Origin of the sequence: Photobacterium frigidiphilum, assembly GCF_003025615.1 — a bacterium.
Lineage (GTDB): Bacteria > Pseudomonadota > Gammaproteobacteria > Enterobacterales > Vibrionaceae > Photobacterium > Photobacterium frigidiphilum.
The window spans coordinates 1-230,686 of the sequence record NZ_PYMJ01000007.1; the positions used below are offsets into that span (position 1 = coordinate 1).

General features: G+C 40.6%; 195 protein-coding genes, 5 tRNA genes, 2 pseudogenes and 2 riboswitches. Of the genes and pseudogenes, 99 read left to right on the forward strand and 103 right to left on the reverse strand.

Going from position 1 to position 230,686, the window contains the following annotated elements:
* Window positions 1-215: 215 nt before the first annotated feature.
* From C9J12_RS08745 to C9J12_RS08770, 6 genes are all read right to left on the reverse strand, one after another.
* The gene (locus C9J12_RS08745) at window positions 216-926 is read right to left on the reverse strand and encodes a hypothetical protein (RefSeq protein WP_107242353.1); all 711 of its coding nucleotides are present in this window, start codon (window positions 924-926) and stop codon (window positions 216-218) included.
* 205 nt (window positions 927-1,131) lie between these two features.
* Window positions 1,132-2,283, reverse strand: coding sequence for a VirK/YbjX family protein (locus C9J12_RS08750; RefSeq protein ID WP_107242354.1), 1,152 nt, complete (start codon window positions 2,281-2,283; stop codon window positions 1,132-1,134).
* Between the two features lie 314 nt (window positions 2,284-2,597).
* The gene (locus C9J12_RS08755) at window positions 2,598-4,181 is read right to left on the reverse strand and encodes a methyl-accepting chemotaxis protein (RefSeq protein ID WP_107242355.1); all 1,584 of its coding nucleotides are present in this window, start codon (window positions 4,179-4,181) and stop codon (window positions 2,598-2,600) included.
* Between the two features lie 334 nt (window positions 4,182-4,515).
* On the reverse strand, window positions 4,516-6,666 hold the full coding sequence (gene glgB / locus C9J12_RS08760) for a 1,4-alpha-glucan branching protein GlgB (RefSeq protein ID WP_107242356.1): 2,151 nt from the start codon (window positions 6,664-6,666) through the stop codon (window positions 4,516-4,518).
* Window positions 6,667-6,719: 53 nt separating this feature from the next.
* Window positions 6,720-8,903, reverse strand: a complete 2,184-nt coding sequence (malQ, locus tag C9J12_RS08765) for a 4-alpha-glucanotransferase (RefSeq protein ID WP_107242357.1) — start codon at window positions 8,901-8,903, stop codon at window positions 6,720-6,722.
* Between the two features lie 180 nt (window positions 8,904-9,083).
* Entirely contained in the window at window positions 9,084-11,546 is a 2,463-nt protein-coding gene (locus C9J12_RS08770) for a glycogen/starch/alpha-glucan phosphorylase (RefSeq protein WP_107242358.1), read from the reverse strand.
* A gap of 478 nt (window positions 11,547-12,024) precedes the next feature.
* Between C9J12_RS08770 and malT the strand changes: the two genes are divergently transcribed.
* From malT to C9J12_RS08795, 5 genes are all read left to right on the forward strand, one after another.
* Complete coding sequence (malT, locus tag C9J12_RS08775) at window positions 12,025-14,733, forward strand: HTH-type transcriptional regulator MalT (RefSeq protein WP_107242359.1); 2,709 nt, start codon at window positions 12,025-12,027, stop codon at window positions 14,731-14,733.
* Between the two features lie 87 nt (window positions 14,734-14,820).
* A complete protein-coding gene (locus C9J12_RS08780; protein ID WP_107242360.1) occupies window positions 14,821-15,507 on the forward strand; it encodes a DUF4336 domain-containing protein in 687 nt (228 codons plus the stop codon).
* Between the two features lie 201 nt (window positions 15,508-15,708).
* Window positions 15,709-16,356 carry an outer membrane beta-barrel protein gene (locus C9J12_RS08785; RefSeq protein ID WP_107242361.1) on the forward strand — a complete coding sequence of 216 codons (648 nt, stop codon included), beginning with the start codon at window positions 15,709-15,711 and terminating at the stop codon, window positions 16,354-16,356.
* Between the two features lie 201 nt (window positions 16,357-16,557).
* A complete protein-coding gene (locus C9J12_RS08790; protein WP_107242362.1) occupies window positions 16,558-16,830 on the forward strand; it encodes a D-fructose-6-phosphate amidotransferase in 273 nt (90 codons plus the stop codon).
* Between the two features lie 60 nt (window positions 16,831-16,890).
* Entirely contained in the window at window positions 16,891-17,664 is a 774-nt protein-coding gene (locus tag C9J12_RS08795; RefSeq protein ID WP_146150079.1) for an alpha/beta fold hydrolase, read from the forward strand.
* 28 nt (window positions 17,665-17,692) lie between these two features.
* On the opposite strand, the gene C9J12_RS08800 is transcribed toward C9J12_RS08795, so the two are convergent.
* From C9J12_RS08800 to C9J12_RS08810, 3 genes are all read right to left on the reverse strand, one after another.
* Window positions 17,693-19,429 (reverse strand): M16 family metallopeptidase, encoded by a 1,737-nt coding sequence (locus tag C9J12_RS08800; protein WP_107242364.1) that lies wholly within the window; start codon window positions 19,427-19,429, stop codon window positions 17,693-17,695.
* A gap of 13 nt (window positions 19,430-19,442) precedes the next feature.
* Window positions 19,443-20,756, reverse strand: a complete 1,314-nt coding sequence (locus C9J12_RS08805; protein WP_107242365.1) for a M16 family metallopeptidase — start codon at window positions 20,754-20,756, stop codon at window positions 19,443-19,445.
* A 184-nt stretch (window positions 20,757-20,940) separates the two neighbouring features.
* On the reverse strand, window positions 20,941-21,819 hold the full coding sequence (locus C9J12_RS08810; protein ID WP_107242366.1) for a LysR family transcriptional regulator: 879 nt from the start codon (window positions 21,817-21,819) through the stop codon (window positions 20,941-20,943).
* A 99-nt stretch (window positions 21,820-21,918) separates the two neighbouring features.
* On the opposite strand from C9J12_RS08810, the gene C9J12_RS08815 reads away from it, so the two are divergent.
* The 4 genes from C9J12_RS08815 (at window position 21,919) to C9J12_RS08830 (ending at window position 26,384) form a co-directional block, all read left to right on the forward strand.
* Window positions 21,919-22,986 (forward strand): HlyD family secretion protein, encoded by a 1,068-nt coding sequence (locus C9J12_RS08815; protein ID WP_107242367.1) that lies wholly within the window; start codon window positions 21,919-21,921, stop codon window positions 22,984-22,986.
* Window positions 22,987-23,015: 29 nt separating this feature from the next.
* Window positions 23,016-24,110 (forward strand): DUF2955 domain-containing protein, encoded by a 1,095-nt coding sequence (locus tag C9J12_RS08820; protein WP_107242368.1) that lies wholly within the window; start codon window positions 23,016-23,018, stop codon window positions 24,108-24,110.
* A gap of 150 nt (window positions 24,111-24,260) precedes the next feature.
* A complete protein-coding gene (locus C9J12_RS08825) occupies window positions 24,261-25,064 on the forward strand; it encodes a glycosyltransferase family 2 protein (protein WP_107242369.1) in 804 nt (267 codons plus the stop codon).
* A gap of 9 nt (window positions 25,065-25,073) precedes the next feature.
* Window positions 25,074-26,384 (forward strand): LssY C-terminal domain-containing protein, encoded by a 1,311-nt coding sequence (locus tag C9J12_RS08830; protein ID WP_107242370.1) that lies wholly within the window; start codon window positions 25,074-25,076, stop codon window positions 26,382-26,384.
* A gap of 36 nt (window positions 26,385-26,420) precedes the next feature.
* On the opposite strand, the gene C9J12_RS08835 is transcribed toward C9J12_RS08830, so the two are convergent.
* Window positions 26,421-27,104, reverse strand: a complete 684-nt coding sequence (locus C9J12_RS08835) for a CAP domain-containing protein (protein ID WP_107242371.1) — start codon at window positions 27,102-27,104, stop codon at window positions 26,421-26,423.
* Window positions 27,105-28,145: 1,041 nt separating this feature from the next.
* On the opposite strand from C9J12_RS08835, the gene C9J12_RS08840 reads away from it, so the two are divergent.
* Complete coding sequence (locus C9J12_RS08840) at window positions 28,146-29,675, forward strand: DUF1800 domain-containing protein (RefSeq protein ID WP_107242372.1); 1,530 nt, start codon at window positions 28,146-28,148, stop codon at window positions 29,673-29,675.
* Between the two features lie 4 nt (window positions 29,676-29,679).
* A complete protein-coding gene (locus C9J12_RS08845; protein WP_107242373.1) occupies window positions 29,680-31,008 on the forward strand; it encodes a DUF1501 domain-containing protein in 1,329 nt (442 codons plus the stop codon).
* 102 nt (window positions 31,009-31,110) lie between these two features.
* On the opposite strand, the gene modC is transcribed toward C9J12_RS08845, so the two are convergent.
* Genes modC through modA form a run of 3 tightly spaced genes read right to left on the reverse strand, consistent with a single transcriptional unit; the run spans window position 31,111 to window position 33,766 of the window.
* Window positions 31,111-32,244: a molybdenum ABC transporter ATP-binding protein ModC gene (gene modC, locus C9J12_RS08850; RefSeq protein ID WP_227876315.1), complete on the reverse strand. Its 1,134-nt coding sequence runs from the start codon at window positions 32,242-32,244 to the stop codon at window positions 31,111-31,113.
* Between the two features lie 11 nt (window positions 32,245-32,255).
* The gene (gene modB, locus C9J12_RS08855) at window positions 32,256-32,948 is read right to left on the reverse strand and encodes a molybdate ABC transporter permease subunit (protein ID WP_107242374.1); all 693 of its coding nucleotides are present in this window, start codon (window positions 32,946-32,948) and stop codon (window positions 32,256-32,258) included.
* Window positions 32,949-32,986: 38 nt separating this feature from the next.
* Window positions 32,987-33,766 carry a molybdate ABC transporter substrate-binding protein gene (modA, locus tag C9J12_RS08860; RefSeq protein ID WP_107242375.1) on the reverse strand — a complete coding sequence of 260 codons (780 nt, stop codon included), beginning with the start codon at window positions 33,764-33,766 and terminating at the stop codon, window positions 32,987-32,989.
* Between the two features lie 603 nt (window positions 33,767-34,369).
* On the opposite strand from modA, the gene aspA reads away from it, so the two are divergent.
* Window positions 34,370-35,800, forward strand: coding sequence for an aspartate ammonia-lyase (gene aspA, locus C9J12_RS08865; protein ID WP_107242376.1), 1,431 nt, complete (start codon window positions 34,370-34,372; stop codon window positions 35,798-35,800).
* A 140-nt stretch (window positions 35,801-35,940) separates the two neighbouring features.
* On the opposite strand, the gene C9J12_RS08870 is transcribed toward aspA, so the two are convergent.
* Window positions 35,941-36,840, reverse strand: a complete 900-nt coding sequence (locus C9J12_RS08870) for a LysR substrate-binding domain-containing protein (protein WP_107242377.1) — start codon at window positions 36,838-36,840, stop codon at window positions 35,941-35,943.
* Between the two features lie 386 nt (window positions 36,841-37,226).
* Here C9J12_RS08870 and C9J12_RS08875 point away from each other — a divergent pair, with 386 nt between their 5' ends.
* Together C9J12_RS08875 and C9J12_RS08880 are read left to right on the forward strand one after the other, a co-directional pair.
* The gene (locus tag C9J12_RS08875) at window positions 37,227-38,411 is read left to right on the forward strand and encodes a dicarboxylate/amino acid:cation symporter (RefSeq protein ID WP_107242378.1); all 1,185 of its coding nucleotides are present in this window, start codon (window positions 37,227-37,229) and stop codon (window positions 38,409-38,411) included.
* 85 nt (window positions 38,412-38,496) lie between these two features.
* Window positions 38,497-40,182, forward strand: coding sequence for an NAD-dependent malic enzyme (locus tag C9J12_RS08880; protein WP_107242379.1), 1,686 nt, complete (start codon window positions 38,497-38,499; stop codon window positions 40,180-40,182).
* A 142-nt stretch (window positions 40,183-40,324) separates the two neighbouring features.
* On the opposite strand, the gene C9J12_RS08885 is transcribed toward C9J12_RS08880, so the two are convergent.
* A complete protein-coding gene (locus C9J12_RS08885; RefSeq protein ID WP_107242380.1) occupies window positions 40,325-41,335 on the reverse strand; it encodes a manganese-dependent inorganic pyrophosphatase in 1,011 nt (336 codons plus the stop codon).
* Between the two features lie 223 nt (window positions 41,336-41,558).
* Window positions 41,559-42,476, reverse strand: coding sequence for a M14 family metallopeptidase (locus C9J12_RS08890; protein ID WP_107242381.1), 918 nt, complete (start codon window positions 42,474-42,476; stop codon window positions 41,559-41,561).
* Between the two features lie 311 nt (window positions 42,477-42,787).
* Between C9J12_RS08890 and C9J12_RS08895 the strand changes: the two genes are divergently transcribed.
* The 4 genes from C9J12_RS08895 to C9J12_RS08910 all read left to right on the forward strand — a co-directional run bounded on the left by C9J12_RS08895 (window position 42,788) and on the right by C9J12_RS08910 (window position 43,226).
* Window positions 42,788-42,878 (forward strand) — tRNA-Ser (locus tag C9J12_RS08895).
* Window positions 42,879-42,923: 45 nt separating this feature from the next.
* Window positions 42,924-42,999: transfer RNA gene (locus tag C9J12_RS08900), tRNA-Thr, on the forward strand.
* A gap of 18 nt (window positions 43,000-43,017) precedes the next feature.
* Window positions 43,018-43,102 (forward strand) — tRNA-Tyr (locus tag C9J12_RS08905).
* A 49-nt stretch (window positions 43,103-43,151) separates the two neighbouring features.
* Window positions 43,152-43,226: transfer RNA gene (locus C9J12_RS08910), tRNA-Gly, on the forward strand.
* Between the two features lie 192 nt (window positions 43,227-43,418).
* On the opposite strand, the gene C9J12_RS08915 is transcribed toward C9J12_RS08910, so the two are convergent.
* The 3 genes from C9J12_RS08915 to C9J12_RS08925 form a co-directional block, all read right to left on the reverse strand.
* Window positions 43,419-44,405, reverse strand: coding sequence for a helix-turn-helix domain-containing protein (locus tag C9J12_RS08915; RefSeq protein ID WP_170111738.1), 987 nt, complete (start codon window positions 44,403-44,405; stop codon window positions 43,419-43,421).
* Between the two features lie 435 nt (window positions 44,406-44,840).
* Window positions 44,841-46,247, reverse strand: coding sequence for a hypothetical protein (locus C9J12_RS08920; RefSeq protein WP_146150080.1), 1,407 nt, complete (start codon window positions 46,245-46,247; stop codon window positions 44,841-44,843).
* A 1,019-nt stretch (window positions 46,248-47,266) separates the two neighbouring features.
* Entirely contained in the window at window positions 47,267-48,319 is a 1,053-nt protein-coding gene (locus C9J12_RS08925) for an alkene reductase (RefSeq protein ID WP_107242535.1), read from the reverse strand.
* Between the two features lie 158 nt (window positions 48,320-48,477).
* On the opposite strand from C9J12_RS08925, the gene C9J12_RS08930 reads away from it, so the two are divergent.
* The 9 genes from C9J12_RS08930 to C9J12_RS08965 all read left to right on the forward strand — a co-directional run bounded on the left by C9J12_RS08930 (window position 48,478) and on the right by C9J12_RS08965 (window position 60,191).
* Window positions 48,478-49,059 carry a TetR/AcrR family transcriptional regulator gene (locus tag C9J12_RS08930; protein ID WP_170111739.1) on the forward strand — a complete coding sequence of 194 codons (582 nt, stop codon included), beginning with the start codon at window positions 48,478-48,480 and terminating at the stop codon, window positions 49,057-49,059.
* Between the two features lie 122 nt (window positions 49,060-49,181).
* Window positions 49,182-49,355: a hypothetical protein gene (locus tag C9J12_RS30645; RefSeq protein ID WP_170111740.1), complete on the forward strand. Its 174-nt coding sequence runs from the start codon at window positions 49,182-49,184 to the stop codon at window positions 49,353-49,355.
* 453 nt (window positions 49,356-49,808) lie between these two features.
* On the forward strand, window positions 49,809-50,381 hold the full coding sequence (locus C9J12_RS08935; protein ID WP_107242385.1) for a TetR/AcrR family transcriptional regulator: 573 nt from the start codon (window positions 49,809-49,811) through the stop codon (window positions 50,379-50,381).
* 508 nt (window positions 50,382-50,889) lie between these two features.
* Entirely contained in the window at window positions 50,890-51,657 is a 768-nt protein-coding gene (locus C9J12_RS08940) for a formate dehydrogenase subunit gamma (RefSeq protein ID WP_107242386.1), read from the forward strand.
* Window positions 51,658-51,669: 12 nt separating this feature from the next.
* Window positions 51,670-52,383: a 4Fe-4S dicluster domain-containing protein gene (locus C9J12_RS08945; protein WP_107242387.1), complete on the forward strand. Its 714-nt coding sequence runs from the start codon at window positions 51,670-51,672 to the stop codon at window positions 52,381-52,383.
* Window positions 52,384-52,385: 2 nt separating this feature from the next.
* The gene (locus tag C9J12_RS08950) at window positions 52,386-55,433 is read left to right on the forward strand and encodes a tetrathionate reductase subunit A (RefSeq protein WP_227876309.1); all 3,048 of its coding nucleotides are present in this window, start codon (window positions 52,386-52,388) and stop codon (window positions 55,431-55,433) included.
* Window positions 55,434-55,859: 426 nt separating this feature from the next.
* Complete coding sequence (locus C9J12_RS08955; protein WP_107242389.1) at window positions 55,860-56,855, forward strand: lipoyl protein ligase domain-containing protein; 996 nt, start codon at window positions 55,860-55,862, stop codon at window positions 56,853-56,855.
* A 744-nt stretch (window positions 56,856-57,599) separates the two neighbouring features.
* Window positions 57,600-58,847, forward strand: a complete 1,248-nt coding sequence (gene codB / locus C9J12_RS08960) for a cytosine permease (RefSeq protein ID WP_107242390.1) — start codon at window positions 57,600-57,602, stop codon at window positions 58,845-58,847.
* Between the two features lie 54 nt (window positions 58,848-58,901).
* Window positions 58,902-60,191 carry a cytosine deaminase gene (locus tag C9J12_RS08965; RefSeq protein WP_107242391.1) on the forward strand — a complete coding sequence of 430 codons (1,290 nt, stop codon included), beginning with the start codon at window positions 58,902-58,904 and terminating at the stop codon, window positions 60,189-60,191.
* A 99-nt stretch (window positions 60,192-60,290) separates the two neighbouring features.
* Here C9J12_RS08965 and C9J12_RS08970 read toward each other — a convergent pair whose 3' ends face one another.
* The 4 genes from C9J12_RS08970 to C9J12_RS08985 all read right to left on the reverse strand — a co-directional run bounded on the left by C9J12_RS08970 (window position 60,291) and on the right by C9J12_RS08985 (window position 63,991).
* Entirely contained in the window at window positions 60,291-61,496 is a 1,206-nt protein-coding gene (locus C9J12_RS08970; protein ID WP_107242536.1) for a S1 family peptidase, read from the reverse strand.
* A 222-nt stretch (window positions 61,497-61,718) separates the two neighbouring features.
* A complete protein-coding gene (locus C9J12_RS08975; RefSeq protein ID WP_107242392.1) occupies window positions 61,719-62,201 on the reverse strand; it encodes a hypothetical protein in 483 nt (160 codons plus the stop codon).
* A gap of 267 nt (window positions 62,202-62,468) precedes the next feature.
* Window positions 62,469-63,473, reverse strand: a complete 1,005-nt coding sequence (locus C9J12_RS08980) for an adenosine deaminase (protein ID WP_107242393.1) — start codon at window positions 63,471-63,473, stop codon at window positions 62,469-62,471.
* Window positions 63,474-63,551: 78 nt separating this feature from the next.
* Window positions 63,552-63,651: riboswitch (purine riboswitch) on the reverse strand.
* Between the two features lie 88 nt (window positions 63,652-63,739).
* On the reverse strand, window positions 63,740-63,991 hold the full coding sequence (locus C9J12_RS08985) for a hypothetical protein (protein ID WP_227876310.1): 252 nt from the start codon (window positions 63,989-63,991) through the stop codon (window positions 63,740-63,742).
* Window positions 63,992-64,310: 319 nt separating this feature from the next.
* On the opposite strand from C9J12_RS08985, the gene C9J12_RS08990 reads away from it, so the two are divergent.
* Together C9J12_RS08990 and C9J12_RS08995 are read left to right on the forward strand one after the other, a co-directional pair.
* Window positions 64,311-64,859, forward strand: coding sequence for a DUF2975 domain-containing protein (locus C9J12_RS08990; RefSeq protein WP_107242395.1), 549 nt, complete (start codon window positions 64,311-64,313; stop codon window positions 64,857-64,859).
* A 9-nt stretch (window positions 64,860-64,868) separates the two neighbouring features.
* Complete coding sequence (locus tag C9J12_RS08995) at window positions 64,869-65,093, forward strand: helix-turn-helix domain-containing protein (RefSeq protein WP_107242396.1); 225 nt, start codon at window positions 64,869-64,871, stop codon at window positions 65,091-65,093.
* 97 nt (window positions 65,094-65,190) lie between these two features.
* On the opposite strand, the gene C9J12_RS09000 is transcribed toward C9J12_RS08995, so the two are convergent.
* The 4 genes from C9J12_RS09000 to C9J12_RS09020 form a co-directional block, all read right to left on the reverse strand.
* Window positions 65,191-65,937, reverse strand: coding sequence for an ABC transporter ATP-binding protein (locus tag C9J12_RS09000; RefSeq protein WP_107242397.1), 747 nt, complete (start codon window positions 65,935-65,937; stop codon window positions 65,191-65,193).
* A complete protein-coding gene (locus tag C9J12_RS09005; protein ID WP_107242398.1) occupies window positions 65,937-66,983 on the reverse strand; it encodes a FecCD family ABC transporter permease in 1,047 nt (348 codons plus the stop codon). The genes C9J12_RS09000 and C9J12_RS09005 overlap by 1 nt, the downstream gene beginning before the upstream one ends.
* Window positions 66,980-68,137 (reverse strand): ABC transporter substrate-binding protein, encoded by a 1,158-nt coding sequence (locus C9J12_RS09010; RefSeq protein WP_107242399.1) that lies wholly within the window; start codon window positions 68,135-68,137, stop codon window positions 66,980-66,982. The genes C9J12_RS09005 and C9J12_RS09010 overlap by 4 nt, the downstream gene beginning before the upstream one ends.
* 445 nt (window positions 68,138-68,582) lie before the next feature.
* The gene (locus C9J12_RS09020) at window positions 68,583-69,581 is read right to left on the reverse strand and encodes an ABC transporter substrate-binding protein (protein ID WP_107242400.1); all 999 of its coding nucleotides are present in this window, start codon (window positions 69,579-69,581) and stop codon (window positions 68,583-68,585) included.
* Window positions 69,582-70,529: 948 nt separating this feature from the next.
* On the opposite strand from C9J12_RS09020, the gene C9J12_RS09030 reads away from it, so the two are divergent.
* Entirely contained in the window at window positions 70,530-71,882 is a 1,353-nt protein-coding gene (locus C9J12_RS09030) for an endonuclease/exonuclease/phosphatase family protein (RefSeq protein WP_170111741.1), read from the forward strand.
* A gap of 154 nt (window positions 71,883-72,036) precedes the next feature.
* Here the strand turns inward: C9J12_RS09030 and C9J12_RS09035 are convergent, their stop codons facing one another.
* Entirely contained in the window at window positions 72,037-72,912 is an 876-nt protein-coding gene (locus C9J12_RS09035) for a VirK/YbjX family protein (protein ID WP_107242402.1), read from the reverse strand.
* A 387-nt stretch (window positions 72,913-73,299) separates the two neighbouring features.
* The gene (locus C9J12_RS09040; protein ID WP_107242403.1) at window positions 73,300-73,584 is read right to left on the reverse strand and encodes a hypothetical protein; all 285 of its coding nucleotides are present in this window, start codon (window positions 73,582-73,584) and stop codon (window positions 73,300-73,302) included.
* A gap of 402 nt (window positions 73,585-73,986) precedes the next feature.
* On the opposite strand from C9J12_RS09040, the gene C9J12_RS09050 reads away from it, so the two are divergent.
* Window positions 73,987-74,235 (forward strand): hypothetical protein, encoded by a 249-nt coding sequence (locus tag C9J12_RS09050; RefSeq protein WP_107242405.1) that lies wholly within the window; start codon window positions 73,987-73,989, stop codon window positions 74,233-74,235.
* Between the two features lie 134 nt (window positions 74,236-74,369).
* Here C9J12_RS09050 and C9J12_RS09055 read toward each other — a convergent pair whose 3' ends face one another.
* Together C9J12_RS09055 and C9J12_RS09060 are read right to left on the reverse strand one after the other, a co-directional pair.
* Window positions 74,370-75,641 (reverse strand): sensor histidine kinase, encoded by a 1,272-nt coding sequence (locus C9J12_RS09055; RefSeq protein ID WP_107242406.1) that lies wholly within the window; start codon window positions 75,639-75,641, stop codon window positions 74,370-74,372.
* On the reverse strand, window positions 75,642-76,322 hold the full coding sequence (locus tag C9J12_RS09060; protein ID WP_107242407.1) for a response regulator transcription factor: 681 nt from the start codon (window positions 76,320-76,322) through the stop codon (window positions 75,642-75,644).
* A gap of 187 nt (window positions 76,323-76,509) precedes the next feature.
* Here C9J12_RS09060 and C9J12_RS09065 point away from each other — a divergent pair, with 187 nt between their 5' ends.
* Both C9J12_RS09065 and C9J12_RS09070 read left to right on the forward strand, forming a co-directional pair.
* Complete coding sequence (locus C9J12_RS09065; protein ID WP_107242408.1) at window positions 76,510-77,322, forward strand: efflux RND transporter periplasmic adaptor subunit; 813 nt, start codon at window positions 76,510-76,512, stop codon at window positions 77,320-77,322.
* Window positions 77,319-80,333, forward strand: a complete 3,015-nt coding sequence (locus C9J12_RS09070; protein ID WP_107242409.1) for an efflux RND transporter permease subunit — start codon at window positions 77,319-77,321, stop codon at window positions 80,331-80,333. The genes C9J12_RS09065 and C9J12_RS09070 overlap by 4 nt, the downstream gene beginning before the upstream one ends.
* 72 nt (window positions 80,334-80,405) lie before the next feature.
* On the opposite strand, the gene C9J12_RS09075 is transcribed toward C9J12_RS09070, so the two are convergent.
* Together C9J12_RS09075 and C9J12_RS09080 are read right to left on the reverse strand one after the other, a co-directional pair.
* Entirely contained in the window at window positions 80,406-80,723 is a 318-nt protein-coding gene (locus C9J12_RS09075) for a cupin domain-containing protein (RefSeq protein WP_107242410.1), read from the reverse strand.
* A 117-nt stretch (window positions 80,724-80,840) separates the two neighbouring features.
* Window positions 80,841-81,527 (reverse strand): chromosome segregation ATPase, encoded by a 687-nt coding sequence (locus C9J12_RS09080; RefSeq protein ID WP_107242411.1) that lies wholly within the window; start codon window positions 81,525-81,527, stop codon window positions 80,841-80,843.
* Between the two features lie 339 nt (window positions 81,528-81,866).
* Between C9J12_RS09080 and C9J12_RS09085 the strand changes: the two genes are divergently transcribed.
* The 6 genes from C9J12_RS09085 (at window position 81,867) to C9J12_RS09110 (ending at window position 87,954) form a co-directional block, all read left to right on the forward strand.
* On the forward strand, window positions 81,867-82,379 hold the full coding sequence (locus C9J12_RS09085; RefSeq protein ID WP_107242412.1) for a hypothetical protein: 513 nt from the start codon (window positions 81,867-81,869) through the stop codon (window positions 82,377-82,379).
* A 102-nt stretch (window positions 82,380-82,481) separates the two neighbouring features.
* On the forward strand, window positions 82,482-83,126 hold the full coding sequence (locus C9J12_RS09090) for a LysE family translocator (RefSeq protein WP_107242413.1): 645 nt from the start codon (window positions 82,482-82,484) through the stop codon (window positions 83,124-83,126).
* 209 nt (window positions 83,127-83,335) lie between these two features.
* The gene (locus C9J12_RS09095; RefSeq protein ID WP_107242414.1) at window positions 83,336-84,223 is read left to right on the forward strand and encodes a DNA ligase; all 888 of its coding nucleotides are present in this window, start codon (window positions 83,336-83,338) and stop codon (window positions 84,221-84,223) included.
* Window positions 84,224-84,666: 443 nt separating this feature from the next.
* On the forward strand, window positions 84,667-85,830 hold the full coding sequence (gene pdhA, locus C9J12_RS09100) for a pyruvate dehydrogenase (acetyl-transferring) E1 component subunit alpha (protein ID WP_107242415.1): 1,164 nt from the start codon (window positions 84,667-84,669) through the stop codon (window positions 85,828-85,830).
* Entirely contained in the window at window positions 85,823-86,806 is a 984-nt protein-coding gene (locus C9J12_RS09105) for an alpha-ketoacid dehydrogenase subunit beta (protein WP_107242416.1), read from the forward strand. The genes pdhA and C9J12_RS09105 overlap by 8 nt, the downstream gene beginning before the upstream one ends.
* Window positions 86,803-87,954 carry a dihydrolipoamide acetyltransferase family protein gene (locus C9J12_RS09110; protein WP_170111742.1) on the forward strand — a complete coding sequence of 384 codons (1,152 nt, stop codon included), beginning with the start codon at window positions 86,803-86,805 and terminating at the stop codon, window positions 87,952-87,954. The genes C9J12_RS09105 and C9J12_RS09110 overlap by 4 nt, the downstream gene beginning before the upstream one ends.
* A gap of 61 nt (window positions 87,955-88,015) precedes the next feature.
* Here the strand turns inward: C9J12_RS09110 and C9J12_RS09115 are convergent, their stop codons facing one another.
* Both C9J12_RS09115 and C9J12_RS09120 read right to left on the reverse strand, forming a co-directional pair.
* A complete protein-coding gene (locus C9J12_RS09115) occupies window positions 88,016-89,011 on the reverse strand; it encodes an electron transfer flavoprotein subunit alpha/FixB family protein (protein ID WP_107242418.1) in 996 nt (331 codons plus the stop codon).
* A 44-nt stretch (window positions 89,012-89,055) separates the two neighbouring features.
* Complete coding sequence (locus C9J12_RS09120) at window positions 89,056-89,841, reverse strand: electron transfer flavoprotein subunit beta/FixA family protein (protein WP_107242419.1); 786 nt, start codon at window positions 89,839-89,841, stop codon at window positions 89,056-89,058.
* Window positions 89,842-90,123: 282 nt separating this feature from the next.
* On the opposite strand from C9J12_RS09120, the gene C9J12_RS09125 reads away from it, so the two are divergent.
* A complete protein-coding gene (locus C9J12_RS09125) occupies window positions 90,124-91,800 on the forward strand; it encodes an electron transfer flavoprotein-ubiquinone oxidoreductase (protein WP_107242420.1) in 1,677 nt (558 codons plus the stop codon).
* Between the two features lie 126 nt (window positions 91,801-91,926).
* Here C9J12_RS09125 and C9J12_RS09130 read toward each other — a convergent pair whose 3' ends face one another.
* The 5 genes from C9J12_RS09130 to C9J12_RS09150 form a co-directional block, all read right to left on the reverse strand.
* Window positions 91,927-93,975 (reverse strand): alpha-amylase family glycosyl hydrolase, encoded by a 2,049-nt coding sequence (locus C9J12_RS09130; RefSeq protein ID WP_107242537.1) that lies wholly within the window; start codon window positions 93,973-93,975, stop codon window positions 91,927-91,929.
* A 181-nt stretch (window positions 93,976-94,156) separates the two neighbouring features.
* Entirely contained in the window at window positions 94,157-94,450 is a 294-nt protein-coding gene (locus C9J12_RS09135; protein WP_107242421.1) for an antibiotic biosynthesis monooxygenase family protein, read from the reverse strand.
* A 139-nt stretch (window positions 94,451-94,589) separates the two neighbouring features.
* Window positions 94,590-96,221, reverse strand: coding sequence for a methyl-accepting chemotaxis protein (locus C9J12_RS09140; protein WP_107242422.1), 1,632 nt, complete (start codon window positions 96,219-96,221; stop codon window positions 94,590-94,592).
* Between the two features lie 446 nt (window positions 96,222-96,667).
* The gene (locus C9J12_RS09145) at window positions 96,668-97,729 is read right to left on the reverse strand and encodes a saccharopine dehydrogenase (RefSeq protein ID WP_107242423.1); all 1,062 of its coding nucleotides are present in this window, start codon (window positions 97,727-97,729) and stop codon (window positions 96,668-96,670) included.
* A 190-nt stretch (window positions 97,730-97,919) separates the two neighbouring features.
* A complete protein-coding gene (locus tag C9J12_RS09150) occupies window positions 97,920-98,612 on the reverse strand; it encodes a glutathione S-transferase family protein (protein WP_107242424.1) in 693 nt (230 codons plus the stop codon).
* 130 nt (window positions 98,613-98,742) lie between these two features.
* Here C9J12_RS09150 and C9J12_RS09155 point away from each other — a divergent pair, with 130 nt between their 5' ends.
* Window positions 98,743-99,594 (forward strand): LysR family transcriptional regulator, encoded by an 852-nt coding sequence (locus tag C9J12_RS09155; protein WP_107242425.1) that lies wholly within the window; start codon window positions 98,743-98,745, stop codon window positions 99,592-99,594.
* Between the two features lie 171 nt (window positions 99,595-99,765).
* Window positions 99,766-100,122 (forward strand): YibL family ribosome-associated protein, encoded by a 357-nt coding sequence (locus C9J12_RS09160; RefSeq protein ID WP_107242426.1) that lies wholly within the window; start codon window positions 99,766-99,768, stop codon window positions 100,120-100,122.
* A 97-nt stretch (window positions 100,123-100,219) separates the two neighbouring features.
* Here C9J12_RS09160 and C9J12_RS09165 read toward each other — a convergent pair whose 3' ends face one another.
* The 8 genes from C9J12_RS09165 to C9J12_RS09205 all read right to left on the reverse strand — a co-directional run bounded on the left by C9J12_RS09165 (window position 100,220) and on the right by C9J12_RS09205 (window position 108,749).
* The gene (locus C9J12_RS09165; RefSeq protein WP_107242427.1) at window positions 100,220-100,396 is read right to left on the reverse strand and encodes a CCGSCS motif protein; all 177 of its coding nucleotides are present in this window, start codon (window positions 100,394-100,396) and stop codon (window positions 100,220-100,222) included.
* Window positions 100,397-100,929: 533 nt separating this feature from the next.
* Window positions 100,930-101,688 carry an SDR family oxidoreductase gene (locus tag C9J12_RS09175; RefSeq protein ID WP_107242428.1) on the reverse strand — a complete coding sequence of 253 codons (759 nt, stop codon included), beginning with the start codon at window positions 101,686-101,688 and terminating at the stop codon, window positions 100,930-100,932.
* A 40-nt stretch (window positions 101,689-101,728) separates the two neighbouring features.
* Window positions 101,729-102,628: a 3-hydroxyisobutyrate dehydrogenase gene (mmsB, locus tag C9J12_RS09180; RefSeq protein ID WP_107242429.1), complete on the reverse strand. Its 900-nt coding sequence runs from the start codon at window positions 102,626-102,628 to the stop codon at window positions 101,729-101,731.
* 49 nt (window positions 102,629-102,677) lie between these two features.
* A complete protein-coding gene (locus tag C9J12_RS09185; RefSeq protein ID WP_107242430.1) occupies window positions 102,678-103,805 on the reverse strand; it encodes an enoyl-CoA hydratase/isomerase family protein in 1,128 nt (375 codons plus the stop codon).
* Window positions 103,806-103,880: 75 nt separating this feature from the next.
* Window positions 103,881-104,669, reverse strand: coding sequence for an enoyl-CoA hydratase (locus C9J12_RS09190; RefSeq protein WP_170111746.1), 789 nt, complete (start codon window positions 104,667-104,669; stop codon window positions 103,881-103,883).
* 67 nt (window positions 104,670-104,736) lie between these two features.
* On the reverse strand, window positions 104,737-105,927 hold the full coding sequence (locus tag C9J12_RS09195) for an acyl-CoA dehydrogenase family protein (protein WP_107242432.1): 1,191 nt from the start codon (window positions 105,925-105,927) through the stop codon (window positions 104,737-104,739).
* 42 nt (window positions 105,928-105,969) lie between these two features.
* Window positions 105,970-107,463: a CoA-acylating methylmalonate-semialdehyde dehydrogenase gene (locus C9J12_RS09200; RefSeq protein ID WP_107242433.1), complete on the reverse strand. Its 1,494-nt coding sequence runs from the start codon at window positions 107,461-107,463 to the stop codon at window positions 105,970-105,972.
* Between the two features lie 38 nt (window positions 107,464-107,501).
* Window positions 107,502-108,749 (reverse strand): thiolase family protein, encoded by a 1,248-nt coding sequence (locus C9J12_RS09205; protein WP_107242434.1) that lies wholly within the window; start codon window positions 108,747-108,749, stop codon window positions 107,502-107,504.
* 273 nt (window positions 108,750-109,022) lie between these two features.
* On the opposite strand from C9J12_RS09205, the gene C9J12_RS09210 reads away from it, so the two are divergent.
* The 5 genes from C9J12_RS09210 to C9J12_RS09230 all read left to right on the forward strand — a co-directional run bounded on the left by C9J12_RS09210 (window position 109,023) and on the right by C9J12_RS09230 (window position 114,172).
* Entirely contained in the window at window positions 109,023-109,400 is a 378-nt protein-coding gene (locus C9J12_RS09210) for a MerR family transcriptional regulator (protein WP_107242435.1), read from the forward strand.
* A gap of 49 nt (window positions 109,401-109,449) precedes the next feature.
* Entirely contained in the window at window positions 109,450-110,619 is a 1,170-nt protein-coding gene (locus C9J12_RS09215) for an isovaleryl-CoA dehydrogenase (protein ID WP_107242436.1), read from the forward strand.
* A gap of 69 nt (window positions 110,620-110,688) precedes the next feature.
* Window positions 110,689-112,293: a carboxyl transferase domain-containing protein gene (locus C9J12_RS09220; RefSeq protein ID WP_107242437.1), complete on the forward strand. Its 1,605-nt coding sequence runs from the start codon at window positions 110,689-110,691 to the stop codon at window positions 112,291-112,293.
* A 74-nt stretch (window positions 112,294-112,367) separates the two neighbouring features.
* Window positions 112,368-113,273, forward strand: coding sequence for an enoyl-CoA hydratase-related protein (locus C9J12_RS09225; RefSeq protein ID WP_107242438.1), 906 nt, complete (start codon window positions 112,368-112,370; stop codon window positions 113,271-113,273).
* Complete coding sequence (locus tag C9J12_RS09230) at window positions 113,270-114,172, forward strand: hydroxymethylglutaryl-CoA lyase (protein ID WP_107242439.1); 903 nt, start codon at window positions 113,270-113,272, stop codon at window positions 114,170-114,172. The genes C9J12_RS09225 and C9J12_RS09230 overlap by 4 nt, the downstream gene beginning before the upstream one ends.
* Window positions 114,173-114,295: 123 nt before the next feature.
* Here the strand turns inward: C9J12_RS09230 and C9J12_RS09235 are convergent, their stop codons facing one another.
* Window positions 114,296-114,574 carry a hypothetical protein gene (locus C9J12_RS09235; protein WP_011221182.1) on the reverse strand — a complete coding sequence of 93 codons (279 nt, stop codon included), beginning with the start codon at window positions 114,572-114,574 and terminating at the stop codon, window positions 114,296-114,298.
* Between the two features lie 411 nt (window positions 114,575-114,985).
* Between C9J12_RS09235 and C9J12_RS09240 the strand changes: the two genes are divergently transcribed.
* Window positions 114,986-116,044: a hypothetical protein gene (locus tag C9J12_RS09240; RefSeq protein WP_107242440.1), complete on the forward strand. Its 1,059-nt coding sequence runs from the start codon at window positions 114,986-114,988 to the stop codon at window positions 116,042-116,044.
* A 91-nt stretch (window positions 116,045-116,135) separates the two neighbouring features.
* Here the strand turns inward: C9J12_RS09240 and C9J12_RS09245 are convergent, their stop codons facing one another.
* The 8 genes from C9J12_RS09245 to hisC all read right to left on the reverse strand — a co-directional run bounded on the left by C9J12_RS09245 (window position 116,136) and on the right by hisC (window position 125,067).
* On the reverse strand, window positions 116,136-117,380 hold the full coding sequence (locus tag C9J12_RS09245) for an autotransporter outer membrane beta-barrel domain-containing protein (protein ID WP_107242441.1): 1,245 nt from the start codon (window positions 117,378-117,380) through the stop codon (window positions 116,136-116,138).
* A gap of 325 nt (window positions 117,381-117,705) precedes the next feature.
* Complete coding sequence (locus tag C9J12_RS09250) at window positions 117,706-118,935, reverse strand: hypothetical protein (RefSeq protein WP_107242442.1); 1,230 nt, start codon at window positions 118,933-118,935, stop codon at window positions 117,706-117,708.
* On the reverse strand, window positions 118,932-119,615 hold the full coding sequence (locus C9J12_RS09255; RefSeq protein WP_107242443.1) for an ABC transporter ATP-binding protein: 684 nt from the start codon (window positions 119,613-119,615) through the stop codon (window positions 118,932-118,934). The genes C9J12_RS09250 and C9J12_RS09255 overlap by 4 nt, the downstream gene beginning before the upstream one ends.
* 2 nt (window positions 119,616-119,617) lie before the next feature.
* Window positions 119,618-120,850, reverse strand: coding sequence for an ABC transporter permease (locus tag C9J12_RS09260; RefSeq protein WP_011221187.1), 1,233 nt, complete (start codon window positions 120,848-120,850; stop codon window positions 119,618-119,620).
* Window positions 120,840-122,069 (reverse strand): ABC transporter permease, encoded by a 1,230-nt coding sequence (locus C9J12_RS09265; RefSeq protein ID WP_107242444.1) that lies wholly within the window; start codon window positions 122,067-122,069, stop codon window positions 120,840-120,842. The genes C9J12_RS09260 and C9J12_RS09265 overlap by 11 nt, the downstream gene beginning before the upstream one ends.
* Window positions 122,070-122,120: 51 nt before the next feature.
* Entirely contained in the window at window positions 122,121-122,873 is a 753-nt protein-coding gene (locus C9J12_RS09270) for an outer membrane lipoprotein-sorting protein (protein WP_107242445.1), read from the reverse strand.
* 312 nt (window positions 122,874-123,185) lie between these two features.
* Window positions 123,186-123,962, reverse strand: a complete 777-nt coding sequence (locus C9J12_RS09275) for an ABC transporter substrate-binding protein (protein WP_107242446.1) — start codon at window positions 123,960-123,962, stop codon at window positions 123,186-123,188.
* Window positions 123,963-123,978: 16 nt separating this feature from the next.
* The gene (gene hisC, locus C9J12_RS09280; protein WP_107242447.1) at window positions 123,979-125,067 is read right to left on the reverse strand and encodes a histidinol-phosphate transaminase; all 1,089 of its coding nucleotides are present in this window, start codon (window positions 125,065-125,067) and stop codon (window positions 123,979-123,981) included.
* A gap of 201 nt (window positions 125,068-125,268) precedes the next feature.
* Here hisC and C9J12_RS09285 point away from each other — a divergent pair, with 201 nt between their 5' ends.
* Window positions 125,269-126,135, forward strand: coding sequence for a LysR substrate-binding domain-containing protein (locus tag C9J12_RS09285; protein ID WP_107242448.1), 867 nt, complete (start codon window positions 125,269-125,271; stop codon window positions 126,133-126,135).
* A gap of 23 nt (window positions 126,136-126,158) precedes the next feature.
* On the opposite strand, the gene C9J12_RS09290 is transcribed toward C9J12_RS09285, so the two are convergent.
* Complete coding sequence (locus C9J12_RS09290; protein WP_107242449.1) at window positions 126,159-126,773, reverse strand: LysE family translocator; 615 nt, start codon at window positions 126,771-126,773, stop codon at window positions 126,159-126,161.
* A 179-nt stretch (window positions 126,774-126,952) separates the two neighbouring features.
* Here C9J12_RS09290 and C9J12_RS09295 point away from each other — a divergent pair, with 179 nt between their 5' ends.
* Complete coding sequence (locus tag C9J12_RS09295; protein ID WP_227876311.1) at window positions 126,953-128,002, forward strand: GlxA family transcriptional regulator; 1,050 nt, start codon at window positions 126,953-126,955, stop codon at window positions 128,000-128,002.
* Here C9J12_RS09295 and C9J12_RS09300 read toward each other — a convergent pair.
* Window positions 127,986-128,177 carry a hypothetical protein gene (locus tag C9J12_RS09300; protein WP_227876312.1) on the reverse strand — a complete coding sequence of 64 codons (192 nt, stop codon included), beginning with the start codon at window positions 128,175-128,177 and terminating at the stop codon, window positions 127,986-127,988. The two genes, C9J12_RS09295 and C9J12_RS09300, sit on opposite strands and share 17 nt — an antisense overlap.
* A gap of 695 nt (window positions 128,178-128,872) precedes the next feature.
* Here C9J12_RS09300 and C9J12_RS09305 point away from each other — a divergent pair.
* Entirely contained in the window at window positions 128,873-129,370 is a 498-nt protein-coding gene (locus C9J12_RS09305) for a hypothetical protein (protein ID WP_107242450.1), read from the forward strand.
* Window positions 129,371-129,439: 69 nt separating this feature from the next.
* Here C9J12_RS09305 and C9J12_RS09310 read toward each other — a convergent pair whose 3' ends face one another.
* Window positions 129,440-129,940, reverse strand: a complete 501-nt coding sequence (locus C9J12_RS09310) for a GNAT family N-acetyltransferase (protein WP_006230216.1) — start codon at window positions 129,938-129,940, stop codon at window positions 129,440-129,442.
* Window positions 129,941-130,226: 286 nt separating this feature from the next.
* Between C9J12_RS09310 and C9J12_RS09315 the strand changes: the two genes are divergently transcribed.
* Entirely contained in the window at window positions 130,227-131,753 is a 1,527-nt protein-coding gene (locus tag C9J12_RS09315) for a winged helix-turn-helix domain-containing protein (RefSeq protein WP_107242451.1), read from the forward strand.
* 206 nt (window positions 131,754-131,959) lie between these two features.
* The gene (locus tag C9J12_RS09320) at window positions 131,960-132,436 is read left to right on the forward strand and encodes a hypothetical protein (protein WP_107242452.1); all 477 of its coding nucleotides are present in this window, start codon (window positions 131,960-131,962) and stop codon (window positions 132,434-132,436) included.
* A gap of 118 nt (window positions 132,437-132,554) precedes the next feature.
* On the opposite strand, the gene C9J12_RS09325 is transcribed toward C9J12_RS09320, so the two are convergent.
* From C9J12_RS09325 to C9J12_RS09350, 6 genes are all read right to left on the reverse strand, one after another.
* The gene (locus tag C9J12_RS09325) at window positions 132,555-133,457 is read right to left on the reverse strand and encodes a S1/P1 nuclease (RefSeq protein WP_107242453.1); all 903 of its coding nucleotides are present in this window, start codon (window positions 133,455-133,457) and stop codon (window positions 132,555-132,557) included.
* A 258-nt stretch (window positions 133,458-133,715) separates the two neighbouring features.
* Entirely contained in the window at window positions 133,716-136,496 is a 2,781-nt protein-coding gene (locus C9J12_RS09330; RefSeq protein WP_107242454.1) for a M16 family metallopeptidase, read from the reverse strand.
* A 304-nt stretch (window positions 136,497-136,800) separates the two neighbouring features.
* The gene (locus tag C9J12_RS09335; RefSeq protein ID WP_107242455.1) at window positions 136,801-138,222 is read right to left on the reverse strand and encodes an FAD-binding oxidoreductase; all 1,422 of its coding nucleotides are present in this window, start codon (window positions 138,220-138,222) and stop codon (window positions 136,801-136,803) included.
* Window positions 138,223-138,509: 287 nt separating this feature from the next.
* Window positions 138,510-139,373 (reverse strand): nuclear transport factor 2 family protein, encoded by an 864-nt coding sequence (locus C9J12_RS09340; protein ID WP_107242456.1) that lies wholly within the window; start codon window positions 139,371-139,373, stop codon window positions 138,510-138,512.
* 80 nt (window positions 139,374-139,453) lie between these two features.
* The gene (locus tag C9J12_RS09345) at window positions 139,454-140,332 is read right to left on the reverse strand and encodes an AraC family transcriptional regulator (protein WP_107242541.1); all 879 of its coding nucleotides are present in this window, start codon (window positions 140,330-140,332) and stop codon (window positions 139,454-139,456) included.
* A gap of 154 nt (window positions 140,333-140,486) precedes the next feature.
* Window positions 140,487-141,428, reverse strand: a complete 942-nt coding sequence (locus C9J12_RS09350) for a LysR family transcriptional regulator (RefSeq protein ID WP_107242457.1) — start codon at window positions 141,426-141,428, stop codon at window positions 140,487-140,489.
* A gap of 275 nt (window positions 141,429-141,703) precedes the next feature.
* Here C9J12_RS09350 and C9J12_RS09355 point away from each other — a divergent pair, with 275 nt between their 5' ends.
* On the forward strand, window positions 141,704-143,881 hold the full coding sequence (locus tag C9J12_RS09355) for a bifunctional diguanylate cyclase/phosphodiesterase (protein WP_107242458.1): 2,178 nt from the start codon (window positions 141,704-141,706) through the stop codon (window positions 143,879-143,881).
* A 156-nt stretch (window positions 143,882-144,037) separates the two neighbouring features.
* Here C9J12_RS09355 and C9J12_RS09360 read toward each other — a convergent pair whose 3' ends face one another.
* From C9J12_RS09360 to C9J12_RS09380, 5 genes are read right to left on the reverse strand one after another with little or no spacing between them, the layout of a single operon-like run.
* Window positions 144,038-145,672, reverse strand: a complete 1,635-nt coding sequence (locus C9J12_RS09360; RefSeq protein ID WP_107242459.1) for an FGGY-family carbohydrate kinase — start codon at window positions 145,670-145,672, stop codon at window positions 144,038-144,040.
* A 13-nt stretch (window positions 145,673-145,685) separates the two neighbouring features.
* The gene (locus C9J12_RS09365) at window positions 145,686-146,645 is read right to left on the reverse strand and encodes an ABC transporter permease (RefSeq protein ID WP_107242460.1); all 960 of its coding nucleotides are present in this window, start codon (window positions 146,643-146,645) and stop codon (window positions 145,686-145,688) included.
* Window positions 146,645-147,643, reverse strand: coding sequence for an ABC transporter permease (locus tag C9J12_RS09370; protein WP_107242461.1), 999 nt, complete (start codon window positions 147,641-147,643; stop codon window positions 146,645-146,647). The genes C9J12_RS09365 and C9J12_RS09370 overlap by 1 nt, the downstream gene beginning before the upstream one ends.
* Window positions 147,636-149,129, reverse strand: a complete 1,494-nt coding sequence (locus C9J12_RS09375; protein ID WP_107242462.1) for a sugar ABC transporter ATP-binding protein — start codon at window positions 149,127-149,129, stop codon at window positions 147,636-147,638. The genes C9J12_RS09370 and C9J12_RS09375 overlap by 8 nt, the downstream gene beginning before the upstream one ends.
* Window positions 149,130-149,189: 60 nt before the next feature.
* Window positions 149,190-150,164 carry an autoinducer 2 ABC transporter substrate-binding protein gene (locus C9J12_RS09380; RefSeq protein WP_107242463.1) on the reverse strand — a complete coding sequence of 325 codons (975 nt, stop codon included), beginning with the start codon at window positions 150,162-150,164 and terminating at the stop codon, window positions 149,190-149,192.
* A gap of 805 nt (window positions 150,165-150,969) precedes the next feature.
* Here C9J12_RS09380 and C9J12_RS09385 point away from each other — a divergent pair.
* The 6 genes from C9J12_RS09385 (at window position 150,970) to C9J12_RS09410 (ending at window position 157,521) form a co-directional block, all read left to right on the forward strand.
* The gene (locus C9J12_RS09385; protein ID WP_107242464.1) at window positions 150,970-152,103 is read left to right on the forward strand and encodes a sugar ABC transporter substrate-binding protein; all 1,134 of its coding nucleotides are present in this window, start codon (window positions 150,970-150,972) and stop codon (window positions 152,101-152,103) included.
* Window positions 152,104-152,215: 112 nt separating this feature from the next.
* Window positions 152,216-153,514 carry an ABC transporter permease subunit gene (locus C9J12_RS09390; RefSeq protein ID WP_107242465.1) on the forward strand — a complete coding sequence of 433 codons (1,299 nt, stop codon included), beginning with the start codon at window positions 152,216-152,218 and terminating at the stop codon, window positions 153,512-153,514.
* Complete coding sequence (locus C9J12_RS09395) at window positions 153,514-154,428, forward strand: sugar ABC transporter permease (protein WP_107242466.1); 915 nt, start codon at window positions 153,514-153,516, stop codon at window positions 154,426-154,428. The genes C9J12_RS09390 and C9J12_RS09395 overlap by 1 nt, the downstream gene beginning before the upstream one ends.
* On the forward strand, window positions 154,428-155,564 hold the full coding sequence (locus C9J12_RS09400; protein WP_107242467.1) for an ABC transporter ATP-binding protein: 1,137 nt from the start codon (window positions 154,428-154,430) through the stop codon (window positions 155,562-155,564). The genes C9J12_RS09395 and C9J12_RS09400 overlap by 1 nt, the downstream gene beginning before the upstream one ends.
* Window positions 155,565-155,671: 107 nt before the next feature.
* Entirely contained in the window at window positions 155,672-156,295 is a 624-nt protein-coding gene (locus C9J12_RS09405) for a hypothetical protein (protein ID WP_170111743.1), read from the forward strand.
* A 287-nt stretch (window positions 156,296-156,582) separates the two neighbouring features.
* Window positions 156,583-157,521 carry a LysR family transcriptional regulator gene (locus tag C9J12_RS09410; RefSeq protein ID WP_006229461.1) on the forward strand — a complete coding sequence of 313 codons (939 nt, stop codon included), beginning with the start codon at window positions 156,583-156,585 and terminating at the stop codon, window positions 157,519-157,521.
* Between the two features lie 80 nt (window positions 157,522-157,601).
* Here the strand turns inward: C9J12_RS09410 and C9J12_RS09415 are convergent, their stop codons facing one another.
* Window positions 157,602-158,705, reverse strand: coding sequence for a M20 family metallopeptidase (locus C9J12_RS09415; RefSeq protein WP_107242468.1), 1,104 nt, complete (start codon window positions 158,703-158,705; stop codon window positions 157,602-157,604).
* Between the two features lie 179 nt (window positions 158,706-158,884).
* On the opposite strand from C9J12_RS09415, the gene C9J12_RS09420 reads away from it, so the two are divergent.
* The 7 genes from C9J12_RS09420 to C9J12_RS09450 all read left to right on the forward strand — a co-directional run bounded on the left by C9J12_RS09420 (window position 158,885) and on the right by C9J12_RS09450 (window position 169,666).
* Window positions 158,885-159,883, forward strand: coding sequence for an ATP-grasp domain-containing protein (locus C9J12_RS09420; protein WP_107242469.1), 999 nt, complete (start codon window positions 158,885-158,887; stop codon window positions 159,881-159,883).
* Window positions 159,880-161,418, forward strand: a complete 1,539-nt coding sequence (locus tag C9J12_RS09425) for an ATP-grasp domain-containing protein (RefSeq protein WP_107242470.1) — start codon at window positions 159,880-159,882, stop codon at window positions 161,416-161,418. Before C9J12_RS09420 ends, C9J12_RS09425 begins: the two co-directional genes overlap by 4 nt.
* A gap of 2 nt (window positions 161,419-161,420) precedes the next feature.
* A complete protein-coding gene (locus C9J12_RS09430; protein WP_107242471.1) occupies window positions 161,421-164,087 on the forward strand; it encodes a M14 family zinc carboxypeptidase in 2,667 nt (888 codons plus the stop codon).
* A gap of 263 nt (window positions 164,088-164,350) precedes the next feature.
* Window positions 164,351-165,787, forward strand: a complete 1,437-nt coding sequence (locus C9J12_RS09435; RefSeq protein WP_107242543.1) for an ATP-binding protein — start codon at window positions 164,351-164,353, stop codon at window positions 165,785-165,787.
* The gene (locus C9J12_RS09440; protein ID WP_107242472.1) at window positions 165,784-166,431 is read left to right on the forward strand and encodes a response regulator transcription factor; all 648 of its coding nucleotides are present in this window, start codon (window positions 165,784-165,786) and stop codon (window positions 166,429-166,431) included. The genes C9J12_RS09435 and C9J12_RS09440 overlap by 4 nt, the downstream gene beginning before the upstream one ends.
* Window positions 166,428-167,309, forward strand: a complete 882-nt coding sequence (locus C9J12_RS09445) for a DUF2861 family protein (RefSeq protein ID WP_107242473.1) — start codon at window positions 166,428-166,430, stop codon at window positions 167,307-167,309. Before C9J12_RS09440 ends, C9J12_RS09445 begins: the two co-directional genes overlap by 4 nt.
* 56 nt (window positions 167,310-167,365) lie before the next feature.
* On the forward strand, window positions 167,366-169,666 hold the full coding sequence (locus tag C9J12_RS09450) for a glycoside hydrolase (RefSeq protein WP_107242474.1): 2,301 nt from the start codon (window positions 167,366-167,368) through the stop codon (window positions 169,664-169,666).
* A gap of 79 nt (window positions 169,667-169,745) precedes the next feature.
* On the opposite strand, the gene C9J12_RS31715 is transcribed toward C9J12_RS09450, so the two are convergent.
* A complete protein-coding gene (locus C9J12_RS31715) occupies window positions 169,746-169,874 on the reverse strand; it encodes a DUF7661 family protein (protein ID WP_456107138.1) in 129 nt (42 codons plus the stop codon).
* 225 nt (window positions 169,875-170,099) lie between these two features.
* The gene (locus C9J12_RS09460) at window positions 170,100-170,540 is read right to left on the reverse strand and encodes an Lrp/AsnC family transcriptional regulator (protein WP_107242475.1); all 441 of its coding nucleotides are present in this window, start codon (window positions 170,538-170,540) and stop codon (window positions 170,100-170,102) included.
* A 109-nt stretch (window positions 170,541-170,649) separates the two neighbouring features.
* On the opposite strand from C9J12_RS09460, the gene C9J12_RS09465 reads away from it, so the two are divergent.
* Window positions 170,650-171,237, forward strand: coding sequence for a LysE family translocator (locus tag C9J12_RS09465; RefSeq protein ID WP_107242476.1), 588 nt, complete (start codon window positions 170,650-170,652; stop codon window positions 171,235-171,237).
* Between the two features lie 70 nt (window positions 171,238-171,307).
* On the forward strand, window positions 171,308-171,739 hold the full coding sequence (locus tag C9J12_RS09470) for a DUF2000 domain-containing protein (protein ID WP_107242477.1): 432 nt from the start codon (window positions 171,308-171,310) through the stop codon (window positions 171,737-171,739).
* 358 nt (window positions 171,740-172,097) lie between these two features.
* On the opposite strand, the pseudogene C9J12_RS09475 reads toward C9J12_RS09470, so the two are convergent.
* Together C9J12_RS09475 and C9J12_RS09480 are read right to left on the reverse strand one after the other, a co-directional pair.
* A pseudogene (locus tag C9J12_RS09475) lies at window positions 172,098-172,525 on the reverse strand (GNAT family N-acetyltransferase).
* 36 nt (window positions 172,526-172,561) lie between these two features.
* Window positions 172,562-173,092 (reverse strand): GNAT family N-acetyltransferase, encoded by a 531-nt coding sequence (locus C9J12_RS09480; protein ID WP_107242478.1) that lies wholly within the window; start codon window positions 173,090-173,092, stop codon window positions 172,562-172,564.
* 226 nt (window positions 173,093-173,318) lie between these two features.
* Here C9J12_RS09480 and C9J12_RS09485 point away from each other — a divergent pair, with 226 nt between their 5' ends.
* Window positions 173,319-175,166 carry a M3 family metallopeptidase gene (locus C9J12_RS09485; RefSeq protein WP_107242479.1) on the forward strand — a complete coding sequence of 616 codons (1,848 nt, stop codon included), beginning with the start codon at window positions 173,319-173,321 and terminating at the stop codon, window positions 175,164-175,166.
* A 108-nt stretch (window positions 175,167-175,274) separates the two neighbouring features.
* On the opposite strand, the gene C9J12_RS09490 is transcribed toward C9J12_RS09485, so the two are convergent.
* The 8 genes from C9J12_RS09490 to C9J12_RS09525 all read right to left on the reverse strand — a co-directional run bounded on the left by C9J12_RS09490 (window position 175,275) and on the right by C9J12_RS09525 (window position 182,493).
* On the reverse strand, window positions 175,275-176,666 hold the full coding sequence (locus C9J12_RS09490) for a sensor histidine kinase (protein ID WP_107242480.1): 1,392 nt from the start codon (window positions 176,664-176,666) through the stop codon (window positions 175,275-175,277).
* 31 nt (window positions 176,667-176,697) lie between these two features.
* Complete coding sequence (locus C9J12_RS09495; RefSeq protein WP_011220786.1) at window positions 176,698-177,366, reverse strand: response regulator transcription factor; 669 nt, start codon at window positions 177,364-177,366, stop codon at window positions 176,698-176,700.
* Between the two features lie 168 nt (window positions 177,367-177,534).
* Window positions 177,535-178,710: a tetratricopeptide repeat protein gene (locus C9J12_RS09500; protein WP_107242481.1), complete on the reverse strand. Its 1,176-nt coding sequence runs from the start codon at window positions 178,708-178,710 to the stop codon at window positions 177,535-177,537.
* The gene (locus C9J12_RS09505) at window positions 178,707-179,378 is read right to left on the reverse strand and encodes an energy transducer TonB (RefSeq protein ID WP_107242482.1); all 672 of its coding nucleotides are present in this window, start codon (window positions 179,376-179,378) and stop codon (window positions 178,707-178,709) included. Before C9J12_RS09505 ends, C9J12_RS09500 begins: the two co-directional genes overlap by 4 nt.
* Window positions 179,378-179,782, reverse strand: a complete 405-nt coding sequence (locus C9J12_RS09510; protein ID WP_107242483.1) for an ExbD/TolR family protein — start codon at window positions 179,780-179,782, stop codon at window positions 179,378-179,380. The genes C9J12_RS09505 and C9J12_RS09510 overlap by 1 nt, the downstream gene beginning before the upstream one ends.
* The gene (locus C9J12_RS09515; RefSeq protein WP_107242484.1) at window positions 179,782-180,312 is read right to left on the reverse strand and encodes a MotA/TolQ/ExbB proton channel family protein; all 531 of its coding nucleotides are present in this window, start codon (window positions 180,310-180,312) and stop codon (window positions 179,782-179,784) included. The genes C9J12_RS09510 and C9J12_RS09515 overlap by 1 nt, the downstream gene beginning before the upstream one ends.
* On the reverse strand, window positions 180,312-181,679 hold the full coding sequence (locus C9J12_RS09520; RefSeq protein ID WP_107242485.1) for a MotA/TolQ/ExbB proton channel family protein: 1,368 nt from the start codon (window positions 181,677-181,679) through the stop codon (window positions 180,312-180,314). Before C9J12_RS09520 ends, C9J12_RS09515 begins: the two co-directional genes overlap by 1 nt.
* A gap of 1 nt (window position 181,680) precedes the next feature.
* On the reverse strand, window positions 181,681-182,493 hold the full coding sequence (locus C9J12_RS09525; protein WP_107242486.1) for a DUF3450 domain-containing protein: 813 nt from the start codon (window positions 182,491-182,493) through the stop codon (window positions 181,681-181,683).
* A 298-nt stretch (window positions 182,494-182,791) separates the two neighbouring features.
* On the opposite strand from C9J12_RS09525, the gene C9J12_RS09530 reads away from it, so the two are divergent.
* Window positions 182,792-183,226, forward strand: a complete 435-nt coding sequence (locus C9J12_RS09530) for a hypothetical protein (RefSeq protein ID WP_107242544.1) — start codon at window positions 182,792-182,794, stop codon at window positions 183,224-183,226.
* A 372-nt stretch (window positions 183,227-183,598) separates the two neighbouring features.
* Here the strand turns inward: C9J12_RS09530 and C9J12_RS09535 are convergent, their stop codons facing one another.
* Complete coding sequence (locus tag C9J12_RS09535; protein ID WP_107242487.1) at window positions 183,599-184,780, reverse strand: amino acid aminotransferase; 1,182 nt, start codon at window positions 184,778-184,780, stop codon at window positions 183,599-183,601.
* 266 nt (window positions 184,781-185,046) lie between these two features.
* Here C9J12_RS09535 and C9J12_RS09540 point away from each other — a divergent pair, with 266 nt between their 5' ends.
* The 8 genes and pseudogenes from C9J12_RS09540 (at window position 185,047) to C9J12_RS09575 (ending at window position 190,929) form a co-directional block, all read left to right on the forward strand.
* Window positions 185,047-185,358, forward strand: coding sequence for a DUF3081 domain-containing protein (locus C9J12_RS09540; RefSeq protein WP_011220777.1), 312 nt, complete (start codon window positions 185,047-185,049; stop codon window positions 185,356-185,358).
* A 183-nt stretch (window positions 185,359-185,541) separates the two neighbouring features.
* Window positions 185,542-185,632, forward strand: a tRNA-Ser gene (locus C9J12_RS09545).
* A gap of 189 nt (window positions 185,633-185,821) precedes the next feature.
* Window positions 185,822-186,391 carry a PhnA domain-containing protein gene (locus C9J12_RS09550; RefSeq protein ID WP_107242488.1) on the forward strand — a complete coding sequence of 190 codons (570 nt, stop codon included), beginning with the start codon at window positions 185,822-185,824 and terminating at the stop codon, window positions 186,389-186,391.
* Window positions 186,392-186,574: 183 nt separating this feature from the next.
* Window positions 186,575-186,672, forward strand: a riboswitch (TPP riboswitch).
* A 79-nt stretch (window positions 186,673-186,751) separates the two neighbouring features.
* Window positions 186,752-187,582, forward strand: coding sequence for a bifunctional hydroxymethylpyrimidine kinase/phosphomethylpyrimidine kinase (gene thiD, locus C9J12_RS09555; protein ID WP_107242489.1), 831 nt, complete (start codon window positions 186,752-186,754; stop codon window positions 187,580-187,582).
* Between the two features lie 41 nt (window positions 187,583-187,623).
* Window positions 187,624-188,379, forward strand: a complete 756-nt coding sequence (locus tag C9J12_RS09560) for an ABC transporter ATP-binding protein (RefSeq protein ID WP_170111750.1) — start codon at window positions 187,624-187,626, stop codon at window positions 188,377-188,379.
* Between the two features lie 76 nt (window positions 188,380-188,455).
* A pseudogene (locus C9J12_RS09565) lies at window positions 188,456-189,193 on the forward strand (ABC transporter permease); the annotation flags it as partial.
* An 87-nt stretch (window positions 189,194-189,280) separates the two neighbouring features.
* Window positions 189,281-190,222 (forward strand): ABC transporter substrate-binding protein, encoded by a 942-nt coding sequence (locus tag C9J12_RS09570; RefSeq protein WP_107242492.1) that lies wholly within the window; start codon window positions 189,281-189,283, stop codon window positions 190,220-190,222.
* 38 nt (window positions 190,223-190,260) lie between these two features.
* Window positions 190,261-190,929 carry a TenA family protein gene (locus C9J12_RS09575; RefSeq protein ID WP_107242493.1) on the forward strand — a complete coding sequence of 223 codons (669 nt, stop codon included), beginning with the start codon at window positions 190,261-190,263 and terminating at the stop codon, window positions 190,927-190,929.
* 80 nt (window positions 190,930-191,009) lie between these two features.
* Here the strand turns inward: C9J12_RS09575 and C9J12_RS09580 are convergent, their stop codons facing one another.
* Window positions 191,010-191,618: a TetR/AcrR family transcriptional regulator gene (locus C9J12_RS09580; RefSeq protein WP_107242494.1), complete on the reverse strand. Its 609-nt coding sequence runs from the start codon at window positions 191,616-191,618 to the stop codon at window positions 191,010-191,012.
* A 109-nt stretch (window positions 191,619-191,727) separates the two neighbouring features.
* Between C9J12_RS09580 and C9J12_RS09585 the strand changes: the two genes are divergently transcribed.
* Window positions 191,728-192,339, forward strand: coding sequence for a glutathione S-transferase (locus tag C9J12_RS09585; RefSeq protein WP_107242495.1), 612 nt, complete (start codon window positions 191,728-191,730; stop codon window positions 192,337-192,339).
* 43 nt (window positions 192,340-192,382) lie between these two features.
* On the forward strand, window positions 192,383-193,051 hold the full coding sequence (locus C9J12_RS09590; RefSeq protein ID WP_107242496.1) for a glutathione S-transferase family protein: 669 nt from the start codon (window positions 192,383-192,385) through the stop codon (window positions 193,049-193,051).
* A 108-nt stretch (window positions 193,052-193,159) separates the two neighbouring features.
* On the opposite strand, the gene C9J12_RS09595 is transcribed toward C9J12_RS09590, so the two are convergent.
* The 5 genes from C9J12_RS09595 to C9J12_RS09615 form a co-directional block, all read right to left on the reverse strand.
* Complete coding sequence (locus C9J12_RS09595; protein WP_107242497.1) at window positions 193,160-193,813, reverse strand: YdcF family protein; 654 nt, start codon at window positions 193,811-193,813, stop codon at window positions 193,160-193,162.
* Window positions 193,814-194,038: 225 nt separating this feature from the next.
* A complete protein-coding gene (locus tag C9J12_RS09600) occupies window positions 194,039-194,578 on the reverse strand; it encodes a YaeQ family protein (RefSeq protein WP_011220765.1) in 540 nt (179 codons plus the stop codon).
* A gap of 325 nt (window positions 194,579-194,903) precedes the next feature.
* Window positions 194,904-195,272 (reverse strand): GIY-YIG nuclease family protein, encoded by a 369-nt coding sequence (locus C9J12_RS09605; protein ID WP_322348870.1) that lies wholly within the window; start codon window positions 195,270-195,272, stop codon window positions 194,904-194,906.
* Window positions 195,273-195,340: 68 nt separating this feature from the next.
* Window positions 195,341-196,009, reverse strand: coding sequence for a YceH family protein (locus tag C9J12_RS09610; RefSeq protein ID WP_107242498.1), 669 nt, complete (start codon window positions 196,007-196,009; stop codon window positions 195,341-195,343).
* 236 nt (window positions 196,010-196,245) lie between these two features.
* Entirely contained in the window at window positions 196,246-197,184 is a 939-nt protein-coding gene (locus C9J12_RS09615; protein ID WP_407675675.1) for a GGDEF domain-containing response regulator, read from the reverse strand.
* A gap of 260 nt (window positions 197,185-197,444) precedes the next feature.
* Between C9J12_RS09615 and C9J12_RS09620 the strand changes: the two genes are divergently transcribed.
* Entirely contained in the window at window positions 197,445-197,897 is a 453-nt protein-coding gene (locus C9J12_RS09620; protein ID WP_006229380.1) for a DUF3069 domain-containing protein, read from the forward strand.
* Between the two features lie 385 nt (window positions 197,898-198,282).
* Complete coding sequence (locus C9J12_RS09625; RefSeq protein WP_107242500.1) at window positions 198,283-199,572, forward strand: winged helix-turn-helix domain-containing protein; 1,290 nt, start codon at window positions 198,283-198,285, stop codon at window positions 199,570-199,572.
* Here C9J12_RS09625 and C9J12_RS09630 read toward each other — a convergent pair.
* Entirely contained in the window at window positions 199,528-199,830 is a 303-nt protein-coding gene (locus tag C9J12_RS09630) for a hypothetical protein (RefSeq protein WP_107242501.1), read from the reverse strand. The genes C9J12_RS09625 and C9J12_RS09630 overlap by 45 nt on opposite strands.
* A 270-nt stretch (window positions 199,831-200,100) precedes the next feature.
* On the opposite strand from C9J12_RS09630, the gene C9J12_RS09635 reads away from it, so the two are divergent.
* Window positions 200,101-202,497 (forward strand): fatty acid cis/trans isomerase, encoded by a 2,397-nt coding sequence (locus tag C9J12_RS09635; RefSeq protein WP_107242502.1) that lies wholly within the window; start codon window positions 200,101-200,103, stop codon window positions 202,495-202,497.
* A gap of 295 nt (window positions 202,498-202,792) precedes the next feature.
* Window positions 202,793-203,476 carry a cytochrome b/b6 domain-containing protein gene (locus C9J12_RS09640; protein WP_107242503.1) on the forward strand — a complete coding sequence of 228 codons (684 nt, stop codon included), beginning with the start codon at window positions 202,793-202,795 and terminating at the stop codon, window positions 203,474-203,476.
* 116 nt (window positions 203,477-203,592) lie between these two features.
* Here the strand turns inward: C9J12_RS09640 and C9J12_RS09645 are convergent, their stop codons facing one another.
* Window positions 203,593-204,042, reverse strand: coding sequence for a c-type cytochrome (locus C9J12_RS09645; protein ID WP_107242504.1), 450 nt, complete (start codon window positions 204,040-204,042; stop codon window positions 203,593-203,595).
* A gap of 192 nt (window positions 204,043-204,234) precedes the next feature.
* On the opposite strand from C9J12_RS09645, the gene C9J12_RS09650 reads away from it, so the two are divergent.
* A complete protein-coding gene (locus C9J12_RS09650) occupies window positions 204,235-205,059 on the forward strand; it encodes a DUF2797 domain-containing protein (RefSeq protein WP_107242505.1) in 825 nt (274 codons plus the stop codon).
* Between the two features lie 85 nt (window positions 205,060-205,144).
* Here C9J12_RS09650 and C9J12_RS09655 read toward each other — a convergent pair whose 3' ends face one another.
* The 4 genes from C9J12_RS09655 to C9J12_RS09670 all read right to left on the reverse strand — a co-directional run bounded on the left by C9J12_RS09655 (window position 205,145) and on the right by C9J12_RS09670 (window position 207,653).
* Entirely contained in the window at window positions 205,145-205,762 is a 618-nt protein-coding gene (locus C9J12_RS09655) for a putative ATP-dependent zinc protease (protein WP_107242506.1), read from the reverse strand.
* A 79-nt stretch (window positions 205,763-205,841) separates the two neighbouring features.
* The gene (locus C9J12_RS09660; protein WP_107242507.1) at window positions 205,842-206,735 is read right to left on the reverse strand and encodes a phosphotransferase; all 894 of its coding nucleotides are present in this window, start codon (window positions 206,733-206,735) and stop codon (window positions 205,842-205,844) included.
* 246 nt (window positions 206,736-206,981) lie between these two features.
* Window positions 206,982-207,218: a DUF3389 domain-containing protein gene (locus C9J12_RS09665; protein WP_006229371.1), complete on the reverse strand. Its 237-nt coding sequence runs from the start codon at window positions 207,216-207,218 to the stop codon at window positions 206,982-206,984.
* On the reverse strand, window positions 207,219-207,653 hold the full coding sequence (locus C9J12_RS09670; protein WP_107242508.1) for a hotdog fold thioesterase: 435 nt from the start codon (window positions 207,651-207,653) through the stop codon (window positions 207,219-207,221).
* Window positions 207,654-207,919: 266 nt separating this feature from the next.
* Here C9J12_RS09670 and C9J12_RS09675 point away from each other — a divergent pair, with 266 nt between their 5' ends.
* A complete protein-coding gene (locus C9J12_RS09675) occupies window positions 207,920-208,711 on the forward strand; it encodes a M48 family metallopeptidase (protein WP_107242509.1) in 792 nt (263 codons plus the stop codon).
* Between the two features lie 249 nt (window positions 208,712-208,960).
* Window positions 208,961-210,592 (forward strand): methyl-accepting chemotaxis protein, encoded by a 1,632-nt coding sequence (locus tag C9J12_RS09680; RefSeq protein ID WP_107242510.1) that lies wholly within the window; start codon window positions 208,961-208,963, stop codon window positions 210,590-210,592.
* Window positions 210,593-210,684: 92 nt separating this feature from the next.
* Here C9J12_RS09680 and C9J12_RS09685 read toward each other — a convergent pair whose 3' ends face one another.
* Window positions 210,685-213,039, reverse strand: a complete 2,355-nt coding sequence (locus C9J12_RS09685) for a thioredoxin domain-containing protein (protein WP_107242511.1) — start codon at window positions 213,037-213,039, stop codon at window positions 210,685-210,687.
* A 428-nt stretch (window positions 213,040-213,467) separates the two neighbouring features.
* On the opposite strand from C9J12_RS09685, the gene C9J12_RS09690 reads away from it, so the two are divergent.
* The 9 genes from C9J12_RS09690 to C9J12_RS09730 all read left to right on the forward strand — a co-directional run bounded on the left by C9J12_RS09690 (window position 213,468) and on the right by C9J12_RS09730 (window position 222,832).
* Window positions 213,468-214,118 carry a c-type cytochrome gene (locus C9J12_RS09690; RefSeq protein WP_107242512.1) on the forward strand — a complete coding sequence of 217 codons (651 nt, stop codon included), beginning with the start codon at window positions 213,468-213,470 and terminating at the stop codon, window positions 214,116-214,118.
* Window positions 214,119-214,132: 14 nt separating this feature from the next.
* Entirely contained in the window at window positions 214,133-216,832 is a 2,700-nt protein-coding gene (locus C9J12_RS09695; protein WP_107242513.1) for a molybdopterin-dependent oxidoreductase, read from the forward strand.
* A gap of 172 nt (window positions 216,833-217,004) precedes the next feature.
* Complete coding sequence (locus C9J12_RS09700; RefSeq protein WP_011220738.1) at window positions 217,005-217,610, forward strand: 4Fe-4S dicluster domain-containing protein; 606 nt, start codon at window positions 217,005-217,007, stop codon at window positions 217,608-217,610.
* Window positions 217,610-218,674 (forward strand): 4Fe-4S binding protein, encoded by a 1,065-nt coding sequence (locus tag C9J12_RS09705; protein ID WP_107242515.1) that lies wholly within the window; start codon window positions 217,610-217,612, stop codon window positions 218,672-218,674. The genes C9J12_RS09700 and C9J12_RS09705 overlap by 1 nt, the downstream gene beginning before the upstream one ends.
* A 9-nt stretch (window positions 218,675-218,683) precedes the next feature.
* Window positions 218,684-219,316 carry a 4Fe-4S dicluster domain-containing protein gene (locus C9J12_RS09710; protein WP_107242516.1) on the forward strand — a complete coding sequence of 211 codons (633 nt, stop codon included), beginning with the start codon at window positions 218,684-218,686 and terminating at the stop codon, window positions 219,314-219,316.
* Window positions 219,317-219,327: 11 nt separating this feature from the next.
* Complete coding sequence (locus C9J12_RS09715) at window positions 219,328-219,915, forward strand: hypothetical protein (RefSeq protein ID WP_107242517.1); 588 nt, start codon at window positions 219,328-219,330, stop codon at window positions 219,913-219,915.
* Window positions 219,912-221,438, forward strand: coding sequence for a 4Fe-4S binding protein (locus tag C9J12_RS09720; protein ID WP_107242518.1), 1,527 nt, complete (start codon window positions 219,912-219,914; stop codon window positions 221,436-221,438). The genes C9J12_RS09715 and C9J12_RS09720 overlap by 4 nt, the downstream gene beginning before the upstream one ends.
* Before the next feature lie 31 nt (window positions 221,439-221,469).
* Complete coding sequence (locus C9J12_RS09725; RefSeq protein WP_107242546.1) at window positions 221,470-222,165, forward strand: 4Fe-4S dicluster domain-containing protein; 696 nt, start codon at window positions 221,470-221,472, stop codon at window positions 222,163-222,165.
* On the forward strand, window positions 222,158-222,832 hold the full coding sequence (locus C9J12_RS09730) for a NapC/NirT family cytochrome c (protein WP_107242519.1): 675 nt from the start codon (window positions 222,158-222,160) through the stop codon (window positions 222,830-222,832). The genes C9J12_RS09725 and C9J12_RS09730 overlap by 8 nt, the downstream gene beginning before the upstream one ends.
* A 240-nt stretch (window positions 222,833-223,072) precedes the next feature.
* On the opposite strand, the gene C9J12_RS09735 is transcribed toward C9J12_RS09730, so the two are convergent.
* Window positions 223,073-224,047 (reverse strand): OmpA family protein, encoded by a 975-nt coding sequence (locus tag C9J12_RS09735; RefSeq protein WP_107242520.1) that lies wholly within the window; start codon window positions 224,045-224,047, stop codon window positions 223,073-223,075.
* Between the two features lie 480 nt (window positions 224,048-224,527).
* On the opposite strand from C9J12_RS09735, the gene C9J12_RS09740 reads away from it, so the two are divergent.
* A complete protein-coding gene (locus C9J12_RS09740) occupies window positions 224,528-226,060 on the forward strand; it encodes an FAD-dependent oxidoreductase (RefSeq protein ID WP_227876314.1) in 1,533 nt (510 codons plus the stop codon).
* A 114-nt stretch (window positions 226,061-226,174) separates the two neighbouring features.
* On the opposite strand, the gene C9J12_RS09745 is transcribed toward C9J12_RS09740, so the two are convergent.
* The 4 genes from C9J12_RS09745 to C9J12_RS09760 form a co-directional block, all read right to left on the reverse strand.
* On the reverse strand, window positions 226,175-226,861 hold the full coding sequence (locus tag C9J12_RS09745) for a lipid-binding SYLF domain-containing protein (RefSeq protein ID WP_227876317.1): 687 nt from the start codon (window positions 226,859-226,861) through the stop codon (window positions 226,175-226,177).
* A 65-nt stretch (window positions 226,862-226,926) separates the two neighbouring features.
* The gene (gene mog, locus C9J12_RS09750) at window positions 226,927-227,460 is read right to left on the reverse strand and encodes a molybdopterin adenylyltransferase (RefSeq protein ID WP_011220728.1); all 534 of its coding nucleotides are present in this window, start codon (window positions 227,458-227,460) and stop codon (window positions 226,927-226,929) included.
* Window positions 227,461-227,730: 270 nt separating this feature from the next.
* The gene (locus tag C9J12_RS09755) at window positions 227,731-229,179 is read right to left on the reverse strand and encodes an NAD-dependent succinate-semialdehyde dehydrogenase (RefSeq protein ID WP_107242522.1); all 1,449 of its coding nucleotides are present in this window, start codon (window positions 229,177-229,179) and stop codon (window positions 227,731-227,733) included.
* A 187-nt stretch (window positions 229,180-229,366) separates the two neighbouring features.
* Window positions 229,367-229,819 carry a methyltransferase family protein gene (locus tag C9J12_RS09760; RefSeq protein WP_107242523.1) on the reverse strand — a complete coding sequence of 151 codons (453 nt, stop codon included), beginning with the start codon at window positions 229,817-229,819 and terminating at the stop codon, window positions 229,367-229,369.
* 304 nt (window positions 229,820-230,123) lie between these two features.
* Between C9J12_RS09760 and C9J12_RS09765 the strand changes: the two genes are divergently transcribed.
* The gene (locus tag C9J12_RS09765) at window positions 230,124-230,630 is read left to right on the forward strand and encodes a M48 metallopeptidase family protein (protein WP_107242524.1); all 507 of its coding nucleotides are present in this window, start codon (window positions 230,124-230,126) and stop codon (window positions 230,628-230,630) included.
* Window positions 230,631-230,686: the final 56 nt, after the last annotated feature.

Sequence of the window (230,686 nt, forward strand, 5' to 3'; positions counted from 1 at the left end):
TTTGTATTAGAGTCTGCCATTGTGTTTCGTTGCGCGTTCTTTTCATTGTTATTTCCTTTTATGTGACTTGGAAATAACATAACTGAAATCAGAAATTAGATGAAGGTGTGTTTGGCCAGACGCTTACGCCTTACCCGAATGTTCTTGCTCTGTAAATTGACACCGTTCACTTAAAGTCAAACCTACCTCTGGTGAACGGTTACAGATTTTCTCTCTTATGGCAAATTGTTTAGGTCTTCAAGGGCTGACAGTATTCCGTTTATACCGGTATAAGTGGAAGTGATTAAGCCGGGTATAAGTGGGAAAGTTGGATTTGTCAGCGTTGGAATGGTTGAAAGAATACCAGAAAGTGCCCCTAAACCAATATTTCCACAGGTCAGTAGCCCACTTGATAGAGCTTTATTCATTATTAGAAGTGCCATCAGTCTCCGGCTACGTTCATCAGGAGTTAGCTTATTTCTATCTGGGGTTATATCCGGATCATCGTAGTTGATTTTTAAATATGATTCTAACTTCTTCTCATTAATACTATCTTTATTTATATCTAGTAGCATCTCCATTAAATCTTTTGATTCCGCAAACTCCACGAGCTCTTTGAGCTCATCTTTTGAAATGATTTGCGCATCAATTTCCGGAATGGAGTAACCTTCGAGAACTTTCTTAATATTTATTGATTGCTCAAGTAAAATTGTGGCTATTTCAGACTCTTTTACAATAACAGCCAACTCTAGACATACCTTAAAGGCATCGACAGTTTTTTTTATGTCAGATGGAGTAAGATCAGGATCGTCTATTTTTTTGCTGGCGCCTAGCTTTATTTTCTGACTTAGATCAATTAACTGGATATAGTCAATTTTCTTAAAAATGTCGGGATGATGTTCAAGTCTGTATTCTAGTTCCCATAATGCCTGTTTAGTTTCACTCATGTTGTTTTTCTCCGACATTTTGTTGATCAACTATTACTATTAAAACTAGCACGCCTCTTAGACTTAGCAATAAATATGATCAATTCTGGAGCCTGCGAGTCAAGGCTCCATCATGGAAACAAAAAATCTCTCAAGGTCGCCAAAATTAGAGAGTGAATTTTTGACTGGATGGTGCACGTTTATGGGAAAGTGAAACGACTATACACTAGGCAACATTCGTCGACATATTTGTTATATCTTTCTTAATCATGTCTGGCGTTACCGAAATACTGATTGATGTTGTAACCTTCGCAGTATCACATATTGTATTGCCCTGTGTATCCTCAGTGTGAGGCTCTTCAGTTTTTATCATCGACATTAAACGGGCAATAAAATCAAGATTAGTACTCAGGGCACATAAACTGTTCATGACAGTCTGTTCGCTATCTTCCAACCACTGATAACGTTTTACATACAAACGACGTTTGGTTTTCTTTAATGTCGTTGGATCTTTGCGCAATGGGTGAAGCGGTATCTTATAGAAATATTTGTTCAGTACTTCAGCACCATATTCTTCCCATAGATCATTGTAATCAAATGTCACCGATTTACGTTTTGAGCCCACATAACGCAACGCTTGGTAGATATGTGCTTTATTAGAGATCCCCTGAACCTCATCAACGTCTAGGCTTTTCGCCAACATCAACGCTATTTCTAACATCAACGCCTTGGTTCGTAAGCCATGCACCGAGCGCGTCAGCAACTTGATCACATCATTACGATCTTCAATATCATCACTTGGTCCTTGCACTGAACCAATATAAAAAATGGTTTTAGGCTGTGTCGACACATGGCAGCTTAATGAATAGATCGTACGATTTTGTGCATCTATTAGTTGCAAGCCTAAAGACCCTTCCCGGCTTCCACCAGCACATAACTTTACATGGTAAGAGCCACCTTTGGAGTCATCAAACGACAAAATGGTTAGGCCGATGTTTTCATAAATCTTTGATAAATTAGAGCCAAAAATATGCTGACAAAAATTAAAGTGATCTTGAATATGTGCTACACGCTCGGCGCGACTCCAATTAACACATAAGTACGGCTTTAAGGGTTTTTCTAAAATACGAGGATTAGATTTCAACACTGGTGATAACTTTTCATTATCAAATAATGCCATCATTGATTTCATCGTATTTGCATTCATTATCCCCCACAAACAGAAACGCGCATTCTTTTTAATTCTGCGCCATCCAGTACTACCTGGGTATAAATCGCCTGCAATTTTAGGCAACGCACGCAAATAACCGCTCTTCTTTTCAACCATTACATTCAAAATATCTAATCTTCTTTTGACAATTAAGGGCAAGTTACACATTGATGTTCACCTTGAATGAACCGTCACTGACTTAAACAATCAAGCCAGTAGTTATGCGAACTAACAACTCCTGAAAATTCTGTCAAAGTATACCGAACGATAATGCACGCTGTACAGTTAATTATGAACAGTGTGCAAATAATGGCCACTTAGTCGTTAAGTAGTACTTACGGAAAACTAATCATGAAGAGGGGGATACAAAAACGCCATTGATGATCGTTTAATAACGATAATCAATGGCGTAATAATCTATCGGTTTATATCTTACATAATGATAAGCAGGATAATATGTGAACGTTGGCAACTTTCACTGTTTATATACGTTGAAATTGATCCATCAAGCGCTTCATTGTTTCCAGGCGGTCCACCAGCATACGGGTATTCTCTACAGAATAATTACTGGTTTTTGACGTTGCGACCGTTAATTCGTTGATGTTTTCAACATTGCGTGAGATCTCATCACTAACACCCGCTTGTTCTTCCACCGCCGAAGCTATCTGATGGCTGCTATCTGTGACTAGATTAAGCATCTCGTTGATCTGCTCTAATAAGGTGCCCGTTTCTGCTGCCTGATCATTACATTTTTTCGACAATACACCGCCGCGTTCAACAGCATCGACAGCTTGGCTAGCCGTTTGTTGTAGCCGTGCAATCATCTGCTGAATTTCACCCGTTGATGATTGAGTTTTCTGCGCTAACGAACGCACTTCATCGGCGACCACCGCAAAGCCGCGTCCTGCATCACCAGCACGAGCCGCTTCAATCGCAGCGTTCAATGCCAATAAGTTAGTTTGATCGGCAATCGAGCCAATCACATCCATAATGCCTTCAATTTGTTTACTGCTATCCGATAATGCATTAATGACTTGCTTGGAGTTATCTAACTCTTGATGCAATGCATGTACAGAATTAATAGTCGTTTCAACACTCTGCTGCCCTTCTAACGACATCTGCTGTGCTTCAGAGGTAATCGTCGATGCTTGTGCTGCGCTTTCTGCCACTTCACGGATAGATGAAGACATTTGCCCCATCGCTACACTTACTTGCTCTGTTGCCGCCATTTGTTGTTCAAGATTGGTCTGCATTTGTTGCGTGTTACCAAACTCATCCTCAGCTGAAATAAGAATATCACCTGATGTTTCGCTGGCACGTCCAACAATGGCTCGCAGCTCTGCTTGGCGCATACGTAATGCTAACTCAACCACAGAGACATCATCTTTTTTACCAGTGTAGACATATTCCATTAATGGATTATCGTAAGCCTCTTTTGCCATATCCGTTAATTTTTTATAACGTTGATACAGCTGAACACTGATCCCAGTCGCTATGGCGATAACCAAAAGCATCGCGATAGAAATGATATTTACGCCAGACATCAATATTTGTACCATCGCCAATACAAAAGCGACAGAAAGAAGACATGGAATTAAAATGGTTTGTGCAAAGCGAGGGCGTGACGTGGTAGCCTTCTTGTCCGAGTTCAATTGCTTATAGAGTTGAGTTGCACGACTGACACTAGCCTGATCGGGTCGGCTGCGTACAGATTGAAACTCAACGACCTCGCCTTTGTCATTGGTGATCGGTGTTACAAATGCTGAAACCCAATAATAACTACCATTTTTACAACGATTCTTTACTACCCCCATCCAACTTTTACCCGACTTTATGTACTGCCATAGTTGAGCAAACGCCTGTTTCGGCATATCACTATGCCTGACTAAGTTATGCGCCTTTCCATCCATTTCCTCTATGTTATATCCCGCAACATCACAAAAATGCTGATTCGCATAAGTAATATTACTATCCGGATCTGTGGTTGATATCAGATTAATCCCTTCTGAATAATCAACTTCTTTATCCAACTCTTTATGTGTCATCTCTTTTGAAGATTTTGTCATTTTTTATCTCTTATTATTTTATATGCAACATCGTGATTATTAACTTAAAATATGCGATTACAATCACATATCCTCACCGTACCATTGCGAAGATGACAAAAAATTGACACTGGTTAGCATTTACAGAAGAAATATATGCTTTATCAATCAATCGTATAAAAAAAAGCCTGTGATACATGATCACAGGCTTTTTTTCTAAATACTCAACGTATTATTTTTGTTGTTTCATTACTCAGCAACCTATTGAAAATTAACGAATCAAATGCAACACGTTGCTAAGCAACTAGGTATTCAATGCTGTTTTTTTTAAACACATTCATACCATACACACGTTTTATGCGTGTTTTTTAAATGCTAAAAATACCGTTGATAATGGCGGTAGATCCAACGAAATGGATTGTGCCAAACCGTGTTTTTCTAACAACTGCGTTTTCACTGTTTGCTGTATTGGTGTACCGCTACCCCAATATTTTTCAGCATCAGTATTAAGCAATAATTCATACTCACCCTTTGCAGGTACACCCAAGGTGTAGCCTTCACGAGGAACAGGTGTGAAATTAGAAATAACGAGTACTTTATCGCCATTCAGTGCAAATCGCTCATGCGCTAACACACTGGTTTCAGCATCGTCTTGAACACGCCATTCAAACCCTTCAGGTGAACAATCGAGTTCATGTAATGCTGGCAAATCTTGGTACAAATGGTTCAAATCACTGACAAGCTTTTTCATGCCATAATGGCGAGGGTACTCTAACCAGTGCCATTCTAGTTGACCATCATGTGACCATTCGGCACTTTGAGCTATTTCAGCCCCCATGAAGTTCAGTTTCTTACCTGGCTGACCATACATGTAGCCCATGTATGTACGCAAATTAGCACTTTTTTGCCATTCATCGCCTGGCATTTTATCTAATAGCGAACCTTTACCGTAAACCACTTCATCGTGAGATAAAGACAGTACATAGTTCTCGCTAAATGCATAAATCAGCGGGAAGGTAATCGTATTATGATGGAATTTACGGTGCACAGGCTCTTCTTGAATATAAGAAAGGCTGTCGTGCATCCACCCCATATTCCACTTAAAGCCGAAGCCTAAACCGCCCATATCAGTAGGACGAGAAACACCAGAGAATGCCGTTGATTCTTCAGCAATGGTCATTGCATTTGGATAATGAGAATACACTTCTTCATTCATCCAACGTAGCAAGCTGATTGCATCGTAATTCTGGTTACCACCGTCGTGATTTGGAATCCACTGATCGTGCTCACGAGAATAATCGAGATACAACATTGATGCCACAGCATCAACACGCAAACCATCAATATGATAATGCTCGAGCCAGAACAGCGCATTCGATATTAGGAATCGACGCACATGATCGCGGCCGTAATCATAGATGTAGCTCTTCCAATCTTGATGCCAACCACGACGAGGATCTGGGTCGTTAAATAATGCTGTGCCATCAAAATTAGCAAGACCGTGATCATCTGAAGGGAAATGAGCCGGTACCCAATCAAGTACGACACCGATACCCGCCAAGTGGCATTGATCAACGAAGTATTTGAAATCATCAGGTGTACCAAATCGACTTGTTGGTGAGAACAAACCAATAGGTTGATAACCCCATGAACCATAGAACGGATGTTCTGAAACTGGCATTAATTCAAGGTGGGTATACCCCATCTCTGATAAATAAGGAATCAGCTGTTCTGCAAGTTCACGATATGTTAGAAAATCACCCTGCTCATTTCTACGCCATGAGCCCGCGTGAAGCTCATAAAAAGACAATGCTTCTTGATGCTTCACACTAACAGGACGTGTTTGCCATGCTTTATCTTGCCATTGGTAACGAGACTGATCGTAAACGATAGAGGTAAAAGATGGGTACTGTTCTGATGAATAGCCCCAAGGATCAGCTTTATGCGGTAAGCTATTTCCTGAACTATCTTTTAATTCAAATTTATATTGAGTGCCATCTTCTAAATCTGGAATAAATAAGCCCCACAGGCCATCATCCAAACGTTGCATAGGGTGACGACGGCCATCCCAAGCATTGAATTCACCAATAACACTGACTGCTGATGCATTCGGTGCATAAGTAAGAAAACGTACACCAGATATTGGCTGACCACCTTTATTAAGGGAGAGTAACTGTGCACCCATCTCGCTATGCATTTTCGATGGCGATACTAGTGCATCACCTGAAGGCATAAACCCATGAAACTGGTACGGGTCATGAATTGTTTGCTCGCCAGTCGGCCAGCTTATATGTAGCTTATATACTGCAGCGGTAAGATCCATCTTACTTGTTAAAACGAAACCACTTTCACCTTCGCGTGTAAGAGGAAATTTCTCGCCATTTTCAATTTCAACTGCCACAGAAACAGCGCCAGGCATCCACACACGAAGTGCGATGCCAGTCGACAGATACTGTGGACCTAAAAACGAAAACGGGTCCGAAAAAGCAGCCCTTTCGAGCTGCATATATTCCTTTTCACTGCGTGTCACTTTGATCGTGTCCAACGCACTACTCCTGATTATTTTTTCTGGCTTGCTTTTCCTCGTGCGTCTGTTAAACGACGAGTTAGATCAATAATATCTTGACGTGTAAATAAATCGTCTAATGTTGTAGAAAGCTTACGACGCCAGTTAGGGTATTCATCAACTGTACCAGGAATGTTGACTGGCTTATCCATTTCCAACCAGTCTTCCAATTGTAGGCTCAGCAATGCACTCGAACTAGCAGCCAAATGCATCTGCATACCTTCACTAAGGCGCAGATCCATTGGAACATAACTCGCATCGTGACCTACCCCTTCAGGAAGATAACCATGCCAGTCTAAACTATCAAGGATTTTTTGCTTACTTTCAGCACGACTTGCAAATAATCCCGCAAGTTGATCTTTATTTGGATAAAGCCCTAATTCTTCACCCAATTTTAAGTCATCACAGTGCCAGAAACCACGAAGTGTTGGCATATCATGCGTACATAATGCCGCCATAGATTGTGATGGATAATGAGACGGAGAATAGAAACCACCATCTTCAGCTGTTTCGAAAAAGAATACTTTGTATGAGTGAATACCAGCAGTAGACAGTTTACCAATAATTTCATCTGGCACTGTACCCAAGTCTTCACCGATGACGGTACACTGAAAACGGTGACTCTCTAATGCTAAGATTGCCATCATGTCATCTACTGGGTAGTACATGTAAGCACCTTGTGTTGCTAATTCACCTTTCGGAATCCACCAAAGGCGTAACAAGCCTAAAACGTGGTCAATTCGTAGTGCACCACAGTTACGCATATTTGCACGTAATAACTGGATGTAAGGTTCGTAAGCTGTTTCTTTTAATGCTTCAGGGTTTAGCGGTGGTAAACCCCAGTTTTGACCCAATGGACCCAAAATATCAGGTGGCGCGCCAACACTAACATCTTGACAAAGCGCACCATGGTCAGCCCATGTTTCAGCTCCAGAATCACAAACGCCAACCGCAAGGTCACGGTATAGACCCATTGCCATGCCTTTCTCTTCAGCTAACTCATTCACTTCAGCAAGCTGAGTGTCTGCTAGCCATTGTAAGTACATGTACAACTTAACTTGCTTAGCGTTATCTTTGATGTAAATTTTCACTGCTGCATTATCGAAATGACGATACTCTTCAGGGAATACAGGCCAGCCCCAAGTATTGTCATCTTTCTTCTTAAGATCAGCATGCAATGCATCAAATGCTGCTTGATGAAGTAAGCTATCGCCGCCCTCTTCAACAAACTGTAAGAATTGTTTTGCACGTTGTGTATTATTATCTAAGTGACGCTCACTAAAAGTATCAAATAGTAACGGAAGTACTGCCATCTTTAAGCAAGACACTTCGCTGTAATTCACCCAATTAGTATTACGCGCTTCCACTAAACGTTGTTGGAATTGTGCACTACCAACAAGTTGTTGAGCTGCATCACATTGTGCAAACTCAGACACAGAGCTAACGTCAATGTACATTAAGTTTAACCAACGTCGTGAAGACGGGCTATATGGGCTTGCACCTTCTGGGTTCGCAGGGAAGAGTGAGTGAACTGGGTTAAGGCCCACAAAATCACCACCTCGAGCCGCAATATCAGCAACTAATTGTTTTAGATCGCCAAAGTCACCAATACCCCAGTTATAGTTGGTGCGAACAGAATAAAGCTGAACACTGGTGCCCCAAAGTTTCTTATCATCCAACAGCGCTTGCTGCTTATAACAAGACGTTGGAGTTACGATCAATGTCATTTCAAATGGAGACTTACGGCGTTTGCGGAATACTTCTAATTTATGGTAGCCCCACGCCAAGTCATCAGGTAATGCAAAGACAAGTGGACCGCCATTTTCACGATCATCAGAAATAAGTTGAGACTGTAACCAACCTTCCATTACTACACCTTGTTCGGTAGTAAGTTTCCAGCTGAAATCACTTGTTCGAGCACTTACGCCAAGGTGTAGCGTAATGTGCATGGGTTCGCCATTACGAACAACCTTAACAGGTGCTAATACATCTGGACGCTGTCTTTTTAGCGCAGATTCCATTAATGCATCATCATTTTTGGTGTCATAGCCAAGCGCAGATAATAAACGACGTAGGGTCTCGTTTTCTACTTGAGCTTCATCACCCCAAGCACTTACATAGCTGTCAGCTAGGCCAGCCATTTCAGCAACTTGTTTTAATACTTGATCATCTTTCATCGTTCTCTCCGATAGCGATCTTAATGCCGCTACGATGTTTAATTTGCTGATACCAATACAGAGTGGCGCTTAACTTCCAAATATCGATGCCTTTATTTGCTAACTAGCAACTGCCATCAACAAGCAAGAAAGTTAATGATTACGACAAGTGCCAATGACGGCACTTGTCGTTTAAAGCAGTTATTTAACTGAGACTGCTTTTAATTTCCAGATATTATTAACATAGTCACGGATACTACGGTCTGAACTGAATTTACCAACAAGTGCTGTATTCAAAATCGTTTTACGTGCCCATGTTGCTTGATCACGGTATTCCGCATCAATTTTTTCATGTGCTTTTACGTAGTCTGCGAAATCAGCAAGCACTAAGTATGGGTCACCACCATCCAGTAAGTTTTGGCGAATTGCCGATAACTGGCCAGGATTACCTGGGGTAAATTCGTCGGTATTCAATAAATCTAGCGACGCACGTAGAAGGCTATCAGCGTGGTAATAACGGTAAGGGTCGTGACCCTCTTCTTTTTGTTTAAGAACTTCATCTACCAGTAAACCGAAGATAAAGATGTTTTCGTCGCCCACTTCTTCGCGGATCTCAACGTTCGCACCGTCCATCGTACCGATAGTTAGTGCACCGTTAAGTGCAAGCTTCATGTTACCTGTACCCGACGCTTCTAGACCTGCTGTTGAAATCTGTTCAGACACGTCAGCCGCAGGAATAATGATTTCCGCAAGGCTTACACGGTAATCAGGTACGAATACAACTTTCAGCTTACCGCCAAGGCGAGGATCGTTATTTACTTTGTCTGCAACTTTGTTAATTGCAAAAATAATATCTTTTGCTAATGCATAACCCGGTGCTGCTTTCGCAGCAAAGATAAACACACGTGGGTGCATATCAAACGTAGGTTCATTCAGCAAACGATGGTAAAGCGATAGAATATGAAGCAAATTCAAATGCTGACGCTTATATTCGTGTAGACGTTTAATTTGAACATCAAAGATTGCATTAGTATCAAGCTCGATACCCATGTTGTCTTGAACCCAATCAGCAAAACGTTGCTTGTTGTCTTTCTTCACTGCTAGGTAACGCTTCTGGAATTTCTTATCTTCCGCAAATTTAGCTAAACCAGACAACTGCTCAAGTTTTGCAGGCCATTCTGTACCGATTTTTTCATTCACTAACTCAGTAAGACCTGGGTTACAGAACTTTAACCAACGACGTGGTGTAACACCGTTTGTAACGTTATGAAGACGACCTGGGAATAGTTCGTTGAATTCAGGGAATAAATCGCGTTTAACTAACTCTGAGTGCAGAGCCGCTACGCCATTAACAGCGTAAGTACTGACCACACACAAGTTTGCCATACGAACCATACGCTGCTGGCCTTCTTCAATAATAGAAAGCTTACGTTTGATTTCGTTGTTACCAGGCCACTTCTCTTCAACCAACGTCATGAAACGGTGGTTAATTTCGAAAATAATTTCCATATGACGCGGAAGCATGTCTGCGATTAGAGACTCGCTCCATCTTTCCAGTGCTTCAGGCAATAATGTGTGGTTAGTGTAAGCAAATACTTTCGATGAAATTGCCCATGCCGCATCCCAACCTAATTTGTGCTCATCAATAAGGATGCGCATTAGTTCAGGAATCGCAATTGTTGGGTGAGTATCATTTAGCTGAATAGATTCAAGTTTCGCAAGATCTTCAATTTTGTTACCAGCTGCAAAATGGCGACGAAGAATATCTGCTATAGAACATGCGCAATGGAAATACTGCTGCATTAAGCGCAATGTTTTACCCTGATCATGATTGTCATTTGGGTAAAGCACTTTTGTTACGTTACCAGCTTCTAATTGGCCGTATTGTGCGCCAACGTAATCGCCATCGTTAAAGCGAGCTAGATTGAATGGCGCTGGTGAACGACATTCCCATAAACGCAGAGGGTAAACGCTCTTATTGTCGTAACCAACAATAGGAAGATCCCATGCAACACCTTCAACGGTCATTGCTGGAACCCAACGGCGACAACTAGTGCCCGCTTTATCTGTGTATGTTTCAACTGAACCAAACAAACCAACAGTTTGGCCGAGTTCAGGGCGAACAACTTCCCAAGGGTAACCCTCAATACCGCGCCACGCATCTGGCACTTCTACTTGATGTCCACCTTCAAAAGATTGGCTAAATAAACCGTATTCATAATGAAGACCGTAACCAACTGCAGGGTATTCTTGCGCTGCTAAAGAATCCATAAAACATGCAGCTAGACGGCCAAGACCACCATTACCTAATGCGGGGTCGCGTTCTTCTTCAAGTAAATCTGTTAAGTTAAGCCCTAGCTCTTCTACTGCCGCGCTCACTTCTTCGTATAACCCCATGCTGATAAGGTTGTTACCAGTAAGGCGACCAATCAAGAATTCTAAAGAAAGGTAATTAACACTACGTACATTTTGTTCTGCAAGTTGCTTTTCCGTTTCTAGCAGGCTGCCGGTGCTGATCTCAGCTAATGCTTTGCCGACTGCTAGATACCAGCTTCGTGAGTCTGCTGTCTCTGGCGTTTTCGCATAAGTAGTCACTAAGTGTTTTTCTACTGATGCTTTAAATAAAGCTTTATCAAATTGTTGTGTTTGACCACGTGTAGTCATGGTTCATTCTCTCTCTAGGATTATTTCAACTGGAATCTATGTTGCCTGTGTTTATTCATAAAAACATCCTCCTAACTTTGGGGTATGAGGGATGAGTAGAAGGGGCGTAGGTAATCTTAACGGGTATTTTTTGTGACGCTCTCCATAAAAATAGGGTGTAGATGAATAATCACAAGCTAACCATGCAACCTAGTTCACACTTATGAATGAAACACTCATGTGCAACTACCCTCTTAATTTTTCATGTCAGACGCACATTATGTGAAGTGGTTCATATTTTTAGGGATGAGAGACAATAGAAGGACGCTTTAAACCCATGAGAAAGGTAAAGTTATGGTTAGGATCAAATATTGTAGTAGCCATTTACTGCATGATTTTGATTAGCAAGTAGCATAAATCACATACTTACTATTCCTTTGTAACCAAAGGAAGATTTCAAATCGGATCTTGAACCCTTATAAAAGACGTAAAGAATACTATGTGGATACCTTCGAAACTTACTCGACCAGCACGCCTTCATAACGCAATTCTTCGTTCTCGATTGCTGGAAAGCCTCGATCAAGCGCCTTATTATCGCCTTGTTCTTTTTCGTTCGCCTGCCGGTTACGGTAAAACAACAATGGCCGCGCAGTGGTTGAATAAACACTCACATACTGGATGGTTTAACGTTGATGAAAGTGATAACGATACCTTTAGGTTTGCAAACTATTTACTGCAATCCATTAATAAAGCAACAAACAATGCCTGCTTAAAAACCCAAGCAATGGCAGAACGCCGCCAATTTGCGTGTTTAACAACGCTCTTTAGTGAATTATTTGGTGAATTATCAGATTATGATGAACAAACATATTTAGTTCTTGATGATTACCATGTGATCAATAATGAAGAGATCCATGAAGGTATGCGCTTTTTCCTCAAGCACATGCCAGATTGCGTCACATTAGTGGTTACCAGCCGTACACAACCGCCACTCGGCACTGCAAATTTACGAGTACGCGATTTACTGATTGAGGTGGATAACCATTTACTGGCTTTTGATCAAGAAGAGACCGAACGCTTTTTTCACAAGCGAGTCTCTTCAGAGATTGAAACAACAGTACTCAATTCACTACGAGAACAAGTCGAAGGTTGGCCATCAGCTTTACAACTTATCGCACTGCATGCACAACAAAAACCGAATAACCTGGCGGAGTCTGCCCTTTCAATGGCAAACTTTAACCGCGGGCATTTGTGGGACTACCTAGCAGAAGAAGTCTTTGACCAATTAGATCGTGAAACCCAGCAATTTTTATTACAGTGTTCAGTATTAGATATTTTCAATGCTGAATTAGTGTCTGACTTAACGGGTCGTAGCGATGCTCTCTCTATGTTGGAATCACTCAACCGCTTTGGTTTATTCTTAAATACACTTGAAGGTGCTGATAACTGGTATCGCTTCCATAACCTTTTCGCTGAATTTTTACGCCACCAGCGCTACTCTCAAATTCCACAACAACGAACAGAGTTACACAACAATGCCGCAAAAGCATGGCTAAAACAAAACCGTCCACAACAAGCTTTAATGCATGCAATGAAAAGTAAAAATGAAGATCTCACCATAGAGATCCTGACTGATTACGGCTGGAATATGTACCATCACGGAGAATTAAAACTCTTAGAAGATTCCATTTCTGCACTTAGTACTGAAAAACTATTCAGCGCACCGCGCCTTACCTTATTACGCGCTTGGCTAGCACAAAGTCAGCACCGCTATGATGATGTTGGTGAGTTAATCGCTGAATCTGAAGAAGAAATGAAACAACGTAATTTGGTGTTAGACGATGGATTACAAGGTGAGTTTAATGCACTTCGTGCTCAAGTTGCCATCAACCAAAGTAAACCAGTAGATGCATTAGTGTTATCTGAACAAGCATTAGGACAGTTGCCTTCAACAACATACCGAAGTCGCATTGTTGCCACCTCTGTTGTAGGTGAAGTACACCACTGTTTAGGTAATCTCAGCCGTGCATTGCCGATGATGCAGCAAACAGAAAAAATGGCACGTCAGTACCATGTATATCATCAAGCCCTGTGGGCTCTATTGCAACAAAGTGAAATTCTCGTCGCTCAAGGTTATGTTCAAGCTGCGTTTGAATTACTCGACCAAGCCTATCGCCTAGTAAAAGAGCAACATCTACAACAAGTTCCTCTTCATGAATTTCTGTTACGCCTACGCGCTCAGATTTTATGGTGCTGGAACCGACTCGATGAAGCAGAAGAATGTGCCCATAAGAGCTTAGAAGTACTCGCACCCTTTGATGACACCAAGTCATTGCATGCTTACTCAATGCTGGCGCGTATTGCACTTAGTCGTGGTGAGATAGATAAAGCAGCACGTTATTTAGAATTGTGTAACAGCTTAATGGAACGCGCTGATTATCATATTGACTGGCGTGCAAACACCGATTTGTCTAACCTTTTTTACTGGCAGATAAAAGGTGAAAAAGACAATATCGCTAACTGGTTGCATCAAGCTGAACGTCCTGATAGCGCTTGTAACCACTTCCAGCAATTACAATGGCGAAACATCGCCCGTGCCTGCATCATTTTAGAAGACTACCATCAAGCAGAAGAAATCTTCGCTATGCTTGAGGATAATTGTAAAGCACACAGCTTAATAACGGATAGTAATCGTAACCTTGTTATACAATCCATTCTGTGTAAAAAACAAGGCCAACGCAAAATTGCTCTTGAACACCTAAAACAAGCATTAACCTTGACGAACAGTACTGGCATGATCGGTAACTTTCTGTGTGATGCAAATGAAATTTGTGATTTACTACAAGAGTTGGTTGATACTAAACAGTTGAATGAATTAGAACTTCATCGAGTACAGCAACTTCTTCGTGAAATGACCAGCAAAGAACGTAACCGTTCAGTACACTTTGATGAAAACTTTGTCGAAAAGCTTCTAAACCTTCCTGATGTACCAGAGCTGATTCGTACAAGCCCACTGACTCAACGTGAATGGCAAGTGCTTGGCTTAATTTACGCAGGTTTTAGCAACGAACAAATTGCATCTGAACTCGATGTTGCTTCTACAACGATCAAAACACATATTCGTAATTTGTATCAAAAATTGAATATTGCAAATCGCCAGCAAGCAATAGATACAGCAGAGAACTTACTTAAACTAATGGGCTTTTAAAGAAAGCTATACACTATAAGTCCATTCAGCGAGTGTTTGAGAGTATAATTCTCATGCACTCGCCCATTAACCGGTTAAGGATAACCAATGATTGAATGGATGAAAGATCGCATCTGGTACATCGATATGCCGCTTAAAGTAAATGGCATACCTGTGGGCAGTCGTATGACGGTGATCAGGCTAGAAAATGATAAACTTCTGATTCATTCTCCGGTTCAACTTACCACTCATCTGCAATTAGAGTTAACTAAATTAGGGAAAATTCAAGCAATCGTCACACCCAATATGAATCATCATTTGTTTTTATCAGAATGGTGGCTCGCCTACCCTGATGCGTATTTTTTCGCCCCACCAGGCTTACAACAAAAAAGAACTGATTTAGTATTCGATGACGCATTAGGCGCAACAACACCTGAGTTATGGCGAAATCAATTACTCCAAACGATTTTACGTGGCAGCGATTCAATGGAAGAAATTGTATTCTGTGATCCACAATCTAAAACATTAATCGTTGGCGATACATTGGCGTGGCTACACAATAGCTATAACCCACTCACACTGACACTAGCCTTCATTAATGGATGTTATTACCGCCCTGCTATGCCTTTATATTGGCGATTATCATTCAAAGATAAGACCCGCTTACGCCAATCTATTCAAGAAATTCTTACATGGCCTTTCGATCGTATAATCTTATCTCACGGATTAGTTATTCCAGAGAATGGTAAAAAAATATTTTCTGATGCCTTTCACTGGGTACTTCAAGGCAAATAGTTCTAATTATTGATATCTACATTAACGAAAACATGCAGCTTACCCGCATAACTGCATGTTCAATAACCCACCAATAAAAAACACCGTACAAATAGTTATTGCACAATGTTTTTTATGGGAGTAATATCCTCACCATTGAAAACATAAGAACAACATTAAGTAAATAATATGTTGTCATAAATATAATTAGGATTATAAATAATGAACAAATTCATGCTGCTTCCCCTTGCAACTCTTTTAGCGACAACTTTTACTGCACAAGCGGAAACGACTGAAACAACACAACAAAACCTGACACAAAACTTCAGCTACGTTTCAGGTGGTTTACAGATTTCGACTTATAATCATGATCTTAAATCATCACGATTGGGCAAAACGGACAATACTGCTGGTATGTATTTACGTGGTAGCTGGAACTTCACTGACAACTTCTTCGTGGAAACACGTGGTGATGCAACCGTTAAAGATGATCTAACTATCTCTAACAGCGTACTAGGCTTAGGTTACTTCCACCCAATCAATAACGACTTAACCGTATACGGTTTGGCTGGTTTCTCTAGTACATTAAACGAATTAGAATTATCTAATACATCTAATGTTTCTCACGTACGCCGCGTTGATGATTCAGGTATTACAGGTGAAATCGGTGCGCGTTACCAGCTAATGAGCAAGTGGACTGTTGAGCCAGCGGTACGTGTTGCTGATTACGACAAAGCAATGTACGAAGTTCGCCTTGGCAACAACATTAAAGTATCTGACCATATGAGCATTGAAGCAAACCTAATGCACCGCGATTATGATGTACGCAAAGAAATGAGCTACCAGCTAGGTGCTCGTTACAGCTTCTAATACAGAACCTGTCACTTTCTTTAAAAACGGCTTAACATCTTGATGTTAAGCCGTTTTTGTTTTTTCAATTTGAATCAATCCATTTGTATGATGTAAATCAATTTAGCGTTAATCCTCTAGGCGTATATTTAACACCACAAGGAATGGGTAGAAATAAATCATCACCCATAAATATGCACCACATTTACAGGAGTATTATAAATGGACGCTTCCAAAGTATATTTACGTGATTTTCTTGGGTTGATTCTCGTTATTCTCTCGGTTCTCGCACTACTAGGCGCTATTTTCGATGTTCTTGCCGTATTGAATTACGTATCTGATGAAAAAGCACGGGCCTCAGTCTACCTCCATGAATCGCTACCGTTATTAATCTGTATATTGCCAACATTCATTATTGCTAAAATCATTAATCGACCATCGTGGATTATTGGCAGTGAAGACTACCGCCTAATGATGGCAAAAAAGATTCATTAGGTGCAGCTCTACCTAGGGCGTGTATTTAAAGGGAAGTTATAGAACGTGGGCAATCAAAGTATGAAAACATTGAATGCATCCAATACACATCCCATCGTGTTAATTCGTGGATTATTACGTGAACAGCGACATTGGGGGGATTTTCTAAATCAACTCATTACGCAATTCCCTAATCGCCAAATAATCTGTGTCGATTTAGCTGGCAATGGAAAGCGTCATAAACTGCAATCACCCAACAATATTCCAGCAATGGTGCAAGATTTACGTATTAAATTACACCTAAAGCTTACTACTGATACCCCCGTTGACTTGATTGCTCTTTCAATGGGAGGGATGATTGCAATTAGCTGGATGACGCTTTTTCCTGCTGAAATACGCTCTGCCATTTTAATGAATACCAGCGTACGACCACTGTCTCCGTTTTATCAACGCTTGAACTGGCGACAATACCTAACCATTGTTCGTATGCTATTAAGTCAATCAGAACAACAAGAAACGTTAATATTCAACATGACATCGAACCAACCAATACAAGCGAAAGTCATTGAAAATTGGACACAATGGAAAAACGAGTGCCCTATAACAGCAAAAAATGCATTCAATCAACTGTATGCATCCGCTATGTTCCGCTTTACTGATAAACCTAAACAACCAGTCATGTTACTTGGATCATCAAACGATCGCCTAGTCAGCCATCAATGCAGCAAGGCACTTTCTAAACATGCTGAGTGGCCATTAATTAGCCACTCTACGGCAGGACATGATCTCACTTTAGATGAACCAGAATGGGTGAGTAAACAAGCTGCCGCGTTTTATGCGCGATTGCCTAAATAGTTTCGATTCTTGGTTTATATAATTAGCTTTAACCGCCAAACCCGACTTGCTCAATATTGAGCATCTCAACGGAACCGTATTTACTCACAAACGGTTGAAGTTCTGCAGCTTGGCCTATCATCACAAACTGTAAGTTTTTATTCGGGAAATATTGGTTAACTAGGCTTTGCGTTTCATCAAGCGTCAGAGAATCGATCTGATTTTCAAAGTTGTTAATATAACTTTCGTTAATACTGTAAACGTACATATCACCTAACATATCAGCCAATTGCTCCGACGTTTCATAACGTGGTGGAAACTGACCTTTCAAATAGGCTTTTGCTGAATCAAGTGTTTCCTGATCGACCCCTTTTTCCCATAGGCGTTCATACGTTGCTATTGCTAAATCAACCGCTTGTTCTGTTGTTGACGTTTGCGTGAACGAACTAATTGAAAATAAACCCGATTGAGACCAAGCACTAAAGCCAGAACCAGCCCCGTAAGTTAATCCTGAATTTACTCGCAATTCATCGTTAAGCCATGATGTAAAACGCCCACCTAAAATGGTATTAACTAATTGAATGCCAATATAATCGGGATTGTCTTTCGCTATACCGACCCCACCAAAAATAAACGTGGTTTCAGTTGCGTTGGCTTTATTGACCACCAGCACTCGACTCTTATCCATTACTGGAACAGCATAATTTAAATCAAGTTGCGGAACAGGTTGGGTATTATTCCAATCTGCAAATAAGGCTTCTAATTCAAGCTTCATCAAGTTGGAGTTGAAATCACCTACCACGGTAATCGCTGTATTGACTGGCTGGTAATAAGAGTTATGGAACGTGGCTAATTGTTTAGGCGTAATGGCCGCTATTGACTGTTGATCACCCTCTACAGGGTTGGCATATGCATGTTTATCAAACACAAACTTTGAGTAATAACCCCGAATAACCTTATTTGGGCTTTCTTTTTGCTGCGCCAATAACTCTACATTCTGTTTTTGAAATTTAGCAAATTCTTTCGCATTAAAGGTCGGCTCAGTCAGTACCGATTTAATCACATCAAACATGACATCTGCATCTTTCGCAAGAAAGTCGGCATTGATATAGCTCGATTCTTTATTCGATCCCGCTTCAAAACCGGCTCCGATATTATCGGTAACCTGCTCTAACTGCACTTTGTTATATTTCTTAGAACCCAATAACAAGCCTTCCGCTGTCATTGAAGCTAAGCCAGAAATAGGATCGTTCACTGAACCCGCTTTAACAATCGCTTTCACAGTAATAACAGGAATATCATGTTTTTCTAGCAAATAAACGGTCATGCCATTTGCAAGTACTGCTTTCTTGTATTCGGGAAAAGAAAACTGCCCTTTTTTCACCGTACCACCCTTCTTTTCAACAATTAGTAAGCTATCGCCTCTAGCTCCAGCTAAACGTTCGGTATCTGTTTTATCTTCAAAACCCAAAAATTGTGGCGTTGGCTTTATACCACTTACACTAACCACACTTGAAGCCTTATCATCGTTCGATGTTGCCGAAGAATCCATTATTACGCCTACCTTTCCCGCGGGGTTGTTTGTTTCAAAAGCGGTATTCGGTGCTATCGAATCAGATGCTGTTTTACTAAAAATCGCTGTTTTCTGCTCAGTTACCGCAATCGTCTGCTCCATCGTTCCTTCATTGGCTGCCGCTTGCATAGTGGTATTATTAGCGCTTGGTGGAATGGTACAGGCGACAAGTGCCAAGCTAAAAGCGACTAAAATAGGTAATTTTATCGTCATTAGTTTCACTCCTCTACTGTTCAGTGGCATCTAACACACCAACAGTGCGGTTAGATTGTCGAAAGTAAATATGGGCAACACGTTTGATATCGTCTACTGTCACGTTTTCAAATTCGCTAGGGGCATCAAATAAGGCTTTATAGCTACCAAAATATAACTCGTACGTACCAATCGTGTTTGATTTTCCATCGATAGTTTCAAGCTCTCGATAAAAATCCATTAGCTTCATGTTTTTCGCTTTAGTGAGCTCTTGTTCAGTTACACCTTTTTTAATCACGTCATCTAGCTGCGTAATAAAGGCTTTTTCTAGTTCATCTGAACTTGTACCTTCGCTCGCCACCAAATAGAAATAAAACAGATTTGGATCAATCGACATTGGCATATGAGTATCAGCAGAAATTGCTAACCCTTTATCGACAATATTACGCTCTAACCGTGAACTTCCTCCCCAACCTAAAATAGACTCGAGTAAAGATAGCGCGTAATAGTCTTGGTGTGTGGTTTGCGGTACATGATACGCCAACATAATATTTGGCGTGGTAACAGAGCTTTTTTGAACATAAACGCGGCGTTCACCTTTTTGCGCAGGCTCAATTGCCGTTACTTTACGAGGCTCGGGCTGAGAAGGGATCGGTGTGAAATATTCTTCTGCCAGTGTTTTAATTTCATCAAACTCAACAGCGCCCGTAATCACCACAAAGGCATTATTCGGCGCGTAATACGTTTTATGATATTTAACTAAATCATCCAGCGTCCAATTTAAAATATCAGATTCATGACCAATAACGGACCAGCTATAAGGATGAACCCGGAATGCAGCCGCTTTAACCTCTTCATTTAGCACCCGCCAATTTGAATTTTCTAAACCTGTTCGACGTTCAGACATCACAACATCGCGTTCGCTTTCTAGCATTTCTGCATTGATATCTAAATGAGCAATACGATCAGCTTCTAAATCAAAAATTTTCTCGACCGAACTAGAAGGGAACCAATTGGTGTATACCGTGGTATTTTCAGTGGTATAAGCATTGTTTGCACCACCAGCAGATTCCATTACACGATCAAACATTTTCGGCCCGTATTTCTTTGCCCCATTAAACATCATATGTTCAAAGAAATGGGACAAACCCGTAATGCCAAGTGCTTCGTTACGTGAACCAACTTTCCAGAATAAATACATATTAGCATTGGGGATTGTGTAATCCTCTACCACTAATATTTTCATTCCATTTTCTAGGGTAAGGGTTTTTACATCTTCTACTTTCATTGCTTGTGCGACTCCCGTCATGCCAAGGCAAAGGGCGATCGCTAAGAGCAAACGCTTCATATCGACTCCTTGATACTAGAATTAACAACGTTATATATTGCCGTATTTTTATACGATCGTTTTAATTTATTGAATTGGTGCCACTCAATAAACATAGTGAAAATAGACACATCTCGCTAACTATTAATAAAAATATTCATTAAGACCGACACGAGCAGTTTTTGTGAGCACGTTTAAAACAAGGTTACAACGTCACACTATCATTAGTAAAAGTGTCACGTAACAACTGTATCATCGCACGGGTTTTCTCTGGTAAATATTCCCGTGAAGGATAAATTAATGTGAGCTTAATTTCAGGAAAACGTTCGCCAGATAATACATTAACTAGCTCACCCGCAGTGACGGCTTCCCGAACCAGTATTGTCGGCAATAACGCAATACCATGAGCTGATTTCGCCATGTGGTGTATTAAACGTAAATCATCAGAACACAATCGAATCGTTAAGCCATCAGCCAATGCGGTCGAATTATACCTGCTCACTAAAATACGGTGGTCCATTAAATTCGCAAGATCTTTAGGTGCACCATGTGTAGCAATATAATCGGGTGAAGCCACTAAGCAGCAAGGAAATGGCAATAAGGTTTGCTGAACATAATCTTCATTAATAACCTTCAGAATATTAGGCAATAACTGTAGATCGACATTATCTCGCTTCAAGTCGATACTTTCTTGGCAGTGCTGTATTTCTAGTAATACATTAGGAAAACGGACTGCATATTTATCAATCAGCTCAGCAAACATGCTAGACGTAATTAACGCCGCAGGCACCGCTATTCGCAATACACCTTGCAACTCTTTTTGTCGGTTTTCAAGCAAGTTTACCGCTTGATTAGCCATTGTTAGAGGCTGATTCACTTGCTCGTACAGTAAACGTCCATTTTCTGTTAACTCGATATGCCGAGTAGTTCGAATTAACAGTTGACTGCCAAGCGCTTTTTCTAATTCTTGTAACCTTCGGCTCACTTTTGAACGTTGTAACGAATATGCCTTGGCAGCGGCACTTATTCCGCCATGCCTTACTGTTAAAACAAACAGATAAAGATCATCCATGCTTACTTTCATTGTCTCACCAATAGGTCGCAAATGTTATATTTGTCATTCTATTTAATCTAATCAACAATTTCTATAATAGAACCTTATTTATCGACATTTGGACATTCCATGCAAACTGCTGAATTAAAATTTCGCCGCTGGATGCAAAGCCTCATCATTCTTTTTATTCTTTTCGCCGGCTACATCGTGGTTGCAGATAGGCATGCTCCCTTAACGACAGAAAGTCGCGTTCAAGGTTATGTTATTCAGATTGCACCAGAAGTCACAGGTACTGTTACAGATGTACAAGTCGGTAATAATCAAGCAGTAAAAAAAGGGACGCCTCTTTTTACTATTGATACAAGTCGATATACGTTGGCAGTTGAAAAAGCTGAAGTCGCCCTTAAACAGGCTCATGAACAAGAAAGTGCCTTGTACGCAAAAGTGAGCTCAGGTAAGGCAAAAGTGGCGACAACTCAGGCGTCTTATAATAATGCGCGTAGTGAGTATCAGCGTATTAAAAAATTAGCACAGCAAAAACTGGTCTCAGCGTCAATGCTAGATAACGCGTTAGCAAATAACAGTGTGGCTTTATCTAACCTTCATGCAGCGCAACAAGACTTACTTTCATTACAAGTGCAACTAGGCATAACCCCCGGAGAAAGTAGTATGGTTCACGCTGCTGAAAACGCCCTTGAGCAAGCGAATCTCAACTTATCACACACCCAAGTTAATGCGCCTAGTGATGGCGTTATTACCAACTTACAGCTTGAAGTCGGCAGCACAGCAAGTACTAATATGCCGTTATTGACATTCATTCCAACCGATTCGTTATGGGTAGCGGCTGATTTTCGTGAAAAAGCCATCGCACTAATGAATGAGCATTCAACTGCCTTAGTGACTTTTGATGCTTTTCCCGGCAAAACATTCGCATTCAACATTCAAAGCCGTGATTTTGGTGTAGCCGCCGCACAGCAAAGTCCTAATGGTAAATTAACGGCTGTTGAAACAAATAACAGATGGGTACGAGATGCCCAACGGGTTCGTGTAAATTTATCAACAGATGAACCTTTACCTAAACAACTATTTGTAGGCTCACGAGCCACTGTTGTTCTTTACCCTGACAACAACCCTATCTGGTCATTATTGGCCAAGATACAAATTTCGTTAGTCGGCATGTTGCACTACATCTACTAAATCATCGCTATTAACGTGAGTAATCGATAATGAAAACAATGCGCATATGGTTCGGTTGTGTCGCGGGATTAGCTGTAACATTAGTGTTTGGTTGGTCTTACGGCTTGTTTGCCGCATTATTACCCCTCTTTGTATTAACACAAATTGACCAATGGAACGCAGGCATATTAATTCAATTACTGTTGGGGATTGTTTGGGTAAGCATACAGGTCACTTTTATTGTGGGGTTCTTTCAACCTTATCCTGTTTTAATGACGCTGGCTGTTGGCATTCTATTAATGGTCAAATGCATTGCGATGACCCATAAAAGTAGTTATTTATTTGGTTATACAGGGCTATTAATTGGCTCAATTCTACTTAATTTCGGTAGCTTCAACAGTTTTGATATTGAAGAGTTTGTGATGGGGCTATGGGCTTCAGCCCTTGTTACCGCCCCTATCGTGGCGATGGCGTTGTATTTATTCCCTGAAAAACCACCGTCACCATTGGTTAGTATTTCATCTTCAGATGCCACAGAACAACAAAAAGTGAATGCCTCAAAACAAGAAGTCTGTACCTCAACGGCAGAAGAAAGAAAAATACACATTAGAAACCAACGTAAAGATGAAATAGGCAGAGTACGCCAAGCAGCATTAGGTTGGATTATTGCAATGGCAGCATTCATCTTGTTCCAAGTTGCCGATTTAAGTGATTCATTATCGGCACAAGCATCCATACTTATCGTATTAACCCCTATGACTTTAATTGGTTCTTTAGGGGCGGCAAAAATCCGTATTATTGGTACTTTTTTAGGCTGTTTAGCCGGCATGATGGTGCAGCTAAGTTTATATACGCTTTCTAATAACGGAATGCTATTTTTAATGGCGTACGCGATTGCGGCAGGTATATTCTGTAAGTGGTTAGCATCGGGTACCATTAAAGCCAGCATTGGTTTTTCTGCAATGTCTGCGTTAACAGTGCCCTTAACAACATCTTTTGTACCTGAACAGCAAGACGCTTTTTTTTCAATCATCTACCGCTTCAGCTCTATCTTTGTTGCCGTTATAGGCACGTCACTTGCTATCTGGATAGGACACCACCTGTTGGTTCGTCTTATCCAATTTAAAGAGCCTCAATGTAACTAACCTAATCGCTATTCCCATAGCTAAAACCGTTTTATATACCCTTATATAACGTCAATAAGGGCTTGATGAACGAAATATGAATCAAGCCCTCACCTTTTATTCAGCCCATCTCTTTCATAATCAACTCCATACCCACTAAGGAGAAAAATTATGAACGCTATAAGTATTGTTGTTATTACCCTAAATGAAGAAAAACGTATTGGTCGCCTTCTGGATGATCTCAGCAAACAAACTCACCAAGATTTTGAAGTGATCGTGGTTGATTCAAACAGTACCGATAACACATGCGACGTTGCAAAGGGCTTTGCTAAGGCCTTACCTGCGCTGACTGTTCATCGAATGGACAATAAAGGTACAAGCTTAGGTCGTAATACTGGTGCTGGCCTTGCAAAGCACGAGAGACTGTTATTTCTTGATGCCGATGTGCGCCTTTCGCCAACATTTCTTACCGATGCATTACACAAACTCGATAAGAATAAATTAGAAGTCGCTGGCGTGTACATGGGGGCAGACGAACTATCACTGAGCTATCGTCTTGGCTACGGTATATTCAATGCTGGTTTATTTGCTACGTCATTTTTCTTCCCGACGTCTGTTGGTGCCTGTTTGTTTTCGACCAAACGGGTGCACAACGAGATTAACGGGTTTGATGAAAGCATCACACTATGCGAAGACTGTGATTATGTAAAACGTGCAGCAAAAACCTGGCGCTACCGCATGCTGCCAATCACGTTTACTTTCGATCCACGCCGCCTTGAACAAGAAGGCTTCATCAAAATGGGATTAACCTATTTAAAAGCTAACGTACGCCGTTTCTTTTTTGGCGAAATGCGTAATCAAGAAATGGAATACAAATTCGATAATTACAACGAAAAGGCGGGAGCAGAACCACAACCGACTAAAACGCCTGAATCTGCACAAGCAGATCCTCAAACAACACAAGCAAGTCATTAAGGCGTAGAAATGAAATTTTCATGGTGGTGGTTCTTTGGTGGAAATTTTCTAGACGCATTAATTGGTCCGAACCTCTTCTTTCCCGGAGAACCCTTCCTATTGGCGGCTGGTTATGCGCTTCATAATGGTTTCATTTCAGGAATAATCTTTGTTTTTATAGGTGGTTTTCTCGGCGATCAGATTAGCTATTGTATTGGTCGGAAGCAGGGATATAACGGAAGGCGCTGGCTAACACGTAGAATCCCTAAAACACGCCGTCCTTTTGCTAAAGCCAAACTCGCGCTTAATAAGCGAGGGCCACTAGTGGTTGCTGTCGCGCGGCTACTTGGTCCTGTTGCTTGGATCATGCCTTTTCTTGCTGGAAGCTACGCAATGTCATGGACTGTCTTTACGCTTTATTCACTCATTGGGTTGTTACTGGGTGTCGGTCAGTTTGTCATCCTTGGCTATATGCTTGCAGCAGGTATTCATTTATTACCCGATCTTACACCAATCATCCTGTTCTTCTCTGAGCACAGCTTATTGATTATATCAGTCATTATTGCCAGTGTTTGTAGTGCATTTTTTTATCGAAAAAAGCATAAAAGTAGATGGTTTGGCATTGCAGCATGTTGGGTTGTTGTTTTATGTGGCATGAACTACGTACACTTTTTTATCAGTGATGCGTATGCATACGAATCCCCCACCTTAAAGAACAACGAGTATTCGGTAACGTTCGACAGCTTGACGCTAAATAAAACAACGAATCTACAAACCATCACCGATTTAAGTACCTTGGAATATAAAACGTATCCGGGCTTAGCCCCTGTCTACCAAGCGCAACCCATTAATATTGTTTTAGTTGGCAGTAAGCCAAATACATTAATGAAAGAATTAGGTTGGATTGAGAATAAGACATTCTCACGAGACAATGTCTCAATGAAAAAATATTTGTCTTTGATGGCACAAGATTTACCCCCCATTTCTGACTTGTACTGGAACCAGCAACCACAGTGGTCAGCTTACCAACAGACTGGTAACCTATTACAACGCAACCATATTCGATGGTGGTATGCAGGGTCATTAACAACAACTGGTGAACAGGTATGGTTAGGCGCAATCAGTTACGATAACCATTTAAAAGTTGCTCACTATAAAGGCATCATTACCGTGTTGCATGCCATCGATCCGGATGTTGATGTTGAACGAGATAGCCTCGCTCAACATGCACAAAATAAAGGCTGGCAGGTTTCTTTTGAGCGCTTTGCAAGTCCTGCTGCTTTTTCAAAAAGCAGCCACTACTTCAGTGATGGACAAGTCGCTGTGATTACCTTGATGTAATTGAAATCGCAAGTATCAGCCTATTTCAACAACAGGTTAACTACGAGGCTTTGCAAACACCTGAGTCCAATAAATACCATACTGCGTCGATGAGTTAGTCACAAATGATGCGCCCATCTGCGTGAAGTTTGCACTCATGATATTTAAACAGTGACCAGGGCTGTCAATCCATGAGGTCATAACCGCATCGACATCTTTCTGACCTGCCGCAATATTTTCACCGACTGAGCTCCATGTATAACCTTGAGCGGTAACACGCGTACTTACGCTTGAGCCGTCTGAACCTGTATGGCTGAAGAAATCATAATTTGCCATATCATTTGAGTGTGTATAAGCCGCTTGTTCTAATTGTGCATCCCACGTTAACGCAGGTACTGGTGGCATAATTGTACCACCACAATTTTGTTGTGTAGCACGAGCTGCATTAACTGCAGTTAGCATTTCATTTTGAAAACCAGTATCAGGTGCTGGCGTTGAACCACCACCACCTTCTGGATTTGTACCGCTACCACCACCTTCTGGATTCGTACCGCTACCATTACCGCTATCAGGTACAGTACCTCCGCCATTATTGCCGCTATCAGGCACACTACTGTCACCGCCGCCAGTATTGGAATTTGCGCCAGATGAAACTTGACCGCTATCAGAGCTATCAGAACCGCCAGAACCGCAACCAGCTAACGTGAATGTAGATATAAGTAATAATGATATTAATCGCATGAGTACTTCCAATATATTTGTAATAGTCTTGGTGTATCAGTAGACAAATTAAACAATACTATTAATGCGTTTAATTAGAACCTAATGATTAAATAAATATAGGCTATTTTCCTACCAACCTATGAATCGCGCAAATAATATACTTCTTTTCTATCTAACAATTCAATCCCAACACCCACTCAAACTAAAATCCTGACAAAGATCTGACAGAAAATATACCAACAAAACATATAAGCCAATGTATTAAAACACAAAAAACAGAATGAAAGAAAAAAAAGAAAATAACAATAAAGAACATGAATTAATAAATTAAATATAATAGTGATGTAGACAATTAAAATTCTACATTTAAACAAACATCACAAACCAACAAGACAAAAAATAACAATAAAAAAACCACACAAACAAAAAACAATAAAACAAAATAAGAAATTACGATTTAAGGTGGGGAAATTAATAAATCTCAAAAATAACTTACCGTCTCAAAACTGATACAAGCTGTTGATGGCACTCATTTTAAAAATCATATGGAAAATTAAACACAGCCTCTACAGTCACTCAAAAAAAACAAGGTACAAACCATAAACTCACATTTTCAAAAATTCGAAAATCAAAAGTAATACTGAATTTAACCTGAACACTCGTCAAAATAATGACTCAATATTCACCTTATAGCGAAAAAAAACAAACAAACTTAAAAGTCGAAAAAATGTTACCAAGTCATTCATGCAAATTTAAATCATAACCTTTATTCCAAATTCGAAATCACCTTCACTTTATATACGATTTTAATGTTGATTTTAAACATCAAAACCAACAAGAATGTTAACCTTTAAATCCATGCACTTAACATGTAAAAGTAAATGGGATAATAAAATCCGACTCGTCATTTAAATGACGAATTAACGTCATAAATACAACAAATAAATATTAATATAAAAAATAGGCGTCTCATTCCATTTAACACACTACTCTTTAGAATAATGTTTACTTATCTAGACACCAGAGCCTTTAAATAATGACAGCCCGCAAGGAATCACCATGACCAATACCATAATCTATAGTGATGACAGACAACAATGTGCCAAATTTCTCTATCGAGGATCGTTCGGACCTCAACAAGGCGAGATTGACCAACTACAGCAAAATGGCTTTGATGCTTGGCTTAACCAACAGTTTTCATCATCCCCCTCTTATCATTTACCTAAAGCTCAAGCTTTTGCTCTTTTAACCAATGATGATGTGAACGACAACATGCGTCTTGGGGCATGGTGGCAATGTGCACTTGAAGCGAATGATCAACTACGTCAGCGTATGGCCTATGCGCTAAGCCAAATTTTTGTAGTATCTAAACACGGCATAGGTAACCGACATGCCGGATTAGCCAATTACTACGATATCTTAGTGGGACACGCTTTTGGTAACTTTCGAGATGTTCTAGAGAAAGTAACACTCAGCCCAATGATGGGACGTTACTTAACACTTGAAGGTAGTCAAAAAGCCAACCCAGATAAAAATACCTTTCCAGATGAAAACTATGCAAGAGAAGTCATGCAACTTTTCTCACTAGGCCTGTGGAAGTTACGCGGTAACGGAAAGCCTAAGCTTGATGCTGAAGGAAATAGAATTCCAACCTACACTCAGCATGATGTAGAAGAGCTCGCTCGTGTACTTACTGGCTGGCGCCGTACAAACGATTTAGATCCTATGTATGCCGATAATAATAGGCATGACACCGACGAAAAAATCGTACTGAAAACACGCTTTTCAGCAGGCCAAAGTGCCGAACAAGATCTGCAACAAGCACTAGATGTATTATTTAATCATGCTAATACCCCCATGTTTATTGCAAACCTATTGATTAAGCGTTTTGTAACGAGTAACCCACGTAGCGGTTATATTTCACGTGTAGCAAAAGCGTTCAAAGATAATGGTGAAGGTATACGAGGTGATCTTCAAGCAACACTAAAAGCCGTACTAACCGATGCTGATGCCTTTAAGGGCAGAGCAAATGCCGCGGGCAATGGTCGTAGAGCCAGTAAACAGCACTTTGGCTTATTAAAAGAACCTATTATTACCGTTGCCAACCAAGCTCGTGCATTGAATATGACATCCGTCGGTGAGCGTTGGTGGAACTTTCAAGGAACAGAAAATAATTTAGGGCAAGCACCACTCGCCGCTTCCAGTGTTTTCAACTTCTACACATCAGATTTTGCCCCTCAAGGTGAAATTGCCGATCTTGACCTGACAGCGCCTGAATTCAACATACTGACAACTGATATAATGCGACGGATCCACAACCGCTTTTGGAGTAATATTCTTGCCTACAGGAACACAAAAGATAAACATTGGGTTTGGAATCGTTCTGAGTACGAACAACTTGAAGCATCTCCAACAGATTACGTTGCATTGATTAACGAGCGTTTTTTTGGGGGCTTAATGTCAGATGAATTAGCGACCTATCTAACCGATATGCTAATCAACAAAATAAGCCCAACACAAATAGATAATCGTATTCAAAGCACACTCTATGTTGCTGTTACATCACCAGAATTTTTCTGCCAGGAGTAATCACATGAAATTATCGCGTCGACACTTCTTAAAAGGCAGTGCAGCATTAAGTGCAACTACCGCAGCAGCAACACTTCCGTCAATCACTTCTGCCGCTGATATGATTACAAACCCCTCAGATCATAAAGCATTAGTCTGCGTATTTTTGTTTGGCGGAAATGATGCTTACAACATGGTTGTGCCTGTAACAGACAGTGCCTATACCAACTACCTTGCTGCGCGGCCTGACCTAGGACTAAAACTAGACGAAATCAACACAACGGGTTTACTAACAGACAATGATATTGAGGTTGGTCTCCATCATGCGATGTCATCATTACTGCCGTTATTTCAAAATGGTCAAGCCACTGCGTTAGTCAACACCGGTCAATTAATACAGCCAACAACACGCAGTTTAATCGACCAACATATCGTAGAGCTGCCTGAGTTTTTAATGGCCCACAACATGCAGCAAGAAATGTGGCAATCAGGTGCGAAAAACTTGGCCAACCCATTAGGCTGGGCAGGTCGAATGATGGATATGTTAGGCTCAAGTGGTGACATATCACCTTTAATCTCGATTGGCAGTGATAAAAAGCTATTACGCAGTAAAAATGCAAATCAAACTATCATCAGCAGTGCTGGGGTTGGCACTTACAATGGAATGAATACCGATGTACGTATTGATGGTTACTTTAACCACTTTACCCAACGCGATTACAGCAACCTATACACACGAAACTATTCTGATCGTATGGAAAAAAGTATCGCAGAGAACGAAGCATTAAAAGTCATTCTAGATAAACACCCTGCTAACGCAGAATACCCTGAAGGTGGCTTAGCCTCGCAATTAAAAATGGTCGGACGTTTAATAAAAGCGCGTGGTGATCTGACCCATCAACGACAAGTATTCTTTGTTGGTATGGGGGGTTTTGATACCCACAAAGATCAAAAAGTGCCACATCATAATCTATTAGCACAACTGAGTGATTCTCTTGCTGCGTTCAATACCGATATGGAAAATGAAGGATTAGCAGATCAAGTTACCTGCGTCACTATGTCTGATTTTGGGCGACGTGTGCAAGCAAATGCATCGGGTACCGATCATGGTTGGGCTGGGCATCAAATAGTCACTGGCGGTGCAATCTCTGGCGGGAAAGCCTACGGACAATGGCCAGATCTCACCTTAAACAGTGAAAATGACTATAACAAAGGTCGTATCATTCCAGGTATTGCAGCCGACCAAGTTAATGCTTCATTGTGTAAATGGTTTGGGCTCAATGATACTCAAATACTGGAGTTATTCCCTAACCTTGTACATTTCGAGCCTCGCTATATCGATTTTATTTGCTAAATTAATCGCTAAGCATTAAGAACAAAACAAATAAAGGGGCTATATTCTTCTTGGCAAAAAAATATAACCCCTTTTTCTCAAATCACTTTAGGCCGTGTTGAGTTACGCTAAATCATCTTTCGTGACACTCACGCCTTTGATTTGCGCATAGACCTCATCACCGACTTTTAACGCTAATTCATCTGCAGCCCAAAGGGTTATATTCGCCCAAAGGTGGGTTTCACCAACGCGCAGTTTAACCTCTACTTTTTGATCATCTTCAATAAGATGGATTTTATCAATACGAGCCAATAACACATTTCGAATACTGGTTTGTTCTGGTTTCACTCTTGTTAAAGAAACATCGTTTGAGTGAATACGTACTCTTATCCACTCACCCCGTTCTTGATTCAGTCGGCTCACCCACAAATAGGCATTATGGCTAAGCATAACTTGCGTTAACGCATATTTAGGGTGATTGAGATTTACACGGGCTGTTAACAGCGAACTTTGCTCTTTTGCCGGTAACCAAGGTCGCATTTCGAGCGATCCCCACACGCTATTAACATTACCAGAAACGACAACTTTCCCTTGGTTGATCATTACCATGTGATCAGCCAAACGTAATATTTCATCAAGACTGTGGGTAACGTATACAATCGGGGTATTCACTTCTTTCGCTAACATTTCAAGGTATGGCATTAGCTCTTGTTTACGCGGCAAATCTAACGATGCTAATGGTTCATCCATTAAAAGCATGTCTGGCTTTATCAGTAATGCTCGCCCAATCGCCACCCGTTGCTTTTCTCCACCTGACAAAGAAGAGGGGTAACGATTTAATAAATGCTCGATACCTAATAAAGTCACAATGTCATTAAAATGCTGAGGATCTTTGTGATCGCACCCGTAATGTAAATTTCCCATTACCGTGTAGTGAGGAAATAATCGAGCATCCTGAAATACATAACCAATACGTCGCTTTTCGGGTGGCAGAAAAACATTATTCGTACTGTCGTATAACACCCGTTTTCCCAACGATATGTAGCCTTCATCAGGGCGAGTTAACCCACTTAAAATATTAATAAGGGATGTTTTACCAGCACCAGAACGACCGAATATCGATGTAATACCTTGCATCGGTAGCTCGACATTCATATCAAGATCAAGATCACCAAGTTTCTGCTTTACGTTTATGGTCAACACATCATTAATAATGCGATCTTGTTTTTTAACTGTGGCTACGTGTAATGGCGACATTTTCTGACTTGTTAGCATGCTGCCTCCAAACGCTTTCGAGCAATACGCGATAACCATTCAGACACAACCAATGAAGCCAGTGCAATGACAATGGCGATAATACAGAGACGAGCAGCTTCATTTTCAGCACCTGGTGTTTCAATAAAGGAATACATCGCAAGTGGAATAGTTTGTGTTTCACCTGGAATATTCGACACAAAAGTAATCGTGGCACCAAACTCACCCAAAGCACGAGCAAAAGCCAAAATGGTGCCCGTCAAAATGCCCGGTAATGCTAGGGGTAACGTAATGGTGAAAAAGACTTTTAACGGGCTAGCGCCCAGAGTGCGTGCCGCTTGTTCAAGTTTTATATCAACACTTTCTAAGCCTAATCGAATTGAACGCACCATTAACGGAAAAGAAACCACCGCCACAGCTAACGCAGCCCCGCGCCAACTAAAGCTAAACGTAAGCCCGAACCATTCATATAACCATTTTCCGAGCACACCTTGGCGACCCATGGTAAGTAAAAGCACATAGCCAATAACCACTGGTGGCAATACTAAAGGAAGATGTATTAATCCATCTAACATCGACTTACCAATAAACTGGCAACGAGCCAACACCCAAGCACATAAAATACCAAATGGCAGGCTAAACAACACCGCTATACCTGCAATTTTCAAGCTCAGTAGTAGTGCTTGTAACTCATATTCAGTTAACACTCAATTCTAACCCCAACATCATTTTTCAACATAAACGATTATTTATTTACACCAAATCCGTACTCAGTAAACACATCAATCGCCTGTTCAGATTGAAGGAATTGATAAAAGTCGATGACTGCTTTTCGTGACTTATCTTTAACAATAGCAACAGGGTATTCAATAGGTACATGCGATGATTCAGGAATATCAGCAACAATTTTTACTTTGGTAGAGATTAACGCATCGGTCTTATACACCATGCCAAGTAACGCTTCTTCGCGCTCTACCAATACAAGTGCCCCTCTTACATTATTCGCTCTTGCTAACAGAGGTTCAGCTTGTTGCCATAACCCAAGTTTTTCTAGCGACTCTTTTGTATAGCGCCCTGCAGGAACATGCGCGGGATCCCCTGTTGCTAAACGAGTTCCATCTAAAGCTTGTTTAATATTCCAAGAAGCGTTGATAATTACATGATCATCAGGATAAGACTTAGGTGCAACCATTACTAATGAATTAGTTAATAACTGGTGTCGAGAATCAGCATCCATCACGCCTTCTTCAAACACATAATCCATCCATTTATTATTAGCAGATAAGTAAATATCTGCAGGTGCACCTTGCGCAATTTGGCGTGCTAACGTCGAAGATGACGCAAAAGACATGGCCGTTTTCACTCCAGTTTCATCTTGATATATATCCGCAATCTCGTTCATTGCATTGGTTAATGACGATGCCGCAAAAATCGTTACTTTTTCAGCAGCATGAACGGGCATAATTGAAGAAAAGGCCGCTGCAAATGAAACAACTAACACGCTAAGTTTCTTACTTACCCACATATCCTATCCTCGAGTATTTAACAATTCGATATATACCTTACTACATATCGATATTAAAAACGAACGATCTCACTACGTTTAATGGTTAGCTGCTGCTTAAAAAGAAGCATTTTTATACTTTGATGGTATGACTTCGTATAATTTTGACGTTACAAACAAAAAGAGACGGTTAATTTAGCTAATGTCGGTAAGCCCACCGAATACTAGAGGCTTCATTGGGTAATGACTCAACTTGGCTCCCACCACTTTTTCAAGCTTTGTGATAATCCTCTATTAACCAGTATTGTTCATAATGGCCGTCCTTGGTTTAGTAACAAAGGCGCAGATCGTGATATTGAAATGAAGCTAAAAAAAATAAGCAGCATATATAATTGTATTATTACCAAACCAATTCGATGATAATCAACGTGACAAAAATAACTATGTGATAATTAACTCTGGCCAAGAAGTTAATAAGCTAGTGGATAATTTATAATTTCAGATCTATTTAAATAAATAACCCCCTTATGCAATAAAAGTATCGTAACATACATTTAAGCATTTCACTTTGGATGATGAAAAGACCATTGTGTCGGTGTATTTTCATCATCAAAGGTAACGGCTATGACCAACAATTCTAATAAGGTACGTATTGAAGAAGATCTACTAGGTGAACTGGAAATTCCGTCATCAGCTTATTACGGGATCCACTCTCTGCGCGCCTATGAGAACTTTTCTATCTCATCGATGACAATTTCAGATGTACCTGAGTTTGTTCGCGGTATGGTTTTTACCAAAAAAGCAGCCGCCAGAGCAAACATGGAACTAGGCACTATCCCTAGCGATGTTGGCAAGTACATTATTGAAGCCTGCGACTTGATCATCGATACCGGCAAATGCATGGATCAGTTTATCTCGGATGTATACCAAGGCGGTGCCGGTACTTCCGTCAACATGAATGCCAATGAAGTGATCGCCAATGTTGCACTGGAACTGAAAGGTCACGAAAAGGGCAAGTACCACATCATCAACCCGAACGATCATGTGAACAAGAGCCAGTCGACCAACTGCGCCTACCCAACAGGATTCCGTGTTGCTGTATATAACAGCATCATCAAGATGATCGGTTCAATCGAATATCTTCAAGCAGCCTTCGATGCAAAAAGCGAGGAGTTCCAGGGCATCCTGAAAATGGGCCGTACCCAACTGCAAGACGCCGTACCAATGACTGTGGGTCAGGAGTTTCATGCTTTCAGCATCTTACTAAAAGAAGAAATCAAAAACCTGAAGTATGCAGCCTCTCTACTTCTGGAAGTGAACCTTGGTGCTACTGCTATCGGTACTGGTCTTAACGCACCTGCGGGTTACCAGGAGCTGGCTGTAAAATACCTTGCCGAAGCAACCGGACTCGACTGTGTACCGTCTGAAGATCTGATTGAAGCCACTTCTGACTGTGGTGCCTATATCACCGTTCACGCTGCGCTAAAACGTCTGGCAGTCAAACTGTCTAAGGTCTGTAATGACCTGCGCCTGCTTTCTTCCGGCCCACGAACCGGTCTTAACGAACTAAACCTGCCTGAAATGCAGGCCGGCTCTTCGATTATGCCAGCCAAGGTTAACCCGGTTATTCCTGAAGTGGTAAATCAGGTTTGCTTTAAAGTTATCGGCAACGATACGACGGTCACATTTGCCGCTGAAGCCGGTCAGCTACAGCTCAATGTGATGGAACCGGTGATCGGTCAGGCTATTTTTGAATCCATTGAATTGCTGAACAATGCTTGTATTAACCTTGCCGACAAATGCATCAAAGGAATCACCGTAAACAAAGAAGTGTGCGAAAGCTTCGTCTTTAACTCTATCGGTATCGTTACCTACCTGAACCCGTTTATTGGCCACCACGAAGGTGATATTGTCGGTAAAATCTGTGCTGATTCAGGTAAAAGTGTTAAAGAAGTGATACTGGAACGCAAGCTACTAACAGAAGAACACCTGGACGAAATATTCTCCGTGCAAAACTTGATGCACCCTGAATACAAAGCAAAACTATATAACTAATATAGATTAGAAATAACACCAACAATAAAAGGGCTAGATACTAGCCCTTTTAATTAATTCTTTCCCTTAGCTTGCATTGAGTCTATATATTCCAAATAAACGCTTTCATGCTTGATGGAAGTTTAAACATCACCTGTTAATTAGCCATTCAACTCTTTTATCGGGCTCACTTTACTTAACTCGTTCCACATAGCTTCACATGATGAGTGCAGCTTAGAATAATAACGATAAACATACAGATCTAATGGAACAGGCTCTCTCTCAGTGAGTATTTTTAATTGGCCAGATGCTAACTCTTCTTTTATTGCATAATCAGGAAGCCAACTAATTCCTTTACCTTGCAAAACTAAAGCCTTAATAAAATCAGTCATTGAAGATGAACATACCGTATTAGGGGTAAGTTTGGCATTGGCTCGATGAAGCGCTCTTCCCATATAGCTCTCAGGAGTATAATCCAGACATGGGACATCATCATTATTTGCCAGGTCATAGAGCGTATTTCCACTTTCATCCACAGCTGAAACGCAATACAAAAAACTACGGCCAAGATATATTGATCGATACGGGGCAACTTGCAGCCTATCTTCATAAAATGAGAATAAAAAGTCGCACTTTCCGTCTATGAGTAATTCAACTGCGTCATCAACTTCATTGGCATCAACAGATAAACTTGTATTCAATTTTTGGTTAAACAGACAAGAATGTAATTTAGGCAGCAAGCTGATAGCAACGGAGTGTGCAGAGCTTAACCGCACAGTATGCCTACCATGAAAAGAGCTTCCTGCTAAACGACTAACTTCTTCATCTATTTGATGAATAATAGATTGCGCCGTGGTTTTAAACTGCTTCCCGCACAACGTCAGTTCGATAGGTGATTTACTGCGATCAATCAAGACTAAACCTAATTCTGCTTCAAGCGATTTTATTCGTCGGCTAAATGCAGGTTGAGTAACATTGCGGACAGTAGCTGCATGGGAAAAATTTTGTAGTTCAGCAAGAATAAGAAAATCTTGTAGCCATTTTGTTTCTATATTTTTCATTAATCTTCCTCAATACTATAAATTCTACTGCCGTCATAATCCCAAAATCACCCGCTATGAAAACAAGTGCTTATATAGAGTTATAGGCCATTAGCCGGTGGCAGTAAGGATCAATTAGTTATGAGCATTTGTCTATTAAGTGGATCGCATACTTTAAATTTAGTCTGATGCTTATTAATAACCAAGCCTTTCTTTTCAGCATTTCCCAAGAATGACAGATAATAATAATATCCATCTGTAACATTATAAGAAAAACACAACCATTGTATTAACAAGTGCAATGAGTGATAAAAACAGATTCAATATTAACCTCTCGATCCAAATTAGAAACAAGTCAACATATTATTATAAGAAACTCGTATCCTAATAAATTAAAGGTCAATAGAATGAACTTAATCGTTAAATTATTGTGTGGAATATTAATAGGCATACTGATGGGTATGTTTGCCCCAGATGTACTTATTCAAGGTCTGATCACTGTAAAGTATTTAGTTAGCCAGTTAATTAAATTTACCATCCCCTTATTAATTCTCTTCTATGTCACCAGCGGTATAGCAAGCCTGCCAAAAAACTCTGGGAAATTATTGAGTAAGACAGTTGGCCTTGCTTATATGTCAACGTTAGCTGCCGGTATTTTCGCGTTCTTGGTCGCAAAGAGCCTGTTCCCTGTTTTACTCGATGGTGCTGGCCAGTTACCCGAAGCCAAAGCCGCTCTTGCACCATTCTTAGCACTTCAGATCCCGCCACTAATGAACATAATGACGGCGTTGACTATTGCCTTCATGTTTGGTCTGGGTATATCCACGACCGGAGCTGATCAGCTGAAAAAAGTCAGTGATCAGGGCCGTGATATCATTGAACTGTTTTTAAATAAAGTATTAATTCCGGCACTGCCTTTTTATATCGCTGGTGTATTTGCCGATATGACAGTAAAAGGCACCGTATTTGCCACTTTGCAAACCTTTAGCCTAGTGTTACTTGCTGTCGTCGTCATGCACTGGGTTTGGTTGACCTTCCAGTTTGTAACCACCGGTATTGTCATACAGCAATCTCCGTTAAAGATCCTGCGCACCATGATGCCAGCCTATTTTACCGCTGTTGGTACTATGTCCTCCGCCGCGACCGTTCCGGTAACGTTGCAACAAACTAAACGCAATGGCGTATCAAATTCTATTGCCAATTTCGTCGTGCCATTGTGTGCCAACATCCACATGTCAGGCTCGGTGATCAGTATCGCAAGTGTTGCTGTGGCCGTCATTCTCATGACTGGTGGTTCTGTTCCTAGTCTGCTCGAAGCCCTACCGTTTATCGCCATGTTAGGTATCACTATGGTTGCGGCTCCGGGTGCGCCAGGTGGTGCAGTTATGGCTTCTGTTGGCTTGCTTGGCTCAATGCTTGGCTTTACCGAAGAAATGATTGCACTGCAAATTGTTCTTCACTTAGCACAAGACAGTTTTGGTACCGCCTGTAATGTGACCGGTGATGGCGTGATTGCCCTGTTGATTGACAAGATGTCTGGCGAGACACAAGAAGCAGAAGAAGGGTTGGAGCTGGTAGAAGAAACAATCTAATCAAGCTTTAATTTATTCATTGAATATCACAATAAGAGTTGTTTCAGGCAACTCTTATTTTAAAGATAAACAGGATAGCTGTTAAATGTACGAAAATAATAAAACGTTATACCTCCCTTATGCAGGCCCTACTCTGCTAGAAAATGCCCTACTCAACAAAGGCAGTGCATTTTCGCCGGAAGAGAGACAAAACTTCAGCCTGATGGGACTGCTACCAGCAGCAATCGAGTCCATTACCGAACAGGAAGAAAGGGCATACAGCCAATATCAAACTTTCAATGATGATATGGATAAGCATATCTACCTACGCAATATTCAAGACACCAACGAGACTCTCTACTATCGTTTGATTGATAATCATATCGAAGAGATGATGCCAATCATTTATACCCCGACGGTAGGTGCTGCTTGCGAACAATTTTCCAATATTTATCGTCGTGGCCGTGGTCTGTTCCTTGGCTATCCCGATAAAGGCAACATCGTTGACATCTTAAACAACGCAGCTCGTCAGGATGTGAAAATTATCGTTATTACCGATGGCGAACGTATTCTTGGTCTGGGCGACCAAGGTATTGGCGGCATGGGTATTCCTATCGGCAAACTGGCACTATATACCGCTTGTGGTGGAATCAATCCTGCCAACACGTTGCCAATCGTATTGGATGTTGGCACCAATAATACTCAACTTTTATCAGACCCTATGTATATGGGATGGCGCCATCCACGCATTACTGGGCAGGAGTATGATGACTTTGTAGAAGAATTTATTCAGGCCGTAAAGAGCCGCTGGCCAAATGCATTAATTCAGTTCGAAGATTTTGCTCAGAAAAATGCCATGCCTCTACTCAACCGTTATAAAGATAAAGTGTGCTGCTTCAATGATGATATTCAAGGAACAGCCGCTGTTACCGTAGGCAGCTTACTTGCCGCCTGCAAGGCCGCCGGTTCCGAGCTTTCCGAACAACGTATTACCTTTGTTGGTGCTGGTTCTGCAGGTTGCGGGATTGCAGAGGCCATTGTGGCGCAGATGATCGCCGAAGGGCTAAGTGACAGTGCTGCGCGCGCGCGTATCTTTATGGTTGACCGCTGGGGACTACTGACCGACAACATGCAAAACCTGCTAGACTTCCAGCATAAGTTAGCTCAGAAAACTGCCACCGTCAGTCAGTGGAATGAGACTGGTAACATTTCACTGCTAGATGTAGTAAGCAATGGCAAGCCAACAGTCCTGATCGGTGTTTCCGGTGTTCCCGGCCTGTTCAGCCAAGAGGTGATCATGGAAATGCATGCCCACTGTAAGCGCCCAATTGTGCTTCCGCTATCAAACCCTACCAGCCGCGTTGAAGCAACACCTTCAGACATTATTCGCTGGACAGAAGGTGATGCACTGATCGCAACAGGCAGCCCATTTGATCCTGTTATTTTTAATGACAAAACCTATCCTATCGCCCAGTGTAACAACAGTTATATTTTTCCTGGCATTGGTCTTGGTGTTCTGGCATCCGGCGCGACCCGTGTCACGGATGAAATGCTGATGGAGAGTAGCCGTGTTTTAGCCGAATGTTCACCGCTTGCTCAAAATGGCAATGGTGCTTTGCTGCCCCCATTAAAAGATATCCATCAGGTTTCTCACTGTATTGCTCTGGCCGTGGCCAAAAAAGCTGTTGAGCAAAATAAAGCGCCTCAACGTACAGAAGAGCAATTACTTGAAAAAATCGAAAGTTATTTCTGGAAGCCGGAATACTTAAAATACAAGCGTACTGCGCTATAAGAGCCTCTTAATGTTAGGGCAGAGAATTTACACACAAAACGTGAATGCATTTGATAGTTGATTTCGGACTGTAACCAATAAAAAGAGGCTGCTATTTTAATCAGCGGCCTCTTTAATACCAAGATACTAATAGATATAAGCCTTACTTAGTTTCGATTGCTTGTTGAATTGCAGGGCCAATCTGACGCTTACGTGACGTAACACCATCAAGAGATAACCACCCTTCTTTAACATCACCGTCGAACGCTAATTTTGCTACCGACAAATCAGCGGCATCAATCCACAAAAGATTAGCACGCTTATTCTTTGTGTCGGTTACAGAGAAAAAGAGGTGATCAAGTTGATTAGCCTCTTTATGTGATTTCATAGCAGTAACAAACTCATCACGTCGATCAAGCAATTGCTGGGCAGTTAATGTTTCAGCAACACCAATACCCACTTTCTTACCACCAAATTCGAAGTTTTTATAATCCATTGTCAGGATATCTTCAGCGCTAACATGGCTTAGGTCAGATTTAGCTTCCAGCATTTTTTGACCAAACACTTCTATATCTTTGATACCAGCTTGCAATGCCATTTTTTCAGCGTAAGTATGATCATATTGAGTAGTCGTAGACGATTGGAAAACAACAGTATCAGATAGAATACCCGCTAGAGTTGTACAAGCGACAGACTTTGGTAATTGAAGATTTAAACTTTCAGCGCGATCAGCCAAAATGGTCGCAGCAGAACCCCATGCTCGAATATCGATTGCAGCAACTTGAGACATATTAACGGGTTTACCACCAATCGCATGATGATCGATAATGGCAACAATACTGCTTTCATTTATGCTTTTATGCAGTTGCGTTTTTTGATTAAAATCGACTAAGCCTACGGCTTTCTGGCTAAAATCATTCAGCTGTATTGGTGCTACTGCTTGGCAATATTCCAAGACAAATTGGCTTTCAGGATTAATAGCTTCTGGTACAACAGCCGTACCACCATAAATATGAGCAGCAAGTATTGCTGACGTCATCGTATCTGTATCTGGACTTAGGTGTCCCGTCCATACTAAATTATCAGTGCTATTTTGCGAAGGGGCAGACAATTCAAATGCTGTTGCACTAGAACTTGCCAGTACCATTAGCACGAGCAGTTTGTTCATTTTCATGATTGATTCCATTACTATCATTAAATTTAATAGATGGAATATATGCGCTTTTTATGACATTTAAATGAAACAAATGCTCGTTATATAGAGTGAATCCAATACTTTGTTTATAAACGAATTAGTACTTTACTTTTGAAAACAACATCACGTTTCTTTACTTATAAAAAAGGCCGCAATTTGCGACCTTTATAGATTAAAAATGAACGAGATAACGAGAAGCTGGCTACATTACACTTTTAATATAATTAAGCGCACCCGTTATCGCAGCAACTTGTGCGTTGTTGCACTCATCATCATTAACCAATGGGCTATCAGGGTAGACTTCAGTCGTTGTCGCATACGTACAATCAGTAAAACCACTACACAGCCCTAACGCTTTGGTTGCGTAATTAATAACACCCTCTTGCGTTATAGGCTCGCCAATGATGTTGCCATCAGCATCTGCAGGAGCAATATGAGTCACTTTTCTTACTGATTCAATAATGGCTTTTTGAAACGCATCCATTGGGTTTTCAGCATCACCCACTAAATAAAAACCATCAGGAATAATATCAGCGTCGTACTCGATACCATTGCGAGCAGCCAGTGCTGGTCTAAATTCAGACTCGTCAGAATCGGTCGTTTCATGTAAATCAATATGCGCCGTAATACTTACACCAAGTGATGCTACAAATTGCATTAAAGCAGCCGATTCTTCTGAAGGGCTATCTTTATAAAACGAACGATTAGGATCGACAGTGTTTGGATTCCATCGATTAATAATTTCGTAGCCCCAAGGGCTAACACACGGCGCAACAACAATATTAAATGTACTGCTGTAGTTCTGTACTTCAGTTTCTAGAAATTTAATTGCACCGTGTACGCCGCTTGTCTCATAGCCATGTACGCCACCTGTGACTAAAATTGTCGGCTTAGTCAGATCCCACTCTAATGATTTAACAGCATAAAGTGGATATTTTTCGACGTCGTAAGAAAGCGCACCGTATTGAACCAGTTCTAAGCTTTTTTTAAGGGGCTCAAGTTTAGTAACCACTTCCTCAAGGTAAGAACGCTCTATCGTCTGGTTTGCTAACCAAGCCGCTTTTTCTTCTGCTTCCCATTTTTTTCCAGGAGTACCAATCGGATATACTAAGCCAGTCATTGTTTTTCCTTTTTATAATCGTTTTTACAACAGCTAAAGAGCATAAACATCCTTGTCGTTTTAGGCAATTGCTTTAATAAAATGACAAATCCACTCATATATACCTCAAGATGCTTGGTATAAAGGCCTAAACCACCCAATCTATCGCTTAAAATTTATCCTTTACGAATGCTTATTTAATCTTAACTAAAATAAATTGACCAAATCAGAGCGATTTAATTGCGAATACCTCCAAATGGTTTACATATTAGCCGGTTAGAAATGTAAGGGGTTTACAACACAATCGGTATTCACTATTATTCTTCGCATCAGGAGAGATGGCTGAGTGGTCGAAAGCACCGGTCTTGAAAACCGGCAAGGGTTTATAGCCCTTCTAGGGTTCAAATCCCTATCTCTCCGCCATATTCGTATTTAGGCGTAAGCGTGAATACAAAAAGAATAAAGTGTGCCGACTTAGCTCAGTAGGTAGAGCAACTGACTTGTAATCAGTAGGTCACCAGTTCGACTCCGGTAGTCGGCACCATTTATTAGTAATACCCCTGGAGGGGTTCCCGAGTGGCCAAAGGGATCAGATTGTAAATCTGACGGCTCTGCCTTCGAAGGTTCGAATCCTTCCCCCTCCACCATCTACAACTTTGTTACTTTCTAAGTGATAAACTTTATAAGTAACAAATTGCGTGCATCGTATAATGGCTATTACCTCAGCCTTCCAAGCTGATGATGCGGGTTCGATTCCCGCTGCACGCTCCAAAATTTCTAGCCTTGAAACTCCAACACATTGAAAAGACACTTATTGTGTTTTTTCGTGTAATACCCCATTGTTTTCCAAAATCTTCAATACAACAATTAAACTTTGCCTAATGATAATAAATTCCAATGGATAATGGTATATAAAGGAAACTATTTTTTGTGTGAATATTCATTCGACATATGTTCTCTTTATTAGTCACAACTTTCTCTGCGAAATAAAGATGGTGATAAACCCGTTTGTCTCTTAAATGCACGTGTAAAATTTGAAGAATCACTATAGCCTAGTCTTTGTGCTATATTAATTATTCTTACATTATCATTGAGTAATGTAATGGCATACGCAGTTTTTTGCTGCATTATAATATCTTGAAAGGTGGTTCCATGACATTTAAGTATTCTTTGAATACTTCTTTTTGAGCATCCAAAAATATCAGATATAAAAGGTAGATCAAAATCTTCATGTTCAATAAAAGTATTGATTGCAAGCCTAAGCCTATCGAGAGACCCTGAATCTGTTGGAGATATTAAATTACTGATCGCTACATTTTCTGCGATATCATCAAAATAAGCGTCAACGGGTATACACCCATACTTATAATTATTAAAGACTTTTCCAGATTTTGTCATGGTTATTATTTCATGAGGAGGCGCTATGTGAGATGCCAAATACAATATTTCAGGTTTCCAATCATCACCGAGAAAACGTCTAAGTAAACTAATTATTAGCATTGTTCTATGGTATTCACCTTGCGACAAGCCTTGTATTTTGAGAGAAGCAGTTCTTTGGTGGCAGATATAAAATATATCTTTATGAAGCTCTAACCATAAGTTGATATGAGAACCCAGAAGATTTCGGTTAGATGATACAAAAAAGAACATATCAAAAAAACTTTCGGCTTTTAGCATTTTTCTTGTAATAATCGGATGTATGTGTGAATAATCATTTAAAACTGTCGCTTTTATACCAATATTTTCAATATTAAGCACGCCTGATATTTCATTGACTATTTTGTAAACGTAGATAGTAGGAATATAACAATTGGCTTTAACCTGATGAATAGTAAGATTGAAGTCGTTTAATAACGCGGCTTGACTAAAACCGGAGTTTTCATAATAATTTAAAAATGGTAATAATGCCAAAGAGTTATGTAAAGGTAGTGTTGAAAGTGAACTGGTCATTGTCATCCGATTTATATTTATTGGCATTATTAATTAAAAACAAACAATAATATTTGAGTGCTTACCAAATATCGATTTTTAATTATTTATACTTAAAACCCATTTTTCACATAGCAAATATACCATGGCAATATGTCATACAAATATATAATATTCAAGTTTTATTTAACTTTGAAAGTATTGAATAATCATCATACTCTTCTCTAGATAGAATATGATAAAAATTTAAGGTTAGTCATTCTTATCATACACCCAATATCAAACATGTATCACATCTAAAACCCAATAAAACTTAAATGCTTTCTAAATAAGTTAAGAACTAATGATTTTATGACCTTCTAAATTTTCATATTGTATAAACGCATGTTATCTTACTCATTCAAGTTAAATTAAGCCCGATAATTTCACTTCGGGCTTAAATATCACTCATTATTATTAGTTTTGAGAGGAGGATTTGATCATCATGATATTCTCTCCCGTATTGCCAATAATTTGCTTCTTATCACTACCAAGTAGGTAGAACGATTTATTCTCGTTGTTTAGTACTTCATCAGATGTCTCAATGACAACTTTGCCATTGATAATATGTACATTCTTTAAATAATGGGCGAAGTCAGGAATAGTTGTAGAACTGAATGGACTGGATTGTTTTCCTGACACAACATTGAACCCGCTATCTGATACATTTTTAGCAGCAACAAACTGATCAGTTTTTGAGTTTAAATAAATATTGCTATCAATGCTCTTTGTTATTGCTTGGATACCGTTTATTGATAGCTTAAGCGACTGATACCAAGCTGTATTGGAAAAATCGGTTAATATTACCCACTTTCCGTCATGCCATAAGTATAAGTTAGACAAACTACCATAATTTTCAGAAACAAGCTTGAAAGGTATGCCATAGTTACTGCTATTATCAAAACCTGACCATATGCCATAGCTTAATGTGGTTTTTTCAACATCATTCAGATTGGTTTCAAGGTTTTGTAATGCTGAAATAGATGCGGTTTTGACTCGTTGTTTTAGTGCAATATCATAAACAGAGACCGAGCCGCCACGTGGTTTTGAAACAATGTATTTGTCACTGTAGAATTGCCATTCTTCTCCCGTTGTATCAGGAAGCGCAACATATTGCCCGGTAATGCTGTCAAAGGTCTTCACCTCGCCGTTTTTATTTACAATAAACTCATGTTCGGCATAGTTTAGCTCGGAGGAAACATATGGCTTAAGGAATAATTTTGCGTCTTTGACTGTGGTTTGAGTATCGATATTTAATAATCGATTAACTGTTGACAATTTGAAAAAATCTGTTGACTTAAATACACTTTCATCTTTGCTAAGATCAGCTAACTTTTGGTTAGAAGTTCCGACAATGTAATTTCCGGTGTAAGAAAAATCACTATATATACAGATATTTTTACCAAAAGCGGTATTAACAAACGATTTTGGTAACGATGTAAAGCTGACTAAACGTCGACTGTCATCTATAGGCTCTACATTGAAACTAGCGCCATTCAGGTTAACACTTCTATTATCAAGGGCTAATGGGTCAGCTTTGCAACCACCTTTAGCTATTGTATTTGTTGGGATCTTGAAGTCAATCGTGTTGTTGCTCTTATCGTAGAATTTTTCAAGCTCGCTAGAATAACCATCAGTCTTATATAATGTCGTATATTCAATATTTGAATTTAAGAAATCTTCTACAATATTTTCAAAATCATATGACACCGCTTGTGTATCGTCGACAATGACATCTGATTTACTATTACCGCCACCACCTCCGCACGCAATAAGAGTCGAGGAAATAAAAAATGACATTATGCATGTTTTATAATTTTTCACTTAAATTTAACCTTTTATTATTTTTAGAATAACTTTTCGAATATTTAGGGACAGTATCGTTTGAAGCTGTAGTTGCAAATACATAGAGCGAGTCACGCGGCCACAAAGCAACACCTAACACGCCAGTGCAAATTTAAAACATCTATTTTACAATCTTTTCAAACTTATAATTTGATAGATATGAATACATACTGACACATATGGGCATAATATAGATGTAAGCGTTAATATCCTGTCATTTTGTGCCAAACCATCACTTAATTAAAGGTTTTGACCTGTAATATCAACTCAAAATATGCAATTAAATGAGCATCATTAACCTTAATATTTTAACTATTAGTATTGATAGTGTCGGAAGTAAAGGTAGTTCTAAATACGAGCTAATTATCTTGTTAAATGGGATAAAAATAAAAAATATTTGTGATAAATAATTAAAATAATTTACACATTCGCAAGTCAAACATTAAGAATTAATGGTGGAGTAAGAAAGACAACCAAATGTAGTAATATATTCATAAATTAATTTCAGATGAATTTGAACATCACCATTACAAACCCACAGCCTATTATTAATAACTTAATCTATAAATCACAAACCAGATACTTCCTAATAATCAACCATCATTAATATATCATTAGATTAAGAGTTGGATCGAGATCTAGCTTTAAATTCCCAGGTGCTTGGTTATAGGTTAACGATGAACCAATGTTACATTTTCTCTTTTAACCCTAACATGCAACCATTGGTGAACTTGATACCTATTTAGGAAAAATAACGACATGGCAAAAGCTACTGCATATTTCATAACATTTCTTATCGGTAGTTCTCTTCTCAAAGTATTTATAGAAGTGATAATATGATCATGCTCTGTAGTAGCTGCTCCGTCGAACTCAGATAATTTCACAATATTTTATTGATAGTATGAAGTACCGGTCCTGGCGCATTAAGGCGAAAGGGCTAGCACCAATGCTAACCCTATTTTTCTGTATCGCTATCAACAACAAATGAATACTCAGGCTTATATAAGACTCGTCAACATTTCATCTGAGTATTCAACTAAGTCTTTCCCATCACGAACACGCTCTACATAATCAGGGTTGGCAATAAATGGTCGACCAATCGCAAGCAGATCAAATTTATCATCCGCAATTGCTTTACTACCTGTTTCAGCGGTAAAGCTGCCTACACCGACTAAGGTCTTGCTATAAATGCTGCGAACATAACTTGAAGCGCGACCACCTAAATAGTCAAATTCCATAGCGTCATCGAAAATGCCAATATGTAGGAAAGCTAAATCACGCTTCTCAAGCTCAGGAATAAGATAATCGAAAACATCACGATCACGGCTGTCACCAGCCATATTGAAATATGCACCAGGTGATACACGTAACGCCGTTCTGTCATTGCCGATACGAGCAACTATGGCATCAACCACTTCAAGAGCGAAACGCGACATGTTTTCAGGTGTCAGCCCATATTGATCACTGCGGCGGTTACTGTCGTGATGTAAAAATTGGTCAATTAAATAACCGTTTGCACCGTGGATTTCAACACCATCAAAACCTGCGTCAATAGCGTTAGCCGCTGCTTGAGAATAATCACTAACTAACTGAGCAATCTCCTCAACCGATACAGCCTTTGGTATTTGGTAAGTCAGCTCGCGCATTCTAGGAACACTACCTTCAACACCTACTGCTGAAGGTGCCATGACATCTTGACTACCTGTTGTTTGATAAAAGTGTGGATGTGCTACCCGACCAGTGTGCCAAAGTTGTGCAAAAATTTTGCCACCATTTTGATGTACTGCATTAGTTACCGTTCTCCAACCGTCAATTTGTGCCGGAGTAAATAAACCTGGGGTATTAGGATAACCTTGGCCGTCAGGGCGGATGATCACCGCTTCTGAAATAATTAACCCCGCTTCGCCTCGACGACCATAGTAGTCAGCCATATCTTGAGTCGGTATTAATTCATCATCAGCCATACAACGAGTCAGTGGTGCCATGAGAATGCGATTTTTTAAAGATAAAGTCTTATTAAGAGCATAAGTTTGAAATAGGTTAGCTGTCATAGCGACCTCTGTTTCTTGAATGAACATTCAAGATATGTTTTTTTGAGTGAACGTTCAAGACCTTTTTTTGAATATACGTTCAAAATTGGTTACAATAGACTTCACTTGTACAAAACTACTCAGACATAAAGAGTCCCAACAAGAGTTACTAACTAGCCATGCGAGTTGCAGAATTTGATAGAAAGAAGGTGCTGAGATCTGCTATGACCTCCTTTATGGATAAAGGTTACGGTAATACCAGTATGCAAGATCTGAAAAAAGCCACAGGTTTACACCCCGGCTCTATCTATTGTGCGTTCGAAAATAAGCGTGGCCTCCTTTTAGCAGCATTAGATCAATACCATCAGGATCGAAATACTGAGTTCACTGGTTTTTTTTCTGGTCAAAGGCCAGTACTTATTGAGCTTAGGTCCTATCTTGATAATATCGCTGTAGAATGCCAGAGCTGTGATGCCTCTCGGGCTTGTTTACTGACAAAAGCACTGAATGAAGTTGCTGAACAAGATGAAAAAGTGCATGCCATTATCACGCTTCATCTAGCTAACTGGCAGCAAGCAATTACCCAAGTATTGCAAAAGGCAATTGATCAAAAGGAAATTAGCAGCGAACGCAACGCTGATGCACGCGCTCATTATCTAATGATGGGTATATATGGGTTAAGAACATTCGCCCACACTCACCCTGAAGGTAACACCATAAAGAAGCTCGCCGAGCAGCTTTATCAAGATGTGTGTCGATAGCTAAATCATAACGTTGTTAAGATCAAAATTGATTTATTCGCGTGAGGTACATTAGATAAAAAACAGTATCTTGCAATCATAACGCAATATTAATATTATAGATAAATACTCACAGGAGAAATATGATGAAGCCCACCCCACAAGCAAGCGATCTTGCAATCAATCCTAAACCGAAGAAGAAACCAGTAAAAAAAATTGATAAAGAGACTCCAGACAAAAAGACAAAAGTAAGTGCCCGTAATCGTATTGAAGAAATTAAAGCACAGCAGGAATGGGAAAAGGAATGGGGAATATAACTATAATAAAACCAGAGTCGCACAATCGGGTTTTCAAGAAGTTATAATTAAAGTACTGGCGTAATGACTTCCAAACGCAATAAGGCTACCAATGCGTCGAATTCACCCCAAACAGATAAATATTCAGGATTGTCGAGCAGTCCATTTTGAATCATTGACCACAATTCCACACTTTCCGGTGTCGGCCTAACCTCTTCATTTGATTTCCATTCTAAACAATCGATAATTATAGGGTTCGAAATGGTGAGTAATGGCGAATACCATAACCTACCATTCCAATTTTCGACAAAAGCGTTTACTCACAATCTAACATACTTGTATGCATTGATTACGAAAAGTATAATTATTATCAGTAAGTTACTAGAACTTACTTAATCACATCAAATGTCATATAGAAATTATAAATTCCTAATCTATCGTGGTGATAGGTTTCAGCGATTTTTAGGATACAACATGTCAAAACGCATGGATAAAGATGCAAGAAGGGAGCAGCTATTATCAACCGCTGTTTCCATTATAAAAGAGCGTGGTGCAGAGGCATTGACGCTAGCAACGGTTGCAGAGCAAGCCGGAGTAACAAAGCCTATTGCTTATAACCATTTTGAAAACAAAGAAAATTTACTGAAACAGATCTATCAAGATATTGATAATCGCTTAATTGAGTCAATACAAATAGCCAAACAATCAAGTAGTCAATCAATCACAGATACTGTATCCATTTTTTGTGAGTCATATTTTAATTGTATGTTGGAAAATTCAAACATTTACGGGCTTACAATTGCGGCACTAAAATGCTATCCGAACAATGCAGACCTCTCTAAAAATATTCAAGATTTTTTTGTGGATGCATATTCCGATATCTTTCAGCTACCAATTTCTGATGATAACCACCAAAATCATTTAAAGCTCATCACAATTTATGGAATCATAGAGTCTGTTGGTGATGCTGCCATCTCTGGCCACATACCAAAAAATATCGCGTTAGCTTACTTGAAGGAAGAGGTCTACCACATCATTCTCAAGTAGGATATTAAGATACCGATATTGTTACTCCAGCGAACTTAATAAAATTCATACCATTGCTATTATGTGTGGGGCTTGACCCCATCCACCTTGGCCAACCGCTATAATGAAAACTAAAATTACAGCAAAAGAACTATACCCAAGTTACCTCAAGATGCTCGTTTCAGCGAGAATCTTGGGGTGACTTGGGTATATAACCTAACGTCCTCATGATTTTAATCAAAGAATAACTAATAATTATATCAACTCATCATTGTCAATTACCTCCTATTTCAAAAATACAATTAAAATCACACTTTACGTAAGTTACTAATGGTAACATTAAATTTCACACTAAGTTACTATTGGTAATAAAGCATTATTGCTTAAATGGTAGCTATCAATTTAAACAAATTAAAATCAATGAACAATGGCTGTTAGCCATAAAACGGAGCAAGAGATTAAACACTAATATTTTAAAGTACTATCAACAGTTATTTTAATAATAAAACAATAAAAGTGAAGGTTTAAAATGGAACAATCTTCTATATGGTTAGATATATTATCTAATCAATCGTTCATGTCATGGTTATTAGTCGGAAGTGTTGTGGGCGTTGCACTGATTATGGGACTTTTTGTCTTAGTAAATGGTACATCCAAACTAGACGACGGCTTTAGTGGCAAGCTTATTCAACGCTGGCCAATTCGCAGTGTCATAATACATTGGTTTGGTGCAATACCTTGTTTAATATTGATTTTAACGGGTGTCATAATCGGTGCGGGCAAAGTAATTTTCGAACCGGGCAGCAATAGTTGGGCAACAGCCGTTAAGCTATCGGCAACTTTACATGAATTAGCCGTATTTCCATTTATGATTGGTGCTTTCATCATGGTCATCACGTGGTGGAAAGAACAATTATTTAAAAAGTACGATATTGACTGGTTTATAAAAGCAGGTGGTTATATTAATTTTGGTAAAAAACAACACCCTGAAGCTGGTTTTGCTAATGGTGGTGAAAAACTCTGGTTTTGGGTATTTACAATAAACTTTATAATTCTTTCTTCTACTGGTCTTATGCTCTTTTTTCCAGACTTCGCTCCATCTCATGAATATGCACCTATTGTTATTTCCCTTCATATTATCTCTGCTATGGCTATTGGCGCTTTTGCCATTGTTCATATATTTATGGCAACCGTAATTTCTGAGGGTGGTTTAAGTAACATGACCACAGGGAAGTGCGATGAGAACTGGGCAAAACAGCACCATAATCGCTGGTACAAAACATTAAATAAAAAATAAGGCGAAAATATAATGGATAGACGTAAAGCGATTAAGCTGCTCGCTGGCGGTACTACCGTGTCACTGGTATCTGCCTCCCCCGTCATTGCATCAGTCATAGCCAGCAATTCAGAACAAGACAACAAGAAACTAGCAATGGTGATCGACCTACGCCGCTGTAACGGCTGTAAAGCCTGTGTCACTGCTTGCGGTCATGAAAATGGCAATGAACCTAATGAACACCGAACTCAGGTACTTCAAAGTAGTACTGAAATTAATGGCAAAGAGTATGTGCTCAACCTTCCCTTACTTTGCAATCAGTGCGACAACCCAGTATGTACCAAAGTATGTCCGACTGGAGCTACGTTTAAACGTAAAGAAGACGGAATTGTGGTGGTCGATTCCACTGGCTGTATCAATTGTAATTTCTGCGTTTACACCTGTCCTTATGATGGCGTGCGTTTCACTAATAGTAAAACAGGCACTGTAGACAAGTGTAATTTCTGCATTCAGCGCACCACAAAAGGCTTCCTTCCCGCCTGTGTAGAAACCTGTACCGGAGGTGCTCGTGTCTTTGGTGATCTGAAAGATCCCGACAGTGACGTTTCCAAATTACTCAAGGAGCATGAAGCGTTAGTTCTTCAATCTGACAAGAACACCCAGCCTAACGTTTATTACATTGGCTTAACAGATACAGAAAGTGATCAGCCGTATAACCTAAATTCAGCACTTACATGGCAGCGTTAATTATGGATCGTAGACAATTTTTAAAAATGGGTGCCGCAACAACATTCACAGGCGGAATGACTGGCATTTCTAAAGCAACTGCTGACGAGAGTAATCAGGATATCAGCCGTTATGCACCATTAAGTGCCGAACCGGAATTTATTCTGGGTCCCGACAACAAGCTCACTAATAACCCAAACCAGCGCTTTGCTTTTACCAAGTGTTTTGGTTGCTACAACGTTTGTGGTGCACGCATTCGCATCGACAATAATACCGATCAAATCCTGCGTGTCTGTGGCAACCCATACGCTCTATCCACCCAATCAGGTAATCCTGTTGCAATGGAGGTATCACCTCAGGAAGCGATGTTACAACTCGTTGGTGAACAGGGAAATGAGAACCGATCAACGCTTTGTGGCAGAGGCAACGCAGTCCCCGATGCCATTACCGATTCACGCCGCGTAACTCAATGCCTGAAGCGCATAGGTAAACGAGGCGAAAATCACTGGCAGTCTATCTCCTATGAACAACTCATTAAGGAAGTCGTTGAAGGTGGCAATCTATTTGGTGAAGGTCACGTTGAAGGCCTATCAGATATCTACGACGATAAAACTGTCGCCAATCCAGCCTATCCGGACTTTGGACCGAAGAAAAATCAGCTGCTAATGACCGGTTGCTCTGAAGATCCGGCCCGCTGGGGATTTTACAAACGTTTCTCTGAAGCGTCTTGGGGTACACCGAACATAGGTAACAAAGACTCATATTGTGGCCACCAGCAAGTAGCAGGATGCGCACTTGGTGTGGAAGACGGAGCCAACAGTGGTGCATTGCCAACAACGGATTTCGAGCACTGTGAATTTGCTATTTTTATTGGCACTAACCCCGGACTTAGCGGAATCAGCCTAAACTCAGCCTCTAAGCGTTTGGCTGATGCTCGAACACAAAACCCTAACTTCAAATATGTGGTTATTGATCCGATTCTGCGTTCACTCACTAGCTCATCAACACCAGAAAATTGTGAATGGGTACCTATTCGATCCAGCGGTGATACCGCCTTAATGCACGCAATGATGCAGTACATCATTAACAACGAGCGATATAATAAATCCTATCTAGCTTCATGTAGCCAAGAAGGTGCTTACAAGGTTAGTGAAATCAACTATACCAACGCGCCATACCTGGTCGTCACCGATAAAAAACATCCTCTATATCGTAAATTCTTGACTGCTGCAGCCTGTGGCAAAGGCGATGCTGATACAAAAATGGTGATAGATGCCAAAAGCCAACAGCTAACAACGTCAGACAGTTCAGAGCCTTGTAACATCAAGTTCAGTGGAAAAGTGACCACGGAAGATGGTCAGGCAATCAAGGTTGAAACCGCCTTCTCGCTATTGGCAAAACGCGTCAATGAACATTCTATGGCCGATTACGCCGCCGAATGTCAGGTACCTGAAGCTAAGATCATAGAGCTTGCTAAAGAGTTCACTTCGCACGGTCGTCGCGTATCTATCGAAACCAATACCGGTTGTAACGCCAGTGATGGCAGTCAATTTGCTTTTGCCATGATCATGCTCGCCACCCTCGTGGGAGCACATAATGCCAAGGGCGGCATGCTGCACACTGGCAGTATGGGGTTCGAGAACACTTCACCTCTCTACGATATGATGGCCTTTGAGCATGCACATCTTAGTGGTTTTAATGCTGAACGTTCGGGTGACTATCGTCAAAGCAATGAATTCAAAGAGAAAGTTAAAAACGGAATTAATCCGTACCCATCTGATATGCCATGGAATGAAACCTTCATTCAGGACAATGCAGGAGAGCTACTTGTCGCCCATGCCAACGGTAATCCATTTAAGTTTAAGGCTTGGATTGCATGGGCAAACAACCCTCTTTATGCCTGCTCAGGCTTAAAGGACCAAGTAGAAGCGTCAATCAAAGACCCTAAACAGCTAGGTCTGATCATCGCATCCGACCCTTACTTTAATGAAACCAATGTCTACGCGGATTATTTTGTTCCGGATCTGGCTCAATACGAGCAATGGGGAGCCTCTCGTCAATGGGGAAGTGAGTTAATGGGTGATGTTGTGTCCTTCCCTATTATTACCCCTAAAACACCGCTCAATGCCGAGGGCAACCGAGTGTGTATGGAACAATTCCTGATCGATGTTGCGAAACAAATCAAACTGAATGGCTTCGGTGAAAATGCCTTTAAAGATACAGCGGGTAACGCAAAAGCGATCAACACGCCGGAAGACTACTATATCCCTGTATTAGCTAATCTGGCACACAGTGACGAAGTACTACCTAACCCAACAGAAGAAGACGTTAAATTCACCAGTGTAGACCGCATTTATTCTCAGTTAAAAGAACGATTAAAGGCGGAAGAAATTGGGCCGACCATGTTCTTATTCACACGGGGCGGCCGTTACCTTACGGTAAATAGTCGATATGAAGGCGAATTCTTCCATGAAATGATGAGATGGGATGCCCAATTTCAAATATACAATGAAGGCCTAGCACATATAACCAACTTTCATTCAGGAGAATACCTTGATGGCTTGCCAGTATTTGACAAGCAAAGGTTCTGGGACGGCACCGCCATCCGCGATCTCTGGAGCGAAAATGAGTATCCATTCTACTTCTCGACGTTCAAGCATCAGCTGCGCAGCCCGTATTCCGTTACGCTCAAGAGCATCACAGCCCTCGGTGAGTCAAACTTTATTCAGATGAATGAAAACGATGCGAAAAAATATGGATTGAAGACGGGTGACAAAGCACGAATAGCCACCCCCAAAGGTGCCGCAATTGAGGGTATCGTTCAGGCAGATACTACCATAGCGAAAAGCTGTATCGCAGTGCCACTTGGCTATGGCCATACCGCCTTTGGCGCGAGTGATATCACTATTGATGGTAAAACCCTTACGGGGATTCCTGAAAGGAAGGGGGGTATGGCGGTGAATGCCTTTAACGCCGTTGACCCAACCCGAAAAGGCGCCAGTTTGTATCGCGACGTGACCTTTGGCTCTACCGCCCGCCATGGTATCCCGATGAAAATCGAGAAGGTGTAACTTAATAAAACCAGGCTAGATTCATTGACTAATTTTTTGTCTTAGTTTTAGTTCACATAAGAAAGGCTCGCAAAATCTGCGAGCCTTTATCATTGCTAAATCTATTGAGTCAGTCTAATTCCCTACACCACCAATTTGTTCCGCAGGAGTTTCAGACGTTACAGGTGGCCACTCTTTAAATGTTGCTAAATGCTGTGCAACAGCTGTTTGCGCAAGAGCTAAATAAAGCCCCATAATTGCGCGGAAAATATGCTTTTCACAAATCTCATTTATGTCTGTGCTATTTCACCGTCTTCATTCTCAGACACTTACGACATAGTCTAAAAACAGCATCAAACATAACCATTTAATTTATGTATAAAAATATGTTTAAAACATACACACCTATGCGTACAATCCGCTCACTGTATTGATTACTGGACACTGATGATGGAATTGCAGACTTACCTATCATTATCGACCAATCCTTGGTTTAACCAAGCGGTTGAAGATGTGTTGTTTAATTCTCTCAAGAAAAATCAAGCTATTTTACTGATATGGCGAAACCGCCCGTCAATCAATATAGGTAAAAACCAAAATCCATGGCTCGTTTGTAATACTCAAAACGTACATAAGAGCAACTTAAGTATTGTTCGGCGACAAACTTATGGTGGTGCCGTGTACCAAGATCCAGGTCACTCAAATTTTTCCATCATGGGTGATCAATTAGCGATTAACTCAACCACGGTAAATACAATACTCACATTATTTCTTGAGCAATTAAAACTAACCGGTCAGGTCAACAATAATAACGAAATCATTATTTCAGAAAAGAAAATATCAAACAGTGTTGATACAATTGTTGATAGCAAATTCCTTCAACATTGCACTATTCGTGTAAACACCGATATCTCTGTGGTTGAGTCTTTTACTAATCGACAATATGAAGAATCAGATCCGTATAGACTGCTACAAAAATATGGCAATTTATCAGACTCAAAACCGTTTATTAATCATGAAACCATAGAGCAAGCATTAATGAATGCATGCTGTAAGCACCTTAATGTCTCAACTGAAGGTCAAAGACTCAATATCAACCCCTTGCCTAACTTGCCTGGCCTGGGTAAAAAACTTCATGTGATATCAAGCTGGGATTGGAATTATGGTCAATCACCTGAATTTAACCGCCAATTAATCGGGCACTTCTCATGGGGGAAAGTTGAACTAGATATCACTGTGATTAAAGGAACAATCCAGTATGTTAGCTTTAAGGCACCCTCTCTATTTGAGCCTCTTCTAGCGCACTTCTCTAAAGTGATTATCGGATACCCTTATCAAACGAAATCCATCACATCCGTAATGGGAACGCTAATGATTCATTTCAGTGACAGTCACAAAGCGCTATTAGAATTTGGAAATTGGCTTGAAAAAAAATGGCAATAAGTCTAAATAAATGACGTAACTTTACTCATAGTTACCAATAATTGAACTAAATCAAGATTACTATTATTTCATATCCATTTCACTTTTAATGTATTGACATTGTCAGAGCCAGCATCATTTCTAGCCTTGCAGGATTTCCCACAGAGTTATGCACAACTTCTGTGGATAACGTAATGACTCAGAGTTACCCACACCATTACAACTATTGTTATTCTCTTTATTTATTTTGTCATTTTCTTATTATTTTTGTATTAAAAACATAATTCTTAAACAAAACGTGTAAGCCTGTTTGTTTCATAGATCATTTAAAAACTTATGCACAGTTTTCTTTAACTTATGCTATTTGAACAGTGTTTATTCAGCTGTGATTAAGCAAGAAACTGGAAAATCACCGCTATCCCACTAAATGCTCATGTTGATATGAAAAAATTAACTTACGAACCCTAAATTCGCACAGGCAAACGTTTTTATAAAAAATTAACAACAAAAATCAAACTTGTAAGCCGTTGTTTAAGTTAACTTAAAATACAAAACAAGGCTTGAACCCCACCTAAGTCATAAAAGTTATATTGACAGCATTATTTTAGCCACTACAATACGCGCCGTTTGCCTATATTAAGGTAGCAAGAATAACAATACATATTGTGATCGTTCAATTTTTACAGTGTATGCAACATCTATAATATTGAATTTTTCTTTTCGTAATTGGGTATATTTACGAAAGCGACTTAGCAGAGGTATAAAATGGCTAGCGATAATAACTATAGTCTGGGTCCGGTTCCTAACTCAGCAAGAAAAGGCGTTGCATCGCTTACCATGGTGATGCTGGGATTAACGTTCTTCTCTGCCAGTATGTGGACAGGTGGGACACTCGGTACTGGTCTCTCCTTTGATGATTTCCTCCTCGCCGTTCTTATTGGTAATTTAATTCTCGGTATATACACTTCCTGTCTCGGTTATATTGGCGCTTCATCCGGTTTATCTACTCACCTTCTCGCTCGATTCTCCTTCGGTTCTAAAGGCTCTTGGCTTCCTTCTCTCATTCTCGGCGGCACACAAGTTGGTTGGTTTGGTGTTGGCGTCGCAATGTTTTCTATCCCCGTTCATAAAGCCACAGGCATTGACACCAACATCCTCATCCTCATCCTCGTTTCTGGTCTTCTAATGACCGCCACTGTTTACTTCGGCATCTCTGCCCTAATGATTCTTTCCGCAATTGCTGTTCCTGCTATCGCTATTCTAGGCGGTTACTCTGTCAATGAAGCGGTCAATAGCGTGGGCGGCATCGATGGATTAAGAGCCGTTACACCAGCAGAACCGATGGAGTTTTCAACAGCATTAGTTTTAGTGGTGGGCTCATTCATTTCAGCCGGTACATTAACAGCTGACTTTGTTCGATTTGGCAAAAAACCAAGAAGCGCAGTTTTCGTCACTATGGCTGCTTTCTTTGTGGGCAACTCATTAATGTTTTTATTCGGTGCTGCTGGCGCTGCTGCAACGGGCCAGTCTGATATTTCAGAAGTTATGATTGCACAAGGGCTCCTTATTCCTGCCATCATTGTTCTAGGGCTGAACATCTGGACAACCAATGACAATGCACTTTATGCGTCAGGGCTAGGGTTCTCTAACATTACAGGGTTGCCAAGTAAGTACTTATCCATGATTAATGGTGTTGTGGGTACGCTATGTGCGCTTTGGCTATACAATAATTTTGTTGGCTGGTTAACGTTCCTATCTGCGGCAATTCCACCCATTGGCGGCATAATCATTGCAGATTTCTTGAAAAACCGTCATCGTTACAAAGATTTTGCGAATGCTGAATTTAAAACAGTAAACTGGGCTGCTATTGCGGGTATGGCAATTGGTATTGCTGCGGGTCATTACTTACCAGGTATCGTGCCTGTTAATGCGGTTTTAGGTGGCGCTATCAGCTACCTGATTCTGAATCCGCTTTTAAACCGTGTTGCTGAAAGAACGCCAGAACAAGCTTAAAATAGATTATCAGAAGTATTTATAAACGTCAGAGAAACGCATAAGGATAACAAGATGCAATCTTCGAATATGCTAATTAAAAACATCACATTACAAGGCACGGAAGGCCTGCATCAAATTCTGATTGAAAATGGACGTTTTAAGACAATCACATCAATGGATAACGATCTAGCCGTTAATGCAGACAGTGCCATTGTTGATGGTGAAGGTGGCCTTGCCGTGCCACCTTTCTGTGAACCTCATATCCATTTAGATACGACACAAACAGCAGGCGAGCCAAGCTGGAATATCTCAGGTACTTTATTTGAAGGTATCGAGCGCTGGTCTGAGCGTAAATCACTGCTTTCTATTGAAGATGTTAAAACGCGCGCCAAGCAAACGCTAAAATGGCAAATCGCCAATGGTGTGCAACATGTTCGTACCCATATTGATGTTTCAGACCCTACTCTTATTGCACTAAAAGCCATGCTTGAAGTGAAAGAAGAGATGAAAGAATGGGTTGATATTCAAATTGTAGCTTTCCCGCAAGAAGGTATTCTTTCTTACCCTAACGGTAAAGAGTTACTGGAAGAAGCAGTAAAGCTAGGTGCCGATGTTATTGGCGCAATTCCCCACTTCGAGTTTACCCGCGAATACGGTATTGAATCTCTGCATTATGTGTTTGAGCTTGCCCGTAAATATGACCGTTTGATCGACGTACATTGTGACGAAATTGATGATGAACAATCGCGCTTTGTCGAAACAGTTGCTGCATTAGCACATAAATTTGATATGGGCGATAAGGTAACGGCAAGTCACACAACCGCTATGCACTCATACAATGGTGCTTATGCGTCTCGCTTGTTCCGCCTATTGAAGATGTCTGGTATTAACTTTGTAGCTAACCCATTGGTGAATATTCACCTTCAAGGCCGTTTTGATGATTACCCAAAACGCCGTGGTATTACACGCGTTAAAGAAATGCTAGCCGCTGATATTAATGTTTGTTTTGGTCACGATGATGTCTTTGACCCTTGGTATCCTTTAGGCACGGCTAACATGCTGCAAGTTTTGCATATGGGTCTGCATGTGTGCCAAGTCATGGGCTACGATCAAATCAATAATTCACTCGATCTGATTAGTACTAAATCAGCGCGTACATTAAACATTCTTGATACCTATGGGATCGATGAAGGTAAAACTGCAAGCTTACTGATTCTACCTGCAGAGAATGGTTTTGATGCTGTTCGTCGCCAAGTACCTGTTCGTTACTCTATTCGTCATGGAAAAATACTGGCAGAAACACAGCCAGCAGTAACAAGTATTAATCTAGAAGAAACTGAACGTGTGACTTTCCGTCGCTAACTTGTACTTCTAAATACTATAAAGCCACCAGCTGTTTTGGGTTATCCAACAAACAGTAAGGTGGCTTTTTTATTTAACATGACTCTTCTTTATTCGTATTTAACTGTATTTTGCATGGCGTCTAAAGGCTGTAACCAGCGATAGTAGCAACAAACTTAACCATGATGACGTTCCACCGTTATCTTCATGTTCAATCAAATTACAATTATTTGGCGAAATAGAATCAATCCCATCAAGGCATTGTTTTCGACTGTCTTTAATGAAATTAGGCTCTTGAATAGAATCGTTCGGTACAGTGCCCATATAAGATTGAATCCAATCAAAATATGTACCCACTCGGGTGTAAAAGGTAGGACGATTGATCGAACCACACACCGGCGTACCAACAGGTGAGCCACTCACAATGCCATGCTGAACCCACGTATTATTGCTATTTTGCGCCCTTAATGGTCCACCACTGTCACCTTTACACGAGTCATTACCAACAGAACCACCTACCTCTAGTAATTCAGACGGTAAAGTACATACTTTCGTTTTATTAAAAATGGTGTCAATAATAAAAGGTGTATCGTTACCATTTTCTAAACGTGCATAACATTCGTTCATAGGTAAAAAAGATAATGTCGTTTCTTGAAGTATATTGGATTGCTCTGTCCCTTCTGAGTTTGTGGCTCCCCAACCGGAAACGTTGATATTGTTAGGACGAGAATGCTCTTGCCATTGTGCATTTAATCTTGCGTCAATTTCGTCTGCACTCGACGCATTAGCAAGTTCTACTGGTGTTATATCACTAAATACACGGTTAACTCTTAACAAGGCTAAGTCACTATCCAATGCGGTATGCACCAATTCAGTCACTTTAGTACCGTCTGACTCATAGCTAATGTCATGAAACGCGAAGGGGGTATAGTCAGGATGCACAACAACATGTGAAACTGAATAAAAATGTTCAATATCCGTCTGGCCTACATCGTTAATACCAGCAACAATACTGATTCGACTAGGCTCTAATACGAAATAGCTTCCAGCATCAATAGAAGAGCCTGAACTCATCACAACACAATGCGCAGCAGTCAGAACCCAGTTTTCATTAATGACCGTTGCACCACAAATTGGCATGTCATTAAGTTCACTCACCCGTATTGTCGCCATCCAATTTTGCTCGCCTACAGGTACATCAGTTCCCCCGACGACGTATGGTGTGATCTCGCTTGCATGAATACTGAAAGCGCCCACCAAGCAACACATACTCAATAGGCTTCCACTGATCGCCTTTCTGATAAATGCCGAGTCTCCCTTGCCCATATCGCACTTTCCTTGTTTATAAACAACTTTGGCAATATAAGCACAAACAGAAAAATACAAAGAGAGTTGAAACATTGGAGTGCGATTGACTTCATCCTTTTACATTAAAGGTATTACATCGACAAATAAGAAAGATAAGTCACTCTCATTTAGAGTTAAGTTATAAAAACAAAAAAACCATATCATAATGATATGGCTTTAAAGTTTAACGATGTGTAATCGTTAGTTCAGTGTAGAACAGCTAACATCATCATAATCGATTTGAACAAACAAACCACCCAACTCAGCTGCTAACGTCGGGTAAAAATTTGCATTTTGCGCTGTTTTAATGTCATCTAAATCAATTTTGTAAACGTCTAAGCCCACTTTTTTAATTTCATCAGGTACACAGGCTTTATCGCCACTTTCAAAACACAAGCCTTCATCAACCACAATTTGACCGCATGATTGTGCATGTACAGTGATGCCTGCGTTAGTCAGATCGGCTTTAATACCATCAGGTAAACTATCAGGTAGCGAAGCTTTCGTGCCATCATTAAGATCACTTAATTTATAATAACCATTAGGTAAACCCGTTGATGAATTTTCCACTTGTACACCAGAAACAGCAAACACTTTTGTTTGACCCTTTAGAATGTCTTTTACATCATCTTCATCACAACCAACAAGCGCTAATAACGCCAATAGCACAACTGCCTTTTTCATGAAAATCCCTTGTCTTTAAATTATGTATTTCAAAATAATTCTACATTCCTCACATCACCCGTTCACAATTCAAATAACGGAGTGCAAGGTTATTGGTATAGTGAATGATAGTATCTTTGTATTTACAAAAGATCACCTCTATATCAACTTGAATGCGGGTGTTATCTGTTTTTATAATTAAAAACGTAGACTGCTGATTAATTAGTATGCAAATTGGGATGCGCCTATAGATTCCCTCGATTTCAGATAATAACGGCGCACTCTTTCTTACCCTTTCATCATATATGTATCTACCAGCACGACTAAACGGGCTTTTTCATCGTCTGAAATGAAACTTGCTTCGATACCGTTTCGTGTAAACTGTGCAATCTCATTCTTTGTCATTGCATGTGCGTTTGCCACCGCATGAAAATTCGTATTCATATAACCACCGAAATACGCAGGGTCATCAGAGTTAATCGTTACACACACGCCTTTGCGTAATAAATCGACAATATTGTGCTGTTCCATTTTCTCGAATACTTTTAACTTGATGTTCGATAATGGGCATACCGTTAATGGTGTACGGTCTTCAATCAACTGTGCGACTAATAGTTGATCTTCGACACAGCGAACACCGTGATCAATACGCGCAATGCCCAACATACTAAGTGCATCGTGAATATTCTGAGCTGGCCCCTCTTCACCGGCATGAGCCACTGTTAAAAACCCTTCATTCAATGCCTTTTGGAACACCTTAGCGAATTTCTCAGGTGGGTGACCTTGCTCTGAAGAATCCAAACCCACACCGATAATCTTATCTTTGTGCGGTATAGCTTGTTCAAGCGTTGCCAACGCTGCCGTTTCGTCTAGATGGCGCAGGAAACACATAATTAACTGGCTCGAAATACCCAGCACTTTGTTAGCCTCTTCAAGGGCACGGTGTATTCCGCTCACGACTGTATCAAAAGCAACACCACGATCGGTATGAGTTTGAGGATCAAAGAAAATTTCGGTGTGTACGACGTTATCTTCTTTACAACGGAGTAAATATGCCCAAGTTAGATCAAAGAAATCTTGTTCATGAATCAGTACGTTTGCCCCCTGATAATAGATATCAAGAAACGATTGAAGATTATGAAATTGGTACGCGTTGTGAACTTCTTGTGGCGACTGGAAGGGAATCTGTACTTGATTACGTTTAGCTAATTCAAACATAAGTTCAGGCTCTAGCGAACCTTCTATATGAAGGTGAAGCTCAACTTTTGGCAATCCGTTAATAAAGTCTTTCATATCATACTCTTAATCTAATGGGGTTTAGATTAACAGCCTTTCTACTCAGCAGTTTTCAGACATACAAAGAGAAAAGCGATCAATCACTCAACTCTTCGTAATCAGAATTTTACGGATTCTGGTAGAGACCCCCACACCCTATCAGTGGGGTTATACGAAGTAACTTTACCTATTATTACAAGCACTAAACAGCTCAATCATTTTGGTATAGTTACTACTGAATTTTTCCATACTTCATACGATGACGCAATCAACAAATCAATTAATTAAAGATCACCTCTACAATCATGATTTTTTGCGCCCATATTAACTTCTGGTAATGGCTTAATATCATTACTTGTTTGTTTTTCGCCGTTATAAGCCTGAAGAAACGCTTTAAGCAAATGTTCTTCTTTAACTAATAATATTTTAGCAGCATTTACCTCTTCGAGTTCTGGATGCTTTTCCCTGAATTGAATGAGCTTTGCATAACTGTTCTTTAATTTATTAGTTAACTGTCTATCGATGATAAAACTCATATACAACATTCCCTTAGTAGATAAGGCATACTATAAAGCATTTTCTGTACCAAGTTTTAACAGCTGCTATGTCGTAACTTTATGTCATGATTTGCATATTGAAATGCTTTTTTCAACGCAAATTGATTATTTATATAAATCAACTACTTCACTCAGCACACAGTACTAATAAGTAGAGGATATCTTACAGAGTAAAGTCATAAGAAAAATATTTCAACACACCAAAACAATAATTTAATATCGATAAACGATAATTATACATTGATCTTCGATTGGAATGATCTTAGTATTTACACATCCACTTAACAGGAAGTTCGTTATGTCTAAGATTCAAAAACAAAGTCGCCGTGCCCGTTTGTTATTTCAGTTCTTTTTTGCACTTACACCTATTGCGGTGTGTTACTACTGGCTAACCGTTGAAACACCGTACGACTTTTTAACCTCGCGCGGTATTATTCAACTCAGTTATGACTTCGACAGTTACACGCAGCTGCCGTTCACACTCACAACGCGCATTTTGGCGATGGTCGCTAGCTTATTACTATGCTGTATCATTATGTATGCCTTAAAAGTGCTAATTCGTTTATTTCGCAACTACGAACAAAACGAAATATTCACCCTTGAAAATGCCAACTACTATCAAAAGTTAGGTTACAGCGTGTTCTATTGGGTTGGCGCTTCTGTAGTATATGGCGCGTTAATGTCGGTAGTTTTATCGTTTAATAACCCTCCTGGTGAGCGCATGCTAGCAATTAGCTTTGTTGGTATGGATTTTTTGACTATAGTATTCGGATTTATTGTTCTGATCATTTCATGGGTGATGAAGGAAGGATACACACTTGCCGATGAAAACAGCCACACGATTTAAGGAGTCATAATGACTATTCGTATTAACTTAGATGTGATGATGGCAAAACGGAAAATGCGCTTAAAGACCTTAGCGCAGCTGGTAGAAATTACCGAAGCCAACTTATCTGTATTAAAAAACGGAAAAGCGAAAGCCGTCCGTTTCTCGACACTCGCTAAATTATGTGAGGTATTAGAATGTCAGCCTGGTGATATTCTAGAATTCGAAGCCAATAGCAACGAACAACAACGCTAGCGGTAATCTTGAAAGCTAAAAATACTAAAGCCCACATAACCGATTAAAACATGGGTTATGTGGGCTTTTCTTTTTGATTAAGTGTTATCGCAAAAAACTACGAACGCACGACAACCACGGGATAGTCATCCAGCTGAATGATTTGGGACTTCACGTTAAACAAGTCTTTGATCAACTGCTCATCAATAATATGCGTCGGTTCACCATACGCAAAAAGTCGTCCGTCGTGTAATGCTGCCACTTTATCAGAATATTGAATAGCAAGATTCAAATCATGTACCACCATTAAAGCGCACGCTGAATACTGGCGAGTATACGCTTTTACATACTCAAGCAATTTAAGCTGGTTACTCATATCCAGTGCAGACGTCGGTTCATCTAATATCAACACCTTGGGTTTATTAATAACCGCTTGCGCTAAGCCTACCATTTGGCTTTCACCTCCTGATAACTCAGTACAAATTTTATTCGCTAAATGAATAATGCCAATACTGTGTAATAAGGCTAATGCTTTTTCTGCACTATCGGCCTTGGTAAATAATGAACTTGATCCAACATGCATCGTAGTAATAAGTAATTCGACAACACTGATACTTGCGGTAATACGGTGGTCTTGCGGCAGATAACCAATTTCATCAAGAACCAACGGCTTGCCAGCCAAGGTAATCAAATGAGGATCAAACCGGATCAGCTTGGTCATCTGTTTAAGCACCGTCGACTTCCCTGCCCCATTCTTACCAATTAACGAGACCATTTCACCTGCATAAATTTCTGGAATTGTTAGGTCATTCAACACGCGGTTACCGCCAAACGACACCGAGAGATTACTAATTTTAAGCGCCATTAGAACTTACCGCCCTTTTTCACAATTAGGAAAATAAAGAACGGTATACCCACCATCGACATCACAACGGTTAAAGGCAGAATAATACCCGGCATAATTGATTTACTGGCAATAGAGGCCAGCTCTAATAAGACCGCCCCCAGCAAGAAAGAGGCTGGTAAGAAATAACGCTGATCTTCACCTAATATCATGCGGGCAATATGCGGTGCAACCAACCCAACAAAACCCACAGCACCAACAAAAGAAACCGAAAGAGATGTAATAACAGATACTAATAATAAGGTTTTAACACGCAACCGATTAACATTGATGCCCATTGATTCTGCACGTTCTTGACCAATTTTAAGCGTCGACAACTTCCATGAATCTTTCATCATAATGGCAAGAACAATGGGTAATAGAATAGCGAGAATCGTGATTTTTTCCCAGCTACCACGATCTAATGATCCCATTTGCCAAAACACTAATGTTTGCAGCTGCGTTTCTGTTGCGATGTATTGCATCATAGTTAGCATGCTGTCGTAGGCAAACATGATTGCCACACCAAATAGCATTACACCTTCTATCGACACACGTTTTAAAGAAGATACGCCAGCAATCATGAATGTCGTTAGCAAGCACATGATGAATGCCATGAATGCCACTTGGTATTCGACTGGAATGAATGGAATAGCAATCACATTGGTAATGACGAGGGAGGCTCCAAAACCAGCAGCAGCAGACACACCAAACGTATAAGGATCCGCAAGTGGATTATTCAGCGTGGTTTGCATTTGCGCCCCGGCTAATGCTAAAGCCCCGCCAACCAAAGGTGCCATCAAAGACATTGGCATACGAATATCCCAAATAATGATACGGCTGGCAATATCACTCGACGACGGATGAAAAATACCATTCAAGACTTGATCAAGGGTTAAACCTTGCGATCCAATAAGAATATCTGCGATTAAACAAATAATGCTCATAACAAAGAAGACTGCCAAGGCAATCTTCTTTTTCTGGTTACGAGCACGATGAGCGGTTAACTCAAGTGCAATAGAACTCACTTCTTCATTGCCTCGAAGTTATTTTGGCCAAATACACCTGTCGCTTTACGATTCGCAAACTTCAGGTTCATTTCTTCAAATGTTTTGTCTGGGTTCAGATCTTTAAACTGTTCCGGGTGAACCCATTTAGCAAAATATTCCATTGCGACTAAATTGTATGGTGAGTTGTAGAAAGGCATATAAATTGAGTACACGTTCTTATTCTGGTAAGCATTTATGGCCTTTAACCATGAACGGTCCATCAATTTGCTTGTGGCTTTGCTAATTGCAGCCTGATTTAAAGGGGCATAACCAAATGGAACACCGCTCGTTACATTCCCTTTTTTATCAATCCAACCCGTTGTTTGCATGATGTATACATCAGGCTGAGCACTGATCACACTTTCTGGTGACATCTGCCCTGTAATCGCGCCTTTAAGCGGCTTATCTGCAATGTTTGTTGCTTTTAAATAAGGGATATATGCACCCATATTACCGGTCGCAAATGTTTGGCAACAAGAACCGTCATAACCTGCCGCACGCTCGATGAACACACGCTTGTTGAGTTCTGACACCGGTAATGTTGCAACAACATCCGTTAAGTTTTTCACATGCTGTTGATAATAATCTGCAAATGCTTTGCCCTGCTCTTCTTTACCCAGTGCTTTCGCTAACGTTGTAACAGATCTTACAGTATTTTTTACAGGGTCTTCACGGAAATCAATGGCAATAACCTTAATGCCTAACTTGTCTAATTTAGCAATAAGCCCCTTTTCTTCTGCTAGTTTTATATTGGAAATATCGACAACAAAAAGATCCGGTCGGTTCTTCATATTAATAAAGCGTTCGGTATCAAATTCACCTGATTTAATTTTTCCAATATGTGGAACGTCTTTAAGCTGTGGGAAATCTTTAATGTAATTGGCGTACATGCTTGGTGCAGAAAGACGCATATCATCACGCCAAGCAACAAGATGGTCAGCAGCTTCTTGCTGATAAATAATTTCTAGTAATGGAAAAACACGACCTGTCGATAAAGCTATATTTTCAGGTTGTGATTCAATCGTAACCTGACGACCAGAAACATCAGTAACAGTGACGGGAAATTGAGCAGCAATTGACGAAAATGATAATAGTGCCGATGAGAGACAAAGTAATTTAAACGCGTTTTTCATACTATTTAACAACAAGAGAGATATTTAATGCCAATACTAATGATAATAATTATCAGTTTAAATATCGTTAATTGGAGTATTAGCTTGCAGTTTTGTCAAATAATCCTTAGTTATATTATGGGTTTTAGTTAGAGGTAGAGCCAGATCCTAGTGCAGGTGTACTTAAGCTAGATAACAAAGAATTTCATCTACCGAGGGCTTTACAGCGCCACAACGATGAAATCGAACCATGGAGCCGTCTGCTGGGTAAAATACAGCGAGCCTCTGCTTAACACTATGACGGGAAAGTAATCCATTTTAGGCTCTGTTCATTACCAAAAACACTAATCGTGTGTCCAGCAGAACATTTGTAACAAACATACGCTTATTCTAATCAATATAATTTTCAACATAAGCTCTAATTATTGAATAAGCGCATTCTAGACTAGTTAAGAGTTAATCGAGATCATAACTCTGAGATCGCTTGTTTCACCTTTTGAGCAACCGCAGGGGTTAGCCATGCAGACCATTTCGATTCATTTTCAAGAAAGAAATGCTCCATTGCATAATCCCCATCGGCTTGGTTATCTTCCATCCATGCTAGTAGTTTATTCATCTCCGCATTTTTAAACGAACGTTGCGTGAGATAGGTTACGATCTCTGGTGCACGCTCAGCAAACGCAGCAGTCACTAAAGTATCAACAGGTGATGCGGGATACATCGTCGGCTTAGGGTCTCTACACTCTTCACGGGTAGTGCAATTACTGAATTCGTCTGCATCGATACCGCTACCAAAATCAACTTTAACCATATCATACTTCCCTAAAACCGCGGTTGGAGCCCAGTAATAACCAAACCAAGGTTCTTCGCGGTCATTGGCTTTTGCTATAGAACCTGTAAGCCCCGCACTTGAACCTGGATCTATTACATCAAAACCTACGTCACCTAATCCCAAAGCATCGAATAGATTTTGAGATGAAATTGCACAATTCCACCCAGAAGGACACCCAACAAATGCAAATTTTTCAGGATCTTCTGGATGAGTAAATAGTTTACTATTGGCTTTTATTCCTGCAATCGTCGCCAGTGTGGGATCTTTTTCAACCATGTATGCTGGAACCCAAAACCCTTCTTCTCCCCCTTCAGATAAGCTATGGCCTGCATAGGCTAACAGTCCATCACGTACCCCTTTATCAAGTACTGGCTTTATTGCATTGCTCCACATTTCAGGGGCTATATCCGGCTTACCTTTTTCGATCATTGAGGTTCCTGTCGGCGTAGTTTCCCCAGGCACTAAATCGACGTCACAACCAAATCCATGAGTAAGGATAAATTTATCGATATTGGCTATGATAGTCGCGGAATTCCAGTTCATATCTGCAATAGTAACCTGACCACATTCACTGGCCATTAAAGGTGATGCAAATGAAGATAAAATGAGTGTTGCTGTAAGCATTTTACGCATAGTTTATCCTTAAACTAATAGGTGTGTTTTTTAGCCAAAAGAACCAATAAAATAAATATTTTCTGTATTAATTTAACGTAATTGAAAGTCAATATATTACAAAAACAAACAGACCTCGATTAACAATCAACAAGTTACACTACGCATCAATGAGTTAACATGCAAATGATGAGCATATAAACACACCTCGCCGAATTAAATTTAAAGATATAAAATGTCTTATTTAACAGTATTTATGCACTGGACAAGATATAGGCATCGAAACAAATACAATACATAGCAAATACACCGTAATATTAAATATAAGTTATATGTCGCAAATTTGAACACTGACTTAATTAGACAGACATTCGATGACGGGCTCTCTGCGGGAATGGTCTCAGTCTTACTGCAAATGAATGTGGTAATCGGCTTATTTTGGGGATGGCGATCTTGATCCAGCCTTCAGTATTATGATGAGTGCCCATCTTGAATACTGCAGCGGTTGCCGCCAACGTATAAATGAACTTGAAACTAGTAATACACAAGTACTGGAATCAATACCAGCTGAGCCTTTGACCAATGATCTTACCGCTATGTTAAACCAAATACTTAGTCAGCCAGTAGAGTCACTAAACTTAGAGGTAGAGCCAGATATTAGTTCAAGTGTACTCAAAGTTCTACTTGATCACTACAGGCGCGACCCTAAGCGACAATAGGTATAATGCGATAATAACTGTAGTGACAAGTAAAGAAAATACCACCGTAATTTGAATATGCTAATTCAATCAAAAAACAAATTATTCCCAGTAGGGATAGTCACTCTTAGCATAAGTGAAAGTGTAACATTGATCGCATAATAAAGATAAACAATGAAACAAAAACCACCTTCATGTGACTGTAATCACACTGATTTTTTAGTGTGTCATGTATTATTTGCGCAATTACTCTAAATGGTACGCCATACACATGAAAACTTTTTCTACCCTTGCTTTAGTTGTCAGTGCAGCTCTTCTTGCTGGTTGTAACGATACAGATTACGTTCAGCCAATCGAAGTAAAAATAGCGACATACAATCTTTCATTTGACCGTGATACATTCGAAGAACTTGTTGCTGAGATGCAAATTACACCAGCAAAACAAACAGAACTCGTTACAGCTTACTTAGACGGTACAATTGATAATGATAATGACAAACTGACAGCAGAAAAAGTTATTCAAATTCGTAATGTTGCTGCTGTTATCCAGAAAAATCGTCCTAATGTTCTTATGATGGCTGAATACAACAACGATGGTACTGGTGAAGACAAAGCTGCGCTAATTGGATTCCAAGATAACTACTTATCTATCGCTCAAAGCATCGATGGTGCTGGTGGTGAAGCGAATCTTGAACCAATTACATTTCCTCACGTTGAGTCTTACTCTACAAACACAGGTCTAGCCAGCGGTCTTGATTTAGACAATAACGGTACAATTGGAGGTCTAGGCGACGATTGGGGCTTTGGTCAGTTCCATGGTAAATATGCGTTCGCGTTGATGTCGCAGTACGAAATTGATACTGATAACACGCGTTCTTTCCAAACATTTAAATGGAAAGATCTCGAAGGCTCAGAGATTCCGACTATCACTATTTGTGACGACCCAGCTAAAATTCCAACTAGCATGAGCTGTGGTGATGAATGGTATTCCGCTGAAGAGTGGAAACAAGTTCGCCTTTCTTCAAAGAACCACGTAGATGCACCGATCATCATTCCAACAGAGAATGGTGAGGAAGTCGTTCACCTTCTAATGTCTCACCCTACACCACCAGTATTCGATACAGGCAAAAACAAAGCTCAAAATGCTGCAGAAGTTAAATTCTGGAATCAATATATTCAAGGTAAAGAATTTTTTTACGATGATGCTGGTCAGAACGGTGGATTAGCCAATGATGCTAAATTCGTTATCATGGGTGACCAAAACCTAGATCCAGTTGCTGGTGATGGTATAAGTGATGTGATGCAAACACTTCATCGTGACCCACTAGTAAATCAGAACGTGATGAACGGTGAATTGTACCCTACCAGCTACGGTGCTTCAGAACACGCAGTAGATCAATCACTGACTCACCCTAAACCAAATCGTATCTCATCGACATTTGGTCTTGGCGTAGACTACGCAATTCCATCTGCAAACCTGAATATAGTTGATACTGGCGTTTATTGGTCTGCGTCTTACGAAGAAGGTCGTAAACTGTTTAACGATACTCGTATCGGTGCAGGCGGCGATGGTAAATCTGTATCTTCAGACCACCGTATGGTTTGGATCAAAGCTAAATTCTAATACCTAGTAGTACTTAATGCGCGGAAGGACAATACGATAAAATCTTATTGTCCTTTTTTACTCAAAATAAAACCAAACCTTAACGGTATACCGTTAATAGTCGATGACTATTTTTTAGAAACCTTTAAGGCAATATTTCCTACATGCCGCTTTTTTAATTACAGATACAATCAAGTGTATTCTTAAGTTCTTTGTCGTAGTTATCTACCCAAGCGTAACGTTCACGGTACATTTTACGCTTTGGACGCTTGATATCTTCCATAGCCTTGCGTTCAGATTTAATAGGCAGCACATAGAAATAATCATTATGGGGTTCACCATTATGCTCACTCCACAGACGATCATAATCAAGGTTAATCTCTTTGCTCTTTTTGCCATAACGCTTGGCAGTATATATATGTGCTGAATTCTTTACGGCATAAATATTATTTATGCTCAAATTCGCAGCGAGTAAACGTAATGTTTCGACCATGAATGATTTGGGACGCAAACCATAAATTGTTTTGGTGAATAATTTACTGAAACCATTATCGTTAGCGCCACCTTGCATACAGCCAATATAAATATCATTGTCGACAACGGTAAACGCAAGCACGTAATATTTATTATATTTAGAGTCTGTAAGCGTAAGTGTAAGCTCCCCCTCTTTTCTTGAATTTCTATCAAAGCTTAGGTTAATTAAATAATCTTGTTCGCCAATTTCTAGTTTATAAATGGTTAGTACGTCATCATATATTTTATGACGAGCATCAGTTGAGAATTTGTGTTCAAACCAGTCATAGTGCTTGATTAAGATATCAATAATTTCTTGTTTACTTAAGCCGTTACGTAAATAAGGAGTGATGCATTTGGTTACGAAATTTGGCTGTTTTTTAAAGAGCATTTTTCGTTCATCATGAGCAAAATTCTCATCCATTTTTTTTATATAGGGATAATGTAATAAAGTTCGAGTGATGAACTTAACTATAGCTTTTTTCTTTCCGCTATTTTTATGACTATTGGCTTCAAGAGCCATACTAATTATATTCATGGTAAAACATTTATGGTGACTACATATAAAAAGATTATACACGCAATAGAACAGCGTACAAAATAATAATGTAGATCAACTTAAATTATAACTTTAGAATTATATTTGTATGAACACGCCACCAATTAAAAACAAATACTTTAAAATCAAATGCTTACGCGAATTAAATTGATGTACTCTCGTTGAAATAAATACTTTTTCAACCCTAAAAAAACACTGTAAACTAAGATCCCATTATTGTATCGTGGCTTTATAATTACCGAGATGATTTTTATAAGCCTTATCAACCGAGGATTAGTCAACACTGGCGATTTTATCTTCAATCACAAATAAAGGACTCAATGTTACCGTGAAAACCAGCGCTTCATTGCTTAACGTTAACCACCATCAATCACAATACGTATTCTTACCAACAGTACGGCAAGTGGCTGACTTGCGGTTACCTTGTGAATCTGTTCTTGTCTCAAACTTAGTGCTTGATTTTTGGTTACTGACAAACCCCTTTTTTTCCTTTGTATCCACCTTATTAGTTTGGCTCTCATACTTAGTGTAGGTTGAACCATCACTGCAATGGGTTTGCTTCATTGAACCAGCCCCATAGGTAGTGCAATTAATAGCATGGACTGAAAACGACATGCATACGAATACTGCAATAATGAGTAGACTTTTCATCACTCCTCCTTAGCACGCAAACCTAATTCTTGCCCATACTCTTCCAACTGAACGCGCAGTATTTGATCAAGTTTGTTGACTTGTGCCTTATACCAATAAACCAGTAATACATTACTCTTGTTAGTATGGATGATAAGCGCTTCACTTTCTGAGTTTGTACAGCAAGAAGAAAGACTTGATGTGTTGAATATTTTTAAACAGTCGTCATAAACATGGTTCCAATCATCTTCTATCACCTGTAAAGTACGCAAAACATTACTATAGAGGCGCTAATCCTCTCTTGTTCAACGGTAATGATCCAAACAGATTTAAGCTGCCTACTTTCTACATCATTAGATGACAAAACAGCACTATGCTGTATAAAGCGGGTGGATTTGCTAAATAAGAAAGAGTACTGAACAGATGAAAAATGAACATGATGTAATTGATAGCCTAGAAGAACTAGAACGTTTTCTACTGACTATTGAAAATGGTGGTCTGGGTTTAAAAGACGTTGCAGGTGTAGGCATGGCAACCAATAACACTGATGGCCGCCCTTTCGTTGCGGTATTCGATAATAACCAGAAACTTATTCTTGCACAGTGGATTTCTCAAGACGTTTATGAAAACGGTAAAGATCTTGTTCGTAATGGCCCACAGCGTAAGCATTAAAGCCTTCTTGCTCTAATACCAAGAACCATCGTCGATTAAAACGCCACCAATTACCATTATTACTCGTAATTGATGGCGTTTTTTATGAACAATAGAATCTAGTAATTACAACTTTGTAGTACTTAGTCATTAATTCAGCAAGATAGGTTTAATTCAGCGCAACACCCTTCACTTAGGTTTTCTGTTAGCGAGAACGTCCAACCATAGCTATCACATAATCGCTTCACAATTAGCAATCCAAGCCCATGTTCAGTACCTGCCTCTTCATTAAGCCCACAGCCTGAATCTATAACCTTTATGCGATTGCTTGTGACCACAACCTCGATTTTGCCTTGCTCTGTGAATCGTATAGCATTGTCTAAAAGGTTTTTTAAGACCATATCAAATACGGCTGGAGGTAAATTGATCTGTGTATCAGGCTCAACCGAAAGCAAAATCTGTACCCCTGCATTCAGTTTTTTATAGTATTTATCAAGACTAATATCTTGCGAGCATATCGGGCGTAGTTGATGCGCATCTCGCACGTTTTCTTGTTTCACTATGCTTAGCAGCACTTCAACCGTAGCTTGCATGTTATTTGCTGCAATTAAAATCCGTTCTCTTTGCTTACTCTGAAAATCAGGATCGTCTTTCATTGCCTGAAGACTAGCAGCACCAAGCACCACAGCGATCGGCGTTTTCAGCTCATGACTCGCGTACTTTGCAAACATCATCTCTTGCTTTGCTAGCCGCTCTTTCATCTGTTTATACGTATTTAAGTGGTGTTTAAGCGCCTTAATTTCATCAATTGAACGTTCTGACACATGGAAATCTTCTTCTTTATTTGCTGTTAATTGCTCACACAGTTCTGAAACAGGAGACATCAAACCATCAAAAAGCCGATGAAGAGAAAAACGCAGAAATGCAATAAGAAAAGCCATTAGTCCAAATGAAATTAACATAAGGATATTCCAGCTATCGTCACCAAATTCAATATCTCGGCTGCCTATAACCAAGTAAAGAGGAACACGTGCGCCCGATGACTCAACGAAGGGGGCGTAGTATACCATGAACCCATCTTCACTAAAGACGCGAAACCGTGTCACAACACCCTCTTCATAAGGTAATAGGCTCTTCAATTCTTTATCTAATGCCGCTTCACTATAATAAGCGCGAACATAAGGACCAAGCTGGGAGAAATCATCTTTTACTAATATAAAATGATCTTTTGCAATGCTTTCAAACGATCTCAAATGGCGTTCTAATTGGGTATTTTCATTGAATATTAAGTACAATGAGAAAGAGAAGAACACCAACGAAGAAGACGTTAATGCAATCACCGAGAATACAAAAATCAATCTTGATTTAACATCGAAAATCGAATTACCCAACGGTTTTCGAAATATCAGTTTTCTAAGCCATTTCATTTATGCTTCCAGCCTAAAACCAAATTTCGGCACTGTAATTAACATCGGCTTTTTAAAAGGCTTATCTAGTACATTGCGCAGTAGATAGATGTGGCTACGCAAAACATCTTTGTCAGGCACATCTTCTCCCCATATTTCATGAATCAAGACATCACGAGAAACCATTTCTGGCGCTGTTTTCGTCAGTTTCACTAAGATTTGATACATTACAGGGGTTACTAGCAGTTGCTTCCCTTCTCGCATTACCTTATGTGAACGCTGATCAATAATGAGCGAGCCAAACTGAATAAGCGAGCTTGCCACGTCGCCACGATAACGCTTAATCAATGCACTTAACCGTACTTCAAGTTCTGGAAAATTAAACGGTTTAGAGACAAAGTCATCTATACCTCGTTCAAACCCTTTTAACAGATCTTCACGGCCATTGAGCGCTGTTAACATTAAAATTGGTGTTGTACAGCCATTCTCTCGGAGTTCTTTCGCGACTTGCATACCGTCTTTTTTGGGCATCATTACATCAAGAATAATGGCGTCAAAATCATTTTCGAGCGCCAATTTAAGTCCTAATTCTCCATTATCGGCAAAATCGACCTCAGCACCTTTTACTTCAAGAAAATCGGCAAGAATACCTTGTAGTTCCTCGTTATCTTCAACAACTAAAACCTGTTTATTCTCAAGCATCGCCAGTATCTCGCATTACATTGTTATCTTTCACTATCCTAGCAATTTTTTGTCAAATTAATGTCGAATCACTTCATATTTATTGTGTCGTCTTTCTTTTATCGTGTTTTTTGTTGTATAGCATTCGACAAAAACTCGACATTATTTTTCGCACAATAGGGTCAGTTGATCTAATGAGAATATAACAATGAAAAAGAATCTACTGACCTTAGGTTTATTTGGCACATTGCTTTCACAGCCAGTATTAGCCTTAGACCTTATTGGGCACACAAAGAGTAAAAATCCTCTCAATGTGGTATCTGAAATAAGTGGCACTATCGAGTCTGTCGGTATTGAAACAGGCGAGCAGATTAAATTAGGAACCATTCTCGCCACGATTAAAGCACAAGATTTTGAGCTTGAAGTAAACAAACAAAAAGCCAATCTCGACCTTGCACAAGCCGACCTTAAAATAAAAAAATCACTGTATGGTCGTTACCAAGAGCTACGTAAAAAGAACAGTTTATCGCAAAATGAGCTTGATATTTCTGCAGCAGATTATGACAGTGCAACAGCTAAAGTGGTTCTAGCAAAAATTGAGTTAAAAAAAGCACAACTTGATCTGGAAAGCACCCATATTAACTCCGCAATTAATGGCTATGTAGTAAGCCGTTCCGTTGAAAATGGCGCATGGGTGAATCAAGGGGATTTACTCTACCAAATTGTGAATATTGATATTCTTAACGTACGTCTTCTTGCCAGTGAATTTGATATTGGTGAACTACATGTGGGTCAAGATATAGAAATATGGTCTGAAGCTAATCCACAATTAAAAGTGCGTTCAGTCATCAAACGGATTGGAGTAGAGATCGATCCTGAAAGCTTTGCTTACCCGATAGAGGTTGAAATCAAAAACCCAGAACATATTTTCAAACCGGGAATGTCGATTCATGCTTCAACTCAAGTCTCTAGCTTAACCCCTGTTATTACACAATCTGATAATTTATTGGTATCTCAATGAACGGCTTTATTGCTTATTTTGCCCAGCGTAGTTTTCTCGCACGTATCATGACCACCATGGTGTTATTGGTGGGGGCAGCTTCACTCAGCACTCTTAAACTCCAAGAATTACCTGATATCGCATTTGAAGAAGTTGAGATTACCACTCAATACCCCGGTGCGACCGCGCAAGATGTGGAAGTCAACATTACCAATTTGATCGAGAAAGAGATCAAACCTGTCGAAGGAATTCGAAAGTTTACCTCGCAATCTTCTGATGGTTTATCTGCAATCTCTATTGAAATGGATGAATCTGCAGATACGGCAAAAGTGTTACGTGATATCCAACAAGCAGTTGATCGCGTAAATGGATTGCCGAAAGATGTTACTAACCCACCACTTGTGGTGCAACGTGGTACCGCTTCATTTGAAGTACTCACATTCGGGGTAAGTCACCAAGGCGATTATAGTGAACTGCAATCTTATGCCCGTCAGTTAGAGAAGACGCTAAAGAGCGTATCGGGAGTCGGTACCATCAGCATGACAGGATTCAATGAACGTGAATTCTGGATTGAAATCGATCCGATCAAAGTCAGCCGCTATAAATTAACCTTTGATGAAGTGATCTATGCGGTGAATAACCGTAATTTATCGTTATCTGGCGGGATGGTTGAATCTTGGAACAGCGACCAAAAAATAGTCACCATGACACAGGTGAAGTCGATTGAAGAGTTAGCACAAACAGTGATTAAAGTGCTTCCTACTGGTGGGCTTATTCGTCTAGCAGACATTGCTAAAGTCGTCGATACCTTCGAAAAAGCCTCTCAAGAAGGGGTTATTAATGGTGAACCTGCCATTCTATTCAGTATTACTAAGGGTTCAAACGCCGATATTATTGCAACCATCGATAATATAAAAACACTGATTGAAAACGAAAAATCTCGCATCGGTGATACCTTCACATTCAGCTATGGACTCAATTTAGCCGATGACATGAGCGACAAGTTTTCTATTGTTTCAACCAATGGTGGCATCGGTCTTATACTTGTATTAGCTGTATTAAGTATGATTTTGAAACGCCAAATCGCTTTTTGGGTATCCGTTTCTATTCCATTTTGTGTACTTGGGGTAATGGCTGTTCTACCAATACTTGGCATGAACCTTGATAGCATAACGTTGGCAGCATTGTTACTGGTGATAGGCATCATCGTAGATGATTCAGTGATTGTTGCCGAAAGTATCTACCAAGAGAAAGAAAGTGGTAAAAGTGCACTAGAAGCTGCGGTTATTGGTACACAAAAAGTCATTAAGCCCATTATTGCCAGTTTAACAACAACCGCTTTGGTGTTCATTCCCATGTTCTTTATTCCCGGTACTATGGGCAAAGCGATTGTTGTTATTCCTATTACGGTGATTATCGCGCTGTTATTTTCTTTGGCTGAGTGTACGTATACCCTGCCCGCGCACCTTGCAAATTCACTTAATAAAACAGAAGTAAAACCCAAAACATCTGATTACTTTCAGTCAATAACAAATGCTTATACTAACTTACTCACACGGTGCTTACAGTTCAAAAAAAGCGTATTAGTGATCGCCGTTATTATGCTTGCTGTCGGCGTTGGGTTAGTGACCAATCTAAAGCTTGATATCTTTCCGTCAGAGTCGGCAAAGTACATTGAAGTCTACACAGAAGTTCAACCCGGTACGCCACTGAATAAAGTGCGTGAAGCGCATGCTCTACTTGAAAAAACGATTACGGCACTGCCTAAAAATGAGCTGAAAAGTTATGAACTCACATACAGTAGCCCTGTAAGTACCGGATTAATTGTCTTAACTAACTTTGAAAGCCGAGAGCGCACTGCAGATTCGATCATCAAAGATCTGAACAATAAACTTAAAAATGTAAAAGAGCTGTCATTTGTAAAGTTATCTGTCGATGCTGGTGGCCCTCCACCTGGTGAGCCTGTTGAAGTGCGGGTAATGAACGGTACACCGCAAGAACGTAATGACGCAGTATCGTTAGTAACAGATTGGCTTAATACACAGAAAGGATTAGATAAGATCACCCATAACGAGGCTTTAAAAGATCCTCAGTTACAGATCATTCCTCAATATGAATGGCTAGCACGTTATAACCTTACCGTGGCTGATTTAGCATCAACATTGCGCATCGCTTTTGAAGGTGACACGGTAACGTCAACATGGCTGGGCGATCAAGAAATAGACTTACGTGTCATTCTAAATGAAGATTATCGAACCATTGAAAGGCTCGCCACAACGAAAATCTACACCGCAGATGGTGTGCAAGTACCACTAAGCCGCCTTGCTAAAGTGGAACATATTGAGGCTCCGCGTTTAATCCAACATTACAACGGCGATCGTGAAGTTACAGTAACAGCCCAGATAACCGATGAGACACTCAGTTCAGTCGCATTAAGTGAAACCATGCTTACTGAGCTACAAAGTCAATTACCCTCACAGGTATCTATTGAAATTGGTGGCGAAGCAGAAAGTACCAACGAAACCATGAGTGGATTTGTCGTCGCTTTTCCAGCTGCAATCATTGGTATCTACTTTGTGCTGGCTATAATGTTTAACTCGCTATTGCAGCCATTATTGATCATGGTTGTTATTCCATTCGCGGTAATCGCAGCGTTAATGGCATTATTTGTTCACATGCAACCAATATCTCTGTTCGCTCTGATTGGCGTGCTTGGTATGACCGGGGTTGTTGTGAATAACTCACTGGTGTTGATTAACCGAATAAATGAGCTGATTAGTGAAGGCAAAGACACCTTGCACGCCATAATGGAAGCATCGGCAAGTCGTTTAAGACCGATTCTTCTTACATCCCTAACTACAGTCGTTGGTCTACTACCACTCGCATATGGCTTTGGCGGAACCGATGTGTATATGGGCCCTATGTCTTTAACACTCGGTTATGGATTACTCTTTTCACTACCCGTTGTTCTAATTGTTATTCCATGTCTATATTTGACATTCTTTAATCGAAAAGTCACGGTTACCGATTAGGTTTATATCTCACGTTAATAAATAGCCCGTTCCGTTGACGACTCACTCTGCGGAATGGGCTATACCCGCTAATTAAGAATAGAAAACAGCCAACCAAATTGTTTCTTCTGTCGGATGTGTCCAACTCACTTTATGACGTTGATGGGCTGAAATATTCACGTAATCACCTTCTTTTAAGTGTCGCTCTTTCATCCCTTTTTCGAAGAGGATTTTGGCTTCTCCTTTCACAACCAGCACCCACTCATTTTCTGTTTGATCGTACCAATCTGAATCGGGGGTAGTGTGCCCTTTAGAAATAATACGTTCAATTCTAACGCTATCGGTTTTGACCAAGTCTTGAAAAATTTCGGAGGGTAAAGTGGAAGGTATATCATTCAGTAGGTTTCCCATCGTATTGTTCACCCTTTATCTATTAATATCTATTTCATTAAAACCAAAAAACAAATACAAAAACGGGTAAGTATATTTCTACCTTACCCGTTTAAATAATGCGTAATATACAAATGATTACTTCGGTAAATCTATCTCAATTTTAGAATTTAGTTGCTCTAGCTCAGCCTCAAGCGCAGTGACTTTTGCTTCCTCTGCATCAACAAGATCAAGCTTTTTTTCATATTTATCACAATCGGCTTGCGATACCCAATTCCAACTGGTGCCTGATTTAAATTCATCACAAGCTTGTTTGAATTTTTCAGCTGTAACCTTTGCTTTATCAACATCTGATTTTGCAGTAGCAACTTGTTTTTGTAGTTGTAACTGCTGCTGATAAAGCTCTTTCGAATTGGTGAGAACAACTTGTTGCTTTTCAGCCGTTGTTTTCAGCTCAACCACTTTTGTATCCAGCTTTTTCTGAGTAACAGATAACTTCTTTTGCTTTTTATTTAGTTCAGCTATTTGGGCTTCATAATCAGCTTTTTGCTGTGCAATTTCGATATTTTTCTGCTCTAACTGAGCGATAACTTGCTCAAGCTCTAATGATTTCTTTGTTTCCAATTGCTCAAATTGTGTTTGTTGAGCCTCTTTTTGTTGCTGTAATTCTACATTTTTTGTCGTCAGGATATCGTACTCAGCTTTCGTTGGGCCTGGGTTACGGTTCCAAACAGCAGTAGCCAAAACAAAGCCCAATACAATACCAAGTACTAATGCCACTTTCCATGATGACATCATGTTTGTCGATCCCACGTTAGTTGACATATTGTTTTCTTCCTCTTGAATTCTTTAGAATTACATACCTATAGGTATTACGGTATATATCCATATGATAACTCTAATACTATCAGCAAGATGATACCTTTATGTCATAATAATATCTCAAATCTCAGTAAAACCATGTAAATCTACGTTAGGTGCTAATTAATTGTTCAGGTTTTAAAAATCATTCAAACCCTAATGTCTCATAATTAATAGTTCCACCGTCTGAGACACCCAGCACACCGCATACTAACTATCTTCAAATAGTCGTGATTATCAAATCGATGTTACTGATACATCCCAATTAATATCAACAAACAACAAAGCAGTTAAGGCAATATTATGATTACTGAATTAATTTTTTTAACGGTATCTGCCTTCTCAACACCTCTGCTTGAGAACTCGACTTACGAGCAAGATAACACTCATTGTCGCTTAACGATCAATGAAGAAAGGCATCAAAATGATATTGTATTGGTTTTTTCTGCAAGCTCTGAAAAGCAGCACCAAGTACACATCTACCATAGTATTCCGCAAGAGTCCCCCTCTTCAGGTTTACTGACTCAACTCTCTTTACATCAAGGTGAGTTACTACAAAAGAATCAATACATCATTAATCATGCACTTTATAAAGTCGTTAATAATGATATAACGATCTACTCAACAGCGATTGGTTCAGAGCAGAACAGTGCTCAAGACTTCATGGATAGCTTTCAAAGGGGCGGCTATAAGACTCAAGTCACTATTGATGGAATTGAAAAAAAACTTTCATTTGTCGCCGATCACCAGCAAGCACTGGCGTTTTATCAATGCGCTCAACTCGCCTCAAATGATTACGCTAGACATACAAAATAAAAGACATTCATTCATTCTGCTGATAATGTGCAAATTACCATGTTTGCATTAACGTACACATAAACGTTTATTGAAAAGTGCTTAGTTAGAAGGATAGAACGCATGCCAGTAGCAGAATGGATAACATTTGTTGTCGCGATCTCAATACTTACCATCACACCAGGGTTAGATACTGTACTTGTGATCAGAAATACCAGCCGAGGTGGTTGGAAAGATGGGGTAACCAGTAGCTTTGGCATTTGCAGCGGCTTATTTGTGCATGCAACGCTTTCTGCCGTGGGTATATCCTTTATCTTGGTACAATCTGCATGGTTATTTCAAACGGTTAAAATTATTGGTGCGGCATACCTTATCTACCTTGGCATTTGTAGCTTACGAAGCGGCTGGAAAGCTGGTTCTTTAGGGATTGTGTCAAATCAAATAAGTGACAATCAATTCAATATGAAGCGCTCTTTTTCTGAAGGCTTTCTGTCAAATGTGCTAAACCCTAAAACCGCTATTTTTTATCTCGCTTTTTTGCCTCAATTTATTAACCCTGAAGGTTCTGCCATTTCACAATCTTTCATTCTTGCTGGCATCCATTTTATTTTGGCTATGACATGGCAATCATCATTAGCATTCGTCATAGAGCGAGCAAAAAGCTGGTTAGCAAAGCCAAAAACAAATCAATGGCTTCAATCTTTAACGGGCTGTGTAATGGTCGGGCTAGGCTTACAGCTATTATTGAGCAAAAACGTTCGCCTTTAACGATCATACCCAACTACTGATAAAACCAGCATTAAATAGGCCTCACATTGTTTGCGCTAGAAATGAAAATGTTAAATCTAACATTGCCAGCTCTACCGCAAACACTGTTTATTAACACACAGAATCTTTTACTCCCCCTCTCGTTCTCGCATACCGTCAATGGCGCACATTAGTACAGCCAATTTTATTAGGTGAACGGAGAAATCAGTTTGAAACTTTCTAAGCTATCAATCGCTATCGCATTAACGTCGACCGTATTTAATCCTTTCTATTCGTACAATGCGAATTCAAATACGTTGATGCAGGCGAAGCACTTTGATCAAGCCAATTTTCTCGATTCCCCCACACTGAAAACACGTGAAGATATTACCGATTATTTAGTCAGTGAAAAATTAGACGGCATACGTGCGTATTGGAATGGTAAAACCTTATTGACGCGAAGTGGCAAAACCATTCATGCACCCAGTTGGTTCACCGGCCCATTACCCAATACCGCTTTGGATGGCGAATTGTGGGTAGCAAGAGGGAAATTTCAGCAAGTTGCCAAAACAGTATTGGATAACAAACCAAACGACGATGAGTGGCGATCAATTAAATTTATGATCTTTGATCTCCCTTCGAACTCAGCACCTTTTGAACATCGCTATCAGCAATTACTTAACGACATTAATCTGACTCAGATTGCACACGTCAGTATTGTGCAACAAAAAATCGTGACAGATATAACAGCATTAGAAATGCAGCTAAAACTGTTAGATGAGAGCAACGGTGAAGGGTTAATGCTGCACCATCGCCATAATGGCTATCATCCAGGGCGAAGTGATCAATTATTAAAACTCAAATCCTATCAAGATGCAGAAGCAACCGTTATTGGTTACACAGAAGGAAATGGTAAATTCGACAATAAGATGGGCGCTTTATGGGTAGTTACACCTGACGACATTACGTTTAAAATTGGATCTGGCTTTAAAAATTTTGATCGTGAAAATCCCCCCGCGGTCGGTACAACCATTCTCTTTCGGTATAATGGCGTAACAAACAGTGGCATTCCACGATTTGCACGGTTCATTCGAATACGTGATGATCTCGATATTTAAATAATGAGTACTTCTAATCGTAAACACAGCTATATTATCAATATTTCACTCGTTATTAGTCTAAACCTCAACATCATAATCTTGCGAAATTAGGTTAAATAGCAGTGATTGTTTTCAACAATTGCTGTTCACAGTTTTAAAAAGCCATACTTTCGTCTGTTTACACTGACTGTACGCTTTAGTTTACTGATAACGTTATCATAACCGCAAGCAGGATTTAACATTTTAGTTACACTTAACATATCTGGTTATACCAAGATTTTTCACTAGATAGAGTGGTGTTAACAGCAAGATTATGTATCGCTAAGAACATACCCAGAACAGAACTTCAGATAATAACCATGAATAGCGATCCTAAAACCACATAATTCTCGGTATCACCTTTGGCGTTTATACGTTATTTGCTGCCTTCTGCTGAAGCGTAGCATCAGAAGGAGCTTGAGATGAATGTTCAGGCATTACCCATGCATCGGTTCATAGACCACCATGGTAACCTCGTCAGCCAGCTCCCTGCTTGGGCTGATCAGTCAATATTGAAAGGTTTTTACTGCGACATGGTATTAACCCGAACTTATGATAATAAAGCTGTTGCCCTTCAACGTACCGGTAAGTTAGGGACTTACCCCTCTCACCTTGGCGCAGAAGCCATTGGCATTGCGATTGGGCGTGCTTTACGAGCCGATGATGTGTTCATCCCTTACTACCGTGATATGCCTGCAATGTGGGCGCGTGGTATTGCGATGGAAAAAAACCTGCAATATTGGGGGGGCGATGAAAGAGGCAGTGATTTCAGTGTTACAAACGATCAAACATCTACCAATTTCACAACACCTAGCAATTTAACAATACCTAATAACACCACACAATCACCCAATAATTCACATTGCCGAGACTTGCCCTTTTGCGTTCCTATCGCTACACAATGTACCCATGCTGTGGGTGTTGCATCCGCATTAAAAATTGAAGGTGGTCACAAGGCTGCATTGGTCACCTGTGGTGATGGCGCCACATCAAAAGGTGACTTCCTCGAATCAATCAACTGTGCAGGTACGTGGAATATTCCACTGGTTTTTGTCGTGAATAATAACCAATGGGCAATCTCTGTACCACGACGCCTTCAATGTGGTGCTGATTTCTTATCAGAAAAAGCCAAAGGCGCTGGTATTCCGGGGTTAACGGTTGATGGTAATGACATCGTCGCAATGTTTGATGCGGTACAAATTAGTTTAGATCGTGCACGAAAAGGAAAAGGAGCAACGTTAATTGAAGCCATCAGTTACCGATTAGGCGACCATACTACCGCTGATGACGCGAGTCGCTACCGGAGTGAAGATGAACTTCATGAAGCATGGGGGTTCGAGCCTATTAGTCGTTTAAAAACCTATTTAATGCGTCAAGGTTTATGGTCAGAGCAAGACGATAAACAATGGCAAGAACATTGCCAAGAGGTGGTAGAACAAGCCGTTGAACGCTATCTAAACATCCCTGTACAAGCACCCGAAACTGCTTTCGATTTTCTTTATGAATCCTTAAACACCGAGCTGCATCAACAACGTGATGAATTAATCAATAAAGCAATGCGCATGCAAGGAGGTAAACATGGCTGATATGACGTTACTTGAAGCGGTGAACCTTGCTTTACATCATGAGATGGAACATGACCCCAAAGTGGTTGTATTGGGTGAAGATGTCGGCGACAACGGCGGCGTATTTCGCGCAACGGTTGGACTTAAAGCTAAGTTTGGTCTCAAGCGTGTTATTGACTCGCCATTAGCCGAAGCATTAATTGGTGGCGTTACGGTTGGTATGGCTTCACAAGGCTTACGACCCGTTGCAGAATTCCAATTTCAAGGATTTGTGTTTCCCGCGATGGAACACCTTATGTGTCATGCTGCACGAATGAGAAATCGAACACGAGGTCGACTTACCTGCCCTGCTGTTTTTCGTGCTCCTTTTGGTGGGGGTATACACGCACCAGAACATCATTCTGAAAGTATTGAAGCGTTATTTGCTCATATTCCAGGATTTAAAGTCGTTATTCCATCGTCACCTCAGCGTGCATATGGGTTATTACTTGCCTCTATTCGTAGCAATGATCCTGTCATGTTTTTTGAACCGAAGCGTATTTATCGAACCGTCAAATCAGATGTGAACGATAACGGTAAAGCCTTACCCCTAGATACGTGTTTCACACTGCGCAAAGGTCGTGATCTCACCTTGGTCACTTGGGGGGCATGTGTTGTGGAATCATTACAGGCAGCGAGTACCCTTTCGTCACAAGGCATAGAAGTTGAAGTGATTGACCTAGCGAGTATAAAACCTATCGATATGGCAACGATTATTCATTCATTAGAAAAAACTGGTCGCCTACTTGTTGTGCATGAAGCGAGCAAAACCTGTGGTGTAGGTGCAGAAATTTTGGCGCGTACAGCAGAACACGCGATGTGTTTATTAAAAGCACCACCAAAACGAGTAACGGGAATGGATACCATCATGCCTTATTATCGCAATGAAGATTATTTTATGATTCAGGAAGAAGACATTGTGATAGCTGCGCGAGAATTAGTGGAGGGTTGGAAATGAAGTCATTTATGCTACCTGACCTCGGCGAAGGGCTAGCCGAATCTGAAATTGTTGAATGGCATATTAAATCCGGTGACGTGGTTAAAGTTGATCAAATCGTTCTTACCGTTGAAACAGCCAAAGCCACCGTCGATATTCCCGCCCCTTACAGTGGAAAAATCATCAACCGTTACGGTAAAGAAGGTGATGTTATAAATATAGGCAGCCTATTGCTAGAGATTGAAGAAGTGGGCGCAACTGCATCAACTACATCAACAAAAACAGCCGCCAAGAAAGAAGATGCTGCAACTGTGGTCGGTAATGTTTCACATCAAAGCCATCACGTTGATATCGATGACTTTTGGATTGGAAGCGATCAAAATACCACTCATGATAATATTATTACTGCAATGCCCTCTGCACGATTATTAGCACAACGATTAGGCGTCGACTTACACGGTATTATAGGAAGCGGACCTGACGGTTTAATTGTCGATGCCGATATTTATAATGAATGCGATAAACAACTGCCAGGCACTGAAGTACTGAAAGGTGCAAGGCGAACCATGGTTAACACGATGGCGGAATCTCACCATAACGTTGCCGCGGTCACCATTACAGAAGAAGCCTTATTAGCTGATTGGTTAGCCAATGAAGACATTTCTATTCGCTTGATACAAGCAGTTATTAACGCCTGCCAACAAGAGCCCGCCCTTAATGCATGGTTTGACGCTGAAACAATGACGCGCTGTGTTCACAGTACGGTTAATGTTGGTATTGCAGTCGATAGTGCCCATGGTCTTTATGTTCCAGTATTGCGCCATGCTGACGAATATAGCCCTAAAGGGGTTCGTCAATGGTTAGATAAAACAGTAAAAGGTATTCGAGAACGAAGGATTGGTCGCGAGCAGTTACAGCATGCCACTATAACGTTGTCTAACTTTGGTGCGATTGCGGGTATTTATGCCACTCCGGTTGTGTCTCCGCCTCAAGTCGCCATTGTGGGGGCTGGTAGGATAATCGAAAAAGTAATCATAAAAGATGGGCAACCGATAGCGGTTAAAGCAATGCCCTTGTCGATGACATTTGATCACAGGGCTTGTACGGGAGGCGAAGCAGCGCGCTTCATAAAAGCATTGGTTGAACACTTACAACAAGCCACGGTTTAGCTGGTTTAGCTTAAAAAAGCAGGGTATATAAAAAGCGGCAATATAGCCGCTTTTTTACATATTACACAGAGCGGATTAATTCAGGCATGATCTCAAAAAGATCCCCCACTAGCCCATAATCTGCAATTTGAAAAATAGGCGCTTCAGGATCACTGTTAATCGCCACAATCACTTTTGAATCTTTCATGCCAGCTAAGTGCTGAATAGCACCAGAGATACCGACGGCGATATAAAGATCAGGCGCAACAATTTTACCCGTTTGTCCGACTTGTAAATCATTCGAAACAAAACCCGCATCAACAGCAGCACGTGAAGCACCAATCGCGCCTCCCAGTTTGTCTGCAAGCTGTTCAACGAGTTCAAAACCTTCTTTACTGCCTAACCCTCGCCCACCAGAGATAACAACGCTAGCCGCAGGTAATTCAGGTCGTGCACTTACTACTTTCTGCTGCGATACGAATTCGGACGATTCTGCCAGAATATAATTATCTAACCGATTCATTTCAATGCAGAAGGCATGAGGGGGCTCGACACTGTCATTTGTGGTGATTGCATCGAATGCTGCACTGCGAATCGTCATCACTTTAATTTCGTCGTTAGATTTCACTCTTACTAACGCATTGCCAGCATAGATAGGACGAATAACAACGTCGGGTGATTCTATGCCGATCACATCCGACAACTGCCCCACATCCAATAAGGCAGCAACACGTGGCGTTATATTTTTACCAAAGGTTGTGGCTGGCGCTAATATATGCGAATAGTCATTACCGATATGTTCTTTACAAACATGGACAATTAAAGCCGACACATTTTCGGCTAATAAGTGTTGATAAACATCTGAATTAACCACTAGCACATTACTAACAGCACTAATGTGACGGATTGATTCAACCACTGATTCGCAATGAAAGCCAATAACTAATACCGTAATTTCCACTTGTTTATTTTCAGACATTATCTCTGTTGCAGCATTGATGGTTCGTAATGTATCAACTGACACCGATTTATTATCATGCTCTGCAATAACAAGCGTTGCTAATTTTTTATCGCCCATTAAATCGCTCCTAGCAGCGTATTTGAAATAACCAAGTACGTACGTTAAATAACCTTGGCTTCATTTTTCAGCTTTTCTACCAGCTCCGATACGCTATTAACCATCACGCCAGCGACGCGTTCAGGCGGTGACATTACATCAAGTACTTCTTGATGCAGAGTAACTGCCACACCTAATTCTTCTGGTGTTATCACATCTAATGGTTTTCGTTTTGCTTTCATAATATTGGGAAGAGAGGCATAACGGGGCTCATTTAAGCGCAAGTCAGTACTGATAATTGCTGGTAGATTCAGTTTTACCGTTTCAAGACCACCATCAATTTCACGAGTTACAAGTACGGCATTACTCTGCCCATTCGATTCAGATACTGGAGATTCTTCTGACACAACGGTCACTTCTGATGCGAATGTACCTTGAGGGCGCTGCGTGATGGCAGCTAGCATTTGCGCCACTTGATTATTGTCAGTATCAATAGATTGCTTACCCAGTAATACAATTCCAGGGTCTTCAATCACCATAACAGCTCGCAGTAATTTAGCCACAACGAGAGGTTCTGGTGAAGATGGTATATCAATATGAATCGCACGATCGGCGCCCAGTGCCAGTGCTGTTCTCAATTGTTCCTGACAGCTTTTATCGCCGACTGATACCACAATAATTTCTTCTGCATGCCCTGCTTCTTTTAGCCTAACCGCCTCTTCTACCGCTATTTCGCAAAAGGGGTTCATCGTCATTTTTACATTATTGGTCTCTACACCTGAACCGTCACTCTTAACCCTAATCTTTACGTAAGGGTCAATCACACGCTTAATCGCTACTAATACTTTCACAATGCCTTCCTTTGTAAATTGGGATGCTGTTCGTGTAAGCCTTAATCCTATGATTTATCACTGTCGGTGTTTTTCAGTGTTGTTTTTTCAATGCTGTTGTTTTTCAAAATCGTTACTTGGCAGGTATACCGTGCTTTGAATGGCTATTTTTGAGTTAATCTATGCTTTTCAAGAAATAATACAGTAAAAACTACGTTACCTTTTGAGCCTAGTTTAATTTACGTTTACGTCAACTGGACTATATTTAATGTTATGTAAGTAATGTAGGGACAGGTTTACAGCATGGATAGAGAATATATGGCGTTTGATGTTGTGATTGTTGGCGCTGGTCCTGCTGGCTTGGCTGCCGCTTGTCAGCTTGCACAGCTCAACCAGAAAGCAAATAAAAAAGGACAAGACATTAGCATTTGTGTCGTCGAAAAAGGCGCTGAAGTCGGTGCACACATTATCTCTGGTGCGCTATTTGAAACCCGTGCATTAGATGAACTGTTCCCAGAATGGTCAACAATGGGTGCGCCACTTACTACCCCCGTGATTGACGATCAATTCATCTACCTGACTAACCAATATAATCACCTGACGGTTCCACATTTCCTCACACCACAGCCTATGCATAACACAGATAAAAACTACGTGATTAGCTTAGCCAACCTATGTCGCTGGCTAGCACAGCAAGCTGAAGTGCTAGGTGTAGATATTTTCCCGGGCTTTGCCGCTGCCAGTATTAATTACGACGCAGCTGGCGCTGTGACTGGTATTAATACGTCAGATATGGGGCGAGATAAAAATGGCGCCCCCAAAGCGAATTTCGAAGCGGGTATCGAACTGAAAGCCAAATACACTATCTTCGCTGAAGGATCGCGAGGGAGTTTGGGTAAACAGCTGCTCGATAAGTATCAGCTAGCTGCGAATAAACAACCTCAACACTATGCATTGGGGCTAAAAGAAATATGGGAAATGCCTACAAATAATACTCAACCTAATGCAGGTAGTGTTATTCACGCAGCAGGTTGGCCTTTAAGTGAATCAGATACGACTGGCGGTGGCTTTCTTTATCATTTAGACGATAACCAGATCGCCGTTGGGTTAATCGTTGATTTGAATTACAGTAACCCTTATCTAAGCCCTTTCGATGAATTCCAACGACTAAAAAAACATCCCGCTTTCAGTAAGCATCTTAAAAGTGGACAGCGTATTTCTTACGGTGCGCGGGCTATTTCTAAAGGCGGATTATCATCTTTGCCCAAACAGCAATTTCCTGGTGGCTTGTTAGTAGGTTGTGATGCAGGCACATTAAATGTAGCCAAGATAAAAGGCAGCCACACTGCGATGAAATCAGGCATGCTAGCGGCAGATGCTATTTTTGAACAATTACGATGTGGCAATGCTCAAACCGAGCCGGATTATGACTTGTTGTTTGAAGCGTCTTGGCTGTATCAAGAGCTACAAGAATCACGTAATTTTGGTGCAGAGCTACACAAATTTGGTAGTTTGCTAGGCGGAACACTCGCTGCTTTTGAACATAACGTGTGGGCATCTATTTTTAAGCGTAAAACACCTTGGACAATTACAGATCAACAGGCCGATCATGAGTGCTTAAAAGACATCGCACAATGCCAACCTATTTCCTATCCCAAGCCTGATGGTATATTGAGTTTCGATAAGCCGTCATCGGTATATTTATCAGGAACACAACATGAAGAAAATCAGCCTTGCCACTTAGTACTCGCCGATAACAACATTCCTATTCATACCCATTTACCACGCTATGATGAGCCCAGTCAGCGCTATTGCCCCGCAGGCGTCTATGAAATCATCACTGTTGATGATAAACCTAAACTGCAAATCAACGCTGCTAACTGCGTACATTGTAAAACCTGCGACATTAAAGATCCGTCGCAAAATATAACTTGGCACCCACCAGAAGGTGGTGGCGGGCCAAATTATCAGAATATGTAATAAAAAAGGAGCCCTATGCTTTATAAAGCTAGGGCTCCTTTTAAACTGATGCTTCACTTATAAATTAAACAGTAAATATATATAACATGGCTATTTAATGATCAGCAGCACCGTTGCTATTACGATTTACTGACACTTAGATACCATGATATTTTCTGGTAAACCGTTATCAGTAAACTGAATACTCCAAACGTACTTACCTGCCTCAGGTAACATTGCTGCGGTATCTTTTCCGTAGCCACCAGCTTTAAGAATATTTTCGACACCCAGCTTCAACTCTAGGCCATCAGCAGTATATTGTGACGACCAATCTTTACTTGCATACTGCATACGATAGCCACCTGCCTTTTCATCGACAACGGCTTGGTAAGTATTATTACCCTTGTATTCGAAAGCACGGTTATCTTTATGCTTCCAGCCTGCATCTGCAAAATCACCGACTACGTACAATGTCTTGCTAACAGGTCCGACTTCATCAAGCGTAGGGTTATCACACTGCGCCATAAAACCTTCGCCAGTCATCATCACTGCCGCTTTTGTTGCTGTTGCGCCGACAGCTGAAGGAACTTCAACTTTCAAGAAACGGGCAACAAAACCATTTAATGGAATTTGATACTTACCAGAGCTAACAGAAAAACGTTCGCCAGTGATTAAATCCACTAAATCACCTTCTGATCCCACCTTTGATGCGATCAGTTCGATGCTATTTGATTGAGATTGTGTGCTCACCATGTACAGTAAAACATCATCACCAGACTGTTTATGATCAACATAGACAGAATCATTAGCCAGTACATTAACGCGTTCACCTTGTGATAATGCAGGGTGTGCAGCACGAAGGTTCATCAGTTTGGTCACATACTTTTTCAGATCTTTTTGGCTAACATTCAGAGAACTATCAGACGATGTTGTAACACCCTCTATTTTTGCAGTTGAACGCGCAACATGATCATCACATAAGCCATCAATAGCACAATTTTCACCTGGTGCTTTATCGGCGAACCCTTCAACTTGATCGCCTATTTCATCACCGTAATACAAGGTAATAGGGCCAGTGTACGCGGCTTGGAAAGACAGTGCTGCTTTGTGACGCTGCCAGTATTCATCATTATTTACGTCTGCAATATTGCCACGTTGTAGCAAATCACCAAAACGGACCAAATCGTGATTACCTAGCATAAGGTTAGGTTTAGCATCTGCCGGATAGAGGCTATGTAATGACATGCCTTCATCTAGCCATTCACCGCCCTTTCCACCATTGCCGTTTTCATTTACCGCAAAGGTTTCAACAACACGGTAGCGCACAGGGAAATCGAACGCAGAACATAACGCAGGATTTTCAGCAGAACCATAGCCTGTTTCATTAATGTAGTTTTCGTTATTCCAAATTTCAGCCACCATGTAGCCAAGAGGATTAACCGTTTTACCATCAGAATTTACATATGTAACCGATTTCGAGGCTTCATCAACGCTTTTACGCAGCTCAGCCCATGCATCGGTAGGTACTTGATATGCTTGGTCTAAACGCCAACCATCAATCTTTAATTCTGTTATCCAGTATGTCGCCACTTCTTTATAAAATGCCATGCTTTCAGGGTAACTAACCGGGTTACTCTCACCTTGAGGTAAATTACCTTGAGGTGATGCGACAACGTTATCTTTATGGTGTCCGAATACCCCATCAAAGAATACATACAAACCACGCTTATGGGCTTCTTCGACCAGCTCTTTCGCTTTTTCCATCGAACCAAAACGCGGATCTATCGCAAAGTAGTTACTTGCAAAATACCCAGTGGCATCCAGCCTGTCAGCCCAGTGATTCTGCCCTTCTACAGGAACAGAATCAAATACCGGTGTTAACCAAACCGCATTCATTCCCAAAGATTGGATATAATCGAGTGAATCAATAATGCCTTGTAAGTCACCTTTGTGATGGCTAGTTCCATAGCCAGTACCATGACCAATACTGTCATCGCCATTTACAAAGCTTTCAACCATCACTTGATACATACGTAAATCATCAGTTTCAGCTGATGTTGATACATTACAAGCGTAAGGCGTTACGTTACCAACAGGTGAATCGGATGAAGTCGATGAACCAGAACTACTGCAAGCAGATAAAGACGCTGCGATGGCAAGTGCAAGACATGTTTTTACGTTCTGTTTTAACCCCATGTTCCATTTAACCACGATGTTCTCCTTGAATTATTATTATATAGGTACACGGTGATTATTTATTAATCACACAGCATTGAGACCATCCTTAGAATAATAATTTGAGGCGTAGGTTGGGGGGAGTAGAGATCTGCATCACATCTTTCTTACATTATTGTTTTACAATATTTTTTTACTGATTCTATTTCGATGAATAACGCCTAAGAACTTCTACAACCTCAACGGTATAATGCTTATACCATTTATTTTGACCTAGCTTTTGTGCGACTAAATGCTCGGCATTCTGCTTCCACGCTTTAATGTGTTCGAGGTTATCCCAATAAGATATCGCGATTTCTTGGCTACCTTCAGCAGTGGCTACAAACTCAGTACAATCATATTCTTTTATGGCTAAATCACGCATCTTCGCTGCCATTTTAGAATATTCATCATCAAACTGATTGATCTCGGCTTTAAATATAACGGCGTATTTCATGGGTTATCCTTAATCCAAAGGTTAATTTGTATTATAAATTCACGGTTAACCGCGATTGATTTATTAGACAAAAAAAGGAGATCAAATGATCTCCTCTTTCTTATTTAAAGACTTAAATCTTAGCTTATGTAGATTGAGACTACACTTTAAAACGTGACAGTGACGCTTTCAGTGTCGTTGCTAATTGCGCTAACTCAACACTTGATTGCGCCGTTTGTTCAGCCCCCATTGCCACTTCACTTGCTGATAAACTCATACTTTGAATATTGCGGCCAAGCTCTTCAGTTACCGAATCTTGTTGGCTACACGCACTTGCGATTTGAATACCTGTATCGGCAACCTTCATCATGGTTTCTTCAATGATTTGAATAGATTGACCCGTTTGAACACTTTGCTCTACACAAATACGAATCTTCGAACAACTTTGACCAGTCGCACTCTTCGCATGGGCTGCACTTGCTTGTAGCTTCTCAATAATATCAACAATTTCACTGGTTGATGTTTGAGTACGGCCCGCAAGAGAACGAACTTCATCTGCTACCACGGCAAAACCACGGCCTTGCTCACCAGCACGCGCCGCTTCAATCGCTGCGTTCAATGCCAGCAAATTTGTTTGATCAGCAATACCACGAATTACTTCAACAACAACACTGATGTTGTGTGATTCACGCTCCAGCTCTTCAACTAACTCACCTGCTTGCTCAATATCACGAGACACGATTTGAATTTGTTTGATATTAGATTGAACGTCTTGATTACCTTGCTTCGCTTCTTCAGACGCTTCTAACGCAGAAGTAGAGGCCGTTTCCGTATTATTTGCAACTTCTGCAACGGTTGCCTTCATCTCTTCCATTGCCGCAGCTACGGTTGTAATATCAGATTGTTGCTGTTGCATACCACGAGCCGATTGCTCAGAGATCGCACTCATTTCTTCAACTGCTGCAGAAAGTTGAGTTACCGCAGAAATAGTATCTTCAATTAAGATTCGTAGCTGGTTTTGCATTTCGATATTGGTATCAGCCAATACGCCTAGCTCATCATTACCAATTTCTTCGCGTTGAAGGTGGAATGTTAAATCGCCAGAAGCTATCGCTTTCGATTGTTCAACAACTAAGTTCAAAGGACGACAAATTTGACGAGCCAAGAAGAACGTAATAAATACCATGAAAGCAATCAACGCAGTGAAAGACACTTTGGTTATTGTGGTTACATTACTAACGCTACCTATAATTTCCGTGCGATTACTAGCAACAAAACCTAAGTTAATATCAACTAACGCATCCATTGCAGTACCTACTGCATCAAACTCATCAAGTGAACTAACTAACTCTTGATGAGCTTTATCAAGATCTCGGCTTTTTACCATTTGCTCAAAATTATTAAATATATTTAAATAATCTTTCCAAGCCTTTAATACGTAATCAAATATTCGACGCTCTTCTGTACCTGCTACGGTAGCATCATAGCGACTTAGCATACCTTGAATTTTATGTTTAGTTGCAGCTTGACGAATAAACAACGCATCTAATTTAGAATTAGATTCTTTATATGTGAGGGCCGCATATTGACTACGGCGCAACACTGACATTTCAAAGTACATAGCTTCAACTGATAACACACTTGGAATCGTAGAATCCGTAAAGTTAATTACATCTGACTCTACTTTTTTTAACTCTTGGAATAGGAACATAGCAAACGCTATCATAACTAATCCGATCGCTGAAAATACAACGGCAATTTTTTTACGCACTGCTAAATTTTTATAACTCATATTTATAAGACCCTTGGATAATGTAATAACTCAGTCCATGAGTATTTCTATTATTTGAGTTAATATTAACTCATTCTCTATTTAACAGCAGATAACAGAAAACAAAATAAAATAAAACAGTGTAAAAGTCACACTTTTTATAATAAAAAACCAATGAAAATAAGACCTTGCACAAACATTGAACACGCAAACCATTGCCAATAAATATATGTACAAAAGGCGAGCGCCTCGTAACTATAATCCAAAAAAATCTGCTCACCTTATTTCTAAAAAAAGTGAATTTATTTATAAGCGGGTATTTTCACCCACCTAGTTATTAAACGGCCTTATTGCTATAAGGCAAGAGAACACTGACATCACAAGGTTCACATTCCTGCGAACCCTATTAATATTACTTTATGATACAGCTCAAAGGCCCTTGCCTTTTAACTGCTATATTGGTTTATTCACAATGCTGAAATCGCAGTATTGAAAAAACCATTTGCACGTAACCAAACCCCATCAGGATCTGAATCATCAGAAAGGGTTAATAAATGCGGTAATAACTGTTCAGCAAAATCTTCACTGCTTTCTTTCGGTAATACCGTCGGAAGGTGATCCACCGCTTGCACTTCAATGCCTGCAATTTGAGATTGAACAATCGGTTGAGTTAACTTTGTACACGCAGCATAGATTCGGATTGGATTATCTGGGTTATTAGGATCGCAGCTAACATCACTGACCATACTTAGTCGTGGCGATGCTCCCAAACTTTCAGGTGTAATAAATGGCGCAGTACCTGGGGCTAAATATGCGCAATTAACTAAAATATCAAAATTGTTAATGTCAGTGAAAGGTCCACCCGCTTTGGTTTCATTGATATCCCATTGCACCGCTTCAATACCAATATCTGCAAATAAATCAACGGCACCTCGACCACTACGACCATACGCGCCAATAACCAACGCGTTTGGCTTTTGTGGTAGTTGCGTCATTAACTGCTTCAACTCAGTTAGGTAAACATCACGATTTGGGTAGCTATTTACCGCAGGAAACGTTGAATCACTGTTCAACCGATGGCAGTAACCCGCAAAACCAATAGCAGCACCTACATAACCCGCCCAGTAACCGAATGCGCAGACCCGCCGACCATTAATATCTTGTAAGAATTCAAGGTCTAATATTTCACCTTTTCCTTGGTCAAAACGCGCTAAAACTTGTTGGGCTTCATCTTGACCTTTGTAAGCATGCGCAAAATATATATGTTTGTGCTGTAGCGGGAAATCGTCTTCTGATAATTCCTTAAGCCCTAGAATATACGCATAGTTGGGTGCAGTTACCCAACTATGCCCTTCGACCAGTTCACACCCTGCAGCAAGGTATTCAGCATCTGCGAAAATTCGTGTTGAGCTTTTTTCAACCATAACAACAGCACCAGTTTGGATCAGTGCAGATGCCCCTGTTGGAGTAAGCGCAGCTCGACGCTCACCTTGTTTTACTTCATCTCTTAACCAAAAAATTGTTTGCATATGATGTTCCTTATCTTATACCTGAATCGAATTTGTTGTAAATTCCGCAAACATAAAACCAATGCTGGCTGGCTTAAACAGCCGTTAATATGGCTGAAGGGAACTGGTGCGACACCTAAAGCCAGTACAACATGCTGGGTTGTAAAAGCCAACAATAAACGCCCCCTTCGGAAGTGATTCTTAGCCGTTACTACAATGGCATTCCGGCTTCATCTTCCTCAACGATGTCAGTTTCAGTCAGAGCATCGGCTAACCATTGCTGCATTTCAGTCGATGCTAATGCGCGCTGCATATACTGTTCTGCTGATGGTGAAACTTTCACGCCATACGTCACAAAACGAAAAACTACAGGTGCAAACATGCAATCGGCAATACTCCACTTACCAAATAACCAGCCATCACCATCTATTTTATTTGTATTAAGAGACATTTGTTCAGACCAAATTTGATCAATACGCGCAATATCTTTCAACGCGAGTTCAGAGAGTGCTAATGTTCGTTTTGCACGGCAGTTCATTGGCATTTCGTTACGAAGTGCGCTGAAACCAGAGTGCATTTCAGCAGCGATCGATCTGGCTTTTGCACGATCCTGTATTGTTTGGGGCCATGCTGAACCACTCAAATATTGCTCATTAATATATTCACAAATGGCGAGTGAATCCCAAATTACGGTGTCTTGAGCGCTTTTTATTTGGCCATCCTGTATTTGATCGATAAGCACAGGCACTTTAAGGGCTGGTGATATTTCTGATAATTCCTCATAAAAACGTTTAGTGAATAAGGGTAACTGCACAACCTCAAATTCCAGCCCATTTTTGGCTAACATTAACCAACCACGTAAAGACCAACTCGAATAATTTTTATTGCCAATGATCAACTTCATACACGTCTCTTCACCATTAAGATTCAGTAGATTTAATTTAACGTGTTGATTTTCTAATGACTAGCGCATAGTTTTGATAACTCATATCAGAATCTTGAATAGATGATGCTATCTGATAAAAGGAAGATACATGGACATAGATTCATTGCGAAGTTTTTTAGCTTTTGTCGAAACCGGTAGTTTTACACGTGCAGCTAAGCAAACTCATCGCACACAGTCAGCGATTAGCATGCAAATGAAAAAGCTCGAAGAAGAACTCGGTAAAATCCTATTCACCAAGGAAGGTCGCCACTTAGTACTGAGTCATGAAGGGCAACAGTTAGCCAGTTATGCCAAGCGTATTGTTGGCTTACACGATGAAACGATTAATGCGATACGAACAGAAACAGCTTACCCTGCCCTACATCTTGGTTGCCCAGATGATTATGCAGAATCTATATTGCCTGTGGTTATTGGTCTTATTCGAGAAAGCTTAGGTAGGATTAATATTCAAGTCACCTGTGCTTCTAGCCTTTTACTACGACAAGGTTTAGATAAAGGGGAGTTACATCTTGCCATCTTGACTCGCTCTCCCAATCTTGAAGAAGGCTATTTATTAAAAACAGATGAGGGTGTATGGATAGGTTCTAAACAACATGTATTATTAGAACATCGTCCATTACCCATCGCACTCTTTCAGTCCGATTGTAAATTTCATTCTGCCGCTTTAACGGGTTTAATGAAAAACCAGATTCCTTACGATCTTGTCAGTTGTAGCTCAAGTGCCAGCGCGCAAAAAGGCATGGTTCGTCACGGCTTGGCTATTGGGGCAATGGCACGATCGAGTCTTTCAGAAGATTTGTATGAATTGGATGAAACATGGCTTCCACCCTTACCTGCAATTCACATTGTATTGGTTCCAGCAATAACATCGCATCCAGCATTGTCTGATAACGCGATAAAGAAAATATCGGAATCATTTCAAAATAATGCTAATAAATAGTCGTAATTTTTTAGTTTTTTAAGATTTATTCACGCTATTTTCATACTGAAACCAAAGGTTTGTTACTGACGGTGGAAGTTGCTGTTATAATGGGGTCAGGCCAACACTGTTATGCTGATTTATAATGTCACTATAGGCAGATGTTGTGAGTATAGATTTTAAGGTAACAGCATGAATTTAAAGCAAGAACTTCAACAAGTAAGCAACAAGCTAGATAAAACTAAACGTAAACTAGCTGGTGCAGTAGACCGCGGTGATAAAGCAATTGCGGCTAAAGCTAAGTTGGAGCTAACTAAGTTAAACAATCAAATTGCTAGCTTAAAGACAAAACAAACGCGTGATGTTAATCAACAAGGCACTGATGTTAAGTCAATGGCTTTCAAACGTGCTTTAACAAAAGCAGAACAAGCTGACATGGGCAAACTGAAAAAGTCTGTTCGTGGTTTAGTTGTTGTTCACCCAATGACGGCACTGGGTCGTGAAATGGGTCTTAAAGAAGTAACTGGTTTTGCACCAAAAGCTTTCTAATCTACTGTTATCACGTTTTGCGTAATTAATAATAGATTTTTGTGCTGTATCGCTCTGTTTCGACGGGTATACAGCACAATCGTTTTACTTTCTTTACCTACGAACATGATCCGCAACAAAAGCCCGGCTCACCATGCTTTCCTTTTTTCTTTGTTTCTTCCTGCGTAGCGTCAGCATTTGTAGCTGTTGCTTGTGAAGATGCTTCTACACCTACTTTTTCCTGCTCTGCTTTGCTATCGTCTTTTTTGAAAATTTTCTTAAATGATAAACCCATAATAACTTCCTCGATATAAATGACGTAATAACTGATCTTTAGCTAAGTCTTTTTAGCTGCGATCAATAAGGTGTAATTTAAATACATGTTATTATCTGTAGCCGTCTTAGTCAATACTTCAATTGATGGAGGTATAACTCATTAACATTTTCTATAATTAATTTACTCGAAATCTCCCTAAAAATATGGCATCTTCTACCTCTTATATCGATCTTGATAAGTAGATGGTCAGGAACTTGTTTAGGTGGGCATTACATGACGGAGAATTACTTTGGATAAATTTATCCCAATATTAAATAAAATTGCAGCTACACTAGGGATGCTAATGTTTGTAATCGGTGGTGGTTTAGCATTATTTGTCATGGTTTATGGTAACTGATATACGTCAATCATAAGCCATGAGCAACTTGGGTATAGAGCTGATGACTTAAAAGGAACGGGAATTTTTTTTGACTATAAGTTGATAATACTCCGTCCCTTTTAATAATCAGTAAGACCAAGACAACACCATCACGATATTTGACAGATTAGCTCTACATTCGCATACCACCATCTACTTCTAGCACACGTCCGGTAAAATAATCACTTTCAAAAATATACTTTGCAGCATGTGCGATCTCACTGGTTTCCCCTATTCTTCCTACTGGCACCATTTTTTTCAAACGCTCGACAGCTTCAGGTTTTAATTGTTCAGCCATCGCAGTGTTAACAACACCAGGTGCAATAGCCGCTGCGCGTATACCATAACGAGCAAGCTCTTTAGCCCAACACGTTGCCATCGTCGCAACCGCAGCTTTTGACGCAGCATAATTGGTCTGTCCGATATTTCCTGCACGCGCCACACTGGAAATATTAATAATGACGCCTTTACGTTCTGTCTGGATCATCTTCACTGCAGCCTCTCTTCCGCATAAAAAAGACCCTGTTACATTAACATCCATCACGGCATTAAATTGCTCTAATGACATCTTACTGATCTCGCCATCTTTGGCTTTTACCAACAACCCATCGCGTAATATACCGGCATTGTTAATCAACCCATCGAGCTGACCGAAGTCTTCAATAATGTCATTAAATGCCTGCACTACTTCAGCTTCATTCGTTACATCTACTTTATATATCATTGCCTTAGTACTTAGCATATGACATTGGTCTTGGGTTTTACGCAGTGCTTCTTCATTAACATCAAGCAGTGCTAGTTCAGCGCCTGATTGTGCCAAAGTAACGGCCATCATTTGCCCTAGTCCTTGCCCTGCACCTGTTATTGCAATCACGCTCTGTTTTAGGTCCATGCTATATCCTTATTTAAAGCAAAGTACATCGCTAGCACTATTATTGACGCTGATAAAACTTAAATAAACTTGAAAAATCGAGTGCTTCATTACCGTTAACATTATGAAATGCGTATAGGTTTCTTGCTAATGTACCCATTGGAATGGAAGATTGACTTTGAATAGCGGCATCCATCCCTAAACCAAGATCTTTCAGCATTAACTTACTCATAAATCCAGGTTGATAGTTATTACTGGCTGGTGCGTTTTCCATTACACCTGGGCATGGGTTATACAATTCTAATGCCCAATTTCGCCCGGAGCTTTGTAGCATAATGTTAGAGAGCACTTTGGGGTCGAGACCATTATCAATCCCAAGATTAAGTGCTTCACAGGTGCCAGACATTAAAATACCGAGCATAAGGTTATTACAGATTTTCGCCATCTGACCATCACCCGCATGACCTGCATGGAAAATATTTTTGCCAACGTGTTGTAAAATCGCGTGGGCTTTACCAAAAGCAGCCTCTGTTCCACCAACAATAAAGGTTAATGAAGCAGCTTTAGCACCTGCAACCCCACCCGATACTGGTGCATCAACAAACTGTAACCCTTTATTTGCGGCTTCATTCGCCACTAAGCGAGCTGAATCGGGGTCAATGGTTGAAGAATCGATTAAAAACGTATTTCTACAAACAAGATTAAGCAGCCCTATACCACCATGATGATCACCAAGATACACAGCACGAACATGTGATCCAGCAGGCAACATTGTAATGACCGTACTTGCCCCTTTGACAACATCTTCTAAAGAAGCTGACACAATCGCCCCTAAAGGCTCTAACTTTTTCGCTGCCAATTCATTTAAATCAAATACTTGTACGTTAAAACCTGCTGCTAGCAAGTTTTTCGCCATAGGACTACCCATGTTACCCAGTCCAATAAATGCAATTGTGCTCATGAAACGCCTCCTCTCTTGAGGTTATTGAAGTTATCTAAATCAATCTAAGTTATAGATCTAGTTGCGCTAACGGATGTGTTCCTTCTGACCATAATGACGTAAATAACGTATCGATAAGGGTGGTATCAACCTCGTTCACTGTCTTAAATAACCAATTTGGCTCACCACTTTTATCAATTAAGCGAGCACGTACCCCTTCTTGGAATTCACCCAACGCCCCACACCTCACAGATAAGCTAAGCTCAAGTTTGAAGCATTCAGCTAATGACAGTGACTGACATTGCGTCACTTGCCTAAAGCATATGTGTGCAGTTATAGGACTGCCAACTTCAAGAGTATGCTTGGCTGTTTCTATCCATTGCCCCATACCATCCATGGCTAAAATATTTTGACAAATAGTATTCAAATCACTACCGCTACATGCTGCTTGGATATGCGAAAAATAAGGCACAAGTTGGCTAGCGGGTTGATGATGAATAGTTGGCTGGGACAAGCTATCGAGCAATTCACTGACCATGGCATGATTATCATCGATGCCTCGCCAAGAGTTGGCTTGTAAATGTTCTAATACTGTCGACTTATGTTCAGAAAGTAGAAAGTTATCGGCAATATTAAGGGCAATAGCATCACTGGCATTAATGGGGGCACCGGTTAAGCCTAAGAATAAACCGATACCGGGCTCTAGCCGATTAAGGAACCACGTTCCCCCTACATCTGGGTACAGACCAATACTGATTTCAGGCATTGCTAGCCGTGACCTAGGTGTAACAACTTTATGGCTGGCGCCAATATATAAACCAATGCCGCCTCCCATAACAATACCGTCACCCCAAGCAATAATCGGTTTTTTGTAGGTATGGATAAGATAATCACATTGATACTCTACAGCGAAATAGTCGGTTAAAAACGCTTGAGATGTACTGACCGTTTCGCTTTTCATTGCATGATACATCGAGCGAACATCGCCACCAGCACAGAAGGCTTTTTCACCCGCACCATCTAGAAAAACACTCACAATATGTTCATCATCTTGCCATGTCATCAGCTTGTCTTTTAATTGCACCAACATATCGAATGTCAGCGCATTTAACGACGCTGTGTTCTCTAATATCGCGACACCAATCTTATGATCGCTATCGTCACACTCTAATTCTTCAAAACTGACTCTGCCTGTCATACCGTCTCCTAGATTAATCAGTTTTTCATGTAAATCATTACCTCATCAGGCAGGCATTACTGGTCTTATCAATGATTACTGATTCTTCCAATTAGGCTTTCGCTTCTCTAAGAATGCCTGCACACCTTCAGCTTGGTCTTCGGTATCAAATAAGTTCACGAACAATTCTCGCTCTTTCATCAAACCGTATTGTAACGGCGCTGTTCGGGTATGCTGAATTAAGGTTTTACATGCGGTGACAGAAGATGGGGATTGATTGGCAACAGATTCAGCCAACAAAATAGCTGTCTCTAATGCTTTTCCCTGTTGCACGACCTCTTCAACAAGGCGGATAGTAAGTGCATGATCGGCTGTTACTCGCTCACCACATAAAATAATGCGTTTTGCCCAGCCTTCTCCAACCAGCAAAGTCAGATTTTGTGTGCCTCCCGCACACGGTAATAACCCGACTTTCGCTTCAGGTAATGCCATCACTGCTTGTTGCTCTGCAATTCTAATGTCACACGCGAGGGCTACCTCTAATCCTCCTCCCATTGCATAACCATTAATTGCAGCAATAGATACGCCTCGAAATGAAGATAACGTTTCAAAGGCTTCGCCAAAACAACGTGCCATATCAAATGCGACCGTTTTATCGCCACTGGCAAATAATTTAAGATCCGCTCCAGCAGAAAAGAACTTTTCGCCTTGCCCTGTGATCACTAAGGCATACACATCTTTATTTTGGTTAAGCGAACACACTAGCTGTTTAAGCTGATTGAGGCTGGTTTCCGTCCATGTATTCGCGGGTGGATTATTCATCGTTATAACAGCAACGTGATTATGAATAATGGACTCAATTGCATTTTCTTTTAGTAATGACATCACCAAGCATCCCTTAACGCTATTGATATGTTTTCGGTTATATTTTGTATAGCGGTATACTTTCTGATTATAAGATTTCAGTCCCTTCGGCTAACAACCGACGGGCAATGATCAAGCGCATTATTTCGTTTGTACCTTCCAATATCTGATGTACTCGTACATCTCTGAAATAACGTTCAAGCGGGTATTCTTTGATATAACCATAGCCACCATAAAGCTGTAATGCTTGGTCACACACAGTAAAACCTGTATCTGTAGCAAAACGCTTAGCCATGGCACAATAGGCCGTCGCTTCAGGATCTTGTCGATCAAGCTTACTCGCGGCATAGCGAACCAATTGCCGAGCTGCAACAAGCTCTGTTGCCATATCGGCAAGCTTGAATTGTAGCCCCTGAAATTGCGCCAAGCTTTTCCCGAACTGTTTGCGCTCATTCATATATTGCGTCGCTTGATTCAAGGCTTGTTGCGCTGTACCAACAGAACAAGTGGCAATATTGATCCGGCCACCATCAAGCCCTTTCATCGCAAAGGTAAAGCCTTCCCCTTCTTGACCCAATAAATTACGCATGGGGATCGCGACATTATCAAACGTAATTGAGCGGGTTGGCTGACTGTTCCACCCCATTTTGGGCTCTTTTCGCCCATAGGTAATGCCTGCAGCATCGGCTGGTACAATAAACGCAGAAATACCTTTTGCACCACTTTTATGCTCTGCTTTTTTATTGCCACCTTGCTCGTCATTAACCGTTCGCGCCATTACCACCAACACATCGGTTTCACCTGCACCTGAAATAAACGTTTTGGCGCCATTAAGAATGTATTGGTCTTTTATCTTCTTCGCTGACGTTGTAAGGGCAGCGGCGTCTGATCCCGCATTGGGTTCGGTTAAACAATAAGAGCCAAGCCAGTCTCCCGTGATTAATTGCGGACAATATTCAGCCTTGGCTTCATCAGTCGCGAAACTCGCAATCATCCATGTCACCATATTATGAATAGTCATGAAGGCTGTAGTCGATGTACATCCCATCGCGAGTTGTTCAAAAATAATCGACGAATCTAGACGACTTAACGCTAAACCACCCTGTTCTTCTGGAGTATAAAGACTAAGAAAACCGAGTTCTCCCGCTTCTTTTAAAACATCTTTAGGGAAGATGTGTTTTTCATCCCATTCGGCCGCCATTGGGCTGAGCCGTTCTAATGCAAACTGACGGGCAGTTTCTGCGAAAGCACGTTGATCTTCATTTAATTCAAAGTCCATACATCGCTCCGATTGCGCGGCATTACAGCCTCAAGTAAATAGCTACTTCAAGTGAATAGTAAAGTTGGGACCTGATGGAATATCATCATCAAACCAACGCGCTGTTACCGTTTTCGTTTCGGTGTAAAAACGAACAGCTTGCTTACCGTAAGCATGTAAATCACCGTAAAAACTGCCTCTCCAACCAGTAAACGAAAAAAAAGGCAATGGCACTGGAATCGGTACATTGATACCGACTTGGCCGACTTGAATTTCGTGCTGGTATTTACGCGCAGCACCGCCACTGGCGGTAAAAATGGATGTTCCGTTGCCGTATGGGTTATTGTTCACCAGTGCTATGGCATCTTCCAAAGTGTCCACTTCGATACACATCAATACTGGTCCAAATATTTCTTGCTGATAAATCGACATGTTCGTTTTGACGCCACTAAATAGTGTTGGCCCTACCCAGTTACCATTAGGGAAACCGTCGACTGTACACTGGCTACCATCAAGTTCGCACACGGCTCCCTGATCTTTTCCTTCTTGAATTAAACCCAGCACGCGTGTTTTTGCTGGAGCGCTAATTAAAGGTCCATAGCCTGCGTTAGCGTCGTCCCAACATCCAGGTTGAATCTTTGCCATTTCGTTTTTTAAATCTGGAATCCACTCTTTTGCCCCATCAATAAACACCGCGACTGAAATTGCCATGCAACGTTGACCCGCAGCCCCAACAGATGCACCAACCAAATTACTGATCACCTGTGCCTTGTTGGCATCGGGCATTACCACCATATGATTTTTAGCGCCCGCAAAAGCCTGAACACGTTTAAAGTGTTGCGTACCAGTTTGATAAATATATTTTGCAACAGCGACTGAACCCACAAACGAAATGGTACAAATGTCTGGATGAGACAGCAGAAAATCGACTTGTTGCTTACGACCATGAATAATCTGCAGAATCCCCTTTGGCGCACCCGCTTGCTCAAATAATTCAGCTAAACGAATTGAGGTTAGCGGTACTTGTTCGGAAGGTTTCAAAACAAAGGTATTGCCGCTCGCGATGGCTATAGGAAACATCCATAAGGGGATCATTGCAGGAAAGTTAAATGGGGTAATACCACAGCACACACCAAGCGGTTGGGTAATGGAGTAAGTATCGATGTCTGTTGCGACATTCTCGACCATTTCCCCCATCATGTTGCTTGCTATATTGGCAGCTTGCTCAACCACTTCAATACCACGCCACACATCCCCTTTGGCGTCGGTTAGGATTTTACCCGTTTCTTGCGATAGTAGCGTTGCCAGTTCGTCATGATGTTCTTTCAATAAATGTTGATATCGCAGCATGAGTCTAGCGCGATCTGGCACAGCAACAGCTTTCCACGATTGAAAGGCGTTAGTCGCACTGGTAATGGCTTCAACCATTTCAGGTTCTGTTGCGCAGGGCAATTCGGCAATCACATCGTTTGTCGCGGGGTTGGTCACATCCACCCACTCTTCAGTCACTGACTGACGAAACTCACCATCAATAAATAAGGGAACAGATTTAATCATTGCTATGTCCTTTTTAGACGAGCCGTTATCACAAAAACTTATAGCGGAATTTCGATACCCATTGCTGTCGCTTCTCCCCCTCCAATACAAAGGGAAGCAACGCCGCGCATCACTTTTTTATTCGGTTCATGTTCGGTATCTAATGCTTGAATCTGCCTCAGGCTATGAATAAGCGTAACCAGAATACGTGCACCACTGGCACCAATGGGATGCCCAAGCGCACACGCGCCTCCTTTAATATTTACCTTGTCAATATCCAAACCTAATTGGCGCACCGCTATTTGTGTAACCACAGCGAAAGCTTCATTGATTTCCCATAAATCAACTTCATCAATCGACCAATCTAATTTAGATAACAATTGTTCAATCGCGTAAACAGGCGCAAGTGTGAATTCTGCTGGCTTACGAGCATGTGTGGTATGCCCCCTGATAATGGCAAGAGGCGCTAAGCCTTGTTGCTGCGCAATTTCAGCATCCATCACCACCAATGCGGCAGCACCATCCGAAATCGCACTTGAATTTGCAGCTGTCACAGTGCCATGCATCGCAAATACTGGAGTGAGCTTGGGGATTTTTGTGAGATCTATTTCGTGAGGGTGTTCATCGTAATCTAATGTCTTACTGTTATGTGTATTCGTACCGTCTTCTAGTGCCGTCACCCCTTTAGTTGATAACGAAATTGGCACTATTTCATCGGTAAATAACTGCTGTTTTTGCGCATCTAAAGCACGCTGAACCGACATAGAAGCCCATTCATCCATCTGCTCTCTGGTGTAATTTAACCTGTCGGCAATATGCTGAGCATACACACCCATTAAATCGCCTTCATAGGCATCTTGTAAGCCATCTAAAAACATATGGTCATACGTTGTTTTATGACCTATGCGCATCCCATTACGTGAATCTTTCAGAAGGTATGGTGCGTTAGTCATGCTTTCCATACCACCAGCAACAGCACAACCTATTGACCCAGCTTTAATCAAATCATGCGCTAACATGACTGATTTCATACCTGAACCGCAGACTTTGTTAATCGTCGTGCAGCCAACAGAATACGGCAGCCCTGCACCCAAAGCCGCTTGGCGAGCAGGCGCTTGACCACAACCAGCAGGCAATACACACCCCATAAAGACTTCATCAATACAATCTGGTGAAATAGGCACCGCATCAAGTACAGCCTTGATGGCAAATTGCCCTAATTGAGGGGCAGAAAACGCTTTAAGCTTGCCTTGAAAGCTACCTAACGGTGTACGTTTTGCAGATACAATCCAAATGGTTTTTTCCATTACTCCGCCCTCGTTGACGACAGCAATTGATCACAGCCTTTCGGATTTAGTATTTTTCGCACTGTGATTTCTTGACGTTTACGTAAGCATAGCACTAACATTTACGTAAACGTAAAGAAACAAATTGACAGCATGTAAAATCTTCACAATCCCAATTGAATGACAGCGATTGTCATTATTTTTTGTCTGTAATTAGGATTTTGTTTTGTCATTAACGTTTTGTTTTATCATTGCAGCTTTCCTCGTCGCCAAGTAGTTGGAGGACATAATCAGGTGGAAACATTTAAAATTAGCGAACTCGCCAAAGAGTTTGATATCACGACAAGAAGCATTCGTTTTTATGAAGATATGGGGCTTATTCTCCCAGCTCGACAAGGTAATATTCGGGTTTATCAACGCAGAGATAAGATACGGCTTCAATTAATTCTACGAGGGAAACGACTCGGTTTTTCTCTGGCTGAAATTAGAGAATTATTTGAGCTATACGATACAAATCAAAGTGATAATCAGCTCAATCAAATGCTCACTATTATTGATGACAAACAAGTCACGTTACAACGCCAACTTAATGATATTAATGTTGTAATGAGCGAACTCAATGCTGCCCGTGAACGTTGTCATCAAGCGCTTAATCGTTCAAAACCAAGCTAAGAATAGCTTATATAACAACCGAAGTTTACAAAGCGACTTAGGAGGTGTTATGAAAATTGCGTATACCCCGCTTAACTTCAACCTTGGCGAAACAATCAATATGCTGCGCGAACAAGTCAATGGTTTTGCTGCGGAACATATTGCCCCTATTGCTGCAGATATTGATAAAGATAATCAGTTTCCTAATCATCTCTGGTCACTCTTCGGGGAAATGGGGTTATTAGGTGTAACCGTTAGTGAGGAATATGGTGGTGCGGATATGGGGTATTTGGCGCACGTTATTGCGATGGAAGAAATAAGCCGAGCATCAGCCTCTGTCGCACTCAGTTATGGCGCGCATTCTAACCTGTGTGTAAACCAAATATTTCGAAATGGCACGCAAGCTCAACGTGATAAATACCTCCCAAAACTCATTGATGGTAGCCATGTTGGGGCGCTTGCGATGAGTGAGGCCAATGCAGGTTCTGATGTTATAAGTATGCAGTTAAAAGCGGAATTAGACGGTGAACACTATATTTTGAACGGCACTAAAATGTGGATCACCAATGGTCCTGATGCTCACACCGTCGTCGTTTACGCCAAAACAGATTTTAGCGCAAAATCTCATGGTATTACCGCTTTCATTATCGAGCGTGATTTTAAAGGGTTCAGCCATGCTCAAAAACTCGATAAGTTGGGAATGCGCGGTTCTAACACCTGCGAATTAGTATTCAATAATTGCCGAGTGCCACAAGAAAATATTTTAGGGAAAGTAAACCACGGTGTCGAAATTCTAATGAGTGGATTGGATTATGAGCGCGTCGTACTTGCTGCTGGCCCATTGGGTATTATGCAGGCCTGTCTCGATCTTGTTGTGCCTTATGTGCATGACCGCAAACAATTTGGTCGTTCTATTGGTGAATTCCAACTGGTTCAAGCCAAAGTCGCCGACATGTATACCCGCATGAATGCCGCACGTGCTTACGTTTATACCGTCGCAGCCGCTTGTGATCGGGGTGAAACCACGCGAAAAGATGCCGCAGGGGTCATTTTATACAGCGCCGAACTAGCAACACAATTAGCGTTAGACGCCATTCAATTACTTGGTGGTAATGGATACATCAATGAATTTCCAGCAGGTCGATTATTACGAGATGCCAAACTTTACGAAATTGGCGCGGGTACTTCTGAAATAAGGCGCATGTTGATTGGTCGAGAATTATTTGAAGAATCTCGTTAACGACGTTTCCAATTCAAGGGGCTCTGTTTAAGACCCCTAGTAATGCTGTGCATTTAAAAAGGACGAAACATGGCAATTCTTCAAACCAAAGCTAAACCGAACGATCCGCATTTTCTCGCCAATCAACAAATAATGGTCGAGTTAATCGATAATCTTCAATCAAACCTTCATGTCATCAAGCAAGGTGGTGGTCAGACTGCGATTGATCGTCAACGACAAAAAGGCAAACTGCCTGTCAGAGAACGCGTTACATCACTCTTAGACAAAGGGACACATTTCCTCGAGATTGGACAATTTGCGGCATGGCGTGTGTATGATGAACCCGTTCCATGTGCAGGTGTTGTCGCTGGCATCGGGAAAATTGAAGGGATCGAATGCATGGTGATTGCTAACGATCCTTCAGTAAAAGGCGGCACCTATTACCCATTAACAGTCAAAAAACATCTTCGTGCGCAAGAGATTGCTGAACGTTGCCACCTTCCCTGTGTATACCTTGTCGATTCTGGTGGTGCGAACCTTCCCCACCAAGCTGAAGTCTTTCCTGATAAAGACCATTTCGGACGTATTTTTTACAATCAAGCACGCATGTCTGCTAAGGGGATTCCTCAAATTGCGGTTGTTTTAGGTTTGTGTACCGCAGGGGGCGCATATGTTCCTGCCATGGCAGATGTGTCAATTATTGTAAAAGAACAAGGCACTATTTTTCTTGCCGGTCCTCCGCTCGTTAAAGCCGCGACAGGTGAAATAGTGACAGCAGAAGAGCTAGGAGGTGCAGATGTACATTGCAAAAAATCAGGCGTTGCCGATTATTATGCCAATAACGAAATACATGCACTGACTATTGCTAGGCAAACTATTGCAAGCGCGAACCAAGTACCGACCGTAACAGCTCAAAAAACCACTTTGCCGCCACGTTATAACGCTGAAGAGATTTACGGCATCATTAACGCTAATTTACGCCACTTGTTCGATGTTCGAGAAGTCATTGCCCGCGTCGTCGACGATTCTGATTTTGATGAATTTAAAGCCTTTTATGGCACAACGCTTATTTGTGGTTTCGCCCATTTATACGGTCATCCTATTGGTATTGTGGCCAATAACGGCATTCTTTTTTCAGAATCGTCCCAAAAGGGTGCGCATTTTATTGAGCTTTGCGCCAAACGAAAAATCCCCCTGCTGTTCTTGCAAAATATCACTGGGTTTATGGTCGGTAAAAAATATGAATCAGAAGGGATAGCCAAACATGGTGCCAAACTGGTCATGGCTGTTGCATGTGCTGATGTGCCTAAATTTACCGTGATTGTGGGCGGCTCTTATGGTGCTGGCAATTATGGCATGTGCGGGCGTGCCTATAGCCCAACTATGATGTGGATGTGGCCGAATGCGAGAATATCCGTCATGGGCGGAGAACAAGCAGCAGGTGTTATGGCGCAAGTAAAACGTGATGCAAAAAATAGACAAGGCGAACAATGGTCAGCAGAAGAAGAAAATGACTTCAAACAACCAATCATTGAGTTATATGAAAACCAAGGACATCCCTACTATGCCAGTGCACGGTTATGGGATGACGGCATTATCGATCCTAAAGATACAAGGGATATTGTCGGACAAGCCCTTACTGCGGCATTACGCGCACCTATTCCTGACAGTCAGTTTGGTATTTTCCGAATGTAATAGTCGAATATAATAGCCAGTGTAAAGGCCGTACATAATCCTAATATTTAGCCCGAATGTAGAGAGCGCTAAAAATGAAAAAATACAAGCTGAATCAAAGTAGACAGGCTGAAAATACACAACAAACAAACGAACAGAGTGATACAGAATCGAGTGATGTATTATGTAAAATCGATGCCAATGGCATTGCAACACTCACTCTTAATCGTGTGAGTAAAAAGAATGCCTTTGATGATGCAATGATAGAAAGCCTTATTCATTACATAGACACCCTCGCCGCTATTCCTACTATTCGGTGTTTACTGTTACGGGCAAACGGCACGCATTTTTCAGCCGGCGCAGATCTTCATTGGATGCAATCAATGGCGACAAAATCCGTTAAAGAAAATCATCAAGATGCCCAACAACTTGCCCACCTAATGCAAGTTCTTGATACATTTCCTCATCCAACGATTGCTGTTGTACAAGGCTGGGCTTTTGGTGGTGCATTAGGCTTGATTTGCTGCTGTGATATCGTTATCGCACAGTCTGATTCACAGTTTTGCCTAAGTGAAGTGAAATTAGGGCTTATTCCAGCGACAATCGGGCCTTATGTCTGTCGCGCTATCGGTGTTCGTTATGCTCGACGTTACATGCTGACGGCCGAACGTATTGATGCAAACACAGCACAACACATCGGGTTAATACACCTTATTGTCGATACCGAAGCGAAAGCAGAAAAAAACAGATTAGAACAGCAAATAACCCAGCTTACCCAAGCCATCTTAAATAATAGCCCTGCCGCCCTGCAACAAGCTAAAGCACTATGTCATACATGTGAAAACCAACCTATTGATAAAAAGTTAATCAAATATACCAGTCATTTAATTGCCGATATTCGTATATCAGAGCAAGGGCAAGAAGGATTAAGCGCTTTCTTTGATAAACGTCAACCATCATGGTGTGCTAATACCAAGGTCAGTACGAAGGAAAGGGAATGAATAGCACAAGCTCGCTCCCTACCGATGTTACGATTGTTGAAATGGGCGCACGCGATGGCTTACAAAATGAAGCAGCGGTGAGCACAGAAGCTAAAATCGACCTTATCAATCAGTTGTCTCTAACAGGACTAACCCATATTGAAGCCGGATCATTTGTATCGCCTAAATGGGTGCCTCAAATGGCCGACTCAAAACACGTATTGGAAAAAATATCACGCCAACCCAATGTTATTTATTCAGCCTTAACCCCTAATTTACAAGGCTTTGAACAAGCAATTCAGTCGAAGGTAAATCAAGTTGCGATTTTCACCTCATCATCTGAAAGTTTCTGCAAAAAAAATATCAATTGTTCTATCGCAGAAAGCCTTAAACGCTTTGTGCCACTAATAGCAGAAGCGAAGAGATACAACATACCGGTTAGAGGGTATTTATCTTGTGTTGCTGATTGCCCCTACGATGGCGCAACAAAACCTGAACAAGTTGCTGCTATCGCCAAAGAGTTGTTTGACTTAGGCTGTTACGAAGTGTCGCTTGGTGACACCATTGGTACAGGTACACCACTACGTATAGGTAGAATGTTAGAAGCAGTACAACGCAACATTCCAATTAATCATCTTGCTGTTCACTTTCATGATACTTGGGGGCAAGCACTCGCTAATATATATCAAGCATTAACCATGGGTGTAAGCGTAATAGATAGCAGTGTTGCAGGGCTAGGTGGTTGCCCATATGCTGTAGGGGCAAGTGGAAATGTTGCGACCGAAGATGTGTTATATATGTGCCAAGGATTAGGCATAGAAACGGGCGTTAACCTGAATGATATGGCTAAAGCTGGTTGGATGATCTGTCGCATTTTAAATAAACAGCCCTCATCAAAAGTGTCATTAGCTTTGCGTTAAAATTGGCGATATTTGATTAAAAAGTCATTCTATAACAACACCTAAAAGCAATTACCGCCTAAAACCATCCATCATTAGTTAATCACTTCTTGTATATATACTCAGCAGCACGTGAATATGTTACTAACAATCTGAGCGTAAAAATCGTTGTTCCGCTTCTAACTCATTAGCAGCAGTCCATAGCATTTGCTCTCGACGTCTATGCCTATCTAAATGACAACCAATACCTTCAACTTTTAATTCACTCACTGGGCCAATGTATTGTTCTGCATGACTTGAAAAAATAGTTCTAAATTCTTCCATAGTGGGAAGACGGTAATTGTCCTCTTCGAAATTGACAAAAATGTCATTAACAGTCAATGATATATCCCTTTTTACGCCATCAAAATCCGTACTATTCATCTTATCCTCACCTAGAATAACCAGTACAAAATATCGTACATTTACATATGGTTTTTAAGTCAGATTTAAGTGTAGTTGAATTATTTTATTGCACTTTCTATCTCTAAATAAAATATGTAAAAATTCGTGTCTCTGCGTAAATTAATGCCTCCGCCCCCTTTAAGGTACACAACTTAAAAGTGATTTTTTTGGTGTGAAAGTTAAAATAATCATGAATTTAGAGATTAAGATCTAGTTCTTAGTAATAAGATTTAACCTGACCCACAAACAATTATAGAGAACTATAATTAAGGTTGTATGACAATAAAGTTCTTTTTTTATGCCTGAGGTAGCTAAATGAACACCACTTATTACCTTTGGATACACTACCGGAAATACTTATCTTTCGGGCACAAAAAGGACTTTCCTTTCATGTGCTTCACTCTTCCATTTTTTTGTCTTTATACTGCCAATATTGACGCGAATGAAATCACAAAAAAAAATAACACCACCCCCTCTAACCAAATATTGTTAGATGAAAGTAATGCCATTAAAGATACTGACGATAACACTGTTCTTGCGTGGATGGATGATTCAGAAGATAAATTAGCAGATACCATACACGATTACAGTGAATCACTGGATCAGTATGTAGGTAAAGAAGACGAAGATGAACCAATGATGAATCGTAGCTATTTACGCATTAAGTTTAAGCCGCGTTACTCACACCGTGGTTATTCTGATTTCGATGCTAATGTTTATCTTAAGCTAGACCTTCCGCATACCAAACGAAATTGGAAGCTGATTTTTGAAACCGATCCCGATGATTTTGATAGCTTAGAAAGCAAACAACGAGGTATTTCTGGTGATAATGATAGCGGCAGCTCTGCTGTTGGTGGAGTTAGACTTCAGGATAAAATATTTGGACACTGGAAAACAAATTTTGATATCGGTGTAAAAGTAAGATGGCCACCGGATCCTTTTGTTAGAGTAAATGCAAGTCGAGTCGATATTTTAAGCGAGCACTGGACAAGCCGTATAAAGCAGGAGTTTTTTTTCTATCATGAAAAAGGACCTGGTGCAGTCACATACTTCGATTTTTACCGATCGATGAATGAAGACGAGACACAAATATTTAAGGCTAGTACAAGTGGTCAGTATCTTGATGACGATGATAACTGGGAGTTAGTACAAACGTTCGAATACTTTGACCGCCTAAATGATAACCATCTTATGGAATACACGACAGGTATAAGTGCAGACACACGTGAAGAAGATGAGATATCCAACTATTGGATATCGGCATCGTGGACACAAAAGCTCTATAAAGATTGGATTTATTTAACAATAGAACCTGAGATCGAATTCCCAAAAGAATATGACTACCATATTAACCCCGGAATAATGTTACAGCTTGAGCTTTTCTTTATAAAGAATGGAAATTATGACCGACTAAATCGATATATACCTCTGCCCTATGAAAAAGATTAATCCTAATCTCATAACCAAGCTACCTCAAGATGCAAGATTAAGAGTAATCTCAGCGAGTAGCTTGGGTATAAATATAATTACAACATAAACATTAATTAAACGGGATACCAATACCTAATGTAAAGGTATAAGCATCTAAATCATCTAATCCAATCAAAGTACTAGCCTCTGCAAAACCATGCCACCCGTTATTAAACACACTTGATAAACCAAGATGCATACGCCCATATAGTTGGTCATCAGAGTTGATAATAATAGGTAAAATCATACCTGAGTTATCAGCTTTCAATTGACTGATTACTTTTTCTGAATTTGAGTCAAAATCGTAATGAACGTAAGAACGTAAATAAGGTTGGAATATGCCTAAGCTCGATCGAAAAGAATGCGAAAAGCTGGCCCCTGTAATCAACATCGTTGATTCTAAGTTATCAACATCATCCACTTTAGAAATTAGATAATTGGAATTACCCCTTGACGGCCTTTCTGTATAGCGGTCACTATCCGATAGTGTATGTTGAATGGTACTTTCTAAAGCGATATTCCAATAACCTTGGCTTATTACATAACCGCCACCGAACGAAAAAACCCAAATATCAGAATCTGCATCATCAGAATTGTTTATAACATTATCACTATAGTGACTAATTTTACGTTCAATATCGGTATCAACAAGCGCATAGCTCGCTGTAAAATCCATATACCATTGATCTTGAAAATAACTGAAGTAGCCTGATGCAACCAAACCATCAATTTCACTCTCTGCGTTTTCAAGACCTGAATCATAAAAGGGTAAACCCAGCGCCACGCCAAATAAATATTTTTCATTAAGTAAGTAATCACCACCTAATGTCACTGAGTAACCTTCTCTTTCAGGATTACTTTCAACTGCCAATGCTTGCTGTTCTATAGTATTTTGTTCTTGATCAAAACGTACATAGGCCCCTAAACGTGAAGAATTGTCAGTCCCTAACAAGCCATCTTGATAAAATGTTACTTCTGTTGATTTAGGCGTTACATTTTGGAGGGGGTAAGAATTTTTAGTACTATTTCTGACGCTATTTGCTCGTTCCGTAAGATCAGCAGTGTTTAGATTTTTTTGTTGTAAGATCTTGCTTTTATTGATATTTGAAGAACGATCGCCAACGCCCTGATGAGTGAATTTATCACCTCGAATATCTGACCCTACATCCATGAGTGTTGAAATAACAGCATAAACATCTTCTTTTACGCTTGATGAATTACCATTGCTATCCTCAGCTGAAATCGCACAAAATGGTAATACAATCATAATAGGTAAAGTTCTAGCAATTACGATAGATAAAATTTCATATCGCATGTGACCCCCTAGATTAAACACACTCACGCTTTATATTATTATTCAGTGTTTGCGTGAAACTTAACTATTTAATAATAGAGAAACGAGACAATCTAGGGTGTCGCAAAAATAAACATTCCAACAAATAAATAAAATAATAAATAAATAAAAATAAACAATCGGAAAATTAATTACTTAGACCGGTAACAGCTAGTCATTCAATAGTATCAACTTATGAATAGTAAAATATTTTTGTCTATAAAACAGGTACTTTAGTGCGAATTTAATACGTCGAATTTAGCAATTTTTTATTACATAATTTTTATATTGGCTCATTGTATCGCTTTCAAAAGTTCCACTTAACTTGTAAATTGACTAAGGTGTTCGGTGTCTCGCCGAACAGGCTATTATTGCTACCATCAAAACGCTGTAAAACGGTCAACACTTGCCAATTATCAGATAAAGAATAACTGTTACTCGCCCCAAAAAAATACGAGCCATCATTATAATAAGTACTTGATAACGTTAATCGACTTAACGGTGTTATATCAAAACCAATATCGGCATACCACGTATACTCTGTAAAACTCAGCGTGCGTGCTGTAAGCGGCAAATTTAAGAACAGCAGTGCGTTACTTGGATCTTGAGGATTAGAGATAAACAATAACGAAGCCCTTGTCATCCAATTTCTTTTTCCACCAAAGCTATAATCTGTTTCAATAGTGGCAACCGTTGACGAATCTAGTGGCCCCCCCATCCACTCGCTTCGTTCAGGCTCAAACCAGCTAATTTCACCACGTAAACCTGCACCTTGAATGTCGCCAGCAAACCCTGCGCCAATAATATGATCTAGCCCAGATTTTCCCACCAACAACTGCATGTCCCACCCTTGGTGGTTAAACAAATACCGACCCGCGTAGCTATCCAGTTCACTGTTTTGGCTTGGGTTATACACCAGGTCAAACGCACTGGCGAAACCCAGTTTACGACTTACCAAGATGGCGTCTGATCCCGAACGTTCTTCGTAGTCAAAATCATATATAGAGTAAGAGTTGAAAATATCATTTGGATTCCACAATGTTGCCATTGCCCAGTTAATACGAAAACGCCCAGCACGAACTTGCCAATCATTTTCCTGCCAATCAAGATACAAGCGATCGAGCTGGCTATTGGCTACAACGCCATTCTTATCTACCCAGTTTTTAGATAAATCCATATAACCGGGATCAAAGCCCACCAAATTGCCATACCCTGCGATTTCAGCTGAATCACCAAAGAGTAATCGATTTCTCATTCCTACATTAACGCGCAGGTGACGGTTAAATCGGAATTCAAAATTAAAACGCTGATGGATCAGGTTATCTAGGCTGTTCCCTTGGTTCTCAATACCCGTTGTATTTGCACTTTTACTATCAGGAAACGAGCCTGTTGCCATATATTTCACGTAACCCGTTAAATCCCAATTTTTCTCGGGCTCTAATCCGGGTATTTGAGCCAATACTACTGAGCTACACGCACACGAGATAACAACGGCTAGCATCGTTTTTAACACGGTATGTGATAGCTGACGTTTCACTGACGACGATCCTCTTTCAACTGACCGTCTTCAAACACAATAACTCTGCGTGCACGTTTAATGACTCGAGGATCGTGAGTCGAAAAAATAAACGTCGTACCTTCTTGTTGATTTAGCTGCTGCATAATATCCAGCAATTCTGCTGTACTTTTAGCATCTAAGTTTGCGGTAGGTTCATCCGCCATTACAAATCTTGGTCGTGGTGCTAATGCGCGAGCTACTGCAACACGCTGCTGCTGACCACCAGATAGCTTAGTCGGTCTTTTATGCAGTTGTTCAGCGAGCCCTACTTGTTCCAATAAGTCACTCGCTCGTTGGCGACATTCCGCTTCTTTATGACCTTGTAACTGCATAACAAATTCTACGTTTTCTAATGCCGTTAATACGGGTAGCAAACTGTAATCTTGAAAAATGAAACCAATATGATCGCGGCGAAAAGCAATTAAGTCTTTTTCTGATAAATGGCAAATGTTATTACCGTCTATTTTCACTTCACCAGACGTGGGAACATCAATGCCACCAAGCATATTCAGCAGCGTCGTTTTACCCGACCCCGATGGACCCATTACCGCGACAAATTCACCTTGTTCAATGGTTAAATCGAGCGACTTAACAGCATGAACGGGAAAATCAGATTCCGGATTATATGTTTTACACAATTGATTAATTTGAATGCTCATAATCAGTGTTTCTCCGCCATCGCATCTGCTGGGCGCTGCTTTAATATTTGACGCGCCGGATAAAGTGCCGCCAAAAAGCTTGCGGCAACCACAGTAAGAAAGATTAACTGGTATTCGCCAAATGACACTCTCGGGTATATAGTCGTATCAACGCCGAACGCCCCCAAGCCTTCAGCCATTGAATTTAATGAAATACCAGTTGTTTGTAATAACATCATTAATACAACACAAAACCCCACGCCCAGTAACGCACCACTCATTCCCAGTAAGCTTGTCTCAAGCATGATCAGTAAGAACACCTTATGTTTCTGCATACCCACTGCCATCAATACACCAAATTCACGAGTACGCTCAAACACCGACATCAGCATGATATTCACAATGCCTAAGCCCATAGCTGATACAAAAATACCGAGAATAATCGCGGTACTGGTACCCGTTTGCTTGATCATCGTCGCCAACATAGGTTGAATCTGTTGCCAGTCTCGTATGGTATTCAATGCGCTGGTTTTAGCCTGTAATTGTGCTTTTACCGCTTGCGTCACAATGTTCGATGATGGTGTAGCTTCATTTACCACTATGGCTATTTCATGAACACCGTCGATATGGGCAAGAGCACTTAAATCACTGCGCCTAACGTACACATTGCCGTCGTCAAAACTGCTCGACGGACTCTTAAAAATACCGCGAACACGAAACGCTGATCCCGATACATCATTAGCGGCATCAGTAAAAGTTAAAACGACTTTTGATCCCACACGTAAGCGTAAACGTTCTGCGGTTTTACTCGACACTAATACCGGGTTTCGCCCTTGTTCTGATAACCATTCGCCTTCAATAATGTGACTGACTAACGGCGTTACTTTCGCTTCAGCCTCCAGATCAATACCATTGATCTTTACCCCGCGTGTCGAACGTGCAGAAGCCACCATACCATCAGCGATAAAACGTGCCGACCACGCGCTAACGTCTGGCATATCTCGTAATTGAGCAATGATCTGCTCTGATCCAATGATGGTGTCGTTGATCTCGGGCTCATTAATATATTCACTACGGTGGATTTGAATATTACTGGTTTGCCAAGCGATGGCATTATCAATCATGTTGCCGTACATACCATTCATAAAGCCGATCATGCCTGCGACACCAATCAAACCAAACACCATGGCGAAAAGCATAATGCCAGTACGTAATTTATTGCGCCATAAGTTACGCCAAGCAAGTTTAATCAGCATGGGCACCTCCTTTTAATGCGCTCACAAGATCAAGACGGTAAATGCGCCACATTGGGTAAATCAAACAGAAGAAAAGTAATCCCAACACCAGCATTATTTGTTCTTTAAAAAGCCAAGGTGCAATCAATACTTTTAGAACGGGTTCCCAGCCTAACTCAAGCACTGCCTGTGCGAGTTCTCCGGTTAATTCATAAGGGTTGTAATAAAACCACAGCAAAACAGGTAAGGTTAATATCAACCCTAAGACCACACCTAATACACCAATAAATGCCGATTCGATACCAATCAGCATTAATAGTTTTCTACGTAATAATCCGGTGGCTAACATGACACCGAATTCACGCTGACGTTCTAATGTCATCATCAAAATCGTGGCAAACAACCCAAAACCAACAATGCCATAAAGCAGGTACATCATGAAAATGCCGCCGACCTTATCCATCATAATTTGCTGTGCCATCTCGGGTGATAAATCTTGCCAATCACGCACTACGGCACGATCAGTATAAGTGCGCGATAACTCATCGACCGTTTGTTCAAGGTTGACTAAATCATCGGTATGCAGCACCCAAGCGGTAACTTGATTACCTGTGCTATATAAGGTTTGTGCTTGCGTTAATGGTAGATAAACCAACTGCTGATCAAGTGCGGGAATAGGAAACTTCACAATGCCTTTAATCGGATACAAACCCGCAGCGGTCTGACCGCGGTAGCCCTGCCCGTATAAAATGATGTCATCACCCACACTTAATCCTAATGATTTGGCTAAGCCCTCTCCGACTAATACCTGAGAATCACCGTCGGTTAAGTACTTACCAGCGACGAGCCTTTGCGAAATGTGTGAATATTGATTTTCAAGCTCAGGTGATATGCCTAAAACCATGACACCTTTCGATTTCTCTGCCGCCGCAGCAAGGGCAAAAGATTCAATACGAGGCAATAAATGCGTTATATGTGGGTTATTACGAACAGGTTCGATAAAAGCATCACTGGCAGGTAATAAATCATCAATACTTTGGCTTTCTTTAAATTCAGGGTGCTGTAGTTGAATTAATCCAGTAAAGAAGCGGGCACTATTATCAATATTGCTGGCATATCCACCCTCTTGCAGGCTACGCATAAACAAGGATAATAATAACGCCAGTGCTAAGGCGGATGCTGTTAGCACTGTTCGCCGTTTTTGACGCCACAAGTTTCGCCACGCTAATTTTACTAACATACATGCTCCGCCAGTGTCAGAATGTTTTAAGCAAATTTCGTCATGTTTTAATTAGTCTCGTAATGCCTTCATCTGACTTTGAGAAAAGAAGCTGTCTTTGATCGCAAAATTAAACTGCGCCTGATGGGTGATCATCTCTGTCTTATTTCCTAGTTTATCAGCTGGCACCATTTCCATTCTGGTGGCAATTTCACGTCCGCCTAGTTGCTTAATATCGTATGTTTTCATCGTATTAACCAACTCATCAAATTCATCATAGAATTCTACTTTTCGCTGTAAATACGTGTCTTTCGATATCCACAAGCGTACTTTACTCCACACCACGGGGGCATCAGGCTTTGCGATAGCATCAATCACATAGGTATTATCATTATAAAACACTTCTGTACCGTGTATTGCGTGGGTGTAATCCACTACGATAGACGACTGGTTAATAAGATCATCATTGGTAAAATCTGACCCCATCCAAGATTGCCCAAGCATGGATGGCGCTATCTTGATCACACGTTCAATACTTGGTATCCAATTCCACATTTCGCGTTGACGCTTAAGTGATGCACTGCCTTTATCTTTGGCTGGTGCAGTCACTAACACTAACGATAATTCTTTCCCTTTCGTCCAACTTTTCATGCTCATCGAGCGCGTCCAATCAGGGCGAATAATATTCATTGTTAGTTCGCTGTAACTCGAATCTCCGCGCATTTGAAGATCTGATTTTGTCACAATATCTGTGGCTGTTTGGGCATGTAACCCCATTGAAAATACACTCACCAGACTCAGTAAAATAATCGGTAACGTTTGCATGCTTTCTCCCTTTTAAGTCCGTTTAACGAAACCAAGCATTCAATGCTGTTTGATCAATAAGCGGCAACGAACTTTGAGGTGCCCCTTGGCATAGAACAAGTTTTGCACCGTCATAATGAATTCATTACGTCGGTATGATTAAATTAGTCCGAAGTTTAGAAGCTAACAATATCAATACATTATTTCTGTGACCAACGTTCTTGTTAGCCATGTCATCGTCTTAAACATAAAAAAAAACAAAAAAAACAGCTACCGAAGTAACTGCTTTATGTATGCTAAAAATAATGTAAAAACAGGTTATACAACCTGCCTTTATTCACCGTAAATATCAAAACTAAAGTACCCAGCGGCAATCTTGTCATAAGTGCCATTCTCACGAATCGTTTTAATCGCTTGGTTAAATTTATCGGCTAATTTTTTATCTTGTAGGCGCAATGCTAGGGCTGTACCTTCACCAATGTAGGCTTTATCTGTTACTGGCTCGCCTGCTAATGCAAAGTCTTTACCGCGTTCTTTCTCTAAAAATGCTAAAACGAGTTGATCAGAATTACCGAATACGGCATCAAGACGCCCACTTACAAGATCGAGATACACTTCATCTTGACCAGTATAACGACGAATTTTAGCGACATCGCCATAGATATCGGTTACATAACGATCGTGAATTGTACCCAGTTGAACACCAATCGTTTTACCGTCTAATCCCGCTGTATCTATTGTAATACCTGAATCTTTACCCGTTACAAAACGTGCTGGTGTTTGGTAATACTTGTCTGTAAATAAAACACGTTTTTTACGATCTTCCGTAATACGCATTGATGCCATAATCGCATCAGCTTTACGTGATAATAATGCTGGAATGAGTCCATCCCAATTTTGTGAAACCCACTCACATTTTAGCTTCGCTTCGACGCAGAGTGCGTCTGCAATTTCAATATCAAATCCCTTTGGAGTGCCCGATGCATCTTTATAATTAAACGGCGGATAAGTAAAATCTGACGCTAGGCGAATCACTTTTTCATCTGCGGCTTGTGCGGTAGTAAATAATACTGACGCCAAAATAATTCCGACACTCATTAGTTTTTTCATCATAAGATCCCTCTTCCTATTGATATTGTTGTAACGCATTTAAGGTTTCAAGCATACTGTTCTTTGAGCCAATGGAAATTCTGACACAGTGTTCAAGCATCGGTTCATGCGCTTGGTTACGGGTCACAATGCCTTTTGTCAGTAAGTAATCATAAATACTGTTTGATGTATTAAAGTGAATAAGCACGAAATTGGTTGCCGACGCATAAACCACATCCACAATCGGTAACGCCTGCAATTCGCTAATAAACCATTCACGGGTTGTTATAAGTTCATCTGTTTGGCTACGCATACTTTTCAAGCCTTCAGGTGCAAGGGCTTTCAATGCAATTTCAGCGGTTGGATCAGCAATAGGATAAGGTGCAATTAAACGCGCAACGTAAGACATGACACTTTCATCTGCCATTAAGAAGCCGCAACGAATCGACGCTAATCCAAATGCTTTTGATAAGGTACGGATCACAATCAGATGCGGGTATTGAACCATCAGATGCAACACGCTCGTTTCTGGTGCGAACTCAATATAGGCTTCATCAACCACAACCAAAGTTGACGCCTTGCTGGCTTCAAGCAATTCCACAATATCGTGATGATGAATAGTATTACTTGTCGGATTATTTGGTGAACATAAAAAAAGCAGGCTTGTATCTGCCAGCTGAGCTTTAATTGCCGCAACATCGAGTTGGAAATTATCTAATAGCGGCACAGCTAGCGTATTAACCGAAAAAGCATCGGCACAAAATTCATACATACCATAGGTCGGTGGGCAAACCATAATTTGGTCGTTACCTGGCTGGCAAAATGTGCGGATCAATAAATCAATCGCTTCATCAGCACCCCGCACAGCCACGGTCTCGCAGCCCAATGCACCCGATGCTTGCTCACAATACGCTTGATACTCTACAGCAATATCATGAGGTAAAAAATCGGGGTAACGGTTATATACATCGTTACGTCCTTTTGACTCGTCACCATACTGGCAACTGCTTTCTAGTTCATTCGCATTCAACCATAGATGACCACTGCCTCCAATGCGTCGTGCCGACTGGTAGGGTATGAGTTTTTCTACTGCCTTTGGTGCTAATTTTGACGCCAATGATTTCATTCCCTTTGCTCCCAACACGAATAAACAGGCTAAAACATGGTCTCAATTCGGATTAAAATGCAAATAGATAGCATAAGTAATCTCTGAGTGTCTTTATATTTAGATTAAAGCAGACCTAGCTTGAAATCAGAATCGAATTGTCGGCATACTAGCCATGATAAAATCGCATACCTTAAGTGTCAGTAGCGACAGGGAATAAGTATGATAAATCGACTACCATCAACAAAAGAGCTTCAGGCATTTTTGATCACAGCCCAACATCTAAACTTTACTGCTGCAGCACAGGTTTTGAATGTGACACAAGGCGCCGTAAGTCGTCAGGTTATTTCATTAGAAGAACAACTGAAAGTACGCCTATTTCACCGCCATGCGCGCGGGTTAAGCTTAACCAATAAAGGTTCTGAGTTTCTTCCTCTTGTTGAACAAGCAATGAATCAAATTCATCGCGCCGTTGATCAAGTCTCGAATGATAAACAATTAGTAAAACTGAAAGCCCCAAGCTGTATTACACCTTGGTTGCTGCCTAAACTGATGACCTTTCAGCAAGCCTACCCCGATATCGATGTCGAACTCACATCCGCCATTAAACATAGCGTCAACTTTTCAACCGAACCTTTTGATGCTGCGATCTGTTACGGGCAATCACCACAAGAAAAATCCTTGCTCGCCAATTTATTGTTTGAAGAATATTTAACACCAGTATGTTCTGCCTCTGTATTACCGTTAGATAAAACGACATTAAATACCGATGAAATGAAGGGTTTTACGTGGCTGCATGCCACTCCACAGAAAAGTGACTGGGCGTTATGGTTAAAGCAGGCTAACAGTTCACACTTAACCGCTGATCAAAACCAGCATTTTGCAACATTAGATTTGTCGGTAAGTGCAGCCATACAGGGTTTCGGTATCGCCATTGGGGATATCACCTTGGCTAAGCTTGATTTAGAATCAGGGCGGTTGGTGGCTCCGCATACGTTAACAGTCGCTTCCGGTAACAGTTATTACCTTGTACGCCCGAAAACGATGCAGAACCCTTCTTTAGAATTACTGATTGAGTGGCTGGTCTAGATTTATTGGTGCTTAGTTATTCATTACTGCGTAAGCGGTAACGCAATGCCAATTACCACAAATAAACCACCACAGACTTGGTTAAAGCGTTGCCCTCTTTTTTCAAGCCAAGGGCCAATATAAACAGAAACACTGGCCAGCATGAACTCAACCGCAAACTCAACCACCGAGAAGGTTAAAGCCATGACAAAGAATTGTGTCAAAAGCGATATTTGAGGATCAATGAACTGCGGTAAGAAGGCCCCAAAAAATAACAGTACTTTAGGATTAGAAACCGCTGCTATAGCACCTTGCATGAATAATGCTGAACGTTTTTTTTCCGCAATGGCTTTTTCTGAAATGATTAAATTAACAGGCGGTGTTCGCCATAATTGAATACCTAACCAAATAAGGTATGCCCCACCCACCCACTTCAATATATTAAGTGCAGACGGTGATGTTTGAATGATCGCTCCAATTCCAAACATGGATAAAGCAATTACAGCCACAAAACCGAGCACACCACCAATAATGGTCCAGATTGCTTTGCTGCGTCCATATAGTACACCATGCGTCAGTGCCAACAATCCATTAGGACCCGGCGCAAAAGCAAGGCCAATAACCGCAATTAAATATAAAAGCCACGTTTGAAGCACCATGAAAATCTCACCTATATTATTCTGTTCATGTTTGCCTTTTGATTAAATAAAGCACAACAACATGAATCAACTATCACCGTTGGAAGTGTGTGAATTTTACTGCGGAAGCATAAAAACAAATGGTCTAATTTAGACTTGATACGGTATAATATGGACATTAGTTAAAAGATCTCTCAGACATGACAACAACAATAACGCCTTCCAATCAAAATCTAGCTGACGATAAAAGCCCTATCATGACACCTGACGTTCGTTTCCTGCTATTGCCTTTGCCCGATTTTACGATGCTACCTTTTGGTGGTTTTATCGATAAACTTCGTTTTTCGGCTGACAATGAAGATTATAGCCAGCAACGCCACTGTGGATGGCAAATCTTAGGTTTAGAATCTGGCACTGTTACTTCAAGCAGCAGTGTATCGGTAGAGGTACAGATAACGCCGGAACAGATACGTCTCTCTGATTACGACTACCTTGTTGTTTTTGGCTGTAGATCGGCACGTCATGCTCAACAAATGGCACCCAGTTATAAAGCATTGCTTAAACAAGCAGCCTCTAGTGGCGTTACATTAGTCACGATCGACAATGCTTGTTTCATGCTGGCTGAAGCTGGATTATTAAAGAAAAACAAAGTCTCGGTACATTGGCGACATGCACAAGAATTTATGGCTGCTTATCCCGATATTGAAGTACGCACAGAGCAATTATATTGCATCGACAAAAAACGCATAAGTTGTTCTGGTGGCAGCGCTGCCATTGATTTAGCCGTAGAGTTGTTAACACGCCATTGTGGTCGTACACGTGCCATGAAAGGATTAGCCGATATGATTATCGATAAACCACGTGGGCAATTGCATCGCTTAGAATCATTGGATAATGAAACCAACGCAGGTCGGCATGTTAGCCGTGCTATTGGGTTGATGCGCGACTTATTCGCAGAAAGAAAAACCACCGATGAACTCGCTACGATGATAGGCATAAGTCGACGCCAGCTTGATCGCTTGTTTAAAGATAAATTCTCTAAAACTGCACATGATTACTGGCACGAAATGCGCCTTCAGCACCTACACTGGCGATTAGTCAACTCTAATCATAGTTTGACTATATTGGCGGAAGAAATTGGCATTCAAGATACTAGCTACCTCTGTAAGGTATTTCGCAAGCGCTTCGGGCAAAGCCCAGCAACATTACGTCACTCGAATAAAGAAACCGTGCTTAATCTTTCGAAATAAGCCAGCCAATCACAATACAACCCAGCATCCAGCTCGAGCCAAATAAAAAAGCATGATTCACATTGTCAGGAATTAGCAGGCAGGCAAGAATGCCAATGATCATAACAATAGCAAATATTATCTGCCACAAAATGTCATATCTATAACTATCAACAGCTTTCGAATTGTTTTTCATTTGTGAATCATCACAATATTGCCATGTGATAATTAGAGCAGAAAACCGCCAACGCCAGCAATCACAAAAAAGTAACATAATGTAAGGTAATGATTCACCAATATACATGAACAATAAATCACGACGCTTACATTTCATCAGTATTTATTATGTATGGCGATTTATTATATGAAATTAATGGGAGTGCAATATATGTAACAGAGAAACTATAAACCAATGAAAGATTACCACTCTTCTTTAAAATATTTAATTACATCTTATCTAATTGAAATGATTGTAATTATTGAATAATTTGAATCATTAATTAATATATAAGAATAAACCGACCACTACCACAACTTCTTAACATTTACATCATTCAACAATGGGCATCAAGTTGCATCCTGTGTATTATTGATTTTTAGAAAAAAACTTAATTACATATTTACTATTTTATTACTGATGATAATCACTGTATCATCACTGGCTCGCTAAGGATTGCACTCGCTTATGAAAGCATTTTCAGGAGAAGCGCGTAATCGATTTTCAACTGCATATTCTCAAATATTGAACCGATTCAAAATATTACTCTCACAGAGTAATAATATGCGGGTAGTTGTATTACATCTAGTTGAATAAATAATTGCTAAGAATAGCAGTTATTTCATTGTTATCAAGCATATGCATTCAAAAATATCGCTTGAAAGTAAGGTAGTATGAATATTAAATTTGCACATATTTTAACCGCACTTGTTGTCGTTTTTTCTACAGCGTCTCAAGCTTCAAGCACTACGTTTGGTAACTGGTATTATTCCGATACATATAAGACATTTGTTTCACAAGAAGTGACTCATGAACTGCCTAAGCAAGCTGAAATCTATCAAATTGCAAGCTCTAACGAGCTTAATGTTGGCTTTATTGTTCAAAGCCAAGCATGTATTGGAAAAGTAGGTGAATACGATTCAGCTGGTGCATATTTAATCAATAAAAAACGTATAAACATGGCGTATCAATGTATCAGTAATAACACTGTACGCTTATTTCCGGTTATTAAACGTGAGCGCAAGTATGTGATTAATGAATTCAAAACCCAATCACTTGTTTGCATCAAGCCAACCAAAGAATTAAAAGACGATCCGAACAGTATTTCATTATGTGTTTCTGGCTCTGGGTTTAGTGATGCCTACCATGCTCTTTCAATTGATCGTGATTAAGCAGCGTACACAGGCGCTGATTGAATCGCCCGAAGACGACTAACATACATCAAGTGCTGGTATGAAGTTTTACAAAAACTTTTCGATCAATACTTCATCTATATATTTGCCATTGATTTTGGCGTGTTTCTTAGCCTTACCTACAATTTCAAAACCTTGTTTTAGGTATGTTTTCAAGGCGGTTTCATTATCATCGCGCACATAGGCAAACAGCTTTTCATACCCCAGAGACTTAGCCATTGTAAACGTAGCATCAAATAGACTCGACGCGATTCCTTGTCTTCTATATTGCCCATCTACGAACGTACCAATAATTCCCACATGGTCAAAAGCACGAGTATAGCTAGCAAAAGGCTCGACGTTTTGAAAGCCAACAACCCTAGAGTCCTCAGTGTTTAATGCCACATTAAACACGCCTCTTTCAGGGAAGTTTTCGATAAATTGCTCTTCCTCTTCTTCAGAGAATATAGTGTCGAGGATGCTAAAGCGTCCATCCGTAATAATAGGGTTAAGTACATTAATAATGCCTAGAGCATCTTCCCTTTTTACTTTTCTAACTATCAAATTCATGCTTTTTGCTTTTATCTAAGTGGTGATTGGATAATCGAGTTAATTCGCACAGGATCCTACATGAAAATCACTATTAAACAAATAGATATAGAGTAGTCGTGTTAATGTTCAGTAATCTCCATATTGTCATCGTTTTTATTATCTAAAATCGAAAAGTAGCACTCACTATAGAAAAGAGAATTTAAGTGGCAACTGTATTTTAACAAGAAGCTAAGAAGGCAAGCTGTTGCTTTTAAGACTAAAAGACACTAGGCTAACGAGGTTATTTTCAGCCTACTGAATTCCCATGACTTCCACAGTCCGCTACACATTACATCATGAGCCGGTCATTATTTTTTCGCCTGCCAAAAATCAAATTACAATCAATGGTGAAGACGTCCACTTGGAACCTTTACAAGCACGCCTCTTAACCTTTTTTATTGAGCAACAGGGAAATGTTGTCAATGCGCAGCAAATTGCGGATAGAGTGTGGGATAGAAGCCATGTCTCAGATAATCTGGTGCGTCAAGTAATCAGCTTGCTTCGCAGCCAACTTCAAGACAAAACTCGCCCCTACTCAATCATTAAAACGATTCCCAAGCAAGGCTACCTATTTAATATAGAAGTGACTAAGGATTGCGCTCCTCTAACAAATATTAACCATACGATATTAGAGACTGAAAATCCTGCTGAAGATAATCAACTGGCGATACAAACTGAGTCAAGATTACAATCTGAGCCAGTATTACAAAAAGAACAAACGGTTCAAGCAACTCAGCAAACGACAGCACGCCCACACCACACACGAATAAAAAAATCAGTTCTCTTTATAGTATTACTGGCAATCAGTGGTCTCGGATTAGGATCGAGTTATCTATGGCAACAATCAGCACACTCGTCTGCTAAACAACAACAAGGTGTGCTTCCCGTTTTCTTGCACGAGATTAACCTTGATACAGAGCAAGACTACGAAATGTCGCAAAGTGTCTATAATTACTTGTTCTATGGTCTTAACTCGTCGAAATCTATTTCTGGTTATCACTTTGACCAATTAACCCCTGAAGCAAAACAAAAACTCACAGAAACAGGTATTGAGATCAAAAGCTGGATCAAAAAAAGCCACGATGAATATTCACTAACAGTGCTATTACAAAATAACCAACAGCCTGCATTAAACACCAAAATTGAAAAGACCTTTAACGAAGAAAACTTCTTTAATGCCATTGGTGATGTAATCATCGAATTAAAAACTGTAATTTCTCCAACTGATCAAGGTTACGAAATAACTAATCACCGCGTAACCTCAGTGACCGATTACAATGATTGGAACGTAATATCAGAAGGTATTTCGCTTTTTTATCAAGGAAAAGGTAAAAAAGCTTTAGATAAAGTTACTGAAAAATTAAACATTATTCAAGCAGAAGGCCGAGGCAACTATCTTGTGTCTTCTTTATTATCTTATTCTGAGTCATTACATTATTTGAAATCGAATAATGACATTCAGAAAAAACAGGCACTAGAACTCGCTAAACAAGCATTTGAAATGAACCCTCGTTGCGATATTGCGAATTTAACCCTAGGGCTAGCCCTGCTATTAAATGATCGTAGTGATCAAGCATTCCCTTACCTTTTCTATGCAGCAGAGAGTACACCAAGTCCAATCAGTTATTACCTGCTAAGTGTTGTCGATAAGCAAGCTGATAATCCACGCGGTGCCGCATATCATTATCAATGCTATACCGAGATGAAAAAAGAGGTTAACGGGCAACTCTTTGATCTTATGGACTCTTTACAAAAAACAAACCTTTTACAAACCGTAAAAGAAACGAATTAACAACGTCCACCAGCCCAGACGTCAACACCTTATACTATAAGGACTTAACGTCAATGGTTGATGATCTGTCTTTACTAACTTTGTATTTACATCTTTGTTTTTTGTTTGTTCTTGGCATACATTGCCTTGCATCAACGTCGGCCTTGCCATGGGTCACCATAATTCAGAGCAAACCAATACTATCGTTTCTCTGAGGTAAAAAAATTATGTTGAAAAAAGTGGCTTATCAAATTGTTCCATTACAAATCTTCTTATTTGTATTTTGGTTTAAAAATGGATTCATCGATAAAATAATGGGTGTATTACTTGGTATAGTGACACCAGAAACAGCTTATTCTGGTGATACATGGGCTGGATGGAAAGGATATATTGTCGGTACTTGGGATAAAAGTCAGGTCGGGCATATTTTTCTAAGTCCTACTTTTGATTTCATGTTCCCAATCCTTATTTTATTACAGTGTCTACCTTTTGTATTAATTCTTCGTTCCGTTATTAATGGGGAGTTCATGAGTAATAAAGAACGTCCTTGGCTATTTTATGCCGCTGTGTCCTCTTTATTAGTTGCTAGTTTCATGGCTTTCACTCAAACAATATCTGGTGCAAGTGATAGCCAGTACTTATGGCAATTCATGGGCTTTAGCATGGTTGCTGTTATGTATATTCGTAATGAGCAAGGTAAATAAGCCTCAACTATCCAAGCACTATAGAATAAAAAATCTATACACGGGTTTACTACATAATATAAAAAAACCTGCTCTATAAAGAACAGGTTTTATTCATTTTCTAAATAACTTATAGAAATTACTTTTTAGCTAAAGCCGAATTTAGTTCATCAGCAAGACGATAACCAGCCTGAGTAATACGCTGTTTCACAAGCTCGGTGCCTTTACTGTAATAAGCTTCCGATGGCTTTGCGTCAATTGCTACACTGTAACCGAAATCAGCCAACTGGTAGCTCTCTGTTACCCACAAATCAACATCTGCTGTTTTGCCTAACGTCATTGTTGTACTTGGGTATGCCAACTGAAGATCCGTCGAAAAATCATTGATATTGTGTGCTGTGTCTAACAGACCCATACCGCTATCCCACAAGTGATGCAGATCTTTTTGTGGAACGTCTAACGTATGCTTATTGGCACCTAAGTCCGTTTCACATGTATTTTGATTTAGGCTCTGAGAGATAGAATGCATTGGCTGATGCGAGTCACCTGCAACATGGCTCATGAACATCATACTGGCGGCTTGCGGGTTTTGTTCAAAGTCGTCAAAAAGGTAGCTAGCAACAAGTTTGATATTAGGTGTATGAGTGAAATTACACTGGCTCGTTGCTGGATAAGCTTGGTTTATATAATGCCATGCGCCAGTTTCTTTCTCATCCCACTGGTTCAGGCTTGCTGGAATTGTTTCACCCATTTGTGCCCAAATATCTTCAGCCGGAATCTTACGGATCAAATCTGGCACCATTGCCAATTTGGCAAATTGGCTCGCCCCTTCAAAGCTATCCATTTTTTGTTGAATATCTTTAGGCATCGACTGATAAGCCTTTGCCGCCAGTACATCCACTTGTGTACGGGCTGTTGTGTCTAGATTCTGATAAGCAACTTGTGCCACGGTAACATGCCCTTGATAATTCCAAGCATGGGCAACATTAGGAAGCAGAGCAAGTGAAGTTACTGCAGTTGCGATAATCGATGTCTTTTTCATGGCTCTCACATTCACATTTTCTTACAAAATAAGTACAATTAGGCACCCCATGAACGACAAGATCAACCCAATATATCAATTACGAATCTAGTTGCTTAGACAATCAATTAACTCTATACAATTTGCCTAATAATCAATCAGAAGATGACATGCTAAAGGTGAAGGGAAATAACAGGATATAAGGAGAAAACAAAGCCCCGAGAGATACTCGAGGCTTTTTGAGTGGCATAGCTAATTATTCTTCCATCAAGCTTTTGGTTAACCCTCTTTAGGCGTAAGCATTGCTTCCATCTGCTGAGTATTCTTACCTACCAGACGTTCTGATAGCGCATTAACTTCTGCTAATGTCAGTGTCGACATAATCTTTTCTGGATGAATTACCGCTTGTGGGTCGGCACCAAACAGCACATAGCTACTGAGCATCTGCGCCTGTGCTTGCGGGTTCGTCTGCCCCGATTTTAGATCTGCTGCCAATTGTGACTTAGCCGCCGCAAACTCCGTATCGGTAAAGCCCACCCTTGCATTTTGCAATACCTGCTGAGTACTGCTTCGTACAGCATCTAACTTATCAGGTGCCGCATTTACAACAAATGACACCAGCGCCTCACCACTGCCATCAAACCAAACCAACTGGATATTGGGGGCATAACTCAACCCATGCTCATTACGCAGATTATCACGGTATCTCTTGTCCAATAACCGATAGAACAAATCGGAGGTAAAACGATCTCGCGTTGTTTTCGGCTCTCCCTGAGAAAACAGGTTAACCTCATAATTAATCGTATTATCTACCGCTTCCATCACATTCACCGACGCGATAGAGACCTTTGGTTCAGCCCGATAATTAGTAATTAATTCTGCTGATTCGAATGGAATACCAGCCACATAACGTCTGAGCATCCGATTAAAGTCTCCAACCTCAATATCAGCGCTGACAACCAAGGTAAAATTGCGCTTTTTCTTCATCAAGGTGTCAAAAACAGCCTGCACCTGATCCGCTGTTACTTGCTCTAAATCATCCCCAGTTACAACCTTGCTTGAGCTATCAGCAGGATAAAGTGTACCGGAAACCTGACTGACAAAGTGACCGAACGGAGATAACAACCAATTATTCTGCTCAACAGTGAGTTCATGTTGTACTGCCGCAAATTGCTGTTCGTCCACTTTCGCTGCTGTCATTGCCTGATTAAGCACTGATAAAGCAAAAGGAAGCTCCTTTTTAGCTGTCTCACTATATAAACCGTGTGAGGTTTTCCAAAGAACGGGCTCAATATAGGTGTTATGGCGAAGCAGTAACTTATTAAATTCCGGCGCAGAAAAACCTGCCAACCCACTACGGGCAAAGACGGGCCCTACCATTGTAGCTGCATGGTACAATTCTGGTTGCAGTGCCGCTATACCACCAGAAGACATCAGATACAGGTACACATTTTCACCCGATTCAGGCATCTGCCTCAACCAGACTTCAACACCGTTTTCTAATGTCCAGCGGTGTGTTGTTGGCTCAATTGCCTCATAAGAGGTTATTTCTCCTCCTTTTTCAGGCAGTGGAAAAGCACCTGAAGAGGAAGCCATCAAGTGTTCTTTACCCGATGCTGAGAATTGCGTCTGAAACTGAGCAAGCGTCGCCTTGGCTTTCTCTGTATTCTCTTCTCTTGTAAGCAATAAAACGGGTTTATTATTTGCTGCACTAAGGTATTTGTTGATCGCTTTATTCAGCCTTGCTTGATCAAGCTGTTTAATAAATTGCTGCAACTGGCTTCGAATCACTTCCTTCGACAGTTGTGTTTTACCATCCATTAGAGCGTAAAGACGATCGTCAGAAAAATCGGCGGCTTTTTTGTTTAGCCACTGTGTATCTAAGCCATTAACATCATTTATCCACGTTTTTTTAATCGTCGCTAGCTCAACATCACCAACGCCATGATCTCGTAAGCTCGCTAATTCTTCAGCAAAGAATTTCTGGGCTGCCAGCCGATCAGACTCTGCAAATTCAACCACTATCTCACCAATATGGCGATTGATAATAAGACTGTTATAGGCAAATGAATTGAGCAGTGGCGACTGAGTTTCTATGTGCCGATCTTGTAACCTCAGTGCGATAGCCTGAATTACTGTATCTTCAAGCAACAAAGTTTGGAATTCAGCATCGGTAGTCACTTGTTTGACACTCAACTCTACCAGCAAAGCTATACCTGACTGTTGCCCTGCCGAGCCTGAAATAAACAAAGGTTCTGATGTAAGATCCGCAATCCCTTCATCTTTTGACTCTGCTTTAACACCCTGAACAACGGCTTTCTCTGATGCACTAAAATGCTGTGCGATCATAGATTCTAGCTGCTTACGATCAATATCTCCGGTAATAATCAATTCTGTATTTTGAGGTAGATAATGCGCACGATAAAATGACAACAATCCATCACGGTTCAGGCTATTGATACTGCCTGTCGTGCCGAGTACATCTTTACCTTCATAGCGACTACCTTGTAGTAACGCCTCAAAAACTTTGAGCTCAGCGGGCTTGTCACCACGTTGGGCAAACCGAAATTCGCCTAAAACAGCCCCTTTTTCATTCTCAATAAGACTTGGATCTAAGGTGAGCTTTCCAGTAGCAATATCACTAAGCCAAGTCATCGCACTCTCTAACCGCTCATTACTCGGTAGATCGATTTGATAAGTCGTTACATCATGTGTTGTAAATGCATTTAGGTCATTGCCAAACGACACACCCGCATCAACAAACAAAGACTCAACATGCTTTGCTCCGAAACCAGAACTGCCAAGAAACGCCATATGCTCAAGGAAATGCGCATACCCTGCCTGCTCTGCCGTTTCATCAACAGCCCCCGTATGCACAAGCAAACGGAGCGAAACGGACTCTCCGCTAATTGGTAACAAGTGATATTGCATTCCGTTTTTCAATTGCCCTTGCAACCACTGGCTATCCGCCTGAAGCGGTTCAGGTACACTATTGCAAGCTACGAGTAGCAACGTGGCAACAATAATGCCCCAAAGCCTAATAAGCCTTTTTATTTCCATATCTGAAATCCAAACCTACATAATCAACCAAAGCATTATAATGCAGTATCAACAAGGCTAAATATATAATTATTTTCAATGATTATAATGAGTTATAGGTCAATAGCAGAGTATAGAACCTTCTGTTCGTTTATCTTGGCTGACTAGCTTTTATTAGTACTGTGTCTGGTAGGGTTTAGAAAAAGCATTAAAAGACAAACTCTCTAATATGACATTTGAATTTATCGGTTGGGTGGCGTTATATACGGCGTCGCACGCTCTTGATGCAACGCCGTATGGTCGTGATGAAGTAGCAGAACTTAACCTATTTGTTCGGTGAAATATTCTGATTTAAGCGGAAGAAATTGTCAGGGTCGTACTTGGCCTTGACCTCGGCAAGCCGTTCATAGTTGGCTCCGTATGCTCCTTGAACGCGATCTTCATCTTCACTAATGAAGTTTACGTATACACCACCAGTGGCGAAGGGTTTAGTGGCATCGTAAAACTCACGAGCCCATTCAAAGCAAGCGCTATCTTGACTCGTATTATCCCAACGCGTATGTACATTCATGATGAATTCAACGTCACGATGAGGATATGCATTGGCATCAGGTGCAATCCTATTTGTTGCCCCTCCCATTTGAGCAATGAAGATCTCTGACTGTGGCGTTGGTAATTTAGAGCCATACTCCACTAACTGCTCAATCAATCCATCACTTAGTTCCGTGAAATTGTGTGATTTCCAGTAATTCCGAGCACCGGGTGTTAATAGAGGATCAAAAGCTTGCTGAAATCCAACAAATGGATGTGGTGCAAAGCCATCAGCAATCGCTTCGCCAAGCTGGTGTAACGGAGCCAGTGCCTGTTTGCCTGCTTCCATGTCCCCGCTGTAAAGAGCCACCAAAATCAATACTCGGGTACCGTGTACATCAGGTTTAAGAAAAGGTAATGGTGGTGCATCGCGAATAACGGCCCATACCGTCAACTCTTCAGGGCAATTAGCACAAAAGTCACGATATGCATGCAATACTGAATAAGCCTGCTCAAAAGGAAAAACAATTGGTCCAGACATCACTTCAGGGCCAACAGCATGTAGTTTAAATTCGAATGATGTGACTACACCGAAGTTGCCGCCACCACCACATGAAGCCCAAAACAAGTCAGCATGATGATTTTTATCACACCGCAGACGTTTACCTTCAGCGGTTACCACTTCAATGGCAAGAAGGTTATCAACTGTCATACCGTATGTTCGACTTAGCCAACCGAAGCCCCCGCCAAGCGTTAACCCCGCAATCCCTGTCGTAGAGTTAATACCAACAGGGACTGCCAAACCGTAAGCTTGGGTTTCATGATCGACATCGCCGAGTGTCGCGCCGGGTTCAACAACTGCAACACGCTCTTGCGGGTCGACTCGAACAGACCGCATATTACTTAAATCTATTAAAAATGCACCGTCGTACAGAGATTTGCCAGCAATATTATGACCAGCACCTCGAATTGAGGTAAGTAACTGATGCTGCATAGCAAATTGAATAGCATTGAGAACGTCGGCGGTTCCTGTACAGCGTACTATCACAGCCGGGTGACGGTCGATCATCGCATTCCATATTTGACGTACCTCATTGTAATCAGGATCACCGGGAACGATAATCTGACCTCGAACTCTTCCATGAAGCTCGCTTAATACCTCATCGTTTAGAATTTTCATTTCGCCATCAAGTGAGCGAACTTGTAATTCAGCCATAATCACTTACCCATAGTTTTTGGCGAATGCACGGTGCATACGCCAGCCTATCTAATGAGCAATCGTTGGGAGTAAACCTCAATCATTGCTTCAGGTTGATTGCTACAACAATGAGTGTAGACGAGGCTTAGATTCAATAGCACAAAACCTAATGAACAGCCATGCTTGGGAGCCGGATTCAAATACTATTATACCCAAGTCACCGATTCCATAAACGAGAAAAACCGTGGCGATATAAGGCCACGGTTTGTTGGAAGACGATCTTTATTTGGATAGATTAGCTCTATTTAGAAACCAAATTTTCCATTGTTATTTTTCCATGCATTTTTCGCTGGAATTGACTCGATAGTATCCCAGTGTTCTACAATTTTATTATTTTCAATGCGGAATAGATCATAGAAAGAAACGTGTTCGCCACCAAGGCTACCTTCACTAATACTCAGAACGAAGTTGCCTTCACCTAATACGATATGGTTTTCTGTATAAACCATTTTAATGCCTTGCTTCGCCATCTCATCAAGTGCTTTGCCTAAGCCTGTAACACCGTCTGCTATGGCTGTATTGTGTTGAAGATAATCGGCATCACCGTCGTCAATAAAGCGACCTAGTTGTGCAAAATCACCTTTCATCAGAATCGTATCAACAAAGTCAGTAACGAGTGCTTTGTTCTCTTTTGTCTTATCTAAATCACTAACCTCTGTTGGGCCATCTAACTGGGTACGATTACTTGGATTTGGGCCTACTTTTTCAGCAAGATTATCCCAGTGCTCAACAATTAAGCCATCTTCAAAACGGAATACATCAAAGCCAACTTTAGGGCCGAAGAAATTATAGTCGGTATGTGTAAATACGTAGTCACCATCAGTAAAGGCACGTTTTACATTAACCTTTGCACTGCCCTCTGGAAGCGCTTGCAGTACTGCACCAAAACCAGCAAGACCATCTCCCACTGCTAGGTTATGTTGAATATATTTATCTGGATTTACATAACTAATCGCTTGCTGATCGCCCGTTTCTATACTGTTAAGTACAGCAACCGCTTTGTCTTTATTAGATAGGTCCATTGTATTTTCCTTCGCTGAGATCTGACTTGTGTATGCTGTACACACTAAAACTGTTGTAGCTAAAGCGGCTGATATACCTTTTTTCATGATTTTTACCTCTCGTTGGAATGAAGTAATAGTAATGATAAAAGGCAGAACTCACATGGTCAGTACAGGCGGAATAATGGTCAATGACGAACTTCGAACTGTTTCTGAAAGCGTGATGGAGTGATCAATGTATGTTTTTTAAAGTACTTTACAAAATTGCTGGCATCTTCAAAGCCAAATTCATAAGCAAGCTGTTGAGTTGGTAACCCATCTAATACAAGTCGCCTTTTTGCCTCCAAAATAGTGTAAGCATCGATGAGTTGCTTAGCAGTTTGATTGGTCGCTAATTTACAGATCTGATTTAAGGTTTTATAAGTAGTATGCAGACGATCAGCGTAATAAGTAGCATCTCGCGAGTGACGGAATTTTTTTTCAAGCAAATCAACAAAATCAGAGAACTTACCGAGTTGATCTTTATTTAATCTATCATGATGATTCTCTGGCATCACTCGGCGCAGAATTAACGACAATGAAGAAAACAGAAACATGACGATTAAAGGATCTGATTCCTGATGCACAAGCTCTTTACTGATTTCAGCCAATAGCTTTTCGCTGCTGCTTATGGCTTCTGAGTCAGGAATAAATACAGGCTGATAAGAATACTCTAAGTGAGTTGGTGTAAATTCTGGCAATCTCATGTTTGCAAGGGCTTGATTGATAAACTCTTGCGTAAAGAGCAGTATTTTACCTTTTGGTTTCTGGCTAAAGTCAAACGCGTGAACTTGATTTTTTTGAATGAAAATAAATGCACCCGACTCATAAGGGTAGTTCACAAAATCTATTAAATGAGTGCCCTCTCCTTCTTCGATATGAATAATCTGATTGAAGTCGACGCGATGTGGCAAGGTAGGGTTATGATTAAGACTATCTTTACGTTGGTACAATTTTTCTAAATCAATGATTTCGATTTCGCGGTTTGCCGTTTTTGTGTGGTTAAAGCCAACTTCAGGTATATTCATATTGCGAAAGCCATTCATATAACATTCTGATTATATTGGAGTCTAGAGCATATCACTTAAATGCTCTACCCCTGCCCCCCCTTAAAAAGAGATACTACGGTGCCTAACGCGTTTAATATTTACGGGCTTGTGCAACACTACACCGTCTTAATTTTTATGCGTCGCGCAGAATTACTTCATCAGAAACAAGACCTATAATCAGCTCTCGTAACCATTTATGACTCGGATCGTTATCAAAATGGCGATGCCAAAGTAGCGAGTATCCACCCGGTTCGAGTTTTATTGGGAGCGGCTTAACAACGAGATTGGCATCCATGTTTAATGCTTTAACCGCAGAAAACGGATAACACATCAGTAAGTCACTCTGCTCACACAACTTCACTGCACTCTGTACATCCGACATATTGACCGCACTGTCGAGTTGCTTGCGCTCAATGTCGAGTACCTCTTTTAATAACCAACCACTAATGCCACCAATAGTGACTTCTAAGTGACGATATTTTAAAAAAGTATCAATATTCCATTCTTCTTGCAACGCAGGATGTCCTTTGCGCATCAGGCAAATCGAATAGTCCCGTACAAGCTCAGCATAATTAAGCTCATCAGGAATGCTAAGGTAATGAGATTTGGCACGTTCGTCCCATTCAAAAATCCCAATTCCAAAATCTATTTCACGCCTCAATAACCTATTCAAACTCTCATCGCGCCATGTACGGCTATTGATACTAATACCAGGCGCTTGCTTAAGTAGGCTCGGCATAAAACGTGAATACGTTACTGTATATGCTGTTTCTACGAGGTCAAAAGTAAACGTACGCTGGCTTTTTTCTGGTTCAAACTTTGAAGGAATCGCCAGCTGATCAATTTGTCGTAAGATCTCATGAATACTGGGTGCAAGAGACAACGCTTTCGGGGTGGGAAGCAGCCCTTTAGACTGACGTTCAAAAAGCGGATCATCAAAGGTTTCACGCAGTTTAGCCAATTGTTTACTAACGGCTGATTGGCTAAGGTATAAACGTGATGCCGCCGCTGTTACGCTACGCTCTTCGAGTAATACTGCCAATACCCGCAATAAGTTAACATCAAAATTTTTCACGTATAACTACCATCTATCAATGATTACAACCTTTGATTGTATACCGAAGTTATCTCAAGATGTTCGTTTCAGTGATAATTTTCAAGCTCTTACAAAATGCAATAAAAAGCCCCCTAGTCTCGTTTAGATAACGAGACTCACACAGCAACTTTTTAAAATTAACAAAAACAAGCATAGTGCTTTACCTAAACGGTAAAAATAACCTCAAAATTAACTATTGATATTGTTAATATGTTAGCCTTAATTTTATTCACAAGGTAATAATATGAAGATTAATGAAACAGATGTACCTACCTAATCGTCGCGTAATTTGTGGAGCATTATTTCTTCTTATAAGCTCAATTGGCATATATTGGACTCATATGAGCCATGCGCTGAACGCCCAAGAACAGCACCTGTTGCTGAGCGATATCGTTAATGCACAAGCAAAAGCATTTGAACGCCGTCTATCACAATCATTATCTGCTACTCATATTTTAGCTCTGGAAGTTCAGCAACAAAATGGTCGAATCGACGATTTTGATCACTTCTCTGAAGAAGTATTGAGAACGATTGGTGGAATATCTAATCTCCAACTAGCACCAGATGGAATAATCCAAAAGATATACCCTCTTTTAGGTCATGAGAAAGCTATCGGACACAACATCCTTAAAGACGATAAACGCCGTAAGGAAGCGCTCTCTGCCATCAAGGAGCAAAAACTCACCTTGGCTGGTCCTTTCAAACTGATTCAAGGCGGGGTGGCGGTTATTGGCCGCAATCCGGTATTTATCAGAGACAGTAACAAGCAGGTATTTTGGGGCTTTACCTCTGCGTTGATCTATTTAGATGATTTGTTAGCTTCAACGGAACTGGACCTCTTACAGTCCAAAGGGTATCGCTATCAACTAACTCGACAATCCCCTGATACCAGCGAGACGGAAGTGATCGCAGCCTCTAGAGAACCTATCGTTTCTCCTCATCGTACTAGTACGGTCAATGTCCCAAATGCCACTTGGCAAATAACCATAAGCCGTCCAATGGAAGGTAGTATCTGGCGGGCAGCACTCGGTTACCTTACCAGTATTATCATCGCTCTATTTGGATCTTGGGCCATGTGGTTTGTGCTCCGGCAACCCGAAAAACTTCAGAAAATTGTTAAACAAAAAACACATGAACTGGAAAAATTTGCGCTTTATGATTACTTGACAGGGCTTGCAAACAGGCGACTTTTAAATGAGCACCTAGAGCGAGTCATTCAACAAACAGAATACTGCGGCAACTCGGCAGCTTTACTCTATTTTGACCTAGATGATTTTAAGCGCATCAACGACTCGCAGGGGCACGAGGTTGGTGATGGTGTGTTACAACAAATTTCGCATCGATTGAACTCCGTCGTAAACAAAAGTGATATCGTTGCCCGCATTGGAGGGGATGAGTTTACGGTTCTATTGTCTGCTTCCGACTCTGCCTTTGATGCTGGCCGTATTGCAGAACGACTGATAAACGTTATTTCGGAGCCAATTTTATTGAATAACAAGGAACTCTCTGTTTCTGCATCGGTTGGAATTACCATGATTCCTTCAGACGGGAATGACGTGTCCACGCTTTTAAGAAACGCGGATATGGCAATGTACTCAGCTAAAAAAAGTGGCAAGCGGAACTATCACTTTTTCAACAAAGCTCTTCAGAAAAAAGCATTATATAAGATGTCGATTGAAGAAGGTTTAGACACTGCAATCAGCAAGGAACAATTCGTTTTACACTACCAACCAGTCTTTAGTTTTGATAGTAACAAGTTATGCTGTTACGAGGCCTTGATTAGGTGGAATCATCCTAGAGAAGGGCTCTTGTACCCCGAAAGGTTCATTGGTATTGCCGAAGAATCTGGGAAAATTAAAGATATTGGCTATTGGGTTATTCAGGAAGTATGTGACGTCATTAAAATGCGCCAGTTACACACAGGGGATAGCTATCGTGTAGCGGTTAACTTATCACCAAGGCAGTTCAATGATCCGGATTTGTTGGAGAATATACGCAGAATTATCCTGAATGTGGGTATTGATGCACGCTCTCTTGAAATCGAAATAACAGAATCGACATTGATGGAAAATGTTGAGAGTGCGATACATACTTTACATCAGTTCAAGGAGTTAGGCATTACAGTCGCCATCGACGATTTTGGTACAGGCTACTCTTCCTTGGCGATGCTAAAACGCTTACCCGTCGATAAACTCAAAATTGATCGCAGTTTTGTTAAGGATCTGAGCTCAAATAACTCTGATCAGAAAATCGTTCAAGCACTGATTTCCATGGCTCACACACTGCAAATTAGCGTAATAGCCGAAGGCATAGAGACACAAGAGCAATTCAATTTACTTCAGCAATATGGTTGTGATTTCGGTCAAGGCTATCTGTTTAGCAAACCTGTACCGATTACTGAATTGAACGAGGCAATGAGTACTGTAATTTGACCAACAAGAAACCTATTTCAAGACGGGACACAAAAGTAAAAAAGGGCGTTACTTCATACTCGTAAGTAGCGCCCTTTATCTAGCTGTCCGATTTCTTAAGCAAGCTGACGCTCGATGCAAGATATAGAGATTCAAACGTTAGTTTTTACAAATAATTTAGAACTCAGACATCAGCTGTTTGTACTTCATATCGTCTTCATACATCTGATGGAAAATTTGATACTTCATATCATAGAAACGCTTAATTCTGTCTGTTTGTGGTGTTACAGCTTTTCCAATACGACTCATTGCATTCATCGCATCTGGAATATCGGTATAAAAACCTGACGCGACTGAACCTAGCATTGCAGAGCCAAGTAATACTGCTTCGCTTTCTTCTGGTAATAACATTAAACAGCCTGTTGCATTGGCATGCTCTTGAACAAAAATCGTATTCTTTGTTCCTCCTCCACAACCCATAATGGTATCAATCTCGTATCCCGACTGATTCATTACTTCAATGATATGCCTTGTTCCTAACGCAATAGCCTGAATTGTCGCTAGGTACGCCAATGCCATGTCGTCGATTGTCTTCGACATTTTTAGCCCAGTAATAGTACCGGTAAGGTTTGGGTTGGCTCGTGGCGAGCGGTTACCATGAAAATATGGCAATACATGAATATCTTTAGTTAGAAACGCAATATCTTCTTTAGTGCCCGCGAGTTTTAATAAATGATCATTGAGTAGTTGATAAACCGTTGTCTCATCTTTCGTTGCTTGTGCTTTTATTTGATCATATAACGGATTCGACGTGATGATATGGTCAATTAACGCGCCTGTAGCAGATTGACCACCTTCATTTAACCAATGATTCGGGATCATTGCGCCATAGTAGGCACCCCATACACCGTCGATAAAACGTGCTGTCTTTGATGCAGCCATATGGCAAGATGAGGTTCCACCGATTAATGCCAAACGCTTATTAAAATCGGCCGTCTCGCCAGCCATACCGGCGGCTCCTAGAACACCAATACCACCAGCATGAGCATCGATAATTGACGTACCAACAGGCGTACCTCGTATTAAACCTAAATCATCAGCTGCGTGTGCCGTTAAACCCTGCCCTACTGGCTCACCCATGGGCTTAATAATATTACCAATAGACTTTGCATCATCAGCAAGTAAATCATCTAACCCAATGCGTTCGAAAAAGTGTGTATCCCACTTATCTTCATGGCCAAGGTATGTCCATTTACACACGGTAGAACAAAGAGAGCGGCTATCATCAAACGTTGCTTTCCATGTTAAAAAGTCGGGTAAATCAAAAAAATATTTAGCTTGAGACCAAGTATTTGGCATATTTTGCTTCAGCCAAAGTAACTTCGGGGTTTGCATTTCAGGAGAAATACGATTTCCTACATATGCCAATACCGGATGTTCTGTTGCATTAATACGCTCTGCTTGTGCAATGGCTCGGTGATCCATCCACATAATGATATTTTGTTCACTACGACCCGTTGGGCTTACCGTTAGTGGTTGGCCTTTCTTATCCAAAACAACTAATGAACACGTTGCATCAAAGCCAATGCCTTTTACTTGAATCGGATCAATACTCGCTTGTGAAACAGCATCTTTCACCGCCATACAAACACTTTGCCAGATATTTTCTGATGATTGTTCAACAAAATCTGCGCGGGGTTTGAACATTTGTGTGTCACGTTTTGCTTCACCGACTTTTCGACCAGAGGCATCGAAAACACCCGCTCTTGCGCTGCCACTACCAACATCAACGCCAATAAAATAAATACTCATTTTGCTCTCTCCACTAAGCTTTACGTTTTTGTAGGGTAATGAATAGAATTAAAATGCCACCCCAAAGAGCCATTGTTAGATAACTGCTGACTCCTAATAAATTCAGACCGCTTTCTAACGTTTGCAATACAATCAATGCCAGGCCAATACCAATAATTCGACCAAAGCCACCATCTGGATTAATCCCCCCGAGTACTGATGCTAAAATGGCTATCAATAAGTAAGACTCCCCATAGCCTGCTTTGGCCGAATTGAATTTCGCCATCATAATCAGTGCAGCAACCCAACAAAGAATCGATGAAATCGCATACACATAAAGAACCGCTTTTTGTGTGTTGATACCAGAGAATTGAGCTGCCTTCTCGTTCGAGCCCATCAAGTAGATAGTACGACCAAGGCTCGTGTGCTCAAGCAACCCCCATAGACCAATAGCGAAAAACACGAAGAGGATAAGTGGCATTGGAATACCAAAAAATGCGCCACTACCTATAACTAATAATGATTCTGGAAAGCCTGACATAACACTGCCGCCAGAAATCAATACGTTTAGGCCATTGATTAATGTCATCATTCCGAGTGTTGCTAAGATTGGAGAAACCCCGACATAAGCAATTAAAGCCCCGTTGAGTAAGCCAATCACAATCGCAGTAACTAAACCAGCCACCAATGCTAACAACAGTACCATTCCATTATCAGGGGCCATCGTGATAATGCTTGCCATAACTAAACTACACGCATTGGTCGTTGCAATAATGGAAAGATTAATACCTCCAGTAAGCATGCATACAGCCATAGCAAGCGCTAGCATTCCCAATAATGGCATCTGTGATGACATGGACTGTAAATTTGCCACAGAGAAGAATGTGTCACCACTTGCGACAGCCATGATGGCCATGATACTGGCTAAAATAACTAACAAATAACGAATATTTCTGTCTGTTGGCAGCTTCATTGCGTTCAATACCTGATCCATTACGCCCCCTGCAATGCTTGTTTCTTTTCATTCAGAGCAGTCATACTGATACTGAATACAATGATGAGACCGGTGACAACCGCATGCCAATATGAAGGAACACCGAGTAGTGTTAATCCGTTCTTCATAATGGCTAATAAAGCCACACCAAGAACAACTCCCATTAACGTGCCTTTCCCCCCAGTCATACTCGTTCCGCCTAATACCACCGCGGCTAAAACCGTCAGCTCAAAGCCCATTAATGAATTAGGTGCAACTGACTGTGTAATTTGGGTTTGTACCACTGAGGCAATTCCCGCTAATGCCCCCATGTAGCCGTAAACAAACAGGTGAATACCAAATAAATTAATACCAATTCGACTCGCAGCATCAGCATTACCGCCCATCGCATAAATCTGACGACCTAAACGTGTTTTAGACATTAAAAATGACGTAAATAAAACGACAGCGACAAGCATTATAATTGGAAGAGATAAGCCATAGTCGTATCCGTCGCTACCCACAAAGGTAAACAACTCAACCCCATCCATAAACCAATCTGGGAAACCGTATAACCAAGCACCATTGCTAAAGTAAATCAGCAAACCAAAGAATAAATTAAGCGTCGAAATTGTGATGATAATGGCAGGTACTTTCAGCTTATACACCAATACGGCATTGATAAGACCAAGCAACATTCCCACAACAGCGGCAATCAAAAAAGCAATAAAGAAGTTTCCACCAATAGACAACACATACGTTGCCATAACGTACTGCGCTATTGCAGCAGTGGCTGGAAATGAAATATCAATACCACCCGCGATCAGTACAACAAAAAGCCCACAAGCCATGATGCCCAAAATGGCAGAACTCACAGACATATCGAAAATATTGCCCAGCGTTAAAAAATCTTCAGAGCTTATTCCTAACCCAATAACCATTAAACCAATAAGGGCCGCTAGATAAAATTCATGACGCTTTATTAAAGCATCCCAACGAAAACGCATACGATCACGCATTGACGGCCTCCATGATTTCTTTTTCTGAAGATGTTATTGGATGAAATTCATGTGAAAAATGTCCATTTTTCATAACAATCACACGATGGCTGTTGTAAAAAACTTCAGGAATTTCATCACTCACCATGATGATAGCCATCCCCTTTAAGGCGAGGTCTTTCGCTATCTGATAAATGCTTTCTTTGTTCGCAATATCAACACCCACTGTTGGAGAGTCGAGAATCAACACATCAGGCTCAGCCGCAATCCACTTAGCAATAGAAATCCGTTGAGCATTACCGCCCGACAAACTGGTCACAGGTAACATAGGATCAGCAACTTTAATTGATAAAGAAGATATGAGTCTTTTCACTAAGTTTGTCGCTTTTACATGATCAAGAAAACCATTCGGCTTTTTCAATCGAGACAGAACAGTCGCTGTAGTGTTGTCTTGTATGGATTGTTCCATAACTAACCCAGTACTCATCCTGTCTTCCGATACATAGCCAATGCCATGAGCAATCGCTTCTCGATTAGAACTAAATTCAACAAGTTTGCCATTAACCTTCATTTGCCCGCTATCTGGTCTAGTCATACCAAATAAAGCCAGACATAACTCAGTACGGCCTGAACCTAATAACCCTGTTATAGAAACAATCTCACCAGCACGAACTTGAAGATTAATATCATTAAACTGACCCTTTTTAGTCAGGTTAGTGACCTCTAACTTCACGTCTCCTTGCTGTTTATATTCACCTAACGGAGAATACTCAAAACGTTGCCCCGTCATTAAGAACGCCAGTTCATCACTATTCATTTCTTCTGCTGGATACGTACCAATGGTTTTGCCGTCACGAATAACCGTAATACGATCAGAAATCTCCATGACTTCATCCAGCTTGTGGCTAACAAAAACAACAGTGATACCTTTAGATTTTAAATCCGCAACCACCTTTATTAAGCTATTTACTTCAGTGCGAGTCAGAGAAGCCGTCGGTTCATCCATAATGACAAGCTTGGCATCAGACGCCATTGCACGACAAATAGCGACCAACTGACACTCTGCAATAGAAAGTTGCTCTACTCGTTTTGTTAAAGGGAGCAACACCCCCACTTTATCCATCGCAGCCTTGGCTATCGCATCTAAACGCGATTGCTTAACTAAGCCTTTTGTCCATGCCATGTGATCTTGCACTGCAATATTTTCAGCGACAGTAAGATTAGGAAATAAAGATAAATCTTGATAGATAACCTGAATCCCATGCTCAATAGATTGCTGCGGGTTCAAGCGGGAATAGGTTTTCCCATCAAGTACAATTTCTGCACCTTTTTCAGGTGCATGTACCCCAGAGATCACTTTGAACAAGGTACTTTTTCCACAACCATTTTTCCCTGCTAAGCAATGCACTTCACCTTTATTAAAAGTTAAGTTGATGCCATCAAGGGCCTTAACGGAACCAAAATGCTTGGATACACGCTTTAAGGTAATAAATGCTTCGTTTGACATGATGGATTTCCAGCTAAAGGGCAGCATTGCACTGCCCAGAACAAAATATTAATAGTGTAATTAGAAACCAAGGTCGCGAGCGTTTGACTTGTCCACAACGAGGATTTTATTAAATTTAATCACACGCTTTTCTTGATCAATCTCTGCGACGCCAAGATTATCAACAGTCACACCATCAACCACTTTTTTACCGTCCAGCATTTGTTTAGCTACGGCAACCATCGCATAACCTGCATCGGCCGGATTCCATAAGAAACCTTTATCAATCTCGCCACGCATCAGGTACGGTGCCGCTTGGCTTGGCATCATAATGCCAACGGTACTCATTTTGTTCTTAGCACGTTTCTTCTTAATAGCTTCACCTGCACCAATGGCACCAAGTGATCCATAAGAAACAATACCCGTCATGTCTGGGTGTGCTTTCATTAAGTCATTCGTCGCCGCATACGAAGCGTCAATACTTTCAGCAACAGGCATACGACTTGTTACTTCATACATATCTGGGTAAGCCATTTTTTGGTAATCAATCGCTAGATTTGCCCAGTTGTTATGCAGTGGAACCGTTAATGAGCCAACATAAACGGCATAGCCACCTTTTTTGCCCATATTTTTCGCAAGTTCATCCATCGTCGCTTTCGCGTAAGCTTGATTATCAATGGTTTCGATATCCCAGTCGGCACTGTGACCATCTGGCGATTCGTGAGTCAGTACAATAATGCCCTTCTCACGTGCTTTCTTAAATACGGGTTCTAATACCGTTACATCATTAGGAACAACGGTTATAGCATCCACTCCTTTTGCAATCAGATCTTCAATGATCTTCACCTGCTGAGCGGGATCGGGAGTAGACGGGCCTAACTGACGGGCATTAACACCAAAATCAGTAGCTGCCTGCTCAATACCCTTGTTCATTTGGTTAAACCAAGGGATACCTGATACTTTCACGACGTTCACAATTTCATAGTCTTTTGCCTGAACACCAGCAGTAGCAAGAGCCAGTGTAAGAGCAGCAACTTTGAACAAGACCTTTTTCATCGTTTCAATCCTTTATTATGTGTATAGGGTATTGGATATTCGATAAGAAGAATATGAGGCATAGACTGATAACAAGCTTAAAATCACTCACGCAATGTGACACACACACATTAATGTAACCACACCAAAACATCACTGTTAAATAATTGTTAAATTGAAACCATTACGTAATTTAAACAAACTAATTAACGCCAAACGACACAACAAAAGATCAATTAAAACACAAGGTGGCAACAATGTGCTCTGCGATTGCCTCGACGGTAAAAATTAATTGAGAGAATAGTCATTACTGACTGATGGGAATATTATGATTTATGATCTAGTTCTTATTTATTGCTAAGTATTACATTGTTGCACTGAAAAAACAGAGGTTCAGCCAGAATTTAAAAACATCTTGACGAGCCACTTTTAAAATATAAGCGGCTCATGATGTATTTTTATTACGATCACCAGCCTCATTTTTGATATTCTCAGCCCTCACTATCACCAATGTATTTTGCCGTTATCATCACGTTTTTAACCTATCAAAGATACTGAATACCTTGGATATCATTGCGGTAGATAACATTTATCTATGTGATATGCATTTTTTCTATGGCTGCCCTTTATAAAAGGCATTTCACCCAATACCACCAACGGCCTATGATACACCCAATGACGTTTAGCTTTATAAACAGGCAAACATGTATCGCAGGAAGCACTCTAAGAGACCGCTTAATAAAAAGCATAAGCTGTTGATACCATCGAATTATACCAACGTGATTTTATCGGCTCAAAACTCTTTATCCCTTTCAGGAGAAACTAAATGATTAAGAAAATATCGCTTGCCGTTTCAACCGCCTTACTATTAAGCAATACGGCAATGGCAGCAGAGAATATTGTAGTCGGTGTAGAAAAAAGCTACGTACCTTACTTCACTGAGTTGGCAGAACAATTCAACAAAGGTAAAGACTTTAAGGTTGAAGTTGCCGCGACAAGTATGTTTGACCTATTGAGTGCATTGCCAACTCAAAAAGGCAACATTGCTGATATTTTCATGATCCCTAATGACCGTATTGGTGAATTAGCCGACCAGCATTTAATTTCTTCAACCAATTTCACAATTAACGGCTTTACCGATGCCGCAACTAACGCCGCAACGTACAACGGCAAAACGTATATGGTGCCAATGTCTACGGACACGACCCTATTTCTTTACAACAAAGATATGGTAAAAGAAGCACCAAAAACATTGAAAGAAATCCCACCTTCAGATTGGGCTGCAAAATTTACTGATTTCTACTTTGCGGGTGGTCTGTTTATGACCAACGGCGGCTACATTTTCAAAGACAACAACCCACAAGACATTGGTTTAAATACCGCCGATTCAATCAAAGCAGGTGTAGCTGCTCAAGGGCTATACGACAGTGGTGTTAGTCACTGGACATTAATGCAAGATGACACTGTTGCTTACGACATCATGATGAAATATTTCATGGAAGGAAAACTAAAAGCGATCATCAACGGACCGTGGGCGATTGCTGATATTGAAAAAGCCGGTATTAACGTTGGCGCAGCACCAATCCCAAGCTGGGATGGCAGCCATCCATACAAAGCCCTAACTGGGACAAAAGGGATGACCGTCAATGGTTACAGTGATAACAAAGAAGGTGCTAGTGCCTTTCTCAAATTCCTAGCTACGCCTGAGAATGCACAAAAATGGTACACAGATACACGCGAAGTCTCGCCTAGTTTGTCTGTGAGCTACAAAGAAGGGTCACTGCACAAAGCCATTTTCGATGCGACAAACATTGGTCAACCTATGCCAAGCATTCCTGAGTTCATGAAAGTGTGGGGCCCAATGAAAACGGCTCTTGCTCAAATAGCACAAGGACAAGATGTGAAAGCGGTATTAGATGCAGCGGTTGATACTATCGAAATCGATATTGAAGACATGTAATCAACGTTAATACTCCCTTTCTATGAAAAGGCACGATGCCAACAACATTAAGGCATCGTGCAACACAAATAACGTGACATATCTACACAACACTAATAAGTAGGTTATTTACATGAGTCAACAATTTGTATTCTGGCTCTCTATAGTTATTCCCGGCAGTGGACATCTCCTACTCCGTCGAATGCGAGAAGCCCTATTTGGATTTTCGATACTAGCTTTAGAGATATTGGTATTTATTCAATTCACCCTTCCGAACTTCCGCCTATTAGCTGTCGAGCAACCAAATGGAAAAATCACCATTGGTGCTGAGCGTTTTGTTGATGATTCTTTTCTGATCATGGTCGGTTTAACCGTTGGCGCCATGATGATTCTGGTTTTTTTAGTCCTTCACTACGCGTTTGCTCGTGATGCTAAAGATGTAAAGCGCCAAATAGACGAAACTGGTTCTGCCATTACGTTTACCGAGAAAGTTCGTGGCCTATCACACGAAATCGTTCCAAACCTAATCACTGCCCCTAAATTTATTTTATTGTTTATTTTTGCTCTTTTACCTGCAATTGTCTCTATTATCGTTGCATTTACTAACTACAAACGCCCTGTACTTCCGCCTGCATTCCTTATTGAATGGAAAGGCTTCACTAACTTTGAACGACTATTTACCAACGAACGCACCGCAGCGGCATTCCAAGAAACTCTCACCTGGACGTTAACATGGACATTTTGTGCCTCAGCATTGACCATTGTTTTAGGCACAGTGCTGGCGGTTGTAGCAAATAATAAACACATCAGAGGAAAAAAATTCTTCCGTACCGTGTACATTTTGCCTTGGGCCGTTCCTGCTTTTTTAACCATTTTAGTCTTCCAACTTTTCTTCTCGAAAATTGGCGGAATGAACACCATGGTTATCCCATTTTTCACGGGGAATGAATACGATGTCAGTACCGCAATTGGCTTCTTCCTTAATGCCGATTACGCCAAGATAACGATCATTTTAATACAAGCATGGCTTGGGTTTCCTTACGTCTTTATCTTAGTGACTGGCGTATTACAAACCATTCCAGACGATCTTTATGAAGCCAGTGCTATTGATGGCGGTAATGCATGGACAAACTTCTTCGACATCACTTTGCCCTTAATATTAATCAGTGTTGCTCCTGTGTTTATTACTCAATTTACCTTCAACTTTAATAACGTCACCATCGTTTATATGTTGGGTGAAGCAACGATACAAACCGTAGGGTCGATTTATAAACCACTCGATACCATTTCATCCCTTGGTTTCCGCTTAATGATGGATGCCAAATACAACGAAGCCGCGGTGTATACCTTAATCACCAGTACCATTGTCGGTGCGGTTGTCTTGTATTCATGGTTAAAAGCCGGTGCCTTTAAAAATGAGGAGGTAATGTAATGGACAACGCTATCCGTTTAGAGCGCCCAGTCAAAGCGAAACGCCTAAATCGTCATTTCATCACCAGAAATATAGGACTAATTTTTAGTTACGCGTTTCTTATTTCAATGGTGATCGTGATTGTTTATCCGATACTGGTCACTCTTATGAGCGCGTTTAATGTGAGTAATTCACTGTATTCAACCTCATTTTTCCCAGAGAATTTCAGTTTAACGGAAAACTTTGTTCAACTTTTTACTGAAACGCCTTATTTAAGTTGGTATCGAAATACCTTCCTTGTGTCGGTTATCACCATGGTGCTCTCTACCTTTATTGTTACGATTTCTGGCTTTGTTTATTCTCGTTATCGTTATCAATCACGAAAAAGCGCGTTGATATCGCTCTTAATCATTCAGATTATTCCCTCTGGCAGTGGCTTAATTGCCCTGTACGCGATTGCAAACTCTATCGGCATTTACAGCTCTTCAAATGCCACGCTTTATACGTATATCTTTATGATCCTCATCTACACCACAGGTGGCATCACAATGAATACGATTTTAATGAAGGGGTATTACGATTCGATCCCTCGTGCGTTAGACGAGTCAGCAAAAATTGATGGTGCAACCCAAATGCAGATCTTTAAAGAGATATTACTGCCACTGGTTAAGCCGATGATCATGGTTATCGCCATCTTCTGTTTCTTAGGCCCTATTGGCGACATCATCATGCCAAAATTCCTTATCGCCAGTATGAATTCAGAAGCAAAAACGCTGGCCGTAGGCCTAATGGGACTCATCAACAACATCAAAGAGTCTAGCTATAACGTATTCGCAGCAGGAGCGGTCTTAGCAGCAATTCCACCTGTCATTGTGTTCTATAAATTTCAAGATTATATCGTGGGCGGCTTAACGTCTGGTGGAGTAAAAGGCTAATGGGCAAGATATCATTAAGAAACATCAACAAAAAATACCCGAATTCTGATACGTGCTCGGTACGTGATTTCAATTTAGACATTGAAGAAGGTGAATTTATTGTCCTTGTCGGCCCATCAGGCTGTGGCAAATCCACCACTTTGCGCATGATTGCCGGGTTAGAAGACATCACCGATGGCGAGTTCCTTATTGATGGCGAAGTCGTGAATGACGTCAGTTCAAAAGATCGTGATATTGCGATGGTTTTCCAGAGCTATGCCCTTTACCCACACATGTCAGTTCGTGACAACATTGGTTATGGCTTAAAGCTGCGTAATTACCCAAGCGGTGAGATTAAAGAGTCTGTTGATAATATCTCTGAAGATCTATTTTTAACTGAATACCTTGAGCGTAAACCGAAAGAGCTTTCTGGTGGGCAGCGTCAACGTGTGGCATTAAGCCGTGCAATGGTTCGTACGCCAAAATTGTATTTGATGGATGAACCATTAAGTAACTTAGATGCGAAATTACGTACCACTACTCGTACTGAAATCTCTCGTATGCACAAAGACAAAGGTGCGATAACAATTTACGTAACGCATGACCAAGTCGAAGCAATGACCATGGCCGATCGCATCGTATTAATGTCGATGGGTGAAATTCAACAAATTGGCTCTCCAAAAGAGCTATTTACCAACCCTAAGAACTGTTTTGTTGCCACTTTTATGGGTATGCCATCAATGAACTTGATTGAAGGAACATACGAAGGCGGTCAGTTCATGTGTCACTCTTTCACTATTACCTTAAATGAGAGTGATCAACAAATTCTAAATGATGCGGGTTATAACGGTAAATCAGTCACTTTAGGTGCACGTTCAAGTGCCATTCGTTCTGGTAAAAAATATCGCGAGGCTTTCCCTGATTGCTGCTTTGAAACCACAGCAATGAACAGTGAATACTTAGGAGATGCTATCAATGTGTTCTTCAATGCCGCACCAATGAACCTATTTGTTGGCACATTAGGCACAGGCGAACCCGATGTAGCGATTGATGAAAAGATCACCTTAGTTATCGACAATACCAAGCTGCACTTTTTTGATACCAAAACCGAAGAATCGATCAAGTATTCAATAAAATCGGCTGAGTTCAAAAAATAATCACATCATAAACATACCTTAAATAAGGTACTTCACTACCCTCTTACGGTAAGAGGGTAATGAAGAGCATAATCTATTCCAGACAGTTAATGGAAAGGAGTCACACTTTGATTTTTCGCGGCCAACTTCAACGCATTCACGACTATATGTTTCATATTGCCGTCGCTGTCGTCATTTTCATCATTGGATTTATCATTGCGTACAGCACCCTTCCCAAGCCATCTTTTGAGTATTCAACGTTTACTGAGCAACAAAGTAACTTTAAGCAATGCGTAAATAATGATGAGCTATTTCTCCTGGCTGAGCATTTTGAGAAAAGCTATTTAACGCTGCCGTTAGAGGAAATTAATACCGAATACAAAACGCTGCGTGATCAGATCCCAAGTGATTGTGGATCATTTCATGTCGAGAGCAGTTATGAGCAACTGCAAGAGATGGCAATTCCTGTATTAGCCGAAGCTCAACGCTTTTATGGTTCTAAAGACGTAAAGGCGGTGAATGCTGTCTACACCACACCATCGCAATACAACGCACTGCTTAAACAACCTCAGCCGTATCTCTTTTTTATCTCAGATAACGAGCAAGAACGTATTGTGGCAATTAAGGTAATGCCAACCAAAGACGCCTTTGAAATCACCCCACTTTGGGGATACGAAGAGAGTCAAGATCTCGCGTATACACAAGGTGAAGTGCAAAAACTCTTACTCGTTTATAACGAAATTAAAAGCTAGAAACCAACTATCAAAACTTGAAATATTACGAAGAGACGCTTCACTTGCGAATTTGCACCGCAAAAGGTGAAGTTGCTAATAACAGTGAGAATCCCGTAGTAGTGAAGCTTCCTCGTTTATTTTCTGACCATAATGTCATTGATATTTATCACAAAACGCCTTACCAGTTAACAAAAACACTAAAATTGGCACCATTTGGCTTCGCTATGTATCAAAATTGATAGATAAATAGATATATACAAATAAGCGTCATAAAATAGCTCTTTCTGTAAAAGCAAAGAGCTATTATGTTTAAGTTAATGATCCAATTCATTCAAGTAGCTAAGACTCAGAACGTAACCCAAGCTGCTAACAACCTCTGCTTAAGTCAACCGACGTTAAGCCATAACATGCAGAAGTTAGAAGAAAAACTTGGCAGTAAACTGTTTAATCGTCATTCCAAAGGGATCACGCTTACATCTAGTGGTGAACTACTTTATGAACAAGCGAAAATGATGCAGAATCTGTACGAAAACACCCTCAATAAATTAGAAAAAAATAAACTGAGGCATCAAACTGAACTTAAAATTGGCTGTGGTGATGCCTGGTGGCACCTGTTTATTCGAGACAGCGTTCAAGACTTTCGAGATACCTATCCTCACAGCAATATATCCATCGATGTTGGCAATCACTTACAGCTGATGAATTTATTATTAAGTGATGAAATTAGCATCTTTGTTGGGCATGAGATACTCGGACTAGCGCAATACGAAGGTATACAGTTTCATCCTCTATTTAGCAGTTGCGAAGAAGTCTATGTCAGAAAAGGTCATCCTCTACTTGAGATCACTTGCAGTAATGAAGATATCGCACGCTTTCCTTCTGTCGATTTAGGCGCGTCTAAAAAACGTTTTTCACACTTAGTTCAACAGCAAAACGAAGAATTAACGTCTTTTCAAAAACGTCACTATTTGCAAGAAAAGGTTATCTATAATACCAACTCACTATTAACCGCAATTGATTTATTACAAAACAGCGATGCAATTTTACCTTACCCGATAGGAATGAGATCTTACTTTAGTACCTTTGATATTGTGCCACTTCAAATGCAAGAATGTTTTAGTAAGGCGACTATTGGAGCATACTTACATAAAGATGGATTACAAAATAAACAAAGCATTGCACTGTTAGAGCAATTCAAAAACCTCATTAAAAACAATCCGCATATCAATGGCGACATAGATTAAGTAGATAATAAAAAGCTAGTTCACTCTATTTAAGCTCAGAAGGGATAACCAGCCTCTTTTATAAGGCTGGTAACTGCGGACTAACTACCTTGATTAAAATGCCGAAGGATAGCGGTTACTTCAGTGATCCTTCTGATGAAACTACTTTTTGATGCCCGTTCGAATTCAGTATGGTCCCCATCACCATAAGGGCCAAAACCATCAAGAGTAGGTAAACCAGCCCCAGAGGTGACATTGGCATCACTCACCCCGCCTCGCTGTTCAGTTTTTAAAGGGTAACCAATAATTTGCCCTAATAGGTCAAGAAGTTGCTGCTGTTCAGGCGAAGGAGTCATAACATCACGTTGCAAACCACCACTCAGGTTGGCTGTCACCCCTTCTATCCCATGATTCTCAACCATGAAAGGAATAGCACTTAACACTCGTTGTTGCTCAATCACTTGGGTAAATCTAGCTTCCACCATTAACGTGGCCTTGGGGGAAATGGTATTGGTGCTAGTTCCCCCGTTTATTTTTCCTACATTAACTGTGGTGCCTTCATAAATATTACTCAGCTCAGTTAATAAAATGAGTAGTTTTGCAGCAGCAAGGTTAGCATCTCTTCCTTGAAGGTAATTATTACCAGCATGCGCCGCGACACCTTGAAGCTCAATGCAATAAGTCGCAACACCTTTGCGCCCATTAACTACTTCATGATCTGCACCTGCGGCTTCAAAATCTAAACACGCTTGATAATTTTTAGCTAACTGGCGAGTAATAAGCTTGCTGTCATCACTGCCTGTTTCTTCATCACTGACCATTAAAAAGTCGATATTACGGATTTCACCACATTCTTTTTTTATATTACGTAGCGCACTGAGTGCAACAAAATTACCGCCTTTCATATCGCAGGTACCAGGTCCATAGACCCAAAATTCATCTTCCCTAAACCCTTCAAATATCCCTGGTGGGAATACCGTATCTAAATGCCCCATAAGAAGCAGTCGAGGCTGGCCTTTTACTGTTGGGCTACAAAATAACAAATGGTTCCCAACCTCTTTTCGTTCAAAAACCTCACATTCAAAGCCAAGCATTTTCATCCACAGTTTCATCTTCCCACCGTGATAATCGACGCCATTTTTATTGTTTGTCCAAGAGTTTATTTCAACAATTTCTTTCAAATCAGTGAAATCAATACAGTCCATAATTTGATTCCTTGCACAGCTTTAGTAATTCGCTGCATCGTTAATTAGAATTTTCAACTTAGCTCACTGTTACAATCAATATGCAACAATATGATGTGAGCATATATTACTATTGTGTCCGTTTTACTAACAATGCCTGAACGGCATATTTTTGATCTAGTCGTAATAAGGAGTTACTCATGGCGAAACATCGGATCGGTTTGTGGATGTATGAAAACTGTGGAGGACAAGATATTGAGCGTAAAATCGTTGCGCAGCTAAAAGAGAGAGAGATTGATGCAATTGGCGGACTAAACTTGGCGCATGCCTCTGCATATGACAGTAGTATTTTTTGTAATGGTCATATGTTAGATGAACTCGATCTGTTCTTTTCGTATAACGCAGGGCAGCAATCACCGTTTCAGGTCTATCTGTATCAGACACTCAACACCATGATGCCAATGATCAATAACTATGATTCATTCGCTCTGACGGAAGATAAGTTCCGAACTGCACACCGACTCAAGAAAAATAATATCCCAACCACCGATTATATTGTTTGTAGTAAGAACAATATTGAACAGCTCAAAGAACACATGCGTTTTTGGCAAGGAAAAGCCATTTGTAAGCCTGTTGACGGCTGGGGAGGCAACGGCATTATTAAATTAGAACACGAACGCGACCTTGACCTGCTAACACCCTATATTACCCAGCAGCATGCACCGCAATTCTATTTAGAACGAGTGATAGAAAACGATTTTACCGATTACCGAGTAGATATCGTGGATAACAAATTTGTTGCCTGTTATGGCCGAAAAGCCGCACCCGGTAGTTGGAAAACCAACGTGACCAGCGGTGGCAGCGTGATAATGCGTGAACCTGTACCAGAGGTGGTTGAACTGGCATTAAAAGCCGCGAAAGTGACAGGACTAGAAGTGGCTGGAGTCGACATTATTTATGACATTGAGCACCAGCAATATGTGGTCATTGAAGTCAATGGCATTCCTGCTTTTGCCACCCCAGAGCAAGAAAAATACGGGCTTAATTTTAATAACACTAAGATTCAATATTTGGTTGATCTTATTGACCGAACAGTAAACAAAAGCAATCAGCCAACGACTATTTCTCCTGATATTACCCTCTCCTTTCATGAGCCTGTAATGAATCCATCCCTGCACACTGAGGTACCTACCGCATGATTTCTAAAAATACTTCCAGTAGTAAAAGCTGCCCTAAAATTGGCTTACTGTACCTTGACCATGTATTACGTTTTTTCAATTGTTCTAACTTTAAGGGCTGGCCAGAAAAAATTGAACAGGTGGTGTATCACTGGGGTAATGATAAACAGCGTTTTATCAATGAGGTAAAGCGCAAAAAAATTGAGGTCTTAATTGGCAATATTCCAGCAACGGCATATGAAACATTTCGTGATATCGCCCGTGAATTACCCAATGTTAGGTTTATCCCTTCTCTTGATACTCAGTTCAGTAACAAATCAAAAGAAAACGTCACGCACTTTTGTGAAAAATATCAGTTGCCCGTTCCACTGACAAAGATTTTTTATCAAGTAGATGAAGCCTTGGAATACCTAACACATACGGATTATCCAAAAATTGTTAAACGTTCTTATGGTCCATCCAACTATGGCGGTTATTTTGTCCATAAAGTAGATACAGCCGAAGAAGCGTTACGACTATTTTCAGAAAAGCGTTATTACCCTGCTTATATTCAAGACTTTGTACCAATGAAAGCAGACATTCGAGTAATGCTAGTCGGACACCAACCAATGTGCGCATTTTGGCGTCGTCCTCCTGAAGGTGAATGGCTTACCAACACCAGTCAGGGAGGTAGCATGGACTATCAAGATATCCCTGAAGAAGTACTTGAAATCGCAGTAAAAGCATCGAAAGCGGCCAATGCTGAATACTGGGCTTGTGATATTGCGGTCAGTACAGAAGATGAATATACCATTTTAGAGTGCGCGACTGCTTTTGCTGCTTTTCCCTATATTCGGGACTGGATTGGCCAATATTTAATGTGGTTATTAAACCCTCAAAAATTCACCAAGCCTCATATTGTTCATAAAAACTGGGAAGAGCTAGGAAAAATTGACTCATCATTATTGCGAACCATGCGACATATAACGTTTGGTCAGCCAGATTTCTCGACCGATACCGGCGAGTACGCGCCAACAGATGAGCACTACCGTCTATTGCAAACGCACTATCAACCAGTTGAAGAATGGCCAAGCGAAGCATGGAACTTTCAAGATATGCACAACAGTCTGGTCATTGAATCTAAAACATCGAACGGTGTTTTAGAACAATTAAGCACTGAACCTGTATTAGATTGTACTATTGAAGAAATGGATAGTGGTATTGAGGAACATAGTGTTGTTAATGTCTCGGCACAGCAAGCCTGCTTACATCCTGATGACATAGATAGCCCTGATATTGATTGCTCTAATATAGATTGCTCTAATATAACGGCAGATATAGACGACTCTTCTGTAAAGGAAATACCTTCAATCACTCACGACCAATTAGTAACATTTTTCTTGGGCGTAAAAGGAATTGGGCAAACACTAGCCAACGAGATTGTTGATACGCTTAGTGTAGAAGGCACGTTACACGCTTTAAACAATACCCCACAGCAACTCACAACGTTTCGAAATTTAAAGCAGAAAAAGCTGAAAACAATCCTTGCCGACTGGCACGCGTATGTTAGGGATTAAGAATGAAAAAACGATATCTTTCTTACCAAGATACTATCGACTTCTTAACAGAAGCGATGGCAAAATATCCTGATTTGATCCGGCTACAGAATATAGGTGACACCCATGAAGGGCGCCCTATTATGATGGTGACTATATCGCAAGATGTAGCCTATGCCGATCTTAAACCAGCCTTATTGTATACAGGTACGATACATGCCAGAGAATGGATAGGTATCGAGCTAGCGGTTAATTTTATTCAATATTTATTGGATAACTACCCGAGTAACCCCGAGGTTGTTGAAGCCCTGACGCGCAACACCTTATATATCGTACCTTGCCTGAACCCAGATGGTTTCGAGTATTCCCGTAATCACTTTTCGTTTTGGCGCAAGAACCGACGTGATAATGGTGATGGAACCTTTGGGGTCGATCTGAATCGTAATTTCGGTATTAACTTCCGTCAATCGACAAACACCCAGTCGAATATTTACGGAGGACCAGCCGCATTCTCCGAACCAGAAACGCAAGCGATTAAGCAGTTTGTCGAGCTACATAACAATATAAAAATTGCACTTGATTACCACTCTCAGGGCAATGTATTTTTCCCTGCTCATAAATTTAATCATGAAGCCGAAATTGAAGGTACGGATCTTAATATTTTGTGCGCCAATATGGCGAAAGAAATACATAAAGTGACTCGCCGTCAGTATGGTATTCACCGAGGAAAGCCACCAGCAAACCTGATCCATGGTAGTGGCCGTGAGTACTATTATGACCGAGGAATTTTATCAACCGTCGTCGAGGTAGGCAGTCGAAATATTCCTGATTACCTGATCAATATGTCACAAAGTGTAGATGAAAATATTCCGGCATTACTGTATGCACTTGGTACTGCCATAAACTATTCAGATTTAGCACCTAAACGCCCAGAAAATTTCACTGTGCGTGACATATCAGCTAACCATGCAGAGCTAGTCTGGGATCATAACCCTGAAGATGGCGGCTGTTATTATCAGGTTTACCGTAATGAAGCCCCCAAAGACCCCTGCACACGTGACAACCTTATTGCCATTACATCACAAAGTGAATATACCGATAAGCAACTTAAATCTGGGCATCGTTACTATTACAACTTACGAAAAGTTAACCGCGTCAACCGAGTAAAATCGCCGTTTGCGCCTGAAGTAAAAATAAAAACGAACCTTGAAAAAGATGAGTTTTCATTCACCTTATTCCCAACGCCCGAAAAAATAGGCTACACCGGAGAGTTTCTTGCCACACAAAATGCAGAGCACTTTGGTAATAACTCCTTATTTATAGGCGTAAATAAAACCAAGGGGATCTGCTACGGCGTTATTGACTATGATATGAGCCGGATCCCTACCGATGCACAGATCAAAGACGCCGCGTTCTCTTTGTACCCGATGAATCGAGTTGGCGCCAAAATAGAGAATTATGGCGAATGGTCGGTATCTATTCTAGATCCTGATGATATTTCTGATATAACTGATTTCGAACAAATCCATAACGCAGTGGCATTACAGACATTAGGCGATGCCATCGATTCGGATCAGCTCACTCAAGGGATCTGGAAAAGTTGGCGTTTCAGCGCCCTAGAAAAACAGCTCATCCAAGATCAGTTAGAAAAAGGACGCTTATTATTACGCTTACAAGGTCCTGATAGCTTGCCACAAGGCCACGATTCGCAAATGATGCAATTCGATATCGGCTATGGTCGTTTTGGTGGTGGTATTCATTATCGCCCAAGCCTTGATATCATCTATAACCGTCGCCCTAATGAAGCAACCTTTAATGCAACGACATGCCACACCGTAAGCCATATAGGGGTTACTCAAGGAGAGTTACAAAGTGGATTTGATTCCAATGGTCAGCGAATATTTGGTCATGTAGAATTTATGCTACCTCAGCTATCAGAACGTACAGACATTGTAATCACTGATGCGTATTTTGTATTAGAGAGCGAAGCTACAAACGGTATTTCACAGCCGATGCGATTTACCGTTGGGATGGTTGATAATGACAAGCTTAACTACAACAGCATAAAGTGCAGCGAATTAATCGAATTTCTTGGCTACGAAGTCAGTAGTCACGAGCTGGTTAAAACACCAAGACAAACCTTTATGTTTGATAGTTCAGCCCGCCAACATTTGGAAGATCTGCATGATTCAGGGAAGCCCATAAATTTAATCATTCGAGCAACCTCAGCCTCTCGTCAACAAGACGCTATTGTGCAATGGAAAACACTCTCTGCTGATGAGACCACCGTTTACCCACAACTGGTTGTGGAATATATTGAACGACGTAAGCAACAAATGGATTCTCCAGATAACGTTCAAGCCTCGCTAGAAGACGGCTTGGTTAAGTTAACTTGGGATAACCCTGATAGTGAAGATTGGGTGGGCACGTATGTGGTGCGAAATAGCTTCCACCCACCACGCTCTCCCTTTGATGGTGTAAAGTTGTATGCGGGTAAAGACGGATATACGTTAGACCGTTTTGGCAATACGAATATTCCCAAATATTATTCTGTATTTAACTACGACAATGTACCCAACTATTCTGTACCCGCCACCTTGAAATTCAGTACTGACGAGGTTACTCCCGTTATTTACGACGAATTTGAAGCACAAGACGAGATGGAACAACGTTATCGAGAAGGTGACTAATTACTCCCAAAGCCAAAGAACCCTAAATCTGATGTTATAAAAATCACTGGCGCTGCCCTTATGTAAACTAGAGCGCAATGTAAACTAGGCCGTAAAAGTGCCAGTGATTTACATATTCTTCACTTCAATATGAAGCTCAACAAAGTGTCGCTCAGCAGATCATTGCCATAAAAGATGGATCTTACGCGAATGTTTACACAGAGGTTACAAAACACTGAATAAAAGCGCTAAGATTGCTATTATTTGCTGCCATTATTCACACTATGAATCGCTTTCAACTTATAGGCTTACTTGTTGTCTTTTGTGTCAACGCTTCATCAGCTATTGCTCAAGATAATGCAACAAACCTTCAAACGTTATGGCAACAGTTTTATCAGCAAGCAGGCTTGCTCTCACCAGAGCAAAACCTTAGCCAAGCCGACATTAACCGCTACCCTAAATCACTACTTCTCAGCAGCAGTCAGTACCCTATTTTCAGCCAATTCCACTGGCAGGAAATACAGCAGCTGTGGCAAATAGATGATCAATGCCAACAAAATCAGCCCCTAGTTACCAAAGCTGCATTACAAGATGCTATCGAGTTTGAACTGGCACTATGCCAAAGAAAGCCACTAGCAAATGATTGGTTTGATAATAAGGCCTTACTTCACCCTGCTGGCGGCAGCTACGCCGATCGATACCTTGCCTCGCTTGATAAACCATATCGTGAAAATTTTTTAGCTCAGCATCGGGGGCAATTAACGCTCGCTAACCAAGCGCATCCGTTGCACGCTTTACTTTCAGAGCTTTCACCTCAAGGAGTCGATGCGTTGTTATCAGGCTTTCGAGCTTACCTTACCGAACAGAACACACTGTGGTTAAACAGTGACTCGGGGTGGAAAGCCATCGACGCCAATCAATGGCAGCCTCTTGCACATTCGATGAAATTAGCGATAGCAGACAACACAGCCGCAATTTGTTCATTTCGGTACAGCAACATTTGTTTAAATGTCGCGACACCAGCGCCTCAACTAACTCGTTGGATTTTGGGCTTTTTAGCTTTAGCTATTGCATTTTTGATAACACGTAACATTTACCAACGGCGACAAAATGCAAAAGAACGACAATTTATACTCCAGCTTCTAACACATGAGCTAAGAACACCAATCACCAGTTTGGGCTTTACCGTAGAGATGTTTCGCGATCAATTTGATGAGTTAAGTGACAACACACAACAAACCGTATGGCGCTTAATGGCAGACCATCAACGGCTGGCTCAATTAGCGGAAACCAGTAAGGGCTATTTGAGTTCACAACCTGAAGAGCAATTTCAACATCAAAGCGCTTATCTCTCTGACTGGTTAGATCACTATTTAGAAAAATATTCACTGGATTACACATTGAACGAAGATCGAGAATTAAACCTACCCTACTATTGGCTTGGCATCTGTCTCGAGAACCTGATAAAAAATGCTCAGCAGCATGGTAAAGGTAACGTCGTTATCGATATTCATGTTGATCAAGTACTGCGAATTCAAGTGTCTGATCAGGGTGAATTCCCGAGTGTCGCTCAACGCTGGTTAACACTTATTAATCCTTCAATGAGTCAAACCAATATGGGGATTGGCTTAGCTATCGTCTCTCGCCTTATGAAACAAATGGGTGGCAAGCTTATCTGCCAACGCAAGCCAACACGTTGTATTTTGGAATTACCATTATGAACCAAATTTTATTAATTGAAGACGATAAGTTACTCGGTGAAGGGTTAAGTGAATATCTTATACAACAAGGTTTTGCCTGCAAATGGCTCACTAACATCCAAAACATTGAGACACACTGGTATCGTGCTGATCTGGTGATCCTTGATCGTCAACTAGCTGAAGGCGACAGCATTACACTTTTACCACAATGGCTTATGCTAAAGGCACTGCCTGTAATCATTCTTACCGCAAAAATTGAGGTAGAACAACGGATTGAAGGATTAATGGCAGGTGCAAAAGACTATATGGTGAAGCCCTTTTCTCATCAGGAATTATTGGCGCGTATTTGTGCCCAACTTCGTCCCCTAGGTGATAGCTCTGTTCGCTATCAACAAATAGAGATTGATGTATCAAATAGAGCATTAACCGATAATGGTTCTGCTGTCGAACTAAAACCTAAAGAGTTTCAATTACTACTGATGTTGATTCAAAACCAAGGGCGCGTTTTCCATCGAGAAGAGCTACTGAATAAAATATGGGGTTATCAAGCCTTCCCAACAACTAGAACCGTAGATAACCATGTCTTACGCATCCGTCAAAAATTACCTAGTATTCATATAGAAACGTTACGTGGTGTTGGCTACCGCTTGGTGAAAGCGTCATGAATAAACTGGTTTCATTACTTCTGATCTGCCTATTTATTAGCCCAATCACTCACGCTAAAGCTGACAACTGGTTTGCTGATACCCCACTGCAATCGAGCTATTCAGCTTTATCTGCAGATCAAACGCTGCTTGCTTGGCAAGAACTTCAACTCAGCTTGAGCCAAAATCAGATCAATGAGCACTATTGGCAACCGATCAAAGACGCGGTATTGAGTAAAACACAATGTGGAAAGCAACTGATTAGTGCTGTGAGTTTACCAGCCAGCATCGATGTCTCTTTTATCAATAAAAATAGTGTGAACAATCAGGGTTATCAGATAAAAATATCAACAGAGCAAGTCACGCAACCTCTTATTTTAAAGCTATTTGACGAAAATAATACGTTACTTGTCACTGCCAATATTCCCCAGCCAACCGAAGAGTATATTGAATTTGAAAGTAACGATTTATTGAGTACACCAAAGGCAGGAATATACCAACTATCGATTAATGACATTCGCTATCCACTGATTATTTCTTCCTTTACTGATACTGCATGGGTTCACTCAAACACACGTCGAGCATCTAAATCGTTAGTCGTCACACCACCAGCAAATAAAATAGCTTGTGCACCCGTTGTGATGAATTGGCAATGGTTTGATGAACAATACAACCAGATAGGTAAGCATATTTCAATGCAGCTAGCACCTGTTATGCCAATTACATCAACAGCAACTGATAGCAATTTACAATATGCAACAAAACGCCCAGCAACCACTCCTAGCAACGCGACATGGCTAAGTGCTGTAGTCAGCCAATTTGAATACCAAGGCGAAGTGAAAGTGGAATATGTTCAGCGCTTTAGTTTGCCTATTTCGACAATAGAGACATATAGGTGACAAAACGACATTGGATTTGCTCTGTAATACGCGCAAATCCAAACGGAATAATCACCATGAAAAAACCAACGTTTTTATTTACATTATTAGCAAGTGTTATCAGTTTCTCTGCCCACAGTGCATACATACAACTTAACCAAAACAATCAGCAAATCTCTATCGATCCTGATAATTTGCAGATTAACTGGCACAAACAAAATCACAACCTCTCAATAAACCAAGCCGCACTGGCGATTAACGATAAACCACAACATGCGATTCAGCTTGTGCAATCCAGCGACAATCAGGCTCGCTGGATGCTTAAACCCAGTAATATTACGGTATCTGCTACATTTGATGAAAGCTTAAATCTGGCTTTTACGGTTAACGAAAAAACAATCATCAAACGTAATCAGCCAATCAAACTAACGTGGTTTGATTTAGCAGAGCAAGCTACGCAAACCTTACTGATCCCTTTTAACGAGGGCATGCGTATTCCAACTGATAACAAAACATGGATAAACTACTTAAGCGAAGAGTATTCAGAATCTAATACTACACAAGATCTTAAAATGCCATTTTGGACCACGGAGCAAAATGGCCTGTATGTCAGTTACCAGTTAATAACAGCCACAGACAACACGCTGCATTTCACCCCATCTAAGCAAGCGGGCAATACGTTATTAGACATGCAAGCAACGCATGACTTCACGCCTCTTAATCGCTCACAAGCCTTTAGTGTACAAATATCCCTTGGTGATGAACCATTAGCGGGCGCAAAACAATACCGAAAGTGGCGTATTAACCATCAGCAAGCTCAGCCCCTTTCAGCAAAACGTATTGATAACCCAGAAGTCGAGAAATTAATTGGAGCGAGTCATGTCTATTTGTTTGGTCGTGACGTACTTGCCGTTGAAGATGTTCTGGATTGGTGGGGACTAAAAGATTGGTACTTTAATCAACCGCAATTTACACCACCTAAAAATGCGGTGAAAGAGCTCAAATCGCTTAATCAAGGTCAAGATTGGCTTAGTAAATACCATAAGCGCTTACTGGTTGAGAGCATTAACCAGTCAATCAATAATACCATACCAGCCCTTGATCATCCGCAGGGTAACAACGGTATTAAGGAACAATACCAAGCCGCTCAGCAACGTAAAGCTTGGCTAGCAATACAGGCGAGGAGCTATTTGATATCTCCCGATCGCTGGGGACAAGCTATTTCAAAAGATATGATCACGAACCTGCAAAAAGTTGGCTTAAAGAAACTTTGGCTTGGCTTAGATAATTGGATGCCTGCGTTTTATCAACCCAAAGTCGTGGAGCAAGCCAAGAAAGCCGGGTATCTCGTGGGGGTTTATGATTCCTACAATACTGCAATTGCCCCTGGGGTAAATGACGCTTGGCTTACAGCACAACTACCACAAGCAATGCACGAAGAGTGTGCGATAGAAAAAGCCAACGGCGATCAACAAAAAGGATTTCGTGGCAATGGTGTATATCTGAATCCAAGTTGTCACCGAGGTTACGTAGAAAATCGCATAAAAGACGTAATTAATTACGGGCGCTTTAACAGTATATTTCTAGATGTCGATGCTACAGCGATGGCACGTGAAGATTACAGTGACTCAAGTGGTGGGATGAATCAGACAGATATGCTCGCTGCATTTAACGCACGTATGGAGTGGATCGCTACAGATCAGCGTGTGCTATTAGGATCAGAAGATGGCAACGCTTTAACCACTCAGGGAATAGCCTTTGCACATGGTATGGAAACTGTGGGTTTTGGTTGGACAGATCCCGATATGAAGAGTAATCGTCAGTCTCCCTATTATTTAGGTGCTTGGTATCCAGATCAGAAACCTGCTTTTTTCTTTCAGTCAGCCCAACTCAAAGAACCGTACAAAACGCTACTGTTTGCACCGCAATATAGAATACCTCTATATCAAACAGTATTTCATGATGAGTTGATTAACAGCCACCACTGGCACAGCGACAGCCTAAAATTCAGCAACGTGCAAATAGAGCGAGACTTGATTTCTATGCTCTACAACACGCCAGCGATGGTTCATTTAAGCCGTGATGAAGCGAACACTATAAATGAACATCGTTTACAGGCACTTAAACACTATCAAAGCGGCTTTCTTCCTATTCATAAACAGCTATGGGATAAAGCACTGGTTAATTTCAAATGGCTCGATAAACAAGGGCTGTTACAGCAAACCACTTTTAGTGATGGCAGCAAAATTATTGCTAACTTCTCTGAACACGCTATGCCACTGACAGTACCCAATACCAAGCACCTACCATCAGGTGCAATTTTGGCTGTATTAAGCAATGGAAAAACCATTCAATGGCGTTCATCAACAAAAAAATAATGACTAGCCGGAAACGCGCAAGGTATCAGTAAATATTAATTTTCACTATTCATAAAATAGTCGGTGCTTCTTGCATTGACTATTTCATTCGCTCACGCGAGGGTAATTTATGATTGGCGCTCTCATGATAAATATCCGCCAAATATGAAGCTAACTCACTATCATTGAGCTCAGCAAAAATAACAACATCGTATATACGAACACGCATTGATATATCTGATTATAAATACAATAACCAGAATTTACTGAGTAAACAGCATGATGAAATTAGTCATTGTGGTCCATATATGACCACAATGACTACCTTGATGAACAACGAGAGATACACGCCAATTGGTGGAATAAGTTCGAAAGGATTCTAGCGAACGCTAATAATATAGTTGAAATCAAGAAGGTGTAATTACACGTATTCTCTTTACTAGAACAATCATTGTCATCCTGCTTCTTTAGGGCTTTCCATTACTACCATCGTTGCAATTGAGTTAACTTGTGGTATTTCACCTAACACGTCGGCGTGAAATCTTTTGTATGCAATTAAATCTTTCGTTTCAACCTTTAACAGATACTCGCTGACACCAGTGATGTTATGACATTCTGTCACTTCAGTAGCATCGTTTATACGTTCTTCAAATTCTAATTGAGCTTGTTTGCTATGATTTGACAATCCAACGGTTACATAAGCAACAAAGCACAGTCCGAGCTTATTACGATCAAGTACTGCTCGATATCCTTTTATCACACCGTTGCGCTCAAGCTCTTGCACTCGACGTAGTGTGGCTGAAGGTGATAAACCAATCCTATCAGCGAGCTCTACATTCGTTAGTCGACCGTTTAATTTCAGCTCGCGCAATATTCTTTCGTCAAATCTATCCATAAATGCAACTTATTGTGAATACCCTAGGTTTAATGGTGAAAATAGACACAAAATTCACCCTATCACGCATTAAAATATCAAAATTCAATACACATGGTAAGGAATTGATGTGGAAACACAACAAATTATAGCTTTAGTTACTTTTGCCTTTGTTTCAACCATTACCCCTGGCCCTAACAACATAATGCTGATGACATCTGGTGCTAATGTGGGCTTTACCCGTACCCTTCCACATATACTTGGAATTGTTTTTGGTTTTAACCTGATGATTGTGGCTGTGGGTTTTGGATTGGTTGAAATATTCAACTACTACCCGATGGCACACAGTGTCTTACAGGTCGGTTGTATAGGATACTTATTGTATTTAGCGATAAAAATCGCAGTAAGCAGATCGGATTACAATAAATCAGCTGGTTATAAACCATTGAACTTTGTGGCTGCAGCTAACTTTCAGTGGGTAAACCCAAAAGCTTGGTCTATGGCTCTAAGTGCAATCAGTATTTATAACATTTCAGGACAGTGGCAAGAAGTTATCATCATCTCATTGATTTTTGCCATAATAAATATCCCAGCAGCTAGTGCTTGGGCTGTCACCGGGCAAAAATTTCAATCAATTTTAACAAGTCAAACTAGTGTTAAATATTTTAACTATGGGATGGCGGCGCTACTTCTTATCTCAGCAGTAATGATGATATGAACGTTAATATAGTTCAACTCTAGTGTAATACAAAGCTCAGCCACCGAAATTTATATAAAGGAAAATTAGAATGTCCGCTTCATCGCATGATAATGAAAAACAATTCGTTGCTATTTTAAACAAAAAAATAGAGCTAGGCCGTACACTTAATGTTCTTAGTCATTTAAGTGTTGGTATCTCAAATGTACTCGAAGAAGGTGAAGCTATATTCGTTGATTACCAAGACCTAGACAATGGAATTCATCCTAGCTTATCCCATTATCCTTTTATCATTCTAAAATCAGATAATTCTAACAAGATCAGGAAAATACGAGAGCAAGCGATTGAAAAAGGTATTAAGTTTACTGATTTTACACATACAATGATTGAGGGCGGTTCAACGATTCAGCAACAAATAACAAGTCAAACAAAAGAAGAAGACCTTGAATATTTAGGAATTTGTTTATTTGGCGATGTAAATGTTATAAAAAGCATGACAAGAAAATTTAGTTTATATAAATGACTCTAAGGTGTGCCTTCTTTTTATCTATAAACGTATATCAGGGAGATTACTTCTTGATATACCAAAACATCCACTTATATCGGCTTTTTTTCATATTCTATATCAATACTTATTAGAGAAATAATTAGCCTATCAACACAGATCAAAGCAAGTTATGAAATCTAACAGATCATATCTAAGCTTTTCTTTTAATCTTTAACCATAATAAAATGGTGGAATCGTTGAACCATCACATTGGTGATACCTTCCACCAGCAGGGACACCACTTGCTAACTATCTTCGACAACAACCTCAATTAAGCACCCTATCCAGATACCATCCACTAACTAATTTTTTCCATTATATAATTTGTTAATGTTTACCCTCTTATTTCTACATTTTGCGCTTTTACAACCTTAAAACCAAAGTGCTCATAAAAAGGTTTTGCAGTAATGCTGACTTCAGAATAGTAACGGTGAATATTTTTTTACTGCCACAATTCAAAATATGCGTCATCAATGCTTTTCCAACACCCATACCTTGGTATTCATGGTGGCAAAAAAAATGATCAATAAAACCATCACTTTGCAAATCAGAGTACCCCACCACCACACCGTTAATTTCAGCTATAAAGGGATTAATACTATCCATCCTTTTTTGCCAAATAGAAAAATCAAACGATTCAGATGCCCACGCCTTTACTTGCTGTTCAGAGTAATCTCGCGAGTTGATGGTACGAACGGTATTAAAGAAAATACCCCAAGTTTCTTTTGCATCAGATTCAACATAACGTCTAATTAAAATCAATGTGTTCTCCTTTAATTGGCGTGAACCGTTCTACATCTATTGTCGGTGTAATCCGTAAATCGCATGACTCAGGATACGATCGCCCACTTTCTCGGCATTCGTGATGACGCCTTCTAACTCCATGCCTAAACGCTCACACACAGCCCGGCTTGCAGCATTGTCTACTGCCGCTGAAATTTCGACTTTGTTCATATTCAAATGAGAAAAAGCATAATCAATAAGGTATTGGCACGATCGCGTAATAATGCCCTTTCCTTGCATATCTGCGGCTAGCCAATAACCGATTTCAACTTTCTTGGTATCGTGATTAATGGTATTAAAGCCCATATTGCCGACAATTGAACCTTTATATTCAATCGCACAGTTCATTGACTTATTATCAGCATAATTATGAAGAGAATGTTGAATAAAGGCGTTAAATTCAGCTTCGGTTTTACAAAAGTAAGGCCATGATAACCATTGAGACAAATAGTCATGGTTTTCTTGCGCTAACTCGACATACCGAGGTGCAAAAGACGGATGTAGTAAACATAATTTAATGTCCTTATCGACAGTTACTGTAAACATGCTCTCTTCCTTGAATATTTTTAACGACTGTAAAAAAATTAAAACCAGCTAAACACTTAGCTTTAACTCTCATATGTATACCATCGTTTACAATAAGAATGCTATAACTCACTATTTTTAAAAGCCAATATCATTAAAAACACCATATAATTCAGCAATTGTATTATCATCAAATAGACATATAATATTTTAAATTAATCACGTGCTTACATTTATAGGGACGATAATGACAGCTACTGCCTACCTTAACTCACTAAACGAACGTTACTTGTCTATTCACCGAGCAAAAGAAGATTTCTTTTGGGATACCTACATGGGTATAAGTGATGATCATGATGGCTCGACAAAAGCAGAAACCGCATGGAATGCTTTTTTAAGCGCCTCTTCTCAAATATCTGACGTAAAAACGCAAATCGAAATCGCTGAATCTCTTGAAGAATCAGATGAAAAAACACAAACCCTAATCGGACTGAAAGGATGGCTCGCGACTTTTCAAGCACATGCTCTAGAGTCTGAAGAGGCACAGCAACTTAAAGCTGAACTCATTCAATTTGAAGCTAATTTGTTTGCAAAAAAACAGCAGTACGTTATGACGTATATCGGTGAAGATGGTGAGAAGGCAGAAGGATCGCTGCCTGTACTATCATCGAATATTCGTACCAGTGCTAACGAACAAGTACGTCAATCGTCGCATCAAGCACTATTAGATTTAGAACAATGGTTACTACAGAACGGTTTTTTAGCGTTAGTAAAACTGCGTAACAAGTTCGCCAAATCATTAGGCTATAACAGCTTCTTTGATTACTCCATTGTTAAAACAGAACAGATGACAACCGCTGAATTATTTACGATTCTTGATGATTTCGAAACTAGAACAAAAGACAGTCATCAAAATAGCTTAAACAACTTAATCGACTCTCTTGGTCCGCAATCGGTACAAGGGCATAACTTTGTATACTCGTTTTCGGGCGATGCTATGCGAGATTTAGACCCATTCGTTCCATTTTCTCAGTCGTTACGTCGTTGGGTTGAATCGTTTGGTCGTTTAAACATTGACTACTCTGGCGCTGAATTAACGCTCGATCTATTGGATCGTAAAGGTAAGTATCAAAACGGATTCTGCCATGGCCCTGTACCTTCGTTCTACGACCAAGGTAATTGGGTATCGGCAAAAGTGAACTTCACCAGTAATGCGAAACCCGATCAAATAGGCAGTGGCTATGACGGTATCAATACCTTATTCCATGAAGGCGGGCACGCTGCGCATTTTTCGAATGTAAAAATGAATGCGCCATGTTTTGCCCAAGAATTCGCGCCTACTTCTATGGCTTATGCCGAAACACAATCCATGTTTTGTGACAGCTTGCTAGGCGATGCTGATTGGTTAAAACAATATGCGTTAGACGCAGAAGGAAATGCCGTACCCGATAAGGTAATTAAAGCAATTATAGATAGCAAACAACCGTTTATGGCTTACGGTGAAAGAAGTATCTTGGTTGTTCCCTATTTTGAACGTGCATTATACCAACTCAGTGATGAAGAGCTAAATGCTGAAACGGTAACGAAACTAGCAAGAGAAATGGAAAAGAAAATTCTAGGCCTGGATGCTAGCCCACGCCCGTTAATGGCCATTCCGCACCTTTTATCAGACGAAGCCTCATGTGCTTACCAAGGTTACTTACTGGCTCATATGGCTGTCTATCAAACAAGAGCCTACCTAACAGAGGAACTTGGGTACTTAACAGATAACCCCGAGATTGGACCGCTATTAGCGAAGTACTACTGGAATGGCGGCAACAGCGTTAATCATAACGGCACCATCGTCAACTTGACTGGCGAAGGCTTTAACGCTAAATACTTAGCTGATGAGTGTAACTTATCATCTGCGCAAGCATGGGAAATAGAGCAGAAGAAAATATCAGCACTTGAGTCGAGAACTCGAGCTGAGGTTGCTTCTTTGAATGCCACCATCAATATCATTGATGGTGCCAACAAATTAGCTAACAATGCCCAGTCTGATAACGACATGTGCAATGAGTTCGAGCAATTCATTGTATCAACGTATGGTCGCTAGATAACCGCCAACTTCTTTATCGTAATTAGAAATCGTAAGAACAGTAACTAAAAACAATAAATAAAAACAGCGACTCTAGATTCTAGGGTCGCTGTTTTTTTTGTGTGTCTATAAAACTGGGAATAATAAGGTAATACGCAAGCCACCCTTCAATCGATTATCTGCTTCTACCTGCCCTTTCATTAAGGCCATCGATTCTTTTACAATCGCCAACCCTAAACCATAGCCACCAGATTGCTTGTCACGGGCTTCTTCCAAGCGCGTGAACGGGTCAAAAATGCGCTTTAAATGCTGAGGGTCAATACCTTTACCATCGTCTGCAATAATCACTTGGACATATTGCCCTTCATGCTCTTGCGGTAATTGAACGGTGATCGTGATTGTTGCTAGCTCTCCGGCATACTTGCTGGCATTAACGAGTAAATTTTTAATGACACGTAATAACAAACGACTATCAGCAAGCACCAAAGGGGTTTCATTATCAAAATACCCCGTTAAGCGTTGCTTCGGTTTCAAACACATCTGACTTTCTAACACTTGCGCTTGGCAAAAGATCTCAAGCTGTAATGGTTCTAAATTCGCAGAATAACTTGCATTCTCAATGCGACTAAATTCTAAAATTTCAGTCACTAAGTTATTCATTTCATCAGATTCATGCTCGAGCCGATCTAATAAATGCTGATTTTCTTCAGGCGTTCTTTTTCGGAGTAAATGTAAAGCCAAATTATGCCGCGCTAGCGGTGTACGCAATTCATGAGAAACATCTCTAATTAAACGTTTTTGCTGTTCTGCCAAGGTTTGAATACGAAATGTCATATGATCAAAATCATGAGCTAATTCTCGAAACTCTTTGACACCACGCCCCACTTCACTTGTTACTCGAACACTAAAATCCCCTTCAGATAAACGGCGACTGGCTTCTTGCAGCTTATTTAATGGTCGTTGTAGGTACCGAGCCAGTAATAATGAAAATACACATAGAATAAGAGCGGCAATAAAGATTTTAATTAAGCCAAAATACAATTTAAAATGTTGGGCTGGATGCTGATCAAGCGGAAACTGAATAACTAAACGATTACCATCGCGTAACGGTATTTCTATGATTGGACGGTTAACACGACTTTCCAATAATGAATCAATCTGTCTGATATACGCCAATTTAAATTCAAAATGCGGGTGCATATCTCGCCCACTCAATGACCTATTTTCTTTATTTAATACAAAAAGATAATAAGGTTGTCCTCGTTCCCAGTCTGCCAATTCATACATATCACCGTCAGCTATCATGATCTCGGCTTGGTTGGCGAGATCGAGCATCTGTTCTTGTATTTGTTCAGGTATGCGTAGCATTGCTTTGACTAACGCAATTTCTGCCACGTTTTGAATTCCAAGAATTAATAATAAAATAATGGCGAAATAGGAAAACAGTCTTACTGCTAATCCACAGCGATCATTAATAGCGCGTAAGGGAGAAAAGGCATTAGAAAAAATTGAATTCATTAAGTTTCACGTTATCGATTAGCGTAACACCTTACGCAATATTAACACTTTCGTAAAAGCTATAGCCTTTACCACGTACCGTTTTAATGTGTTGCTTTGACAAGCCTGACTGCAGCATTTTTCGTCTAATATTGCTGATATGCATATCAAGGTTACGATCAAATGGGCAAAGATCTTTTTTCAACACTTCTTTTTGCAATTCAGCTTTAGACACCACAATACCGTCATGCTTAATAAGGTATTCAAGCAGCTCAGATTCGGTGCCCGTTAACGGCAATCTTGAAAACTGTATCGACAAATCAGCCGTGCAGTTATTCAGCCCCTGACGCTGACGTTCAAGCCCGACTCTACGTAGTATCGACGTGATTCTTGCCAATAATTCAGGTACACGGAAAGGTTTCGCGACATATTGATCAGCGCCAGCTTGTAAGCCATCTAACATAGACGCTTCATCACCCAATGCGGTTAACATCAGAATAGGTGTGGCAAAACGTTGGCAAATACGGCGTGCGACTTGTAAGCCATCAATATTCGGTAGCATCACATCCAGTAATACTAAATCAACAGAGTGTGCTTGCATGTACGTCAGGGCACTTTCACCATCGTGAATATAATGGACATCGTAACCTTCTTCACTCAGCACTTCGGTTAATAATTCGCACAGCATTACATCGTCATCAACAACCAGAATATTTGACACAGCACTTACTCTTAATAAAAACGATTCGTATTCTAGTTAATAAAGTCAGATCAATCAATAATAACAATGCTTTTTCTAAGTCACTCTATTTAGATAGGAAGATAGTCAACAAAAACCAATGCATTCAACCGATAAGAATCACATTAAAATATTGACGATTAAGATCACTTAACCTTTCATCTCACGGATTTGACTAAGATACCGAATCCAACTTGTTGACGCAGCAGAAGACGTTATATTATTCGCTAGCTTGGCATGAATGATGGCACGGTCAAAGTCCTCTAGCTTGTAATAGGCGCGTACTTTTGCAAGCTCAACATCCGCCTTTTTAGCTTTACGTTTCACACGATCTAATTCTGTTAACGCCTTACGATAATGCCCTTCTTGCAACAATAACTGAGCCAACTCCCAGCGGTACCTATTATCCAACGCGGCCGCTTTAGCCCAAGTGGAAATCGCTTTATTCCACTCTTTAGCCATTTGCCAATACATCGCTTGATCAGAGAGTAATTTAGCATCGGTATCAACTCCATCCAATTCACTGAATAAGATGGCGGCGCGTTCTGGAATACCACGTTGCGCATAAAGTTGAGCGAGTGTTTTTAAATCTTGCTGGCGAAGCTCGACACCTTGATGCTTAGCTAATGCTAAAGTATCCAGTGCATCATTCGAGCGTCCAATTCGAATTTGAATGCCCGCTAATTGCTGCCACCATACGGTTTTATTTGGCTCTAAACCAATTAAGCCGTTCAGTGTGATAATCGCACCTTTCCAGTGTTTAAGTTGAAGTTGAGCACCCAATTTAATGGTTAACGGTTGTATATCCACTTTTTTATTGAATCTATCGAACTGCTTTAAGGCAGCAAGTACCCTGCTCCACTCTTCAATTTGATAGTGCGATTGTGCTATACGCAGCCACAATTCATCCGCTTTCTGATTATCAGGTATACTTTTCGATAACGTATAATAATGAGGAAGTGCCACTGTAAACTGCTGTTCTGACAATAGAATATCAGCCAGCATTCGCTGAGTTACCCAAGCTTGTTCATCATTCAATAAACCACTGTCGACAGCATAAGACAGATTAGCAATAGCATTTTTTGTATTGCCTTTTTGCCAATAGAAAATCCCCAGCATACGCTTAACAAATGCTTTGTCATACGCCCTAGAAGGGTTGAGATCAGCCAATAACGTGATGGCTTCATTTAATTTTTCGTCTTGCTGCAAATTATGAGCCCGCTGTACTTTGCCAGCAGTAAATTGAGAGAGCTCTTTCGCTTGAACGCTCATCGAGATACAAAGCATTAAGGTGCAGGCAATAACGACGTTTTTTAAATTCATCATTTATTTAACTTAAATTCAAGGCGAACAGTTTGACCCTGCTGAGAAATGGCTTTTCCATCAACAATTTTAGCCTGATATTTCCATTTACGCAGTGCTCGAATCGCTTCTCTTTCGAATAAGCGACGTGGCTTAGCATCTAGTATTTCAACATCGGTTGGACGACCTTGCGCATCAATAGTAAACGACAACACAACAAAACCTTCAGCGCCTTGCTTCATTGCACGCGTAGGATATTTAGGCTCTACACGGTATAGCGGCATGGCTTGTTGGTTCGCACCAAAATCTGAAAATTGAGGCACACTAATAGCAAGCCCAGTAATTGCCGTATCCAAACCTAAGGTCGGTATTGATGGTGCAGAAGTGGCAGTAACGGCTGATTGGGAACTTCTTGGTATAGCCTCTGGTGGCGGCTCTGGAGTATCCGGTTTTTCTGGTACGGTTCGCTGACGGCGTTGTGCGTCACGTTCTTGTTCAACCATGACGATATCGAACGCTAAAACATCAGATTTCTCTGGCGCTCTTTTATGCCCATTGTCTACCATCCACGCCATAAAGGTGAATAAAGCCAATGCCACAGCGGCAGATACAGGTAATGCGACCAATAGCCGAATAAACGATGATCGAAAAATAGAACGAGCAGGTACGGTGACGCCTGAATTCAACAGCATTAGCGCTTCTCCGCTGCCAACGCAATATTATTAACCCCAGCGCCTTTCGCTGCATCCATCACTTTTACAACGGTACCGTTATAAGCATGTTCGTCAGCTTGAATAACTAATGTTGCTTCAGGTTGTTCAAGTAATAGGTGTTCAAGTATTGCTTGCACACGCTCTACATCAACCACGCGCTTATCAATGTAAATATCATTCGCAGATGTGATAGCGACAAAGATACCTGCATCTTTTTGACTAACAATATTGCTCGCCTGTGGTCGATTAACCTCAACACCAGACTCTCGAACAAATGAACTGGTAACAATAAAGAAAATTAACATGATAAAAACAATGTCTAACATAGATGTCATGTCAATTTGTGCTTCTTCACGAGCAGAAGACGGACGACTCAGCCTCATCACTGGCTCCTTAATAGTTTTTCTAATTTCAATTCACGCAGATGACATGCTTTAGACAAACGTGCGTGAACAAACATACCCGCGAGTGCCGCTACCATGCCTGCCATGGTCGGCAACGTTGCGAGTGAAATACCCGAAGCCATTAACCTTGGCTGGCTACTGCCTTGAGTTGCCATCACATCGAAGACAGAAATCATCCCCGTTACCGTGCCAAGTAGCCCTAACATTGGACAAATAGATACCAATACTTTAATCAAATTTAAGTTTTGATTTAAGGCAGTACGCGCTTCATTTAACCAACCGTCGCGTACAGCATGGGCATACCATGATGTCTGATCATCACGATCATGCCATTTTTCGAGCCAAGCTCTTCTCTGGTGTGGATATTGGAAGAACAGATAAATAATCCGCTCTACAACCAATATCCAGCAAAGCATTACTACAGCAGCCAACCACCATAGTATTTGGCCGCCTTGGTTCATAAATTGCGATAATGAGAACCACCAGGCTTGTAAAAGGCTGAATTCCATTATGCTGTTGTTCCTACTTTTTCAGCCTGTTCAGCAACAAGACTAATACCTTGCTTCTCTAAAATATTTCGAATGATATCTGCTTGTGTACTCAATATATTATGCGCAAGCAACAGTGGCATTGCAGCAACTAGGCCTAACACTGTTGTAATTAGCGCCATAGAGATACCACCAGCCATAACCTTAGGGTCACCATTACCAAACTGTGTGATTACTTGAAAAGTTTCAATCATGCCTGTTACCGTGCCTAATAAGCCTAGCATTGGGGCTAAAGCAGCAAGTAGCTTCAACATGGACAACCCTTTTTCAAGGTGTTGTTGCTCATCGACAATGGTTTCAAGCAAGCGTAATTCCAATGCCTCAACACTTCGTCCTTGTTCGGTATAACGCTCTTTATTATCATAAAATACGCTAAGAACACGACCCAGTGGGTTATTACCAGGCACTTGAGGTTGCTTTAACTGCCCTTTAATTTGCTGGCGAATAATGAATAGCTTAGTGCCTCTAAAGAGCGCAATAATGCCGCCTATCGCGAGTAAGCCTAAAATAACCTGACCAACCACACCGCCGTTCTCTAACCGTTCTTTTAATGATGGGGTATTCGCCAATTGTTCCAGCATAATACCGCGTGATGGATCAACAATTAAAGGCAGTATTCCAGCCTGATTGATCGTTGATAAATCGGCTAAAACAGGCCCTTTCTGAGGCTGCTTTAAATACGGTTTAGCAACGTGGCGTTCATTGCTCCATTGCACATAGCCTTGTTCGCCCACTAAGCCAAAGCTACCAATACGGAAGGCATCAATATTTGCTTTGTACCCTTCCCCATTGATATAAGGCAAAGAAATAGGGGCAATCTCGCCACTTGCCGTTATCTGCTCTACCATTCCTTGCCACAAACCTGTTAACTGCAGCATAGAAGGCAATGCTTTTGCCTCTACAATTTCATTAACAACAGAAGCATATTTGGCACTATCAACACTGGTTACCGACGTCTCAATTTCAGTATTAAGATCTTTTGCAGACTGACGCACAACGCCAAATAACTCGCCCAAACTACCCGTATCTAAACGTAGTTGTTCTTCAAGGGTCGATAATTCTGCTTCGTTTTTACTGAATGTATCACTCAGTTTTTCAGTTTCACTTTGTAATTTCTCGCGCATAGCCAACAGAGAATCACGTTGCGCAAGAATAGATTGCTCTGTTTGTTTAAACCCCGCTTCACGTTGAACATTATGAGCACGTTGTTCTTTTTGTTCTTGTTTAGTTTTTGATACAAGTGATTCAGCTGAAACCGGTGATTCAGCTAACACAACAAATGGCATACTAAGTAGACAAACAGCCGTAACTAACGTTTTGAATTTCATATTACTGCTGCTCCACGTTAGTTAATGCAATGACGTTTGAAGTAGTGAGTTGTGTATCAGCTGCTAACTGAGCTGATACAGGTAAAGTGATCAAGCTTGGAGCAACCTGTTTATGTGCAATAGAGAATGCTTTATCAATATTTGAGCTTTGGTTACTGTCGATAGATTGCCAACCATTATCGATATCGTTCCATGCCCAATAACGCGTAGCATCTAAGCTTCTTGCGACTAAAGAGATCCGTCCTAAATACAACAAATCAACTTCAATGCTCGTGTCTGCATCTACTGTAATTTGACCTTGGTACACACCTAGTTTCGTGCCGTAATCCATTTCAATTTGATAGGCTTCAAGAATACGACGGTATTTTTCAGCATCACTGATATCGGCTTGCGACATCATAACGTCTAATTTGTTAAGTCGAGCCAAGCGTTGTTCATGGCGAATGGGCTTATCATCGATAATAATTTGCTTTAATCCATCAAGCATTTTATACATCAGCGGTACTACACCCTGTCGTGTTTCTTTTATACCTTGAATTTGCTGATTAATACTGGTCACTTCTTCATTTTGATTAACCACGAGACGAGATAAATGATCGCGATAAACCGTTAAATTTTTCACTTCTTCTTCAAGTTGCTCAATCTCTGCTTTCATGGTTAATGCCGCTTCTGCGCTTTGATCAACTTTTGTCTGGCTCTTAGTAGAAGCAGTATTGGTGTTACTTTCGATTGCACGAGCGGCATCAATATTGGCAGTTGCACTGTTTGCCATGCAGAGCATCAAAATGACCAAGCTAGGTTTTATTGCTTTCATATTGCTCATCAATAGTATTTAGGTGTAGTCAAAATTAAAAATACGCCTAGCAGCCTAGGAGTAAGATGCATCACTCTAATTGAAAATGAATCTCATTTAAAGAGGTTTTATCTGTAAATATAAGATTGAAAACACGGTGACTTCCTACCTAGACACATTAAATGTATAAAGTAAGCCATTTTAAGGCGAAACACCCACCAAGTATCCATGAAATTACTGTTGTTTTTTTGAAGTTCGATGAATTACTTGAAGATCGATGTATAATGCGTGCGATTTTATTCATAACGCGGTATTAGAAGTGACCCAACTAACTTTAGAAGCAATTCGCGAGCAATTAACCGAATTGAATTTCAATGCTGAAAACATCCGAATGATAACTGTTGAAGCGATGGATGATGCGCTTCTAGAAAGCTGCACCACAAAAGAAGACGAAAGTTTTTATAATAGCTACATGAACGTTATTTACCAAAAAGGTGAACGTTACGTTTTGGGCTATCGCTGCAATGAAGAAAAAATCATTGATCAGGCGATCATTAAAATTGGTGATAAGTACTTTGACCCAACAGAACAATCTAAGGGCGACTTCAAGCCTTATCAGTTTGCATTTTTAACTGAATTCAAAGTGTTCGACATGATGAAAAATGCTAAATCAAATAAAGATTTCCCACCTGATGTGGATTTTTTGTTTACTAGAGCTAAGCACTACAAAAACATCATCAATAAAGCAAAGTAACAAGTAACACACCACGTAAAAAGCATTTTAAAAAAGAGGGGCATCTATGCCCAAGTTACCTCAGGATGCTCGTTTCAGCGAAAATTTGTTGGGCTCTAGGCAAGGCGCTTATTTATAGACCTAGTCATTCTACGTTGAAAATAAGTAACACCGCATAGAGCCCAACAAAACTCGCCCTTCGGGAGTGATTCAGCGTATCTACTTCTGTGTCAAATGTATTTGAAAGGGAAAGCCATTCCTACACACATTTTCCTTGAATTAAACACGCTGAGATCACTCTGAATCCTGCATCTTGAGGTAGCTTGGGTATATAATTAACCGTAGATGCCCCTCTTTTTGTTTATTTAGTTACTTCTTTTACATAACGGATTACTACTTTGTAACCGTAATAAGTGCATTTGCTAAGTAATCTAATTGCTGTTCTTGCAAGCCTGCAATATTGATTCGACCATCACCGACCGCATAAATGCCATATTCAGCACGAAGACGCTCGATCTGTTCTGGGCTCAGCCCCGTTACAGAGAACATACCTTTATGCTGCTCGATGAAATTAAATGCATCTGAACCTTGTGCTCGCACAGCTTTGGTTAAACCAGAACGTAAGCTAAGCAAACGTTTATGCATTTGATCAAGCTCTTGCTTCCACGTTGCAGTTAATGCATCGTCTGTCAAAATAGTCGCGACTAATGCAGCACCGTGATCAGGCGGCATGGTGTAAGAAGCTCGTGCGAGTTGTAGAATCCGACCTTTTGCTTTTTGTGCTTCTTGCAAAGAATCACTGATAACAATGGCAGCACCAGTACGCTCTCGGTACAGACCAAAGTTTTTTGAACATGATGCCGCTACAATCATTTCTTCAACGTTGTCAGCCATGTACTTTAGACCAAGACCATCTTGTTCTAAACCATCACCAAAGCCTAAATAAGCAATATCGACAAACGGTAAGAAACCATTCTTATTGGCTAACGCAGTAACAGCTTGCCAATCAGAAAATGAAATGCCGGCACCCGTTGGGTTATGGCAACACCCATGAAGTAATACAACATCTTTAGGGCCCGCTTTTGCTAATTCAGCCAACATTGCATCGCTATTTACTTGCTTCGTTGCATGGTCAAAATACGGGTAGTATTTAACGGTTAAGCCAGCCGCTTCCATTACGGGCCTATGGTTAACATAGCTTGGGTTTGTTAACCACACAGTAGTATCTGGCTGCGCGAGGTGCATCAAATCAGCCAACATACGCAGTGCACCACTCGCCCCTGGTGTTTGTACAGCAGCTGCACGACTATGAGCAGATGTACCACTAAGCAGCAAATCCATCATCGATTGATTGAAGACTTCACTTCCAGCAAGACCAACGTAAGATTTAGTTGTTTGTGTTGCAAGTACTTGCTGTTGCGCCTGCTGAACAGCTTGCATAATTGGCGTTTCACCTTGGCTATTTTTATATACGCCAATGCCTAAATCCATTTTATCTTCACGATCATCTGCACGGTAGGCAATAGAAAGCGACAAGATTGGGTCAAGTTGTGCTTGTGTAAGCTGCTTAAACATAGAAGAAATTCCATTTTTACTGTTGATAACATCAAATTATCATTTAGCTTACAAAACGTCACGATGAAATCGCGATATTTATTCAGCATTATTCACACCACACGTAAAGATTCACAAACCTTATTGTAAATAAACACTGATCAAGATTAACATTTTAGAAACTTAACTTGCATGTACGGTTGAAAAGCCTAGATTTATATAAGAAAAGAGATTTTATTTCCCACTCAGTACCCCATTTCGGCACCAAGCCGATGTACGGAGGAATTATGAAAAACAGCGTTGATGTCCGTACCCTATTAAGTGTTTATGAAAAAGTGAAAACCCAAGGTCAACATTTTGAAAATAGCTGCAAGCTAGAAGATATCACCTGTACTGAAAGCCCTGATGGTTACTGTGTAAACTTGGCAGACAACAACGTAAGTCTTGATATCAATTTTCACAATACATACCACTTTCATACGATGAATGAAGACCCAGAGTCTGTAATCAATCAAACAACCACCGAGTTTCACAATAACAATGAAGCGCAAGTACAAGAATTTATCCACAAATTAATGCAATTAGATAAACGATATTAAGTTAGCTTACCTTATCGCTAACAATGCCATCGACAATGCAAGCAGATTGTCGATGGTACACGTCTCGAACCGCTTATAAATCACCCAAACATTCGCGTATTTTTACTTTAACGCTCATTAAGCCATCAAACGCACTTTTTGACCTTTACAGCCACAACGTTGCACCGTATTATTCGCCGCGTTGGAGAGATGGCTGAGTGGTCGAAAGCACCGGTCTTGAAAACCGGCAAGGGTTTATAGCCCTTCTAGGGTTCAAATCCCTATCTCTCCGCCACATTTAGAGAAGGGCGCTGATTTATCAGCGCCCTTTTTGCATCTAGCGTTTGTGGTTAGAGTGATTTGTTCCAAATCCACTTTAAACAGACTGGAATACTTTAAAATGCATTCATCTAATCTTAGCATCCTTTATTTCTTCCAAAATGCTGGCATAATATCGCCACAATAAAACTATGGAAAAAGTCCCATGACAATCGAACAAGCCTTAAAGCAACGTAGTGACTCTAAATGTGAACTATGTGCATCTGACTCTAACTTGACGGTACATGCTGTTGCAGCATCACCTGATTCAAGTGCTGGTAACTGTGTATTGCTTTGTGAAACTTGCCATAGCCAGATTGAAAACCCAGAAACAGCTGATACAAACCACTGGCGTTGCCTAAACGACAGCATGTGGAGCCAAGTGCCAGCTGTTCAAGTAGTGGCTTACCGCCACCTAACTCGTCTTGCAGATAAAACCGACTGGGCACAAGACCTAGTTGAAATGATGTACATGGAAGACGATGTTAAAGAATGGGCCGATAAAGGCCTTGTTGATGACAACGCTGAAAAACCACGCGATGTTAACGGTGTTGAATTAAAGAAAGGTGATGACGTTACTATCATCAAAGACCTTCCAATCAAAGGTTCTAACAACGTAATCAAGCAAGGTACTGTTGTTCGTGGTATTAGCTTAAGCGACGATCCTAAGCTAGTTTCAGGTAAAGCAAGCGGTCAGTCTATGTACATCATTGCTGAGTACTGCCGTAAGAAATAAGTTATTTTGCACCTTTGCAAAGTAATCTGATTGCTTGTTTCAAGCATGAAAAAGCCCCAATCATCGCCGGAGATTCTCCGATAATGATTGGGGCTTTTTGTTTTATTGCTGGTAATTGATGATTATCTCAGCCTATAATCGAACCAAATTTATTGCAGCAGAATATTTTTACTTCTGTTGTGAGCTTGTTAGTCGGGGAGCCTTAGGCTGAGACCACTTTTGTGGGACCCGTTGAACCTGATCCAATTAACATTGGCGGAGGGAACTAATAGTAATGCCCTTCTCTTTTGCCAATAAACATACTTGGCATCGCTTTCAAGGCAGCTGTTAACCCTTCGCGTATCATTTAGGGATTAACACATGACGTCTTTATCAAAAACACCGATTACTCTTACTATTGCAGGTTCAGACAGTGGCGGCGGCGCAGGTATTCAAGCCGACATCAAAGCAATTTCTGCAACAGGTGGTTATGCTTGCTCCGCAATTACTGCGTTAACTGCACAAAATACACTGGGCGTTTCTGGCATATTTTCGATTCCACCAGCGTTTGTTGAACAGCAACTTGATGCTGTATTTAGCGATTTAGACATTAAAGCCGTAAAAATCGGTATGTTAAGCGACACTATTATTATTAAAGCCGTTGCTAACAAACTGCATCAATATCAGCCTCAACATCTTGTTATCGATCCTGTTATGGTTGCTACCAGTGGCGATCTATTATTGCAACAAGATGCCATTGCGACGCTTAAAGATGTGCTGTTACCCCTCGCCGATATTATTACTCCTAATCTTCCAGAAGCCGCTGCACTCTTGGGCTGTAAAGCACCTACAAGTGAAGTAGAAATGGATGCGATGATTGAAGGTTTACGCACGCTTGGTGCTAAGTCAGTACTGCTAAAAGGCGGGCATCTTGAACAAGATGAAAACAGTACCGATATTCTGATCACAGCTGATGATGTTTATCGCTTTAGCACAAAACGTATTATCACCCGTAATACACACGGTACAGGTTGTACTCTTTCTGCTGCTATCGCCTCTTTCTTAGCACAAGGCTACCCACTCGTCGAAGCTGTTACTCACGCCAAGGGTTATATTTCCCACGCTATTTTTCATGCTGACGAATTAGAAATAGGTTCAGGGCATGGTCCTGTTCATCATTTCTTTGCGGGTCATTTTAACCCTGAAGCGTAATTCAACAGATCAATGTGAGAACAACCATGACGACAGATACCATGATGAAATCAGGTGTTGGGGTTAATTTAGCGAATTGCAAATTACGTTACCTCAATAGCCCAACAACATTATTTGAAAACTTGAATATACAACTCCCTACTGGGCAATGGACTTGTATTCTAGGTCGAAGTGGTTGTGGAAAAACGTCACTATTACGCTTACTTGCAGGGTTGATAGATGATGAAGTGCAGTGGCAAGGCCAATTAACAACCAATAATGACCAGCAATTATCTAGTCAGGTTGCCTATATGGCACAGCAAGATTTACTGTTTCCTTGGTTGAATGTACTGGATAACGTGTGTTTCAGTATCAAGATCAGTAAAGGGAAACCAAATACTAATGACAAGCGCCGTGCTTTAGAGCTGCTTGAACATGTTGGGCTCAGTGATTATGTAAATGCTTTTCCTGACAGCTTATCAGGTGGTATGCGCCAGCGAGTTGCACTGGCGCGTACACTGATGCAAGACAAACCAGTTGTTTTAATGGATGAACCTTTCTCGGCATTAGATGCCGTGACAAGGCATAAACTTCAAAACCTCGCTGCACAGCTTCTGAAAAACAAAACGGTTTTACTCATCACTCATGATCCTCAGGAAGCGCTACGCCTAGGGCACCAGATTTTACTAATGACCAGCGCACCTGCCGTTATGCAGCATCTACCCGTACCATCGGCAAGTACTCCTCGTCAATTTGATGCCGAGCTTGCAGGGTTACAGCAAAATATTATCGAACGATTGGAGCGAGATTATGTCTGATCTACAAAGTACCCACCCTCAACTTGCAGCTCAGTCAGTTTTACAAAAAAGCGCCCTTAGTCAGGCGACGTCATACCCGATTATTCGGTTACTTATTAGCGCCACCATTATTATTGGGCTATGGCAAAGTGTGGTTATGATATTTGAACTCCCCTCCTTTATTTTGCCGGGGCCGTTTGCTGTTTTTAACAAACTGATTCAACGTTACGATGTACTGCTTAGCCATGCTTGGGTAACAGCATCTGAAGTCATATTAGGTTTGTTATTAGGGCTATCCATGGGCTTATTCTTTGCCCTACAAATGTTGTTATTTAACCCGTTACGCCGTTGGTTATTACCGATTTTAATTGCGAGCCAAGCCATTCCTGTTTTTGCTATCGCGCCCATTCTAATGCTATGGCTTGGCTATGGTATTGCTTCAAAAATTGTTATGGCTGCACTGATCATCTTCTTCCCTGTAACAACATGTTGTTATGACGGACTAAGACACACACCTACCGGCTATTTAGACTTAGCAAAAACCATGGGAGCCTCTAAATGGCAATTACTTCGCCATGTGCGCCTTCCTGCTGCTCTACCCGCTTTAGCTTCTGGTATTAGGATTGCAGTTGTTGTCGCGCCTATCGGGGCAGTTGTCGGTGAATGGGTAGGTTCTAGTGAAGGGCTTGGTTATCTGATGCTGCAAGCAAATGCTCGTATGATGATTGATGAGATGTTTGCTGCGCTACTCATTTTGGCAACATTTTCTATCACTCTTTATTTTACAGCCGATCTATTACTTAAACGTGCAATACCGTGGCAATCAAAGCAGTAATTCTTGCCCGTTGAAAACAATAAAAAGCACCACTTACTTATTTAGATTGATATTACTTATTATAAAAATACAAAAAGGACGTTAAACATGAAAAAAACGCTATCTAAAAGCTTGCTTGCACTTGCACTTTCAGCCACTACTTTCAGTGCTGCCGCTAAAGATTTGACGTTAATGCTCGATTGGTTTGTAAACCCAAATCATGGACCGATCATTATTGCTCAAGAAAAAGGACTGTTTAAAGAGCAAGGGCTAAATATTGAGATTCAAGAGCCTGCCGATCCAAGCATGCCAGCCAAGCTTGTGGCTGCAAATAAAGTTGATTTGGCTGTTTCTTACCAAACAAGCCTGACTATTGATGTTGCCGCTGGTTTACCGCTTATCCGTTCTGCAACGTTAATTGCCGCACCACTAAATACCTTAATGGTTCTTGATAATAATAAGATCAATTCGCTCGCAGACCTTAAGGGTAAAAAGATAGGTATTGCCATTGCGGGCAATGAAGAAGCAACAATCGGCACAATGCTAAACACTGCGGGTGTTGAGTACAAAGATGTTCAGATTATTAATGTCGGTTGGGCGCTTTCTTCTTCGTTAGCATCAGGAAAAGTGGATGCTATTTGGGGTGGTTTGCGTAACTTCGAAAGTAATCAACTTGAGCTTGAAGGCTATAAATCAAAAGCATTCTTTCCAGAAGAACACGGTGTACCTTCGTACGATGAGCTCATTGTTGTCGCCAATAAAAATAACTACGACAAAGCAACAATCAAGAAATTCAATAAAGCGGTTGAACTGGCGACTCAGTACATCATTAACCACCCAGATCAAGCATGGAAAGAGTTCGTTGCTTACAACCCAGACACACTCAATAACGAATTAAACCGCCGTGCATGGCGTGATACTCTGCCCCGCTTTGCGCTTCGTCCATCAGCGGTTGATCTAGAACGTTATGACAACTTCGCAAATTTCATGTACCAACACAAAATCATCGCTAAAGCACCGAAAGCGATTGATTACGTACCAACACTATAAGCTGTTTGTTATTCTCATTTGATAAAAGGTACAACACAATGAACCACTTGGATCTTATTCAAGCTTGCCAGCAAGAATATACAGAATACACCGAGCACGCATTTGTTATGCAGCTTGCTAATGGTCAATTAAACCAAGCCGCTTATTTGCATTATTTAAAGCAAGACTTCCTATTTTTAAAGCACTATGCCCGTGCTTATGCTTTGGCTATTTATAAAGCGCAAACCCTTGAAGAAATGCGTGCACCGCTACCAAGCTTACAAGCATTAATTGAAAATGAAACCTGTCATCATGTTACCTATTGCGCACAATGGGGGCTCACTGAAAGTGATATGGAAGCAGAACCAGAAGCTTTTGGTACTGTTGCTTATACACGTTATGTTTTAGATACAGGTATGGCTGGTGATCTAACTGATTTATATGTTGCCCTTGCACCTTGTGCTATCGGTTATGCTGATATTGGCAAAGCATTAATAAGCCATCCTGAAACCATCGTTGAGGGTAACCCTTACCATAGCTGGATTGAGCTATACAGCGGTGATGAATTCCAGACGGGTGCCCGTGCAGGTATGGATCGCCTTGATACCATGATGGCTAATATCGATTTAAATAGCCCTCGAGGCCAACGTCTTTGCGAGATATTCAAAACTGCGACGCGTATGGAAATCGCCTTCTGGCAACAAGGCCTAGATGCCGCTAAAGCGTAAATAGACCCTCGTTAATACAATACGTTAGAGTTTAAAAGCAACTTAAGTGCTCGGTTTATGATTACATAGATCGAGCACTTTTATCTTTCAACATTTATTAAGTAAGTAATACGTAATGCATCTAACATTGCGATTAATACAACCATTGCATCATCAATAAAATTGTATTGGCGCGCTTTACCCAACACACGAATACCTTGCATTTGTAGCACTAAAAATCGACTCATTTGCTCAGTATTCACGTTATTACCGATTATACCATCCTGCTTTGCATTCTTTAATGCTTGACCCAATGCGGTATCTAACTCGGTATAAAGCATTGTGCCCGTATTAAGTACTTCATCATCACTATGTGCACGCTCTAGAATCGCATTTTGCATAAAGCAGCCACACTGTTGATCTCTTTGCAATAAAGCAAAACGCTGAAGGTATGCTTTAATCGCTTCTAACCCTGCATCACCCTTCCCTAATTCCGTTAAAGACGGAAAAGAAATCTGAGTTAAATAGTAATCAAGGCATTCGTGGTACAAGGTTTCTTTATCGACATAGGCGTTATACAAACTGAAGCGATTAATGCCCAGATGATCCACCAGATCAGCAATCGAGGTATCTGCATAGCCTTTATGCCAAAATAGTTCCATTGCGGCGATGAGTTTTTCTTCACGATCAAAATTTTTGGTTCTCGCCATTTCAGCCCCTCGTGCATCACGTTACGTTTTCGATTGATCTTTTTCTTGACTGATCGTTCTGTTATTGCGTAAATTATAATCTAACCGATCGTTCTGATAAAGGCTTAGCATGAAAATTTATGAATTAGCACCCGCTCCAAGCGCTCGCAGAGTCAGTATTTACCTTGCAGAAATGGGGATTGATGTTGAACGTGTCAATATTGATATTCGTGGTGGAGAAAACCTGAGTGAAGCCTTTCAGGCGATCAGCTTAAACGGAAGAGTCCCTGTTTTAGAATTGGATGATGGCACTACAATCTGTGAATCTATCGCGATTTGTCGTTACTTTGATTCAGTCACTCAATCAGAAACATCACTCTTTGGTGATACACCAATAGAGCAAGCAAAAATTGAAATGTGGCAACGTATGGTCGAATTTCAAGGGCTTTACGCTGCGTTCCAAGCATTCCGTAATATCACTGGCATCTATGAAGATCGTGAAACGTGCGTTACAAGCTGGGGGCATGAATCTCGTCAACGAGTTATCGATTTCTTACCAGTTTTAAATAAACAACTCGCTGCGTCAGCATACATCGCTGGTGATAAATTCTCGGTGGCAGATATTACTGCGTTTGTGATGTGTGGCTTCATTAAAAACTTAGAAATTGAAATTAACGACTCATTACCTAATCTGTTGAATTGGTTTGATCGTGTTAGCCAACGTGCATCCGTTCAAAGCTAAATAACAATAACAACGATAATGATACGAAGAAGGGATTAAGGTTATGATCGATCTATATACCGCTGCAACACCGAATGGCTTTAAGATTTCAATCGCACTTGAAGAAATGGAATTAGAATACCGTGTTCATCATTTGGATTTGATGTCTGCCGAGCAAAAGCTTCCTGATTTCCTAGCGATTAATCCTAATGGTCGTATTCCCGCGATTGTTGATCGTGATAATGATGATTTCGCCGTATTTGAATCAGGTGCGATCTTACTTTACCTTGCTGAAAAGTCAGGTAAATTTATTCCATCTGAACCAAAAAAACGTTCACAAGTGATCCAATGGCTGATGTTCCAAATGGGCGGTGTCGGACCAATGATGGGACAAGCGAATGTCTTTTATCGCTACTTTCAAGAAAAAATTCCAGCGGCAATTGAGCGTTATCAGAATGAAAGTCGTCGCTTATTTGAAGTCATGGATGCTCAGCTAGCAAATAATAAATACTTAGCAGGTGATGAATACTCAATTGCTGATATGTCTACATGGCCATGGGTAAGAACTTACGACTGGAGCGGCGTAAGCATTGAAGGTTTGCCTCATTTACAACGCTGGGTTGATGAGTTAGCCGAACGTCCTGCTTGTCAGAAAGGGATTGTAACGCCTCCACCTTCCGAGCTGAGCGATGAAGATCGCGCAAAAGAAATTCGTAAAATGGTAAGCCAATAGCGATATTTGTCATTTATATCCAAGCTATTTATACCAAAAAAATTAAATGAACATTAGCACCGAGAACGAGTTTATCGCCTCGGTGTTGGTGTTTCTTTAACGCAACGTTTAGCTTGCCACATCGACAAGGTGCTCATCAAACCCAAGTGCTACCAAACATTCAAACGCTTTCCATACATCTTGAGGAATATCTTGCGGAATAGAGTAACCATACTGCGGGTAATATTTTATCCGCTGTAAATCCCCTAACATTACGTTAATCACATCAGAATACGACAGGCCTTCATTTGGGTATTCATCAAATGAAATATCAGGTGACGTTACAATAACTTCCTTTCCTGGCCATTGCCTCATGACCGTCGCAAAAGTTCGGCGCTCCATAAATGGCTTCTGCACTAAAATCATTTTATTGGGTGTCAGATCTTTTGATTCAAGTAACTCACGAGTGAATTGAACATTCTCCCCTGTGTTCGTTGATTGAGGTTCAATAAGAATATTTTCAAGTGGTACCCCCATATCTACCGCAATATGAGCAAAGTACTCCGCCTCAGAGCAACCAAATAAACCTTTCGTTAACTCACCTTCTCCGCCAGAAAATACAATGTATGGTGCATAGCCTGCCAAATAGAGCTTCGCCGCATGTTCTGCAACTCTTACATCATTGCTACACAAAACAAAAATACAGTCACTTTTTTCTAATGTTTGATTAAGAAGATGGTAATCCCAGATTTTCTTAGCAAGAACATGTACATGTTTTGGCATAAATGATTCCTTCTTAATTCAAAATAACGTGAAGACGCTTTACACAAACCAGCCTCACGACAAGTTCGTAAATAAAATAAGAACAACCAGATTGCATAAAGAATGTGAATTGACGATGACAGTAACAATTACTGTCATCGTTTAAACACACTTAATTTAGCAAGAAATTGAGTAAGATTCAGGGTTCAATACTTATATTTCGAAAATAGAAAAGTGCGAGGAAGTTTAGCGGTGCCACCATTCAGGGGTAATTGTAATACTTGTTTCACCAGAAGTTAACCAAGCTTGCTCACTTTCAATCGTTAGCTGAATCTGCATTGTACGAGCAAGAATCGATTCAAGCTGGCTGAGTGTTTCATCATCAATGTAAATAACAGAAATGTTATCAGACTGAGTTATTTTACTCTTGTTTTGCTGCCACCAAGCTGTTGCTGCATTATTGCCATAAGCAAAAATGATCACTTTTTTAGCACGATTTGATGCTTTACGGATGCGTTTTTCATCAGGAAGACCAAGGTCAATCCAAAGCTCAATTTCATCACTTAGACTTTTTGTCCAAAGATCAGGCTCATCTGTCGAACTCATCCCTTTCGTGAAGGTAAGGTTTTCATCTGCATTTAATGCCCATGCCAACAAACGCAACATTAAACGTCGATGCGTTTCTGATGGATGACAAGCAACAGTATGGGGCACATCTAAATAAACGTGACGATCCATATCTGCTACATTGATATGAGCTTTGTAAATAGTGGCTTTTTGTGCCATAGGAAGAACACCTAACAGGTATATTAATAAGTATAGTATCAGTATGGTTATACTACATTTTTTATCTATTTTTCAACGAGATAAACACCAATAAATCTCAAAAATACAGCTGCATTTTGAAAAATAAAAAGTACTAACCATTGATGGTTTGTATAGTTACCAACCAGATTTCGCCATTTGATTTGGTCACTCATTTAGATTGCTATAATTGTTGCATCGAACCTAAACGATTTAAAATAGGTAACTCAAAGAAAAGATTAAACCAAGCAGAGCAATTCTACGTTATTCCGCAAGTAATGTACGGAATTTTGTTATAAACGCAGTTTTAGGGGATAAGCATTTTTACATTCAAATACTGAATAATGATCGCTTCTTTCTTTATTTTAGGTAGCTGTTTAATACGATATTCAATTTGCATCGCTAATCGCTTATCACCCACTTCTTCATGCCATGCTAGAGTCAGCGGTCCCTTCCCTTTTAGGTACTTTGCCCCTTTTTTCCCAGATTGGTGCTCACTATAGCGCCGCTGAACATCTGTTGTGACACCACAGTACAGAGTATTAGATACCGTTCGAATCAAGTAAACCGACCAGATTGGTTGCTGCGTTTCTAAAGGGGCAAGTTTGCTATCAATGCTATCAATGCTATCAATGCTATCAATGCTATCAAGTGGCATTGCATCTTGGTTTTTCATAGTAATCTACACAATATAAAAAGCTCGGCATAAGCCGAGCCAAATAGTTGTTAGGGGGTGCCTTTTTGTTACGACGTAAGCGATTCTAATAATTCCTTCAATTCAGCTATTTCTAGCTTCATTGCTTTCATGTCTTCTTCTAGTTCTGCAAACCTTTCATTATTAGCACTGGCAAGCCCTGCAGGAGAGGCAGACTTAACTGCTGCTGCAAGTGCTTCAACATCGACTTCACCACTGAATAAATGCATATAACGGCAATCACGCTTACCTGATTCACGCGGTAATTTAACCATATAAGGACCTTTAGCATGTTCAGCTAAGCCATCTAACATTGCTTCAACTTCTTTTACGTCACTGAATGTACACAACCGATTTGTGCGTGTACGAATTTCGCCAGCACTTTGCGGTCCACGTAATAACATAACGCAAACAGCTGCAAATTCTTGAGAAGTGAACTTTAGAGAACCAAATTCAGTGTTACAAAAACGATGCTGAAACTTTGATACACGGCTACCAAAACTAGAAACATCATTGATTAAACGCTTTTCTTTTAGCAGCTCAACAGTATCAAGCACTGTTGCTTCATCTAACGCCATTACTGGTTCACGGTTACTTTTCTGATTACACGCTGTCGTGAGTGCATTCAGTGTCAATGGGTATTGATCTGGAGTGGTTACTTCTTTTTCAAGTAAACAACCAATCACACGCGCTTCATTTTGTGAAAAGTTAATATCCATGATCTTCCCTCACCCTATCATTATGATTATCTATAGCAGATTAGCATGAGATGCTATAACGACAAGGGTTGATAGGATCAAGTGATGGAAATTTAATCATTAGGTAAACAAATATCAGACTTACTTCAAAAGTTGCCATTTTGAGGCACTCTTCACAAACAAAAAAGCACAACCCGCGATGTTGTGCTCATACTTAACTCAGCTAACTTTCAAGTTCAGATAGAACCAGCGTCCAATTATGTAAACTCAGCCACAACAAAACGGTTACGCCCTTGCTCTTTGGCTTTATACAAGACTTTATCGACAATCTGATACATATTCTCAGCCGTTTCTAACCCTGTAGGTACCCAAGACACCATACCTTGGCTCACCGTTACAATATTCGAGGTCGCCGACTGAAAATGCGGTATCGCTAATCCATTAATACTAGATTTAAGCCTTTCGCACTCTTTCACAGCTCGAGTCTTATCACAATTACTCACTAAAATAACAAACTCTTCACCGCCATAACGTGCAGCTAATTCCCCAGCACGACTAAAGTTAGCCTTTAGCGCGCCAGACACTAACTGTAAACAACGATCGCCATCAAGGTGACCATAATAATCGTTGTAGTCTTTAAAGTGATCAACATCAATCATGATAATAGTAAGAGAAAGCTCATGACGACCATGCCAAGAAATAAACTCGGTCAGTTTTTGATCTAGAAAACGTCGATTAGCAATCTGAGTTAACCCATCTTCATTGACTTGCTGTGATAGCAGTTCATTCACTTCTTCTAACTTTACGGTTGCTTGTTTTAATTGATGACGCATAGCCGCAATACGTTGCATTGCTTTTAGTTTCGATGCCAATACAATTTTATTTACAGGCTTGACTAGATAATCATCTCCGCCCATATCAATGGCTTTTGCAATCATTTCGGGTTCATCGTGACCGCTTAAAAAGATGATTGGCACCCACTCAAGGTGGTCACTTCGAATTTTATGGGCAACTTCCATTCCACTCATATTAGGCATACTGATATCCAACAATAATAAGTCAGGATCGAAAAGAGGATATCGCTCAATGGCTTCATGCCCAGAGCTAACCGCTTCAACGATATGACCTAATCGCTGCAATCTCATTGCAAGTTGCATGCGTTCTAAATGAACGTCATCAACCAGTAAGATACGCATTGCTTCCATGAAAGTATCCTATTGATATGAATATACTTGTATTTATCATAATTTATAGCACACATGCTGTCTATAAACAGAGTAATGCCAACCTAACCTTGCAAAAAACGTGCATTTTCTACTATAAATTATCTAACGTGATCTAGATTACATTTTTAAATCTACGAGATTTTATCTCTGAAATTACATGATATGTTGACATTTGATGTTAGAAATATAGGATTCCCCTCCTTAAATCATAAATGCTGTAGGAAATGGCTATGTCTGAGATTGAAACAAAAGACGAGCAACTCGTTAATGAACCAACATTGACTCTTGATGAATGTTCACCAGAATTACGTCAAGTCGTTGCATTCGAAGAAGTACCTGAAGAACTGATGGATATGCTAATCAGTGTTTATATGGTATCCGAGCCTACTTCCCGTGAAGCATGGAATAGCATGCCAGGAAGTGCACAGAATGTTCTCGATAACTTTGAACAATTCCACGCACTTGTTGCACTAAGCCAGAGCTACTCTGGTGTTGATTTCCTTGGTGAAATGCAAGAAACAACACTACCAGATCACATGAGCGAAGAAGAGCAACAGGAATACAAAGCTGTATTGCTTGATAAAGTTCTTCACAACTGTCTAAAAGATCTGTGTAAGCAGCTAAAACAAGCACGTCGTAATCCTCCAATGAAGCGTGAGTTTCAGGAAATTTTCAAGAAGTAATTCTTGCTAAATAAAAAGGGAAGTTCTCGCTTCCCTTTTATTTTCTTCGACAAATACTAAAGTCGATCGTTACTTTTTATTTAAACAAAAGAATGATTGGTCCCATATCGCCCAACAAGGATAATATTTGTACACCTCGCTCTTTCCCTACTTCCTGAACGTTTAATTATTGAACACCGCCCATAAGATTTTCATTTTCTATTTATTGTCATTAAAATCAAATCATCTATTTTTCAAATAGATACAAGCTTTAATTTCTGTGAACTTATGTCATGATTATGTGAATCATTAGCCGTAAAAATGGTTTTTAACTTATTTCGTGATAATATCAAACTCTTATGTAATTCAATGATAGTTGAATGTTCTTCATTAGTTAGAGGTATGAATGTCCAGCACTGAGCAGATTAAGTTTCGAACAGATATTTGCTATGTTCCAAGTCTTGGCATCCTAAAATCAGCAGATTCGACTCAGAAACTAAACCTTTCTGAACAGTATATTTTGGCGTATCTGATCGAAAATTATGGTCGCCCCGTAACAAAAAATGAATTACTAAAAGCAGGATGGCCAGATCGCATCGTAACCGAAGCATCTTTATTTCAAGTTATACGCGCTTTACGCGTAAAATTACATGAAGAAAAGAAAGGCGATATCATTGAAACCTTACCTCGCGTAGGATATCAGATTCGTGATTTCGTACGTGAAGAAGTCAACTTAAATACACATGTAGAACAAACAAACTCTGATAAAAAGAAATCACCATTGTTCATTGGTTGTGCCTTTTCTGGTGCCGTTGCTATTGCTGGTTTATCTTATTATTTTTTTCCAGAACCAGTACCAACCCCAGATAAATACATCATCACTGAAGATGTTATAAGCACTAACCAGTTAACATTCATCGGTAAAACAAAAGCTGATATTATTGATCTAAGAACGAAATCAATTGAAATATATAAAGAACACAAAATGTTATTTGATCCATCTTTAATTATAGAACGAAGAATTATTGGATACAAAAATAACGATCTTTATTCATTTGCATGGTGTCGCCTTAATGATCAAGACAACTGTATAGAGAGCAGTGATTTCTCTTATACCGTCACAGCTGAAAATTGGGAACAGTTCTCCGGTTTTCTATCTAAGAATATGAAAACATACCGTGAAACGCCCATCATTCAAACTGAACTGGCGCGTGAACCCACTGCACAATCATTTATGAATTATCTTGATGGCTCAGGTATTCATTCAAAAGTTATCCATTATTATATATCTAAAGAGCAATCTGGCGCATTGAATTACTCATTTATGTCATTCATAACTGAAAACAAAAGTGACTACCACCATGCATTATCTATTCGAGCTGCCTCTGCTCAAGAATATGATAAAACACAGTCTCAATTTTTGAAGACAATAATAATTACACCTGAAATGTTTCATTGGTCGTATCAACCAAGTAAAGAAATCATTGAAAGTAAATCGATTGCCTTAACAACAGAAAAAACTATGCAAGATACCTATTTAAATAATACGCCCACCTTTACGTACCTTGTCTACCAGCAAGATTACCTAAACCTTATCTTAAGCGATGATACGGGATTATATTGGTTGCATAATAGTGAAAAAAACAATACATCACTTGAATCCACGGTAGACCCAAAAAATACCTACCAAGATTAGTAAGCCGGGGATCAAAACATTCCACATGATCCCTATTCCTACCAGCCCCCAAAGTACGATCGCTGTAATCATAAATACTACAGCAGTTTTGGCAGCCCCCTTCCAATTGGCACTCATTACCATATCAACAATACCGGTAACACCCAGTAAAATGAGTAAACCAGGCCACCACCAACCTGTTAAGTAAAGTAAACCAAAACCAATAAGGAAAATGCCTGAGGACACACCATCTCGCCCTGCTGCTCTTAACCCAAACATACTCCCCCTTACGTACTCATCGCTGTTAGCTTAGCGTTATAAAAATTTCTTATTACAACGACAATACACCAATCAAACTCAGTACGGTTATAGTGTTTTGATATAATTAAATTTAATACTATATTATTTATTCAGTACATGTGTTTAATCAACGTGCTGATCATTTTATATAACTTAATAAGTGCCTTTAAAATCAGTCTCTTTTGTGAAAATTAAGAAAAATTTGATTAGCTAACACCAATAAACAAAAAGTAAATAGGTTGATAATCGATGATGTATAAACCTTTTTTTAAGCACTACAAACATGCAATTTTAATACTAGCATCCGTTATATTTTCTGGATGTGCCGCTTACGCGAGTTTAAATTACAATAAGCTATATGGTACACCTGAACCTCAACAGCGTATGTTAGATGCAGGATCTTTCCAGGCTCAACATTATGTCAATAATATTAAACCCATAATAGACAACAGGTGTGTCGTCTGTCACGCTTGTTATGATGCTCCTTGTCAGCTGAAGATGTCATCCGCTAAAGGTATCGACCGTGGCGCTAATAAAGATAAAGTGTACCAAGGCACACGGTTACTCGCCTCTAATACAACTCGAATGTTTATAGATGCACAAACAACCGCTGAATGGCGCGATAAAGGCTTTTCTCCTGTATTGAATGAGCGCCTACAATCACCAGAAGCCAATACACAAGCCGGTGTTATTGCCCGAATGCTTCAGTTAAAGCAAAACCACCCTTTACCGAATAATGAAATTCTTGATGACTCTTGGGACTTTTCTCTCGATCGTGATCAACAGTGCCCTACCATTGAAGAAATGAGCACCTATGAAGAAAAATACCCTAAGTGGGGAATGCCTTACGGTTTACCGCAAATATCAAGCATTGAAAATGATGTTTTGATGCAGTGGGTTACGGTAGGTGCACCAATGACAGCCGTCGCTCCCCCTTCAAGCACTGAACTTAAAGAAGTGGCAAAATGGGAAGCATTCTTAAATCTAAATTCATTAAAACAACAACTAACAAGCCGTTATATATTTGAACATGTATTCGTTTCACATTTATACTTCGATACAGAAGAAGTACGTAAGCAAGAAATACCGACCTTCTTCAAATTGGTAAGATCGAGAACAGCACCCGGTAAGCCGATTAATCTGGTCGCCACTCGCCGACCTTACGATGATCCCAAGGTAGATCGCGTCTACTATCGCTTAGTACAAGTGCGCGAAACGATTGTTGATAAAACACATATGCCATACGCACTAAACAATGAAAAGCTTGAGCGTATAAAATCATTATTTATTGAGCCTAATTACACAATAACTGCCTTACCAAGCTACAAACCCAAGGTAGCTGCAAACCCGCTAACAGCCTTCACTGAATTGCCCGTTGAGGCACGCTATAAGTTCATGCTTGATAATGCACAAAATACGATTATGGCGTATATAAAGGGCCCTGTATGTAGAGGGCAGCTTGCACTTAATGTTATTAATGACCGCTTTTGGGTGTTTTTTGTTGACCCTGATATGTCTAATTTCACGCAAGTAAACTCATTTTATCGTTCACAAGCAGAAAACCTTCATCTTCCCGCAGAAAAGGAAAGCAATACCGCCACTATTGCTAATTGGATTTCATATTCCAAGCAACAAGGTCGATTTATACGCGCTAAAAATGCCTACATGGATGAACGATTCAAAAATGGTGCACACTTAACGACTCAACTGATTTGGGATGGTGATGGTACAAATACCAACGCTACCTTAACGGTGTTCCGCCATTTCGATAGTGCATCTGTTGTTCAAGGCTTAATCGGTGAGCATCCTAAAACGGCATGGGTCATCGACTATTCGCTATTAGAACGTATTCATTACTTACTTGTCGCTGGTTTTGATGTCTATGGTAATTATGGTCATCAGTTAATTACACGTATGTACATGGATCTTCTACGCATGGAAGGCGAGTCAAATTTCTTATCATTTTTACCGACAAAAAATCGCCATCAAGAGCTTGCCGATTGGTATCAAGGCGCTAATAAAAATTTAACGACGTATCTTGAAGGTGATATCAATACGTTCGACCAACCAACAGGGGTTACCTATACAACAAGTAATCCTAAGCATGAATTATTACAAATGCTAAAGAAGCGCGTTGAAAATGTAACGCCGACACGTTATTCGCTAGAATCAACACAGCTTTCAAATGAAAGTAAGGAGTCTCTTCGCAAGATCAATAAATTACGAGGAGAAGATGCCTCCATATTCCCTGAACTCACTTTTATTATGGTTGAACCAGAAGATGCTTCCCTAGATCCTCAGCTCTTCACCTTGATAAGAAATAGTGCCCATAAGAACATTTCTAGCTTATTTGATGAGAAATCAAACAGGCAATATAAACGTGATACAGTGACTCTAGTCAAGGGGTTACTGGGTAGTTACCCCGCCGCTTTTTGGCTAATAAAAGAAAGTGAGCTCCCAGCCTTGGTAGATCAAGCGCTCAAAGTGAAAACCAATGGTGATTATGAAAGGTTATTAGATAAATACGGGATTCGTCGAACAAATTCTTCCTTCTGGTCTTTCAGTGATGCCTTGATAAAGCAATATAAGCACAACTACCCTATTGAATCAGGTATTCTTGATTACAATCGTATTCAAAACAGATGAGTAGCTTGTTTTAAGGTACGTTGACTCTTGTTATACCGTTCTGGGTAAATCATTTTAACCAGCAAGGATGATCAGGTATTTGTCTAGATTCGTATCTAGAGCCAGTAGAAAGTTTCTACTGGCTTTTTCATATAAATTAATTGTAAAAAAATGCAACAAATGTAGTACTAGATTGTTAATTTTGAGAAAATAGCGCGTATGCAGCTAACGTTTAATATCGTTGCGTACAAAATTTCCGGTGACATATTTATCACGTCAATCTTAACCGTCCTATAACAATCTAATGGAAAGTATTATGAAAGTATCAACAACAGCTATCTGGGATAGCTTTGTTCGTGGTTACCACTGGCTTCAAGTCTTGTGTATTGGCGGATTATGGTACACGGGTACTGAAGGGCTAATGGACTGGCATTTTGCTATTGCTTACTTCCTATTAACGCTTCTGTTAACGCGTATTATTTGGGGCTTTATTGGCAGTGACACAGCAAGGTTTCTTCTCTTTGTTCGTACTCCACGTGCTGTTCTTCAATATTTTCAATCAATGCGTAAGACGAAAAATGATGAGGTGCATTTAGGCCATAACCCTGCTGGGGGCTATATGGTTTTAGGCTTCTTCATTTTACTGGCTACTCAGCTGATCACAGGTCTTTTTGCTAACGACGATATTATATCTGAAGGCCCTTTAGCAAGGTACATTACCGGTGAAGAAAGCAGTTTGATGACAGAGATTCATGCATTGAATTTTGATGTTATGCTCGGTGCTATTGTTTTACACCTTGTGGCTATTTTCTTTTATCTATACAAGAAAGATAACCTAATAAAACCAATGCTCAATGGCCGCAAAGAAACAGTCACAGAAATCGATACAGATGCGGCTCCGAAAATGGTCAATGGCCTTATTGGCTGGATAGTTTTTGCCACAATAGGCTCTGCTGTATATTCATACTTAGCAAAAGACATTGTTGCTTATCTTTTTTAAACCCCATATTTAAATGTAAATTACAAACAAATACTAAAAAACACCGAAGGCAGTATGGTTAAATGTCATATACCTTCGGTGTTTTTTTATTAGAGTTGCTTTATTTCATCAAACGCTTAACGAAATTTGTAATCAGAATGGCAAGACTTACAGTTTTTAGCGGCAACACCAAACGCTTTCTTAGTTGCTCGTTCATCACCTTCTGATGACACATTTGCCAACTGCGCCAAATCACCTTGGAACTTTGTTAATTTACCCGTAAAACCATTCCAATCACTCCAGATCTCAGGTTTCGCTTTCGTATCACCTTTATCAGATCCTTCAACATTAAATGCTTCTTCAGGCATCAGTGATAACTGAGAGATATACTGAGCACGTTGAGCAAAAACGTCTTGGTTCCAATCTTTACGACCTTTTACCATTTCAGCCATATCACCAAAGTTTGCAGCAATCATTGTGAATGCTGATTGGCGATAGTGAATCGCATCTTCTGGTTTTTCAAACGGGCTAGCTACGGCAGTTGTCGCGACAAGTACAACACTGCTTAATAGTAATTTTACTTTCATTGCATCCATTCCATATTATTGTTATATCAACAAAATGATACCAAGCAATAATATATAGTAAACAAGTCTCATCAAAAAAATGACAAATTCACATAACGTTTCACATAAATGAACAGTTTTAGTACGTGTTATTTTTTTATGCCCCTGTTACGCAGTAACTGTTAAAATGGAGTCATTATAAAAGCAAGATAAATGAGCAAAGTCATGCAAGGTACATTAAGCAAAATGAAGTCAACGTTAGGCGATGTGGTTGAATACTACTTACCTATCGGCGAAGAACAATTAGCACTAAACCCATTGATTGGAAAACATCTAAAGTTGACTCACACTGGTAATATCTTTTGTGATGCCTGTGGAAAAAAGACAAAAAAGAGCTATTCTCAAGGTCATTGCTTTCCTTGTATGAAAAAGCTTGCCCGTTGTGACATGTGTATTATGAAGCCAGAAACATGCCATTACGCCAAGGGAACGTGTCGTGAACCTGAGTGGGGCGTGGCTAATTGCATGGTGCCTCATTATGTCTACTTATCGAATACCTCTGCTTTAAAAGTAGGCATTACACGCCACACTCAGATCCCTACTCGCTGGATAGATCAAGGTGCAACACAAGCACTTGCCATTTTAAAAGTAAAAACTCGCCAAATTTCAGGGTTAGTCGAAATAGCCATTGCTGAAATGGTTGCCGATAAAACGAACTGGCGAACAATGCTGAAAGGCGATAATGACGCTATCGATTTGAAGCAAGAAGCAGAAAGACTGCTACCTGAAATTGAAGCACGCATTAAAGAGATAACAGACTTATACGGTGATGATGCTGTTGAACGTCTTGATGGTGAAATTGTCGATATTAAGTTTCCGGTTACTGAATATCCAACAAAAATAACGTCGCATAACTTTGACAAAGAGCCAGTTGTAGAAGGCACATTAGTTGGTATTAAAGGCCAATATTTATTCTTTGATACGGGTGTGATTAATATTCGTAAGTTCTCAAGCTATGAAGTTATTGTAGAAGCTTAATAAATTTTGTGCGGATAACAGTAATTTAAAAGCGGCGCCTAAATAAGCACCGCTTTTTTAATAAACACATCTTATTTACAGGGCCTTATTTCACTTTAGGTTGTACGTAATTTCTTTTTGGATCACGCACTGCAACGTCGCGAGTAAAGTTTTCTCCCAACGTTACACCAGAGCCTTTAATTAAAATAAACTCTGTTTGTTCATTTAATTCACCTAATTTAGTCCTTAGCTTAATGACGGCTTGCTTATTGTCTTCACCATTAGACTTAGTCCAACGAACGACAGGGCGTTCTATCGATTTGCCACCACTTGTAAATTTAACCCAACTTTTGCCATCACGTTCAAAATTTTGTACATCTGAGGCTCCAATTGTCGATACCTTACTATTGGTATCAACCTTCACTTTGACATGCGCCTGCACTTCATCAAACCAAACCCACTCTTGTGCACCAAGAATCAATTTCCCATCTTCCGTTTTTGTTACAACAGGCACTGGCTTAGGTTTCTTTTCTGGTACAGGTTTAACTTCCGGCAAAGGTTTAATTTCAGGTTTAACTTCTGGAGTAATCACTTCAGGAATACTTGGCTCAACCACTGGAACCTCTTTACCTACTTCAGGCTGTTTTTCTGGCTCCTGAATACTTTTTTGCTGCGCACAGCCAACAAGTAGCAACACACAAAAACCAGTAACAATCTTTTTCATTTATCGCATCCTTGGCACATTTTAGTTGACCATCTATTAGGTAACAATAATATCTAAAGTCATGATTATCCAGAAAGATTTACGCCTGCTTATAAGCAGTGTTAAATCGATCAAGTTTACTATTGATCCAAGATTCATCATACCACCCAATATTACGGCTATGTTTAGCGTCGTCCCACAAGCCTAAAAAATATCGCCTAACCTCAAACCCTTCAATTAATGGAGATTTTTCATGGTAGCGATCAACTAATTTTAAATCTTCTCTTACATCAAATAGATGAAAAATATCAAATTCTTTATGTTTAAAGCCGACATCGCAAGGATCGAGCAATCCTGAGATTTTGTATGTTTTGGGATCAAAAAGCACATTAGCAATGTGACAGTCATCATGAACAAAAGAGGAGTGATTATTGATGGGCATTAATATTTCCGTTTTTTTCTCCCACAATAGCGTGTAAGCATCTTTTAATTCACGGGAAAATGGTGAAGCAGAACTTAATACATACCTTAAAACAGGATACATCCACTGATCAAAAGCATCGATCAAAGATGGCTCAAACTTTTCAGGTGTAACTTCAAACCCTCGGGAGTCAGTGTGTTCATGTAATGCAATTAATATATTTGTATAATCTTCTCGGAACGTTTCTATTACTTTGGGATTATTAGGTAATTCATAAGCAGAGATACCTTCTAGCCATTCAATCAGCATGTAATCGTAACCCTCTGAACGACCAAAAAAGTACACTTCAGGCACAGGACAAGTCACTTTTTTTTTCAATAATCCAAGAGCTGTAACCTCTTTCTCTATTCGCCCAAATTCACGAGAAAATTTCACTACCACTTTTCCTTTGGGTGAAATAAGAAAAACAACCCAGCCATAGAATGTTTCTTGAATATTACTCACGTCAGGCTTTTGGCTAAACATCGCTTGATAAGCACTTTCAGCAATTCGCTTTAGCTGGGGCTTATTCATAATAATATCCTTATTCTAACCTACATTACTGACCACTTTAAAAATTTTATTCCACTAAAGAATAAATATTAAATCTTTTATATTTTTAATTAACATCAACAAGAGTGCAATAAAACGCATAATAATACTAGCGATTTATTTAAATGCTAATTTGGTAATTAAAAAGAAAAAATATTCGTTAACCATATAAAATAACGGTGACGTTATTTAAAAGAGGTAAACAATACCTCTTTCTATATAACGACATTAATATTTTTGTATAGCAATTCCAATTTCGTTAGACAATTCCTTTAACTGCTCTTCATTGTCTAATCGTATAGACCAGTTTATTCCACTTCCTGTCGCTGTTATTACATTAGCGCCGCCAATCAATGTAACTTCATCGACTTGCGCTTGCAGTGTCACTTTTGCAGCGCTTTCAATACGAATAACAAGCTCATGTTGATTGGCTATGATTTTACCTTCTGAAAACGTCATTAACATTTATTGTTCATTCTTTTTATGTTGCATAACTGCCATAGTAATTCGACTAGTACAAACAAGTCGCTCTCTCTCGTCACTAATTTCAATTTGCCATACTTGCGTTGTAACACCGATATGAAGTGGTGTGGCTTTTCCCGTCACATTGCCTGTTCGCATAGCACGGATATGATTGGCATTAATATCTAAGCCAACACAATATTTTTTTTCATCAACACACATATTTGCCGCAATTGAGCCTAATGTTTCAGCTAATACCACCGATGCTCCACCATGTAGCATACCAAGTGGTTGATGCGTTTTAGGTTCTACTGGCATGGTTGCCGATAGGCTATTATCATCAAACGATGAATATTTAATCCCTAAATGCTCAACCAGTGTATTCGGTGATGTTTGGTTTAGGGTATCGAGCGTAAAAGCTTTCTTCCAAATTGTCATTAATTTACCTAACGTTCGGGTCTACTCTGTAGATAGAATACCAGTTAACCTTCTTAATTCCATCGAATTACCACCAGCTATTCAATATGCGTATAAATAACAATTGAATAGCAATAATTAATCTAGCACTTGATATATAACTAAGCGCCTTGCCTAGAACCCAACAAATTCTCGCTGAAACGAGCATCTTGAGGTAACTTGGGTATAGATAGTCGCGTCATAATAGGCACATAATTTATAATTAAAGAATGGAAGGAGTCATTCATATGAAACTACAGCATCCTCTATTTTTAACAGTATTAATAGCATCATCACTTACTCTTACTGCGTGCTCGAGTTCTCCCACTGGCCGCCAGCAAGTTTTGCTTTTTTCGGGTAACGATATGTCTCAGCTTGGTGCTCAGTCATTTGAAGAATTGAAAAAGCAAGAGAAGATCAACACTGATGCTAAAACTAACCAATACGTTCAATGCGTTACAAGCGCAATCACAACACAATTAGGTCCACAATCTGACTTTGACCAATGGGAAGTCGTTGTTTTTGATAGCGACCAAGTTAATGCATTTGCACTCCCTGGCGGTAAAATTGGCGTCTATACTGGGTTACTTAACGTAGCTAAAAACCAAGATCAATTAGCGACGGTTATTGGTCATGAGATTGGGCATGTAATGGCGCAGCATAGTAATGAAAGGTTATCTCGTAGCCAGCTCGCAAACGCAGGTTTAGAGCTTACCAATATTGCAATGAGCGGTACGCAATACCAAGGTGCAGCAATGGCAGGTTTAGGCTTAGGAGTTCAATATGGCGTACTTATGCCTTATGGACGAGCACAAGAATCTGAATCAGATATTATTGGATTAAGGTTAATGGCTGAGTCAGGGTTTGACCCGTACCAGAGTGTTGAGCTATGGAAAAACATGGCGAAAGCATCGGGAGGAAATCAGCCTCCTGAATTACTATCAACCCACCCTTCCCATTCAACGCGTATTGATGATTTAAAAGCTGAAATAGCTCAATTACCGACAACGAACACAAAGCGACAAAGCTGTACGTTATAGACATTACGACTAACACTGAGTAATGCCGTTCAATTAACGTGAGCGGCATTGCTTTACCCTTTAAAGTATCTCTAAAGTTATTAATGTTACGGCCGCTATAACAACAAGAGAGTATACCCTCGCATGATAACTGCATACCCCTAGCGAATATCGCGCTCAAATCTCGCAGTTTTAAGCCGTATGCGCATATACGTGGTGCAATTTTCAACCACTATTTCCTAGATTAACCACTCTTTACAGTTGGCTGTTATGAACATAAATAACTTAACAATAAGAACAAAGTTCTATCTATTGATTGGCGTGATTTTGTCAATCTTTGCTATCTCATTGCTTTTTATCAAATCAGCCAATGATCGAATTGCTAACAATTTCAATCAATTTTATACACAAAACTTCGCGGTTTCATTGTTATTTGAAGAAGTCAAAGATACGCAAACCGAGATTATGTTGAATGTTCGAGGATTGCAGATTGCTTACTTGCTGAACCTTTCAAATCAGGTTGATGGCTATGTGTCGAGCATTAATAAAAACATGGCGGATACCCCGCAGTTATTGAATGCCTTATCCAAAGACTTTGCCGGTGATGCAACGACTACGACTAAACTTAGACAAGTAGTAACAACTTTTCAGAACAATTCCTCAGCTTTTATTAAGGCAATGGAAAATGCACCAGATAATAAAGCCCCTTTTTCTGTATTCTCAGATTACCGTGATGCATATTCCACCCTTAACGAATTCTTTAATGATTTTCAAAAAATGAATTATAGCGCAGCGGATACCGCAAATAAGGACGCCAATAATGCAATTAGTTATGCGAATTATGTCTTCTATTTATCCATCATTATTTCAGTTGCCATCGCTGTAATCTTTAGTCAATTCTTATCAAAAAAAATTACTAATAGTATTAAGCATGTAATGGATACTGCGCACGCACTGGCCAAAGGCAAACTGAATGTGTCGTGTGTTGTTGACGGAAAAGATGAAATAGCCGAACTCAGCCGTGCATTGAATACCACGATTCAAAACCTGAACAATACACTTTCTGCTATCAATAGCTCGACGCAGATTGTCGATACCAATAGTCAAACACTACTAGAAGCCAATAATAATATTCAAATTTCAGCTTCTGAAGTGTCTGATCACACTGTACAGGTTGTAACGGCCATTGAAGAATTGACGATCACCAGCATGAATATCGCCGACAATACTTCTGAATCTGCGCAAACTTCAGATACCATGGCGGTGCTGGCTAACAAAGGGATCGACTCTTCAAATCAGACTAAAGACGCCGTTATTAAACTGGTTGGTAATCTGAATGAAACTGCCAATGTCGTTGGCCTGCTAAAAGACGAATCAATAAGAATCGAAAGTATCCTCGATGTGATTCGTAATATTGCTGAACAAACAAACCTGCTTGCCCTCAATGCAGCCATTGAAGCTGCACGAGCTGGTGAACAAGGGCGTGGATTCGCTGTTGTTGCCGATGAAGTAAGAACCCTTGCTCAACGTTCGCAATCATCAGTAAATGAAATCGAAGCCATGCTGAATCAACTCAGCTCAGCTTGTGAAAATGCGGTTAAAATGATGTTTGACAGCACTGAAATTGCCACTTCAGCTGAAGGAAAAGTGGTAGAAAGTAACCAGATGATTGAAGACATTCTAGAGTTGATTCATCAAGTCAATGATCAGACGCAGCAAATTGCCACAGCCGCTGAGCAACAAAGTGCTGTCGCTACTGAGATCAGCGGTAACATGCATACTGTACAAGAATTGACTCAAAAATCAGCAACCATTTGTGCCGAAACAGCAAGCTGCAGTGATGAAATGAATCAGGTTAGCAAGCAAGTATTGAAACAAGTTCAATTCTTCGAACTTGGCTAGTCTACCCTACTTCATGACAGTCCAACTTACTGCATCTCTGGTGATGCAGTGGTTGGCTTTGTGGTTAACATTAAGTGGGGTGTAACAGAACCTTAATCTAAGTATATTGGCGCTATCCGAACAGTTTCTGGCGGCAAGCACATTTTATCGTCACATGCTTGTAACCGTATGTTTATTAGCAAATAATTAGAAGCTACTGGCTGAATGATATTTCCCGTCAATTTCAGTTCGTCTTCATATAACGATAATTCTAGCTGACTGAAACTAAGCGATTTCAGATGACCTTCAGGATACTGCATCGTCAGGTCAGCGGTTGTAGGATAAACAAGTTCAACAGTGGTAGGGATCAAGTTAGTTTGCAATGGCTGTGTACTATTGATATGCCAGCCATTTGAAATCATCAAGGTTAACGTTAGCTGTTTTTTATTCTGTCTAAATTCAGCACGAATTTTAATATTACCTTTTGCCGCATATTTCACAGGTTTAATATCGGCTTGAAGTGATTCATCAACTGCAGCCAACATGGCGGGAAATGCGATTGGATTTTGGTTTATTGCAGACGCATTGTAGCTGATAAATTCTTTGATCTGACTCTGCTTAACAAATTGGCCACTTCGCTGATGCAACATGACCATAGCCATAAGCATTGCAGAATTCCCTGAGGCGATGGTGTTATCTGTCACATCTTTATTACGAAAAAAAAACTGTTCATTTTGATCGAACGCTGTATTAAAGAAGCCTCCGGATTTTTTATCCTGGAACATTCTCACTGCTTGAAGATAGATAAGATGCGATCGCGTTAGCCAAATATCTTTATCGGTAACATCGTATAACGTCAACATAGCCTGAATATAATGCCCATAGTCACCTAACGTCGCAGAGACAGAACTTTTGTTTGAATCAATTAGACGAGAAGATGATCCTTGATTATTTATCGCATGTTGCCATATTGCTTCAGCACACTGGTCTGCAACACGAATATACTCAGGAGTATTAAATACCAGACCACTGTTTGCCAATGCACTTATCATCAAAGCACTCCATTCAACTATTTGTTTTTTGTCCTTAAAAGGCGGAATACGCTCAGCTCGTTTTTGATAAAGCTTCTGTCGAATTCCTGCAATTTTTGTTAATAGTATCTGGTAATCAACATCGTTACCTTCGGCAACTGATTCAAGACCGTTGGGTAAATAAAGGATATTTTTATGGTTAAAATTTCCTTTCAGTCTAATACCATATAATTTCCGTACAAAATCTGTTTCACTCGGTGTAAATAAAGAAGCAATCTCTATGTCATGCCACAAATAAAACTTACCTTCTTTATTCTCACTGTCAGCATCAGTTGCAGAATAGAAACAAGCTCTGTCGGAACGCATTTCATTAAGTACATAATTCAAGGTTTCAATAACGATACGTTTATATTCATTATCACCACTATAAAACCAAGCATTAGTATAAATATCTGCTAATAGCGCTTGATTAAATAGCATTTTTTCGAAATGGGGAATTCGCCAGGCCTTATCAGTTGCATAGCGATGAAAACCTCCTGCAACCTGATCGTAAATCCCACCTTGTAAAAGAGCGTCTAACTCTCTGCTAATAAACTCCCACTCCCGACTTAAAGCGAAATCGTCAACTGTTTTTAATTTTCGAAGCAGTAACATTAATATTAATTCCCGAGGAAACTTTGGAATTTGATCTATTCCTCCCCACCTCTTATCCTCAGAGCTAAGTATTTTAATTATGGTTTGACCAATCAAAGACGGGGAAATTGTATCCGCCACGCTGGCCACTTTTTGTTGCTCTTGAATTTCCTGATAAATTTCAATGGCTGACTTAAGCAAAAATTGATGATCGTTTGTCCACTTATCTTGTACTTGCTCAAGTAAATCGACAAAATCTGATCGCGAAAAATATGAGGCGGCAAAAAAAGGCTTACTATCATGGGTGAGAAAGCTTGAAATCGGCCATCCCGCCTCACCTGAAAAAACTAGAGCCGCTTTGATATAAAAATCATCAATGTCAGGACGTAAATCTCGATCAACCTTGATACTAATGAAGTACTTATTGAGTATCCGCGCCACCTCTTCATTATCAAAGCTCTCAGCTTCCATTACATGACACCAATGACAAGTTGAATAACCTATAGATAAAAAGATTGGCTTATTCTCTCGACGGGCAGCATCAAAGGCTTGCTTACCCCATGCATACCAGTTAACGGGGTTATGAGCATGTTGTAAAAGGTAAGGCGAATTTTCCAATATCAGTCGATTGGTATAGACCGGAGTACCTCTTTTCGATAAGTATTGAGTTCTAACCTGATATTGACCTTGCTTACTTAAGCGAGCTTGTTCCAAGTCGAGTTCAAGTGTATTTTCCAACCCTTTGCAATATACGACGGGGCAAAGAAAAATAAGTAATAAAACTTGATAGTGGAATTTAAACATACTGAGAACTCTTTATAATAGCTTCATTAATAAATAAATAGCTAACAATTGATATTTAAATGATCCAGATCAATGTTACAAGGCAGAGAATTAAAATCAATTAAACAGACTGTCACCCATTATTACCATTTACCAGTATAGTAAAAACCAATACCAATATAATATTAAAGAATAACCTACCCTCTGTAACTGGTTGATAATTTTATAATTAAGCATGTAAAATTATATTCCTCATAAAAGAAATATAACTGATTGGCTTAGTCGTTAATTAACAATTAACCTTAGAGCCAGGCAACTTATAAGCTGATCCTTTCTTACTTAATAATAACCACTACCACTGAATAACAACTACTCTCAATAAAACAATAAAGTTGCGCAAGACAAAACATTGACTATATTTATTTTAAAAATAAATAAAGGAGCAGATCGTGAATAGGGAAAATACTTTTTTCATCTCGTTGATGGCCTTCTGTGTCAACTTGCTGTTTGGCTCATTTACCTTTGCGGCAAATAGCGAAAAAATTAAAGAAGGTGAAACGCTTTATAATCAGAACTGTGTTTTTTGCCATCAGCCAGATGCGATTGGCAAACCGGGATTTGCCCCATCTTTATCCAACCCAGAGTTACTTTCAATTTCATCCGACAAGTACCTGATGTCCACAATTCGTGATGGTCGAAAAGGGACTGCCATGGCCCCTTACGCTCATCTTAATCGTGACGGCATTAGCGCCATTGTTACCTATTTACGCAGCCATGAAACCCTGCCAAACCGTTCTGCTGCTGTTGAGGCACAAAGAGCAGCACAGGGCGACCCTCGTAAGGGGGAATTATGGTTCAGAGATATCTGCGCGACCTGTCACGGCATTAAAGGGGATGGTTACCTTGCCGGCGGCTCTGGTTCAGCCATAGGGAAGATCGGCTTTTTAAGTAAGGCAAGCGATGGCTTTATTCGCGAAACCATCAAAAACGGTCGTTCCAATACCCGCATGTTGCCATTTTCTGGGCCGGACGGATTGGCAGATCTAAGTGAAACAGAAATCGAAGATATCATTAGTTATATGCGCACATTAGGTAAGTAAAGGAGTTATATACCATGAAGCGAAATAAAGTATCACGCCGAAATTTTTTGAAAGGTAGTGGATTTATTGCAAGTACCGCAGCTGGTGCTGGATTATTTGTGGCACATAACCCCGAGCTAGAAGCTGCACCACTAACAGGGGAGCCCACCAAAAGAACCACAGCTTTAGCACAATGCCCATATTGTGGCGTCGGTTGTGGCACAATTATCCAGGTGGAGAATGGCAAAATTGTTTCCATGCGCCCGGATAAAGATCACCCAACAAACTATGGTTTGCAGTGTATCAAAGGGTTAACGGCAGCAGAGCCAATGTATGTTGACCGCATGGAAGGTGACCCGTATGTGCGCAAGGATGTGTGGGACGAATGGAATAAACCGGATCACGGTGATATTGAATATATAAGTAAAACCAAGGGCTCGTTTGATGAAGAGCATTTTATCCGGGTCCCCTACCATGATGCTTCTGATATGGTCGCTCGTAAAATCGCTCATTTTGCCAAGAAATACTCGGGAAACTCCATCTCCCTTTATGGTTCGGGTCAGCTAACAATGGAAGGCCAGTACCTAGAAAACCTGTTTATGAAAGGAGTACTGGGTTCCAACACCATTGAAGCGAATGCGCGTATGTGTATGACGTCAGCAGTAACGGGTTATTTTGCTACTTTAGGTTCAGATACCCCACCACTGGCTTACGATGATATCGAATTGGCCGACATGGTGATGCATTTTGGTCATAATGCCCGAGAGTCACACCCGATTATTTTCTGGCGTATTGCCGATCATAAAAAGAAAAAGGATATCCCAACTGTCGTTGTTGATCCTCGTGCCACCGGAACCAATAAGGGTTATGCCGACATCAACGACAAGAACCATGTTCATGTGCCGCTGCTCAATGGTGACATCAGTTTTTTGAATGCAATTGCTCATGTATTACTTAAAGAGCATGACGACGTTATCGACTGGAAGTTCCTCAAAGCGCATGTGACCGGCTGGCAAGAATATGTTGATGGCGTTAAAGAAAATTATAGCCCAGAACAGGTTCAGGATCGCATGGGTGGCGTCAACCATGATGTTTCACCAGAAAAAATCCGTCGCGTTGCCGCAATGTTTGCCGATGCAACCCGCAAGCGACTCGCTCGCAGCAAGGGCAAGCAAGAGGGGGAAGGGTATGGCGGTGTCATCATCATGTGGGGCATCGGCTATAACCAACACATTCATGGCCAGCACAATGTTATCTCTATTATTAACTTGTTAACATTAACGGGTAATTTAGCCAAACCGGGGTGCGGCCCGTTCTCTATGACTGGCCAGCCGAATGCGATGGGGGAACGTTTTACCGGCGGGCTGACCGGACGCCTGCCCTTTAATGAAGGTTTAGGTAATCTCAAACATCGCGCCCATATGGCTAAAATGTGGCGGGTACCAGAGAAAAACCTGGATAATGCCGCCAGTTCACCCAATCCCGGTTTTGCCGTGGGGATGATGGAACGTGCCCTCAAAGATGATCTTAAAGCCATGTTCCTGGTTTATGCGACCCATATTGACTTACCTGATCAATACAATCTGGTGCGCCCAGCACTGGCAAAAACCTTTAACGTCGTGCAGGAGATCTATCGCCATGCGCCGAACAACCTTTATGCTGATGTGATCTTCCCTGCATGTACCTGGGGCGAAGTCAACGGCGTTTATATTAGCTCGGAGCGTCGGATCAATATTACAGAAAAAGCAGCGCAAGGGCCTAAAGGTTGCCGTCCTGATATGGATATGGTGATTGATAAAGGCAAGGAAATAGCTGAGTTACTGGGGATGGATGGCGATAAAATCTTTCCTTATAAGCGAGGCAAAGACGGCGAATACGATGCTGAAGAAGTCTTCAGGGATGTTTGTCGTGCCTCTGTGGGAACGGATGCTGATCTCACCGGGATCCTAGATCGTGAAAAACTCGACGGCATCAGCCCATATGAACAGCTTAAAACCCTGCGCGGTATACAGTGGCCGGCCCCTAACTATGAAGCGGCGAAAAATGGTGGCACAAAACGCCGTTACATGATGCAGGAAGGTCAATGGGAAAATCGCCCCTATGGCTACTTCCGAACTAAAGACGGCAAGGTACATATGAAACTGTGCCAGCAGGATTATAGTCAACGTAAGGAGATCACCAAGAAATTGATGGAATTTGGTGTCAAAAAAGATCACTACACCATTGACAATCAAGATTTAATGATTAAAGCCAGAGATATGGCCTTAACACCGGATCTCCCTGATGAAGAATTCAGGGGCCAGTCATGGCAAAACGTTCCTAAGGACAAATTCCCATACTGGATGGGTCTCGGCGTGGTTTATGAGCACTTCCATACTGCCAAATCAAACCGTAGCCCGACAACGCGACGACTGGTGCCAGAGATGTATGTCGAAATGCATGCAGAAGATGCCAAAGATCTCGGGATTAAAGATGGTGAATGGGTGCGTGTTGTGAGCCGTAGAGGTTCGTTAGAGGCCAGAGCACAGGTCGGCGGCACGGATAGTTTAGTGAAACCCGCTCGAAACAGTGTACCGCGCGGTTATATGTTTGGTCCTTGGAATCTGTCAGTGGCAGACAGTGCCGATCCCAAGAAAAACAAATGGCTGGCAAATGGCATCAGTAACCGTTGCTGGGATCCTGTATCCGGACAGGTCGACTTTAAAAAGCTGGCTTGCCGGATAGAAAAAATATAGCAGCAATACCGTGGCAGAGTCTTTGTCACGGTCAACGAATTAGGCGCAAGGCGTTAGTACTTTCATACCTGTATGAAATAGTGAATTTAGGTGCATGAGTGCTAATGTCTTTGGGGAGTTTGTGGTTATTTATGCCCAAACGCCTTGGGTATAAATACCTAGAGATAGTCATTTGAATAGACGACGTTTTATAAGGCAACTTAGCTTATTAGCCTCCGCAGGTGTTTTCTTTAAAACGTCATTGGTTAAGGCCGCTTTTAAAGCAAAACAGTTCACCCAACGTTATTTACGTCCCCCTGGGGCACTCAAAGAAGAAGATTTCATCAATCGCTGTATACGCTGCAACCAATGTGCAGAAATCTGTCCTAATAACTGTATCAAGTTTTTTGACTCCGAAAATGGACTTGAGTCTCATGGTACCCCCTATATTACACCACGAGAAAAGGCCTGCATTTTATGCATGAAATGTGGCGATGTTTGTCCAACAGGGGCGATTCAGCCGATAAAACGTCAACTGGAACCCATTGTACAACAAGTGAATATGGGGGTTGCTCGGGTTGATAAACAGCTGTGCTTATCTTGGCAGGGAAAATCTTGTGGGGTCTGTTACCGGGCCTGTCCACTATCCGATGTTGCGATAAAAGTTGGCTTCATGGAGCAACCTGAAGTACTCGACGCTTGTGTCGGGTGTGGCCTGTGCGAACGCAGTTGCATTCAGATTCCACAAGCGATTAAAGTCATACCAAGTCATACATTAGATGCCTTGAGGAGATCGTAATGTCGGATGAGATGGATCTTAAGCACCAAAGTCAATCGGCGGGAAAAATAAGCCAGCCATTCTTTCTTTGGCGTCATCTGAATAAATTACGCTGGTTATGCCTGATCATTGTTTTTTTAATGTTGATTTTGATCCCGCTGCTTAGTCTTTACCAACATTTCGTTGCGGCACAAGGCTATAACCATTTAACTGGCTCAGAAAAATTTCTCTATGATTCCATGGCGTTTATTACCGCGCCTTTAGTCAGCGATCCTGAGCATGATCTTGATGCAATAAAGGGGACAACATGGTCTGGTCAGTTATTTGGCCTGAAGTTAACGGATCCATTGGCACTCGTCGGGCAAATTGCGGCTGGAATAGAAATTTACTGGCCATTCGCCCTTACGGCAGTGATCCCAATTATCTTTACTCTGCTATTTGGGCGATTTTTCTGCGGCTGGATTTGTCCTGCGACTTTTTTATATGAACTAAACACCAATATGGCTGTTTGGCTTAGCAAGATCGGCATACGAACGGGGAATCGGCGTTTTAACAGAATGTTTAAATACCTGGTTCTGATCGTTGGTATCGTACTGTCAGCTCTGACAGGCAGCATTTTTTTTGCCAGTATTTATCCACCAGCTGTGATTGGTAGGGAGTTATATTTTGCTATTGCTCTGTCGGGGTTTGGAGGCGGAACACTCTTTTTTATCCTTACTTTGTTGTTTGATTTACTCGTTGCTAAGCGGGGTTTTTGTCGATACCTATGCCCGGGTGGTGCGCTGTATTCACTACTTGGTCGTTATCGGGTATTTCGTATCAGGCGTATTGTGGAGAAGTGTAATGACTGCTCTAAATGTAATGCGATTTGTGAGTTTGGCCTCAACCCAATGGAGGATGACTTCGGGCAAGAATGCAATAATTGTTCAGCCTGTATCGCGGTCTGCCCTAAAGATGCGATGACGTTTGCTGTTGCGGTGAAAGATTATAAATATCAAGGACATGGCCATCACAGTCGTCACTATCGCAAAAACCAGGGTGATAACAGGCTTGGTGATATCGAAGTAAAAAACCTCAACGATTGAGGATCGATCATGGACAGAAGAGCAATGGACAGACGATCATTTCTTTACCGCATATTTAAATCACTCTGGCTGACCGCCATTGCGGCTGTTCCCTATGGTATCGGCCGTATGCTCATGCCAGAAAAGAATCAGTTAGCCTCTTTGAATAAATCTCAGTTAAACCATGACAAATTAAGGCCACCCGGAGCATTAAATGATGACACTGCTTTTCAAAAGGCGTGCATCGGATGTAGCTTGTGCGCAGAAGTTTGCCCCCCTACCTGTATTCAGTTTTACCACCTTGACGGTGCCAACAATGCCAATACTCCCTACATAGAACCCGCCCTAAGGGCGTGCATTTTATGTGGAAAATGTATGGACGTTTGTCCAACGAATGCCCTAACAGTCACTGAAACAAGAAAAGTAAACATGGGCCGTGCTCAAATAGAACGTTTAGCCTGTTATCCCTGGGTTGACCGAGGTATTTGCGGCGCCTGTGTCTCAATTTGTCCTTTGGGTGAGACGGCTATTAGTTTTGAATTTGCCAATATGTACCGTCCTGTCGTTAATGATGGCTGTGTCGGTTGCGGTTTATGTGTTGAAGTCTGCCCACACCCGAGTTTACCAATACGTGTAATTAAAGAAGCCGATGCTATCGTATAAATAGGTGGTCAATGATGTTAAAGCACACTGTTAACTTATTATTTTGCTGTTATTTCCTGATGCTCAGTATCCCGAGTTATAGTCACCATGTATTGGGACGTCCTTCATATAGCCTAAATGAAGACTCGAATACCCCGCCCAGTATGGCTGTTGAAACTCAGATCGGTAATTATTTCATCACCTACATGGTTTTTCCTGCCTTTCCCAAACCGAATGAACCGGGACGGGTTAACTTGTACGCCACCCGTATTGATAACGGCCAGACACTGAATACATCAATTACTTTTTCTGTTCGTGATGACCGTTGGTTTGGTAGCAGAGAACCCAATGAAACTATCGGTTTACAAGAAATAGATGATGGGGTTTACCGGCAAGGTTTTTTATTCAAAAAAGCGGGTGACTATATTATTCGAGCTCATTTTGAAGCAGACGGTGAACCTTATGAAATAGACTTTCCACTTCAGGTTGGCTCAGGCAATTCTGTTGGCCCAATAGGGGCAGCTATTGGTCTTTTAATCTTTTTCTTGATCAGTATAAACATAGTGCAACGTAAACGTATTGCGCGTTCTAAAATTCAGCAGGGGAAGCAAATATCATGATTATGACCCATCCGGGCTTACCCATTGAGCTGGCCATCATCATTGGCATTAGTATGTTACTGTTAGGTTTATGGGCCTTAAAAAGTAAAGCGCCAAGTCACGCTACCACTGCCAGCACATCATTAGCCCATATCCCCATAGTAGGGACATTTTTCAAGTATGTAAGCCAACACACCTGGCCGCTCTTGATGCTTAAAATGGTTTTTTCGCTTCTGTTTGTTTTGATTGTGGTGGCCGGGTTATGGGGCACCCCGATTGTTGAACGTAATCTTGCAACGACACTGACCTGGAATTTCTGGTGGGCGGGTATCATTATCGCCATATTGTTCAGTGGCTCAGCCTGGTGCGCTATCTGCCCCTGGGATAATATCGCCAGCTGGCTGGTCAATCACAAATTATGGCATCGCTCCAACTCTAACAGCAGGCTGCAACTGAGAGTACCCAACGTTCTGCGTAACATCTGGCCTGCCAGCCTATTATTTATCGGTTTTACCTGGCTTGAATTAGGTGTTGGTATTGTAGCCAGCCCTTATGCTACAGCATTACTGGCACTGGCGATGGTCATTTTGGCAACCACGGCTCTGGCACTGTTTGAAGGCAAAGCTTTTTGTCGCTATATGTGTCCGGTTGGCAGAACCGTCGGCGCCTATTCTCAGCTAGCACCTGTGGCATTGCGCCCCATCAATAGTGATACCTGCAGAAGCTGTAAGACATTAGAGTGTTATCACGGTTCAGAGAAAATAGCCCCCTGTCCAACCCAGCAAATCATGGGGCGTTTACAAGAAAATACCTATTGCACCTCCTGCGGGAATTGTACGCAAAGTTGTCCCTCTCACAATATTAGCTGGCAGCTACGCTCGCCAAGTAGCGAGGCGATTAACGATGCCCGTCCTCATACGGATGAGGCATTTTTCATGTTGATCCTTTTGGCTCTGACCATTTTTCACGGCTTAACCATGCTTGACAACTGGCAAATCTATATCAGCCAGATAGCGCAAAATATTAATGACAGCGGCCAGCTCCTTTTGAGTTTTACCATTGGCCTGATAGCGTGCTTACTACTGCCCATTTTATTATATGGTGTGAGCATCTGGTTAACGTCAAAGTTATGCGATGAAACTGCCAGGATCAGTTTTAAAAAATTATTCTCCGGCTTTGCTTTTGTCTCACTGCCGTTAGCCTTTTCCTACCATATTGCCCATAACCTGAATCACTTTATTCGTGAAAGCAGTAACTGGACAGAATTACTTAGCAATCCACTGGGTATTGATACCCAACCACTAAGCATGATGGAAAAACACATACGTCATATGGCAATGATGATCCCAGAAGATATGTTATTCGCCTTGCAAGGTCTGTTAATGGCCGCTGGTTTCTTTATTGCCGTACAGGTCATTCGTCATCGGGGAAGTCATCTATTTGCAGCCCGAGGCATACAGTTACTGCCCATGCTGTTGTTCGCGGCGCTAATTTCCGGCATTAATCTGTGGATGCTCGTACAACCTATGACCATGAGAATGTAGAAGGTATTGTATCGTGAATAAAGATAACCCAATGGATCGCCGGAGTTTTTTTAAACATAGCTTTGCAAAAATGGTCCAGGCTGGCAACGATATTATCGAACAAAAAGCGATTGAAAAAGCGAAGGGCTGGATCCGACCTCCTTTTGCCGAGCAGGAGCTCGATTTGTTAATCAACTGCAGCCGTTGCGGCGATTGTATCAGTGCCTGCCCACACCAAGTCATTTTTCCTTTACCACTGAAACGCGGTGCTGACGTTGCTGGAACGCCAGCGATGGATATTATTAATAAGGGCTGTCACCTCTGTGCTGACTGGCCATGTGTAACAGCCTGTAATGAGAAAGCGCTGGTATTTCCGATAAATAAAATAGATGAAAAGGATAAAACGGGTGAAACAGAAAATCCTACGAAAACATCCGTAGGATCACCAGAAGACAAAAAACGTCCTGATGCGCAGGATTGTCCTCCTATGGCCAAAGCCACCGTCAACAGTGCTACATGTTTGCCCTACTCCGGACCTGAATGTGGAGCCTGTAAAGGCAGCTGCCCAATCCCCGACACTTTAGTCTGGCAGAATGAAAAACCCAGCATCATACAAGAGAACTGTGTCGGTTGTGGATTATGTCGAGAAGCCTGTATTACCAGCCCTAAAGCCATTGAGATCAGCCCCATTGTAATTAACAGCAAAGAACAGCCGGATCGTAACCTGCGGACTCAAGAAAATGTTTAACCTTTGCAAAAGACTATTGCATCGTAAAATTGTTTTTGGCAGCACCGTTGGCGTCGCCCTTTTTTTTATGTTCATCGGTGTGGTGTGCTGGGGGGCATTCAACACGGCGCTTGAAGTAACTAACGATATGAATTTTTGTATTAGTTGCCATGAAATGGAGGAAAATGTTTACACGGAATATATCAACACCATACATTATAATAATCGATCGGGAGTAAGAGCCACCTGTCCCGATTGTCATGTTCCAAAAGAGTGGCAACATATGCTGCTAAGAAAAATATTCGCCTCTCGAGAATTATATCAAAAGCTTATCGGCACGATTGATACGCCTGAAAAATTTAACCTGAAGCGATTAGAATTGGCCCAGCATGTCTGGCAAAGCATGGAGCAAACCAATTCCCGTGAATGTCGTAATTGCCACAACTTCAATGCCATGGATATCGCGTTTCAGGAAAGCCGTAGCGGCTTGGTGCACACATATGCCCAACAACAAAATAAAACCTGCATTGATTGCCACAAGGGCATAGCCCACCAACTTCCTGATGGCGTACTTCCCTACAAGGGAGGCAATGATGATGACCACCAGCATTATGAACAACAGCAAATCGACTGTTATCAGTGTCATGAAGGGATGCCCAAACCCAATACCGATGATTGGGAGCTTTAATCCAAGCTCAGCCAAAGCAAACATTCCGCCAATCAAAATGAAGCAGGATCAAGAACATCAGCCAAACTTTGAAAGTCAGTACGGCGATTAAGAGAAACGGAGGCAAGAGCGTCTGAAAGTTGTATAAAAAATCCGGAATCAGTCACTGATTCCGGATTATGTCAGGCTCACAGGATCGCTCAACTGATCGACATTACCCTAAGGCGCTTTTTATTGTTAGAAAGATACAGTTAAGATTTGTTACTGACCTTCCATCTCAAAACCAGGTGTAAATACTTCTACACGACGGTTTTGACCACGACCATCTTCAGTATCATTCGTCGCGACAGGCTCTAGTTCACCACGACCTTGCGCCTGAATTCGACTCTGTTCAATGCCAAAGTGTGTTGCTAAATAACCAGCAACCACTGCTGCACGTTCTTCCGATAGGTTTTGGTTATACGCTTCTGCACCACGGCTATCAGTGTGGCCGATAACAAATAGTTCAGTTTCTGGGAAGTTAACCAGACGCTGCGCAATAGGCTGTAACTGATCAATGTCTTGCTGAGATAACGTATCGCTATCAAATGCAAACGGCAGTGCAACTGTGATTGGTTCTACTTGAACCATTACAGGAACAGGTGCTGGTTCAGGCTCTGGTTCAACAACAGCAACCGGTACAGGAGCGCCCCAACCATACACTAAGCTAATACCATAGAAATGAGTATCCCAGCTAGCATCTTTAAGTTCTAGATCATTGTAATATTGGTATTCAAGACGTGCCGATAGGTTCTTATTAAAGAAGTATTCAGCACCTACACCAGCAGTACCAATAATACCGTCATCAGATCCACTAATTGCACCGCTGCCATCGGTGAAGTAATAGAAACCACCCGCTTTAGCAAACAAATCAATTGAGTTAGTTACATTCCATGTAAACTTGCCCACAAGATCAATACCTTGCTGCTCAATTGATGCATCGTCAGCTTTAAAGTCCATTTCACCCAGGTAAGTATAACCACCTTCAACAGCAAACCACGGCACAATGTTATATCCTAAGAATGCACCACCACCCCAATCCTCTTTATCAACATCACTTGAGCTAATATCACCAGAGAGGCCGCTGTAACTCGTACCGCCGACTCGAGCACCTGCATACCACGGATTTTCTGTTGCAGCGTTAACTACACCAGAAATAAGTAACGCAAGTGGGAGTATGTAATTCATTTTAGACATTTTTCAATCCTTTTATTATTTTAGTGCCACTACCATGTACACTTTTAGGCTCAGTTCTTATTCTTTACAAGCCGACTTTCTATTTCTTCCATATAGTTCAATTTTTATTAAATTACTTCAGCACGATGATTATTATTGTCCTATAATTCTTCTCTGCAATCATTTAACTGTTATTAACTTAACTATCAATTATTTATAGCCAATTTTCAGGTGAGATTAGAAACACTTACAATCCGGCCTATTCACCTACTTTATTTAAGCTTTATACATAAATAAGCATCAAATCTCCCTATAACTTACAAGTCATTAAAAACAAAAAAGCGAGTTTCACTACACGTTTCTTATCTAATACTCTTTTCTTACCAGTAAAAGTACATTTTTAAACAATTACAACTGTCGAAACAGTTTTAAACCTGATAAATGCCAAGTAGAATGAGTACCTATATAACCATGTTTGATTTGACCACAGACAAGTAAAATATGAATGTAAATGTTTCTGATACACCTTTTGAAAACATCAATGGCTCAATAAAAACTAAAATTACCGTGGGTGTTGTGGGAGGTGGTGTTGCAGGTTCAACCGTAGCACTACGTTTAGCCGAACTTGGCATACCTGTGACTTTAATCGAAGAAGGCGCGACCTTAGTGAATGGTCCTCCTATCTGTCACTTACATGCTGGCGGTAATTTATATCGCGAGATATCGGACGAACAATGCGTCACATTACTTCGCCAATCGATAGATACACTGCGTGTTTTTCCGCATACCGCAAACATCCGACCAACCGTTATCGCAGTACCATTACGCGATTCAGGTAATCCTGACACATTATTACCACGATTAAAGTTACTTCAAAATGTATATAAAAAGCTCATCGAGCAGGACAAAGGCAATGCGGTTCTTGGTGACCAAGATGAGTACTTTAAAGTTTATCAACAACAAGATTTGATTAAACTAGCAGCTAAAAAATCACCATTAATGCCAGTTTCATTGGATGATTGGATGGTTCCAGTTGCTAAAAATTTGAATTTAAATGAGTTCAAATACCCCATTATCATGGTGCAAGAATACGGATTAAGCATATTTAGAATTGCCGCAACGGCATCTCTAGCCTTTGCAAAATTGCCAGCCTGTAAAGTTTATACCAACGCCAAAGTAACTCATATAGAAAAAAGCGACAGTGAGAACCAACAAACTTGGAATATTTCCTTTCAACGCTTTAATGAACAACTTAATGATCATCAGACGGAGAATATAACCGTTGATTATCTCGTAAACGCTTGTGGCTATCGAACAGGGTCATTAGATGATATGGCAGTCGTTACACGAAACCGCATGGTTGAATTTAAAGCCGCTTATGTCACTCAATGGCCAACATGTGAAGGCCTGTGGCCTGAGGTGATTTTTCACGGCGAACGTGGAACACCCAATGGTATGGCGCAATTAACACCCTACCCTAATGGATACTTCCAGCTTCATGGAATGACTGAAGACATAACCTTATTCAAAAAAGGGCTCGTCAGTTCAACCAAGCAAAGTGCTCAGCCAAAACTTGAAGAACACTTTCTTAGTAAGCTTAAAACACAATGGAAACCGTTTGAAGTAACAGCTCGAACGCAACGAGCAATCAATCACATGGCACAATTTGTTCCAAATTTTAATGATGCTATTGTGGGTGGAAACCCTCTTTTTGGTGCACAGCAAATTCCGGGGAATGACCCAACATTACGTGCAGCAGATGTTTCTTTCGAAGATCAACGTTACGCCCGCTCTGAAATTGTGAAAGCGTCGTCTGCTATATCAGCGGCAGATGCTATTCTAGATAAACTGGTAGAAGAAGGTCTTATCACTAAAGATATATTCGCAGGCTTATTGTCACGTGAAAAACAATTTCAAGTGACGCATGCTCTTAACACTGAAGATGTTGTTCGAGTTGCTGAACAATTAGCCGAAAGTAGACATTTTCCGAAAGCTTTAGCTCAGCCAGTTAATATAGCCAAGAATCAGAAATAGTTTCTTAGAACTACAAATAGCTAATAATTCTTCTTTAATTATCAGATAAGTGAAGCCTTTACTCTTGCTTCACTTATCTCATGAATTTTAATATCAAGTTAAAAAAGCGACTTATCATTGCGTTAAATCGGTATCAATCCAGTACTTAGAACCAGACACGTTTGCATCAAGTAACAAACCTTTTTCACCTATTTGGTAAATAGCCATGCCACCGTTATATTTCGCTGTTAATTCTGCACTTTCAGTACCCGCAACAGCGCCCATTTCCGATGTCGCCTCCCAGCCATCTTTCACAAAACCATCAAATGTTTTTTGATCTTCGAAAAAGATGATTTGCTGGTAGAACTTTCCACCAAGCCCTGCTGCCAAGCCTGCACCAAACATTTTCATGTATGTACGTTTGCTTGTCTTACGATTTACCGCGACACCTGCTCCTTGGTTAGTATGCAGCATCAATGAGAATTTACGGGAATCAAAAACAGCATAGCCATAAGCCGAATCAAACAATACTTTTGCCGAGGGCTGCTTATCAAATAATCGAGCAAGTGCAGTATCAGACATTGTATTCAATGCTTTTCGAGCTTCTGCTGGGGTCTCTGGTTCTAACATCTCATTTAGTTTAGCTTCACCAGATTCCCATGTTTCTTTCGAAAAGTCAGATACACTATCCCATGCATCTTTGCTGGTATCACCGATTGCGCTACCTAAATCAGATGCAGAATCTTTTATTTTGTCCCAGCTAGCATGAACGGGTAAAACGAATAAACCCAAAGCGATAATAATAGCTCTATATTTCACGATACTGCCCTCATATAAAAACGGTAGCCATAAGGCTACCGATTTGTAAATTAGTTAAGCCGAAGACTTTACTTCTGCTTAGGACGGAAAGGTTTAATCACTTCCTCATTACATTCAAGGAATGGACCTTCCATCAAATCGATACAATAAGGTATAGCAGGGAATACTGCATCTAGACACTCACGGATAGATTTTGGCTTGCCCGGTAGATTGACAATCAAGCTATCACCACGAAGACCCGCCGTTTGGCGTGATAAAATCGCTGTCGGTACAAACTTCAATGATTCAGTACGCATTAGCTCGCCGAAACCTGGCATCATACGGTCACACACAGCTTCTGTTGCTTCCGGTGTTACATCACGCTTTGCAGGGCCAGTACCGCCTGTCGTTACAATAAGACTACAATCTTGCTCGTCAGCCATCTTGATAAGCGTTGCTTCAATCACGTCTTGCTCATCAGGGATCACTTGGTATACAGGCTCCCAAGGCGATGTTAAGTAGTCATTCAACGTATCGATAATTGCTTGGCCAGAAATATCTTCGTAAACACCTGCACTAGCACGGTCACTTACTGTCACAATACCGATTTTCGCTTTACTCATCTGTTATCCCTTAGACCTTAATAGATCTTATTTTGTTAGTTATTGGTGCATTGTAATCCATAATTGCCTCATAAAACGGATTCCATTTATCACAATAACCAAATGAATGATTTGAAATGCAATATTAAGGAATAATCGCGTAAGGATAAAGAGAAAGAAGATGTTTATACCCTAGCTACCTCAAGTCAATTTTGGCTAGATCTAAAAAACGGTAACGATAAGGTTACCGTTTTAAATATTTGAAACTAAGCAATTAGCTATAGTTAAATCTTACAGGCCACCCATTAGCATGTACTTTGTTTCCATGTAATCACAAATCCCCTGTCGAGCACCTTCACGACCAAGGCCAGATTCTTTTACACCACCAAAAGGCGCAACTTCAGTAGAAATTAATCCTTCATTTATGCCTACCATACCGAATTCGAGACTTTCACCCATCCGCCATGCACGCTGTAATGATCGCGTATAAACATATGATGCTAAACCTGAATCTGTATCATTTGCACGGGCAATAACTTCATCTTCTGTCGCAAAACTGAATACTGCAGCCAAAGGGCCAAACGTTTCTTCAGTAGCAACACGCATTTCATCGGTGACGTGTGTAATAACATGCGGAGGAAAGAAGTTCGTTGCTGGATCAGCCTTTTCACCGAATGCTAAGGTTGCCCCTTTGTCTAAGGCGTCTGTTACGTGGCTTTGTACTTTTTCAGCAGATGCCCGATTAATTAATGGTCCGATTGTCGCGCCATCGGTAAAACCGTCAGCCATTATTAGTGTTGATACTCGCTGAACCAGCTTTTCAACAAAGACGTCATACACTGTTTCATGTACATACAAACGGTTTGCACACACACATGTCTGGCCTGCATTACGGAATTTAGCAACCATAACGCCATCAATAGCTGCATCCAGATCTGCATCTTCAAAAACAATAAATGGTGCATTACCACCTAGCTCTAACGACAATTTTTTCACTGTTGGAGCCGACTGTGCCATTAGCAACTTACCAACCGCCGTTGAACCCGTAAAAGAGATTTTCTTTACCACTTTATTCTTCGTCAGCTCGCCACCAATAGCAACAGCATCCCCCGTGATAACGTTGAATAAACCTGACGGTAATCCCGCACGTTCGGCAAGTTCAGCCAATGCAAAAGCACTAAACGGTGTATCTGGGGCTGGTTTTAATACAACGGCACAACCTGCAGCAAATGCAGGGCCACATTTACGAGTGATCATTGCGGCTGGAAAATTCCACGGTGTAATCGCGCCAACAACACCAATAGGTTCTTTTGATACAACAATTCGAGCATCGGTTTTATGGCTTGGTATTACTTCACCGTATGTACGCTTCGCTTCTTCGGCAAACCATTCAATAAAATTAGCGGCGTAAACCACTTCACCTTTGGCTTCAGCAAAAGGTTTACCTTGCTCAGTTGTCATGATGGTCGCGAGATCATCGACATTTTCTAAAATAAGTTCATACCATTTACGTAACGTATTTGAACGCTCTTTAGCTGACACTTTTTTCCAGCTTAAAAATGCTTGCTGTGCAACCTCAATAGCGTGCAGGGTTTCTTCATGCCCCATTACAGGTACATAGCCGATAATTTCACCCGTCGATGGATTTGTAACAGGCTCTACTTTGCCGTTTTCAGCGGTTACCCATTGACCTGCGATATAACACTTTTGTTTAAACAAACTGGGATCATTCAGATTCACTTGGAATTTCCTTTCGACGGTGCACAAATTAATGGCTTGCATTTATAGTAATATCATTCACTTCAAAAAGTGAACACTGTTCACAATGCTATGCTATTAGCCCATTTCAGGCAAGCTCACGATCTTATAGCAGCAAGACAATAACGAATACTGCTCATCACGTATGGATATATCCAAATTACCGCAACTAGCACCAGCGGCGAACTTCACTACAATACTTTTTGTAATCATCTCCAAATATAGCGGTAAGCACTTCTTCTTCAGGCTCTATTTGAAAATTATTCATGAAAAAGAAAAAGATACCAAGCATCAAAAAACACGATATTGCACCAAAGTAAAAGACTGCGGCTAATTGAAATAGCACTAATCCTAAGTACATAGGGTTACGGGAATAACGGTATATTCCAGAGGTAATAAGACGAGATGCCTTTTGTGGCTTCCTTGGATCAATCGATGTTTTGGCTTTCGCAAACGAAACGATGCCAGCTAACCCAAGAATAGCGCCTAAAAAACATAAAGTAAGAACGACAAAAGATTGCCCAGGAAAAACGAATACCCAAAGCGGCCAGTACATTGCCAATAAATACATTCCGCCAAAAGATAACAACAGCAATAGCGGTGGTGGTAGCTTAAGACTCATAAAAAAACTCCATATGTATGACTCTGTTTGTCACTCAATGTCTATCGCTGAATTCAAGAAATTAGTGCAACTGTCTAGTACAATAAAGCAACGTTATAAACTAAGTATATAGCGCCATACCCAATCTATTGATGCACTGTGCAAATAATAACAACCATACAGATTTAGCTTAGGAATACGGTGACAAGTCGCATAAATAGTACAAGTATTTTACCGATATTATATTGCCAGAACTAAGTAAGACTTATAAAATCAGCCCGCTTTCTCATTTACTGTTTTCCATGTGTTATCGAGATAATTTTCTATGCAAGAATTGAAATACCTCCAAGGTTACTCTTCTGATTTGACCAGCCAAGTACAGAAACTGATTGATAGTCAGAAGCTTGAAGCATTATTACTAAAGAAATATCCCGATAATCACAACATTAAAACAGAAAAAGCCCTGTATGATTATGTTGTTGAAATTAAAAACCAATACTTAAAGAAATCGGCCCCTATTAGTAAGGTTGCATACGATAACAAGATTAACGTTATTCACCATGCTTTAGGTCTTCATACATTTATCTCTCGAGTACAAGGTGGAAAGCTAAAATCTAAACACGAAATTCGTGTCGCTTCAGTATTTAAAGACGCACCATTGGCTTTTTTACGCATGATAGTCGTGCATGAGCTTGCCCATCTTCGAGAAAAAGAACATAACAAGTCTTTCTACCAATTGTGTTGTCACATGGAACCCAATTATCACCAGTTAGAATTTGATATGCGTTTATACCTAACTCAGGTCGATATTTCTCGCAGTTCAAAGTACTAGCCCCATTAATACACCAAGTAACCTCTAAGTACATGATTCTGAGTAAGCTCAGCGAA

What these genes read in the sequence shown, in the direction of transcription:
- C9J12_RS08745 (WP_107242353.1), bottom strand. Translation starts at nt 926, where the DNA reads ATGAGTGAAACTAAACAGGCATTATGGGAACTAGAATACAGACTTGAA.
- C9J12_RS08750 (WP_107242354.1), bottom strand. Translation starts at nt 2,283, where the DNA reads ATGTGTAACTTGCCCTTAATTGTCAAAAGAAGATTAGATATTTTGAAT.
- C9J12_RS08755 (WP_107242355.1), bottom strand. Translation starts at nt 4,181, where the DNA reads ATGACAAAATCTTCAAAAGAGATGACACATAAAGAGTTGGATAAAGAA.
- glgB (WP_107242356.1), bottom strand. Translation starts at nt 6,666, where the DNA reads ATGCAGCTCGAAAGGGCTGCTTTTTCGGACCCGTTTTCGTTTTTAGGT.
- malQ (WP_107242357.1), bottom strand. Translation starts at nt 8,903, where the DNA reads ATGAAAGATGATCAAGTATTAAAACAAGTTGCTGAAATGGCTGGCCTA.
- C9J12_RS08770 (WP_107242358.1), bottom strand. Translation starts at nt 11,546, where the DNA reads ATGACTACACGTGGTCAAACACAACAATTTGATAAAGCTTTATTTAAA.
- malT (WP_107242359.1), top strand. Translation starts at nt 12,025, where the DNA reads ATGTGGATACCTTCGAAACTTACTCGACCAGCACGCCTTCATAACGCA.
- C9J12_RS08780 (WP_107242360.1), top strand. Translation starts at nt 14,821, where the DNA reads ATGATTGAATGGATGAAAGATCGCATCTGGTACATCGATATGCCGCTT.
- C9J12_RS08785 (WP_107242361.1), top strand. Translation starts at nt 15,709, where the DNA reads ATGAACAAATTCATGCTGCTTCCCCTTGCAACTCTTTTAGCGACAACT.
- C9J12_RS08790 (WP_107242362.1), top strand. Translation starts at nt 16,558, where the DNA reads ATGGACGCTTCCAAAGTATATTTACGTGATTTTCTTGGGTTGATTCTC.
- C9J12_RS08795 (WP_146150079.1), top strand. Translation starts at nt 16,891, where the DNA reads ATGAAAACATTGAATGCATCCAATACACATCCCATCGTGTTAATTCGT.
- C9J12_RS08800 (WP_107242364.1), bottom strand. Translation starts at nt 19,429, where the DNA reads ATGACGATAAAATTACCTATTTTAGTCGCTTTTAGCTTGGCACTTGTC.
- C9J12_RS08805 (WP_107242365.1), bottom strand. Translation starts at nt 20,756, where the DNA reads ATGAAGCGTTTGCTCTTAGCGATCGCCCTTTGCCTTGGCATGACGGGA.
- C9J12_RS08810 (WP_107242366.1), bottom strand. Translation starts at nt 21,819, where the DNA reads ATGAAAGTAAGCATGGATGATCTTTATCTGTTTGTTTTAACAGTAAGG.
- C9J12_RS08815 (WP_107242367.1), top strand. Translation starts at nt 21,919, where the DNA reads ATGCAAACTGCTGAATTAAAATTTCGCCGCTGGATGCAAAGCCTCATC.
- C9J12_RS08820 (WP_107242368.1), top strand. Translation starts at nt 23,016, where the DNA reads ATGAAAACAATGCGCATATGGTTCGGTTGTGTCGCGGGATTAGCTGTA.
- C9J12_RS08825 (WP_107242369.1), top strand. Translation starts at nt 24,261, where the DNA reads ATGAACGCTATAAGTATTGTTGTTATTACCCTAAATGAAGAAAAACGT.
- C9J12_RS08830 (WP_107242370.1), top strand. Translation starts at nt 25,074, where the DNA reads ATGAAATTTTCATGGTGGTGGTTCTTTGGTGGAAATTTTCTAGACGCA.
- C9J12_RS08835 (WP_107242371.1), bottom strand. Translation starts at nt 27,104, where the DNA reads ATGCGATTAATATCATTATTACTTATATCTACATTCACGTTAGCTGGT.
- C9J12_RS08840 (WP_107242372.1), top strand. Translation starts at nt 28,146, where the DNA reads ATGACCAATACCATAATCTATAGTGATGACAGACAACAATGTGCCAAA.
- C9J12_RS08845 (WP_107242373.1), top strand. Translation starts at nt 29,680, where the DNA reads ATGAAATTATCGCGTCGACACTTCTTAAAAGGCAGTGCAGCATTAAGT.
- modC (WP_227876315.1), bottom strand. Translation starts at nt 32,244, where the DNA reads ATGTCGCCATTACACGTAGCCACAGTTAAAAAACAAGATCGCATTATT.
- modA (WP_107242375.1), bottom strand. Translation starts at nt 33,766, where the DNA reads ATGTGGGTAAGTAAGAAACTTAGCGTGTTAGTTGTTTCATTTGCAGCG.
- aspA (WP_107242376.1), top strand. Translation starts at nt 34,370, where the DNA reads ATGACCAACAATTCTAATAAGGTACGTATTGAAGAAGATCTACTAGGT.
- C9J12_RS08870 (WP_107242377.1), bottom strand. Translation starts at nt 36,840, where the DNA reads ATGAAAAATATAGAAACAAAATGGCTACAAGATTTTCTTATTCTTGCT.
- C9J12_RS08875 (WP_107242378.1), top strand. Translation starts at nt 37,227, where the DNA reads ATGAACTTAATCGTTAAATTATTGTGTGGAATATTAATAGGCATACTG.
- C9J12_RS08880 (WP_107242379.1), top strand. Translation starts at nt 38,497, where the DNA reads ATGTACGAAAATAATAAAACGTTATACCTCCCTTATGCAGGCCCTACT.
- C9J12_RS08885 (WP_107242380.1), bottom strand. Translation starts at nt 41,335, where the DNA reads ATGAAAATGAACAAACTGCTCGTGCTAATGGTACTGGCAAGTTCTAGT.
- C9J12_RS08890 (WP_107242381.1), bottom strand. Translation starts at nt 42,476, where the DNA reads ATGACTGGCTTAGTATATCCGATTGGTACTCCTGGAAAAAAATGGGAA.
- C9J12_RS08915 (WP_170111738.1), bottom strand. Translation starts at nt 44,405, where the DNA reads ATGACCAGTTCACTTTCAACACTACCTTTACATAACTCTTTGGCATTA.
- C9J12_RS08925 (WP_107242535.1), bottom strand. Translation starts at nt 48,319, where the DNA reads ATGACAGCTAACCTATTTCAAACTTATGCTCTTAATAAGACTTTATCT.
- C9J12_RS08930 (WP_170111739.1), top strand. Translation starts at nt 48,478, where the DNA reads ATGCGAGTTGCAGAATTTGATAGAAAGAAGGTGCTGAGATCTGCTATG.
- C9J12_RS30645 (WP_170111740.1), top strand. Translation starts at nt 49,182, where the DNA reads ATGATGAAGCCCACCCCACAAGCAAGCGATCTTGCAATCAATCCTAAA.
- C9J12_RS08935 (WP_107242385.1), top strand. Translation starts at nt 49,809, where the DNA reads ATGTCAAAACGCATGGATAAAGATGCAAGAAGGGAGCAGCTATTATCA.
- C9J12_RS08940 (WP_107242386.1), top strand. Translation starts at nt 50,890, where the DNA reads ATGGAACAATCTTCTATATGGTTAGATATATTATCTAATCAATCGTTC.
- C9J12_RS08945 (WP_107242387.1), top strand. Translation starts at nt 51,670, where the DNA reads ATGGATAGACGTAAAGCGATTAAGCTGCTCGCTGGCGGTACTACCGTG.
- C9J12_RS08950 (WP_227876309.1), top strand. Translation starts at nt 52,386, where the DNA reads ATGGATCGTAGACAATTTTTAAAAATGGGTGCCGCAACAACATTCACA.
- C9J12_RS08955 (WP_107242389.1), top strand. Translation starts at nt 55,860, where the DNA reads ATGATGGAATTGCAGACTTACCTATCATTATCGACCAATCCTTGGTTT.
- codB (WP_107242390.1), top strand. Translation starts at nt 57,600, where the DNA reads ATGGCTAGCGATAATAACTATAGTCTGGGTCCGGTTCCTAACTCAGCA.
- C9J12_RS08965 (WP_107242391.1), top strand. Translation starts at nt 58,902, where the DNA reads ATGCAATCTTCGAATATGCTAATTAAAAACATCACATTACAAGGCACG.
- C9J12_RS08970 (WP_107242536.1), bottom strand. Translation starts at nt 61,496, where the DNA reads ATGGGCAAGGGAGACTCGGCATTTATCAGAAAGGCGATCAGTGGAAGC.
- C9J12_RS08975 (WP_107242392.1), bottom strand. Translation starts at nt 62,201, where the DNA reads ATGAAAAAGGCAGTTGTGCTATTGGCGTTATTAGCGCTTGTTGGTTGT.
- C9J12_RS08980 (WP_107242393.1), bottom strand. Translation starts at nt 63,473, where the DNA reads ATGAAAGACTTTATTAACGGATTGCCAAAAGTTGAGCTTCACCTTCAT.
- C9J12_RS08985 (WP_227876310.1), bottom strand. Translation starts at nt 63,991, where the DNA reads ATGAGTTTTATCATCGATAGACAGTTAACTAATAAATTAAAGAACAGT.
- C9J12_RS08990 (WP_107242395.1), top strand. Translation starts at nt 64,311, where the DNA reads ATGTCTAAGATTCAAAAACAAAGTCGCCGTGCCCGTTTGTTATTTCAG.
- C9J12_RS08995 (WP_107242396.1), top strand. Translation starts at nt 64,869, where the DNA reads ATGACTATTCGTATTAACTTAGATGTGATGATGGCAAAACGGAAAATG.
- C9J12_RS09000 (WP_107242397.1), bottom strand. Translation starts at nt 65,937, where the DNA reads ATGGCGCTTAAAATTAGTAATCTCTCGGTGTCGTTTGGCGGTAACCGC.
- C9J12_RS09010 (WP_107242399.1), bottom strand. Translation starts at nt 68,137, where the DNA reads ATGAAAAACGCGTTTAAATTACTTTGTCTCTCATCGGCACTATTATCA.
- C9J12_RS09020 (WP_107242400.1), bottom strand. Translation starts at nt 69,581, where the DNA reads ATGCGTAAAATGCTTACAGCAACACTCATTTTATCTTCATTTGCATCA.
- C9J12_RS09030 (WP_170111741.1), top strand. Translation starts at nt 70,530, where the DNA reads ATGAAAACTTTTTCTACCCTTGCTTTAGTTGTCAGTGCAGCTCTTCTT.
- C9J12_RS09035 (WP_107242402.1), bottom strand. Translation starts at nt 72,912, where the DNA reads ATGAATATAATTAGTATGGCTCTTGAAGCCAATAGTCATAAAAATAGC.
- C9J12_RS09040 (WP_107242403.1), bottom strand. Translation starts at nt 73,584, where the DNA reads ATGAAAAGTCTACTCATTATTGCAGTATTCGTATGCATGTCGTTTTCA.
- C9J12_RS09050 (WP_107242405.1), top strand. Translation starts at nt 73,987, where the DNA reads ATGAAAAATGAACATGATGTAATTGATAGCCTAGAAGAACTAGAACGT.
- C9J12_RS09055 (WP_107242406.1), bottom strand. Translation starts at nt 75,641, where the DNA reads ATGAAATGGCTTAGAAAACTGATATTTCGAAAACCGTTGGGTAATTCG.
- C9J12_RS09060 (WP_107242407.1), bottom strand. Translation starts at nt 76,322, where the DNA reads ATGCTTGAGAATAAACAGGTTTTAGTTGTTGAAGATAACGAGGAACTA.
- C9J12_RS09065 (WP_107242408.1), top strand. Translation starts at nt 76,510, where the DNA reads ATGAAAAAGAATCTACTGACCTTAGGTTTATTTGGCACATTGCTTTCA.
- C9J12_RS09070 (WP_107242409.1), top strand. Translation starts at nt 77,319, where the DNA reads ATGAACGGCTTTATTGCTTATTTTGCCCAGCGTAGTTTTCTCGCACGT.
- C9J12_RS09075 (WP_107242410.1), bottom strand. Translation starts at nt 80,723, where the DNA reads ATGGGAAACCTACTGAATGATATACCTTCCACTTTACCCTCCGAAATT.
- C9J12_RS09080 (WP_107242411.1), bottom strand. Translation starts at nt 81,527, where the DNA reads ATGTCAACTAACGTGGGATCGACAAACATGATGTCATCATGGAAAGTG.
- C9J12_RS09085 (WP_107242412.1), top strand. Translation starts at nt 81,867, where the DNA reads ATGATTACTGAATTAATTTTTTTAACGGTATCTGCCTTCTCAACACCT.
- C9J12_RS09090 (WP_107242413.1), top strand. Translation starts at nt 82,482, where the DNA reads ATGCCAGTAGCAGAATGGATAACATTTGTTGTCGCGATCTCAATACTT.
- pdhA (WP_107242415.1), top strand. Translation starts at nt 84,667, where the DNA reads ATGAATGTTCAGGCATTACCCATGCATCGGTTCATAGACCACCATGGT.
- C9J12_RS09105 (WP_107242416.1), top strand. Translation starts at nt 85,823, where the DNA reads ATGGCTGATATGACGTTACTTGAAGCGGTGAACCTTGCTTTACATCAT.
- C9J12_RS09110 (WP_170111742.1), top strand. Translation starts at nt 86,803, where the DNA reads ATGAAGTCATTTATGCTACCTGACCTCGGCGAAGGGCTAGCCGAATCT.
- C9J12_RS09115 (WP_107242418.1), bottom strand. Translation starts at nt 89,011, where the DNA reads ATGGGCGATAAAAAATTAGCAACGCTTGTTATTGCAGAGCATGATAAT.
- C9J12_RS09125 (WP_107242420.1), top strand. Translation starts at nt 90,124, where the DNA reads ATGGATAGAGAATATATGGCGTTTGATGTTGTGATTGTTGGCGCTGGT.
- C9J12_RS09130 (WP_107242537.1), bottom strand. Translation starts at nt 93,975, where the DNA reads ATGGGGTTAAAACAGAACGTAAAAACATGTCTTGCACTTGCCATCGCA.
- C9J12_RS09135 (WP_107242421.1), bottom strand. Translation starts at nt 94,450, where the DNA reads ATGAAATACGCCGTTATATTTAAAGCCGAGATCAATCAGTTTGATGAT.
- C9J12_RS09140 (WP_107242422.1), bottom strand. Translation starts at nt 96,221, where the DNA reads ATGAGTTATAAAAATTTAGCAGTGCGTAAAAAAATTGCCGTTGTATTT.
- C9J12_RS09145 (WP_107242423.1), bottom strand. Translation starts at nt 97,729, where the DNA reads ATGCAAACAATTTTTTGGTTAAGAGATGAAGTAAAACAAGGTGAGCGT.
- C9J12_RS09150 (WP_107242424.1), bottom strand. Translation starts at nt 98,612, where the DNA reads ATGAAGTTGATCATTGGCAATAAAAATTATTCGAGTTGGTCTTTACGT.
- C9J12_RS09155 (WP_107242425.1), top strand. Translation starts at nt 98,743, where the DNA reads ATGGACATAGATTCATTGCGAAGTTTTTTAGCTTTTGTCGAAACCGGT.
- C9J12_RS09160 (WP_107242426.1), top strand. Translation starts at nt 99,766, where the DNA reads ATGAATTTAAAGCAAGAACTTCAACAAGTAAGCAACAAGCTAGATAAA.
- C9J12_RS09165 (WP_107242427.1), bottom strand. Translation starts at nt 100,396, where the DNA reads ATGGGTTTATCATTTAAGAAAATTTTCAAAAAAGACGATAGCAAAGCA.
- C9J12_RS09175 (WP_107242428.1), bottom strand. Translation starts at nt 101,688, where the DNA reads ATGGACCTAAAACAGAGCGTGATTGCAATAACAGGTGCAGGGCAAGGA.
- mmsB (WP_107242429.1), bottom strand. Translation starts at nt 102,628, where the DNA reads ATGAGCACAATTGCATTTATTGGACTGGGTAACATGGGTAGTCCTATG.
- C9J12_RS09185 (WP_107242430.1), bottom strand. Translation starts at nt 103,805, where the DNA reads ATGACAGGCAGAGTCAGTTTTGAAGAATTAGAGTGTGACGATAGCGAT.
- C9J12_RS09190 (WP_170111746.1), bottom strand. Translation starts at nt 104,669, where the DNA reads ATGTCATTACTAAAAGAAAATGCAATTGAGTCCATTATTCATAATCAC.
- C9J12_RS09195 (WP_107242432.1), bottom strand. Translation starts at nt 105,927, where the DNA reads ATGGACTTTGAATTAAATGAAGATCAACGTGCTTTCGCAGAAACTGCC.
- C9J12_RS09200 (WP_107242433.1), bottom strand. Translation starts at nt 107,463, where the DNA reads ATGATTAAATCTGTTCCCTTATTTATTGATGGTGAGTTTCGTCAGTCA.
- C9J12_RS09205 (WP_107242434.1), bottom strand. Translation starts at nt 108,749, where the DNA reads ATGGAAAAAACCATTTGGATTGTATCTGCAAAACGTACACCGTTAGGT.
- C9J12_RS09215 (WP_107242436.1), top strand. Translation starts at nt 109,450, where the DNA reads ATGAAAATTGCGTATACCCCGCTTAACTTCAACCTTGGCGAAACAATC.
- C9J12_RS09220 (WP_107242437.1), top strand. Translation starts at nt 110,689, where the DNA reads ATGGCAATTCTTCAAACCAAAGCTAAACCGAACGATCCGCATTTTCTC.
- C9J12_RS09225 (WP_107242438.1), top strand. Translation starts at nt 112,368, where the DNA reads ATGAAAAAATACAAGCTGAATCAAAGTAGACAGGCTGAAAATACACAA.
- C9J12_RS09230 (WP_107242439.1), top strand. Translation starts at nt 113,270, where the DNA reads ATGAATAGCACAAGCTCGCTCCCTACCGATGTTACGATTGTTGAAATG.
- C9J12_RS09235 (WP_011221182.1), bottom strand. Translation starts at nt 114,574, where the DNA reads ATGAATAGTACGGATTTTGATGGCGTAAAAAGGGATATATCATTGACT.
- C9J12_RS09240 (WP_107242440.1), top strand. Translation starts at nt 114,986, where the DNA reads ATGTGCTTCACTCTTCCATTTTTTTGTCTTTATACTGCCAATATTGAC.
- C9J12_RS09245 (WP_107242441.1), bottom strand. Translation starts at nt 117,380, where the DNA reads ATGCGATATGAAATTTTATCTATCGTAATTGCTAGAACTTTACCTATT.
- C9J12_RS09255 (WP_107242443.1), bottom strand. Translation starts at nt 119,615, where the DNA reads ATGAGCATTCAAATTAATCAATTGTGTAAAACATATAATCCGGAATCT.
- C9J12_RS09260 (WP_011221187.1), bottom strand. Translation starts at nt 120,850, where the DNA reads ATGCTGATTAAACTTGCTTGGCGTAACTTATGGCGCAATAAATTACGT.
- C9J12_RS09265 (WP_107242444.1), bottom strand. Translation starts at nt 122,069, where the DNA reads ATGTTAGTAAAATTAGCGTGGCGAAACTTGTGGCGTCAAAAACGGCGA.
- C9J12_RS09270 (WP_107242445.1), bottom strand. Translation starts at nt 122,873, where the DNA reads ATGCAAACGTTACCGATTATTTTACTGAGTCTGGTGAGTGTATTTTCA.
- C9J12_RS09275 (WP_107242446.1), bottom strand. Translation starts at nt 123,962, where the DNA reads ATGAAAAAACTAATGAGTGTCGGAATTATTTTGGCGTCAGTATTATTT.
- hisC (WP_107242447.1), bottom strand. Translation starts at nt 125,067, where the DNA reads ATGAAATCATTGGCGTCAAAATTAGCACCAAAGGCAGTAGAAAAACTC.
- C9J12_RS09285 (WP_107242448.1), top strand. Translation starts at nt 125,269, where the DNA reads ATGATAAATCGACTACCATCAACAAAAGAGCTTCAGGCATTTTTGATC.
- C9J12_RS09290 (WP_107242449.1), bottom strand. Translation starts at nt 126,773, where the DNA reads ATGGTGCTTCAAACGTGGCTTTTATATTTAATTGCGGTTATTGGCCTT.
- C9J12_RS09295 (WP_227876311.1), top strand. Translation starts at nt 126,953, where the DNA reads ATGACAACAACAATAACGCCTTCCAATCAAAATCTAGCTGACGATAAA.
- C9J12_RS09300 (WP_227876312.1), bottom strand. Translation starts at nt 128,177, where the DNA reads ATGAAAAACAATTCGAAAGCTGTTGATAGTTATAGATATGACATTTTG.
- C9J12_RS09305 (WP_107242450.1), top strand. Translation starts at nt 128,873, where the DNA reads ATGAATATTAAATTTGCACATATTTTAACCGCACTTGTTGTCGTTTTT.
- C9J12_RS09310 (WP_006230216.1), bottom strand. Translation starts at nt 129,940, where the DNA reads ATGAATTTGATAGTTAGAAAAGTAAAAAGGGAAGATGCTCTAGGCATT.
- C9J12_RS09315 (WP_107242451.1), top strand. Translation starts at nt 130,227, where the DNA reads ATGACTTCCACAGTCCGCTACACATTACATCATGAGCCGGTCATTATT.
- C9J12_RS09320 (WP_107242452.1), top strand. Translation starts at nt 131,960, where the DNA reads ATGTTGAAAAAAGTGGCTTATCAAATTGTTCCATTACAAATCTTCTTA.
- C9J12_RS09325 (WP_107242453.1), bottom strand. Translation starts at nt 133,457, where the DNA reads ATGAAAAAGACATCGATTATCGCAACTGCAGTAACTTCACTTGCTCTG.
- C9J12_RS09330 (WP_107242454.1), bottom strand. Translation starts at nt 136,496, where the DNA reads ATGGAAATAAAAAGGCTTATTAGGCTTTGGGGCATTATTGTTGCCACG.
- C9J12_RS09335 (WP_107242455.1), bottom strand. Translation starts at nt 138,222, where the DNA reads ATGGCTGAATTACAAGTTCGCTCACTTGATGGCGAAATGAAAATTCTA.
- C9J12_RS09340 (WP_107242456.1), bottom strand. Translation starts at nt 139,373, where the DNA reads ATGAAAAAAGGTATATCAGCCGCTTTAGCTACAACAGTTTTAGTGTGT.
- C9J12_RS09345 (WP_107242541.1), bottom strand. Translation starts at nt 140,332, where the DNA reads ATGAATATACCTGAAGTTGGCTTTAACCACACAAAAACGGCAAACCGC.
- C9J12_RS09355 (WP_107242458.1), top strand. Translation starts at nt 141,704, where the DNA reads ATGAAACAGATGTACCTACCTAATCGTCGCGTAATTTGTGGAGCATTA.
- C9J12_RS09360 (WP_107242459.1), bottom strand. Translation starts at nt 145,672, where the DNA reads ATGAGTATTTATTTTATTGGCGTTGATGTTGGTAGTGGCAGCGCAAGA.
- C9J12_RS09365 (WP_107242460.1), bottom strand. Translation starts at nt 146,645, where the DNA reads ATGGATCAGGTATTGAACGCAATGAAGCTGCCAACAGACAGAAATATT.
- C9J12_RS09370 (WP_107242461.1), bottom strand. Translation starts at nt 147,643, where the DNA reads ATGCGTGATCGTATGCGTTTTCGTTGGGATGCTTTAATAAAGCGTCAT.
- C9J12_RS09375 (WP_107242462.1), bottom strand. Translation starts at nt 149,129, where the DNA reads ATGTCAAACGAAGCATTTATTACCTTAAAGCGTGTATCCAAGCATTTT.
- C9J12_RS09380 (WP_107242463.1), bottom strand. Translation starts at nt 150,164, where the DNA reads ATGAAAAAGGTCTTGTTCAAAGTTGCTGCTCTTACACTGGCTCTTGCT.
- C9J12_RS09385 (WP_107242464.1), top strand. Translation starts at nt 150,970, where the DNA reads ATGATTAAGAAAATATCGCTTGCCGTTTCAACCGCCTTACTATTAAGC.
- C9J12_RS09390 (WP_107242465.1), top strand. Translation starts at nt 152,216, where the DNA reads ATGAGTCAACAATTTGTATTCTGGCTCTCTATAGTTATTCCCGGCAGT.
- C9J12_RS09395 (WP_107242466.1), top strand. Translation starts at nt 153,514, where the DNA reads ATGGACAACGCTATCCGTTTAGAGCGCCCAGTCAAAGCGAAACGCCTA.
- C9J12_RS09400 (WP_107242467.1), top strand. Translation starts at nt 154,428, where the DNA reads ATGGGCAAGATATCATTAAGAAACATCAACAAAAAATACCCGAATTCT.
- C9J12_RS09410 (WP_006229461.1), top strand. Translation starts at nt 156,583, where the DNA reads ATGTTTAAGTTAATGATCCAATTCATTCAAGTAGCTAAGACTCAGAAC.
- C9J12_RS09415 (WP_107242468.1), bottom strand. Translation starts at nt 158,705, where the DNA reads ATGGACTGTATTGATTTCACTGATTTGAAAGAAATTGTTGAAATAAAC.
- C9J12_RS09420 (WP_107242469.1), top strand. Translation starts at nt 158,885, where the DNA reads ATGGCGAAACATCGGATCGGTTTGTGGATGTATGAAAACTGTGGAGGA.
- C9J12_RS09425 (WP_107242470.1), top strand. Translation starts at nt 159,880, where the DNA reads ATGATTTCTAAAAATACTTCCAGTAGTAAAAGCTGCCCTAAAATTGGC.
- C9J12_RS09430 (WP_107242471.1), top strand. Translation starts at nt 161,421, where the DNA reads ATGAAAAAACGATATCTTTCTTACCAAGATACTATCGACTTCTTAACA.
- C9J12_RS09435 (WP_107242543.1), top strand. Translation starts at nt 164,351, where the DNA reads ATGAATCGCTTTCAACTTATAGGCTTACTTGTTGTCTTTTGTGTCAAC.
- C9J12_RS09440 (WP_107242472.1), top strand. Translation starts at nt 165,784, where the DNA reads ATGAACCAAATTTTATTAATTGAAGACGATAAGTTACTCGGTGAAGGG.
- C9J12_RS09445 (WP_107242473.1), top strand. Translation starts at nt 166,428, where the DNA reads ATGAATAAACTGGTTTCATTACTTCTGATCTGCCTATTTATTAGCCCA.
- C9J12_RS09450 (WP_107242474.1), top strand. Translation starts at nt 167,366, where the DNA reads ATGAAAAAACCAACGTTTTTATTTACATTATTAGCAAGTGTTATCAGT.
- C9J12_RS31715 (WP_456107138.1), bottom strand. Translation starts at nt 169,874, where the DNA reads ATGCGTGTTCGTATATACGATGTTGTTATTTTTGCTGAGCTCAATGAT.
- C9J12_RS09460 (WP_107242475.1), bottom strand. Translation starts at nt 170,540, where the DNA reads ATGGATAGATTTGACGAAAGAATATTGCGCGAGCTGAAATTAAACGGT.
- C9J12_RS09470 (WP_107242477.1), top strand. Translation starts at nt 171,308, where the DNA reads ATGTCCGCTTCATCGCATGATAATGAAAAACAATTCGTTGCTATTTTA.
- C9J12_RS09480 (WP_107242478.1), bottom strand. Translation starts at nt 173,092, where the DNA reads ATGTTTACAGTAACTGTCGATAAGGACATTAAATTATGTTTACTACAT.
- C9J12_RS09485 (WP_107242479.1), top strand. Translation starts at nt 173,319, where the DNA reads ATGACAGCTACTGCCTACCTTAACTCACTAAACGAACGTTACTTGTCT.
- C9J12_RS09490 (WP_107242480.1), bottom strand. Translation starts at nt 176,666, where the DNA reads ATGAATTCAATTTTTTCTAATGCCTTTTCTCCCTTACGCGCTATTAAT.
- C9J12_RS09500 (WP_107242481.1), bottom strand. Translation starts at nt 178,710, where the DNA reads ATGATGAATTTAAAAAACGTCGTTATTGCCTGCACCTTAATGCTTTGT.
- C9J12_RS09505 (WP_107242482.1), bottom strand. Translation starts at nt 179,378, where the DNA reads ATGCTGTTGAATTCAGGCGTCACCGTACCTGCTCGTTCTATTTTTCGA.
- C9J12_RS09510 (WP_107242483.1), bottom strand. Translation starts at nt 179,782, where the DNA reads ATGAGGCTGAGTCGTCCGTCTTCTGCTCGTGAAGAAGCACAAATTGAC.
- C9J12_RS09515 (WP_107242484.1), bottom strand. Translation starts at nt 180,312, where the DNA reads ATGGAATTCAGCCTTTTACAAGCCTGGTGGTTCTCATTATCGCAATTT.
- C9J12_RS09520 (WP_107242485.1), bottom strand. Translation starts at nt 181,679, where the DNA reads ATGAAATTCAAAACGTTAGTTACGGCTGTTTGTCTACTTAGTATGCCA.
- C9J12_RS09525 (WP_107242486.1), bottom strand. Translation starts at nt 182,493, where the DNA reads ATGAAAGCAATAAAACCTAGCTTGGTCATTTTGATGCTCTGCATGGCA.
- C9J12_RS09535 (WP_107242487.1), bottom strand. Translation starts at nt 184,780, where the DNA reads ATGTTTAAGCAGCTTACACAAGCACAACTTGACCCAATCTTGTCGCTT.
- C9J12_RS09540 (WP_011220777.1), top strand. Translation starts at nt 185,047, where the DNA reads ATGAAAAACAGCGTTGATGTCCGTACCCTATTAAGTGTTTATGAAAAA.
- C9J12_RS09550 (WP_107242488.1), top strand. Translation starts at nt 185,822, where the DNA reads ATGACAATCGAACAAGCCTTAAAGCAACGTAGTGACTCTAAATGTGAA.
- thiD (WP_107242489.1), top strand. Translation starts at nt 186,752, where the DNA reads ATGACGTCTTTATCAAAAACACCGATTACTCTTACTATTGCAGGTTCA.
- C9J12_RS09560 (WP_170111750.1), top strand. Translation starts at nt 187,624, where the DNA reads ATGATGAAATCAGGTGTTGGGGTTAATTTAGCGAATTGCAAATTACGT.
- C9J12_RS09570 (WP_107242492.1), top strand. Translation starts at nt 189,281, where the DNA reads ATGAAAAAAACGCTATCTAAAAGCTTGCTTGCACTTGCACTTTCAGCC.
- C9J12_RS09575 (WP_107242493.1), top strand. Translation starts at nt 190,261, where the DNA reads ATGAACCACTTGGATCTTATTCAAGCTTGCCAGCAAGAATATACAGAA.
- C9J12_RS09580 (WP_107242494.1), bottom strand. Translation starts at nt 191,618, where the DNA reads ATGGCGAGAACCAAAAATTTTGATCGTGAAGAAAAACTCATCGCCGCA.
- C9J12_RS09585 (WP_107242495.1), top strand. Translation starts at nt 191,728, where the DNA reads ATGAAAATTTATGAATTAGCACCCGCTCCAAGCGCTCGCAGAGTCAGT.
- C9J12_RS09590 (WP_107242496.1), top strand. Translation starts at nt 192,383, where the DNA reads ATGATCGATCTATATACCGCTGCAACACCGAATGGCTTTAAGATTTCA.
- C9J12_RS09595 (WP_107242497.1), bottom strand. Translation starts at nt 193,813, where the DNA reads ATGCCAAAACATGTACATGTTCTTGCTAAGAAAATCTGGGATTACCAT.
- C9J12_RS09600 (WP_011220765.1), bottom strand. Translation starts at nt 194,578, where the DNA reads ATGGCACAAAAAGCCACTATTTACAAAGCTCATATCAATGTAGCAGAT.
- C9J12_RS09605 (WP_322348870.1), bottom strand. Translation starts at nt 195,272, where the DNA reads ATGAAAAACCAAGATGCAATGCCACTTGATAGCATTGATAGCATTGAT.
- C9J12_RS09610 (WP_107242498.1), bottom strand. Translation starts at nt 196,009, where the DNA reads ATGGATATTAACTTTTCACAAAATGAAGCGCGTGTGATTGGTTGTTTA.
- C9J12_RS09615 (WP_407675675.1), bottom strand. Translation starts at nt 197,184, where the DNA reads ATGCGTATCTTACTGGTTGATGACGTTCATTTAGAACGCATGCAACTT.
- C9J12_RS09620 (WP_006229380.1), top strand. Translation starts at nt 197,445, where the DNA reads ATGTCTGAGATTGAAACAAAAGACGAGCAACTCGTTAATGAACCAACA.
- C9J12_RS09625 (WP_107242500.1), top strand. Translation starts at nt 198,283, where the DNA reads ATGTCCAGCACTGAGCAGATTAAGTTTCGAACAGATATTTGCTATGTT.
- C9J12_RS09630 (WP_107242501.1), bottom strand. Translation starts at nt 199,830, where the DNA reads ATGTTTGGGTTAAGAGCAGCAGGGCGAGATGGTGTGTCCTCAGGCATT.
- C9J12_RS09635 (WP_107242502.1), top strand. Translation starts at nt 200,101, where the DNA reads ATGATGTATAAACCTTTTTTTAAGCACTACAAACATGCAATTTTAATA.
- C9J12_RS09640 (WP_107242503.1), top strand. Translation starts at nt 202,793, where the DNA reads ATGAAAGTATCAACAACAGCTATCTGGGATAGCTTTGTTCGTGGTTAC.
- C9J12_RS09645 (WP_107242504.1), bottom strand. Translation starts at nt 204,042, where the DNA reads ATGAAAGTAAAATTACTATTAAGCAGTGTTGTACTTGTCGCGACAACT.
- C9J12_RS09650 (WP_107242505.1), top strand. Translation starts at nt 204,235, where the DNA reads ATGAGCAAAGTCATGCAAGGTACATTAAGCAAAATGAAGTCAACGTTA.
- C9J12_RS09655 (WP_107242506.1), bottom strand. Translation starts at nt 205,762, where the DNA reads ATGAAAAAGATTGTTACTGGTTTTTGTGTGTTGCTACTTGTTGGCTGT.
- C9J12_RS09660 (WP_107242507.1), bottom strand. Translation starts at nt 206,735, where the DNA reads ATGAATAAGCCCCAGCTAAAGCGAATTGCTGAAAGTGCTTATCAAGCG.
- C9J12_RS09665 (WP_006229371.1), bottom strand. Translation starts at nt 207,218, where the DNA reads ATGTTAATGACGTTTTCAGAAGGTAAAATCATAGCCAATCAACATGAG.
- C9J12_RS09670 (WP_107242508.1), bottom strand. Translation starts at nt 207,653, where the DNA reads ATGACAATTTGGAAGAAAGCTTTTACGCTCGATACCCTAAACCAAACA.
- C9J12_RS09675 (WP_107242509.1), top strand. Translation starts at nt 207,920, where the DNA reads ATGAAACTACAGCATCCTCTATTTTTAACAGTATTAATAGCATCATCA.
- C9J12_RS09680 (WP_107242510.1), top strand. Translation starts at nt 208,961, where the DNA reads ATGAACATAAATAACTTAACAATAAGAACAAAGTTCTATCTATTGATT.
- C9J12_RS09685 (WP_107242511.1), bottom strand. Translation starts at nt 213,039, where the DNA reads ATGTTTAAATTCCACTATCAAGTTTTATTACTTATTTTTCTTTGCCCC.
- C9J12_RS09695 (WP_107242513.1), top strand. Translation starts at nt 214,133, where the DNA reads ATGAAGCGAAATAAAGTATCACGCCGAAATTTTTTGAAAGGTAGTGGA.
- C9J12_RS09705 (WP_107242515.1), top strand. Translation starts at nt 217,610, where the DNA reads ATGTCGGATGAGATGGATCTTAAGCACCAAAGTCAATCGGCGGGAAAA.
- C9J12_RS09710 (WP_107242516.1), top strand. Translation starts at nt 218,684, where the DNA reads ATGGACAGAAGAGCAATGGACAGACGATCATTTCTTTACCGCATATTT.
- C9J12_RS09715 (WP_107242517.1), top strand. Translation starts at nt 219,328, where the DNA reads ATGATGTTAAAGCACACTGTTAACTTATTATTTTGCTGTTATTTCCTG.
- C9J12_RS09720 (WP_107242518.1), top strand. Translation starts at nt 219,912, where the DNA reads ATGATTATGACCCATCCGGGCTTACCCATTGAGCTGGCCATCATCATT.
- C9J12_RS09725 (WP_107242546.1), top strand. Translation starts at nt 221,470, where the DNA reads ATGGATCGCCGGAGTTTTTTTAAACATAGCTTTGCAAAAATGGTCCAG.
- C9J12_RS09730 (WP_107242519.1), top strand. Translation starts at nt 222,158, where the DNA reads ATGTTTAACCTTTGCAAAAGACTATTGCATCGTAAAATTGTTTTTGGC.
- C9J12_RS09735 (WP_107242520.1), bottom strand. Translation starts at nt 224,047, where the DNA reads ATGTCTAAAATGAATTACATACTCCCACTTGCGTTACTTATTTCTGGT.
- C9J12_RS09740 (WP_227876314.1), top strand. Translation starts at nt 224,528, where the DNA reads ATGAATGTAAATGTTTCTGATACACCTTTTGAAAACATCAATGGCTCA.
- mog (WP_011220728.1), bottom strand. Translation starts at nt 227,460, where the DNA reads ATGAGTAAAGCGAAAATCGGTATTGTGACAGTAAGTGACCGTGCTAGT.
- C9J12_RS09760 (WP_107242523.1), bottom strand. Translation starts at nt 229,819, where the DNA reads ATGAGTCTTAAGCTACCACCACCGCTATTGCTGTTGTTATCTTTTGGC.
- C9J12_RS09765 (WP_107242524.1), top strand. Translation starts at nt 230,124, where the DNA reads ATGCAAGAATTGAAATACCTCCAAGGTTACTCTTCTGATTTGACCAGC.